The following is a 193,441-nucleotide window of genomic DNA, read 5'->3' as shown; positions in this document are numbered from 1 at the left end:
TTAAAGAAAGCGTAACAGCTCACTGGTCTAAATAAGGGTCTTTGCGCCGAAAATGTAACGGGGCTGAAGCCATGCACCGAAGCTGAGGATGTGCCGCAAGGCACGTGGTAGCGGAGCGTTCCGTAAGCCTGTGAAGGGATACCCGTGAGGGGTCCTGGAGGTATCGGAAGTGCGAATGTTGACATGAGTAACGATAAAGAGGGTGAGAGACCCTCTCGCCGAAAGACCAAGGGTTCCTGCTTAAAGTTAATCTGAGCAGGGTTAGCCGGCCCCTAAGACGAGGCGGACACGCGTAGTCGATGGGAACCACGTTAATATTCGTGGGCCTGGTGGTAGTGACGGATCGCTTAACTTGTCTGGACTTATTGGATTGTCCAGGCTTGGACGCGGTCCCGGGAAATAGCTCCACCGTATAGACCGTACCCGAAACCGACACAGGTGGTCAGGTAGAGTATACCAAGGCGCTTGAGAGAACTGCGTTGAAGGAACTCGGCAAATTGCACGCGTAACTTCGGAAGAAGCGTGACCCCATTATGGGCAACCATGATGGGGTGGCACAGACCAGGGGGTAGCGACTGTTTATCAAAAACACAGGGCTCTGCGAAGTCGCAAGACGACGTATAGGGTCTGACGCCTGCCCGGTGCTGGAAGGTTAAGAGGAGGGGTGCAAGCTCTGAATCGAAGCCCCAGTAAACGGCGGCCGTAACTATAACGGTCCTAAGGTAGCGAAATTCCTTGTCGGGTAAGTTCCGACCTGCACGAATGGCGTAACGACTTCCCCGCTGTCTCCAACGCAGACTCAGTGAAATTGAATTCCCCGTGAAGATGCGGGGTTCCTGCGGTCAGACGGAAAGACCCCGTGCACCTTTACTATAGCTTTACACTGGCATTCGTGTCGGCATGTGTAGGATAGGTGGTAGGCTTTGAAGCAGGGACGCCAGTTCCTGTGGAGCCATCCTTGAAATACCACCCTTATCGTCATGGATGTCTAACCGCGGTCCGTCATCCGGATCCGGGACAGTGTATGGTGGGTAGTTTGACTGGGGCGGTCGCCTCCGAAAGAGTAACGGAGGCGCGCGATGGTGGGCTCAGAGCGGTCGGAAATCGCTCGTCGAGTGCAATGGCATAAGCCCGCCTGACTGCGAGACTGACAAGTCGAGCAGAGACGAAAGTCGGTCATAGTGATCCGGTGGTCCCGCGTGGAAGGGCCATCGCTCAACGGATAAAAGGTACGCCGGGGATAACAGGCTGATGACCCCCAAGAGTCCATATCGACGGGGTTGTTTGGCACCTCGATGTCGGCTCATCGCATCCTGGGGCTGGAGCAGGTCCCAAGGGTTTGGCTGTTCGCCAATTAAAGCGGTACGTGAGCTGGGTTCAGAACGTCGTGAGACAGTTCGGTCCCTATCTGCCGTGGGTGTAGGAATATTGACAGGATCTGTCCCTAGTACGAGAGGACCGGGATGGACATATCTCTGGTGGACCTGTTGTCCTGCCAAGGGCATAGCAGGGTAGCTATATATGGAAGGGATAACCGCTGAAGGCATCTAAGCGGGAAACCCACCTGAAAACGAGTATTCCCTCGAGAACCGTGGAAGACGACCACGTTGATAGGCCGGGTGTGGAAGTGCGGCAACGCATGAAGCTTACCGGTACTAATCGTTCGATCGGCTTGATCGTTCTTGTTGCCTATGCTCATCAAACGAAGTTTGATGATGCTATCTTCTGTCCTCACGCTGTCGCGATCGGAAGATCGCTTCGCTGCGGACGGCGCGCGCCACAAGGCGCGACGCGCTCTGCGCTTGCGGCATTCGGCCGGGGCGGCAGACAAAAGACGTGTTCAAAAAAAGAGGCGAAAGCCTCACCAGCTTCTCACAATTGCTCCCTCCGGGAGCAAAACTTGCGCTTTGCCGACCTGGTGGTTCTGGCGGGGTGGCTGCACCCGTTCCCATTCCGAACACGGCCGTGAAACGCCCCAGCGCCGATGGTACTTCGTCTTAAGACGCGGGAGAGTAGGTCGCTGCCAGGTCTGCAAAGCGCAAGTCAAAAACATCTTCTCGCACACACCCGGCCCCTCCCAAGACCGGGCCAACACAACTCGGAATTCGACGACTTGACGCGGGGTGGAGCAGCCCGGTAGCTCGTCAGGCTCATAACCTGAAGGCCGCAGGTTCAAATCCTGCCCCCGCAACCAAACAGTCCTCAAAACGGCCCGCCAAGCGCGGGCCTTTTTGCGTTCGCCTCCCCGCGCAACCCCCGCTGAAGGAGGAATTTTGTTTTGTCGGCCAGCGACTTGAACGCGCCCGCTGAACGCATGCGGACGTACTCCGCCGATTGCTGATCCCGCAATTCCCGTGAAACTTCACGCCAGGCTTCCTGCGCGGCCAGGATGGCTGCGAGGCGGCCATGGATGGTCAGCTCCGCCGATTTGCCGTCGGCGGATGGTGCGATGACCACTTTCTGAACCAGCTGGCGGGCGATCGATATCCAGCTCTCGTCGAATGCATCCTCTCGCGTCGACAGCATGGTTCTGACCGCCGGGATCGCGCTTCTGAGCAGGCCGCCATTGAGCGGCGGCGTCGCGACAGGCCCTGAAGTCGCCGGAAGGATATCCAATTGCCTGGCCAGCGTCAGGCCCTGCTGTTCCAGTTCATCGAGCATGTGGTCCAGGGCCGGGATGGCAGCCTGCCCGGTCATCAGACGTTCGGCGATCTTCTCGCCGATTGCTTTCTGCTTCGTCTCAATCGTGCTGATCTCGGTTCGCAGCCGTTCTGATTCCGCCGTCGCTCGTTGCTGACCGCGTGCAACCGCGGCCTTGTGTCGCGGTTGATCCGGTCGAGATTGTCAGCTCCGAGGAGATTGTCGGGCACGGCCGACACGACCCGTTCCTCGAGTTCGAAGCGGCTGATGGTCTTGCTATTCGTACAGACATTCCCGCCGAGGTGGTCGATCGGCAGCTTCTTCTGTCGATTGGTACAACCATATCGGTCCCTGGCCAGCTCAGCAGGTATTGCGGCCAGGGGCACGCTAAATCGGGCAGGTTATTAAGGCAAGTACGCTGGGGACCAGATCGCCCTGGCCCATCGCTATTGCTTTGTGTCCATGCTGACGAAGTCAATCCGGTTCATGCCCCTAAGGCGCGGGCCATGCTCCCACGCAGGCCGCTGTCGCCGCACTGCGCGTGCCGGCAGGCCCGCCCGTTTCGCTATCAAGGACCGACCAGCTACTGTTTTCGTTCTATTGGATTGTGCAACGCGGCGTTTCCGATCACTCTAGGCCGTCGCTTTCCGGCCTGCCTTTCGCTCGTCTGCGTTCGTCCAGCAGATTAAGCAAGTCAGTTAGATCGTCCGCATCGAAATAGTCGAGACCGGTCTGCGATATGCCTCGCCATCGAGCAGGCCAGCCGGTGAAGCGATCAATCACGCTCCACAAGCCGTTGCTGTCATCATGCAATTCGTATCGCTGGGTCATGCTGGCATTTTAGCGCGCCCTTAGACGCCGCGCTATCGCGCCACTAGAGTATCTGTGTGGCGGTTCGTTTTGCCGATGTGACAACGCGAGGAATATCGGCTTCGTGGTCTTGCGGGCATGCCTCGGCCCGCTTCGCGGACCGGCTTGATCGCCTGGTGGCACGTGAGCTGTGGTGACAGTTGTTCCGACGTACCCGGCAATGTCACGCCGAGTATGTCGGTGCGGCGCAAAGGCGTGTTGATATTCTTGACCCGCGCGGTGTGCCCTGCGAGGGCAGCCCTGCTGGTGCTGTTCCACAGGTGTATGATCACGGCTAGCTTGGGTTATTGAGAATATGCAGCGCTCTCGCTGCATTTTTCGGGTTAAGCCCTTCCATCTTCCAGGGGCCGATCTCTGCAGTTTCTCCGGTGAAGAGGTGATAGATCGTATAGGTTCCGTCGCCATCGAAACGGCGGCCATACTCATCGCGCTGTCCGGATCGATTCGGCGCGCCCCCTTCGGATTCCCATGCGCGGATGGCAAGCGCGTCCTCTTCGTGTTTGCTTTTCATCTGTAGCCCTCCTTGCGGCGGTCGCCTGCGCCACGACTGGGATGCTCCTCAGTGATCGGACGTCAAGCTCCGTTCAATCGGCTCCAGATTATCTTCGTTGCTTACTCGCTCTTGACCGAGTTCATCATTGCGCATGCGATACTGGGGTGAGTTGTCCCTTAAAGGGAGTTTGGCTGTGATCTGATAGGTTTCTGCCGCACGGGGTGAAATATATGCGCGATCTTTAAGACGCACTGACAGACCGATCGGGAATCGATGAAGGCGCATTGAATGTTGCCTTTACGGTTACGGTGACGGGGAGATTGCGTCTTCGTGGCGATCGACTGCAATGAGGCGTTCAAGTTCCTCAGGATCGATCGCTACAAGACGCATTCGGTATTTGTTCTCGGCCGTGGCTGGTAGCTTGATAAAGGTCGCCACACGGCGATAGGCGAGCCAGGAGATGCCTTCGATCAATTCCTCGTCCTCATCGACCTCGTAGTCGCCAGCCGGGACCATTTCACCGAGGTCTGGCATCCAGAACGGTTGGTCAAAATGGACCGTTCGATGTGTCGTCCGGGCAAACATGTTGCCCTCCTTTTCTATGGCGTACTTTTCTGTGGCATACGTGGGCGCGAGTTCAGCCAGGATGAGGCGGTTCGGCGCCAATTGCGGCGCGGACCATCTCCTGTCGCTACAGCCCCATTGGACCAAGCCGCACAGCGGGCTCGCACTTGGATAAGCGGAATCGAGATCGGTGCGTTTGGTCCACGGCCTCTGATGAAGGAAAAAGCCAAGTGGGCTTCAAAAACCATTCATAATTTTCGTAGGCCTTGAATGTGGCTTTACCATGTTTTTTTAAGTAAAAGAGTGTCTCTGCAAAAAACACTGTTCGGGATTCTTTAAATATAGGAGCGCCGGTGTTTTCATCGCCAACCCGAGATATTCTGCGATCGTTAGTTGAAACGTATTCTCGGGTGAACAAGTGAATTAGTGTTTACTTTAGCTCTTTTCGGGCGCACTGTAAGAAATCCGGATTGCCATCGGCTCCTGGTCCGAGCGCGGGCCTGCAACGATCCCGATAATCAACCTGATTAAAGGGAATGAAATCATGACACTCGATCAAATTCTTGAACGGACAAAACCCTACGTGATTGGTTTAATCGTTGGGCTTATCGCCGCGCCGATCATCGGTTTCAATGCGGGATGGATTACCACCACCACCGCCAGCACTCTGGCGGCAGAGACGGCCAGAGTGGATGCGCTTGCGGGCATCTGTTCGAGTGCGGCAGGGCGAATGGCAACTGCCAGCAGCACTGACCTCGCAACACTGAAGGGCTACGACAATCGTGCGAAGCGCGACGAACTCGTAGCAACCATTATGGCCGATATCCAAGTTCCCGCGGACATCCTCGGCAGGGTCAGCACGAGTTGCAGTCGCACTTTATCTTGAAGCGCAGCGGACGCGGCGCTTTGGGTATTCCGACAAACGAAACTTAGGAAATGGCAATGAAAAATCTCATTCCCGCCCGCTTCTATACCTACGATTTCACGCGCCTGTTCGTATCGCTTGCCTTTACGCTGGCGATTGCCGTGATTGTCTATTCCGTCCTGTTCGGAGGCATCCTGTAGTCTTCTGATCATGCGCGCATCCGCACTACGAAGCTCCAAAAGTCTGGACGGACTTTGGGAGTGCCGCGCTGTCGAATGAACCTGGTAAGTTACCCCGACATTAGCTCCTTCAGGCGAGTAAAATGGACCTGACATTGGGAAGAGTTGGTCGGGATGTTATCCATGACACAGGCTCAGGGTTTCGCCTTCGCCATTCTGATCGGCCTAATGGTCGCTTTCATATGGGGACGGCTCCGTTACGACCTCATTGCGGTTCTCGCGTTGCTTGCCGCAGTTTTCACCGGCATCGTGCCGCATAAGGCAGCGTTCTCCGGCTTCGGGGATGACATTGTCATCATTGTAGCCAGCGCGCTCGTCGTCAGTGCCGCCATCGAGCGCAGTGGTGTCATAGAGGCGTTTCTCCATCGGGTGGCCCCGAGCGTCACCTCTGTACAGGGCCAGGTTGTTATTCTCGTGACGACCGTCTCGGTTCTGTCCGTCTTCATCAAGAACATCGGCGCGCTGGCGATGATGATCCCAGTCGCGTTCCAGATGGCGCGCCGGTCGAAAGCTTCCCCTTCGTCTTTTCTCATGCCGATGGCGTTCGGTTCCCTGCTTGGCGGGCTCACGACCCTCGTTGGGACATCACCGAATGTCGTCGTGTCCCGAATGCGCGAGGAGCTGACGGGCCGCCCCTTCAACATGTTCGATTTCACCCCTGTCGGCATAGGTCTCGCCGCGGCCGGAGTAGTCTTTCTGGCGTTTGGCTATCGGCTGCTCCCCGGGGAGCGTGAGGCGGTCCCGTCAATGGAGAAGGCGCTGAACATCAAGGACTACATGACCGAGGCTCGCATCACTGCCTCTTCCTCCGTCGTCGGCAAGTCGATCAGTCACCTGTCAGCCTTGTTGGACGACGAGGTCCTGGTCACAGGCCTTATTCGCAATCAGGTCGAACGTATGATTCCACTGCCGGATATTGTCCTTCGTCAGGACGATATCGTTCTGTTGGAAGGAGACCCTCAGGCGCTGGAGCGAGCCATCAGGCGCACGCGTCTGGAACTGGAGGGGCACGACCGTCCGACGGAAGCGAAGGGAGTAGATGAGGAGATTGCGGGAATTGAGGTGGTGATCGGCCCGAAGTCGGCCTTGATCGGGCAAACCGCCAAGCGCTTGGCGCTGCATGATCGCTTCAACATCAATCTGCTCGCAGTGAGCCGAAGCAGCCAGCGCTTCACCGAGCGATTGCGCGACATCGCATTAAGACCAGGCGACGTTCTCGTTTTGAAGGGCGATCTCGTACTTCTCCCCACAAAACTGGTGGAACTCGGTCTTCTTCCCTTGGCCGAGCGTGAAATTCGCTTGGGAAATCCGCGAAAGGGCCTGGTTCCGGTGCTGGTGCTGGCTGGTGCCATGGTGCTAACCGCTCTGGGTCTGTTGCCTGTCGCAACGGCTTTCTTTACGGCTGCGGTCCTGACGGTACTTCTCGGGTCACTTTCGCTCCGGGAAGCTTACGAAGCCATCGACTGGCCGATCCTGATCATGCTCGGCGCTCTCATTCCGGTCAGCGAGTCAATCCGGACGACCGGTGGTGCCGACCTAATCGCCGGCGGCCTCGCTCAACTTGCTAGCACTTTGTCCCTCTACGGCGCGCTTGCAATGATCATGGTGGTCGCAATGGCCGCAACGCCGTTTTTGAACAATGCAGCCACCGTTCTCGTCGTTGCCCCGATTGCTGTTACCCTTGCTCAGCGCCTTGGCTACAATCCGGATGCCTTTCTGATGGCAGTCGCGGTGGGTGCGGCCTGCGATTTTCTCACGCCTGTCGGACACCAGTGCAACACCTTGGTGCTGGGTCCGGGCGGTTATCGCTTCGGCGACTATTGGAGGTTGGGGCTGCCGCTGTCGTTCATTGTGCTCTTGCTCGGCGTGCCTCTGATCCTGTGGTTTTGGCCGCCAGTTTAGCGCGTAAGCGTCGTTTCAATTCCGATTTCAGGTTCACCGTGGCGTCAGCCTAAAGCCTGCCCGTAAGGACCAGAATGAGCAGAACGATCGCCACGACGCCGAGGACGCCAATGCCGCCGTGCCCGTAACCGTAGCCATAGCCTCCAAATCGACCACTAAACCCGCCTAATAGAAATATTATAAGAATAATTAGAAGTATCATTCCTAAGGACATGTCTTTTCTCCATTCCAAATCGGGTTCTATTTCGTCGCGATCGAAAAATGCACTTCCTCACCAAAATTGAACTCGGTCGCCGTCTTATCCGTCGCTCTTGAAAAGATTGACAAGGAAGACCGCTCTAGTAATATACAATATATTATGAATGATTTTAATTTATATAATGCGTAGCAACTAGATGTATATCGGTTGAAAACGAGCAGGCTAACAGTTGCCTTCGCTTCGAAGCAGTCGTCTGCTGTGCGATTGCGACGAAATCTGCCCCACTTGATGTCCGTGCATGACTATGAGCGAGGTAGTTGCGATTTTCGACGAGTGTCCTGCTTGTCGATGGAGTAGAATCGCAAGGAACCGGAGGAGTGGTCATGATTCCTCGAAGCAGACTGATCGAGCAGCTTCTGGGCATCGGCGCGCTTGTGCTGCTGGCGATTGGTTGCGCTCTCGTCCTTTGGCCCTTCCTGTCGGCAATAATGTGGGCCGCGGTGATTTGTTTCTCGACATGGCCTATCTACCGCCGATGTGAACGTGCTGTCGGAGGCAACCGGGCGGCTGCCGCAGCAGCTATGACGATGCTGGTGGTCTTTGTTGTGGCCGCGCCGCTTGCTTTCCTCGTTACGGCGCTCGCCGACGATATAAAGATTCTGGCCGAGGGAATAACTCGCGTCCTAGAGCAGGGTCCTTCAGCGCCACCAAACTGGGTGAAAGGCCTGCCGATTGTCGGCGAGAGTGTGGCCGCTTACTGGGAAAACTTTACTCATGACGCTCCCGCCTTTATCGTCGAGCTCAAAAAGTTAACGGGGCCTGTCACCGACATTGCTCTCGCTGGCGGGGCAGCTTTCGGCACCGGCGTACTCGAACTCGGGCTAAGTATACTCATCACCTTTTTCCTGTTCCTGCACGGCCGACGCATGATCAGTTTCATGCGTCAAATCGGTGAGCGGATTGCCGGCACTCGCGCCAGAAGGTTGATCACGGTCATCGGCATGACCGTGAAAGGTGTCGTTTACGGAATGATCGGAACGGCACTCGCGCAAGGGCTGTTGGCCGGCATCGGCTTCTGGATCGCCGGCGTGCCCCAATCGTTAGTGCTGGGCTGCCTGACGTTCTTGCTCTCGTTTGTGCCTGCGGGACCGCCGTTCGTGTGGGGGCCGGTTGCGCTCTGGCTTCTCATGCAGGGTTCAGTTTGGTGGGGCATCTTCATCGCGATATGGGGCCTGCTTCTCGTCAGCAGCATTGACAACTTCCTTCGACCGTATCTGCTCGGCCAGAACAGCAACTTGCCGGTGCTGTTGGGCCTATTTGGGCTCATTGGCGGCGTCCTGGCCTTCGGCCTGATCGGGCTTTTTCTTGGACCCACCCTGCTGGCGGTGGCCTACAACCTCTTTCTCGAGTGGGTCGCAACGGAACTCGAAGAGCGAACGCTATCGGCGTCGCCTTCTGTTGCGGCTGACCACTTGGAAGCCGATCCAAGGGATTGAGTTGACGGATTTTCGCTTCAGAAAAGGGTCGGGCTCGGCTGATCCTCGCAAGCGGTTTCGGCGCCACGCTCCACGCCGGTTCCTCCCGGCGCCGCTTTACAACGGGTTGGCTGCCGACGGCTTGATACAGTCTCTGCTTTTCTCCAGCCAGATTTGGCTCCCAACTTAATCAATTGATCAAATTGCGAGCCGGTCGGTGTCTAAACGCCATGCTGCCGCCTTCGTTCTCCCAGCGCCTCTCATCCTCTTTTTGAAGCGGGTCGGCGATCGAAATAGGCGAAGAAGTCGTGGAAAACACCTTGATCTGGCGCATGAGCGAGGCTGAAAGCGCCGCTTCCGAATGAACGCCATCCTGAAAAGCTGTGATGAGATATCTCGCCGCATCCTGCCTTTTTTCTCGATGCCAAGCGCTATCGACGTCAAACAGTCCTGTTGTGTCAAGTACACGCTTCAACATCTTGAGGTTGAGCGAGGTAAGATATTGCTGGGTCAAGGTGGAAGACATGCTGTCCTCCTTCAATTGGGGCATCTCGGCGGAACTCCGCGGGACCGTGAGGCGTGCGCTAAAAATTTTGGCCTTGATCACAGCATGGACCCTTCCGAGAGAATTACAATCAATTATCACCTCGAAGGAAATCGGCCCACACACGCGAATCCGACGTTTTATGGCACCCGCCCATACCGTCCCGGTTTCGTGCTATGATGAAGGGCAGATCGCGGTCATCCGCAAGCTTCGAGGACGTCGACTGAACCGAGAGATCTGGACGGAGCAACGCCAGTGAGATTGCGCGAGATGCTACCAGTGAATGCAGCATACTAATCTCCGAGCAGCGCGTGGCCCGGCTTGGATGTTGCCGTGATAATCAACCTTATATTGTGCCGATATATTATATCCGAGCAGAGGGCCAAATTTTCAGCTTTTCGATGCCGGGAAGGAAGATTGAATTCATGCGGAGCAATCCGCTTGTATGCGTCGAGATCGAGCATTCCACTGATCAGCACTGGTGGAAATGCGTAGTCATTGAGGGCAGGTACCGCGAATTCCACGAAGAGGCGGAGAAGAAACACGCGTGGGGCATACTGAACGTTGACAATGATTGGTGGGAACCAGGTGCCCTTAACTGGGGCGCGGATGAGAAGCCACCGGGATACCTTCCCATTTTTTTCGCCATCAGCATGGACAAAGTGACGGCCGTGAAGCGATTGTGAGTTAGTTCGTTGCCAGGCCGCTAGTCAGCGAATGCCTTACTATCGTCTGCCAGGAGACGTCAGCCAGGTCAACGCCAGAAGACCGAGGGTTGCCGAGATGACGGAAGCGCCGAGAACACCAAGTTTGACGGAGTTCAGAAGCTGGGGCTCGAAAGCAAGTTCGGCAATGAACAGAGCCATGGTGAAGCCGATCCCGGTCAGCAGGCTACCGGCTGCCAATAGGCTCCAGGGTAGCTCGTCTGGACGAGTCGCGAGGCGCAGTTTCACGGCGAGGAAACTCAAGAGCACAATGCCAGCGGGCTTGCCGACCACGAAGGCGGCGAAAATTGCGATCGTGAGGGGAATGTCGAAGTTTGCGTCTCCTATCGGAACGCCCGCGTTAGAGAGGGCAAAAAACGGCATGATCACGAAGGCGACCCAGGGATGGAGAGTGATCTCGAGACGCTCGATCGGCGACAGTGCTTCGCGCGTCGCGACGCCTGCCCGATGAAGGTCGCTGCGTGCCGCCGTGTCGCGGCTCGAATGATCGCCGGGCGGATGGGCGCTCACCCGGTCGAGTATCGCATGGAGGCGGGCGTCGCTCACCCAACTCCGCGCCGGCGTCATCAATCCAAGAACAACTCCGGTGAGCGTCGCGTGAACGCCCGATGCGTCGAATGCCAGCCAGATGCCACCACCTATTGCGAAATAGACCGGAATGCTGCGGATGCCCAGACGCGCGATAGCTGCGACGACGGCAAGTCCGAGGCCGGCGGTACCAAGTGCGGCCCAATTCAAGGCGTCGCCATAGCCGATCGCCACGACCAGGATGGCGCCGACATCGTCGAAGATCGCGAGAGAGAGCAGGAAGAGCCGCAAGCTCCCTGGTATGCGCGAACCGAGCACGGCAAGGCACCCGATGACGAAGGCCGTATCGGTGGACATCACGGTGGTCCAGCCGCTCGCACCCGGCCCGCCGCCGACAAGCAGCGAGAACAGACCGGCCGGCACCGCCATCCCGCCGAAAGCAGCGGCGACTGGGAGAGCGGCCATACGCGGGTTGCGTAACTCCCCCAGCACCAGCTCGCGCTTTAGCTCAAGGGCGATGACGAAGAAAAAGAGCGTCATCAGACCGTCGTTGATCCAGTGCTTCAGCGAACGGGAGATCTGAATGTCGCCAACTCTGATGCCCGCAGGCATCTCCCACAAGGCGAGAAATGACGTCGACCACGCGGTGTTCGCAAGGCTGAGCGCCAAGAGCGTGCTGAGCAAGAGGACAATGCCCGCCGTAGCCTCGATGCGGAGGAATTGCATGAACGGCTTGGTAAGCCGATCTGCCGGTTCCTGGGGAAGCCGTGAGAGGCTGTCGTTCATGCCGGGAATGGCTCCTGCGTTTCGATCGTGGCTGGCCCATGTTCCATGCCGCTATTGCAAGGCCGACACCTCATAAGTCCACACCCGGAACGACTTCAAGACGTGCGGCCCGAACGAGTTGATGAGGGGGACATCGGCCGCGTCACGGCCGCGCGCAACCACGATCCTGCCGACACGCGGCGTATTGTTGCGCGGATCAAACGTGTGCCATCCATCGTCCAGGAAGACCTCGATCCAGGCACTGAAATCCATCGGGTCGACGACCTGGACGCCGATATCGCCGAGATGACCGTTGATATAGCGTGCGGGAATGTTGAGGCAGCGGCAAAGTGTGACCGCAAGATGTGCGAAGTCGCGGCAGACACCAACGCGCTCATGAAAGACTTCGAAGGCCGTCCGCGTCGACCGGGCCTGCATGTAGTCGAAGCGAATATGGTCATGCACGAAATCGCAGATAGCTTGCACACGCCCCCAACCGGGCGCGACCGCGCCGAACCTGTCCCAAGCGCTCTGGCTGAGACGGTCGGTCTCGCAATAGCGGCTGCCCATGAGATAGGCGAGGCAATCGTCCGGCAACTCCGGCACCGGGAGTTCCTGGGCGGCTGGCAGCACTTTGTCCGGTTTGCCGTCGTCCGAAATCGTGGCATCGCCCCATATCGTCAGGTCACCCGCCGGTGCGACAAGCCGCCGGCAGCGGTTGCCGAAGAGATCGCGATAGGTCGACGTCGGCACATCGGGAGCAGTGAATGTTGTCTCAGGAACCCGAATATCGGCCGCGCGATCCTCGTGGACCGACAGCAGGCATACCAACGCGGTCGGTTGCTGGAAGTTCAACGTGATCTCATAACCATAGCGGATCAGCATCTCGATCCATCCTAGCGGAAATCGGCGGCGGTCCGCGTGTAGGAAACAGGGCGGCCACTGAAATAGGCCGTGCGTGCGACATCGTAGATGGACAGCCGCAACGCATCAAAAGCAGAAAGGAGCTTCGATTCCGAGATTTCCGACCTGCCCAATTCAGCATCCGATATCACGAGCGCATCGGCCTCGACGAAAAACCGCACCTCGAACATACCGTCATGGCCGATGAATCGAACGGCGTTTCGCTTTTCATCGAGGCTGCGACTCGGATTCGGAAACAGAAGCGTCATCCTCAGCGTGCCTCTGTTCCACGCAAAGCTGCCGCGCGGGGGCGCGATAGGCTGAGCCGCTTTATCCGGCGCTCTATATTGCGAAGGTTGCCGTTGACAGGCGCCGGTGCGCCTGCGGACACGTGATAGATCGCCAAGGGGCGATGGGCTTCGATGCGGCGGCCGTATTGGTCATCCATTAGCTCGGGTGCTGAAGTCCCACCTTCATTTTCCCAGATGCTGATCGCAAGTGCATGCCCGGTTTCAATTTCAGTGCGGTGGGCGTTCATGGTGTTGGCCTTTCATCAAGACTTTCGATCGTGTCGAGCCTGCTTGAATGGATCGTGCTCCCATCACCGTCGGTGATGGTCATGGCGTCCGGACGCTGCGGCATGTCGAGCGTCCTCAAAAGCTCCAGCGCAATCTCTATCGCCTCGTCGAGATCGGCAGCTTCCGCGGTTTCGCGGCCGACGATCGCATGCGCGTCGTCCACGTCCCGGATACGGTAGAACGCAATCACGATATTCATCGCCATCCTCTTGGTTCTACAGAAGCGTCATAACGGTCATTTTTCGATGAGAGTAGGGCCTTCGTCGGCAGACGATATGCGCACCGGCTCGAGTCTGTCCTGCGTCGTCACCCGTTCATGATGTTCGTCGTCATTTCGAATGCGATATTGCGGCGACCGCCGCTCGGCGGGAGCGTACCGGTGATGTGATAGACCGGCACAGCCGATCTCCGATACCCGCCCTTCACCCGAACGGCTTGACCGACATTCAAAGGATGTGTTGCTGCGTCGCGGAGGATCGGACGGCCTGCGTTGCAGAATGTTTGTAGCGGTCATGATTGTTTGTAGTCCTTTTGGAGTGCGGCTTCGAGATCAGCCGGATGATCTACATCATGTATGCAATGCGGGCACGCCCCGCAGGCATATGCATGAATGCGCATAGACGTTGCCAGACACCGGGGAGGCGTCTGCTTGGTGCGGCTGGTCCTGGCGGCGCTCTGCGGGAACAGAGGCGGTCCCGAAGCCGACACGACCGTGGTCGGTGCTCGAATGTCCGGTGCCAGAGTCGAACGAAGCGACACTACGGGTCCGGTCGGCGTAGGCGTTCGTATTAAGTTTCGTGGTGAATGGCGGGGCCTTTGACGCCGCGCCGTTTTGGCTAGTCCAGCCAAATTAACGACTTTCTTATATGTGGGCCTCAAATCGGATTTAAACAAGGTGCTCGGCTTCGTTGTTTTCGGCTGATATAAGGGGAGGTCTCAATTATAAATCGCCCTCAATTCGCGGTTTTGACTGCGAGAAGGCCTCCCGTTCGCCGCCCAACTGATCCAACCTATGTCTGAAGGTCGGCAAGATCACAGATCGCGGCCAGTTCGCGAGCAACCAGGAACATCGAGACGCAGGCAGCGTTTAGATTGAGAGCCTTGATGGACTGGGAGGTGATGATGAGAAAGCACTCCCGCGAGATATCGCCTGAGGTGCGCGCGGCCATAAGCGCGTTTCTGAGCGTGTGTCAGAAGGAAGCCCGGCCGCTTGCGACTTCTGAGGCCCTCGGCGCACTGCGGCGTATTTTTCCTGATCTGGATATTTCAGATCCAGACCTGATGGATGCCATAATCAGCGAAGCATTCGTTGCGGGTTTCGACGTAGACAGCCCGGATCCTGCTTCCGTGGCGCGAATGAGGGATTCGCTGGAAGAATGGGATAATGAAGGCGGCGCAGTCGGCAAACCGGCGCGCAGCGAAACTCGCGGCGGGAGTGGCAATGACTCGGGGGGCACAAGGCGGCGGGCAAAAAGCGACCAAGGACCGGAATGAGTTGCTCTAACACGCCCGGGAGCGGCTCAGCAGGCTAACAATCGGCCCTTCCCCGAATTTTATTCAGGTGTTTTACGCAAGTGGATGCTGTGCTGTTGCCGCTGCCTATACGGATCCAAACGTTCCCTTCCGATTTCAAGTGCCGGCCGGACTGCGGCCCAGAGGAGGAGGAGCAGCCCAGAGCATTTCAGAATACCTCCAGATAGCTGAGCAACGAAACTACGCCGACGACTACAACGACGACCTGAGCCATCTGCTTCATTGTTGAGTCAATCGGAAGTTTTTGCACGAGGTACAGCACCAGGAAGGCAAGGCCTGTGATCAGGATGCTTATGATGATGCTGCTTATTATGGTCATACCCAGGCCCTTTGAGCGGAGTGCCTTTCGGCAGTGACGGGTAAATGCGTCTGAGTTCTACAACGGGAGGCATGTCACGCCGAAATGCATCCTACCGCTCGGCGATTGAGCTCGCGGCCATTGGCCCACTTCCATCGGGCGAACGGGCGTATTTAAGCTTGACGAACTGTTTGCGGTCCCCGGCAATCAGCATGTAGAGCCTCGAAGTCCAGGTTCCTTCCGGTTCTTCGGATAGTTTCTCCGCATTGGTACTGTCTGAAAATTCGTTGAGAAATGGCTCAATAGGCACCTTCATGAAGGCGACGGTGCAGGTCTCGACGGGCCTTCCGTCCCGTCGAGCCTTGGTGACGCCGATTACAACCGGTTCCGGAAGGGCCCGATCAGTGGCTATCCATCCACTTGAGGAATCAAGGTGCTCGAGAGGCGCGAGACGCTCGAAGTCGCCTTCTGGCAAAGGTTTCCATCCCTCTGCCGCGGCGGCGGATGCGATCGCGTCGAAGCTTGAACTTTGTGCAAGGCACGTCCGCTGGAATACTTCGACTGCCTCTGAAACGTCACCGGCAGGGAGCGCGATCGAACTCGGAGAAACAGCGGCCAGAAACGCTATGAGGTACCGCCAGCGCATCATAAGCTCCATCGAACTGCTGAGCTAAGAGGTTTGTTCCATTGGATGCCGTAGGCTGACCTGAAGAATAGATGAATCCGCTCCCCCGACAATCACGAGAAGCGTTCGCCGAGCTTCAGGGCACATAAATTGGTCGCCAGTAGGCAACAGAATACGAGGCCATGAAACCTCCCGCGGTTTTCAGGCAATTCTACTATCGCTCTCGCCGACCGTGAAGCGAAGAATCTTGTAAGCGAACTCGGAGCCTGTCTAATCAGCGGACGCATTTTATTTTTTGATCTTCAGGAACATAACGCCTCAGGGCCGGTTACGCGATTGGGAACCAGGAAAGGCCTTACCGCGTGCCAAGCGATCAAATCTCCGTCCTGGTTGTCGATGACGAGTTTCTCCTCCGATACGATCTTGCGATGTTTCTGCGTGAGCAAGACTTTGAAGTTTATGAGGCTTCAACCGCGGATGAAGCCATCGACTTGCTCACCGGGCACCCAGGCCTCCGTGCGGTGTTGACCGATGTTTGTATGCCTGGATCGATGGACGGACAGGAACTGGCGGCGCGTGTTCATGACCGCTGGCCACCGATCAAGATTTTCGTCGTCTCGGGTCGCCGTAAGGTGACGCCGGAGGAACTGCCCGAAGGAAGTCGGTTCATCATGAAACCTCTCCTCCTTGCCCGCGTTGCGGCCCAGATCCGGACAGCCGTTCAGCCGAGGTGAAGGACTCCATCACACAACAAAAAAGCCGGGCTCACCCGATCTTGCTGCAGCCATTGCCAGCCTTCCCTAACGTCCAGCCGAGCACCAGCAGATGGCCATCGGTCGCCTGTCGGGAAACTTTCACGAGCAGCGCTGTCCACTTCGGGGCCAACACCGGTAATTCCAAGGGCCGTGAATGAATGACCTCAAAGGGTCTATCTGTCCTGTTCAGATTACGTCGCCTTGGGGACAGCCGAAGCTCGGCTGCCCCGGCCCCGCTTGCGATCATTCTCTTTTCTGCCTAAGCAGCTTGCCTGGACCGCCATTGCAGCTCCATGGGACATTCGAGCTGAATTGTCTCAGCCGCCCGGCGGTCGAATGAGCGGCTTTATATGGTCCTATTGTTCTCGATATCTAATATTCGCGTCGATATGTTTTCGGCGATGTCGCGGTCGTGGGTGACCAAAAGGACAGCGAGGCCGGTTTCCCTGACGATGTCCTGCAGGCACGTGATCACCTCTTTCTGGCTGACGGGATCGAGCCGTGACGTCGCCTCGTCCGCGAACAGAAATGCCGGGTCCAGCAGCAGGGCGCGCAGCAACGCAAAGCGCTGTAGCTCCCCGCCCGAGACCTCTTTGGGCAGACGATCGAGCAAATTCTTAGGCAGGCGCACGCGGTCCAGCAACCCCTCGACGGCTGTCCATTCCTTGGCATGGAGGCGCGCCAGATCGGTGAGCCCCTTGCGAATCGTCTGATGGGGCGCGAACGCGGCCGGTGGATCCTGATAGAGCTTCTGAAAGCGGAGCCGCGACACCCCCGACTTGCGCTCGACCACTCCGGCCTCAGGCCGGATTAGGCCAAGAAGGATATTGCCGACTGTCGTTTTGCCGCAGCCGCTCGGCCCGAAGATCGAGACGACCTCGCCGGCGGCGACCGTAATGCCCAGATCGGAAAACAGGGTCCTGCTGCCATAACGCTTTGCCAGTCCGCGTCCGGCAAGGACGACCTCACCGGAAGCCGTTGACGCCTTCCGTTCCCACCCTGCCGGCTCGGCGGCGAGAAGCGCTCTCGTATAGGCGTGCTCGGGCGCTTGGAGCAGCTTTTCCGTGGGATCGTATTCGACCAGCCGGCCATCGAGCATGACTCCGATCATGCCGCCGATTGCCCTCGCGACGGCGACGTCATGGGTGATGGTCAGCAGCAAGCGTCCCGCTTCGACCTCTCGTTTCAGGCGTGCCGTCACCGAGTCCCGCAGCGCCGTGTCGAGGCCCTTCGTCGGCTCGTCCGCGATCAGAAGCTCGCTGTCGGCGGCGTGCGCCATCGCGATCGCTGCCCGCTGTCCCATGCCGCCCGACATCTGGAAGGGGTAAAGCGCTTCCGCATTGGCGAGGGAAACCCCGGCGAGGTTCTCCCTTGCAAGCGCATCGCTTTGGGTGGCATCCTTATCTTTGACGAAGCGGTGTATTTCTGCCACCTGCGGCAGGACGCGCATGGTCGGATCCAGCGCCAGCCACGGCTCCTGCGGCAGCAGGCAAATGTTCCGGCCCCAGCGGCGGCGTCGTTGGGCGGGCGTCTCCGCAAGAAGGTCCGTCCCGTTGAAGACCGCGCGCCCCGTCGCACGCAGCCCTGGCGGCAAGTTGCCCATGATCGCCTGCGCCACGAGCGACTTGCCCGATCCGCTCTCGCCAAGGAGCGTTAGCGCTCGCCCCCGTCCGAGCGCAAGGGAGACATCGGATACGATCCGGCCAGCCGGGGAATCGATCGACAGGGCGGCGATCGAAAGAACCGGGGTTGCTTGAATGTTCATCGATGATCTCCCTGCGCGAGAGATTGAAGGCCAAGCACCAGCAGGAAGATCAGCGCTGCCGGCAGCAGCACATGCACCGGCGCCTCGGCGTAATACGGCAAGAGCTCCACGATCATGCTGCCGAGTTCAGGCGTGGGAGGCTGCAGGCCAACGCTGATGGCGCTCAATGTCGACACCGCGATGATGGCCGTCGCCATGGCAAAGGCCGAAAGCGTACCGATCATCGGTGCGATCACCGGCAGAACGAGATTGATGAGGATGTAGCGCGAGCCGAAGCCGAGCATGCGCGCCGCCTCAATATGCGGCTGCGCGAGGACGGTCTTCGTCGTCGCCTTTGTCACACGGTAGAACTCGACCCAAAGGGTGAGCGACATGCCCAGGAACAGCGGACCATAATTGCCGGGCGCGAAGGCTAGCAGCAGCAGCACCAGCATCAGACCGGGTAGTGCCAGCACAATTGTGGCCGTCAGTTCCAGAAACCGCTCCGTCCAGCCGCCTTTCCACGCGGCGGCAAGACCGAACAGAACGCCAGGGACCGCGGCCGCGAGCATGGTCAGGAAAGCGAGGCCGAAGGAAAGACGGGCGCCGTGGGCGAGGCGCGCGAGGAGGCTGCGGCCGTAATGATCGGCTCCAAGCAAGAAGTCGCCGCCGATCGGGGCGAGGCTGGCGCTAAAATCCTGCGCTGCAGGATCGGCAGGAATGAGGGCCGGTCCGATGATCGCAAAGCCACCGACCAAGCTTAGAATGCCGGCGCCGAACATGCGCCCCGTGGTCAGTCGCCCTTTCGGCCGAGCAAAGGACAGATCGCCGATCGTACTCATGCCGTTCTCCTCACGCGCGGATCGAGCCAATGCGTCAGAAGGTCGACAATGGCGGCGATGACGACGAACATCAGTCCCATCACCAGCGCCGTCCCCTGGACCATGGGAATGTCCCGTTCGACGACCGCGTGGACCAAGGCGTGGCCGATGCCCGGATAGGCAAAGAGCGATTCCACGACGACAACCCCTTCGACCAGGTAGACGGCCTGCAGTCCGATATAGGAGACGATGGGGATCGCGGCGTTCCGAAGTCCATGCCGGCGGACGACAACCGATTCCTGCAGTCCCTTGTATCGGGCGAAGGCGAAGTATGGTGCTTTTACGACCGCAGCGACCGAATTGCGCGTGATCCGGCTCGACATGGCGGCGAGCCCAAGAGCGAGCGTCAGTGCCGGCAGCAGGATCTCACGTGGCGAGCCAAAACCGGCTGGCGGCAACCAGCCGAGCTGCTTCGAAAAGATCAGCATCAGAACGAGGCCGAGCACAAACGGCGGAATGGCGCGGAAGATCACCGCACCTGCGAGGCCCAGACGGTCAATGGCGCTCCCCGGCTTCAACCCCGCGAAAACCCCGACGACGGGTCCGATGAGAACCGACAGCGCCAGCGCCGATGCGGCAAGCCACACGGAAGCGCCGAGCTGCACCTGCAGCTCATGGACGACCGGCGAACCCGTAACGAGCGAATGTCCGAGGTCAAGGCGCAGAAGGTCGCCTAACCACTCGAGGAACTGGGCCGCCATCGGGCGGTCGAGGCCCAGCTCCAGCCTGACTTTTTCTGCCGCTTCGGCAATCCGCGCATCCGGCCCGTAGCGGCCGGCAGCAATGCGCATGGCGGCATCGCCCGGCAGCACCCGCATGAGGACGAAGCACAGAGCCCCAACCACGACGGCCACCAGCACCGCCTGGACGAGGCGCGGAAGAAGGAAGTTTCGCATCGCGCTCTCCCCGTTACTCCGCCCAACGGATGGCGGACAGGCCATAGTTCACTTCAAGCGGATCAACCGTGACGCCGGTGATCCTCTTGTTCGAGACAATGGCGAGCTCCGACCAGGTGATGGGGATGCTTGGCAGCTCTTGCTGCAGAATCTCCAGGGCCCGGCTCTGAAGCGGAGCGCGGGCCGCCGCATCGCTCGTCGCCGCTAGTTGTTCGACGACGCTCTGGATTTCCTTGTTGTCCCATCCCATCGAACCCCAGTCGCTGCCACCGGCACCATAATCCTGGAGCAGTGTGCCAATGGGGTCCGGCACGATGGAGTAGAGCCGGGAGATCAGTCCCATCTCCAATGTTCCATCCTGATGGCGCGCGGGAATTTCCGAGCTGTTACCCACGGATACCTTCACCTCTATTCCTACTTGTCGAAGCTGGGCCTGGAGTGCCGTGGCGATGGGCGGCAGTTCGGGCCAACTGGAATAGGTCAGCAGCGTCACGCTGAACCGCTTGCCATCCTTTTGCAGAACACCGTCGCTTCCGGCTTTCCAGCCCGCCGCGGCCAAGAGTTCCTTCGCCCGGTCGACGTCCCGCACGAGCGGCGGGATGTCGCGGGAATTCCAGCCCTTCATCGCAGGCGGGAAAAGCTGGGTTGCAGCAAGGTCGGCGTTGCGTAGGATCACCTTGGTGATTCCAACGCGGTCGATCGCTGCGCTGATCGCCTGCCGCTCCTCGACCTGGTCGAAGAAAGGCGATGCCGCGTTGACCTTGAGAACGCGCGTGCGGGGAATGGTGGCAATCTGCACATCGAGTTTCAGATTGGCTTTCAATCGATTCACCGAAACCGGCAGCATGGAAAACACCAGATCGGCTTCACCGCTTTCCGCCATCAGCGCTCGGGTCTCGCCTTGCCCCACTGCGAGATAGCTGACTTCCTCGATCGCGGGCTTGCCGCCCCACCACCCGCCGGAGGCCTGCAATTCCAGGCGTGCCGGAGCGGTAAGGCTCTTCACCTTGTAGGGTCCGGACCCGACGATCTGCGTGACTTTGCCGGCCGCATCGTATGAAGAGGGTGCCAGCACGATGGTGCTGAAATGCACGAGATAGGCGGGCAGGGCAGAGAATGGTTTCGTCAGCCGGATCACCACGTCACGCCCCTCACTGGTGATCTCGGCGAGCGGCGCTTGTGAGAGCACGCCGACACCCGCAAGAGCTCGCGTCAGGCTGGCGGCGGCCGTTTCCGCCGTCACGGGCGTGCCGTCATGAAAACGCGCGTTCTCGCGGAGCGTAAAGCGCCATGTCAGACCGTCGCCGCTGACGCTCCACCGATCCGCAAGCGCGGGCACGATCTTGCCATTGTGGTTGGCGGTCACAAGAGTTTCGGCGACTTGCAATCGGCTGAAGACATAGCCGGTCTGGGCCGGATCAATGCCGGTAATCTCCCATGGGCCGGCAACCTTGAGCACCTCGGCATGGGCCGGGTTGAGCGTCGCGGCGACGCCGAGTGCAACCGTAGTGAGCAGCACGAACAGTGTGCGCATTCAGACCTCCAAACATTTTTTCCGTGACGAAGATGGATGCAGAGTGCATGTGTCTCGCCCTCGATAGGTTACGTTATTACATTCGTCAAATGGAAAGTTACGTTATAACATTATAGATGCGTCACGAACGCGACACGCATAAGCCGGGAGGCAGCGGTGACTTCTCGCCGCGCTCCACGGCTCGGCAAAGAAGTCTGCGTGCCAGTACAGGACATTCCATGTGTGATCGGCGGGCGACCGCTCTGGGTGTGCGCCGTGCCAAGGCGGCGCTTTCCAGTGGGTGCAAGTGCACCCGGCAACCGCTCCAGCCGGGAATCAATCGGAGCAGGCATGGAGGAGACGACATGTCTGAAGCCTTCGATTAGCGGGTCACGAAATTGGTGACCGCGCGAGTGTGCAGGCCGCAACGCGAGTGAACGCCGAGCAACCCTCGAAAAGGTCGATGTGCAGGCCGACCCGTCAACCCTTGCGGGGAAGGCTGATATGGATGGGTGAGTTTGAGCGACGTTTGAGCCCATCTGCTGCACCGGGGTAGTTGCGGCAGCATGTACACAAGGAAAGCGCACGCAACACGGGAAGCCCCAGGACGTGGTCAGGGATGACCAACCGGACGCCCGCGAGGGACAGGCCGGGCGGCCTGGGGTGGCGGAGAGGCTCGTAGTACCGGAGAAGCCGGGTAATGCCGGTGGAGGGAAGGGGCCTCAGTTCAAGACGAGCGCAACAAGTGGAGAGGGACCGGAGATTGGGAAACCTATCAACTCCGACAAGTGTTCAGAAACTGCAGACGGCGTTACACGCGAAAGCGAAGGCAGAAGCCGGCTACCGCTTCTACGCCCTGTACGACAAGATCAGCCGCGAGGATGTTCTGGCCCATGCCTATGCTCAGTGCCGCTCGAACGGCGCACCGGGGGTAGACGGTCGCGACTTTGCGGACCTCGAAGCGTAAGGGCTAGAGCGGTGGCTTGGTGAACTGGCGCTTGCGCTCAGAAAGGAGACCTACCGACCGGAACCAATCAGACGCGTGTTCATACCGAAGGCCAACGGCAAACTCAGGCCGCTGGGCATCTCGACCGTGCGAGATCGGGTCTGCATGACGGCAGCGATGCTGGTGCTGGAACCGATCTTTGAGGCCGACCTTCCACCGGAACTCTATGCCTACCGTGTCGGGCGCAACGCCCAGCAGGCGGTGACCAAGGTGGAGGAGACGCTGTTCCGTGGTCATCCTGAAGTCGTCGACGCCGACCTCGCGGACTACTTCGGGAGCGTTCCGCATTCAGAACTGATGAAGTCGCTGGCGCGCCGGATCGTTGATCGGCGGGTGCTGCACTTGATCAAGATGTGTCTGGAATGTCCCGTCGAAGAAACCGATGATCGAGGCCGGAAGACGCGAACGACGGAGGCGCGGGATAAGCGGCGCGGCATTCCGCAGGCTCACCCGTCTCACCCTTGCTGGCGAACCTCTAAATGCGCCGGTTCGTGCTGGGATGGAAGAAGCTCGGGCTTGAGCAAAGCTTAGGCACGCGGCTCGTCACCTACCCGACGACCTCGTGATCCTGTGCAGGAGGGGCAATGCGGAAGCGGCGCTCCAGTGCCTGCGCATGACCATGGACAAGCTGAAGCTGACGGTGAACGAGGACAAGACACGCATCTGCAAGGTGCCGGAGGGCGACTTCGACTTTCTGGGCTACACGTTCGGACGGATGTACTCTCCGATAACCGGCCACGCCCGCCTGGGCTACCGGCCATCGAAGAAAAGCATCAGGCGCGCGGTCGAGACTGTCCACGCGCTGACCGACCGAAAGGGTACATGGCAAGAGACCACACTGCTGATAGCAAAGTTGAACCGCACGCTGCGCGGCTGGCGAACTACTTCTCGGTAGGGACCACCAGCAAGGCGTATCGGCTGCTCGACAGCTATACCGCAGTGCGGTTGCTCCGGTGGCTGCGCTCCAAGCATAAGACCAGACGGAAGAGAGGTGGGTCCTATCCAGACTCGCACCTTTACCAGCACTATGGGCTGGTACGTCTGACCCGACTTGGACGGGGCGTGCCGTGGGTGAAGGCGTGAGATCTTGTCCGAGAGCCGGATGCGGGAGACCTGCATGTCCGGTTCGATGAGCGGGGTGTGGAAACGGCAGTCACGGTCGAGCCACCAAGGCACCGCCAGACGAAAGGGGCGGAAACAGATAGGCTCGACCTACAGCCACCCGCGCCACACCTCGACTCTACCGATCTTTTGCCTTCAACAGGGCTCACGGGTTGGCACTTCGACGAGAAATGCCGCCCTTGAGTACTAGAGTTCCACTTGCTCAGAAATTGCTAAGGCGTCGTCCACCTCTATTCCGAGGTATTGCACGGTGCTCTCCAGCTTCTTATGGCCGAGCAAGAGCTGGACGGCGCGCAAGTTGCCTGTCTTCTTGTAAATGTGCGCCGCCTTCGTCCGTCTTATTGAATGCGTGCCGTAACGTTCGGGATCAAGCCCGGTGCTCGACACCCAGCGCTCGACGATCCTGCCATATTGCCGCGTCGACAGGTGCGGCTTTGCGTGCACGCGGCTGGAAACAGATAATCCCGTTCACCGAGCCTGCGACTTCCAATCCATGCAGCGATAGCCTCCCGCGTTTGATCGGTCAGTTCGAACTGCACTGGTCGGCCTGTTTTCCGTTGGATGATGATCGCGCGGTCGCGAACCCTTCCGGAAATCGCAACATCGGCAACTGAAATTGCGACGAGATCACAAGCTCGCAATTTGCTGTCGATCGCGAGATTGAACAGCGCAGGTCGCGTACCGCACCGGACATTTGGAGGCGGGTTCGGATGGCCCAGACCTCCTTCGGCTTCAACGGAGGCTTCTGACCAATAATGCGGCCCGAGTTCCAGCTAGACATAGCTTTTCTCCCCTCCACTGCCGCAGCGCTTACCCGTCAAGCCGCCCAATGATAATCCTCGTGGAAGTGACCTTTCGGGTGATGGGGTGGACGCCCCCGACGGCATCGCTGTGCCAGAATGGCGGTGTTGCAACCATTGGAGGGAGGCGTCCGTGCCTGAGGTTACCACGATCGGTCTGGATATCGCGAAGTATGTTTTCCATGCACACGGTGCCGACGAGCGCGGCCACGCGCTTTTCAGCAAGAAGCTGAGCAGGGGGAAGGTGTTGGACTTTTTCGCCGCCCAGCCTGCCTGCACCGTCGCTCTGGAAGCTTGCGGCGGTGCCCATCACTGGGGTCGCGAGCTGATGGACATGGGCCATACAGTCCGGCTGATCCCGCCGGCCTACGTCAAGCCCTTCGTTAAGCGGAACAAGAACGATGCCGTCGATGCTGAGGCGATCTGCGAGGCGGCGCAACGCCCGAACATGCGGTTTGTCGCCGTGAAGAGCGAGGAGCAGCAAGCAGCGGCGCTCGTGTTCCGGACCCGCGATCTCTTGGTTCGCCAGCGGACCCAACTGATCAACGCGATCCGCGGTCACCTGACGGAATATGGCTGGGTCGCGCCGAAGGGACCGTCCTATGTGGCGATGCTGGCCGACCTGCTCGAGGAAGAGGAGATGGCCTCCTCGTTGCCGCCAGCCGCCCTAGCGATGATCAGGCTGATGCTGGACCTTCTGCCCGAACTGGACGGGAGGATCGCCGAACTCGACCGGGAAATCGCGCGGCGCGCCCGCGAGGACGCGGTATCGCGGCGGTTGATGACGATTCCGGGCGTCGGCCCGATCACCGCGACCGCAATCGCCGCGCTCGCACCGCCGGCCGAGACCTTCGCGAAGGGGCGCGACTTCGCCGCTTGGCTCGGGCTTGCCCCGCTGCAGAAGTCGACGGGCGGCAAGCAGAAGCTCGGCGCCATCTCAAAAATGGGCGAGCGCACGCTCAGGCGTCTGCTCATCATCGGCAGCATGGCGGTCATAAAACAGGCAGCAAGGCGCGGCGCACCGAAGGGCTCTTGGCTGGAACAGATGCTGGCGCGCAAACCGCGCATGCTGGTGGCGGTCGCGCTCGCCAACAAGATGGCACGGATCGTTTGGGCGCTGCTCATGAAGCAGGAGAGTTACAAGGCTCCGGCCGCGGTCACGGCGTAAGCCGGACGGGCCTGAGGTCGTCGGAGACGTGGTCGGTCGAAGGAGGGTATGGCACAGCAGTCGGCGAGACGGGGCCGGAAGAACCAGGGCTCACCACCGTGTCAGCGAGCACGCTTAGGGTGATATGGTTCCGGTCCGCGCACTCCCATACGGGCCCGCAGCCTTTGCGCTGCATCAAGAGGCCGGACAGATGGCAGCATCCGACAACGTGCCAACCGCCGAAAACCGCTTGCGTCTTACGGGGCGTCCACAGATGGTGAGCGGAAGTTCACTCGGGGGCGATGAACGTCTGCAGTCGCCCCAGAAGCGACCGCCAACGCATCGTGAACTTCATGCTTTTGCAGAGATGGCACTCAACTCTTCCAGGTCGAGATCCCGTTCAAGTTCCTGAAGCGTTTCATCGTCTATCTCGCCAGCGCGATGAAGGCGAATCAGTTCCCTCCGGCCGGTCGCAACAGCTTCCAGTACGACGTCGAAGTGGGCATGCAAGGCGGGTCGGTAATGCTCAGTCCGCACGGCGTAGTCGACGATCGTCGTCGCGCGACGCTGGTATCGTTCCAGCAGTTGAGGGTGGATGAGGTTTCCTTCGGCGTCGTATGCCAAGCTCTGGATGGTGGCAAGCTGGACTTGGGCCATCGCTGCTTCTGCCTGGCTCATTGTCAGAGGCGCCTTTTCGGAGTCCGGCTCAGCGAGTTGCGCCCAGGCGATCACGCGTCCGAGCGTCGTGCCCTGCACGAGCACCGTTCCAAATATCACGGCGAATGCCGTCACAAGGATGAAGTCGCGGCCGGGAAAATCTTCCGGCAAGCTGAGCGCGAGAGCGAGCGTGACCACGCCCCGTACGCCCGCCCAGCTCAGCACGGTTGCGCCGCCGGAGCCGAGAGGTTGCGTTCGAGCGAGACTAAGGACATTGAGCAGCTTTATCACAAGCTCGGATCCGAAAACCCACGCGAAGCGCGCGATGACAAGCGTGGTGAGCACAGCGATGACCGGCAGTCCCATCGTCGCGACCACCGTGCCGAATCCACCGCTTCGCTCGACGACGTCCCGCAGCGATAGACCGATCAAAACGAAGACCGCAGCTTCCATCAGGAATACGAAGACAGTCCAGAACGACGTCCCCCGCATGCGCGTAGCGGCCGACAGAACCGTGTGCTGATGCCAAGTCGCGATCAGACCCGTGGTGACGGTGGCGATGACGCCGGAGACATGCAGCATCTCTCCCAGGAGGTAGGAGATCCAGGCGAGCAATGTCGTTGCGGCGATGATAAGGTATTCGTCGCCCAGTCGCCTGACGAGCTTCACCCATGCCGTTCCGACGACGGCGCCCACCGTGGCGCCGCCGACCGCCAGAAGAAGGAAGTTGCCCAACGCCGCTGGGGGGCTGAAGATCCCCGTTGCGGCGGCGGCGACGGCAAAACGGAAGAGCACGAGGCCGCTCGCGTCGTTCAGGAGACTCTCTCCTTCGAGCAGGATCTGGAGCCGCCGGGGCAGCTTCACACCCTCCAGGACGGCTCGTGCGGAAACTGCGTCGGGGGGTGACACGATCGCGCCGAGCGCCGCGCAGGCGGCCCAAGGAAGCGAGGGGAAGAGTAGATGAGTGACCACGGCCACAACGGCGCATGTGAAGAAGACGGCGCCGACGGCAAGCGATGCGATACCCATCATATGGTGTCGGATGCGGCCAACCGCGATTGACCAGGCGCCGTCGAGGAGGAGCGGCGGCAGGAAGATGACGAGCACGAGTTCAGGATCGATGGTGATCGCCGGCAGGCCCGGCAGGAACGCCAGGATCGCCCCACCCGCGAGCAATGCGACCGACGGTGGAAGGCCAAGCCTGTGGGCCGCATAATTGAGCGCTATGATCGCGAGGAACATCGCGATCCCGAGTTCGAAGAGGTGTGTTCCGTCCATGCGTCTCCCCGACATGGCGTAAGTTGTGAAGCGCATCAAAGGACGGGTTCCGCCGAAACGCAACTATCGAAGCTCAAGGCGAGGATCGAAAAATTTCGATCTGGACCTTCGCGTTCTGGAGGTCGCGGGTCTGAAAGCCTTCAGAAAAATGCCGGAGAGTCGCCTCCAAGTTCTCAAGCGCATCGGCAACGACGATCGAGGGCATTGAGACAGGGGATCAATTGGCGGTGGTGAATGCCGAAGGATTTCATGAGGGGGCAGGGATACATCTTCTCACGGCCGCTACCTGCGTCGGAAGGCTCCAAATTGATTGACGGACCGCTCGAAAGGGGCGGCGCACCACGCGTTTACGAACGTTTTGTGAACAGCCCGGAGAAATAGCAGCAGCATTTAGCCCTACACGTCTCAAGGCGTGTGTGGCACAATTTTGGTACTACCGCGCATTGATTGGCAATGGCGGGAACGCGTTCGCTGAGACGATCGTTAGTTGCAGGCCTAGGAGCGGGCCGAACTGAAGACCCGCAAGCATCAGACAACCGGCGAGGGAAGCGTAATGAATACCTCACGCGTCGCACTTATAGCCGATGACGATGAATTCTTCCGCATCGCGTTGGCGTTCATCTTGAAGAGCAAATTGCATTTCACGGGAATCATCGAAACCGGGTCGCTTGATGAAGCGATTGAAAGGCTCGCCGAGCACGAAGACATATCGCTCGCCTTGTTCGACTTGGCGATGCCGGGCATGCAAAGTGCGGCGAGCCTTGCGGCCGTCCGTGACATCCATCCCGATCTGAAGGTCGCCGTCGTATCGGCGTCGTCGCGACGGTCGGACATCCTGTCTGCCCTGACTGCCGGCATAAACGGCTATGTGCCAAAGGGCCTCGGGGCGAGCGAACTGGCCGAAGCAATCGGCTCGATCCTCAACGGCGCTGTTTACGTCCCGCCCTCCATAGCGGGCCGTCCCGCCCCTCCCGAGGAAATAGAGTTGCCTCAGGTCACCCGCGGAAACCAGGACGAACGAAGTCATCGTACAATCGAGTTCCTGACGCCGAGGCAGCGCGAGGTCCTCCTGCTTCTCGTCGAGGGATTTTCGAACAAGGAGATCGCTCGCAAGCTGAAACTCGGCGAGGGTACGGTGAAGATCCACATGGCGGCACTCTTCCGCAGTTTGCGGGTGAGGAACCGTCAGGAGGCCGCTGCCGCAGGGGCGCGCCTCTTACCCATGACCGGGAGCCCGCATTAGGACGGCCGGATAGGCCGCCTTCTAGGCCATCCGGCCGAATAGCCCAAAAGCACGCGAGGACGTAATGACGACGGCAGAGCCACGAAGCTAGGGACGAAAATGCGCCAGCCGGTTTCCACAGCCAGCTCATCAAATAGCCCTCTTTGCGCCGCCGCGATTGAGGCAGGAGGCGTTCGGTGACCCGACACGCGCTTCCGGCCAATCTCGCCGGGGAGGTCGCCTGCAGGGTCGGCCTCAGCGTTCCCGCATCGCGGCAAGGCACCGTAGCCTCGGCGATCGCCCGGATCATGGCGCGGCGCGGCATCGACGACAGCAGCCTGCTTCTTCGCCGGCTTGGGCTGGATCAGGACTTGACTGACGACGTCATCGCAGCGGTCACCGTCGGTGAAACGCACTTCTTTCGCGGCCCCGAGCAGTTTCAGCTGATACGGCAGGAAATTCTTCCGGAACTAACGCGGCGGCCCGACGGCGCGCCTGCCCGGATCTGGAGTGTCGGCTGTGCAACGGGGGAGGAGCCTTACTCCCTTGCCATTCTCTGCGACGAGGAAGGTCTCTTGGAAGAAGTTCGCATATGTGCAGTCGACATTTCGCGACGGGCGCTCGGAACGGCCAGGGCCGCCGAGTATGGCGAATGGTCGTTGAGGAACACGGATCGCAGGCTGAAGGAGCGATACTTCACCGCATGTGACGATCGCTTTCGACTGAGCGAACGACTGCGCCCGCAGGTCGATTTCGCTGTCCTCAATCTTGGCGAAGCCGATCTTCCGGCGCCGGAAAGGGGATTGGCGGACTTTCGCTTGATCCTTTGCCGCAACGTTCTCGTCTACCTCGACGCGAGTAAAGTGCCTCGGATTGCACGGCAGCTATTCGCCTGCCTTGCGGATCGAGGCTGGCTGTTGACCGCCCCGACCGATCCGCCCTTGTGGAAGTACGCCCCGTTCGAGACGTGCATCACGCCGGCAGGCGTTGTTTACCGGCGCATGATGGCTCGTGGGGACGCTCGCAAGAGCCCGATCTCAGGCGTCGTTTCCGCTCGAGGCAAGCCCAAGAATCCCGTCACCCGCATGGCGGCGGCTCAAGCATGCGACACGGCTGCGCCAAAAGCACCTGGCGACAAGCTCTCCAGGGCCATCGCCCAAATCCGAGCGCGTTACGACGTGGGTGAAACCCGCGAAGCCGCGTGCCTCGCTGCGCAGGCGGTTGAAAGTCATCCGTTGTCACCGGAACTGCATTTCCTGCAGGGGCTCTCGCAGATGGCCGACGGTGAGATCGATGCGGCTGCGGCAGCCCTGCGACGAGTCGTCTACCTGGACAGCACTCTGGCCGCCGCGCAGTTCTTCCTCGGGGTCTGTCTCCGGCAGAGCGACCCTGAAGCGTCGTTGCGTGCCCTCGAAAACGTGCTGCAGTTTTGCCTCTCCCGTCCGCCACAGGAGCGCATCTCTCTGATGGCAGACGCGACGGCTGGAGATCTGGTGGAGCGTGCAAGGCGGGAGATGGGCAAGATCCGCCAAGCGCGGGGGAGCGAAAGCCGATGACAATGCTTTCCCGGCCCGCCGCTCGTCCGGTCGACTGGATCGCCGTCAGAAGACGGATCGAGGCAGCGATAGAACAGACCGAAGCGCTTTTGGAATCGGCACAGAAAGCGGCTCAATACGAGGAATCACGACAAGCGGCCGGCGATGCATTCGCGGGCAGCAGAGATGAGCAGACGGTCGGACTTGTGACCTTCATGCTATCGAATCGGCGGTTTGCCTTGGAGATCCGCTATGTTTGCGAGATCGTTTCGAAGGCACGCGTCAGTCCGCTTCCCGGGATGCCCTCGCACGCCTGTGGCGTCTATGATTTGCGCGGCGAACTGCTGCCCGTCTTCGACCTTAGCAGATTGTTCGATCTCCCGCGATCGGCCGGCAGCGCCGGCGAATGGGCAATTGTATGCGGGCGAACGCATTCCGAATTCCTGATCCTGTCCGATTCTGTTCCGGAGATAGTGGCGCTCCCACCGGAGGAATTCGCTGCGGCGAAGCCCGGTAAAAGCGGCGGATCCTTCGATTGCGCAAGAACGGAAGGCGTCATTGTCTTTCTGGACGGCCACCTTCTGTTGAACGATCGCCGTCTCTTTCTCGAGGACGAGCAGATCATCGCCACCGATGAGACGGAAAGGACCGAATTCCATGAGCCTGCGATTGACGAATAGTCTCTATGGCACCTTGGGCTTGGCCATGCTGCTGTTCGTGGCCGCTTCGGCGCTGCTCGTCGGGTCGAGCTCAGTTGCCCTGCAACAGGTGCGAGCCGATCTTGCCGCGACATCATCGCTGGGCAAGCAGCGCCTTGCCTATCAGTTGATGTACGCAACCACGCGCCTGGAAAGAGCGGAAGGCGCCGTGCGGATCGCCGCTGCCGATGAGCTGCGCGGCCTGATGGATCGCAATGAGCGACTGCTTGCCAGTCTGGCCGATGGCGACGAAAGACTCGGGCTTGAAGCAACGACGGATCCTGCCGCTCTCGCGCAGCTCGAGCAAGCCCGCCAACAATGGCGGGAGCAGGTGAGGCCCGCGCTCGAAAGCGCGATGGTCAACGCGCCGCTCGGTCCCGCTGCGCTGGATGAACTTGATCCAGGGATTAGAGACTTCGCTGCTCGCATGGACGAATTGATCAATCGGATCGAGCAGGCAGGAGTGGTCCGGCTCCAGCGCTCTCAATTGCTGCAACTGGGCTTTGCGGTCCTCGCCGTTCTTATGCTTCTCCACGTGCTGCGGGTCGCGCGTCGCCTCGTCCGCCGCACGCGCGCGCTCGTAGGCCAGGCGGAAAGGGTCAGCGCCGGTGACCTGACGCAGAAGGCGGCCGTAGAAGGCAGCGACGAACTCGCGGCCCTCGGCTTCTCCTTCAATGCAATGACCGCGAGGCTTGCCGGGATGATTGACAGTGAACGGAGCAGCAGGGAGCGGCTCGAAGAGCTGCTCGCCACGATCTCGGACACGGCGCAACATCTTTCGTCGTCTGCCGCCGAAATCCTTGCCGGGACTACGCAACAGGTCGAAGGCATGCGTGAACAATCATCGGCGGTAGCTCAGACGGTGACGAGCGTCGACGAGGTGCTGCAGACGTCGGAACAGGCGGCGCAGCGCGCTCAGCAGGTTGCCGGCTCCTATGACCAGGCCGTCAAGATCAGCAATGACGGCCGCAGGGCGCTCGATGATACCGTGCATGTGATGAACGCAGTGAGTGCCCGCACCGAAGCGATTGCCGGGGACATTCTATCGCTGGCGGAAAATAGCCTGGAAATTGGTGAGATCGTCACGGTTGTCGCCGAGATCGCCGACCAGACGAACCTGTTGGCGCTGAACGCGGCGATCGAGGCATCGCGTGCCGGGGAGCACGGCAGGGGCTTCAGTGTCGTTGCCAGTGAGATCAGGACACTTGCTGACCAGTCGAAGTCAGCGACCACCCGTGTGCGGCGGATTCTGATGGAGATCCAGAAAGCGACGAACGCGGCGGTCATTGGCGCTGAAGATGGCACAAAGAGTGTCAGCCGCGCCCTAGAGACGGTGAACGAAGCGGGCGAGACGATCCGGCAGCTTGAGGCGATCGTTGCCGATTCGGCGCGATCGGTCGCCCAGATCGCGGCTTCGGCGGGCCAGCAAAAAGCAGGCATGAAGCAGATTCACGACGCGATGCATTACATCGAGCAAGCGAGCAGCCAAAATTTCTCGGCGATCCGGCAAGCGGAAGAGGCCGCGAAAGATCTGAACGAGCTTGGCTCCAGGCTGAAGGAAATGCTTGCTGACCATGGCAACTGACATGACAAAACGCGACCAATTCGATCGAGAATTGCTGCAGATGTTCACCCAGGAAGTGCGCGAGCGTGCATCCGACATGGAGCAGACATTGCTCGCCATCGAGGACCCCGGCGGGGCCGACGAGAAACTCCGCCTGCAGGAGCAGCTACTAAGGACCGTGCATAGCCTCAAGGGCGCCGCCGGTTTGCTTCAAGTGCGAGGTGTGGAAGCGATTTGTCACTGGATGGAAGAGATAATCTCTATCACGGTAAATGAGCAGCTCGTGCTCGAGAAATCCAGGCTGGAACTGCTTCTGTCTGCCGCAGACGCAATCCAGGACGCGGCCCACCTCTTGGAAAGCGGGGAGACGCCTTCGCCCGCGCATGGGGAGAGCGTGGTCGATGCCCTGAAGTCTGCCGTGGCGACAGGGGAGGATGACCCCAGCGGCAAATCGAATCCACGGCCTCCGCAGATGGGGCAGGTGGCCGTTCGCAACAGCGATACCGACGGCTCCATGCGCGTCTCCGCCGATCGACTGGATGCTCTTCTATACAGGAGTGGCGAACTGCTCAGCTTTGGCGCGGTCATTCGGCGCCACGCCGAGGAGGCATCCCTGCTGCGGGAGCAGGCAATGAAACTGAGGGGCACGGTCCCCGAGTCTGCCGCGCTGGCGGCAGGTATCGAAAACGGGTTGCGTCAGCTTGCGACATCGCTGCGCCGGGAAATGAGACTGATGCACACTGTCGCGACAGCACTCGAAAACGAGGTACGGCACGCACGCACGCAACCGTTCGCGGAAGCCTGCAAGGGGCTCGATCGGGTCGTACGTGACATGGCGGCCGCGTCGGGGAAATTGGCGGAACTGAAAATCGGGGGTGGAGAGATCGAGATCGACCGTTCCATTCTTTCCGGTCTGCAGGACTCGCTTCGCCATCTCGTGCGCAATGCAGTCGCACATGGCATCGAGTCGCCCGAGGAACGCCGAAAGGCGGGAAAGCCGGAAAGGGGAAGAGTCGTCATTGCCGCCGCGATATCAGGAGATCGGATGCAGGTGCGCGTGGAGGATGACGGCCGTGGTGTGGATGTAGCCCGGCTCAGCAAGGCAGCCGGCGAACATCTGGAGGAGGTGAAAGACGAAGCGGAGCTCCTGAGGCGTGTCTTCGAGCCGGGCCTCTCGACATCCGCGACGGTTACCAGCCTGTCGGGGCGCGGCATAGGACTCGACATCGTCAAACGCAATGTCGAAACGCTGCGAGGTACAGCGGAGGTCTCGCAAGTGCCGACAGGAGGTGCGGCCTTTACCCTCACGCTCCCTCTGACTCTTGCGATGGTGCGTGTAGTGATGGTCATGGCAGGGGAGCATATGTTCACGATCGACACGGCATCGGTCCAGCGGGTGATGCGCGTTCATGCGCAAGACTTTGCAACGTCTGAGGGGACGGACATCCTCAGCACCCCGACCGGTCCGATGCCTTTCGTGGATCTCGCCGATTGGGTCGGGATGCGGTCGGCTAGCTCCGATACCCGGCATGCCGTGCCGGCGGTCGTGCTCGACGCTCCGGGCGGGCCGGTGGCGGTGCTTGTCGATTCTATTGCCGGGGAGCAGGACCTTCTCGCACGCCCGCTCGGCCCACGGCTTACGAAGGTTCGTCGCTATAGTGCTGGCATGGTCCTACCCGACGGGCGCATCGCCCTCCTCCTCAACGTTGCAGCACTCGCCGAGGCCGCCGCCCGGACACGGTCGACGGACGGCGCACGCATGCCCCGGCCACTTCAGGCCGCGCGGCGCAAGGTGCTCGTCGTCGATGATTCAAAATACGTCCGAACGCTGGTCAAGCTCATCCTCGAAGGCGCCGGGTACGATGTGAATATGGCAAGCAATGGCCGGGAGGCTTGGCAGCAGCTTCTTGACGACGGCGCCGATATGGTCGTCGCGGACGTCGACATGCCGTCGATGAACGGCTTCGAACTCACCGAGGCTATTCGTCGATCGGAGCGTTTCACCAACACTCCCGTCGTCCTCGTCACCGGTCGGGAGGCGCTTGAAGACAAGGTGCGGGGGCTGCGTGCCGGCGCAAATGCCTATCTGAGGAAGGACCAGTTCGATGCGCAGCACTTCCTGGAGACGATGCGTCGGGTCGTGTGAGGACGAGGATGACACGTATTCTTCTGGCGACATCGACGCCCGATCTCGAGAATCTCATCAAAAGGACGACTCTGGGCGACGCCTCCGTCGAGCTCATAGGCGTCGCAAAAAACGGCAAGGACGCGGTCAAGATGACCGGTAAGCTTTTGCCAGATATTGTTGCAGTGGAGCTGCGGGACGACGGCACCGCCGAAACCGTCAAGGAGATCATGATCACCGCACCGACGCCAGTCGTCATGGTAGCCTATCGAGACGGTTCGCACCTAGGGGCCATGGCCTCGCGTGCGCTCGATTCGGGCGCGCTCGCGGTCATCCCGGCGCCGACTGCATCCGGCACGTCGCTCGAGAAAGCAGCCATGGATAGGTTCCTATCGACGATCAAGGCCATGGCGCAGGTGAAAGTCGTTCGTCAATGGCGCAAGAAAGGGCGCGGCGATCACCAGCGCAAGGAGACGCCCCAGCCTGCGGCCAACACCCAGCTCGCGATAGTGGGCATCGCTGCTTCCACGGGAGGACCGGCCGCGATCCGTTCGATATTGAAGGACCTGTCCGCCGATTTCCCCGCACCCATCCTCATCGTGCAGCATATATCGAACGGCTTCATCGAAGGCGTTGCTGCATCCCTCGACGCCACGATTGCGCTCAGGGTAAAAGTTGGCGCGAATGGCGAACGCCTGCGGCCCGGCACTGTTTACCTCGCCCCTGACGGCCACCAGCTCGGCGTCTCCGGCAGATCACGCCTTCGCGTCGTGGACGAGGATCCCATCCAGGGCTTCAAGCCGTCCGGATCCTATCTATTCGGTTCAATCGCTCGCGCTTTCGGGGACGAGTCGCTTGCCGTCATCCTGACGGGGATGGGCGAAGACGGCACCGAGGGCCTTCGGGCACTGCATGTTGCGGGCGGGAAGGTGATTGCGCAGGATGAAGAAAGCTCCGTCGTCTTCGGAATGCCGAAATCGGCGATCTCGGCCGGTCTCGTCGATTTCGTGCTGCCCCTCGACGATATAGCTGGGAAGATCACCGCTCTTACGAGCGGAACACGAGAACGTTGAAAGAGAGTTGCGGCGCTAGGCGGCGATCTCGACACACAGCGCCGCGCTCGCCCACCCCAACTCAACTGCATGTGTCCTTAAATCGACTTACACACTCATGATCTGAATGGCCGCTGGTGTGACGATCACCGCGAACAGAACAGGCAGGAAGAACAGGATCATCGGCACGGTCAGCTTCGGGGGAAGTGCGGCGGCTCTCTTCTCCGCGTCGCTCATGCGCATGTCGCGGTTCTCCTGCGCCATCACCCGCAGCGCCTGACCCAGCGGCGTTCCATATTTCTCCGCCTGGATCAGGCTGGTCACCACGGCGCGCACCCCGTCGACGCCCGTCCGTTGCCCCAGGTTCTCGAAGGCCTGCCGCCGGTCCTGGAGATAGGAAAGTTCCGCCGTAGTGAGCAGGATCTCCTCCGCGACTTCGGGCGATTGCGCGCCAATCTCGTCGCCCACCTTGCGAAGGGCGCTTTCGATGCCCATGCCGGATTCGACGGTGATCAACAGCAGGTCAAGCGCCTCTGGCCACGAGCGGCGGATCGCTTGCTGGCGCTTGGTGATCCTGTTCCGGATGAAAATCGCCGGAGCGAAATAGCCGAGCGAACCCATCGCGCCGGCCACCGCGATGACGACAAGCAACGGCGCCTCGGGCCGAAGCGCGAGCAAGATATAGATGAGGCAAGCGGCGAAGAGCACGAATGGCGCTATCAGCCTGAAGGCAAGGAAGGTCGTCACCGGCGCGTAGCCGCGGTAGCCTGCCATGCTCAGCAGGCGAAGGATATTGCCATCCTCCGCCTGCTTGGCAAGGTTGAAGCGATCGACGATCGCCTGAAAGAAGCGCCTGGGCTCTGCGCGAAGGGAAACTTTGCTCTTCTCGGCATTCAGCCGAGTGCGCTCGCGCTGCCTGATGCGCTCGCGCTCGCCCTCCACCTTGCGCATCCGCTCTGCGAGCGTATCGCGGAAAATATAGGGCCAGGAAACCGCCACGACGGCGGAAAAGGCAGCAAGGCCAGCCAACATCGCGGACAGCTGGTCGGAATCGGGAATGTGGGCGCCAAGGTTCATGTCTTTTCTCAGAAATCGAAGTTGATCATCTTGCGCATGATGAACGTGCCTATGCTCATCCACAGGGCTGAGCCGACAAGCACCATCTTTCCGGCGAAAGTGGTGAACAAGAGCGACATGTAGTCGGGGCTTGTCAGGTACACGGCGCCAGCCACGAAGAACGGCAAGGCGCCGATGATGCCGGCCGAGGATTTCGCCTCCGCGCTCATGGCCTTGATCTTCGCCTTCATCTTCTTGCGCTCGCGCAGCACCTTGGAAAGGTTGCCAAGTGCCTCCGAGAGGCTGCCACCCGTGCGGCTCTGAATTGCTATGACGATCGCGAAGAACCTGGCCTCGGGCAGGGGTATGCGATCGCACAGGCGCTCGACGGCTTCGTCGACCGGCAGCCCGAGCGTCTGGTCCTGCGCGATGGTGAGGAATTCGCCCTTGACCGGCTCCTGCGCTTCGGCCGCAATCACTCTCAGGCAATCGGTCATCGGCAGACCTGCCTTCAGCCCGCGGACGATCACGTCGACAGCATTCGGAAACTCGGCAGCGAAACGCTTCAGCCGCATATTGCGCTTCATGTTCACATAGAGGTGCGGCAGGAAAAGGCCGCCAGCTATGGCGAAGCCCAGTGCCGTGAAGGCGCCGAGGCCCTGCAGCGTCACCAGAAAATAGGTGACAAGGCCCGACCCGGCGCAAGCGGACCAATAGGTGCGAATCGACCAGCCGAGACCGGCCTGGCGAAGCCTGACGTCGAGCTTCGGCTTGCCGCCCTTGCGTGCATGCGCCTTCTGCTGCTCGTCTATCTCCCGCAGCGTCTTTTCCACGGAGCGGCGACGGTCGCGGCGCTCCTCGTCGGCCGTCTCCGCTCGCTTGATCTCCGTGTGACCGGCGACGCGCCCGAACCTTTGCCGGTAGACGCTGGCTTTCGCGGCCCGCGGATAAAGCGCAGCAAGCATCAGGCCGCCGACGGAGGTCGACGCCAGGAAGAAGATGAGCACGGGAAACAGCGAAGCACTCAGCATGTCCGTATTAGCCTTTGTCAGATGCTCGGGGAATTCGACGAAGCGACCGTCAGGCGGCCGCCTTGATCTCGGCCGCGTCAAGGGCGGCGGCCAGGCGCGCTTCTTCGCCATAATAGCGGGCGCGATCCCAGAAGGCAGGGCGGCCGATGCCGGTGGAGCGGTGCCGTCCGATGATGTTGCCCTTCGCATCCTCTCCGAGGATGTCGTAGACGAAGAGATCCTGCGTCGTCACGACGTCGCCCTCCATACCGAGGACTTCGGTGATGTGTGTGATGCGGCGGGAGCCGTCGCGCAGCCGCGCCGCCTGGACGATCACGTCCACCGATGAAACCAGCATTTCCCGGATCGCCTTGCCCGGCAGCGAATGGCCACCCATGGTGATCATCGCCTCGACGCGCGAGATCGCTTCGCGGGGAGAGTTGGCGTGGAGCGTCCCCATCGAACCGTCGTGGCCGGTGTTCATCGCCTGCAGCAGGTCGAAGGCTTCGGGTCCGCGCACTTCGCCGACGATGATCCGCTCCGGCCGCATGCGCAGGCAATTCTTGACGAGGCTGCGCATGGTGATCTCACCCAGGCCTTCGATGTTCGGCGGGCGGGTCTCGAGCCGCACCACATGGGGCTGCTGCAGTTGCAGCTCGGCCGCATCCTCGCAGGTGATGATGCGTTCGCCATCGTCGATATAACCGGTAAGGCAATTCAGGAGCGTCGTCTTGCCGGAGCCCGTGCCACCGGAAATTAGCACATTGCAGCGGACGCGGCCGATGATCTTCAGGATCTCGGCGCCCTCGGGCGAGATCGAGCCGAACCGGACCAACTGGTCAAGGTTCAGCTTCTCCTTCTTGAACTTGCGGATCGTCAGGCTCGGCCCGTCGATCGCGAGCGGCGGCGCGATGACGTTGACGCGCGAGCCGTCGGCCAGACGCGCGTCGCAGATCGGGCTTGCTTCGTCGACGCGACGGCCGACCTGGCTGACGATGCGTTGGCAGATGTTGAGGAGCTGTTCGTTGTCGCGGAAACGGATGCCCGTCTGCTGCACCCGACCACCGACCTCGATGAAGACCTGGTCGGCGCCATTCACCATGATGTCGGCGATATCGTCGCGTGCGAGCAGCGGTTCGAGAGGGCCGTAGCCCAGAATGTCGTTGCAGATGTCGCGGAGCAGCTCGTTCTGCTCGGCCATGGATATTCCAGCCTTCTTGGCCGCGACGATGTCGTTGACGATCGCGCCGATTTCCTCGCGCGCCTGTTCGCTGTCCATGCTCGACAGCGCCGCCACGTCGATGGTGGCGATCAGCGCGCTGAAGATTTCTTTTTTAAGGCTGTAGTATTGGTCGGCCTTTTCCGCCTTGGCGGCGGCCGGGACTTCGGCAAGCCGCGGCATTTCTCGCGGCGCGGCGGAATGCGCCTCGCGCGCCGCCTCATGCGCTTCCGTTTCGGTAATCTTTTGATCCGGAGTGGATTTTCTGCCGAACATCGTTGTCGCTTCACTCGTCGTTGAGATGTCTGTGCTCGTCAGATGCGACAGCGGAAGGCGATTGTGCCTTCCGCTTCGCTTGGCGACCGACGCAGTGACTCGGGTCGCCTTAGAGGGCCGTTGCGATCGCGGTGAACTTGGCGCCGATGTCGGTGCCGACGGTCTGCACGGCAGTGATGATGACGACGGCGATGAGGCCTGCGATCAGGCCGTATTCAATGGCCGTGGCGCCGGATTCGTTGCGGACGAAGCGGACGAGAAGATTTTTCATGAGACGATCCTTCGACTGGGTTGGGGTTGCGCCGACGCCAAGTTCGGCATCACAGGCCGGGGCGGCTTCTGCTCGTTTCCCGCTTGCTGTGTGGCCTTGATATAGACTTTATTAACCCTTTTGATCCATTCAGCCTGATGGCCGATACCACTTCCGCGGTAAGGTCGGCCTGTTGGCCTAGTCCAATCGTCCGGCCGCACTATCCTCTTGCTTTGCCAGCCTATTCGAACGGATGGTGTGTCCGTTCACAGAGATCGGGAGCGAACAATGCGAGTGGTTCCAAGGCATGACGGGGCCGGGTGGGTTGTTCTCGCCCTGATGACCTGTACCATCCTTGGCGCGGCGCAGGCGGCGGAAGAGAGCCCCCCGTCCACGGCCCTGGAGCCTAGCCGCCAGACCGAGGGCGTCGTCAGGGTCATTGTCGATTTTGCGAGGCCACTGATCCTCGCCCGACCGGCGAGCACGCTCATCATCGGCAATCCCGCCATCGCCCACGCGACGCTCAGCGACGACAAGACGGTCATCCTGACCGGCAAGACGCCCGGCTCGACGAACCTCATCGTCATGGACGCTGAAGGCGGCGAGGTTGCCAACATCGTTCTCGATGTAGTCGCAGCGGGCGGCCGTCTGGTCACCGTGCACGGCGGCGGCGGGCGATCGACCTATAGCTGCACGGAACATTGCGACCCGGTTCAGCCCAGCGAGGAAACGACGGCGCCTCCTCCGCCGAGCACCCAGCCGCTCGACGAAGGGGGCGAACCATGACCGGACTCGACCGATCGCTCAGCTGATCGGAATTCTTCGCGAAAGGGCGAGGCTGAACGGGGTCTCGGCCAGCCCGGGGACGAAGAACCGGAACGGATAGCGGATCGACAGGACGCGAAAATCGATGCCATCGACCGTTTGCTTGCTGACGGCAATTTGCAGCAGATCGGGATCGCCGCTGTCGAACTTGTCGCGGACGGCGTTCGCCAGTTTCGATTGCGCTTCGCTGTCCGGCGCATCGCGCGCGATCTGACCTATGAGCACCTGCCGGGCGGCGAAGTCGGCGGCATAGGACAGGTCGTTGCGCACGTAAAAGGCGCGGCCGAACTCGACGACGCCAAGGATCAGCAGAAGCAGGGGAAAACAGACAAGTGCGAACTCGACCGCCGTCGCGCCCGACTGGCTGCGCCAGGCGCGACGAAGGGTATGGAACGATCGGGTCATCGGACCTGCACCTGCATCGAGGAGTTGAGCTGGAAGGGCGGGAGCGCCTCCGGCAGGGACATGGGCTGGTAATTCTTCGCCGCTTGGAGACGATAGAAGACCAGCTGCTGTGCCGAATTTGCGCAGGATGTCGTCCCGCATTGCGGCGCGGCCTCCGGCTGGACGTCGGCGTTTTCCGGGCAGGCGCAGTAACGCTGTACCGGCGCCACGGCGACATTGGCTGGCGTCGCGCTTTGCGCCAGCGTCGACTGCAGCACCTTGTCGACCTGCGTCGCCCCCGGATCGGCCATGGCGGCTTGCGCTCCGGCCCGAAGCACATGGTCGATCGTCATCCGCTCGTGGAGCGCCAGTGCCACATCGGCCATAGCGACGAGGCCGAGTGCCAGCACCGGTGCAAACAGCGCAAATTCCACAGCCGAAGCGCCGGCCTCCGACTTCTTCAGCTCCTGGGCGTTCTTACGAAGCCCCGCCGCTGCCTTCTGCTTTCGCCGTTGGGTGAACCTCTGCACCAGCCCTGCGATACCCTTCTTCCGCACCCGTCTCTCCCTGGTGCCGCCGACCCGCCAGGCAAGCGATACTATGGCCTGCCCCGCCTTCGACTCGGGCGCCGATTCGATGACCAATTGGCCGTTATTGGCCGCCTTGCCGAACAGTTGGGGATCGAAGGGAACGGATACGCTTTCCTCAAGACCGACAGCGGCGGCGAAGTCCTTCGGCTTGATCTCGGCGAGCTTCGGCGTGTCCGTCCTGTTCAGCACGAGTCTCGGCGGCGGATCGTTGGGGCGCGCCTTCTTCAGGAGGTCGACCAGGTTCTTCACGTTGCGCATCGACGCCAGGTCGGGCGTTGCGGTGATCACGATCTCGTCCGCCTCAAGCAGGATCTTTCGAGTCCACTGCATCCAAATGTGCGGCAGATCGACGACGATTTGCCAGGCGCTGGACCGGGCGACATCGAGCAGGTGATCGACATGCTCCTCCTTGAGATAGAAGAACCTGTTGAGATCGGTCGTCGTCGGAAGCAGGTGCAGATGCTCCGTATAGGGAACCGCCAGGCGCCGCAGGAGGACGTCGTCCAGTCGCTCGGGGCTGCTGAGGACGTCGGTCATGCCCTGGACCGCTTCCACATCGAAATCCAGCCCGAGCGTGCCGAACTGGAGGTCGAGGTCGGCCAGCAGCACATCGGCATCGACGCGCTTCGACATCGCATAGGCGACGTTATGGGCGAGTGTCGACGATCCGGTTCCGCCCTTGGCGCCGATAAAGGCGACGATACGCCCGAGCTTCTCTTCGACAGAGTCGCGAAAGCAGCGATGCACCGCCGCCACGAAGTCGATCGGGTCGAACGGCATGACCAGATAGTCGCTGACGCCCGCATCCACGAGTCTCTTGTAAAGTCCAACGTCGTTGGACGAGCCGACGACGATGACCTTGGTTCCGGTGACGCACTCAACCGCCAGGGCTTCGAGTGCACTCATGAGGCGGGCCTCGTCGTCGGTGTTCTCCACGACGACGAGGTTTGGCGAAGTGACACTCGCGTAATGCGCCGTCGCTTCCTTTAGGCCGCCTTCCTTGATCGTCACGGTGGCGCGAGCCATCCGGCGGTCCATGGCGGCCATGCCGATCGTCTCCTTCAACGCCGCCGAACGGCAGAACACGGCGATGTCCACCTTCGGAATCGACAGGAGCGGTGCGACCGGTTCCCGTGGGGTGTCCTGGACTTTTGCGTCGAGCTGTTTCATCTGTCCGAAATTCCGTGAAAATCGGTCAACTGCCACCGGAGCGGGACGGAACCTCGACCATCGACAGCCGCCCACCACTAACAATGCGCACGACCCCTGGTCGGTTTCCTTCCGTCTCGACAACCGGTGCTTCCAGGTTGTCGGCGACCGCCCGCAGCGCCAGCGACACGGTGCCGGAGGCTTCTGCCGCGGCGATGACGGCGATCTGCTCGGGGTCTGCCTCGAGTGTCGCGGTCTTACCGACCACCGACGTACCGTCGGCACCTTGGGAAACGGTCTGGTCGACCGCGAGCACCCGTATATTGGAAAGGATCGCACGGCTGGCCACCTTGCCGTCCTTTCCAGATGAATCCGGACGAGCGACGGTGTGGATGACGTCGACGTGGTCGTTCGGCAGGATGAAGCCGCCGGCCGTGCTCTCCGCCGTGACGCGGACGGCTATCGCCCGTTTTCCCGAAGGCAGCATGCTGGAGAGGAAACCGCTGCCGCGCTGGGCAAGCTTATCCTCGCGGATCGGCTCTCCGGCGACGAAACCGCTCTGGGCGAGCAGCCCCTTGAGCGTCGCCATCGCGTCCGGTCGTGCGCTGCGGCTGATGAACACCGGCGGGATCTCTCCCTCCCACGCCTGCCAGCGCAGGTGCGACTCCTCGAGCGTCGTGCCGCGGGCCAGCTCTTGCGCGGCGACGAGCACCTCCTGCGAGGGAGACTGTTGAACTTCGGCTGCCTCGACTGTCGGCTGATCGGTGAAGCCGAGCGCCAACCAGGATGCGGCACCGCCGGAGGCGAGTGCGAAAAGGAGAATGACCAAGCGGATCATGGTAGGACCTGTGCGTTACGGACTAAGGGAGTCCTCAGAGAAGGGCGGAGAACCAGTGGCTTTCCGGGAGCAGGAGAAGTGCCGCAGGCGCCATCGCCGCACCGTACGGAATGCCCGATTGCGGCTGGTGCAACCGGCTCGACCAGGTGTGCTTCTTCAAGACGACCGGCAGCGGCACCCTGCGGAACTGCAGCAGGGTCAGCGTGAGAACCGCGCCGAGCACCGAGGCGTAGACGACGAAATCGAGGGCAAGCCCCGGGCCGAGCCAGAGTACCGCGACGGGCAGCAGTTTTGCGTCGCCGCCGCCGATCCAGCCGAGGGCAAAGAAGGCGAAGGTGCAGGCGAGCACCGCCGAGGCGACCAGGATGCTCGACCAGATCGTGGAAAGATCGAGGCCGGCGAGCGGCGCAAGCACCGCGAAGGCGACCAGCAGAAAACCGACGAGACGGTTCGAAATCGTCATCGTCGCCACGTCCTTTACGCCGGCATAAGTCATCGTTCCGGCAAAGACTAAGAATGCGAGCCAAGCGGCGGTGGTGGAGATCATCACAAGGGCGCCTTTCACGAGGGCCGGGAAGGCCGTTTCAGGTGCTGCGGAATATGCCGTCTCCATCCCGCGGTCGCCATTCGGCCTGATGGTCTAAGCGCAGGCGGCAAGGCGAATGGAGAGGACTAGTCCAACCGGCCGAATCGCAACCGCTTCAGGTGAGGGATATATCCTCGGCCGGATCAACAGCACTCCAGGACATTCGGATGCGCAAAGGAAACAACGTTAGCGAACCCAGGAAAACGTCGCCGCGCCCGCGGCGCCTTTCGTGCGCACTCCTGGAGGACGAGGTCGGCGCCGTCGCCGTCATCGCGGCGATCGTGTTTCCGGTGCTGGTTGGCGCCATGGGGCTGGGGGCGGAAAGCGGCTACTGGTATATGGAGAGCCGCAAACTGCAGCATGCGGCGGACGTCTCGGCTCATGCCGCAGCCATCCGCCATCGAGCGGGCGACCAGCAATCGGGCCTCGAGAGCACGGCGCTGAGGATCGCACGCGCCTCCGGCTACTCGCCCGGTACCCTGACCGTCGGCACGAAGCCGGGGCTGAGCGCCGGATCCAGCAAGATCACGGTCGAGCTGACGGAGACGCATGCGCGCCTGTTCTCGTCCGTCTTCATCGGCGCGCCCGTGACGATCTCGGCCCGTGCCGTCGCCGAGGTCAAGGGCGGCTCGAACGCGTGCGTGCTTGCGCTGTCGAATTCGGCGTCCGGCGCGGTAACCGTTACCGGCTCGACCCAGGTGCAATTGTCGGGCTGCAGCGTGGTCTCCAATTCGAGCGCCGCCGATGCCTTTCTGATGAAGAACGGCAGCGCGGTGATGTCGACGGATTGTGTCTACACTGTTGGCGAAGCGGTAACGACGACGGGCCTGACGATGACCGGTTGCAGCGCGCCCGTCGAACGCGTCCCGCCGACGGCGGATCCTTTTGCCTCCGTCGCCGAACCCGACAAGCTGCATGTCGAGCAGCTTCCCTGTCGAACGCTCGCTTATACCTCGGATTCCGCCTACGCGTTCGACAAGTTTGCGAACGGGACACAGGCAATCCGGTTCTGCGGCGGACTGGAGATCAAGGGCACCATTACGCTGAAGCCTGGCCTCTATATCATAGACGGCGGCGACTTTACGGTTACTGCGGGGGCAAAGCTTTCCGGCGACGGTGTCACCCTGTACTTCACCAACGGAGCCGCCGCGAAACTGCTCGGTAACGGCGATATCGATCTCTCCGCTCCGACCACCGGGCCATTCGCCGGGCTGCTCTTCTTCGGCAGCCGGCGCGACACTGGTGTGGCCCATCAGGTGACGGGCAATTCCGAATCGAGCCTGGAAGGAAACCTCTACATTCCTACCGGCAGTATCGATTTCACCGGCAATTCAACCGTGTCCGGGGGATGCACACAGATCGTCGCGGACCAGATCACGTTCACGGGGAATTCGACGATGGAGACCTGCGCCTCGCCAACCGACGAGATCGTCGTGGGCCGAACGGTGTCGCTCGTTGAGTAGTTGGGGAACTGCCAAGGGACGGACGGCAAGCCGCTGCCGTTCTCGTCCTCCGTCTCGCCGGTTTCTTCCCGGATGCTGACTTGGTAGACACCGTCAACGCGGGTTGGGTCTATATCCTGGTCCGCTTAGGCAGGCTTCAGTACTGGCGATGAATGATCCAGTGACCAAGATGCGAGATAACCGGAGACCTTCCAGAACAGGAGAGCTAGGGCGACACCGACAATGCCGTCACATGCATAATGCCATCCGAGTTGGACTGACCCAATCCCTATTATGACCGCAAAACCGGTTCCGGCCCAGCGTCGAAGACGTCCCATGCCCCATGTTACGCAGGCGATTGTCACGGCAAAGACGACGTGCAGGCTCGGCATGGCAGAGATTCCGGAAATCGCCCCGATTTCACTCGTATAGGCGACCCAGAGGCCTTTCTGAGCAGTCAGCGCCCAGACCATTTGAGTCTCCAAATTCACGTGCTCAAGCAGCTGCATCAGCGGGGCATAAGTGTTATCGCCTGTTAACGGCTCTACGAAGCACGGCCCGACCGATGAAAAGGTGATCGCAAGAATATTGCCTGCAACAAGCCATCCTAGCAGGGCCGAGTACATGAAGCGCAAGCGCAAGAAATGATTGGAGGTCCACGCGGCCCACACCAGGGCGCACGCAACGAGAATGAGCCACAGGTTATAGAAGAAGTTTATGACGATAATCGCATAGGCGTTGCCGAAGAGCGCACTTGTGAGGATATATGGATCGACTCCGCCAAAAATTGCACGGTCGATTTCGATGAAGACAGGATCCCAGGAGAATGGATTGATGGCAGGTATCGTTGACTTGATCGTCGCAAAGACCGTGATCATCCCAATGAATATTGCCATCGAGTGAAGCGCATGGGCATAGCGGTCGTCCCGGACCAGAACATCACGCATGTGCTTGATCAATGCCGCGGTCGGCTGCTCTCTCCGCTCGATCAAAAACCGAACGACAGTCCACAGCATATAACACATCACGTAAACCAGCATCGCCATGAACGACAGCTGAAGGTAGAACTTGCCGGTCCGGTAGTATGGCTCAACTCCCAAATACCAGACCAGCCCACACATGGAAGAAATGTGCAATAGCAGTATCAAATGGGCAAGGCGGTAATCGGCCTTTGTTCGCCCCATAGCAGAAAGGAACGCTCTCATCGTTGTAAAACCAATAGATTATTTCCCCAATCGGCAGTTGATCTGAATTCTTTTAAGCGGTCAACTCGCCCGTATTTATTAGTCACTGCTCCGTTAATGTTGCTATTTTGCGATTCTTGCTTTTCGTCTGAATGGTTTTAGGAGTTAGGCAAGACCCGGCCGCAGGGCCATCATGGTGAGCGCGGCTGCGGCCATGATGACGCCGTAGGGAATCTTTCGCGTCGTACGAATCTCTTCCACGCGCATCACCACGGACAAGTGGGCCAATTGCAGCGGCATCGGCAACTTGAGGATGAGGAGCGTCACCACGCCCCCGATCAGCAGGAAGACCGCAAAGGGCAGCATGCCATGCCAGCCTATGAAGAGGCCGATCGGCAGAAACAGCTTGGCGTCACCCGCGCCGAAGAGCTTGAACGACCATAGGCCAAATCCAATGGCGAAGAGCAGCAGCCCGGCTCCGACATCGCCGGCAATGCCCGACGAGGAGAAGAGGGCCGCGCCGACATCTTCAGCCGTCAGCAACTGCAGGGCAGTATAAAACCCATAAACGGCGACAAGAGCCAGCACGATTAGGTTCGGTATTTTCCAGAGCCGGAAATCGCTCCAGGCGGCATAAAATAAAAGTAATACTTTTGTCACAATTAAGATGTTGATTGCGGAAATCATCTTTATCGTACTCCATACGCAGTCAAACTGATTATTTTTAAGAAATTACCGAAGGGATCTAATCCGTATGGGCTATTTAAAACCGACTATATAATTCAGGGGACGCCAATTTCTATACCGCTTTTCACGCCGCAAAGCCAGAGATATTCGTTTATTATCTTAACCATAAGCAACCTCCTCCGAAAATTGCTAAATATAATGATTGACGATCCAGAAATTAACAGTTTATTAATCAAGGCAGTCGGAGAGATGGTCTCAACGGCGGCGCGGCCCGGGGAATTTTGCGGCACGCGAAGTATATTTGAAAGGAATTTCTCGATGAAAGCTTTTGTAGCTAAGGTATCCGCTTTCGCGCGGGAAGAAGACGGTGTTGCACTGACTGAATATCTTATTCTCTTGGCCTTGCTCGTCGGTGGTGTGATCGGGACCGTCACGGCCGCAGGCGGGAACCTGAGCGATGCTTGGGGCTCATGGGGATCGTGGTGGATGAACTCAGTATCGACCGATGCTATCGTTACTCAGTGAAGTTTGGTAGAATCTAAGGAGGGGTTTGTTAATCCCTCCTTAGCAATTTGATTATTGAAGAAAATGTATTTTAGCATGTATGGAGTTGTCGGCGATGCGTACTTCGACGGTCACCAGTCTTGCTGTCGCCATTTTACTTGCTTCTGCGGCGGTCTTCGGGACACGCACTTATCTCGCGGAACAACAGGCTCGACTTGCAGCAGCTAATTCCGTAAAGGCTCCGGAAAAGACCCTCGTGGTTGCCGCCAAGCCCATGCGCTTCGGCGATCGGGTTTATCCGGAGAGCCTGAAAACCATCCCTTGGCCGACCGGCGAACAGCCGGAAGGTTCGTTTCAGACAATCGAGTCGGTGATCGGTGACAAGGACGAGCCTCGCTACGCCATGGAGGCGATCGATCCCGGCGAGCCGGTGCTTTCTTCCAAGATTACCGGGACCGGCGAGCGCGCCACTCTGTCGGCGGCGCTCGACCAGGGCATGAAGGCCGTTTCCATTCGCGTCAACGACGTTCTGGGCGTCGCTGGTTTCGTGAGGCCGGCGGATCGTGTCGATGTTCTGCTGACCCGGGTCGTCCGGCGACAGAACAACAGTGAACAGACTTATGTCGACGTGCTGCTCCAGGGCGTTAAGGTCCTGGCGGTCGACCAGACCGCCGATGAGCGCAAGGACGAGCCTTCTGTCGTAAAGACCGTCACCTTCGAGGTCACGACCGACGAGGCGCAGCGGTTGACGCTGGGAGCGAGCATCGGCACGCTTTCTTTGGCTTTGCGCAATATCGCCTCATCCAATGTCGAGCAGACGCGGCCGATCACGGTTGCGGATCTCGGCGGCGGACTGATCTCCGCCGACCTCAGCGCGGATCTCGCGAAAAATGAAGACGGGCGATTCGAGACCATCGAAAATCTGGTGCGCAAGGTCGGCGACGAGCTTGGAAGCCGGATCGATTCCGTCGAAGACAAAATGAAACAACCTGTTAAAGAAAAACAGGTACAGATTGCAGAGCGAAAAGCAGAACCACTCTTGCCCGTAGAGCCAAAATGGGCCACGGTCGGCGTCTGGAACTCGACGAAGCGCGAAGAGCACCGAGTCGGCATGGTCCAGTGAAGCGAGGGGAGCGGCTTTTTTGCCCGCAGGCGCTGTGGCTGAACGAGGAGCGGAGGCTGAAGCGGGAATGTCCAGGGGACTCATGAAGGGGGCGGCAAGAGCCGGAACCCTCGCGGCGGTAGCCGCGGCAATAATTGCCTATAGTGGAGGACCCGGTGTTGTGGGTCCCGCCAAGGCCCAAGAAAAATTCGTAAGCCTCACCGGCTCGGTCCAGCAGGTGACGCTGGCGCCAAACGACACGATTACAGTCAGGACCGGCAAGCCCTTCGGCGATCTGGTCATTGGCAGCGCCGAGATGATCGACGTGGTGCCCCTTTCCGACCAGTCGCTGTTCATTCGCGGCAAGCAGACGGGTGCTACTAATATCTCCGTCTATGACGACAATAAGGCGCTTGTCGGTGTTATCGACGTGCGGGTCGCCGCCGACTTCACTGAAGTTGCATCGGCGATCCGCTCCACCGCCCCCTCGGCGCAAGTGCGGGTGTTCAACTCCAATGATCGCATTCGCCTGACGGGGACGGTTCGCGATGCGGTCGAACTGCAGCGGGTGGTTGAAATTGCTCAATCCTATTCGGCGGAACCGGTCCTGAACCAGCTGCGTGTTGCCGAATCGCAGCAGGTGATGCTGGAAGTTCGCGTCATCGAAGCTTCGCGCCAGACCGGCCGCGATCTCGGCATCGGTTGGTCCGGTCAGGGCAGGAACGGCATCGGCAAGGCGACGACCAGTCAAGGTATTACCGTCGATGATGATGGTAATCTTGCTCGAACGCTCGGGGACGCCGCGGGTGCGGCGACCGGCATGCAGCCCTTCGGCCAGCTGATTGCCAAGGTGTTGGAAATTTCCGGCGGCCAGATCGACATTGTCATCAACGCGCTAGAGCAGAAGGGCCTGGTGCGCCGGCTGGCGCAGCCGAACCTGATCGCCATGAGCGGTGAAACCGCAAGCTTCCATGCCGGCGGCGAAGTCCCGATCCAGTCGACTGTCGCGAACGGTGCGACGCTTGCGACCGAGACCGACTACCGGCCTTTCGGCGTACGGCTCACTTTTTCGCCGGTGGTGCTCGATGGCGGGTTGATCAGTCTCAAGATCGAACCCGAAGTTTCCGAAATCGACCCTTCCATCAGCGTCAACGGCAATCCCGGCTTCATCTCGCGCGCAGCAAGCACGACTGTCGCGCTGCGCGACGGCCAGAGCTTTGCGATGGCCGGCCTGCTGCAATCGGTCAATGCCAAGGACGTTCAGCAATTGCCGTGGCTCGGGCAGGTTCCGGTGATCGGCGCACTGTTCCGCTCGACGAGCTTCCTGAAAAGGGAGTCGGACCTGGTCATCGTCGTCACTCCGCATATCGTGCGGCCGTCGAAGCCCGGCGAAGACCTCTATAGCCCGCTCGAACAGACGCGTTCGTCCAACGACGTCGAGCTGTTTGCCCTCGGCATTCTCGAGGTGGACAAGGACATGCTGCGTCGCTTCCGCAATGGCGAAGGCGTCAAGGGGCCCTATGGCCACCGTCTCGATCTCGACGTGGGAGGCGCAGTTGTTCTTTCCAAGAAGTAAGCGCGCATTCCTCGCTATCGCCGCCGTCGGCCTTCTCTCCGGCTGCGCCGACTATTTGAACCACCGCGATTCGATCACCTTCGGGCTCGGCAATGCGGTGGAGGCCAACAAGGGCATCCACACACAGGATCCGTTCCCGCGGGCGGCGTACAACACGCAGATCAACAGCGACGGCAAGGTGATTTACCGCGCGATCGGCGGCTATCAGGGCGGCAGACAGTCGAGCGCGCCGCCGCCATCAGCGGTGATCCTGCCGGTGGCCACGCCGCCGAACGGAACAGCCAGGTAGACTGCGTAGTATTGAAGGAACGGCACTGAGCCGGATGGGAATAAGAAATAGAAATACCAAATTGAACGTAATACTGGGTCTAGCCCAGGTCCCAAGATCATAAAGACGACACGGAATTTAACGGATTTTATTAGCTGAGACACGGGATGCGAGCGAATTGCCGCTCATGATTTTCAAAGTCCCGTTCTCGTTTTTTAAGCATGTCGTTGCCCCGAAAACTTTGATGCCTCGGCAACGAATCAGAATCTCGGCGGAAACCGCCGTGATCCGAGGAGCATGCCAATGTTGTTGCGTAAGGCTATTAAACGCTTCCTGGATGACAATCGTGGCTACGTCATCGCCTTGACGCTGATTTCCATGCCACTCCTGCTCGGTTTTTCGCTGCTCGTCATCGATGTCGGCCGCACCGGCAATCTTCACACCGACCTGCAGAATGCGGTGGATGCCATGGCCCTTGCCGGCGCCCGCGAGCTCGACGGACGCGACGATGCGATTACCCGCGCCGATGCGGCAATCGAGGCGCTCGCCAACAGTGCCGCGTTCGGCGGCGGCGGCACCGGCATGCAACTCGGCTCGCACATCACCGTCACCTATGATGCAGGCAATGATGCCGGAAGCACTGTAACGGTCATCTACCTCAAGGAGATCCCGGCCGACGACGACAATCCGATCGAGGCCTCGATGATGGCGGCGGATGCGAACGAAGCGTCTTATGCTTGGGTTATTGCGAAACCGCAGGCGATGACGACGATCTTCCCGGTCCCAGTCGGGCTCAACCGCGATACCATCAATGTCTCCGCCGATGCCGTTGCTGTCTATCGCTCCAGCGCCTGCGATGTCACGCCGATCTACATCTGCAATCCGTTTGAGCCGGCCGGCAACACAAGCGCGACCGCCAACGAGGCGGCGGCCGAGGCGCTGCATACCAACTTTGCCGCCGGTAATCTGTATGGCCGCCAGATTGAGCTTCACAGCACCTCCTCGTCGGCGCCGGGCCCGGGCAACTTCGGCTTCCTGGCGACCTATGGCAACGGTGCAAACGTGCTCGCCGAGGCGCTCGCCACCGGTTCGCCGGGTGTGTGCTACAAGCAGGACGCGTTAGAGACGAAGACCGGCGCGATGGCGGGACCGGTTGAGGCGGGACTGAATACGCGCTTTGGCTTGTATTCCGGCTCATTCGGCAATGCACGCAGCGACGGACGTTACCGACCCGCTCGCAACGTGCGCTCTGCCCAGAACCAGACGGGCGGCGCCAACAAGATCTGCGGCGAATACAACCCGCTCATGAGCGGCGCCACCGTCGGCAACGTAACCAAGGCCGTGCCGCTCGGCTACGGCGCGTCGATGACCTCGCTGGCCGGCGGAAAGATCAGCGGCGGCAATGACTGGCAGTACAACAGCTACTGGAACGTTGCCCAAGGGAGCGGCGCTCCTTCCGTCAGCACGATCCTCAGCAATCATTCAAGCTATCCGTCGCCGACCGGCTCTCCGTCGCAGCCCTCCGCCTATGATGTCTACCGCTACGAGCTCAATAATTCCGCGATGATCAACCATGCCTCGGCCAGCGGCGAGACGGGCGCACCTCTAACCGGCGGTCAGTGCTACACCGGCCCCGATCTTTCAAACTATACGAGCGGCGACTATGGCGACCGGCGCGAGATCTTCGCCGCCATCGTGAACTGCGGCTACGAAAATGCCGTCGGCCATCTGAACGGCCACAAGGAGACGGAGGCCGTCGCCTTCGCCCGCCTGTTCCTGACCAAGCCGGCGATCAAGGCCGGCAGTGAGCGCTACCTTTCGCTCGAAATGATCGACATTACCGGCAAGGGCGGCCGCGGCACGCTCGACGAGTTCCTCCGCGAAGAAGCGGAGTTGGTCCGATGAACGCATTTAGAAAAATCTTTCGCCGTCGGTTGCAGTTCTATTTCTGGTTGAACGAAGATGCGGCTGTTCTTACTGAGACGATCATCGTGGTGCCATTCGTCACCGTGTTTGCAGCGGGCATCCTGGAGTTCGGCAACCTCTTCTGGGAGCGGATGCAGATCGATGCCGGATTGCGCGACGCCGGACGCTATCTGGCCCGGTGCCGCCCGACGTCGCCGACCTACACATCGACCTGCTCGCAGGCGACGGCGAAACTGATCGCCTTCTATGGAACGCAGAGCCCGGCAGACAGCGCTGTCCTGCGCGTTCCCGGCTGGGGGCCCACCCTTGCCGACATCACGGTCAACGCAGTTGGTGCCGACGGAACGTTCACGATCGAAACCGCGCACCTCTACGAGGCCTCGCCACTGTTTGGTTGGCTCGGCATTGACGAAATCACCATCAGCGCCTCGCATGAAGAGAGGTATATGGGATGGTAATCTCTCGATTCCTCAAGCCTTTTCGGCAGGACGAAAGCGGTGTTGCCCTTACCGAAGCGCTGATCACGTTCCCGATCGTGATGCTGATGTTCGCAACCTTCATCGAATTCGGCTACGCGATGTCGCAATGGAACCAGACCGTCAAGGCACTGCAAATGGGGGCGCGGCTCGCGGCGGTCTCCGATCCGCTCACCAGTGACTTTGACGACGTGTTCCCGACAGAGGCCGACGATCCGCTCGACAACGGCGATGCAACGCCGAACGACGCGACGATTTTTTCGACCTGCGGTCCGGACCTTGCCAATTGCAGCGATGAGCTGAGCCGGATCGTGCTCGGCAGCGACGGCGTCTGCGGGACGGCGGGCGATCCGCGCCCCGGAATCTGCGACGTCAACTGGCGCATCAAACCGGAAAACCTGGTGGTGACTTATCAGCGCTCCGGGCTGGGCTACTGGGGCCGGCCCGAAGGCCCGGTGCTGACCATGCGCCTCGAAGTCCGTGATGTAACCCTCGAAATGCTCTTTCTCGGGCCCTTGCTCGGACTCGACGAAATCGCGGTTCCGGCCCATCCGGTGACGATCACGACCGAAGACCTGCAAACATGCTCGACGTGCTAAAACCTTGATACAGCGTGGGGATGCGAAATGACAGCGCATATGAACTTCGTAGCGACCACAAAGATCCTTGTCCTTTCAGACGACGCGGCGGCGGCAAGTTTCATGCTCGACACCTTCGGCTCGCTTTCGCGCTACGACGTACGGCACATGGCGTTGAAGGCGCTCGGCGAAAAGGGCCGGGTCGACACGACGCAGTTCGACATGATCGTTCTCGACATCGACAACGGCGAGGTCCTGCAACGGCCGGAGCTTATCGCGTTCCGAAGCAACAACCGCAACATCCCGCTCGTGGTCGTCTCCGAAGAGCTGCGGGACGACAGGCTGCGGCTTCTCTTCCGCCTGAACGGCAACGACTGGCTGAAAAAGCCCTTGGAACGCCGTGCACTGATCGACATGATCTCCCTGCATGCGCCGACAGCCGGCGCGAGCGACAGCCGCGTCCATGCCGTCGTCTCAGCGGTCGGCGGGGCAGGGGCCAGCGTGATCGCTTCGTCGATCGCCCATATTCTGGCGCAGCCGACGAAGAATTCCGCACCGCGGGTCAATCTGTTCGACCTCGACTTTTCGTCCGGGTCGCTCGGACAGTATCTCAATCTCGTCAATGACTACGATCTGGTGCCGGTCATTGCCAATCCATCGCGGGTCGACGTCGAATTCGTCGATCTGGTGCGCAAGCGCCATTCGGGCGGCTTTTCGCTGCTGTCCTTCAAGCAGCCGTCCGTTCTCCTCTCGCCCAAGGGGGCGGAACTCGTGCTGCGCATGCTCGATGTCGTCGCCTTCGAGAGCGACCAGACCGTCCTGGACGTGCCCTACTACCAGACGCCATGGAAGGATGACGTGCTCGCATCGGTTAACAGCGTGACGATCGTTACGGAAATGACGATTCCGGCGCTTCACCAGGCAAAGGATCTGTTCCTCAATCTCACGCGGCTGCGTGGCAGTTCCGATTCCATTTTCGTCGTCATCAACAAGCACCGCAGCAGCCTGTTCAGCCTGGGGCTCCGCCGGCAACAGGTCGATAAGGTGTTCACGGACACCCCGGCACATCTCATCGACTATGACTGGGAAACGCTGAGCGAGGCACTCAACCGCGGCGTGCTGCCCTTCGAGGTTAATGCCCGTTCTCACTTCTGCCGCGGTGTCGGCAAACTCGGAGCACTCGTACGATGAGGGCGCGCTTGATGGAGAACAGGATGCCAGGGCGGCGGGCGAGATTGCGGAACTGGATGATGTGCGCAGCGCTGGTCCTTGGCTTGGTTGACCTCGCCGACGAAGCGGGGGCCAACCAGCAGGTGCCGCGAAGCCTCGGGCCGAGCACGGCAACCATTGTGACCGCAGAGCAGAGCCATCCGCCGGGCACCATTGTCGTTCTCAGCGACAAGCGGACGCTCGATCTCGTTCTCTCCCGCGATCGTGCTCTCCGCTACCGGATCGGAGTCGGCCGCGACGGCTTCCGTTGGAGCGGCGTGGTGAAAGTCGGAAGAAAGACCGAATGGCCCGACTGGCGACCGCCCGCCGAGATGAAGGCGCGGGTGCCGGGACTTCCGGAACTCGTTCCCGCAGGGCCGTTCAATCCTATGGGCGCGCGCGGGATCTATCTCTACCGAGGCAACGCGGACACGCTTTACCGCATCCACGGCACGAACGAGCAGTCGACGGTCGGTGAATTTGCCTCCTCCGGCTGTTTCCGCATGAGCAACGCCGACGTCATCGATCTCTACAAGCGCGTGAAGGTCGGGGCCACGGTGGTCGTCAAGTAGTTGTAAGGAGTAAGGCTGATGGCGAACGGGTTTATAGGACGCTTTTACAAGCAGCCGCCGCAGGAGAGTGCGGAGCTCAGGCAGATTGCCGAGATTGCCGCCAATGGTGCAGCCGCGGTCGCTGCCGTGCCGAAGGAAGCGGTTACCGAAGCGACCGCGGAAGAGCAGGGGCCGCTCGGCCTTGATATGGTATCGGAGAGGGTCAACCTGCACCGCCACCTCTTGGACCAGATCAATCTAGGCATCCTTGACACACTCGACGAGGAAGAGATTGCCGCCGAGATCCGGCCGCTGGTCAAGGAATACATCCGCCGCAACAACTCACCGTTGAATGCCAAGGAAATCAACGACCTCGTCCGCGACATCACTGACGAAATGCTCGGGCTTGGGCCGATCGAACCGCTGCTGGCCGATGAAACCGTCGCCGATATCCTGATCAACGGCCACAAAAGCGTCTATGTGGAGCGCCGCGGTCAACTCGAGAGCACCGCGGTCCGCTTCAAGGACGAGGATCACCTTCTTCGGGTGATCAACAAGATCGTCTCTGCCGTCGGGCGACGGGTCGATGAATCGACACCGATGGTCGACGCCCGCCTCAAGGACGGCTCGCGCGTCAACGTCGCGATCCGGCCAATCTCCGTCGACGGGCCGCTCGTTTCCATCCGCAAATTCACCCGCAAGCCGCTGACGCTCGAGCGCCTCGTCGAATATGGCGCCATGGCGGATCAAATGCGCATTCTGCTCAGCGCAGCGGTCAAGGGCAGGGTGTCGATGATCATCTCGGGCGGTACCGGCTCGGGCAAGACCACTCTGCTCAATGCACTTTCCTCGCAGATTTCGGAGAAGGAGCGGCTGATCACCATCGAGGATGCCGCGGAACTGCAACTCCAGCAACCGCATGTCGGCCGCATGGAAACCAGGCCGCCGACGCTCGACGGCCGCAACGAGATCCGCCAGCGCGAACTCCTGAAGAACGCGCTGCGCATGCGGCCGGACCGCATCATCGTCGGCGAAGTGCGTGGCGAGGAGGCGTTCGACATGCTGCAGGCGATGAATACCGGCCACGAAGGATCGATGACCACCATTCACGCCAATACGCCGCGCGATGCGGTGAGCCGCCTCGAGCAGATGGTCGGCATGGCCGGTATGCCGATGTCGCAGCTGAGCGTCCGCTCGCAGATCGCTTCGGCGATCACGATTATCGTCCAGGTGCAGCGACTGAGCGACGGCAGCCGCAAGGTCGTTTCGGTCTCCGAGATCACCGGCATGGAAGGCGAGGTCGTGCAGATGCAGGAGATCATGCGCTTCAAGAAGACCGGCACCGACGAACATGGCCGCATTCGGGGTGAGTTCCGCGCCACCGGCCTACGACCGCGTTTCATCGAGGAATTCGCCGAAGTGGGAGTCATCATTCCCCCGGCGATCTTCGAACCCGGCAAACCACTTCACACGGGACCCGGCAAGCCATGACCCTCATCCTCCTCTATGCCGCCGTATTCGTCGCCGCGCTGGTCGCTGCAGAAGCGCTGCTGCGCAGCTATTTCCGAAGCTCGGAGCGCCACAAGGCGGTGAACCATCGCCTGAGCCTCATCGAGGGGAGCGAGGACCATCGCGAGACCTACCACGAGATGCTGAAGGCACGCGGCGTGGACGGGGACTCTCGGTGGCAGCCCCTGACGCAGCGGCTACGGCGGTACTATGTGCAATCCGGCATCAAGTTCAATGCCAAGCGATTTGCCCTCTACGGCGCCGCCGCCGCCATGGGCATCTGGCTGGCACTTCAGTTTCTCCTGCCAAGCAACCTCGTCCGGATCCCGCTCTTCCTTGCTATCTGCCTGCTAGTGCCCGCGGTTGTCGTCTGGCGGGTGCGCGCCAGGCGCATGCACAAATTCGCAGAAAAGCTGCCGGAGGCGCTCGACGTCGCCAACCGGAGTCTGGCGGCGGGACACCCGCTTCCAGCGGCGATCGCGCTCGTGGCACGTGAAATGCCGGACCCGGTCGGCACCGAATTCGGCCTTCTGTCGGACGAACTAACCTATGGTGTCACGCTCGACGACGCGCTCATGAACCTCAACGACCGCGTCGGCGTCGAAGACCTCAACCTCCTGGCCATATCGCTCAGCGTCCAGGCTGGGACCGGCGGCAACCTCGTCGAGATCCTGCAAAATCTCTCGAAAACGCTCCGCGATAGGTTCATGCTGAAGGCGAAGGTCAAGGCGATCTCCGCGGAGGGGCGCATCACCGCGATCTTCATGTCGATCTATCCGTTCCTGCTCTACGGCATGATCAAGGCGCTGTCGCCGACCTATTTCGATCCACTCTGGAACAGCGGCTACGGCACCACGATCGTTTCGGGGCTGCTCGTCGTAATGGCGATCGGCAACGTCATTCTCTATAAAATGGTCCACTTCGAGTATTGAGGCGCCGCCATGTGGAACGAGTACGGTATATACCTCATCGTCTTCTTCTCGGTCATGATCTTTTCCGCCGCCGCCTCGGAAGTCGTTTTCCGGCGGCGCGAGGTGGGTGTCCGGCTTTCGGAGGCCAAATCGCGGGTGACGGGCAATGATATCGTGGATGGCGCGATGGCGGATCTCGGCGAGGCCGAGAACCGCCTGATCCGCCGCTATTTCGAGATCACCCGACACGACACCAACGTGAATTCCACGCAGAACCGGCTCATTCGCGCCGGTTATTTCAGCGCCAATTCAGTCACCACCTTCCAGGCGATCCGCGCGATCGTCTGCATCGGTATGATGGTCATGACGGTCTGGGCGTTCAACCGCTTCTTCCCCGAGACGACGCGGATGATGACCTTGCTTGTCGGCATGTTCGCCGCCGGCACGACCTTTATTCTGGTGAATATCTACATCGATCGGCGCGGTGACGCGAAGGAGCGCGAGTATCGCCGTCTCTTCCCGGATTTCATGGACATGCTGATCGTCTGCCTGGATGCGGGCATGAGCCTTGAAGCCGCGGCAAACCGCGTCGCGCGGGAATTCGTAAGCAAGAGGAAGGACTTCGGTCTGCATCTTTCGATCATGATGCTCGAAGTGCGTGGCGGCCGCAGGCTGCGCGAAGCGCTTGCCAATCTCGCGGCGCGGCTCAGAATCGACGAGGCGCGGGCACTTGCGGTGCTTTTCCGCCAGTCGGAAGAACTCGGAACCAGCGTCACGCAGACGCTCAGGGTTTATAGCAAGGAAATGCGCGACATGCGCGTCGTCCGGGCGGAGGAAAAGGCCAATGCATTGCCGATCAAGATGCTGCTGCCGCTCGGCGCCTTCCTGTTTCCGGTAAGTCTTGTCATCGTTTTGGTGCCGGTCGTCATTCGCGTCATCAGTCTCATCGTCGGCCTGACGCCCGGCGGTTAGGGAAAAGCGGGGTTCCCATGCATTCGCTCAATCAGGTTCATGAAGATAGCGCTCCGGAACTTGACGCCCGTATGCCGCTGGCGCCGATGAGCGTGGAAGAAACGGGGCTCGAGTTCTCCTTTCTGCTGCGGCTCGCCGCAAAGTGCGCGACCGAGCAGGACACGGTGACGCCATCGCATCTGGCGGAACGGATGAAACTGCCCAAGGCGGTGATCAATCTTCTGGTCAAGGAACTGGTGAAGCTCGCCTATATGGAGGCAAGGGGTCTGGCCGGGGAGGACGTGAGGTCCGACATCCGATACGCGCTTTCGACCAAGGGCATGGAATATGCCCATGCAGCCATTCGCCAGTCCTCCTATGTGGGGCCGGCGCCGGTCTCGCTCGACGCCTTTTGCCGCCAGCTCGGCCTGCAGTCCATTCACCATGAGCGCGTGACCCAGGAAGGACTGCTCGCCAGCCTCGAGGGGCTGGTGCTGTCACCGTCGCTGGTCGAGAAGCTGGGTCCCGCTATGAATTCGGGGCAATCCATCCTGCTTTACGGCCCGCCCGGTAACGGCAAGACCAGCATCGCCGAGCGCACCTCGCGCCTGTTCCGACAGACGATCTGGGTGCCCTATGCCATCGAGGTCGGCGGTTACGTCATCAGCTTCTACGACGAAGCGGTTCACCAGCCGGTGAACGGGATGCCCTATCCGAAGGCCGATCAGCGTTGGGTCGAATGCCGGCGTCCGGTGATCAAGACCGGCGGCGAACTGACGCTCGACCTGCTCGACCTCGCCTACAGCGAAGGCTCGACGGTGTATGAGGCGCCGCTGCATCTCAAGGCCTCCGGCGGTGTCTTCATCATCGACGACTTCGGCCGCCAGCAGGTGATGCCGCAGGCGCTCATCAACCGCTGGATCGTGCCACTCGAGCGCGGCTACGACTTCCTGACCCTGCATACGGGCAAGAAATTCAAGGTTCCTTTCGATGAGCTCGTTGTCTTCTCGACCAACATTGCCCCGAAGGAACTTTCCGACGAGGCTGGGCTGCGGCGGCTGAAATACAAGATATTCGTCAACAATCCTTCTCGAGAAGAATATATCCAAATATTCGAGGCCTATGCGCGAGGCGTGGCAGTAGAGATGTCTGTGTCGGACTTGGAGCTGTTCTACGATCGGAAATACGGTGGCGAATCACTGGGCTCCTGCTACCATCCGAAGTATCTTCTCGACTTTATCGGGTCCTATTGCGCGTTCAACGGATTGCGAAAGGTCGCATCGCTGGAGATGCTGGAACGGGCGTGGGAAGGGGTCTTCACGGCGGACTAGCCGTCGGGCGGCGGAAAGATTCATGGGTATCGAGGCGGAGCACTTGCCTCGGCAACATCTGCCCCGACGTCCCGGGGATTTGGTAGTTCGGGGGCCACGGCCCGGTTTGGGGCGGAGTAAGGTGATGGTTGGCATGGCGAATATCGAGATCGAACCCGACGCGCGACGCGAAAAAGCGGATGAGCCTGTACGAAAACGGGCTGCGCCATTCATTGCTCTGGCACTGGTGTTTCTGCCGCTGAACGCCGGTATACTGCTCTACACGGCCAAGAACGCAGCAGACGTCCGAGAAAGCCGCGAAACACTCGCAGGCGTGAAGCGCTCCATTGACGGACTGAAGCTTCAACTCGAAAAACAGAGCCGCAACATCGCCAGGGTCGCAGGAGCCGATGAACTGGCGATCGTTCGCCAGCGGGTTGAGAACCTGCAGAAGGCGGTCTCGGAGCTGGACGACGGAATGCGCTCGGGCCTTCCGAGTTCCGGCGGCTCGGTTATCCTGAGCGCCCCGGGCAAGGGGGCGACGCAGCGCCTCGAGCCCTCGCTGACTACGGCTGCCACGGAGTTGCAGCCCCAGGACGGCAGCCTGCCCGCTATCGGGAGCGAGGGCGCCCCATCCAACTTGCCGCGTTACGAAAGATCGATTTCGCCGGAAGGCAAGTTGATCCTGCGGAAGGTGCGATAGCCGAAGCTATGTGGCAATCAAAGCGGCGAGAACGCGCAGGCTACAGCGGCGGCGTGTGACCGGAAAACATGCGATAGAACTGAAGCAGTTCTTAACTTGTAGCCGGTCCAAGAATTGATCGACAGACATGCGGCAATTAAAAAAACTACAGCGCCGCGCGTCTGATAAGACGCGCGGCGCTGTAGGGTTTTTACGAAACATGCGGTCGGCAGTCCGCCGGCTATTACCGCTGCGCGTATTTGACGCTGTTCTTCATCAGCTCGAGATTGCGCGCCGTCGTCTCATTCGCAGGGTCGAGCTCATACGCCTTGAGAAAGTATTGGCGTGCGCGCGGCAAGTCGCCGCGCAGAAGATGGGAATAGCCGACATTGTTGTAATAAACCGGACTCTTGCCGATCATCTTGGAGAGTTGCTGATAGGCCCGATCCGATGTGTCGAACCGTCCGATCATGTCAGCAGAGGCAGCGAAGCCGAGCCAAGCAGCGGGGTCCTGCGGAAAAACGGCAACCGCACGTTTATAGATGGCGTAGGATTTGCCGTAGTTCTTTTCCTTGAACTGCAACTTGCCGGTCGGGATCAGTTCGTCGTTCTTGTAGAAGGCGACGGCCGAGTCGTCCTCAAGGGTTTTGGCACTATCGCCAAATGCCGCAACGTCGTCGAAAGCAGCCGATTGGCATCCGCAAACGAAGAGCGCGACCAACAGCAATGGCGAAAGACGACCAAGTCGTGACTGAGTTTGATAGGTCAATATTCATCCCCTAAACACTGGGCCAACCTAGACTCACGCTCGCTCGCGCTCACGTAAAATCTTATGCGATAGAAGCTAACAAATAAAGAATTCGCGCCATGAGTCGCCATAAAGAGACACATGCCTCCGGCCGCGATGGCGCTGCCTGAGGGAAGCTTGCGTCCAGCCAGTTGCTTGCCGCCGGCCAAGCCGAGCGGGAACCCCGGAGAGGGAGCGAGTTGAAGATGCCGGTCGTGCTTTGCTCTCGCTCGTCTGCTTGCGACGTTGGTGGTGCGAGCAATCGTAAGCGCGCGAGCTCCGCATTCCCGGCATGAAGGAAGCTTCACAACCGCATTCCGCCTACAGCAACAACTGTAGCCGCAAAGTTTGAATACCCTCATCCTGCGCGGCAATCCCGGCAGGATCGAAGGGTATTTTGGGGCGCGACGTCTCTCCTTGTGAAAAAACTGCTTTGCTCCGGGCGCGTCACAACAGGCGGCAAAAGGCAATCGTTCCGCAGCCCGGGAATTCCCGCGCATCCGGCCACTCTTCTCGGGTGCGACGGCAGACGCGGCGCGCGGCTGCCCGATTGAACCTTCGGGGATTTCTGAACCGCAATTACCGTGAGGCGAGCGTTGACGCAGCATTCTGACCGAATGAGCGCGCTCATTAGGCGCCATACTCTGGTTGACGGCGATCTGAGCTAGTCCATCGTGAGTAGAAATGAACGGTGCGATAACTATCGGAACTTAGCGATAATGACAATGGCGCTCGTTAATAGTATCGATAAAACACAATTAGACCAAGTATTGATTGTTCAAGAGCGTGCCAGTTCAATAATTAAATTTCTTTTTCATGAGGTCGAATAGTATCAACACGTAATCAGCAAGATCTGAGAGTGCTAAGGAGGGCAAAATGGAACGCAAGAGCTCGACCCTGAGCAATACTGAAGAGCGCAATAAGGCGTTGCCGAAGAAAAACAAGGTCGTCATTCTCGCCAAGGCCGATCTGTTGTCCGAGTGTCTGACGCAGGCGATCAGCATGCGTTTTCAAGGTCAAGACGTCGTAAGCCTTCCCGATACCGAGGGTCTTTTGACCAGCAATCTTATCGGCGTAAGCCTGATCATGCTCTATCGTCTGCCGGCGGCAGTATTTCCATCAATCATGAGGACGATTCACGAGCTCCATCCAAATGCTGCGATCGGCCTGATGGTGCAGAATGCGGACGAACTCGACTCGTCAATTGCGGAACTTGTCGACGAAGGGTTGCTTCAAGGCGTCCTGCCCCTGAATCTCAATCTCGACGTATGCCTCAGCGCCATCGATCTCTTGATGAAGGGCGGCGAGCATTTTCCCGCTGCATTGCTTCGGTGTCTGGTGCCGAGAGCGCTCGCAGGGGGCGGCGTTGTCGCGCAAAAACAGGCGATTTCGGAAGATATCAATATGGAACGCGAGGCCGACATTGCCCCAAGCCTCCTGAGCGCGCGAGAGATCCAGGTTCTCGATCTCGTATGCAAGGGCACACGGAACAAGATCATCGCAGATCGTCTCGGGCTTGCCGAAAACACCGTCAAGGTGCATGTCCGCAACATCTACCAGAAGATGAAAGTGCGCAATCGGACGGAGGCGGCGTCGCGCTACTTGGAAGCGACGCTGGTTTCGCCTCGCTCCGCACCAGTCGCGCGGAACGCCCTGACCCAAGTGTCGGCTTGAATGTCGTGGCTCCGCGACTACAGCGCTGCGCGTCTTACCAGTCGATCGTGAACAACAGGCGGACTTAAAAGCGGCGAATTCCCTCGGCCCTGCAGCAGCACAGGAAGTGCCTGAGCGCGAACCAGTTGATGGGGCGAGAAAGTTTTAGCCGGCGACAGCCTGCCGGTTCCAATGAAGCCGCCCCAAACGCCATCTCAAACTTGGTCTATTGCCTCAGAATGTTGAGTATGTCCGCCTCCTCTTTGCCTGAAGTTCAGCAGTGCCATCTCGCAAACGAGGTTCGATCCTATTCATGCGTCTTCCCCCCATTACTCCGCGTTAACGCCGTTTGCAGAGGAATCGAATAACCGGCTAAGCGATCGCCTTCGTGGAGGTCGTCTGAAATCGGTTGCAGCCGCTATAGGTCACGGGGATGCGCTTGCGCTGGATTGCGGCTTTTCTCGTTGAATAGGTCCGCGGCACCGTTTGACGTGCGGTGATCCTCACGAACCGGCGCTAGGTAGGTGGGGAACCGTGGTCGCATGTCTCGTCGAGTGTGCGGCCTTGGGCGTCGCAAGCTCGTAGGCATTGGCCTGCTGCCGGTTCTACGGCCGACTTGAAGGCGCAAGACAGTCACGCAGGTTACCTGCGGCGAAGGTCGGCTCGGACGCCAATCCGGTCCTTCCAGGTGTCGCCGTCAGCGGCACAGGTGGGTCGAGTGGAGCCGCTCTTCACGAGCCCGGTGCACGGGTTGTTCGCGTTCTGGGCCAAGAAGATCGCATAATGTGTCGTCCGGAACGCCCCCAGTCGGGGGGGCCGCATGCACGCCCTACGCATTGTTGGTTGTGATTTGGCAGCGGCTGGTTGCGCTGCACCCTTTTGCTGTTCTTTTTCGCGCCTGCGAACAGATCGCTTCTGCAACCCGCCGGACGAGAGACATTCCTCCCAGTTCTACGTTCGGCCAGAAAGAGGATCCGAACATGGGTGATCTCCTGAAAGGTATCTCCAGTTTTCGCGGCGCGGTGTTTCCCAACCAATCGGCGCTTTACCCCAAGCTGGCGAGGGAAGGCCAGCAACCCCAGGCTTTGATGATATCCTGCGCCGATAGCCGGGTGATGCCCGAGACGATCACGCAAGCCGGGCCCGGAGATCTCTTCGTCTGCCGCAATGCCCGCAACATCGTTCCGCCGTTCTCGACCCTCAACGGTGGGGTCTCCTCGGCAATCGAATATGCCATTCTGACAGAGAGCCAGTGACAGCGGCTGACGCAGGGTAGCAACGCCAGCTAAAGGCCGCTTCGGGGCCGACAGGGGACGTTCTCTCGGACTGTCGCCGGCGACGGCTTCGGGTCGATCTGTCCGGTTCAGTTTCGTCGCAGTAGGTTGAGAACGGATTATATGTCGGCATTTGCGCCGGAAGCGGAAAGTCGCCGCGATTTATATGTTCTTGCTTCGAAAATCGTAAAATGTATCAACCGAAACTCTGAAAGCGGCCGTCCGCTCCCTCAGATATGGTACTAGAGCTCGTTGAAGCCCTCCAAGAACCGGATAATGTCGTCGACCATCGGGGCGTCCCAGAGGTCATTATGGCCGGAGCCGTCGTAGATCAGCATTTGCTTGGGCTTGGGTGCGATTTCATATAGCGCCTCGCCCGAAGAGAGGGGAATGACAGCGTCACGCCGACCGTGGATGAACAGCTTCGGCTGCCTGACCTCTGCTATTCTCAGGTCGGAGCGGAACGGATCCTTGATAAGGAGTGCAACCGGGAAGTAGGGGTAAATCGTCTGAGCGAGCGATAGCACCGACAGGTAGCCAGAAACGAGAATGACGGCGATAGCCGGTCTGCGCCGCGCAGTATCGACGGCGACGCCGCTTCCCAGAGACTGGCCGAGCACAATGATCGGGCCTTCAGATCCTGCAGCAAGCCAGTCGAATGCGGCAACTCCGTCGGTGAGTAGGCCTACCTCGCTCGGTGTCCCGGTCGACCCGGGATAGCCGCGATAGGAAATTGCCAGCAGGCCGATGCCTCGTGAGGCCAGCGCTTGGGCGAGAAAGCTATAGTTGTCGATCCGGTCAGCGTTGCCAAGAAAGAATAGCACGGCCGGCTTGCGGGGTTCGCCCCGGCTGTAGAGTCCGAAAAGCCTCTCTCTCCATCGGGCGTCCTAATATAGACAGTCTCGCCCCAGCTTGCGTGCCCAGGCGCCTGTTGCGCACCGGGATAGAGGAGGGCTCTCTGGGAGATGTACGTCACGCCGAGGAGGGACACATAGCCGATAGTCGTCACAGCCAACAACATCAGCAGAAGTTTTGCGATCATCCATCGACGCCTAAGGGCCTCAGCGCCAGACTGATCGGCATGCAGGGCCCCTCAACACCGCTTCGCTGCGGCGGCTAAACCCGTGGTGTCGCGAATCCCGGACTGATAGGCTTCGATCAGCTTCGCGGCAAGGACGTGAGCTTCTTCCGACTTCAGCGGCAGAGCCCGTACTTGCAGTTCCTTTCGGAAAATTTTCTCGATCATCTTGAGCTCGTCAGGCCCGATTGGGTCGCAGCTCCAAACTCGCTCGGATTTCATCAGCTTTTCCTCTGTGCCGGGCAACGCCGGTCGGTGTCGGCGCAAAGTCTACGCCCCTTCACCAATATGGCGAGTCATTAGAGCGCCTGGCGGATCAAGGGTCCGGAACCGTACGAACGAGGAGACGAGTCTGATGGGCGACGGTGCCTCTGTAGATTGGCGACGGGCAGCCTCCATGCTAATGTGCGGTCCGTTTCGGTCGGAGCTGAGCGGGGCGGCGAGGCGCCGCGGTGCCTGGCTCCGCAGCCTAGGGGAACGGCTATGGCAGTTCCTTCCCAAGCCTCAATCAACAATCAGTTGTTAACCCTGCTCCCCGAGCCCGACTATCGCCAGATCGCGCCCGATCTCGACCCCGTCAATGTGGCGAGAGGGTCGTTGCTGGCAACGGCCGGCGATCCCATCGAGCATGTCTACTATCTCACATCCGGCATCGGTTCGCTGGTCGCCTCCACGCCGGAAGGCAACAGAGCAGAGGCGGGCATCTTCGGGCGTGAAGGTTACATTCCAACCTCTGCGGCGATGGGTGTTGAGCTAAGCGTCCACGACGTCATCATGCAGATCGAAGGAGATGCTTACCGGATGGAGTTCACCGCATTCCGGAAGTGGATGGATCGTAACCGAAACTTCGCAAAGGTCATGATCCGGTGCATCGAGGCCTTCTCGATTCAGCTGACCTACACTGCCATTTCGAACGCCGTGCACGGGGTGGACGAGAGATTGGCGAGGTGGCTGCTGATGTGTCATGACCGTGTCTCAGGCGACGAAATTCCTCTGACACACGAGTTCATCTCGCTGATGCTCGCCGTTCGTCGTCCAAGCGTCACCACCGCGCTGCATATTTTGGAAGGAAACGGCTTCATTCGCTCGGTCAGGGGGAACATCATCATCCGGAACAGACAGGCCCTCGAGGAGTTCGCCCGGGACGCCTATGGTAAGCCGGAAGCGGAATATCAGCGGCTTATGACAGGGCTTTTCTGAGTCCGGAACGAAGTTCCAAGTCGCGCCAATAGATGTTTCAGCGCTCATCTTCGGAGCTAAAAAAGCCCCTCGGAGCATTTGCCGAGGGGCAGGTCATCAATGCGCAAGCCATTAGTGTGCGGTATGTAAAGTAGGGCACGAATCGAGATTGCTCCATCCTCGCTCGTCCAGCGTACGGAATCGGACTAACGGCTCGCGCGGTGGAACGACACGTGCGCCTCCTGGTTGGATAGCAGGTTCATAGATGGGAGATCTCAATGAAGGAGATCCCCTGGCGAATAGCCCTTTCGGTAAGACTGCAAAACGGCATAGAGCGACGGTTCTGTGGCCCGTATGACGCCCTCGACTTCCTCGAGAACGAGTGGCCAAACCATGGAAGACGTTACTACCAAGCAGTCAGGGATTGCCGTGCGGCGTTGTCGAGGCTTCAGACAGCCGAGGTGGCAAGGCTATCATTTATCGATGCCTGTATAGAGGCATCGATGCCATTTGCGGAGACCCGTGGCAGTCACACTCCGGCTCTGCTCAGGAGCACCTCTGCGCGGCGACGGTACTGAAACTAGCGTAAATTCCTGACCTCATCCGCATCCAAAGACGGTCCTGACGACCTCACTTCAACGACTCTCGTTCGCGGCGGTGGCTTTTGGGGAAGGGCGGCATCTGACCTAGACGGACAAGCTCACCTAGGGACCGAGATGATAGAGCCGGCGATTCCATCGCTTGCGCCTCGATCGATGACGCCTGTCATGTCACCGGCCGTCGGTGAATTATAATTCATGTAGTGAATTATATTGACAGGCAAAGCGCTTTGCGTTTAGCTGTCCATACCGGACTTCGAGGAGGAAATCCGGTCTTCACTGAGATCGGCGTCGGGTTGGCGCCCTCGGGATTTTTGGGAGGGGCTTCGGCCTCGAGGAGGACACTTGCGCACTTTTTTCAGCACGACCGCAATGGCGGTCCTTGCGGCAACGCTTTTTGCCGATTCCGCGGCCGCCGAGACAGAGAACCCGTTCCGCTGCAAGCCCGGCGAAAAATACGTCATGAACGTCATGGTCTCTGGCGTCGAATACTGGTTCCCGGTCTATGAAATGTTCAAGCAGGCGGGCCAGCAGTTCGGCTGCGAGACGGAATATACGGGCACGCCGGAATATGACGTCAACAAACAGATCGCCACATTCGATCAGGCACTGGCACAGAACCCGGCCGGCATTCTCGTCCATCCAATGAACTCCGACCCATTCATCGAGCCGATCAACCGGGCGATCGGCCAGGGCACGGCAGTCGTAACCTTCGCGGCCGACTCGCCGCTTTCCAAGCGCGTGTCGTTCATCACTTCGGACAACACCCGCGAAGGCATCTATGCCGCCGACGCGATCGCCGAGAAGATGAGCGGCAAGGGTGAATATGCGGTTCTCGAGAACCCGGGCCAGGACAATCACGACAAGCGCATCGCGGCCTTCATCGGCCGCATGGAGGAAAAGTGGCCGGACATGAAGCTGGTCGGCCGCGCTGCCTCCAACCAGGATCCGACCAAGGCCTATCAGGGCCTCAATAGTATTATCCAGGCCAATCCGAACCTCGGCGCCGTCTTCATGCCGGAAGCGAATTCGGCGATCGGCGCCGCGCAGGCCAACAAGGAAGGCGGTGGAAAGGTCCTCGTCATGTGCGCGGACGTCAACGCAAATATCCTCGACATGATCAAGGCCGGCGAGGTCTTCGGTTCGATCAACCCGAACCAGGGCATGCAGGGCTATATGGGCTTCATGTTGCTTTGGCTTGCCAAGCATCCGGAACTGATCGATCCGATGAACGACGCGAAGCGCTCCGGCTTCAACCCGATGAGCATCCCCGTCGTCGACAACGGCCTCTCCATCGTGACGGCCGAAAATGCCGACGACTTCTATTGGGACAAGTACCTGAAGCGTCGCGGTACGAAGGGCATCGAGGAGTAACCCCGGATTCAAGCCATCCGCGCCACATAGCGCGGATGGTTCGGGGGAGGGGAGGAACACGATGGCGGAGCCTGTGCTGACCATTCATCATGTCACCAAGCACTTCGGTGCGGTGAAGGCGCTGACGGACGTCGACTTCATGCTCGAACGCGGTGAGATCCATGCGCTGTGCGGCGAGAACGGCGCCGGCAAGTCGACGCTGATGAACATCATCGCCGGCGTACTGCAGCCAACCGAGGGTGAGATCCGCATGGACGGGAAGATCGTGCGGATCTCCTCGCCAGCCGTCGCCCAATCACTCGGCATTGGGCTCGTGCATCAGGAAATCGCGCTCTGCCCGGATGTGACAGTCGCGGAGAACATGTTCATGGCGGCGACCAACCGCCGCCGTGCCCCCTTCATGAACTACCGCGCGCTCGAACGCGCGGCGCAGACGGTAATGAACCGGCTGGCTGCAATCGACGTCGGCCGCAAGGTCGCCGATCTGCCGATTTCCAGTCAGCAGCTCGTCGAGATCGCGAAGGCTCTGACGCTCGACTGCCGGGTCCTGATCCTGGACGAGCCGACCGCGGCGCTGACCGAAAGCGAGGCACAGCAGCTCTTTTCGACTATCCGCGACCTCAAGGCGAACGGCATATCGATCATCTATATCAGTCATCGCATGGCCGAGATATTCAGCCTCTGCGACCGCGTCACCGTGTTCCGCGACGGTCGTTACGTCTGCACCGACCGCATTGCCGACATCACGCCGGATGACGTGGTACGCCATATGGTGGGTCGCGAGATCACGCAGCTTTATCCGGAGAAGCTTAGGCCCGGTGAGGCGTCCGGCGAGCCGATCTTCGAGGTGGACACCATCAGTGACGGCGAGCGTCTTCATGGCGTCAGCTTCGCGCTGCGCAAGGGCGAGATTCTTGGCATCGGCGGCCTGATCGGATCCGGCCGCACGGAAATCGCCGAGGCGATCTGCGGGCTTCGAGCGCGCACGGCGGGCACAGTATGCCTGCGCGGCAAGACGCAGAAGTTCAATTCCTATTCCGATGCCGTGAAGGCCGGGATCGTCTATCTGTCGGAGGACCGCAAGGGCTCCGGCGTGTTTCTGGAGATGTCGATCGCGAAGAACATGTCGGTGCTGGACCTGAAGTCGATGACGAATTCAGTCGGTCTCATGAACGCACGTGCGGAGGCTGCGCTTGCCGAGGGTCTCGCCCGGCGGCTTGCGGTCCGGATGGGCGGAATCGAGGCACCCGCAAAATCGCTCTCCGGCGGCAACCAGCAGAAAGTTGCGATCGCCAAGCAACTCGCGGTGAAGCCGAAGGTCATTCTGATGGACGAGCCGACACGCGGCATCGATGTGGGCGCAAAGGCCGAGATCCACCGGCTGTTGCGCGAGCTTGCCCGCTCGGGCATCGGCATCATCCTCATCTCATCGGAAATGCCGGAGCTGCTCGGCCTCTCAGACCGCGTGCTCGTCGTCCGGGAGGGCCGCATCGCTGGTGAACTCGGCGCCGACGAGATGACGGAAGAGGCCGTGATCCGCCTTGCCTCAGGGGTGGGGACGGCAAAGGCGGCAAACCATGCCGGGTGACGAGAACGTGGGAGGGACGGGAATGGCAATCGACACGATGGTGGCAGGCGCGACGAAGACATCCTCCTGGAAACGCATCGGCAGGATGCGCGAGGCGGGGCTGATCGCGATCATCCTCACGCTCTGCGTGGTCATGAGCTTCGCCTCGCCGCACTTCCTGACACTCGGCAACTTCCGCGCCATGCTGATGAGTTTTTCGGTTGAAGGCATCGTCGTCGTGGGCATGACGATCTTGCTCATCGTCGGTGGCATCGACCTCGCGGTCGGCTCCGTCGTCTGCTTTGCAATGGTGCTCTCGGGCACGCTCTTCCTCGCCGGTCTCGACCCTTGGATGGCCTCGCTCGTCGGCATCGTTGTGAGTAGCGCTATCGGCGGTATCATGGGCTTCTTCGTGACGGTCGTGGGCCTCAACCACTTTATCACGTCGCTCGCCGCCATGGTGATCGTGCGCGGCCTTTGCCTCATCGTCACAAAGGGCACGCCGCTTTCGCTGTTCACGCTGCCGGCGGGCTTCAAGGCGATGGGGCAGGGCACGTTTTATGGCGTCCCCTATGTCATCCTGATCTTCGTTGCCGTCGTCATCCTGTTCGATTTCTTGCTGCGCCGGGCGACCGCGTTCCGAAAGGTCTTCTACACCGGCAGCAACGAGAAGGCGGCGCTCTATTCCGGCATCAAGACCAATCAGGTGAAATTCTGGGTGACGGTGCTCTGCTCCACGCTCGCCGGTGTTGCAGGCGTCATCTACATGTCCCGCTTCGGCGCCGCGACCCCCACCTTCGGCGTCGGCATGGAACTCAACATCATCGCGGCGGCGGTAATCGGCGGCGCCTCGCTCAATGGCGGCTCCGGCACGATCCTCGGCGCCATCCTCGGCATAGCGCTTCTCTCTGTCGTCACCAGCTCGCTGATCCTGCTCGACGTTTCGGTCTATTGGCAGGACATGATCAAGGGGTGCATTCTGCTCGCTGCCGTTTCCATCGACCATTTCCTGCACAAGCGGAAGGCCGCCTGACATGCCAATCACCAAGCTGAAACCCCGGACGACAGCCGCGCGCGAGGAGATCGTCATCGCCCGCCAGATGCACCAGGCGCTCGTCCTGCACTATATGGAGGGCCTGACGCAGGCACAGATCGCCGACCAGCTCGGCATTTCGCAAGCCACCGTTAACCGCCTCATCAAACGGGGCCGCCAGCTCGGTCTGGTCGAGATCAAGATCAAGTCCCCGGTCGAGCCGCTGGTCGACCTCGAGGAACGGCTTCTGGCGCTCGGAGGAATCGGCCGTGCGGTCGTTGTGCCGACCATCTCCGACAATCCGCAGACCGCGCTTCAGGCTGTCGGAGAGGCGGCGGCCCGCCTGCTGCTGGATGAGATCGGCGACGGCGACACCATCTGCATCACTGGCGGCAAAGGAGTGAGCGCCGTCGTCGCCGGTTTGCAGCCGCCGCATCGTTTCGATGTCGAGGTCATTCCGGCGACGGGCTGCGTGCAGGGCAAGCACTATACCGATGTCAATCATGTTTCGACCCTGATGGCCGACCGGCTCGGAGGGCGCTCCTACCAGATCCACGCACCCCTCTTTGCCGACGATGCCGAGCAGCGGGCGATGCTGATCAACATGCGTTCCGTCGCCGACGTCTTCAAACGGGCGCGCGAGGCGAAGGTGGCGGTGGTCGGCATAGGCTCAATCCTGACGGACGACTCGAGCTACTACGATCTGCACCCGTCCTCCAGCACCGACCGGGCGGCGATCGAACGCTCCGGCGCGACCTGCGAACTGCTCGCCCACCTGCTCGACGAACGAGGCCGAGTTTGCGACTACAGCCTCAACCGTTCGCTGGTGTCGCTGACGCTTGAGGAGTTTGCCTCGATTCCGACCAAGATCGGCGTCGCGAGCGGACCCAACAAGGCGGGCCCAATTCTCAGCGTCATGCGGGGCAACCATCTCAATACGCTCGTAACCGACGAGGCGACCGGAGCGCGTATTCTTCAAATTGCCTCCGAGCAAGGATTTTCTGCATGAGTGGTGAGCAGTTAACCCGCGAAATCGGACGCTCCGGCGTCATGGCATCGGCCGTCGGCCTTGGCACTTGGGCGATCGGCGGCTGGATGTGGGGCGGAACGGATGAGGCGGAATCGATTGCCGCCATTCACGCTTCGCTCGAGGCCGGCGTCACTCTCATCGACACGGCGCCGGCCTATGGCCTAGGTAGGTCGGAAGAGATCGTCGGCAAGGCGATCGCCAGCCGCCGCGATAAGGCGGTGATAGCCACCAAATGCGGCCTCGTGTGGCATACGCAGAAAGGCAACCACTTCTTCGACCAGGACAGCAAGCCAGTCCATCGTTACCTAGGTCGGAACTCGATCATCCATGAGGTTGAGCAAAGCCTGCGCCGGCTCGGCACAGATCATATCGACCTCTATATCACCCACTGGCAGGACGCGACGACGCCCATCGAGGAGACGGTAGCGGCGCTGGAAGAGTTGAAGCGAGCCGGAAAGATCCGCGCGGTCGGCGCCAGCAACGTCAGCCCCTCGGAGCTGGAGCAATACATCAGCACCGGATCGCTCGACGCGATCCAGGAACGGTTCAGCATGATCGATCGCCAGATCGAGGCGGACCTGCTGCCGCTCACCATTGTCAATCGCGTGTCCACGCTCAGCTATTCTTCGCTGGCGCTCGGCCTGCTCTCCGGCACGATCGGACCGGACCGCGTCTTTTCCGGCGACGATCAGCGCAAGGACAATCCGAGGTTCTCCGTCCCCAACCGGAAGAAGGCGAAGGACTTCGCCGAGGCGATCCGGCCCGTCGCAGAGCGTCATGACGCCAGCATCGCTCAGACGGTAATCGCCTGGACGCTGAGGCAGGCGGGGGTGACCTTTGCCCTATGCGGCGCGCGAAATCCAGCGCAGGCGCTCGACAATGCGCGGGCCGGCACGCTGCGGCTTTCCGATGAAGACCTGGCAGCCATCGAAGCGGCCGTTTCGGCGAAGCTGGCCAACATGGACGGATAGCGGACTGTCATATGAACCGAAAAGAGACTTTGGACGGGCTTCGCCAAAGCCCGAAGGTGGACGTGTGCGTCCTTGGCGGCGGTATCAACGGGATCAGCGTTTTCCGCGAGCTGGCGCTGCAGGGCGCGAGCGTGCTGCTGGTCGAGAAGGGGGACTATTGCTCCGGAGCAAGCGCTGCGCTGTCGCGCATGGTCCACGGCGGTCTGCGCTATCTAGAGAATGGTGAGTTCAGCCTGGTGCGGGAGTCGCTCGTTGAGCGCGACCGGCTGCTGCGTAACGCCCCCCACTATGTCGCTCCGCTGCCGACTACGGTGCCGATCTTCGATGTCTTCTCCGGTCTTGCCAACGGCATCGTGCGCTTTCTCGGTCTCACCCGCCGCCCCAGCCGTCGAGGTACCGTCGCCGTTAAGGCCGGTCTCGGCATATACGATTTCTTGACGCGCAAGCGTGCGCTGATGCCGCGCCACCAGTTCCGCGGCCGCAAGGCGACGCTGGAAAAATGGCCGGCGCTCAATTCGGCAGTTCTAAGCTCCGCGACCTATTACGATGCCTGGGTCAGTCATCCCGAGCGACTCGGCGTCGAGCTGTTGCGCGACGCTCTGTCCGCCGGGGCGAATGCTTGTGCCCTGAACTACGCGACGATGGAGCAGGCCGATGCCGGGGAATTCCTGCTGCATGACAGCCTTTCCGGCGAAAGACTCGCGATACAGCCGCGGCTGGTCATCAACGCCACCGGCGGCTGGATCGACATGGCAAACGCTACACTGTTTCCTGCAGGCGACCGACCCGCGCCGCTTATAGGTGGCACGAAAGGCTCGCATCTGATCATCGACAATCCTGCGCTCCACGACATGCTCGACGGGCACATGATCTACTACGAGAACGAGGACGGACGCATTTGCATTCTGTTTCCCTATCTCGGGAAGGTGCTGGTCGGCTCGACGGATATCCGCGTCGACGATCCCGATGCTGCGCGGTGCGAAGCCGATGAGCGGGACTATATCCTGCAATCGCTTGCCTTCGTGCTGCCGGGCGTGCGCATCCGACCGGAAGAAATTGTCTTTCAGTTTGCCGGCGTACGCCCGCTGCCGGCGAGCAACGACAGCTTCACCGGCCGCATTCCACGCGACCATTTCTGCACCCTGCTCGAAGCGCGCGAAGGCGGGCCGCCGGTGCTCTGCATGATAGGCGGCAAGTGGACGACTTTCCGATCCTTCGGCGAACTGGCCGCCGACATGGCGCTGGAACGGCTCGGCCATAGCCGCTGCGTCGACACGGCAGATCGCACTTTCGGCGGCGGACGCGCATTCCCAGAAAACCGTAACGGCTGGATCTGTGACCTGTCGGACTCGACAGGCCTTTCCCCCGATCGCGCCGCAACGCTTTTCGAGCGCTACGGCACAGACGCGGAAGACGTCGCCCGCTTCGCCGCGGCGGGGCCGGACCACCGCTTGCCCCATGCCGGCTACAGCGCCCGGGAGCTCCTGCATCTCATCCGCACGGAGGCGGTCGAGCATCTGGACGATCTGCTCCTCCGACGCACGACACTCGCCATCACCGGTGAGCTTTCCCTCGACATGGCCGAGGCCGCGCTCGACCTGCTTGCAGCCGAAAAAGGCTGGCCGGCGCCGCGCAAGGCCGAGGAGCACAGCCGTTTTCTCACCCTCATGCGCGAGCGCCACGGCGTCGCGGAGGCAACCCTTTCCGCAAGGAACGAACAAAGGAGTGAATTATGCGACACAACCGCAAGGTCCGGGTGAACCGACTGTTCGGCGACGGCCGTTGCCTGGACGTGGCGATCGATCACGGCGTGTGCAACGAGCCGTCCTTTCTCGATGGCCTGGAGAATATGCCAGCCGTCGTAAAGGCGCTGGTCGATGCCAGACCTGACGCGATCCAGATGAACCACGGCCAGGCCGACCTGTTGCAGGACCTTCCCGGCAAGGACAAGCCGGCTCTCGTCATGCGCATCGACATGGGCAATCCCTATAACCGCATCCGCCATCGCGACATGTGGGCGGTGTTGCAGAACGAGGCCGAACCGCTGATCGGCGCATTGCAGATGGATGCCGCCTGCGTGGTGGTCAATCTCTTCATGCTGCCGGATGAGCCCGATCTGTTCCGCCAATGCGTCCAGAACATTTCGCGCGTGCGGGCACACTGCGAAGAGTACGGCATGCCGCTGATGATTGAACCACTCGTCATGCAGCCGGTAACCGAACGCGGCGGCTACATGGTCGACGGCGACGCCGACAAGATCGTCACGCTGACGCGGCTTGCCCGCGAGATGGGCGCGGACATCATCAAGGCTGACCCGACGACGAATCCGGAGGATTTCCATCGTGTAGTCGAAGCGGCGCGCTGCCCGGTGCTCGTGCGCGGCGGCGGCAAGGAAGACCTTCGCGCCGTCTTCGACAAGTCTGCCGCCTTGATGCGGCAGGGTGCTATGGGCATGGTCTATGGGCGCAACATCTACCAGCACGCCAAACCGAGCGCCGTGGTGCGCGGGCTGATGGCAATCGTTCATGAGGACGCGAGCGGTGAGGAGGCCTTCGCACTCTATCAGCAAGGGTGAGGCGCGGCACAGACCTTGGGAGGGGCTCAGAATGCAAAACTATCTGTTAGGGCTCGACGCTGGCAACACCGTCATCAAAGCGGTGATCTTCGATCGGACGGGCCGGGAGCTGGCGCAGGCCGGGGAGGAGGGGCATAGCCGCATGCCGTGCCCCGGGCATGTCGAACGCGATCTCAGCGAGCTCTGGGCCAATGCCAAGCGCGTCATTCGCGCCTGCCTCGACAACGCGGGGATTGCGGCGAGCGACATCGCCGCGATCGGCTGCGCCGGTCACGGCAATGGGCTTTACGCGCTGGACAAGTACGGCGAGCCGCTGCTCGGCATCCAGTCACTGGATACGAGGGCGACCGACCTCGTCGAGGAATGGGCCGCCGAAGGGGTCGGCGAGCAGACCTATCCGATCGCGCGTCAGCGTCCCTGGTCCTCGCAGACGCCGACCCTCCTCGCCTGGCTGAAGCGCCACAGGCCGGAGGTCTTCAGGCGCATCGGCACGGTGTTCTTCTCCAAGGATTTCGTCGTCAACCGCCTGACCGGCAGCCGCGTCAGCGAAGTCTCGGACATGTCGGGCGCCGGCCTGCTCGATCTCGCAGCGCGCCGCTATGACAGAACGCTGATGGAGGCCTATGGCCTGGCCGATTGCATGGACCTCCTGCCGCCACTTATCGAGAGCACCGACATCGCCGGCATGGTGACGGAGGCGGTGGCGAGAGAGACCGGTCTTGCCGCGGGCACGCCGGTGATCGGCGGGCTGTTCGACGTCGTCGCCTCGGCGCTTGGCTCGGGCGTATCGCGCACCGGCAGTGCCTCGATCATCGCCGGCACCTGGAGCATCAACCAGGTCATCATCGACGGTCCCGACCTCGATGGCCCCGTCTTCATGTCCTCGACCTTCGATCGCACCCGCTACATGGCGATGGAAAACAGCGCTACCTCGGCAGCCAATCTCGAATGGCTTGTGCGCGAGTTCTTCGAGGGGCAGCATGCGGAGAGCCTCTCGCCCTTCGACGCCTGCTGCGCGCTGGCGGCTGCCGTCGAGCCTGCGGCGGATGATCCGCTCTACCACCCCTATCTCTACGGCGCCCAGCGGGACGGCCACGCGCGGGCGGGCTTCTACGGAATTGCCGGCTGGCACACCAAGGGACATCTAATCCGTGCCCTGCTCGAAGGCGTTGCCTTCGGTCATCGCCAGCATATAGAGACGATCCGCAAGGCAGGCGCGTCCTTCGACGAGGCAGTGCTCTCTGGCGGCGGATCGCGCAGCCGCCTCTGGCCGCAGATCTTTGCCGATTTGCTCGGCGTTCCCGTCTCCGTCTCGGTCTCGCGGGAAACGGGCGCGCTGGGTGCGGCGATCGCGGCGGGGGCGGGCGTCGGCCTCTTCGCCGATTTCACAGAGGGCGCGGCTGCCATGGTACGTGTCGACCGGCACTACAGACCGAATAGCGTGCTCGCCGCGCACTATCATCGCCGCTATGCGCTCTACAGGGACATAGCGGAGGCGATGACCCCGCTTTGGCGGCGGCTTTCGGCAACCACAGGCCGGGAGACGGGAGTTGCAGCATGACCGTGCATGACACTGAAATGCCGGCCGACGAAGGCATATATGACTTCATTATCGTCGGTGCCGGTTCGGCTGGCTGCGTTCTCGCAAACCGGCTCTCGGCCGATCCCAAGAATCGAGTGTTGCTGCTCGAAGCGGGCGGCAGCGACCGCTACCATTGGGTCCATGTGCCGATCGGCTATCTCTACTGCATGGGCAATCCGCGCACCGACTGGATGATGAAGACGGCGGCGGAAGCCGGCCTCAACGGCCGCGCGCTGAACTATCCGCGCGGCAAGGTGCTCGGCGGCTGCTCGTCGATCAACGGCATGATCTACATGCGCGGGCAGGCTGCCGACTATGACGGCTGGCGGCAGGCGGGCAATGTGGGCTGGGGCTGGGACGACGTGCTGCCCTATTTCCTGAAGTCGGAGGACAGTTACCGCGGCAAGTCCGCCATGCACGGGACGGGCGGCGAGTGGCGCGTCGAGCGCCAGCGCCTCTCTTGGCCGATCCTCGATGCCTTCCGCGATGCGGCGGAAGAGCTCGGCATCCCGAAGACAGATGATTTCAACGGCGGCGACAACGAGGGTTCCGGCTATTTCGAAGTCAACCAGCGCGGCGGCGTGCGCTGGAACACAACGAAAGCCTTCCTGCGGCCGGCAATGAAACGAAAGAATTTGCGCGTCCTGACCGGGGCCGAGACCGAACGGCTGGAGTTTGACGGCAAGATGGTCACCGGCGTGCGTTTCCGCCTTGGCAGCCGCCTCTGGATCGCTCATGCATCACGCGAAGTGGTGTTGTCGGCTGGCGCCATCAACTCGCCGAAAATCCTGGAGCTGTCGGGCGTCGGTCGGCCGGACCTGCTGTCCACCCTTGGCATTCCCGTCCACCACGAACTTCAGGGCGTCGGCGAGAACCTTCAGGATCACCTGCAGATACGCACAGTCTTCAGGATTGAAGGCGCGCGTACGCTAAATCAGCTCTATCACAACGTCTTCAGCCGGGTCGGCATGGGTCTGCAATATGCCATCAGCCGATCCGGCCCGCTCTCCATGGCGCCGAGCCAACTCGGGATCTTCGCCAAGAGCGATCCGGCCGTCGCGACGGCCGATCTCGAGTATCACGTTCAGCCGCTTAGTACGGACCGGCTCGGTGAGCCGTTGCACCGCTATCCCGCCGTTACGGTGTCCGTCTGCAATCTCCGGCCGGAGAGCCGCGGCACAGCGCATGTCACCGCGCGTGATGCGGCACCGCCACCGGAGATCCGCCCAAATTATCTCTCCACCGCCGGCGATCGACTGCTTGCGGCGAAGTCCATCCGGCACGCCCGCAGCCTCATGGAAACGAAGGCGCTCGCGCGATTCCGACCCCAGGAAATGCTTCCCGGCCGCAAGCACGACAGCGACGAGGATTTGATCCGCCGCGCCGGCGACATTGCGACGACCATCTTCCACCCCGTCGGTACCTGCAAGATGGGAAGTGACCCTATGGCAGTGGTGGACGCGAAGCTACGCGTGCACGGCATCGGCCGATTGCGTGTCATCGACGCCTCCATCATGCCGACGATTGTCTCCGGCAATACGAACTCGCCGGTGATCATGATCGCGGAGAAGGCATCAGAAGCCATTCTGAAGCGGTTATGAGGATTACTCGAGGCGCCTTGGAGCACAGCCACGGGGCTGGAGCCCGCACCTCCGAGGATCGACGCCTTGACGATCTCCTAGGTGACCTTCTTGGCGTCGCGAAGAGCATCATCGTGCCGTCCTTGTAGAACAGCGTGTTGTCGATGCCGGCATAGCCGGAGCCGAGCGAGCGCTTGACGAAGAGTTTGCGGCAGGTGCTGAAAAGCGGGTTGTTGTTGTCCCTTGGAGGCTCCGCCCTCGGCGCCTCGGCGGCAGGGATCACCGTCCCCGCGCAATCGAAAGAGCCAACCTGACATTTGGTCCAGAATTTTCTGCTGACGAGCCGGGGAATCCGGACGGTACAGCGGCTGAGGCGGACTTATGATTGTTCATACGGAAACAGATCCCCGCCAAAAAAGGACGAAGCGCATGACCACTTTCCGCCCAAAATACATCACCTTCGACTGCCACGGCACGCTGATCAACTTTCAGATGGCGGAGGCGGCACGCGATCTTTACGGCGACCGCATGAGCGAGCAGAAGATGCTGCAATTCATCGCGGACTTCTCGGCGTACCGACTCGATGAAGTCATGGCCGACTGGAAGCCCTATGCGGAGGTGGTCCATAACGCACTGGCGAGGACCTGCAAACGCAACGGCGTCGACTTCAAGGACGAAGACGCCCAGATGGTATACGAACGCGTTCCCACCTGGGGGCCGCATCCGGACGTTCCGGCTGGGCTTGCCAAGGTGGCCAAGGAGATTCCGCTGGTCATCCTGTCAAATGCAATGAACTCGCAGATCATGTCCAACGTCGAGAAGCTCGGCGCGCCTTTCCACGCCGTTTACACCGCCGAAGAGGCTCAGGCCTACAAGCCGCACTTCCGGGCCTTCGAATATATGCTCGATATGCTTGGCTGCGGTCCGGAGGACATACTGCATTGCTCCTCCTCGTTCCGCTACGATCTGATGTCCGCTCATGACCTCGGGATCAAGAACAAGGTTTGGGTCAATCGCGGTCACGAGCCGGCCAATCCCTATTACGGTTATGTCGAGATCGCCGGCATCTCGGAATTGCCGGGCGTTGTCGGGCTCTGAGGAAGCCTGAATTACATCTGAAAACCTCTCTTCCAGCGGCCCGATAACGAACCTCGGTTTGCCGGAGTGTCGAGGGGTCGAGAAGGACCATTACGGTGCCGCCATGTTCGGCGGTGGCATCACGGGCCCAGCGCGAGCGAGGTAATTCCCAGAGCTGGGACCGAGACAATCGTGCTGGAGGCGGGACGGTGGTCCGCCCGCCTTCAGCAGAAATCGCCCGACCTTATCAGGGCTGGGTGCCGCGGAATGGATGCCATCTCGACGGTCGCTTCTCGGATGCCGCAGAGCATGCCGCTCCAAACAGTGCGAGGTCTCAATCTTGGATGCTTGTAACGATGCGCTTCCGGACGACGGCGAGGGTCATCTCGACGGCACCCAGTCGGTCGGCATGCCTTTCACCGAAGTGTATTTTCGGGCCGCCGCCGCTATTCTGACGACAAAGCCAAGCGCGGCGGAAGCGCGCGTGTCGGGTGAGCTGCTACTACGCCACTACGGTCTGACGGGAACGACCATGGTCCTGTCCTCGGAAGTCGAGTGTACCGCGGACGTCACCCTGTCCAACAGCGATCGGTTGATCCTCAAAACGTCAGCGCGGCCGGAAGGAAGAGACAGTTTCCGCTTCCAGGTTGCGGCCCTCGCAGGGCTGGAAGGCGCCTCCGGTTTTGCAGCACCTCACATTGTGCGTACCAGCGGCGGTACGCTCATGTTCGAAGAGGAGGAGATTTGCGGCTACCTGCAGACCCGACTTCCGGGGGTGCCGCTGCACCAGGCGAACGCAACTCCGGACGTCCTTTACCGGGTCGGCACGGCGCTCGGCAGGCTCAGTTTGGCTCTCGAGCCTCTGAAGTTGCCCGCCATGCACCGCCCGGTCCTTTGGCATGTCGGATGTTGGCCGAGGCTGATGCAACTGGAGGAGCATCTGCCTTCAGGACCCGTTGCAGATTCCGTGCGTCTTGCCATGCGCAATTATGTCGAGCTTATCGAGCCGCAGCTGCGCGAGGTAGCATGGCAGGTCACGCACAATGACCCCAGCCCGTTCAACGCGCTCCTGACCGATAATGGAGTCGCGTTCATCGATTTCGGCGACGGTTGCTGGGGCCCACGGATCCAGGATCTCGCGATTGCGGCAAGCCACGTCGTGACGGACCCGTCTTTGGCTCTGGGGGGCGCAGAAAATCTCATCGCTGGTTATGCTTCGGTGCGCCCGCTTTCCGCACTTGAGGCAAAACTGCTCGTCGGGCTGATACAGGCGCGGCAAAGCGCCCTCATCCTGATCAACTACTGGCGAGCCGGGCTGTTTCCGGCCGAGGCAGCATATATCAAGAAGAACGTGGCCCGGGCCGAGCGCGGGCTCGCTATCCTATCGGCGTTAGGCGTCGGGGAGGCGGAGATGGCTGTGCATCGCGCGGTGCCTTAGTTCGGCGTTGCCGAAGGCACTCCGAGTGTTTCGTCACTCGCCTTGGAATGAGTACGGTAACTCGCGACCTTCTCGCGGTGGAAACTTAAGCAGGATCAAAGCTATGTCCACAGATCTCATGCCCAACCGCTTTACCCCCGGGGAAGCCACAATTCCCCCCCGCGAATCTGAGCTGATCGCCCGGCGCGACAGCGTACTCGGAGCCTCCTACAGGCTCCAATACCGCCGACCGGTACATTTCGTTCGCGGCGAGGGCATATGGCTCTACGACCCCGACGGACGTCGCTATCTGGATTTCTATAACAATGTGCCCTCTCTTGGGCATTGCAATCCAGAGATCAACGCTGCCATGGCGGAACAAGCCAGCCGAATTAGCGCAAATACCCGCTATCTCGAGCCGAGGCTTGTCGATTACGCCGAACGGCTCGTGGCCACCTTTCCCGAGGAGCTGAACCGCGTTGTCTTCACCTGCACGGGTAGCGAGTCGAACGATCTGGCGCTCCGGATCGCCCGGCTGACCAGCGGCAGCGAGGGCGTGATTGTCTCTTCCCATGCCTATCACGGCACCAGCGCGGCCACGGCGATGGCGTCGCCCAATCTGGGCGACGCCATCAAGCTCAGTCCTGCCGTCCGTATGGTGTCGCTGCACGGTCCCGCGGGCGTGCCGGACCGGCAAGCTGCGGAATTTTTTGAAGAACAGGTTCGCTCCGCTATCGCCGATTTGAATCGGCGTGGCATTGGCGTCGCGGCCCTCCTCATCGACAGCATTTTCTCCAGCGACGGCGTCTGGGTGGACCCGCCTGGTTTCATCGCCGGCGGAGTCAAGGCGGTGCAGGAGGCGGGTGGCCTCGTGATTGCCGATGAAGTTCAGCCGGGATTCGGGCGGACGGGCACACATATGTGGGGTTTTGAGCGACACGAAGTTGTTCCGGACCTCGTTACCCTCGGCAAGCCCATGGGCAATGGATTTCCAATCGGCGCGGTTGTTGGCCGCAAGGCACCGATGGATCGCTTTGGCGCTACTGCCCGGTATTCAAACACCTTCGGTGGCAATACTGTCGGGATCGCGGCAGCCGACGCCGTCCTGACTATTTTGCATCGGGATCGGATCCCCGAGCATGCGCTTGCCATGAGCGAGCGCCTGCGGGTGGGGTTGGAGCATCTTGCCAAGCTGCACCCCGGTATTCGCGGCGTCCGAAACGCCGGGCTGTTCTTCGGCGTCGACATCGGGTTGGATGGAGCGGGAGAGGCCAGCCGGCGAGCCATGGCTTTGGATATCGTAAACCTGATGCGTGACGATGGCGTTCTCATCAGCACTACGGGCGCCAACGAGGATACGCTGAAGGTGCGTCCCCCACTGATCTGCCAGGCGGAGCATGTGGATCGGTTCCTCGAAGCCATGGAAAGCGCGCTCAAGAAGGCCGTTGCGCAGGTGTAACGTCGGCTGCCTCGGCAGCCGAATACGCTCGCTATTCTCATCAGCGAAAGCTAGGTCCATGAAACTAGATCGGATCGACATCAAGATCCTGCACGTGCTGCAGCAGCATGGCCGAATGACAAATGTGGAGCTTTCGGAGGTGGTGAATCTATCGCCGAGCCCCTGCCTCATGCGCGTGAAGAAGCTGCAGTCGGAGGGCTATATCGAGGGCTATTCGGCGCAGATCAATGTCGGCAAGTTGGGACAGACGTTAACGGTGTTCACCGAGGTGACGCTGAAGAACCACCGGCAGATCGACTTTACACGCTTCCTCGCCGCCGTCGAGAAGATCGATCAACTAATCGAATGCCATGTGGTCTCGGGCGGCTACGACTACCTCCTGAAATTCGTGACCGCCGGGATCGGCGAATATCAAGAGATCATGGAGCGGCTGGTCGAGTTGGAGGTCGGCATAGACAAGTATTTCAGCTTCGTCGTGCTGAAATCGCCGGTCGTGAAGGGGCACCTGCCGCTGACGAACCTGTTTCGGCCATAGAATCTCATCAACACTTCGCCTGCTACGACCGGGCTGAGGGCAGCGAGCAAGCGCACCGCCATGAAATTCCTGTCCTACTGGCACGACACCGCCCCGGCCTTCGCACCCGTCTATGGCTATTACGACGTCGCGGTGATCGGCGGTGGCTTCACCGGCCTCGGCGCCGCCCGGCAGCTCGCTAGGGCACGCGCCAAGGTCGCCGTGCTGGAGGCGAAAAAGGTCGGCTGGGGCGCCTCCGGCCGCAATGGCGGGCATTTGAAAAACGGGCTCGCGCACAGCTATCTTAGGTTCGGGTAGGTACTTCTGCCCCTGTTCGTGAAAACCATCGATGGCGAGGTGGCTCGAACCGTCGACGTGAGGCGAGACGGGGATCCTACTTGCATGCTCAGAGCGCCTGCCACGTGCATTCTCCATTATTGCGCGGCTAACGCTTTCGCCTGGTTCTTTATGGAGTTGATCGCCAGTAGCTGATGAGTCAAGCCTGGAATGACCGCAGGGAAGCGGCCTTCGAGAGCGGCGGTGCCGACCGTAAAGCCGGCGGCCCGGCCGCTGACGACGGCGTGGATGCGCTCGGCGCGGTCGATCGAACCTGCGACGATGACGGGCTTCGCGACGGCGTCGCAGACGGCGCGGATGAGGTCAGCGACATCGACATCGGCGCGATAGGCGAGGAGATCGAGGCCGTGCACGCCCTCGCGGGCGGCAAGCTCTTTTGCGCTTGCAACGATCTCCGCTTGGGAACCCTCCAGAACGCTGGGATGGCCCGCGATGCGGCCGGGGAAGGGGTAGTAGCGGATACCACTTCCCTTGAGGAGGGGAAGGACGTCGTCGACATGGGTGCCGCCAAGCAGATAGTCAACGCCGAGCGTGAGGCCGGCGAGCACCGACTCGATTTCGCTGGCGCGGTCGAGTGAGACCACTTCGAGATAACTCTTCGCGCCTGCGGCCCGGATTTCCCGGTTAAGCTCGGAAAGCACCTCAAAGGGCAGGCCGATATCCTTGAAGCCGATATGACGGACACCCGCAGAAAGCACCAGGGGAAGCTGCGCCAGCGCATCCGGGATCGTCCGGTCATTGCGGGTCAGCATGAAGATGAAATCGATGGGGGTCATGTCAATCCTCCTGGTCGCACGGTGCCTGCGCCAGTCGGCGGGCGTAGTCGATCGCTGTTTCGAGACTTCTCGGATCGGCGATGCCACAGCCGGCGATATCAAAGGCCGTGCCGTGGTCGGGGCTTGTGCGCACAAAGGGCAGGCCTAGCGTGATGTTCACGCCCTTTTCCAGTCCGAGATATTTGACGGGGATCAGCCCCTGGTCGTGATACTGCGCGACGACCACGTCGAAGCGGCCGTTTCGCGCCTGCATGAAAACCGTATCGCCGGGCCAGGGGCCGCTGGCGTCTATGCCATCCGCGCGCGCTGCCGCGATGGCGGGCGCGATGATGCGGATTTCCTCGTCTCCGAAGAGACCGCCCTCGCCGGCATGCGGATTGAGCCCGGCAACGGCGATGCGGGGGCGGGCGATTCCCAACGCACGACCTCCCTGGTGGGCGAGGCGTATCGCGGACATCTGTGCCGGAAAATCCGCTTGGCGGATCGCCTGTGCCAGCGAACAATGGATCGTTACAAGAACGGTGCGGATATCGTCATTGGCGAGCATCATCGCCACGCGCCCGGCGCCGCCTTTTTCTGCGAGGATTTCCGTGTGGCCGGGGTATGGAAGCCCCGCAGCGGCGAGCGCCTCCTTGTGGATCGGCGCCGTCACGATGCCGGCGACTTTGCCCGTGCTGGCGAGTTCGATCGCGGCAACGATGGCATCATAGGCCATACGGCCGCTGGTGGCGCTCACCCTGCCGAGTGCGGGTGGGGTTTCGATGCGGGAGGCGGCGAGGATATTCAGGGCGCCATCCGGCTTCGCGTCGGCGATGTCATGGATCTCGTTCAATTGCAGACCGCCGCCGAGGCTGGCGATGGCCTTCGTCATCACGGCCGGATCGCCAATGACGACACTGCGACGGAGGTCGGTGCGGGCAAGCATCGTCTTTGCCACGATCTCCGGCCCGATGCCGGATGGATCGCCCATGGTGACGGCGAGCGGCAGGGAGGTGTTCATGCGGGCTCCTTTCCAATTCGGCGAATGGCCTCGGCGGCATTGTGCAGCGTCATGGCGGAACCGAATCCGCCTGCTTTCATGGCGAGCAGCATCATTCGTCCATCGGCAAGAGGAGCGCAGCCGAGGGGAAAGCCGGGCTCGAGTTCGCGGATCAAATCGAAAGCGTGAATGGAGAGCCGTTCCAAAAGGGCGTGCATCGTTTCTCCGCCCGTTGCGACGATGGCGTCGTATCGATGCCGGGATAAAGCGATCTCTGCCTCGTCCACCAGTATGGCGAGAGGCTTCGCCGGGTCGCTGGTTCGGATCTGTGGTGTACGGATGCAGACGACAGAAGCTGCCTCGTCGATATCCGTCGCACGCATTGCGACTGAAGCACCTGTCGCGGCCAATGCGTCGCACTGGGAATGGCTGACAGGATTTGCGCTGCCGACAAGCACGAGAACACGGCGCGGCGTGGCTTCGGGCGTGAAGGTGTGCCGGCCTGTGCACCGCTCGACTACCGTCGCCAGCGCTTCCGCCATGCCCGGCGAGCCGACCCACAGCACCGGGCCGTGTTTCGCGATCTCCGCAACCCGACGATTCAGCATCACCTGGTCGCATGCATCCACGATGACCACTGGAGCGCTGCCAATGGCCTTCCCGATCTCGCCGTCCTCGGTGTGCTCCGAAATTTTAGCGATGGGGCCGAGGCTGGGCTCGATCAAGTCTTCGATGCGAGACGTGTGGGCGGGATGGACAGGGTCGCGGCTGTACGCCGTTTGGGCAACCGGCTCGCCGTGCAGCAACTGAATCCCGTCGATCGTCGTTCGCCCGGCAGCGGGAAAAGCAGGCGCGACGACCAACCGTGCTCGGCCGCTGGCCACAAATGCGGCGGCAATTTCCACGCGGATATGGCCCCGCAGAGTGGAGTCAATCGTCTTATACAGGAACGGCCTGTCTGCGAGCCTGGTTACCGCTTGGCGCGTCACATGCGCGGCATCGGTTTCACCGAGCGTGCGACTGCCGGTGTCGATGGAGACGAGACTGACATGGGTGTTCTCCGATCCCATTCTGCATATACGAGGGATATAGCCGCGTTCCAGGAAAGCGATTGCCCCATCCGCCGCGCTTGTTAGGTCGTCTGCGACGACGCCAACGTGTTTGATCTGGTCAATGGTTTCTGCCATGACCACAAGGCTACTCACCAAGTTATAAGAGAAAAATCGATATGATCTAACGTGTATTGGTGATAGGTTGTCACCAATGAAGCGTTCGGACCTTCCTTCCCTCGATGATCTGCGGGCCTTTGAGGTCGTTGCCCGCCTGGGTTCCGTGCGTGCGGCCGCGTCTGAGTTAAACCTGACGCATGGTGCCGTCAGCCGGCGCGTATCCAAACTTTCCGAACACCTCCAAACGAGTTTGCTGGAACCCGATGGGCGCGGCCTGAGGCTTACGGGAGAGGGTACGCGCCTCGCGCAGGCGACGACGAACGCTCTGGCGCTCGTTGCGTCGGCGTTGGAGGATATTCGCAAAGTCGACGCGTCACCACCGATCGTCGTTTCCTGCGAACGGTCTATCGCCATGCGCTGGCTGATCCCGCGTCTCTCGGAGTTCCAGGATCGCCATCCCGAGATCGACCTTCACCTCTCCGTCGGTGGTGGGGGCTTCGATTTTGCGCGCGACCGTATCACACTCGCGATCCGCAGGCTGGATTTCGCCATCGATGCGAACTGGCAGGTCGAACGGCTGATCGAAGAGCAAGTCGGTCCTGTCATGCATCCCGCCATGACGGATCGGTTTGCGGCCGGTGATTATGTCGCGCTTGCCGCAAACACCCGGCCGGATGCTTGGCGGAAGTGGACCGTCGCCAATCCCGACGCGCCGAAGCCGCGCTCGACGCGCTTTCTCGACCATCATTTCCTGATGGTGGAGGCGGCAGCCGGCGGTCTGGGTGTGGCCATGTGCCCCGAGATCATTGCCCTTGACGATATCCGCAAAGGCCGCCTCGCCGCGCCACTCGGCTTTCAGCCAGATGGCTCACATTACGGCATCATCCGGTCAGCGCTGGCAAAGAAGTCGGCTGGGGTCGACCCATTTGTATCTTGGCTTCTCGCCGCCATTCAACAGGATTTCCATGCTGCGTCTTGAGCGGCCTTGCGGCGCGTGGATCGCATTGGAACCCCATCCTCACAACGTGAAGACGCCGCAACACGCTTCAATCAGGATCGCTGTCTGGTGCTCAGGTATTTGGGCCAAGTATATTCGCTCTCGCTTCGACGATGTGGTCGTACATGTTTCGCTCGGCCTCTCTGCTGTCGCGATCTTTGATGGCGTCAAGAGTGGCCTGATGCTTGGCGATATAGGCCTTCATGCGCTCAGGGGTTAGTGACTGCTCCTTCATTTTCCCCCAGAGGTTTCCCGCTCGTACTGTGTGAATGCCCTCATAGAGCGAGGCGAGAAGACCGTTGCGCGCGGCTCCGACGATGATGCGGTGAAAGACGGCGTCCCATTTCTCGAATTCGACCAGGGTTTCCGCCGCGCTGCCCCGATCGATCGACTTCTGCATTTCGTCGATTTCCTGGCTGGTTGCCCGTAACGCCGCCAAGGCGGCGATCTTGGGCTCCATGATCAGCCGAGCCTCGAAGACTTCGGCCGGATACGTGCGCAACGTGTCTCCCGTACTGCCTGGCGGGCGACGCAGGGCCGTCGAGGTAACCCCGCTGCCAGCGATAAAGGTCCCCCTTCCCACGTGCCTGATGAGGCGGCCCTCCTTCTCAAGAGAAGCAAGCATCCGTCGAAGTGCAGTGCGGGGCAGCCCGAGTTTAACCGCCAGATCGCGCTCAGGCGGTAACCGATCCCCGGGCTCCAGACCTTCCGCCTCGATGAAGTCCTTCAAGACCACGCTCATGAGTCCTCGCTAATTATTTTGCCCCAACCAAATTGATCTATATTGACACCAATTGCAATACCAATCTTATATTGATTGCGCGACAAACCAAAATTGGTAGCGAGGGCGCTGAAGTACAGGGAGTGCATGCTGCGCCTGTTTCAGATCGATTGGCGCATAAGCGCGCATAACCGCGAGTAAAATTGCAAGGTAACGGCTCCGTTGAAAAGGGAGGAATCTCGATGGCTGCTGGAACAGAGGCTGTTTCTGGAGAGGACACAGCGCTTTCGGTGCGTGGCCTGACGGTCGACCTGCCGAAAGGCATGGAACGGACCCATGCCGTCGAGAACATCTCGTTTGATCTCAAGCGGGGCCAGATTCTGTGCATTATCGGCGAGTCAGGCTCAGGCAAGTCGGTGACGGCGAACACAATCATGGGGCTTTTGCCGAAGCTGATCCCGGTCTCGTCCGGCGCTATTCATCTCGACGGCACAGCCATTATCGGCGCACCGGCGAAGAAGCTGCGAGGACTGCGCGGTCGCGTCGTATCGATGATTTTCCAGGATCCGCTTTCGGCGCTCAACCCGCTGATGACGGTTGGCGAGCAGATTACCGAAGTTCTGACGGCTCATGGCGTGGGCACCAAGGCGTCGCGGCGCAATCGCGCCATCGAGCTGCTGACGGAAGTCGGGTTGCCCGATCCGGAACTCATGTACTACCAGTATCCGTTCCGGCTGTCGGGCGGGCAACGTCAGCGCGTCATGATCGCCATGGCGCTCGCTCTCGAACCCACCGTTCTGATCGCGGACGAGCCGACCACGGCCCTCGATGTCACCACACAGGCGCAGATCCTGAAGCTGATCCGTGACATTCAGCGCCGCAAGGGCATGAGCGTGATGTTCATCACCCATGACTTCGGTGTCGTGGCTGAGATCGCCGACAGTGTCGTGGTGATGGAAAAGGGCCGCGTTGTCGAGCAAGGTACCGCCGAACAGGTTCTCAAATCCCCGACCCACCCCTATACACAGCGCCTGATCGCCGCCGTCCCGCACCTGACGGGCAAGGATCGAGCAGTTCAGGAGAAGGCGAGCAACGAGACGATCCTGAAGGTCGAAGGGCTGTCCAAGACCTATCGCAGCGGCAGTGCCCTGTTCGGCAGCCAGCGCATTGTGCCTGCGGTGAAGGACGTTTCATTCGATCTGACTGCCGGACGCACGCTCGGCGTCGTCGGCGAGAGCGGTTCCGGCAAATCATCGCTGGGAAGGCTTTTGATCAAACTGCAAGACAGCGATGGCGGGCAAATTCTGTTCGAGGGCCGCGACATCGCCAAGCTTTCGGAAACCGAATTTCGACCGCTGCGGCCGCGGATCCAGATGATCTTCCAGGATCCCTTCGCATCGTTGAATCCGCGTTCGACCATTGGACAAATCCTGACCGTCGGTCCCGTCGCCCACGGCATGCCTTATGCTCAGGCGCGTGAGGAGGCGCGAGCGTTGCTGGCCCATGTCGGTCTCGATGCCGGTGCCTTCGGCCGCTATCCGCACGAGTTTTCCGGCGGGCAACGCCAGCGCATCGGCATCGCCCGGGCCTTGATGTTCAAGCCCAAGCTGCTGATTGCCGACGAGGCAGTCTCTGCGCTCGACGTCTCTATCCAGGCCCAAATCCTCAAGCTGCTAGACCAGATCCAGCGGGAAACTGGCGTTTCGATGATCTTCATCACCCATGATCTGCGCGTCGCCAGCCAGATCTGCGACGAAATCGCAGTGATGCAGAAAGGGGAGATCGTCGAGCGCGGCCCGCCATCTCAAATCTTTCTGGACCCGCAATCGGCCTACACGCGCGAGTTGGTGGCGGCGATTCCCGGGGAGCGACCGAGGCACACTCGACCGATTGCCGTTAACTTTTGAGAGCTACGGCCGAAATACAACTAGGGAGGAAATATCATGACGAAAGATTCTACAACGAAATCGGGCTATTCTCGACGCGACGCGCTACGCCTCATGGCAGCGGGCGGCATTGCGTGCTTTGCCGCTCCCAACCTGCTCGGCAAGCCTGCCTTTGCCGATACTGCTAGCCCAACCGGTCGCGTCGTCGTCGGGCTTTCGCAGGAACCCACCGTCTTCCATCCGCTGATGGCCCATATCGAGGTAGACGATGCGGTCCATTTTTCCCTATTCGACGCCCTCTTCCGCATGGATCCGAAGGGTGTTCTTCAGCCCAATCTTGCCGCCGAAGTGCCAACACAGCAGAACGGCGGCATTTCGGAGGACGGTCTGAAGTGGCGCGTCCGCCTGCGTGATGACGTTCGCTGGCACGATGGCGAGCCCTTCACCGCCGAGGATGTGAAGTTCACTCTCGAGCTCATAACCAACCCGAACTTCCGCGCCTGGCGCACGGGCGGGCATTCACTGGTACGAGATATCACGGTGGTTTCGCCGACTGAGCTTACCTGGCGGATGGAGGAGGCTTTCGCCCCTTATCTGTCGTTCCTCACCGAAACCTTTATGGTGCCCAAGCACATTCTTGAGAAAGAGGCCGATCCCAACGCTGCCGCCTTCAATCAGGCACCTGTCGGCACCGGTGCATTCAAATGGGCGCAGCGCGTCGCGGGCGATCATCTCGAGCTGGTCGCGAACCCTCAATATTTTGGGGATGGCCCCTATGTCGAGCGGCTCGTCTTCAAGTACATCCCTGACATGACCGTGCTCTATACCCAATTCAAGAGCGGCGACATCGACCTTACAGACCAGGCATACATCACCGCCGACCACTACGATGAAGCTAAGACATTGCCGGGCCGTGTGGTGACGCTGGTATCTGGGGCATCAGTCGAGTCGATCTATCTCAATCTCGAGAAGCCGCAATTCAAGGACCCGGCTGTCCGCAAGGCGCTCTATGCCGCGATGGACAGAAAAGCAATTATCGACGCGATCTATTACGGCGTCGGCACGCTCACCGAGACGTTCATGCCACGGACGTCCTACTATTACAATCCGAACCTGCCGGCGCAGGAGTTCAACCTTGACCGGGCGCGACAGATCCTCGACGAGGCGGGCTGGGTTCCGGGGCCGGATGGAATACGTGCCAAGGACGGGGTGCGGCTGTCGTTCGCCAATTCGACGACGTCGGGCAACAATCTGCGCGAACAAGTGCAGCAGTTCCTGCAGCAGACATTCGCGGAGATTGGCGTCGAGATGACGATATCCAATCTGCCGGCGGCCGTGATGTTTGGTGAGTTCTGGCTCAAGTCGCAATTCGACTCGGCGATCGCGGGTGTTACCCATCTCATTGCGGCGGATCCGGACGCCACTAACCGCCTCGCTACAAGCGCAATTGCTGCCAAGGGCGGAAAAGGCTCGAATGTCGGCCAGTATTCCAATCCAGAAGTTGACGCGCTGCTCAAGAAAGGTGCCCAAACCTTCGATCCTGAGGCGCGTCGCGAGATCTACTCCCGTATTCAGGAAATCGTTCGTGAGGACCTGCCGTTCCTGCCGTTGTTTGCCGCTACCTATGTAGTCGGTCGCAAGGAAGGTCTCGAGGGGTGGGAGCCCAATTCCAACACCCGCACGGCCTCCTGGCATGCCGCCGGATGGCGTTGGCAAAGCTGACATACGCTGCCGCCGTCGCGAGTTGCGGCGGCGGCCTATCCATTGATGCTGTCATGAAGGAGGAGAGCCAATGCGCGGCTTCCTGCTCAATCGCCTTTCACAAAGCCTCGTCCTGCTCCTGATCGTTTCGGTCATCGGGTTCGTCGTCCTGAATCTCATTCCGGGCGGCCCGTTGGCGCAATTCGGGCTTGATCCCAGCATGACCCAGGATGATCTCAATCGTCTGAAGGAGCAGCTGGGGCTCAACCGCCCGCTGTGGATGCAGTATCTCGACTGGGCCTGGCGCCTCGTACAGGGCGACTGGGGTCACTCCTTCCGCGACGGCGCGCCGGTCTTGGATGTGATTGGCCGCCACCTTGTTGCAACGCTGTTGTTGATGGGTTCATCTACCGTCATCGCGATCGCCATCGGCACGTGGATCGGCATCCGCGGCGCCACGCACCGCTATTCTGTTTTCGACTATCTGGCGACGGTCGGGGCGATGGTGGCGCTGTCGATCCCGACTTTCTGGTTCGGCCTTGTCGGCATCTATGTCTTTTCGCTACGACTCGGCTGGTTGCCGGCCGGCAACATGTACACGATCGGCGACGGTTCGGTTCTGAACCATATCCATCACCTGATCATGCCGAGCATCGTGCTGGCGCTGGTCCATGTCGCCATCTGGAGCCGTTACATGCGAACGGCGACGCTTGATGTTATCAGCCAGGAATTCGTCAAGACCGCCCGTGCCAAGGGATTGAGCGAGCGCCGAATCTTGATGAAGCATGTCGTCGGCAATGCGCTGCTGCCAATGATCACACTGGCAGGGATGCAGCTTCCCAGTGTGCTAACGGGTGCTCTGGTCACTGAGACGGTGTTTACCTGGCCGGGGATGGGCCGGCTGTTCCTCGACAGCCTCGGCTACAGCGACTACCCGGTGGTGATGGGACTGCTCATGTTCTCGGCGATCCTCGTCGTGCTTTGCAACCTGATCGCCGACATCGTCGTCGCCATCATCGATCCCCGTATTCGTCTGAGCTAAGCGCCTCATGGACGCTCAACAGGAGGCCACCATTATGACCGCCATTGTCGCAAATTCACGCCAGGAGCGTTGGTGGAACAGCCGAACGGCACACCGCTTCATGAACCACCATCTGGCCCTCCTCGGGATGGTGATGATCGCCGTCCTGACGCTGGCGTGCGTCCTGGGCCCGTACCTGCTGCCCTATGATTCACTCTACATCGATCTGCGCGCCCGCTTTGCTCCGCCCTTCACCGGCCACCACTATATGGGCACCGATCCGCTGGGACGGGACTTGGCGGCGCGGCTGTTCATGGCGGGGCGGGTTTCCCTGCTGGTCGGTTTCTCCGCGATGCTGTTGTCGACGCTGATCGGAACCCTTGTCGGCGTGCTCGCGGGATACCGGGGCGGCTGGCTCGGCACGACGCTGATGCGCACGGTGGATGGGTTCCTGTCGTTCCCGTCGATTTTCCTGGTGCTGGCGCTTGCCGCAGCGCTGAAGCCCAGCCCGATGATGATCACCGTCGTCATCGCAGCCACCAGCTGGATGGAAGTGGCCAGGATCGTCGAGGCCGAGGTCCGCTCCCTTCGCGAGCGCGAATTCGTCCAGGCCGGTCGCATGCTGGGGTTGAGCGGAACGCATATCATGTTCCGCGAGATCCTTCCCAATGCGATGGGCCCGATCATCGTCGCGGCCACCCTGACCGTCGCCCGCGCCATCCTCATGGAGGCCTATATCAGCTTTCTCGGCTATGGAATTCAGCCGCCGCTGCCCAGCTGGGGCAACATGCTGAACGGCGCGCAGCAATATCTGGGGAGCGCACCGTGGCTGGCGATCATTCCCGGTGCAGCCATTACCATCGCCGTAACCAGCTTCAACTTCATCGGCGACGGGCTGCGCGATGCGCTCGATGTTCGCGGTGATCACACCTGAGGGGAATGCGAGTCCGGGGCCGTGGTCACAACATCAGGGGGAAGACCGTACCCGCTCGTCGATCGTTTTCGAAGGGCGATGTGCGAACCGTAGTTGCCGGCGGTCGTACCCCGTCTCTCATTTTGTCAGTAATCGCAGAAGGCCTTGGCCAAGCGCAACGAGAAGTCGGTCCCATGGAAGACTCTAGAATCGCAGACAAGAACACGCCCTATTGGTGGGAAGAGGCACCGGTCAGACCGCTGCCGCGGCAGCCGCTGGCCAAAAAGCTCGACGTGGCGATCATTGGCGCCGGATACACCGGGTTATCGGCGGGTCTCGTTCTGGCGCGCGAGGGCCGTTCGGTTGCGGCCTTCGATGCAATGAACCCGGGCGAAGGGGCCTCGACGCGCAACGGCGGAATCACCAGCGGAAGTATTCGGCCGGATTACGCCACGATTACCCGGCGCTTCGGCGAAGAAAGGGCCATCGCAATCGAGGCCGAGGGCAAGATCGCCCGCGAATTTCTTTACGACTTCATCAGGACCGAAGGGCTCGATTGCGACTTTCAGCTGGTTGGCCAGTTCAAGGGCGTAATCGGCTATGACGATTACGAGAAGACCGCGCGGAGCGCCGAAGTGCTGGCGAAGCGACTGGGGATCGATGCCTATGCTGTGCCGTACGCCGAACAGCGCAATTACATCGGCACGGACTTCTATCGCGGCGGCATGGCGCGGATGGATATCGGTGGGTTGCACCCGGCCAAGTTCCACTCTGAACTCCTGCGGGTGGCGTTGGCTTCGGGACTGACCGTCCACGCAGGTACGCGCGTGACTTCGGTAGCGAGGGATGGGGCCGAGTTCCGTGTGGTGACGGAGGCGGGCACCGTGCAGGTCCGCCAGGTGCTGGTCTGCACTGACGGCTATACCGACGGCGCGGTTCCCTTCCTGCGCCGGCGGCTGGTCCCGGTTCGCAGCCGGATCATCGTCACCGAGGAGCTCGCGCCAGAAGTGATGGCCCGGCTGATGCCGAAGCGGATGATGATGATCGAGGGCCGGGAACTTGGGTTCTACTACCGCCCGACACCCGACGGAAAGCGCATTCTGTTGGGGGGCCGCGACAGCTCTCGCGTCGGCGATCCAACCGCGCCGAAGCTGTTTCTGCGTCGGGGCCTAGTGAACCTTTTCCCAGAACTGGAGAACGTTCGCCTGTCGCACACCTGGTTTGGCAATGTGGCGATGCACCGGGACATGCTGCCCCGCATCTTCGAGAAGGATGGCTTGGTCTATGCCACCGGTTTCTGCGGTTCGGGCGTCGTCTGGGCGCCATGGATCGGAACGCGCGCGGCTCACAAGCTGCTCGGACATGCCGCGCAAGCGCGCACGGCGTTCGACTTCCGGCCGCCTGCGTCCATCCCCCTTTACCGGGGCAATCCCTGGTTCATGCCGGCCATCATCCAGGGCTTTCGAATGCAGGACCGCATCGCCCTGTACCGCGCGCGTCGATAGAGCTTAACCATTTGAGGATTCCAGCGCTCCTGCGGGGGCGCTGTTCGAGAATCTCATGCACTATTGCAGAGGAATACAGATTATGCCGGTCGACGTTCAGAAAGTCCGTGACAGTGCCTCTTTTCCAACCCAGGTGGATGTCGTCGTCATAGGGGCAGGGATCGTCGGTACATGCACGGCCTATGAACTCTCCCGACAAGGGGTCTCCGTTGCTCTGCTCGAAAAGGGCATCGTTGGCGGCGAACAGTCAAGCCGCAACTGGGGGTGGGTGCGTCAGCAGAACCGCGATCTCCATGAGCTTGCCCTTGCCATGTACAGTCTGCGGCGCTGGGAGGAATTGGGCACCGAGATCGGCCGCGATCTCGGGTTTCGTCGAACCGGGATACTCTACTGCACCAAGAACGAGGCGGATGTCGCCCGCTGGCAAAAGTGGGGCCAGGCCGCACGCGTCCAGGGATTTCACAGCGAGATACTCACGGCTTCCGAGGCGAACGAGCGGGCCTCGGGCGGCACATCCTCCTGGGTCGGCGGCGTCTGGTCTCCGACCGACGGGAGAGCGGAACCGAGCCTTGCCGTGCCTGCCGTCGCCGAGGCCGCCAAGGAAAGGGGCGTGTCGCTCCATCAGAACTGCGCCGTTCGCGGCCTCGACATTACCAATGGCCGGGTAACAGGGGTATGGACGGAGCGGGGAATTGTGAAAGCGAGCACCGTTGTTTGCGCCGGCGGGGCATGGGCTTCCCGCTTTTCTCATCGCTACGGCATCGAACTTCCAGTCGCCAACATCGCCGGGACGGCGATCAAGACAACCCCGGCGCCCGAAATCGTTCAGGCAGGATGTCTATCGGCTTCGAACTTCGTGTTGCGGCGTCGGACCGACGGCTCCTACACCATTGCCGTACCCGGGCGCGGTACGCTCGACATCACGCCGCGAGGAATGCGATACGCTTTCAAGTTCTACGAGATGTATCGCAGCAAGATCGGCAAGAAACTCAAATACCGCCTCAACAGCAGCTTCTGGAATGGTCCCGATGCCTTCGGCAGCTGGGAGAACGACGAGATCTCGCCGTTTGAAAAGAGCCGCATTCTGGACCCGGCGCCCGACGCGGAACTCGTCAAGCTCGCAGTGAAGAACCTCGAAAGCGAGTACCCGGCGCTGAAGGGGATCGGGGTCGAACGCGCGTGGGGCGGGCTCATCGATACCTCCCCAGACCTCGTGCCTGTTATCTCGAGAGTGGAGGAACTCCCCGGCTATGTGATCGCCGCGGGCTTCAGCGGACACGGCTTCGCGATCGGACCCGGGGCCGGCCGTCTGGTGAGCGAGATCGTCATGAATAAAGAGCCACTGACCGACATTTCGCCTTACAGGCTGAGCCGGTTCAGCGATGGCTCGGCGATCCGACGGCCGGAAATGATGTAGCCGTCAGATCGGCTGCCGTTTGGAACCCGAGGGATTATTGCCACCGAGCCTCGTCCGCTGACGAAACTCCAATCGCTCATGCAAAGGTCGTGGCAACAACCGGGTGGGCGCACATGAAACTGGACAGAATTGACATCAAGATCCTCTCCGAGCTTCAGAAGAACGGACGGATGACGTATGTCGAGCTCGCCGAGCTCGTGAACCTGTCCGCAACACCTTGTCTCGTGCGGGTGAAGAGGCTGCAGGCAGAAGGCTATATCGGCGGCTATTCCGCGATGATCAACATGGGAAAGCTTGGGCAGGTTCTCACTGTCTTCACAGAGATTACCCTGAGGAACCATCGCCAGGCCGACATCGCCCGCTTCATGTCGGCCATCCAGAATATTGAGCAAGTAATCGAATGCCACGTCGTCTCAGGTGACTACGACTATCTCGTCAAGTTCGTGGCGAGCAGCATAGGAGAATACCAGTCACTCATGGAGCGGCTGATAGAAATGGACATCGGAATCGAGAAATACTTCAGCTTCGTTGTACTCAAATCTCCGATCACCAAGTACCACGTGCCGCTGACTGACCTGTTTGACATTTAGTGTAGCCGTGGACGGACAGCATACAAACTCGCCCGCAAGGCGAAGCCAACCGCCGTACCAGACAGCAGACCTGCTTGCGCTGACCGAAACAGAGCTCAGAAGGCAGCAAGGTCGATTGGCAGCGCAAAGCCGACCTTCACTCTGTCCATTATCACCATTGTCTTGAATCCCTTGATATCCGGATTCTCATAGAAGAACTTTCGCGTGAATATCTCGTAGTCCTCCATGCTTCGTGCTGTCACGATCAAGACAAAGTCCGACTCGCCGGTAATATAATAACCGTTCATCACCTCCGGTGTTTGGCGGATGGATTGCTTGAAGCGGTCCACTATGTCGGCGCGTTCCCGCTCTAAGAGGCTGCCTCAAAAAGAAGTGGGTGATTTCAATGGGTTGTGATTCCTTCGGATTTGCAAAGATTCGATGGAGCTCACGATGTCCTGGACCGAAATCACCCGTCGGCAATATGCCCGGCGCACGCCTCGTTATGCAAGTGATATGACGGATCGAGAATGGGGGCTGGTCCAGCCTTTTCTGCCAGCGCCCCGGCGGCTGGGTCGTCCTCGGACCACAGATTGCCGAGAGGTATTGAACGCTCTGCTTTACATCGCCTCGACGGGTTGCCAGTGGCGGATGCTGCCGAAGGATTTCCCACCCTGTTCAACCGTTCAGCGTTATTTTTACGAATGGAGGGCGATAGGGTTGTGGACGCGGATCAATCATCATCTCGTGATGGAAGCGCGCCAACTGGAGGGTAAGGAGGCCAGCCCAACGGCAGGCGTCGTTGACAGTCAGAGCGTGAAAACCACCGAAAGCGGCGGTATCCGGGGTTATGATGCCGGCAAGAAGATCAAGGGGCGCAAGCGCCACATCATTGTCGACACGCTGGGGCTGATGGTCGGTCTCATGGTCCACTGCGCCGACATTCAAGACCGGGACGGTGCTCCAGACCTCTTGAAATCCATCCGCCATAGATGGCCGTGGTTGCTGCATGTTTTTGCCGATGGCGGTTATGCTGGCGACAAACTGAAGAGGCGGCTGAAGAAAATCGGGCGCTGGACTCTGGAGATCATCAAGCGCACCGACAAGGCAAAGGGCTTTGAGGTTCTGCCGCGCCGATGGGTCGTGGAACGCACTTTCGCGTGGCTTGGCAGATGCCGTAGACTGGCGAAGGACTTTGAGAAATCAGTCGCTTCAGCCGAGGCGTGGATCATGATCGCCCACATTCGCCTCGTCACCCGACGCCTTGCAAGGTATTGCTACCATTGAGTTCTTTTCGAGTCCGACTCTAAGGACACGAGCACCAGCATGGCGATCGGCCGGCCGATCATCTTCGGCTTCACGATCGAGACATCCGCCTCGATGACCCCCTTCTCCCTCAGGCGTCTTACACGCCTCTGCACGGCCGTTGGCGACAGCCCCACCAGTTCTCCTAGCACCTCATAGTTGTGCCGGTTGTTTGTCTGCAAAACGCTCAGGAGGCGAGCGTCTAGCCTGTCGAGTTCCACCAAACCCTCCCTACGCAGTTTATCTTCGCTTGAGCCCGAGAAAAGCAGGATTCCTGCGAGCGGGCACCTTAGTCCGTTAAAATCGATCGCTCGGATGCACATAAGCTCTCGCTCATTGGACACGCCAATCCGAGAGAAAAAATGCTGAATAACGGGCTGTCGGCGCGGGACGCGCTGAAAATAAGGAGCAATCCGACGCTTTTCTGCACCCGGGCTTTTGTCGCGGGAAGATGGCATGGGTCGGGTGCCGCCGCGGTCGTCGATCCTGCTGGCGAACGGCAATCACCGATGTCGACGGCTGAGACCTTCGCCTCTTCAGCGAGCGATCGAGCGCGGCCCGCACACGCGGTGCCTCTCTGCAGCAGCACTGAACGGGCGATGGGCCTGTCTTCGGCGAGGTCAGAGTCAACGCGGCGATGCGCGCACCGACCCCTTCAGCTTTTTGAAGCAATCGGGTCCCGGCAGGCATTCATCAAACCTGAATATGTGTGTTTCGGCGGGCGCGCCGCCTGAGGAAGCCGCAATGAAAACTGTTGTCGAAATAAGCGAAATGGATCGGCGATCTGTTCTACATCCATTCACATATCTGAAGGACTACGCCGAAGGTCAGACCGCGCCGACCATTGTGGAAACCGGCAAGGGCGTTCGCATCAAGGATGCGAGTGGGCGCGAATATATCGACGGTTTTGCCGGTCTTTACTGCGTAAACGTCGGCTATGGCCGAACCGAGGTCGCCGAAGCCATTGCTCGTCAGGCGTACAAGCTGGCCTATTATCACTCCTACGCCGCCCATACCACGGAAGAACTCGCCAAGCTTTCCGATCGGCTTGTGAAAATGTCACCCGGGCGCATGTCCAAGGTCTTCTTTGGCCTTTCCGGATCGGACGCCAATGAGACGCAAGCTAAGATCGTTTGGTATTACAACAATCTTCGCGGCAAGCCCGCGAAGAAGAAGATCATTGCGCGCGAACGCGGCTATCACGGATGCTCCGTCGTGTCGGGCTCGATGACCGGGCTCAGCTTCTACCACGACCACATGGACCTGCCGGTCGCCGGCATACTGCGCACCGGCCTGCCCCATCATTATCGCGGCGCATTACCGGGCGAGACGGAAGAAGCGTTTTCTGAACGTCGCGCGCATGAGCTTGAAGCACTTATTCTGGCCGAAGGCCCGCAAACGGTGGCCGCACTCATCGCTGAACCGGTGCTCGGCACCGGCGGCATTATCCCGCCGCCGTCAGGCTACTGGCCAAAAATCCAGGCGGTGCTGAAGAAGTACGACGTCCTGTTGATTGCGGACGAGGTGATCTGCGGTTTTGGCCGCACGGGAGCAATGTTCGGCTCCGATTTGTACGGCATGGTCCCGGACCTCGTCACGGTCGCGAAGGGGCTGACATCGGCATACGTGCCGCTTTCGGCCGCGATCGTATCCGAACAGGTTTACGACGTCATGCAGGAGGCTACGCCTCAAGTGGGCGCCTTCTCGCACGGCTACACCTATTCCGGCCACCCGATCGGCGCAGCGGCCGCAAACGCGGTTCTTGACATCGTAGAGCGCGACGACCTCCCCGGGCAGGCGGCGAAGAGGGGAGCCTATCTCCTGGGCCGGCTCAAAGCCGAATTTGAACAGAACCCAATCGTCGGCGAAGTGCGCGGCGTCGGCATGATGGCGGCGATCGAATTTGTCCCGGACCGCGGCGCGAAGATGCCATTCAGTCCCGCGTTGAAGGTCGGCGGGCGAATTTCTCAGGCCGCGCGCAACCGAAACCTTATCGCTCGCGCCATGCCCCATGGCGATATCCTGGGCTTCGCACCACCGCTCACGATGAGCGAAGCGGAGATCGATGAGATGGTCTTCATCGCAAAGGCTGCGGTGGATGAAGTTCTACGCGAACTTTTCGCGCAGGGTGCGGTGAAAGGCTGAGGACACGGCATTGGTTATGACAGGAAATGTCCTGAAGGTCCGTGAACTCTGCAAGACTTTTGGGTCGACCAAGGTTTTGAACGGCGTCAGCTTTCGAATGACCGAGGGCGAGGTCATTTCGCTGGTTGGGTCGTCCGGTTCAGGCAAGAGCACGGCGCTACGCTGCGCGAATTTGCTTGAGACGCCGACCTCCGGTGAAATCGAGGTTATGGGTCACACCGTTTCGGCGGTCGTGAACGATCATGGCAAGACCGAGATCCACAGTGCTCACCACATAAAGAACTTCCGTCGCCGCATCGGCATGGTGTTCCAGAATTTCAATCTGTGGCCGCACCAGACTGTCCTCGGCAACGTGACCCTGGCGCTGCTCTACGCCCTGGGAAAGAACAAGCGCGACGCGAAGGAGATCGCGCTCTCGGCACTTTCGAAGGTCGGCATGGCCGATTTTCGCGACCGATATCCCCATCAACTCTCCGGCGGCCAGCAACAGCGTGTTGCGATCGCCCGCGTGCTCGCGATGAGCCCGAAGATCATGCTTTTCGACGAACCCACCTCCGCACTTGATCCGGAGTTGGTGGGGGAGGTTCTGAGGGTCATCAGAGGGCTAGCAGATGAGGGAGCCACCATCCTTCTCGTCACCCACGAGATGCGGTTCGCGAGAGACGTCTCGAACCGAATGATCTTCCTGCACAAAGGTGAAATTGAGCAGGACGGTACGCCGGAAGAATTGCTTCGCAATCCAGCGTCGGACGCTGTGGCGCGATTCCTTTCCCGCGTGATGCTACTGGCCGCCTGACGGCCGTTATCAAACGAAAAAGAGGGGTAACTCCAATGTCGACAATCACGAAACTTCGCTCAATTCTCGCATCCGGCCTCTTCCTGTTCTCAGCCGCGGCATCGCAAGCCGAAGAAGGGGTCCTGCGCATCGGCACTGAAGGAGACGCGCCGCTGTTCAGCATGGCTGACGCTAACGGCAACGTAACCGGTTTCGATGCCGATATAGCCAACAGCATTTGCGCTGAACTCAAGTTGAAGTGCAAGTTCGTCGTCCAATCCTTCAGCACGCTCGTGCCTTCGATGGACAGCGACCGGTTCGACGTCATCATCTCCGGTTTGGGCATCACGGCGGAACGCCAAAAGAAAATCGACTACTCCATTCCGTATGCCACCACGCCCCTCTATTTCGTGGTGGCGAAGGATTCGCCTCTTGCCGGTCTCAAGAGCCTGGACGAGATCGTAAAAGCGCTCGACGGCAAAAGCCTGGGCGTGGTCACCGGAACCACATATGCCAAGTTCATCCAAAAACACGTCCCCAGCGCAGATCTGAAAACGTACGACGCAACGACGCAGCAGACGGCTGACCTCGCTGCAGGCCGCCTTGATGCCGCCTTCGGCGACTCCCCGACCTGGGCGGATTTCCTCGCCACTCCGGACGGAGCAGGGTTCACCCGAGTGAACGTCAAGATCATGGCGACGGACGATCCAGCATCGCTCGGTCACGGCATGGGCGTCGGTATGCGCAAGGGCAATGCCGAACTCAAGGCAAAACTGGATGCGGCGCTCTGCAAGATGATCACAGAAGGCAAGGTGAAGAATGCCAGCCTCAATTGGTTCAAGGACGATTACACCATTCCCTGCACGAAGTGAGGCTGAGATCGACACGTCGTCGCGGCCGGAATCGCGACGACGTCACGGGAGATATGTCCGATGTCTTTTGACCTATGGGTTCTTCTGGTTGAGCGGGGGTGGGGATTTGCCCTTCTCCGCGGCGCTATGGTGACACTGGCGGTCGGCCTGCTCGGGATGCTCGCCGGGGTTATCGCGGCGGTGCCCCTGGCGCTGTTGCGGTGCCGGCGCCTTCCCGTACTCTCGCAGGCGGTGGATGGCTACAGCATTCTAGTGCGCGGCGTTCCCGGGCTGCTCGTCATCTACCTCCTGTTCTTCGGCTCGATCGAGTGGGTTCAAAGGCTGGCAACCGCTTTCGGCTATCAAGATAGCGCCGACAGCGCTTATCCCTTCGTCATCGGCGTTGTTGCGATCGCGGCAATATCATGTGCCTATTCGATCGAAGTGTTCCGCGGCGCGCTTGACGCCGTGCCGGTGGGCTTGCTGGAAGCGGCAAAATCCCTTGCCCTGCCGACCCACGTCACTTTTCTGCGCGTCACTCTGCCTATCGCTCTGCGACTAGCACTCGGCGGCCTCAACAATGTTTGGCAGATGACCATCAAGGACACCTCGCTGGTGTCGGTCGTGGGCATGCAGGAATTGATGCGCTCCGCGGCAATCGCCGCCGGCATTACTCGTTCTCCGCTCTTGTTCTACTGCGCTGCTGCCGGGATGTTTTTTGCGTTGACGGCAATCAGTCAGACGCTCTTCAGTCATACGGAGCGGTTCTTCAACCGTGGCTTCAGTCGGGGATAAGATGGAACTAGACCTTGTCACATATGCGGTTCCGTTCCTTCTGGTAGGTGCCAAAACGACCTTGCTGATCAGCGTCTTCGGCGTTGCTCTGGGATTGCCGTTCGGCATTGCATTAGCTGTCATCCGCACATCCAGGAACCGGATAGTGAGCAGGAGCGCGGATATCTACTGCGCGATCTTCCGCGGCACGCCCATGCTGGTGCAGATCTTCGTGATCTACTACGGACTAGGCCAGCTCAGTGCCATTCGCACTAATCCCGTGATCTGGTGGATCGTCGGCGACAGCCTGCATGCGGCGATCCTGGCCGTCGTACTCAACACCGGTGCCTATACAGCGGAAATCTTCCGGACCGCACTCCTTTCCCTTCCGCGGGGTCTGATCGAGGCGTCGCAAGCCTGTGGCCTGTCGGTGTGGGCCACTTTTCGCCACGTCAAGTTTCCGCTGGCGGTCAGGCAAGCCTTGCCTGCCTATAGCAGTGAAGTTGCCATCATCGTCAAGGAATCAAGCCTCGCATCGACGATCACGGTCCTCGAGATCACCGGCTATGCCAAACGGTTGATGAGCGAAACCTTCGCCATCATGGACATCTTCATTGTCACATCGGCGTTTTACCTGATGATGAACGTAATTAGCTTAGTTTCTCTAAAGTTGATCGAAAGAAAACTGTCTTTCGGAAAATAATCGTCACAGTAGAAAGGTGATCTATGCCAAAACTAAGTAAGCGCTGTTCTGACCCCACCTTTTGGATCAGCGTCTGATCGTCGATTCTCGGGCCCAAAGAGGGCTCCGACATATGACGATCACAGGGTTTACGCATAGCACCAAGACAGATGAGGCGGTGCAACGGTTCGAGATATTCACCGGCTCGGGCCGGCGTCGCGATTGGAGCGACGAGGAGAAGGAGCGGATCGTCGCCGAGAGCTATGGCGGCGAGATGTCGGTCTGCGCGGTTGCCCGCCGGCATGGTCTGTCACCTGGCCAGTTGTTCACCTGGCGGCGTCTGGCCCGAAGCCGGCAGGAGGAGGGTCCGCCGCCGATGTTTGTGCCGGCGGTGATGGCGGCGGCGGAGGAACCGCCGGCGCGTCGCCGGAAGATAGCACCCAAAACCGCGGCCCCGAGAGCGGCGATCGAACTGGAGATCGGCGAAGCAACGATCAGAATCGCGGCTGGCACCGATGCAGCGACGATCGCCGCGGTCATCCAGGCGCTGAGAGTCCAAGCGTGATCGGGCCGTCCGGTACCCTCCGGGTGATGATTGCCACTGGGCCGGTCGACTTCCGCAAGGGGGCGGAAGGACTGGCTGCGCTGGTGAAGGCGGAGATGGGAGGCGATCCATTCTCCGGTACGGTTTACGTTTTCCGGGCGAAACGAACCGACCGGATCAAGCTGATCTTCTGGTATGGCACCGGCATGTGTCTCGTCGCCAAGCGGCTCGAGGACGGCGAGTTCCGCTGGCCGAAGATGCAGGACGGCGTCATGCATCTGACCGCGGCGCAATTCTCGGCACTGTTCGAGGGGCTGGATTGGAAACGCGTCCACGCCAGGGAGCCGGCGCGTGTTCCCGTAACACCCGGCTAGAGCCGCGACCAATTGAATCAGGGGCGTTCGGGCTCTGCCCCCAGGCCCACGAATATGCTCTGTTGCACTCATGACGATGACGGCCAACGAGCTTCCCAATGACCTGGAGACGCTGAAGGCGATGGTGCTTTCGCGCGAGGCGGAGAATGCGCGACTTCGGCAGATCATCAAGGCGTTGCAGCGCCATCGCTTCGGCCGCCGAGCCGAGAGCTTGCCCGAGGACCAACTCCTGCTTAGCCTCGAAGAAGCCGAACAGATCGAAGCGGCCACAGACGAGGAAAAGGCGCAGGCCTCCATTGCGGAGCGTCAGGCGCGGGCGGCAAGGCGGCGGACGAACCGAGGCGCGCTTCCCACCCATCTGCCGCGCATCGAAACGGTCGTCGACATTGATGACTATGCCTGTCCCTGCTGTCAGAATCCGCTTCACCGAATCGGCGAGGATGTCAGCGAGAGGCTCGACATCGTTCCCGCCCAGTTCCGCGTGCTGGTCATGCGCCGGCCGAAGTATGCCTGTCGTGCCTGCGAGGACGTCGTCGTTCAGGCTCCGGCCCCCGCGCGACTGATCGAAGGTGGCATTCCGACGGACGCGACCGTCGCGCAGGTGCTGGTCTCCAAATACGCCGATCACTTGCCGCTCTATCGTCAGGCGCAAATCTACAAACGCCAAGGGATCAATCTCGATCGCTCTACGCTTGCCGACTGGGTCGGCCGTGCCGCCTGGCACCTCCGTCCGGTCCACCAGCGGCTCCTTGAGCACCTGAAGGCTTCGCAGAAGCTGTTTGGCGACGAAACCACCGCGCCGGTTCTTGATCCGGGGCGTGGCAAGACCAAGACGGGCCAGTTATGGGCTTATGCCCGCGACGATCGACCATGGCAGGGTGACGATCCGCCCGGCGTGGTCTACGTCTATGCGCCGGACCGCAAGGCCGAGCGGCCGATGACGCATCTCGATGGCTTTACCGGCATCCTCCAGGTCGATGGCTACAGCGGCTACCGGCCGCTCGCCGAGAAGAACGCGGTATCCTTGGCCTTCTGCTGGAGCCATGTCCGTCGGCGCTTTTACGAGCTGGCGGCTTCCGGTCCCGCTCCGATCGCCAGCGAGGCGCTCAAACGCATCGCCGAGCTTTATCGCATCGAGGACGAGATACGCGGACGGCCGCCGGATGAGCGTTGTGCCGTGCGCCGGCAGAAGAGCCGTCCCGTGACCGAGAGCCTTGCGCCTTGGCTGCGCGCACAACTCGCTCTGATCAGTCAGAAGACGAAGCTCGCCGAGGCAATCCGCTATGCGCTCTCACGCTGGGACGGTCTCAACCGCTTCATCGACGACGGTCGCATCGAGATCGATTCCAATACCGTCGAACGCTCAATCCGACCGATTGCGCTCAACAGGAAAAACGCCCTCTTCGCCGGCTCAGACGCCGGAGCCGTGCAATGGGCGATCATCGCTTCGCTGATCGAAACCGCCAAGCTCAATGATGTTGAGCCGCTGAGCTACCTTACCGGTGCGCTTACTAAGATTGTGAATGGCCATCCGAACAGCCAGCTTGATGACCTACTGCCATGGGCCTACGCCGCAAGCACAGAGCCCGCAGCCGTGCGGCGTCCCGTCTTGACGGCTGATGCCAAATGATTTTCTGACCGGCTAGTCCAGCCGATCATCGCAAAACGCCCATCAGCGTTTTATGCGGCGGCCCGCCTTCTGCATCATGGATTACGAGGGAAACCGTCTCGAAGAGAACTTCGATCATGACGTCATTGAAGGATATCAGCCAAAGTCGTGGATTTAGGACCTTCCACTCGGTAGTTTCCTCCCCGCCTATAACTTCATTGAACACCCATGGATGGACCGGATACCTGCACCCTTTCAGCCCTTCAACGTTCATCGGCGTTATTCGAAAATCGATAACCTCCCGAAATTTGAGCACCACGTTTCCACTTCCCGACTGGGGAGAGGCTTCATAGCAAACGAAGGCGTCCTTCCCGTCATAGAGCACTGAGGGGTTTGCGACTGTTCCTAATTCCGGAAATGCCTCTCGGGGCCTTACGACTTGCATGATTGATCGCTGCCTGCTCCGGTTGATGGTCAAGGCACGGTTCCGATCATTTAGCCACTTTGTCAACACAGCTAGTCATGAACCTGATCACCAGGGGCCGTGGTCCAAGAACGACGCTTACCAAACTAACCTTCATCGACCAGAAAAATCTCCCAATGCCGCGGAAGGGCGCGCCGCCTCCCGAGCGGCTGGTCGATGGACTGCCGCAATTTCTTACATGGGACATCGCCGCTACCGCAGACGGAAAGATGCGGACGGGCGTATGGGAGGCAACTCCGGGCGCCTACCGTTCGATCAAGGGTGAGACCTTTGAATTCTGCGTCATTCTCTCCGGAGTGTCCGAACTCACTGAGGACGGAGGCGAGCCCCGCAGGATCAGCGCTGGTGACGCTTTTGTGATGCACCCCGGCTTCGTCGGCACATGGCGGGTTATCGAGACCACACGCAAGCTTTGGGTCGCGCGCGACTGATCGCGCCGACATCCGCGCAATTCGGTGAAGTGCGCGCGACCGCCAGCTTTGTGAAATGGCGGCGCGCGCAATAACCTGACCTGTTTCTGCAGCAGGCTCCTGATTGTGATTCACATAGCATCTGGCTGTTCGACGGTGCCACCAACTCGGTGGCGTACGATGAACTGGGCGGTCGCGCCGAGTTGCTGCGTCATCACCTCCGATGAGGAGCCGGGACCACTCCGCCGATCATGACCGGTTTAAGCAGGTGAAATATAACGCAATGATTAGCCATGACCTGATCAAGCAGGCACGTGAGCGCATCGCCAGTCACGTCCTCCGTACTCCTCTGACGATATCGACATCGCTTTCCGAACGCACCGGAGCGCAGGTCAGCTTGAAGCTCGAGCATCGCCAATCGACCGGTAGCTTTAAGCTCCGGGGTGCAACAAATGCAGTTCTTCAACTCAGCCAGTTGGAGCGCGACCGCGGCGTCATCGCAGCCTCAACCGGCAATCACGGAAGGGCACTTTCCCTTGCTGCCCGGGCAGTCGGTTCCGGCGCGACCATTTGCATGTCGCGTCTGGTACCCGAAAACAAGGTCTCGGAAATCCGACGGCTGGGCGCAACAGTACGGATAGTGGGTTCTTCGCAGGACGACGCACAAGCGGAAGTCGAGCGGCTGGTTGCAGAGGAAGGGCTCAGCATGATCCCGCCTTTTGATCATCCTCACGTCATCACCGGCCAGGGAACGGTCGGGCTTGAAATCGTCGAGGAGATGCCCGAGGTCGCGACCGTTCTTGTTCCTCTTTCTGGAGGTGGGTTGGCCGCAGGCGTCGCGGCAGCCGTAAAGGCCATGCGACCCCAGGCCAAGGTAATCGGCGTCACTATGGACCGGGGGGCAGCCATGAAGGCTAGCATCGACGCCGGCCACCCGGTGCAGGTGAAGGAGTATCGCAGTCTGGCCGACTCGCTCGGCGGTGGAATCGGCTTGGGTAACGCCTGGACTTTCCCGATGTGCAAAACCCTTCTCAACGACATCGTCCTCATCAATGAACGCGAGATAGCTGCCGGTGTGCGGCACGCGTACGAGCAAGAGCGTGAGATTGTCGAAGGCGCTGGCGCAGTTGGTATCGCGGCGCTGCTTTCCGGCAAGCTGGCTCATCTCAAAGGTCCGGCAGCAGTCATATTGTCGGGTCAGAATATCGACATGACGTTGCATCGAAAAATCATCAACGGACGCATATAGCAACTGAGGTGGGCTGATGCCTATTATTAGAATACTTACCGAGCCTGAGCTCAGACAGATCATTCCGCTCGACGTCGATGCGGTTAAGTGCACGGAAGGCGCGTTTCGCGCGCTGGCGGTCGACAATGCGGTGGAGATGCCGCCCATTCTGCGTCTGGATGTGCCTGAGAGCAGAGGCGAAGTCGATGTGAAAACCGCATATATTCCAGGCTTGAGCGGCTTCGCGATCAAAATCAGCCCTGGTTTCTTTGACAATCCGAAGCTCGGCCTTGCGAGTACAAACGGGATGATGGTTTTGCTCTCAAGTAAAACCGGGCTGATTCAGGCACTGCTTCTCGACAATGGTTACCTGACCGACGTCAGGACAGCAGCCGCTGGTGCGGTTGCGGCAAAACTCTGTCGCGAGGCGATGCTTCGATCGCAACCATCTTCGGCGCCGGAGTACAGGCAAGGCTGCAACTCCAAGCGCTCACGCTGGTGAGACCAATCCAGGAAGTCCGTATATGGGCGCGTGATTACTCCAAGGCGGAGGCGCTCGTCGAACAATTGAAACTCGAGCATAGCATGCCGGTTACAGCGTTCGCCGACCCAAAGGAAGCAGTATCGGGTTCCCACATCATTGTGACAACAACACCTGCAGACCGGCCGATCCTGGATGCCGCCTGGCTTGAACCAGGGCAGCACGTGACAGCCATGGGCTCCGACGCCGAACATAAGAACGAGATCGATCCGATCGCGATTGCGCGCGCAGACATCTACGTGGCGGACAGCCTGAAACAGACACGCAGGCTGGGGGAGCTTCATCATGCCATAGAGGCTGGGCTGGTTGCGAGCGACGCTGATTTTCCGGAACTCGGCCAAATCATTGCGGGCGAGAAGGTCGGACGTACTCGCGATGCAGACATCACAATAGCCGATCTTACCGGTACAGGTGTTCAGGACACCGCAATTGCCACGCTAGCCTTTCAGCGTGCCGAGGAACTCAAGACCGGCAGGATGTTCGAGTGCTGAGGCGGTCGTGTCTTTGTGCAACGTCCATGTTCGCACACCGAGCGCATGCCGCCTCAAAGGCTCAGAATTCGCGGCCACGTTCATGGGCTTCGCAATTTATTGCCGCAACCAATTTGATCTATGTTGACACCAATCTCAAAACCAATCTTATATTGATCGCGTGTCAAACCTGATTGGTAGCGAAGGTGCTGAACGTGAAACCAACTCCCGCGCAAAAAACGACTCCCCTTGTCTCTCCCGCCTCGGCTGCCGTAGTTCGCGATGCTCCTACGCAACTGTTCATCGGCGGCGAATGGGTTTCGGCAAAAGAAAACCGCACATTTGAAGTGGTCGACCCCTCGAGTGGAGATATAGTCGCCAGCGTTTCCGATGGCGATGTTGCCGATGGTATATCCGCGGTCGATGCAGCGGAAAAGGCCTCTGCGGCTTGGAAGGCAACTTCGCCGCGGCATCGCTCGGACGTTTTGATGAAGTGTTTTCATCTTGTGCTCGAAAAGGCGGAATGGCTGGCGCAACTCATCACCGTGGAGAACGGCAAGGCACTTGCGGACGCCAGGTCGGAGGTCGCCTACGCGGCCGAGTTTTTCCGCTGGTACGCCGAGGAAGCTGTACGGACGCCGGGCGAATTCGGACCTGCGCCCTCTGGCGCCAACCATATCATCGTCAACCATGAGCCGATTGGTATCGCCGTATTGGTGACGCCCTGGAACTTCCCCGCGGCAATGGCGACCCGGAAGATCGCGCCCGCACTGGCCGCGGGCTGCACATGCATCCTGAAGCCCGCAGCTGAGACCCCACTGACGGCGCTCGCGGTCGGCGAGATCATGCGGCAGGCCGGCGTTCCGGCCGGGGTGGTCAACATCGTGACAACGAAGAAGGCCGGACCCGTGGTCAGCGCCATGCTGCATGACAAGCGGGTACGGAAGCTGTCGTTTACCGGCTCGACAGGCGTCGGTCGGACGTTGCTGCGCGAGGCTGCGGACCAGGTCGTCAATTGTTCCATGGAACTCGGCGGCAATGCGCCCTTCGTTGTTTTCGACGATGCCGACCTGGAGACGGCGGTCGCCGGAGCAATGGTTGCCAAGATGCGCAACGGCGGCGAGGCATGCACTGCCGCGAATCGCTTCTATGTGCAGAAGGGGATTCTGGCGGAGTTCACGCGGCGGTTCGCGGAAGAGATGGCCGCACTGAAGGTCGGACCAGGACTGGCTCCGGAGACGCAGCTCGGGCCACTGATCACCGAGGCCGCGGTCGCCAAGGTGGAACGCCTGGTGGACGACGCCATTGCCAAGGGGGCCCGCCTGGTTACCGGCGGCAGCCGCTTGGACCGCGACGGCTTTTACTACCCCCCTACCGTACTGGCTGACGTTTCTCCTGATGCCGAGATCCTTCGCGAAGAAATCTTCGGACCGGTTGCGCCAGTCATTGCATTTGAAACCGAGGACGAGGTCGTCCAGATGGCCAACGACACCGAATACGGCCTGGTTTCCTATGTGTTCAGCAGCGACCTCAAACGCGCGCTTTCGGTCGCCGGACGGCTGGAAAGCGGCATGGTCGGAATCAACCGAGGCGTCGTCTCCGACGCTGCGGCACCGTTTGGCGGCATGAAGCAGAGCGGCCTCGGCCGAGAAGGAAGCCACCACGGCATGCTTGAATATCTCGAAACAAAATACATCGCCGCAAGCTGGTAGGTACCCGGCGCTTCCGACCGCTTCCTTCTACCGTAATGACAATCTCGTAACGAGGTCGGAGCCGACATCACATCCATCTTGTCTAACTACGACGCGAATTTTCTTTCACTCTGATAAATTGGAGAACTGGATGTCACTACTCAAATCGATCGACCCAAATCCTTCGTTCGAACCGAAGCACGCGACCCCCGCGCCGGATCGCCTTATCGCCGGTGCGCCCGCGTTCAAGACCTGGGCGCAGGACAGCGACAAAGAGGGCAAGGTGAATACCGGCGTCTGGGAGGCCACTCCCGGCGAGACGCACTCCATCAAGGGCGAAACCTTTGAGTTCTGCCACATCCTGCAGGGAGTGGTCGAGCTGACAGAGAAGGGCAAGGAACCGGTCATTTATCGCGCGGGCGACAGCTTCGTGATGAAACCCGGCTACGTCGGGGTCTGGAAAACAATCGAGACGGTACGGAAAATCTACGTCACCATCACTTAATTGTTGCACCGAAAAGACCGTTCCGACGCACATTACTCAATTTCCATGCGGGTTGGAGCGCCTTGGCAGGGGAGGTCTGCCGGTCCGCAACGCCCGAAAATGGGCTGGGCGATTATTCGCCCAGCCCAACTCGTGCTTCCAGCAGTATGCCCTTTAACAAAGAGCTTGCGCTTCATTGTTGTCGCAGTACAGCCTGAGATCTCATCGCTCACCCGAGGCGGTAAAACCCTGCCGTTGTTTCCAAGGTGAGCGTGGATATCAATGAAACGGATCAACCCATGCAAACCGAAACGTTCGCTCTCGCGCCTTTCGAGGCTCACCATTTGGATGGTGCTTTGGCTCTGTCACGTGCAGCGGGCTGGGCACACAGGAGAGAAGATTGGGAGATGATATGGTCGCTGAGCGAGGGGCGGGTTGCCCTTGTGGGTGATCGTGTCGTAGGCACAGCTCTCATGACTCCCTTCGGCGACACCTGCTCAGCCATCAACATGATTATAGTCGATGAAAGCCAGCGGGGCCGGGGACTCGGAAGACAATTGACCAGCGCCGTGATGGAACTCGCCGGTGATCGGGAATGCCGTTTGACCGCAACAAGTGACGGCTTACCTCTTTACGAAAAGCTGGGGTTCGTTACGACGCATCAAATCGTCCGCCACCAGGGCGTTATTGGCCGCGTCGATACACCTGAAAATGTCGCGTGGATCGGGCCCGACGCCCTGCCGGCAATCAAAGCGCTCGATCGTGCGGCTTTCGGCGCCGACCGCGATGCGCTCCACGATGCGCTGGTGAAGGAGGGTCCCTTCGCCGTTATCCGGAACGATGGCGATATCGTCGCCTTCGCGGCCACGCGTTTTTTCGGGATGGGTGAAGTCATCGGCCCGGTCGTGGCAGAAAACGCGGCACAGGCGAGGGATTTGATTGCCTTCATCCTCTCCGGCAAGGAAGGTCGTTTCGTGCGCATCGACATCCCTGAACAAAGCGGCCTTTCCTCATTGCTCGAAGGCTGCGGGCTGCCTCACGAGGGCGGAGTCATTGCGATGGTTCGGGGTGCAAAAGGCCGGTCTCAGATATCGGCGGTTCGAACTTTCTGCTTGGCGAGCCAGGCTATTGGCTGACTGCACATTTGAGGAGGCCGTTGTCACTGAAACGGATATTGCGGATTCTGTGGCGGAACAGGGGGCTGGAGGGGAAATCGACGAAATTCATCGATCGGGGGGAGCGCAGCGGAAACGCAGACTGAACTCTACCCGCTACCCCGTCGTCTTTGGAGCGCTGGTAGCGACCCGCTCGTCTGCCTCCATTCGGGAGTTCATGCTGGCGTGCAGTCACCAACCAGCTCAAGGCTTCCGGAGGAGGCGGACGTAGGATTGCTTAGGTATGACCGACGAGCGCCGCTTCCGACTCTCATAGGATCCCAAGAAGGCAAGAATCTGAAATCCATGCTGCTAAACAGGAGGTTGGCAATGGGTTCAGCGGTTTTGTTGCTTTCGACGGTGCAGCTCTTCGGCAACTTGCACGGCAGGCGAAGGATGCCAATCAGTCCTGGCGGTTGCTGGCTCTTGCAACAATTTATGACGGCGGCTCGGGTACTGCGCGGATCGGCAGCGTGGCTCTGCAGATCGTGCGGGATTGGGTCCTGCGCTTCAACACGCGCGGCCCGACGGACTTGCGAATCGCAAGGCCCCGCGGTCGGGCGAAGTTGAACCACGCGCAGCGCCAGGCGCTGGCGAAGATCGTCGAGAGCGGGCGGATCCGTCGATCCACGGTGTCGTCCGCTGGCGGCGCAAGGATCTGGTGCAGTGGATCTTTCAGGAATTCCGCATCTCGATCGGTGAGACGACGGTCGGGCGTGAGTTGAAGGCGTTCGGCTTCGCCAAGCTGTCGGCCCGCCCAGGCCACAACGCGCAGAACGACATCGAGGCGGCCGCTTCTAAAAAAGACTTCCCCGCCCCTCTGGCAGAAATCAGAGCCAAGCTCCCGCAGGGCACGGACATCGACTGTGGTGGGCCGACGAAGCGCGGATAGGCCGAAGAACTGGTTTACGCGGCGTTGGGCGCGTCGCGGAACCCGGCCATCCGCGTCCGCGGACCAGCGAACCATGTGGGCCTACATCTTCGGCGCCATCTGTCCGGGAAGGGCAAGGGCGTCGGCCTCGTGCTACCTTGGCGCGACACCGAAGCCATGCAGGGGCACCTCGCCGAAATCAGCCGGGCCGTAATCTGGCCGGATGGCACGTCACGCCGAAGCTCAAGGTACCCGACAACATTACCATGATGTTCCTGCCGCCGCGCTCGCCGGAACTGAACCCCGTAGAGAACGTCTGGCAGTTCATGCGCGACAACTGGCTCTCGAACCGCATCTTCAAGGACTACAACGATATCGTCGCCCATTGCTGCGCTGCATGGAACAAGCTCGTCGATCAGCCGTGGCGCATCATGTCCATCGGACTGAGCCAGCGGGCCCATGGTGCTGCTCAATGCGCCTTGGTATCAGTTCTCGGTCACAATAAACCGTCGCGCCAGTCATCAATCGAGGAAATACTGATCGCCTTATTGGTGATCCTGCATCACCAAAAGCCGTCAGCAAAATTCGATAGCCGGGCCCAGTCGTTTGGCTGTATCACCAAGACAGCCGCACCCAGGGATCTGGACTATGCAAACACCTGTCATCCGCCTTGATTTCCGTTCCGATACGGTCACCCGTCCAACCCTTGGCATGCGTGCGGCGATGGCTGCCGCCGAGGTGGGCGACGATGTCCTTGGCGACGATCCCACGATCAAGGCGCTCGAGGCCCGACTTGCCGCACTGTTCGGCAAGGAAGCGGGACTGTTCATGCCAACCGGCACCATGTCCAATCTCGCTGCGATCATGAGCCATTGCCAGCGCGGCGAGGAATTTCTCTGCGCAACCGGAGCTCATACCTATCTGTGGGAAGCCGGGGGCGCTGCGGTGCTGGGCTCGGTCCAGCCGCAACCCTTGCCGGTGCGCGCCGACGGGACAATCCCCATCGAGGACCTTCACGCCGCGGTGAAGGACGACGATCCGCATTTTGCGATCACGCGACTGGTCACCATCGAGAACACGTTCGCCGGGCGGGTCCTGCCGCGCGATCATCTGGCCGAGGTCCTCGAATTTGCGCGGGAGCGGAAGCTCGCCACCCATCTCGATGGTGCGCGGCTGTTCAATGCGGCTGCGGCGCTCGGCGTTGATGTCGGGTACCTGGCAGAGGGCTTCGATAGCGTGTCGCTGTGCCTTTCAAAGGGGCTGGGGGCGCCGCTCGGATCAGTGCTGGTCGGCGATGCCCCATTGATCGCCCGTGCGCGCCGGTGGCGGAAGATGCTTGGCGGCGGAATGCGGCAGGCAGGGATAATTGCGGCGGCTGGGCTGTACGCGCTCGACCACCACGTCGACCGGCTGGCCGAGGACCACGCCAATGCTCGGGTGCTCGCGCAAGCATTTGCGGGAATTGAGGGGCTGAAGGTGACCCCGCCGCAATCAAACGTGGTCTTTGTCGAGCTCGCGCCCTATCTGGCGACCCGGCTGTCCGAGGCGCTACGTGAACTCGGCATCGGGGCGAGTTTCTGGCCCGGTGGGCGCATGCGCTGGGTCACCCATCTCGATGTCAACCGTGCCGCTGTCGACGAGGCCATCGCGGCAGTGCGCGAGATCACTGAGGGCCGGACATGAGAGGCGTCATCGATCCACAATTGATCGTCAGAATAACAAGCGCCACTGTCGCACCAAACAGCCCCTGCGCCGCCATAGCCCCATGACTGCGCCGGCCCGAAGGGGTTTTGGAGAGCGTGCAGACCGGAATGGGCGGTCGGGACTGGCGGAAAGAGTGCCGCGGCAGGGGCGCTTCCCATATTTACCTGAAGAAGCGCCGATATTGTGGGTGGGGTCTGGTGCGCCGCCAAGGCGTTCCGCCTGGCGGGTCCGAACCTGAGAAGCTGATGCAATACTCAGGCAAAGTAGACGTGGAGATGCCGTAGGTGGCAGAGACCTTCACCACGTTATTGGACTGATAAACGACGCTGGTTACGCGTCGAAGAAACATGGAAGCAAGGCATGCATCTGTTCGCACGCAAGGACCTCGAGGAAGCCGCCGCACTCGTTTACCGGCATATGTCACCTACACCGCAATACGTGTGGCCGCAGATCTCGGAAATGGCAGGGGCCGTGGTCTGGATCAAGCACGAGAACCATACGCCGGCCGGCGCTTTCAAGGTCCGCGGCGGAATCACCTTTATGGATTGGCTCCGCCGCAGCGGGCGTTCGACCAGGGGAATCGTCACGGCAACGCGCGGGAATCATGGCCAGAGCCAGGCCCGTGCTGCGCGGGCAGCCGGTCTTGCCGCCAAAATCGTTGTCCCGCACGGCAATTCGGTCGAGAAGAACGCAGCCATGCGGGCCTTTGGCGGCGAGGTCATCGAGTACGGCCGCGACTTCGACGAGGCCCGTACCGAAGCCCGGCGCCTTGCCGCCGAAACCGGCCTATTCCTGGTACCGCCCTTTCACGAGGAGATCGTCCGGGGTGTCTCAAGCTATGGGTTGGAACTCTTCACCGCGGTGCCCGATCTCGATGCCGTCTATGTGCCCATCGGCTGCGGCTCGGGGATTTGCGGCGTCATCACCGCGCGCGAGGCCCTGGGCCTGAAGACGGAAGTGATCGGCGTAGTTTCGACGCACGCGCCGGCCGCGAAGCTCTCCTTCGAGGCCGGACGGCTGATCGAAACCGAAACGGCGCTGACGTTCGCCGACGGCATGGCCGTGCGCATTCCCGTCGAAGAAGCTTTCGCAATGTACTCGAAGGGCGCCTCACGGATCGTCGCCGTCAGCGACGAGGAGGTCGCCGAAGCGATGCGCCTCATCTACCGCGCGACCCACAATGTCGCCGAGGGTGCCGGCGCCGCGTCACTTGCGGCGCTGCTTAAGGAAGCCTCTGTCATGCGCGGCAGAAAAGTCGGCCTTATCTTGAGCGGCGCAAATGTGGACGCCGAGGTCTTCCAGAAAGTACTGGGCGGGGAGACACCACCGGTGGCGACGTAAGGAAGTGACAGTCGGCGGCACGAGAGCTTAAGGCAGAGTTTTCACTATGGCTATCTCGTCGAAGCCGGCCGATGGTGTGAAGGGCCTTTACCTGGCCGCGGGCGGCTCCGGCCACGGCTTCGGGCTCGGGCCGGTATCGGCCGCTTGGCTGCCGACCTGGTTGCCAATGATACCCCGTGTGTCGACCCCAGCTCCTTCCGCCTGTCGCGTGTCGTTGATGGTTCAAAAGTCAAAGTCGGCGCAATCTGATCGGGGGGCCAGATCCAGAGGAAGCCGTTGGGGAGACGCGCAGAGGGAAGCTAGCGGAATGGATGACGATGCATCCTTTTTCTAGCGACGACGCGGATATCACTTTCACTCAGGTAAATAATGGAGAACTAGATGTCCTACTGAAAACCGTCGACCGAATCCATCATTTGAACCGAAGCGTAGAACTGCCGACCCGGATCGCCTCACCGCGGGCAGCCCCGCTTTCAAGACCTGGTTGCAGGACACCGCCAAGGAGAGCAGAGTCAACACCGGCGTCTTCGAGGCGACGCCCGGCGAAACGCACTCCATCAAGGGCGAAACGTTTGAATTTTGCCATCTCGTCCATGGCGTGATCGAATTGACCGAAACGGGTAAGGAGCCGGTTATTTATCGCGCGGGCGACAGCTTCGTCATGAAGCCCGGCGATGTCGGAGTTTGGAAGACAATCGAGACGGTGCGGAAAATCTCGTCACAGTCACCTGATCATTCGAGGGAGCGATGCCGTTTCGAGATGCATTGTCTCCTCGTTTCGCGGGAATGGAGCGAGCCGGCAGGCAAGCCCTTCCGATCGGCTCCATCCCCGAATTGAATTGGCGGTTTTATTCGCCCGTGGCGACGCGCAGGGCGAAGCTGGCGGACTGGACTACGAGGAAATCGCCATCGGCGGCGAGCTCGCAGGCATGTCCATTAGCTTGGCGCCCTTCGAAGGGCCAAAGCGTTGCAGCCGCCGACGAGGCCGATCCGGGCTACACGGCGAGCGCCCGGTCGAATTTCGGTCTCCTATGGAGCTAGAGCAATTGCTGCCGCCAACACCGCCACTAGAGCTTATCCAAGGTGCGTTGATCCCGACCCATTGTCGATACCGTTTGCTGACGAGGAGGAGTGGCGAAGGCGATGTGGTGCATCGTCGGGCGGCTCCGACGAAGGCCAGCGGGCGGAACCGACTCACGCCGTTTCATATCCGAGTTGGCGCCCGCGTCGCTGGCGAACAGGTGACGCTTCGGGCTCCTCGCCTAGGCGATCAAGTCGAAATCTGTTGCGCCGCCCTCACGCGCGTCATCTTATCGGACATCATCAAATCCCGCCCACCTTGATTCTGGAGCCATCAAAGAAGCGCGACAGCCGGAAGGGCGTGGGGTCAACGCAAGGCTTATCGTTAGCAACCAAGTCAGCTGCCAGGCGGCCGATACCCGGTCCGAGTCCGAAGCCGTGGCCGGAGCCACCCGCGGCCAGGTATAGGCCCTTCACACCATCGGCCGGCGAGATGACCGGCACCGCGTCCGGCGTGCAATCCACATAGGCTCCCCAACTGTCGGCGACTTCGATGCCCGCCAGCGCAGGGAACTGCTCCGTGACACCTTTCAGAATAGCCGCGATCGTACGGCGGCTCGGCGTTGGGTCGAGAACGCGCATTCGCTCGAAGGGCGATTGCGTATCCTTGTTCCAACTCGCGAGCGCTTCCGGTCCACGGAACATGGATTTGCCGACACCGATCTGGATCGCTTTCAGACGCGCCAGGAACATCGGCATGAACCAGCGGGCGTAGCGAATGCCTTGCGGGGTGATGTCGAGCATCGCCCTGCCGCTGATCGCAAGCGTGTAGCTGCCATCCAACCGACGGGTCAACGCACACTGCGGCGTATAGATCGCCTCACCCAGATCCCTTGTGGGTCGCGTACGAAGCGCCGTCTGACGCACGCTCGCCTGCGGAAACAGAACTCCGTACTGGCGACAAAACATCGACGTCCAGGCGCCGCCGGCGCAGAGAACGGCTTGTGTCCGGATGGTTCCTTTTTCGGTGATCACCCCGGCCACCGCGCCATTGACCAGATCGAGCCCTCGGGCGGCGCACTCCTGGTGGATGGTCGCCCCGAATTTGCGAGCGCCATCCGCGATCGTCGGCGCGGCGATGGCGGGTTCGGCCTTGCCGTCATCGATCGAATGCACTCCGCCGAGCCATCGGCGGCCGTTCGCCGGAATCGCGGCAGCCGCTTCCTTGGCGCTCAGCATCCTGGTATTGACGTTGAACGGGCGAGCCATGTCACGCCATGCTTCCCATTCCGCCAGCTGCCGCGGATCATCGGTAGCGTAGAGCAGGCCGCATCGGCGGAAGCCGACGTCCTCTCCGATCTTCGCCGCAAACTCATCCCAAACTTGCAAAGCGACGCCCGAGAGCGGCAGCTCGCGCTCGTCCCGGTTCTGCCGCCGGCACCAGCCCCAGTTGCGGCTCGACTGCTCGCCTCCGACATGGCCCTTTTCGACCAGGGCGACGGACAGTCCCCGCTCCGCGAGAAGGAAAGCTGCCGTTGCGCCGACGATGCCGCCGCCGATGACCACGGCATCCGCCTTGGCGGGAAGCTCTTGATCGTTCTGTATGCGTTTGACAATTGGAGACATGGGGCTGACCTGAACTTTGGCGGCCGATTTATACGGCCCTGTTTCCTGCCCCTCCGGCAGGAGCATCTGAGGCAATGACGGCTATCGCATCGACTTCGACGAGATAGCCATAGTGAAGTTCCGGCACCGGAACGACGGTACGAGCCGGACGGGAATCCCCTAGTCGCGCCGCATAAACGTGGTTGAAGCGAGGCCAATTGGCCACGCCGACGATGTAGGCGGTCACCCTAACGAGATCGGCCGCGGTTCCGCCTGCGGCTTCCAGAATCGCCAGCAAGTTGTCGAGGGCCTGCGCCGCCTGGGTCTCGAAGCTGTTATCCGCCAGGGCCTCTCCACCCGTGCGGATCGGTAGCTGACCCGAAATGTAGAGATGCTGACCGACGAGCTTCGCTTGTGAGTAGTGGCCCGCCGGGCTTGGTGCTCGATCGGTATTCACAGTCATGGACTTGGGCATCACCAGCCTCCGAAGCGGGTCCAGCGGGTCTCGACAGCGTGCGAGCGGCCGCGGACCACGTGATAGGTTTCGTGCTGCGCAGCGGTCGCACAGGCGTGGTTTGGCAGGATCCGCACCCGGTCTCCGACCGCCAAATCCGGCAGACGTGCGTTCGATCCGGGACGCACGGCGACGATTCCGTGTTCCTGGTTCGCGTCGGCAACGATGACGTCTTGATAGGGCGTGCCATCCACGTCACAGACCAGACCATAGCCCTGGTCGACGGCCTGCTTACCAGTGCCACGGTCCCGCGACAGCGACATCCATCCGCCATCAGTTATGATCCACCCTTTGTCGCGCTGGTGTCCGATGACGGTCGCAAGCACGCTGAGCGCGATGTCGTCGATTTGGCAGACACCGAGCCCAGCCATCACCAGGTCGAAGAAGACGAAGACGCCCGCGCGGACTTCCGTCACTCCAACGAGTTCCGTCGCGTGATGGGCCGTCGGTGTCGAGCCGACGCTGACGACCGGGCAGGGCAGCCCCGCGGTCCGCAGAATGCGCGCCGCCTCCACGACGGCCAATCGTTCCGTCCCCGCGGAGAGCCGCAGCGCCTCGACACCTCCGCCCTTATAGCTGTCGCCGGCGTGGGTGAGGACTCCACGCAGCTCAGCACCTGCCGTCAGCGCCTGCCCGATTTCCACCAGCTGCGCCTGGTTAGTGGGTCGCACACCGGAGCGGTGGCCGTCGCAATCGATCTCGATCATGGCCGGGATGCGCGTCCCGGACCGCCGAGACGCCTCGGCCACCGCTCGCGCCTGCTGAACAGTATCCAGAGTGACCACGAGATCGACGCCGCTTGCCCGCAGCTCCGCGACACGCGCGAGCTTCGCTGGAGCGATGCCGACTGCATAGATCATGTCCCGGACGCCTGCCGCCGCGAACTGTTCAGCCTCCTTTAGGGTAGAGACGGTTGCCGGTCCCGCCGGCGAGCTCATCACCCGCCGTGCCACTTCGATCGACTTGGCGGTCTTCAAATGCGGCCGGAGTGCCACTCCCATGGCGTCAAGTCGGCTTCTGAGCCGCTGAACATTCCTGTCCATTCGGCCAGCGTCCAGGACCAAGCAGGGTGTTTCCAGGTCCTCAAGGCTGGTCGAGGCGGCCAGCCGGGGTGTGGGCTCGATCGTCGCTTGGACCATGATCTGATCTCCAATTCGGGATTTAACCTTGCAGTCAAACCATAAAGATGACAATTAATGACAAGTGAATGTTTGCTTCAGGTGTTCATTAATGTTGACGTCCGATGACCTTGCCTTCTTTTCGGTGCTGACAGGCTCGAAATCTCTCGCGGAAAGCGCGAGAAAGCTGAACGTCACGCCTCCGGCAGTGACACAGCGCCTGCGAGCGCTGGAAGAGAAGGTCGGGGTGCGGCTGATCGATCGGTCCGGACGGCGGCTGCGCCTCACGGAAGAGGGCTCGTTGGTTGCTTCTCACAGCGTTATCGTCAGCGAGACCATCGATTCGCTTGCCGAAGCCCTAGCTGATCGCAGAGGCGCGGTTCGCGGGCACCTCAGGGTCGCCGCACCACACGGCTTTGGACGGCTCTATGTGGCCCCGGTCGTGGAAGCGTTCGCACGAGAGCACGGCGGCGCGACCGCTACGCTGCAGTTGTCCGATCATCCGGCGGCTCTGCTCGTCGAAAGCTATGATGTCGTTGTTCACATTGGGGCGCCGGGGCATCTGGACCAGGTCGTCACGACACTGGCGCCGAACCCTCGAATACTCTGCGCAAGTCCGAGGTACCTCGACTCGGCACCGCCCATTTCAGCGCCCGCCGATCTTGCTCAACATCGCTGTCTTGCCGTTCGGGAAAACGACGAGGACGTGACGCTGTGGCGCTTCAAGGGGCCGCGACAGGAGATGGCGACGGTGCGCGTCAATCCGGTCATGTCGAGCAACGATGGTGCCGTCATCCGCGAGTGGGCGCTTGCCGGTCAGGGCATCATGATCCGTTCCGAGTGGAACGTGGCAGAAGATCTCGCTGACGGACGGCTGCAGCAGGTGCTGCCCAACTGGAAGCTCCCACCGGCCGACATCGTCGCGATGCTCGGCTCGCGTCACGGGCGAAGCGCCCGGACTACTGCCTTCCTGACGATGCTTCGACAAGCGCTGAAGCCGCCGCCCTGGCAAGCGGCTTGTTCGGAACCGGGTGGTCAATAGCCCAGGATGGACTTCGTCTCGAGATACTCCTCAAGCCCATGCACGCCATATTCGCGCCCATTGCCCGAGTGCTTGTAGCCACCGAACGCGGCCGTCCCGTCCCACGCCGGATAGTTGATGTGAACCTGCCCGGCGCGGATCCGCGCGGCGACTCGTCGAGACCGCTCCGGATCCGGGGACTGGACATGGGCTCCCAGTCCATAGACCGTGCCGTTGGCGATCGTGATTGCCTCTTCTTCGTCCCGGTAGGGCATGATCGCAAGGACCGGCCCAAAGATCTCCTCGCGAGCGACGCGCATCTCTGGCCGAACCTCGGAAAAAATCGTCGGCTGCGTGAAGAAGCCTCGATCGAGACCTGCCGGGCGTCCCAGTCCGCCGCACAGGAGCTTCGCGCCTTCGTCGATTCCCGCCCGGATCATGGTCTGCACCCGCTCATACTGGGCGCGATTGGCGATGGGCCCCATGGTGGTCGCCGGATCCCTCGGATCGCCGACGCGGATGGCATGTGCGGTTTTGCTGGCCAGATCCTCGACCTCGGCGAGCCGATGGGCGGGCACGAGCATGCGTGTCGGGGCGCTGCACGACTGGCCGACATTGCGCATTCCGGCAAGGACGCCTTTCGGTACCGCCTGGGCGAAATCAGCATCATCGAGCAGGATGTTGGGTGATTTGCCGCCAAGTTCCTGGACCACCCGCTTGACCGTCGGGGCCGCCGCCTGCGCGACGAGTACCCCCGCACGCGTCGAGCCGGTGATTGAGATCATGTCGACCTCTGGGTGGCTGGAGAGAGCTGCGCCGACACTCTCTCCAGTGCCATTGACCAGGTTGAACACGCCTGGCGGAGTGCCGGCATCATGCATCAGTTGGGCGAAGAGCAAGGCGCTGTAGGGGGACAGCTCGCTGGGTTTGAGGACGACGGTGCAGCCCGCCGCGATGGCCGGGGCGGCCTTGGCGGTGATCTGGTAGAGTGGCCAGTTCCACGGGGTGATCAGGGCGCAAACGCCGATCGGCTCCTTGGCCGTTGCGGTGCGCCCATCGACCGTCACGAACCGGTAGTTCTCGAGCACCTCCATCTGGACACGAATGTGTTCCGCGGCAAAAGGAACCTGTGAGGCCCGCGCAAAGCTGATCGCCGCCCCCATCTCCATCACGAGCGCTTCGGCGAACAGCTCCGCTCTCTCCTTCAGGAGCGAATGCACCCTGCCGAGGAGCTCAAGCCTCTCGGGCACAGATGATTGAGAGAAGGCCGGGAAGGCCTTGCGCGCTGCCGCAACCGCGAGATCGACGTGGTTTGCCTCTCCGGCGGCGATATGTCCGACAACCCGTTCCGAGGCGGGATCAACGACGGGCAGACTTGTTGCGTCCGCGTGTTCTTGCCACTCCCCGCCAATATAGAACTGGGTTCCTCGTTCGGTTATCGTCATTTGAACCTCTTGGTAGTGCCATGCGGCCGGGGCGGGCCTGCGTCAGAAGCATGCCTCATTTCACCTGAAGGCGACAATTTATCTCGCCTGAATGTCGGCTTAAGAAGGGCGTTAACAAACCCATCCACGCGCTCGATGTCGAGGCACAGCTGATCCTTTCGGGCGACGTCAAAACAAGATGTGCCTTTGTTTTGCGGCGCTCTATTTTCGGATTACCGAGGAGAGAGCAAAGGCAGTCAGTGTATCGCGCACCCCGGGCATCTCAGCTATCAGCTGCCAAATCTGCCGGATGCGATCAGCCTCGGGAGACTCGACCCTGACGAGGAGATCGAAGTCGCCGGTCATAACGTCGCAAGCGACGACTTCCGGGATTTTCCGCAGCGCCTGGATGACGTCGCCGCCCCTCATGCGATCGTGCCGGTAAACGAAGATCAGTGCGGTCGTAACGTGTTGGCTACTCCCATCGCCGGTCACGATCGTATATCCTTTGATGAAGCCTTGTCGCTCCAGTCGCTCGATCCGCACTCGCACGGCGTTGCGCGAAAGATTCACCTTCGCCGACAACTCCGCGTGCGAGATCCGGGCGTTGGCTTTCAATTCGACGAGTATCTGTTCGTCAGTTCGATCGAGAAGATATTTCATGGGGTTGAAGCCGGTCGATCAGCCTAGAATGTCGGGCGTTACTGACCGATAAGCTACCATGGCGATTTCCGGTAGGAAGGTTTTTTCCTTTTGGCTTGCCAAACGCTTCGATGTTGAAGCCATTATGAAACCCGGCAATGCCTCTTTTTCCACGCCGGTCAGTCTTCGGACCTCTTCATAACCCTGCAGTAGCGCGCGCGCCCGCTCTTTGTTCAGTTCTCCGTTGGATTCCCCCGCCCAACCGACAATCACATCCGCAACCTCCGACAACAGCGTATCATCGTGCCGCAGTCTGAAGTTAATGACCCCGCTTACTTCATCTCCAAGGAAAAAGATATTCTCGTGGACCAACGCGCCGTGAACAGCCCCAGATGGTAGATCTGTTGATGTGCACTTCGCCTTTCGTTCCAAAACAATATGGACTTGAGCCATCACACGACCCAGGCTTCGGCATTTTGCCGCGCCTGCAGTGGTGGACGAGGAGCCCGGTACGAAGCTGACGACCGCAACCAGTCGACCTGCGGCCCGGCACGTGGCCTTGCCGTCGTGGGTGCGCAGCGGCTTGGGGCAGGGGACGCCCTTTCGATAGAGCGCCTCCATCGTTTCGAAAGCTCTTTCCAGATCTAAAGGCTGGGCTCCGTTCTCGAAAAGCGTAACGATGAATTCGCCTTCCTTGGCGCGAAACAGGTAGGTCGTCTCGCTGTCGCCGTCAGCGATCCCAATCACTGACAAAAGCGACCTAAACCCATAGGCTGCAGTGATCGACTGGCGATCTTCATCAGAAAGCTCGGTAAAAACAGCCATTTTCCTACCCTATCAGGCCGACGAACTCAGGGACGTTTTGCGAACGCTGCCTTCAAAGAGCTCGTCAATTTGGCCAGGCGCCAAAATTTCTTCCTCTTCCACGACCTGCCGCAATTCCCGCTTTTCAGTCAGCGCCTTTTTGGAAAGATACGCTGCCTTGCTATACCCGATAAGCATTGCCAACGGCGTCGCGAGCACGAGAGACTGGTCTAGGAGGGCCTTGCAGCGGTCGACGTCGACTTCAATACCCTCGATGCATCGCTGCTTAAAAATATCCATCCCCCGCGTCAGCATCCGCATGGACTGAAGGATGTTGAGAACCATCACTGGCTCCATTGCATTCAGTTGCAACTGCCCCGCGCTGGCCGCGAGCGTTACCGTGAGATCATTTCCGATAACCTGGAATCCGATCTGGTTCATCATTTCCGGAATGACGGGATTGACTTTGCCGGGCATGATTGAGGATCCCGCTTGCACAGGCGGCAGTCGGATTTCACCCAGGCCCCCGCGAGGCCCACTGCTCAAGAGACGCAAATCATTGCAGATCTTGGTCAGCTTCACTGCAATTCGTTTCAGAACACCGGAGAACGAAACGAACCCGCCCGCATCAGATGTGGCCTCAATCAGGTTTCGGGCTGGAATGACGTGGATCCCCGAAATCTGCGCCAGGTGCACGCAAGCTGCGGCGGAAAAACCGGGAGGCACGTTGATTGAGGTGCCGATCGCAGATCCACCGAGATTGACTTCTTTCAACAGCTTGGAAGCCGACTGCAGTTGGATGATATCTTCGTCGATGAGCTCCGCGAATGCTTCAAATTCCTGCCCAACTGTCATCGGAACAGCATCCTGCAACTGAGTGCGGCCGACCTTCAGCGCAGTCGCATATTCACTCGCCCTTGCACGGAATGCGTCGCGCAAGCCGACCTGGGACGCTATCAGTCCGTCACAAGCGCGAAGAATAGTCAGACGGAGCGCGGTGGGATAGACATCGTTGGTCGACTGGGAGAGGTTCACATCATCATTGGGATGCAACTTTGCGTAGTCGCCCACATTGGCCCCGAGCTTCAAGAGCGCGAGGTTAGTTACAACCTCATTAACATTCATATTCGTGGACGTGCCAGCGCCGCCCTGCATCATATCGATCGGGAAGTTCTCATCGACACCCTTCAGCTCGATGAGATCATCGCAGGCCTCGGAGATCGCCGATGCTTTTTCCACCGGGAGAAGACCAAGCTCAGCGTTCGCGAGCGCTGCCGCCTTCTTGACCATAGCCATAGATTGGATAAGTTCGGGAAAGTCTTTCAGCCGAAGGCCCGAAACGTCAAAGTTGAGCTCGGCTCGACGAGTGTGGACGCCGTACAGAACATTGCGAGGGATAGGAAGGGACCCGATCAAGTCGGCCTCTATGCGTTCAGTTCCCATTCTCTACTCCCCCCGGTCCAGAATTCCGGCGTCGTGCACTGCATCAGTGATTGCCTTTTGCGCAGGCGGGCCTAGACGCATCAATGAGCTGAACTGACCGCTTCAGCCGATTGATGCAAACGACCTTCGGCTGGGTCATGTCTTCATAGGCAAACCGAACGCCTTCACGTCCCATGCTGCCATATTTAAAGCCGCCAAAAGGCATCGCGTCGAACCGGTAGTCGGACGAGTCATTGATCATTACACCTCCGGCATCGATTTGGTTGGCGGCATGAAGAGCCTCCTCCAGATCGTTAGTGAAGATACCAGCGTGGAGGCTGTATTCTGGACTGTTTGCCAGCTGGATTGCGTCCTCCAGTTCATCGAACGGCTGCAGGATAACAATCGGTGCAAAGACCTCCTCAATCCACAGGTCGCACGTTGCTGGCGCGTTCTCCAGTACTGTTGGCGGGTAGAGAGTGCCGGAGGGGTTGTGCCCGCAAAGGAGCGTTGCGCCAGCGGCGATTGCGCGCTCGACCATTGCAGCGGCTCGGGCGACCGCCTTTTCGGAAATCATCGGCCCGACGTCGGTATCTGCGTCCATCGGATTGCCGGTCTTGAGCTCGGCAGTCCGAGCGACGAAGTCTGCCTTGAACCGCTCATAGATGGGGCGCTGGACCAGAATTCGCTGCGTGCCGATGCAGTTCTGGCCGGCCGCCCAGTAGGCACCCGACACGCATGCTTCAACCGCCTCGTCAAAGTCGCTGTTTCCCATAACGATAACCGGCGCATTTCCGCCGAGATCCATCGCGAGCTTCTTGATGCCGGCACTCTTCGCGATGGCCTCGCCGGTCTTAAAACCACCCGTGAAGGAGATCATCCGAACGTCCCTGGCCGAAACGAGCGATTTGCCCAGGTCTGCCCCGCCGACAGCTACCGTGATGACTGCCTCCGGCAACCCGCTTTCGAGTAGCACTTCCACCAGCTTGATGGCCGACAAAGGCGTAAGCTCCGAGGGCTTCAGGAGTACCGCATTGCCGCCGGCGATCGCGGGCCCGAGCTTGTGGGCCACGAGATTGAGCGGGTCGTTGTAAGGCGTGATCGCAGTGATGATGCCGAGCGGCTCCCGTGTGTACCAGCCCTGACGGGATTCCGACCCGGCATAGGAATCAAAGGGGATCACCTCGCCAGCATTTCGCTTCGCTTCATCCGCCGAAAGCTTCAACGTATTGACGCACCGCGTAGCCTCCTTGCGGGCCTGGGTAATTGTCTTCCCGGCTTCCCGCACGATTAGGAGTGCAAATTCCTCCTTTCGGGCTTCAACAGCTGCTGCCGCCTTTTCGAGAATTGCGGAGCGCTCATGGCGGGGCAGGGATCGTGCGATCTGCGCACCCCGATTGGCGCGCTCAAGCAGCAGGTTCACGCTGTCCGTGCTGGTCTCAGAAACCGTTCCGACAAAGCTGCCGTCGAACGGATTGCTGATAATGATCTCGTCTACGGAGGTCTTCTTGCTGAGAGCGAGGCTCTGCATCATGCGGCCTCCTTCGTAGCGGTGCCTGCCTGGGCTTTGTGAATGGCGACGATATCGGACAGCAGCGCATAAGCGGTCTCAACCCGGCCGGCCCCAGGGCCGGTGATGGTGACGCGACCGAGTAGTTCGGTGTCAAGCGATACCGCATTGGACGCGCCGTTTACACCGGCGAGTGGATGCTCGAAGGGAAGCTGCTTCGGAGAAACGCTGCCAGTTACCGTCCCGTCTTCATTCCGAACCGCCGATCCGATTAACTTCCAACGGCTATTTGCTGCGGCTGCGACTTCGATATCGGAAGGACAAAGCCTGGAGATGCCCGTGCACGTGACTTCTTCGGGCTTGAGGCTTGCCCCCAGCAACTCGTTTGCCAGGATCACCACCTTGAGGCGAACGTCAAAGCCTTCCACATCGGCGGTTGGATCGGCTTCCGCATAGCCGAGTATCTGGGCTTCCCTGAACGCAGTGGCGAAGTCAAGGCCGCATTCCATGCGGCCGAGGACGAAGTTCGAAGTACCGTTCAAGATCCCCTCGAAACCCTTCACCTCTGCGCCGACGAGCGTCTTTTCCGCCATGCGGATGACAGGGGTTCCACTCATGACGGAGCCTTCATATTCGAAATGAACGCCGTTCGCCTTTGCAAGGGCCTTCAGTTCCTGGGCAGCGATCGCGACCGGCCCTTTGTTCGTGGTGACGACATGCTTGCCGGACTGCAGGGCCCAGCGGCAGTGCGAAACAGCTGGCTCGCCGTCCTTCGGGTTTGTAAATGTCGCTTCCACGATGATGTCGGCAGGCGCCGTCGCGATGATGGTCTCGTTGTCGGCTTCCGCGGTGCCGCCAGAAAGCTGCCCGAACCCGCCTTTTGCGAAGTTCGCTTCAACCAGGGTCTTGGCATCGAGGCCGTTCGGCGAAATAACGGACCCGAGATAGAGGTCGCTGACAGCTACGATGTTCAGGCGGAAGCCGAGGTCTCGTTCCCAGAGAGGGTTCTTCGTCGCAATGAGTTCGGTGAGAGCGCGATTGACGCCACCAAATCCGATAAGAGCAATGTTGTAGATTGTCATTTGGATTCTCCGGTGAAGCATTGTGTTCCGCAATGATGAGATGCAGACCGCTTCGTCGGAACGGCACAAACAGACCAATCTGCTGTGCGCTTTGCTCATTCCACCGCCGTCTTGCATGATGGCCTGGGGTTGATGATTGAGACACTCAACCCTCAGCCAGGACGGCAAAACCCGCAAACGGGCTCAGATCATCGCTGCACCCTCACCACGGGCGACAGTGCCGCGCGAGCGGCATCATCCTCGTACCAAAAGCGGATACACAAGGTTCAGCAACAGTATTTCCTGGGCCAGATCATCATCGAGCTTGACGCGTGGAAAAAACTGCCATGCGCTACCCTCCGCGGAGCAAGGCGCCAGTTGGGGTGCTTGTATTTCAGCTCAACGCATGGCCGGCCAAGCCATAGACCCACGGCTCGTTGTCTTTTCGGTTCAGGAACCGGCGGCCCTTGGACATGGTCGTATCCGTCTCGGAAACCGCGAGTCGGCACTGCTGCAGAAATTCGGCAAAGGCCGCCTTGTCACGCGTGTCGATGCGAGCGAACTGTCCTGCAAGCCGCTTCAAATGCACGGCTGTGAGATGGATTGCGTCATGATCATTGCTTGCCACTATTGGGCCGACGACATGGCCGCGCCCGAACTCGTGACGCATGGAATAGCCGACAATTTCGCCACCTCGTCGCAATATAGAAGTTGAAGCATTTTCCGAAAGCAGTGCGAGCAGCTTGCCGCGATCTACGCCGAAGGCCCGCGCATCGAGAGCGGTGATCTCATCGAGCTCGTCGCTTGATGGTTCGCTCAATTCACCGTTCAGGGGCGGCAGAGTCGGAAGCGTCGGTGCGACGTCCCCCTGGTACTGGTATACGATTGCTACCTTCTTGAAGCCGAGCGACAGGTACAGCTTATAGGCCGCATCGGTCGAGTTTAGGCTTAAGTTGCGGCCGGCGCAGCGTTCAAACACCTGCTCCATGAGCCATCGGGCGTTTCCCTGCGCTTGCGTGCGGGGCGATGTGATCACCAGGCCGACGGTGGCGAAGTCGTCCCCGTGCGGAAACCACATCGCGCTTCCGAACACACGTCCGATACCATCCACGGCGACGATGCCGTGGCCGGCGCGGCGCAGGAAATCCCAATCCTTTGGCCGGTGTGGCCAACCAACCCCGATCGACAGCGCGTGAAGCAAGCTCACGTCGACATCGTTGATATCCCGCGCTGTCAATTCAAAGGATTTCAGGCGCACTGATCTTTGCATTTCAGTTCAATCCGCTCCGTTCATCGGAGGCCAACTCTCGAGCAAACAGCGTCTTTGATTCCACCGCCGATTGCAACATAGGTACACTATTGCACGCAGTGGCCTGCAGGTTTCACTTGTTCGCGGCAACTATTCGAAATCTTCAGCCGAACCGAAGCTATGTTCGGCAGAGAAAACTCCTGCCTCGGCTTAACCTGACTGTCACGGGTCAACTCTGAAGGCAAGGTCCCCATGAACGTCGAAGAGATCCTCGCAAGGTTGATCGCATTTCCCTCTGTCGTGGGCACTCCAAACAGCGCGATTGTCGATTGGATTTGTTCGTACTGTCTGGCAGCGGGGGCTGAAGTGACGGTCCACCCCGGCCCCGAAGGTGGCCGGTCTAATCTGTTTGCCACCATCGGGCCGCGCGAGGGCAGGGGTTATATTCTGTCTGGCCACATGGATGTCGTGCCGGCCGGCGAACGGGAATGGAGTTCGGATCCTTTCGTCCTGCGCAGAGGGATAAGCTTTACGGCCGCGGCACGTCCGACATGAAAGGTTTTCTCACCTGTGCTTTGGCCGCATTGCCGAAGCTTGCAGGCATGAACCTACAGCGGCCGGTCGATCTTGCCTTTTCCTATGACGAAGAGGCGGGCGCCCGCGGTGTGCCACAGTTGACGGGGCACGAGCCGCTTGCGGCAGTGAGCTATGGCACCGAGGCGGGGCTTTATCAGGAGGCCGGCATCGACGCGATCATTTGCGGCCCGGGGAATATCGACCGCGCCCATCGTCCCAATGAATACATTGAGACCGGCGAACTCGCGGGGTGCCAGAAGATGGTCGAGGATCTCGGCAAGCACCTTGCCGCATGATGAAAGAGGGTGAATTACATGGCATTTCTCTTCAATTCCGATGCCGCACGCGGGGCAGTTTTTCGTGAGCTCTTTGCGCGCGAGCTCCCGGATGTGGAATTTTTTCATCACAGCGAAACCGTAGACCCGGACAAGGTGCGTTATCTCCTGACTTGGACTGTTCCCGCTGACATCTCGCGCTATCGCAATCTGGAAGTACTGTTTTCCATCGGCGCAGGCGTCGACCAGTTCAACCAGGACGGCGTCCCTGACCATGTAAAAATCGTTCGCATGGTCGAGGATGGCATCATTCGAATGATGCAGGAATATGTTGCCCTCGGCGTTCTGACCCTGCACCGGGAGTTGCCTGCCTATCGGGAGCTGCAGAAACGCCATATGTGGCAGGCTCTTGCCGCTCCGCAGGCGACCGAACGACGAGTGGGCTTCCTGGGTCTCGGTATGTTGGCCCAGGCGGCAATCGAACGCTTGAAGCCGTTTCAGTTTCCGCTATCCGGATGGAGCCGCGGCAGAAAGAAGCTGGACGGCGTCACCTGCTTCCATGGAGCAGATGAGCTTGCCCGCTTTCTGATGCAGACGGATATTCTCGTCTGTCTGCTGCCGCTGACCGACGAGACTCGCGGCATTCTCAATGCCGAGCTCTTCTCGCTGCTGCCGGTGGGCGCACGGCTGCTGCATGTTGGCCGAGGCCCGCAGCTTGACCAGACCGCCCTTATCGAGGCGCTCGACAACGATCATCTGGCCGCAGCAATGCTCGACGTGACGGATCCCGAGCCGCTACCCGAAAACCATCCACTCTGGTCCCATCCGAAGGTGGTGTTAACGCCGCATATCGCCTCCGTGACGCAACCGCATACGGCAGCACAAGCGGTCATAGAAAACATCCGACGACACCGCGCCGGAGAAAATCTGGTCGGCCTCGTCGATCGGACACGCGGCTACTGAACTGCACGCGGCGGAGTTTACCCGCAAACAGAAGATCCTGTGGTTTGCGCCACTAAACGCAGGTAGTTGTTGCGAAACAAGAACGTTTGTGCCGCTGCTCATCCGCAGAAGCGGGCGTACACTCTAGCTATCCGAACCGGGCTTAGATTAGCATGAAGGGTGTGCAGCGATGAAATTCGCCTCCTACTGGCATGAAACCTCCGTTCCATTCGCCGGGGGCGTGGTCGGGCCTGTCTCAGGTGACTTCGAGGTCGCGGTGATCGGTGCCGGCTTCACCGGCCTCAGTGCCGCGCGCAAGCTCGCGAAGTCAGGGGTAAAAGTCGCTTTGCTCGAAGCCGAGCATGTCGGCTATGGCGCGTCTGGCCGTAATGGCGGGCACCTCAACAGCGGGCATTTCGCGAGCTTCAGTGCCGCCAAGCGCCATTTCGGGGAAATCCAGGCGCGCCGATTGTGGCGTGCCTACGATGACTCGATCGACATGATCGAAGCGCTCATTGAGGAGGAAAAGATCGACTGCAACTTCCGCAGAGGCGGAAAACTCAAGCTCGCATCCAAGCCTTCTCACGTCGGAAAGCTGCAGGCGATCTTTGAAGAGATCCGCCGCGAGGTCGATCCGTCGGCTGAATGGCTCACTCGTGAGGATCTTCGCAACGAGGTCCGTTCGGGTGCGTTCCACGGAGCGATCCTGTCTCCGAAATCCGCCATGATGCACATGGGCCGCTACGCCAATGGTGTCGCCAATGCCGCCCATCGCTATGGCGCGGCAATCTGGGAGCAGAACCCTGTCATTGGCCGCGAGCGCGCAGCAAATGGTTGGAGGCTCATAACGCCGACCGGTTCGCTTACCGCTCGCCAGGTTATTCTGGCGACTGACGCCTATACATCTGGCGCGTTCGGCTATTTCTCCCGAAGGATGATGCCGATCGCTTCCTTCATCATCGCCACGCGCCCTCTCACCGAACAGGAGATTGCCGCGACTGTTCCGGGAAACCGCAACTTTACAAACTCGCTGAACATCGCGAACTATTTTCGCCTGACGCCGGATAACCGTATGCTGTTCGGCGGCCGGGCGAGATTTTCGGCCGAGTCGAACCAGAAGACCGACGTCAGCTCCGGTCAGCTCTTGCGCAAGCAAATGGTCGGCATATTTCCGCAGCTTGAGAGCGTCGAGATTGACTATTGCTGGGGCGGCCTCGTTGGATGCACCCAAGATCGTTATCCCCGGGCTGGCAGCGCCGACGGTGTGATTTACAGCATGGGCTATTCGGGACACGGAGCTCAGCTGTCGACTTTCATGGGTAACGCCCTGGCCGATATGGCGATGGGGCGAAAGGATGCCAATCCGCTTGAGGGAATGGCTTGGCGCGCCGTGCCGATGCACACCGGCAAGCCTTGGTTCCTGCCAATTGTGGGTGCCTATTACCGGATGAAGGACATGCTTCCCTGAACCATGTTCGCGCCGCGTCAGAGGGCTCGTGGAGCTGGGTTCCGAGAAGATTTTGGCGCGTTCCCCATTTGGAAAGACAAGGGTCTCGAAAACGAGGTTGTCGTCAAAGCTTTGGGCAGATCTGGAATTCGTCGCACAGTTCATCAAAGGCGATCTCGTTGACGCTGTGGCCAAGGCGAGCAGGCAGTGGCTATGCGCAGCGCTAGGCGCTGGCGAAGATCGTCGAGAGCGGGCTGATGCCCGCGATCCATGCTGTCGTCCGCTGGCGGCGCTTGGATCTGGTGCAGTGGATCTTTCAGGAATTCCGCATCTCGATAGATGAGACGACGGTCAGGCGGGAGTTGCCGCCAAAGGTTTGCGTTCGACGCGGTCTGGAGTCTCAGAAAAAATGTGGCTACCGTCGGGGCCAGTTCGACGGCAGCCAGTTTACCCCTGGGAGGAGGGAGAGGGGGCATGCGCGTGGATGGCTTTGATACATTTGGCCTCGGGTCTCCATCCAACGAGTGATATCTTACACAGCTGCATGAGCGGTGGGCTGCGGCCTTTCGGGGGGGTCGCCAGCATGTTGTTCGGTTTGTTGGCCGCTCTGAAGCTAATTTAGCTGAGGCTTGCATTGTCCGGCTGGCAGCGCGTAGGGGTTCGATCTCCCCCCACGTTGGAGCGGCCGCAAAATATGCCCGTCAAGGAAGTTCAAAGGCCTGAGCGGCCGCTAGCTAGGCTAGCTAGCAGGGAACTGCGCCAGAAACGGATTGGCGCACGTAACCGCTTTCCACAACGCGTTGCAGCCTTTCCGGATCACGTGCAGGATTGGCCGCTTAGGGCGGTCGTTGCCCAGCTGATCGCCGAATGGCGTGCTTCGAGCTCGCATTCCGGACGGGCAGGTTCTTGCTTGGTGATAGGCAGCGCGGACGTTCAACTGCGTACGGGGCGCTGAACTGACCGAAGCTGTAACTGATTACCCCGCTGCCGCGTATATTGCGGCAAGATCGCCTAGGTCCCAGTTCCCGCCAGACAATACCGCACAGACTTTTTCGTCGGGCTTGACGTCTATGCTGCCCGCCAACAGTGCTCCGACACCAATCGAGGCGGCTGGTTCAGCGATCAATTTCGCATCCTTGGCGAGCGCACGCATCCCGGCGATGATGTGCTCGTCGTCAACAAGAACAATCTCGTCCACATACTTTTCGATAATCGGATACGGGTTTTGCCCCGGTACGCTTATCCTCAACCCATCCGCAATAGTGTTCTTCAAGGGAAGCGATGTGCGCTCCTTGTTTATCCGGCTGTGAAAATACTTCGGTGTCAAGGCAGGCTCTGCCCCAATAACGCGCACCGACGGCTTCGTTTCCTTTATGGCGGTAGCGATTCCCGAAATCAGGCCTCCGCCGCCTACGGGGACGATGACCGTGTCCACATCCTCCAGGTCTTCGAGTATCTCGCACCCGATCGTTCCCTGGCCTGCCATTACAACGGGGTCCTCGAAGCCGTGAATAACCGCATACTTGTTTCCTTCAGCGATTTCGTAGACCTTTTTCCATCTAGCAGCATTATCACCATCAAAAAGAATGACTTCCGCCCCAAGGGCTTTGGTGTTTTCGATCTTGATTTTGGGCGTGGTCACCGGAAGGACCAATATCACTTTTACGCCGAGCATCTTGGCCGCGTAAGCAAGCGCCTGGGCATGATTGCCCGACGACGTCGCGATAATGCCGTTTTCGATCTCTTCTCTCGAGAGCGAGAGAGCCTTGTTGAGGGCGCCGCGGATTTTGAAGGCGCCCGTAATCTGCAGGGTCTCCGGTTTGAGATAGAGCTGACAACCAGCGGCTTTCTCGATTTTCTCCGCACGCAACAGCGGCGTGTGCCTGACGTGCGGCTTCAGCCGTTCCCGAGCTTCACGGATGTCCTGAATGGTGGGGTAATTGCGCATGGTCATCACTCAAAAAACTGAAAGAATGTGCCGACGTTATTGGCTATGGCGTTCTGATAGATTTTGCTGGCTGTCGTATTGTCTTGTACGGCCATCCCCGTGGAATCGAAAATCGTGATTTCGTCATCACTTTCTCGTCCAGGCTTCTGTCCCAACAATACCTCGCCGATTTCGCCGTGGATGTCGTTTCTGGTGATGATGTTTCTATCCAATGGGTGCCAGGTCTCGCCCTTTTCTGTGCATTGCGAAATCGAGTCGACGACGAGCTTTGCGTTCCTGAATATCTCCGGATCCAGTTCTTGTTTGCCGCGTTGATCCGTGCCGATGGCAACGATGTGCGTGCCGGGCTTCACCCAATCTGCTTCCACAAGCGACCCTTTCCCGCGGGTCGTCGTGATCAGGATGTCGGCCTGCTCAACGGCTTCTTTCTTGGAGTTGGCCATGATTACAGGAATGCCAAATTCGCTCTCAATATCGGTCTTGTATCTTGAAAGCGTATCCGGGTGATTGTCCCATGCATGGATCTCTTCGATCTTCATGATCTCATTGATCGCCCGGATTTGCATTCTTGCCTGGTTTCCTGTCCCGATCGATGTAATTTTCCTGGCTTCTTTCCTCGCCAGTGCCCTTACGGAAACGGCTCCGGACGCACCGGTTCTGAGACCAAGGATCAAGCTTCCATCCATGACGCAAATCAACGCACCGCTTCTCGCATCAAACAGGAAAATGGTCGCCATGCCATTCGGCACCCCGTGTGCTGTCGGGTTGTCGACGAACCCTCCGGAAGAGGCTTTCATGGAGATCACTTCATTGGCTTTGTAGTACCCAAGCTTGAAGTCGATTTCCCCGCGAGGCGACGGGAGATCTATTCCGATGTAGTCGGGTTGTTCGACCTGATCGCTGTTAAAGCCCTTGTATGCCTCTTCCACCGCGCCGATGACTTCCGTCATGCCGATTAGCCGTCTTACTTCATCCTTCTTAAGCAGCAGCGTTTTCATGCATGACCTTTCTATTTTCTGCCATCCGCACAGCACGCCCAGCACCGCAATCACGATAGTCGGAGAGCGGGGAGATTAGTGGCCGGATTCGCCTCGACGGGAAGCAGATTGTTCTGCGTCGCATAGAAGCTTTGGCAGAGAGTTGCAGCCGGCGCCTTTCCAAGTGCAGGCATCGGCGTATAGATTCCGTCATGGTCGGCACAAGATGCGGCACAGGCGGTAAAGCTTAGCGCGGACGCGTGGCGCATGTCCGTACGTCGGGAGGAACTGCTGTCTTATGCGGGTTACCTTGAACCTTGAAGACACAGGCCGGAACCGCATCATGATCAACCAAGCGATCATTCTCGAGAAGATGACACCAAAGCATCTGGACAGGGCATTGGAATTGTCCCGCCAGGTGCAATGGCCGCATCGGCGCGAGGATTGGGAACTGGTCCAGTCAATCAGCCAGGGAATCGTCGCACTCGAAGAGGATCGCCTCGTCGCGACCATCATGATGACGCCCTATGGCGACGACGCCGCCACCATCAACATGGTCATCGTCGATGCCGCGATGCGCGGCCGCGGCCTCGGCCGGAAGATGTTGGAAGAGGCGCTTGCCAAAGCGGGTGAGCGCACCTGCTATCTGGTGGCGACGCAGGAAGGTCTTCCACTCTACGAGAAAGTGGGTTTTGCTGTCACCGGAGAGACCGTGCAGCACCAGGGCGAGCCGTTGCGGGTTGAGGCACCGGCCCATGTAGCATGGAGCGAGAGCGGCGATCATGCCAGCCTGGTGGCGCTGGATCGCGCGGCAAGCGGTCATGACCGTTCGGCATTGATGGCGATTCTGCGCGAGCGGGCGAAGTTCGCTGTCATTCGCGATGCCGGCGAGATCCAGGCCTTCGCGGCGATCCGGCCTTTCGGCCGTGGGCTGGTCATCGGACCGGTGGTAGCGAGAAACGCTTCCGAAGCCAGGGCCCTGATCGATTTCCTGCTCGCCCATCACCAGGGCGAGTTCGTCCGTATCGACACGGATGTCTCCACGGATCTTGCAGGATGGCTCACCGCGCGCGGGCTCAACCACGCCGGCTGTGGGATCAAGATGCGACGTCGCGGGGCCGCGTGGGGGCAAAGCAAGCCCACCCATCACCGCAGCTACGCGCTGGTCAGTCAGGCACTCGGTTGATCTTGGCGGAAAAAAGGACTCGCTTGTCGAGTTCGACGGTGCCACCGCTCCATCCGTTCGCCAGCCATTGAAAGCCGTAATGAGACCGGGCTGTCGCAACCGATATAAGGCCGCCGGAACGGTTCCGCGGTCTGTGGTGTGTCAATGTCGGATATGGGCAGGACGGCATCTCACCCCAACGTCGGGAGCCGCCACTAGAGCGCTTGATACATAACGAAGGCGTCAACATAGCCATGTGTCGGGTGCCTGAACGCGCCGGGCAACGTGCCCACGACTTCAAAACCCATTTTCTGCCATAGCGAAGTGGCGCGCTGGTTGGTGCTCACCACGAAGTTGAACTGCATTGCCCGATACCCTCGGGCGCGGGCGGTTACCAATGAGTGTTCGCACATGGCGCGTGCGACGCCCCTACCGGTCGCATCAGGCGCCGTGACGTATCCGCAGTTGCAAACATGCCGACCACCGCCAGCCTGATTGGGACGTACGTAGTAGGTACCGAGGATGGCGCCCGCTTGCTCGGCAACGAAGACTTCCTTGTCTGCGCCCAACCAGTAGGCGAGAGCCTCAGCGCGGCTCAGATTGCGATCGAGCGCATATGTTTCTCCCGCTCGGATCACGCGCTTGATGACTGACCAGACTGCGGGCGCGTCAGCGGATGAGGCGGGGCGAATATGCATAGCGGCATGATTACCTTTTGCGGCAGGTGCTGAGAAGCGGGTCATGTTGTTTTTGTCCTTATGGCGGCTCCGCCCTCAGGCCTCGACGGTTGCCTCCGCGCGAAATCGAAAGAGCCAACCTGGCCTTTGGTCGAGAAGTTTCTGCTGACGAGTCGAAGAATCCGGCCGGTTCAGCGGCCGAGGCGCGGCCTACGATTGCTCACAACGGAAACGGATCCCTGTCAAAAAAAGGCGAAGCGCATGGCCACTATCCGCCCGAAATTGATGACCTTGGCCTCGGCACGCTGATCAACTTTCAGATGGTGGAGGCGGCACGCGATCTTTACGGCAAGCGAACGAGGGAGCAGAAGATGCTGCAATTCCCCGCTTAGGGCGCTTTGAAATGGAGGTGCATCCATTCTATAGCCCGCCGGTTCTTCGGTTGTCGTCTCTCATCAATCTACCAGCACGAGATGCCGCCTGCTCATCAACGCGCGGCCGCCACACTGCCCGCATCAAGGTCTGCTACGAGGCTTGGAAAAGGCTTTCCAGCGGCAAATGCGCTTTGACCAGGGGCGATTTCAGGACGACGAAGCTGAAGTACCTGTCAATGCCGATTTCCCAATCGAGGAGCCGCTCCATCAGCGTCTGATACTCTTCGATTCCGGCGGTGACGAATTTTACGAGATAATCGTATCCTCCGGAAACCAGATGGCACTCGATGACCTGATCGACCTTCTCGATCGCCGTAAGAAATCTCGCGAAGTCCAGTTGACGGTGGTTCTTCAGCGTGATCTCGGTGAACACCGTCAACGTCTGGCCCAGTTTTCCGATATTGATATGGGCAGAATAACCCTCGATATAGCCCTCCGCCTGTAGCTTTTTCACGCGCAACAAACAGGGACTCGGCGAGAGATTGACAATTTCCGAAAGCTCGACATTCGTCATTCGGCCATTCTTCTGCAATGCGTTAAGTATCTTGACGTCGATGCGATCAAGTTTCATTGGCTAGCTCCCGCTGATGAGGATGGCTGACGCCGCGACTCCGCCGAGAAGCAGTCTCTGGCGGAGCCGGAGAGGAGCTTCCAAGTGGTGCTTGCTCCGCGTCGAACCGGCGGCACCGGCATCGTCAGCGCCGCCTGGCAGGTTATGCTCCCGAGCTGTCAGATTCCGGGGAGCGCTGGTCAACGTTGATCGAGCAACTTGATCTGGAGATCTTCCCAGTGCTCCTGGAACGCCTCCCGCGCCGTATCGTAGTGGCGGCCTCTCAAGCTGTTGATGAGCCGCTCGTGTTCCTCCGCCATTTCTTCGGCAGTGGCGTAGAAATCCTGCCGCTGTGCGAGGAGAAGCTCGATCTCGCCCTCGAGGTCTGAATAGGTTCGCTTCAGTCGAGCGCTGCCGCTAGCCGCGATGATCGCGCGGTGGAAGTCACGGTCCGCGGCAACCAGCAGGGATCTGTCGGAGGAGAGAGTCGACGCGTGCATAACCTCAACCGCCTCCAGCGCCTGAGATGGGATGACGCCGGTCAGCACGATCAGACGAATGGCCTCGCCCTCGATGGCGCCGCGCACGCGTGTGATATCGACAATATCGTCGGGTCCGAATTCGGGCACCACAAAGCCTCGGTTCGGTATCTGACGCAGCAGGCCCTGGGTGACGAGCACCTGGGCTGCTGTACGGAATGTGTGCCGCGAGGTCGAATGCTCCTCGCACATCTTCACGTCGCGAAGGAACTCGCCCGGTCGGAAATCTCCCGACAAGATGCGCCGCCGCAAGGCGTGGGTCAGGATTTCCACAGCGCTAGCGGGCAAGGGCTCGACATTCATCTCAAGATCTTCGGCTTGAGTCTTGGCGTGCAGCGGCGGCATGGCTTTGGCTTTGCTCGTTGTTTTGTTTGCATACCTACGCCACATGCGGCGGCGTAGGGCAAGGGAGACGATATTGCGCCTCCCGGCTGCATGGTGGGTCCTAGATCTGCACGGACCGAAGCGCCTCGTCGACGCCCTCGAGCAGACGCGCCGCATTGGCCGATGTGAAGATGAGCGGGGGCCTGATCTTCAGGATATGCGCGTCCGCTCCGGTCGCGGAAATGAGGATGCGCCGGTCGCGCAAGGCATTAACGGCTGCAAGTGCGCGGTCCATGTCCGGCGTTTTCCGGTCTCTATCCTTGACGAGTTCGACGGCGAAATAGAGGCCGGCCCCGCGAACATCGCCGACGAATTCATATTTCTTCTGTAGGTCCCGGAGGCCGTCGAGGATTTCGCCGCCGACCTTGGCGGCGTTGTCCATCAGGCCCTCTTCGAGGATCGTGTCGAGCACGGCCCTTGCAGCGGCGATAGCGACGGAGTTGCCGCCAAAGGTGTTGAAGTAGCGCATGCTGGATCCGAATTCGGCAACGAGTTCGGGCCGCAGGACTACGCCGGCAACGGGATAGCCGTTGCCCATGGGCTTGCCCATGGTGACGATGTCCGGATCGACCTTGTGGCGGGAGTGACCCCAAAGATGGGTGCCGGTCCGCCCGAATCCGGACTGCACCTCGTCGGCGATGAACAGCCCGCCCGCCTTGCGCACCACTTCCGCCACCGGCGCCAATACGTCCGTCGGATCGACGTAGAGACCATCGGAGGAGAAGACGGAGTCGGCGATGAAGGCCGCTAGGCCGCCGCCATGCCGTTCCATGTCGGCGATCTGCCGCGCGACATCCTCTGCCATCCGCCGGCCGATTTCCTCGACGAGCAGGCGATAGGAATCCGGCGCGGCGATCGTGCGAAGATACGGGTCCAGGGCCGACTTCTTGCCGAGTGACGGCGATATTGCCGCCACCGCGCCGCTGTTGCCGTGATAGGCTTCGGCCGTAACAATGACGCCGGTCTTGCGTGTGTGGTAGCGCGCGATACGCAAGGCGAGATCGTTGGCTTCCGAGCCGGTGCACGTGAACATCGCGCATCCGGTCCGGCCGAGTTCGCCACCGAACGTATCGATCAGGGCTTCAGCATAGTCCAGCAGGGGCTCCTGCATGTAACGCGTGTGGGTACAGAGTACCTCGAGCTGCTTCTGGATCGCCTCGACGACACGCGGATGAGAGTGCCCCAGGGATACCACGTTGTTGTAAGCGTCGAGATATTCGTTGCCGTGCTTGTCATAGAGGAAGACGCCCTTGGCACGGGAGATCTCAACCGGCGACTTGTAGAAGAGCCGATAAGCGGGCCCGAGCAGCCTTTGCCGCCTGGCGATATGCGCCAGATCATCACTTGTGAGATGAGACGTGTCCTGAGGATTGAAGCCATTTGGCATGTCGCCACGGAAGCCCTTGGGCAGGGTAGTCGCTTGCTTGGACATTACGGTTCCTATCGTGTCAGAAGATCGGAAATCTGTGCGGTCGAAATCGAGTGGAACCACTCGAGGTGGGCCCAGCCGGCTTCGGTATTGCGCAGGATATAGCGGCTATTCTCGGGGAAGATTTCGGCGCGCCAACACGTCAGCAGCGCACGGACCGCAAGACGGCCCATCGACAGGAAGGGGATGAGCCGGAGTTCCTCGTCCGTCAGTTCGGCGTGGCGGAGATAGCCGCGCAGAACGTCGCGGGGTTCGTCGAACAGGTCACGCCGGTTCCCATGGTCGAAGGTTTTTGGCATTTGATTCATCAACGCCGTGGAGACATCGACGGCGACAGCGGTACGGACCGCATCGCCGAAGTCGATGACGCCGGTCAGGAACTGCGGGCTGGCATGATCGACGACTAGGTTCGATGTATTGAAGTCGTTGTGGAGCACTTGCCGCCGGCACAGGTCGAGGCTCGGCTTGACTTCGGCAAACCGCTCAAGCGCGCGGACGGTCCAGGCACGCTTGCCGCCCCCGGGGATGAAGCTCAACAGATCGGTGAGATCGAGCAGATGGGTGACGTCCCATGCCAGCGCCCGGCGGTCTGCGGGATGCGAGAAATCGGCCATGGCATGACGCAGCTTTGCCAGGATTTCGCCGATCCGTTCGCGCTGTGGGGCTGTGGCAGATGTCCGGTCGAGCGGAGTACCTTGGAGGAAGGTGATGAGCCGCACCACGCGCCGCTCGCCGGCACTGGTCGTGATGATGGGCAAATCCCCGCCGTCGACGTCGCGAAGTGCACGGGGGACGGGTAGATCTGGCGCCCGCTGCTCGAGATGACGCATCAGCGCGACCTGGAAATCGAGCTCCTCCATCCGCTCGGAAGGATGAGCGATCTTCAGCACAAACTTCCCGCGGGCCGCACAGTTGAGGAGGAACGTGTCGTCTTTCTCAGTTTCAAAGCGCGTGGCCGAGCCACGCGCGCCATATAGTCGTTCGGCGATTTCTTCGGCTTCCGCTGCGCCCACGGGATGGCACGCCTCGGAAAGCTCAGGGACGCGGGCTGGCCCGCACTGATGCTTGTGACCCATCTTCAACTCATTCAGTTTCTGCCTCGAGAATGGGCAGCTCGATGGCCTCAGTATCTCACGATCTAATTTTTGTACAACAATTTTTTCGATTGGGATCTTTTGCGGTTGGAGGCATCAGTCTTTTTGCTGCCGGATGAACGATTGACGACCGGGCAGAATGCTCCGATGAGCTCTTGTAATCGCTGGAAAAAAGGGAAAACGGGAGGCTTCAGCCGAGAAATTTGTGCTGATGAATAGCGACGTACTCCAGCTGTGGGAAAGTAGCGGGACGTCGACCATTCAAAAAATTGTTGGACAATTGCTTGCCATCGCCGCAAAGTTATGCCAGGGTGCTCCCACTGGCCGGAATGCAGTAGTCAAGGTGGAGTGCTCCGCCTGGGTGGATTGGCCTGATATAAAAAGGCACAGGAAACGAAACTGATCAGATGCGGACATCTCAAAGATGTCTGCTTCGCTGCCGCATTGCGGTCTATCCGCACCGCGATCTCATGCCCACTACGATGATCTTGTATCGGCACACTGTGCCGTGGAAACTTGGAAGGAATACACGCCATGACCCAATTTCGACCGAAGTACGTCACCTTCGACTGCTACGGCACGCTCACAAATTTCGATATGGCCGGGGCTGCGCGGCGCGTCTACGGCGAGCGTCTCTCCCCAGAAGCGATGGCCGGCTTTGTCGAGGCTTTTAGAGGCTATCGCCTTGACGAGGTGCTAGGGCCATGGAAACCTTTCCTCGAAGTGGTGCACAATTCCGTCGAGCGCAGCTGCAAACGCATCGGTATCCCGTTCAGACCCGAAGACGCGCAACGCATCTATGACGAAGTGCCAACCTGGGGTCCGCACCCGGACGTCCCGGCTGGCCTGTCCAGGGTGGCCGAGGAAATTCCGCTAGTCATCCTGTCGAACTCCATGAACAGCCTGATCATGTCGAACGTGGAAAAGCTGGGCGCGCCCATCCATATGGTCATCACGGCAGAAGAAGTCGGGGCATACAAACCTCTGATGAAGGGCTTCGAATACATGCTCGACAAGCTCGGCTGCGGGCCCGAAGACATTACTCATGTGTCCTCATCCTTCCGCTACGACCTGATGACCGCCTATGACCTGGGCATCAAGAGCAAGGTCTGGGTCAACCGCGGCCATGAGCCGGCCAATCCCTATTACGAATACACCGAGATCAAGGATATCGGCGGGTTAGCCGCCGCTGTTGGCCTGGAGCCAGCCCTCAAGCGCGCCTGAAAAACTAGCGCTCAGGCGCTGTTGCTACGATGAGACCGGGGCGGTTCATTCGCCCCTTCTCCTATAAGGTGAGCAAGCAGGGCCTTTCGGGGAGCACGAGTGACCTGCTCGCGTTAGAGGACGATGTGTTCGAACGTGACGCAACGACACGTTGAACCGCGCTGGCACACCGGCGCCCTCTCTGGTCCTTCGACGCCTAAAGCGGACTCATGGGGCCGACCGCCTTATTTTAAATGTCTACCGTGGGCATGGAGTCCATAACCCCAGCATATAGTCCAACTCGCGCAGCCATACCCACAGCGCCGATGACACACCACGTGGACAGCGACGTGCGGCGCCGAGCAGCATCGCCGTATGGCCGTCATGGCCGTAGGCATGCATGAAGCCGGGATGGCGCGACGCATGGGGCAGGTTCGACTGTTCGGAGATGCGCAGGGCGTCCATGTCGGCCCTGAGCGCAATCGACCGGTTGCCATTGCCCCGCTTCAGTGTCGCGACGACGCCCGTGCCGCCGACTCCTTCGGCGACATCGTCGAGCCCGAACTCCCGAAGCTTTGCGGCGACGAAAGCCGAGGTCTGCCTTTCCTCGAAGCCGAATTCCGGATGGGCGTGAAGGTGGCGGCGCCACTCCCGCATCTCAGAGACCAGTCGCCCGAGATCCATCGCCTATTCCTCCTCCGTCATTTTGCGAACGACATCGAGCAGGATGTTGGCGCCGGCAATCAGGTCATCAGCCGCGGTGAATTCCTTCGGATTATGGCCGATGCCGCCCTTGCTCGGCACGAAGATCATCGCCGTGGGCGCAATCCGCGCGATCATATGCGCGTCATGGCCGGCGCCCGACGTCATCCGGCGGCAGGGAAGGGCGCGTGCCTCGGCGGCAGCCTCGATGGTCGCGACGATCCTCTCGTCGAACTTCACCGGCTCGAAGCGCGCCAGGTGTTCCACCGATATCGTGACATCCTCTTCGGCTGAAAGCGTTTCGAGGAAGCGGGCAAGGGCTGCTTCTTCCTGCTTCAGCCGCTCCTCGTCCGGGTCGCGCAGGTCGACCGTGAATGTCGCGCACGAGGGGATGACGTTGATGGCGTTGGGCTCGAATTCCATGCAGCCGACGGTCGCCACCGTCGGCGTGTTCGACGCGTTCACACGCTCCCGCAGGAAGGTGACGACGCGGGCGGCCGCGTGGCCGGCGTCGCGCCGCATGGAGATCGGCGTCGTCCCGGCATGATTGGCATCACCCTCGATCGTCACCTTCTGCCAGGAAATGCCCTGCAGGTTTTCGACCGCGCCGAGCGGGATGCCCTCGCGCTCCAGGACCGGGCCCGGCTCGATATGCAGTTCGATATAGGCGTGCGGCTTCAAAAAGCCTGGTCCCTTATCACCCGCATAGCCCGTCCGCCGGAGCTCGTCGCCGAGCTTCGATCCGTCGGTTCCGACCGTGGCAAGTGCCGCATCGGCATCGAGTCCGCCGGCATAGACGAGCGACCCCATCATGTCGGGCGCATAGCGCACGCCTTCCTCATTGGTGAAGGTGGCAACGACGATGGGGCGTGACGGCATGAAGCCCGCTTCCTTGAGCGTCTCGATCACCTCGAGGCCCGAAAGCACGCCGTAGCATCCGTCATAGATACCGGCATTGATGACCGTGTCGATGTGCGAACCGAGCATCACCGGCGCGGCATCAGCCATGCCGTCCGCAGCCCAGATGCCGAAGATATTGCCGATCCGGTCGACGGCGACGTCAAGGCCGGCCGCCTCAATCCATGAGACGAGCCGGTCGCGGCCCTCCCTGTCCGCATTGGATGCGGCAAGACGCGTCAGCTGGCCACCTTCGTCGCGGCCGATCGCACCGAGTTCGGAAAGCCGGCCGAGCAGCCGGGCGGAATCGATGGAATGTTTGCTCATGCTGCACCTCGCGACACGACATCCTCAGGCGAGAGCCCGAGGATCTCTTGGTATTTGCCCGGATCGGTCGCACCCTCCGTATTGACCAGGAAGATGCGCGATTCCGGGCCCATGGAAAGCGCCGCCTTCACTTCGCGATCGGCGACCGCCTTTAGAAAACCGGCGAGGCCGACACCGCCGCTCTCGCCGGCTACGACGGCCGGATCGGTCCCGATCGGATTGGCAAGGCGCCGCATCACCGCAACGGCGTCCTCCTCGTCGACGGTCATGAAGGCATCGGCGACGCGCGACAGGATGCGCCAGGCGACGAGCGACGGCTCGTGGCATTCGAGCATTGCCATGACGGTCGGTTCGCCATGCGGCACCGTCACGGGATGGCCGGCCCGTGCCGTTTCGAACAGGCAGGCGACGCGGGCGGGATCGACGACCGTAAAGACCGGCCGCCGCTCACCGAGCACGATCGCCAGATGGCCGGCGACCGCAGCGGCGATGCCGCCGACGCCGGACTGGATGAAGACATGGGTCGGCGGCGCCGGCATCTGCCTGAGCGCCTCGCGCACAAGCGCGGTATAGCCTTGCATCACCAGTCCTGGAATGCGCTCGTAACCCGGCCAGGAGGTGTCGGAGACGATGGTCCAGTTGCGTTCATTGGCAACACGCGCGGCCCCCTTGACGGAATCGTCGTAGCTTCCCGCGACACGGATCATCTCGGCCCCGAAGCGCGCGATCGCCGCCACGCGCTCGTCGCTGACGCCGGCATGGACAAAGATCGCCGCCCGCGCGCCGACGAGCTCGGCGCCATGGGCGACCGACCGGCCATGATTGCCGTCGGTGGCAGGCAAAGGTCATGCTACCGGCGATCTTGCGGATCTCAGGGGAATAGAGCTCGGCCATATCGACTGGCCTTCCCAACTTTGCTTCGGCTTCTTCGAGGACGAGACGGATGACGGCATAGGCGCCACCGAGCGCCTTGAAGCTGCCGAGCCCCAGCCGCTGTCCTTCGTCCTTCAGATGAATCGCGGCAACGCCGGTTTCGGCCGCGAGAGCCGGCAGGGAGACGAGCGGCGTCTCGGCATGTTGGTCGCGATAGCCGAGGTGGCGTTCCACGCCCGCCGCCGCGTCCGAGCCGAGGATCGTGGCATGCGCCGTTTCGAGCGGCAGCCGATAATCCGCGTTGCTGTTGGGGATGAACATGAAGACCTCGCTTGTTGTTTGCCGGAAACATATTGCGAAGCGCATGTACAAGGCGCTGAAATTCGCGCCTCCTTTTGCAAGTTTGTTTCGGGAGTTACCATGCCACCCCCTAACGCGCCGCAGCTCGATGCCTTCGACCGCCAAATCCTCGAGATCCTGCAGCGCGACAACACGACGCCGCAGCGCACGATCGGCGAGGCCGTCAATCTCTCCGCACCCGCCGTACAGCGGCGCATCAAGCGGATGACGGAACAGGGCGTCATACGCGCCAATATCGCCGTCATCGACCCCGCCGCCGTCGGCCAGGCGATCACCATCTTCGTCGAGGTGGAGCTCATCAGCGAGACGGCGGAACAGATTGAGCAGGCTAAGCGCGAATTCGCCGCCGCCCCTGAGATCCAGCAATGCTATTACGTGACCGGCGAGGCCGACTTCGTCCTCGTCATCGTCGTGCCCTCGATGGCCGACTATGAAGCACTCACCCGCCGCCTGTTCTTCGGCAACAACAACGTCAAACGCTTCCGCACCTTCGTCGCCATGGACAGGATCAAGGTGGGGCTGAGCGTTCCGACGTAAAGGTCGCTTTGCACCTCACAAAGTGGGCAAAGCGGCCTCGGTGGCAAGCGTGGCGGCCTGCAGGTCTTCCATTGCCCGTCGAGTCAGCTTCGGCGTTCAATGCGGTGCTTGTCAGCCGGCCGTGCTGGGGGGGTGTCAGAGCCGCCGCTGGCCTGTTTTTGGCACTGAGGGGAGGCGGAAAGTCTGCGCGGGCGCCGGACGGCCGACATGGAATCCCTGGACCTGGTCGATACGGAATTGTCGCATCAATGCCAGTTGTTCCTCGGTCTCCACGCCTTCCACGAGGATCTTATGGCCGCGATTTCGCACGAGTCCGATAATGTCCTCAAGCATCGCCTTGCCCCGCGGGGTGTCGCAGTCGTGCAGGAAGGAGCGGTCGATCTTCACCGTGTCGAAATCGATCAGCCGCAGCCAGGACAGGCCGGCGAAGCCCGTTCCGAAGTCGTCGAGCCATATCCTGACGCCGAGCGTCTTGAGGTCGCTGATGCAGCGCAGGATATCGGAATGCATCTCCATCTCCAGGCCCTCGGTGATTTCGAGAGCCAGTCGGCCGCCGGCAACGCCGGTTTCGCCGAGAATCGCCGCTACGGAGGCCGCGAAGCCCGGTGATTTCAGCTGGATCGGGGAGACGTTCACACTGACGACGGGCACGTGCTCGGCGGCCAGAAGTTCGCGGCACACCCTCTTGATCGCCCAACGCCCGAGATCCAGGATGGCGCCGGTGCGCTCCGCGACCGGAATGAAGAGGCTGGGGGGCACCGCGGTGCCATCCAGCATTTTCAGCCGCATGAGCGCCTCGACCGCATCGACGCGTCCCGATGCGACGTTTCGAATAGGCTGATAGACGAGCGAGACGAGGTCCTGATCGATGGCAATTTTCAGCAGGGCGGCGATGTTCTCGCTCTCGTCGCTGCTGAGCGGATCATTCGGATCGAAGAGCCGGGCGCAGTTGCGGCCGCTCGCCTTTGCGCCATAAAGCGCCCGATCGGCCTCGTGGATCAGCCTCTCGAGCTTTGAGCCCGTCTGATTTCGGCTGAACGCCGCACCGACGCTGACGGTGACGACCGACATTCCGTCGCGCCGCTGCCCGTGCTCCAGAGCCAGTTTTTCCACGCTGCAACGGATCGCTTCGGCAAGCGCGGCCGCCTCGTCGCTGGTCTCCAGACGGGCGAGCACAATGAACTCTTCGCCGCCGTAGCGGCCGATCGAACCGTTGACCGGCTCGATCGAGTCCTTGAGAGCGCTGGCGACGAGAACGAGACAGCGGTCGCCCTCCTGGTGCCCATAGAAGTCGTTGTATTTCTTGAAGAAGTCCACGTCGATGAGGAACGCGGCGAAACTCGTTCCCTTCTTCTGCCAGTCACTCCAATAGTCGCGGAGCTTCTGGTCGACGGCGCGGCGGTTGTCGAGGCCGGTCAGCGAATCTGTATTCGACAGCCGCAGCAGGGCCCTGCCGCGTTCGGAGGCCTCCTTCTGCTGAATGCGCGCTTCGAAGGCGTTGAGAAAGACCTTGTAGCGCTCCCTGTTGAGCTTCCAGTTCACATAGGAGGTGAAGACGAAGCAGGAGATGTTGAAGGTGCCGAAGGCGAGCCGGTAGGAGACCTCCGCCGGAGAGAAGGACAGCACCGCCGCAAAGAAAATCATCAGGATGGTGACGGATGCGAACAGCGAAACGCGGAACTGGAAGCTGAAGAACAGATTGACGCTCATCATGAAGATCGCGCCGAAGACCATGTAATAGGAGATGCTTTCGGTGTCTGCGGTCATCATCGCCGGATAGAGCCATCCGGCATAGGCGACGACGAGCGCTGCGGCAGCCGTGACGTCGATCGCGTTCGCGCTGGCGTTCAGCCGGATCTGCGCCTCGATCAGCATCAGCGCGACGATCGCAATCGTGAATCGCGCCGCAATCGTATAATGCGCCACATCCGGAACCAGCAGGATGTCGGTAATCGAAAACAACAGATAGACCGCGACAGCGGTCCAGAACCCGTGCCGCGTCGCCTGCTTGCGAGCGCCTTCACCCTCGTTTTCATAGAGCGCGCGCAGCTCGGTCGAGGCCGGTCGCGGCGGCTCTCTGTGAAGGTCGATCTCAACTACGTCGGCCAGCCTGTGCTTCATGCACCGATCCATTGCGTTTGCGTCTTCTTGTAAGCCCGAAGTCTCTCTTCGACGAGTGGCACGGGGGCGTCCTGCACTTGCCGCTTGCTTGGGGAGATACTGAGGGCGCGCAGCATTGTTCGGCACATTAGTTCAGGTCCATTAAGTTTTGCTGAATTGGAAATGGGGCAAAGGTGCACGTAATAGTGTAGCAAAACAGGTCAGTCGGGGCGGTCGTTAACCATAATATTCGAAAGGTTGAAATTGGATTTGGCGCACTCGCGGTTCTTGCGCATAATGTTAACGATCTATTAACGGATGAGTCTCGCGTGACCCAAATTCAGATTGCCTTCGACGGCGAAAGCCTCATTACCCCCACCGCCATCACAACCGAACTCTCGACAGCCAAGACGGATCGCCATGACGAGCAGCTCAGAACCGGCGAAGCCGAGGTCGCTCTGGCGCTGATGATTGCCCAGCAGCAGATCGAGCAGCGCCGCGAGCCGCCGTCGATCATTCACCAGCTGATCGGCGCGCTTCACGAGATACGCCGCAAGTCCGATCCGAGCGTCTGGCAGGAGCTGATCCCGATCGTCCAGAACCATCCGGCGGCGAATTACTTCCATGAGGATCCGTTCACGCGCTGGTCCTTCCGCAAACCGCGCGGCTATTCCGGCGACGCGCAGCTGATCGACTTCATCTACGGCCATCCGAGCGTGTCCGAGGAGATCGCCAAGGCCTCTCCGCTTGGGCGCACGCTTTACGAATACACGAAGAATGCGCCGTCCTCGGTAGCCGTCAGGGAACGCCGCGACCTCTTGACCCGGCATGTCGACGCGATCGCCGCCGAAAAGGGGCCCGAGACGGAAATCCTGACGATCGCGGCCGGTCATCTGCGCGAGGCCGATCGCTCGGTGGCGTTGCAGGAGCGGCGGATCAAGCGCTGGATCGCTCTCGATCAGGACCCATCGAGCGTCGGGTCGATGGTTCGCGACTTCAGGGGAACTTGCGTCGAGGCGATCGACGGTTCCGTTCGCGGCCTTCTGACCAGGTCCCAGGAACTGGGCCAGTTCGACTTCATCTACGCCGCCGGCCTCTATGATTACTTGGCGGACAAGGTGGCGGTGAAGCTCACGCAGCGATGCCTCGAAATGCTGAAGCCGGGAGGGATCTTCCTCTTCGCCAATTTCGCGCAGGACATCAGCGACGACGGTTATATGGAGACGTTGATGAACTGGGCGCTGTTGCTGCGCTCGGAAGCGGCCATGTGGAGCATCATCAATGCGAGCGTCGACCGCAACGCGATCGACGCTCGGCTGGAATTCGGCGCCAACCGCAACATCGTCTACGGTATCCTGCAGAAGCGTTCCTAATTACAGCGCCGCGCGTCCTATCAGACGCGCAAAGGTCGCTGTAACACCTTGAAAGGCTGCACGGCTTTGTCCTTAAATCGAGATCGATTCAAGGAGACATGAAGTAGGCGACGCCGAGGGCGTTCGCGGGCTTCAGCCCCGTCGCGACCGGCTTTCGTTTCCGCATCCGGCAGGACGCGCAACAGCACGGAAGCCGCCGTCCCGCTCTGTCGAGCGGGACGGCGAAGCTGATTCCGGGTCCGGCCCGTCAGTGTCTCCGTTTCGAGCCGTGGGGGTCGATCCGGATCGGTCTCGCATGCAGATGGGCGGAGACGCCGGCGGGCACGGAAGGCTTGAGGAGTGCGGCCGGAGGCAGGAGCCGAACGGCTATTGCGGGAGCCGCCGGGGTCTCGCGGGAGCGACGGCCCGCCTGCGCTAGTGGCTTCTGCGGCGTCCGCTTGGTTGCCCTCTGCTCTTCCATCGCCGATCGCAACCGCAGGCGCGACACCGCCTCCCGCGATCTGAGCTTGCATCGGAGATGCTCCGGATCGTCGGAAGCGATGCCTTCGAAACTCAGGAAGGTGGCGATGGCAGCGTCTCTCTGGCCTGCGGCCAGCAGACAGACGGCCAGTTTGAACCGGACGAGGCCGAGATGCGCGCTTCGGGCAAGCAGATCCTCGAAGGTTTCGCTCGCCTCATGGTAGCGGGCTTGCGCCATCAGGGCGTCGCCCAGCCGGTGCTGGATCTTGTCCGCCTCCGGCATAGCCGAGAGGAGGCCGCGATAAAGATGTTCCGCTTCGGCGTGGTCTCCCCTTTCGGTGCAGAGCTGTGCCAAGCCGTAGCGGGCATAGACATGCTTGGGGGCTGCATGGATCACCTGCCGATACCCGGTCTCCGCTGCGTCCAGCTTGCCTCGGCTGTGCAGCTCCATGGCGCGCTCGAAGACGAAGTCGATGCTGCGCTGATTGAGACAGTCGCGCAGATTGCGGCCGGTGCGCGTCTTGACGAGGAGGCAGCGGACCGGCTGTTCGCAGACATCGGACCCGTCCTCGCCGCCGCCGCCATCCTCGCGGATAAACTGTTCGTCGGCAAAGGCGTCGAGCAAGCGCTCAGTCCGGTCGGAGGCAAGATCGAGATAGTCGAACCGCAGGCTTGCCCAGTTCTCGCGACGAATGATGCTGGCGGATGCATCCGCCGCCTCATTCTCGAGGCCCGGCATGCAAAGCAGGCCGGCGCGGCCGGAGCCGTGATTGCCGATCATCAGAATCTCGTCGCAGAACAGGCCGCTCGTCTTGTCGCGGTAGGTTGCCACGCGAAGCGGCAGAAAGGCGCAGTAATCCGCATCGTCGGGTCGCCTTAGCGCCAGGATAAACCACCGCTCCTGCCGGGGCAGGTACTGGCGCAGCCAATCCCAGGAAAGGCAAGGGTGGGAGTCGGGATCGTTGCGATAAAGCTCGTCCCAGGTTTTGCGGATATTCTCAAAATCCTCAATACGCTCAATAATTTCTGTAAACATAGCTCCTCGCAATGAAATAAGTAATGAAAATAAAATGCGACTATAGGACTTAAATTATCGAAACGTGAGCTAGCAATAAGTGAGAATAGTAGCAATTTGCGAGTTATTTTGCAATGGCTAGGCACGTCAAGAGTGTGGACGACTAAGCAAGAATCCGGCCTCCCCGTCCTATCCGTCGGCCGGCAGGCAAGCCGTCCCTTGACTGCCCACAAATGCGGCCGACCCCGGCCAACGCTCGGTGCGTCAGGGGGTCGGCTTCGTGAGGCTTCGCCGGCGTCGACGGTGACTGGCTTAAGGCGGCCGGTTCTAGCGCTCCATGAAGGCGCGCGCCATGCTGTCGCGGATCGGCTTCGTCAGGTAGTCGAAGAAGGTCCGCTCGGCCGTCTGGATGAGAATCTCGGCTGGCATGCCGGGCGTCGGGACGAAGCCGGAGACGCGCGAGACTTCGCTCATCGGCAGGCTCACTCTGGCGAGATAGACTTCCTGCATGCCGTTGGTCGCCGGATCGGGCATGGAGTCGGCGGAGACATAGTAGACCTCGCCGTTCAGCACCGGCGTCGTCCGCTGGTTGAGGGCGGTGAGCCTCACGGTCGCCTTCTGGCCGATCTTGACGCTGTCGATCTGGGTGCGCAGCACCTGCGCTTCGATGATAAGCGGCACGTCCGAAGGAAGGATTTCCATGATCGGCTTGCCGGTTTCGACAACGCCGCCGGGCGTGTGATAGTAGAGCCGCACGACCGTGCCGCTAACTGGGGCGTTTATCGTGGCGCGGCGCAACACGCTGGCGGCTCCCGTCAGCTGCTCGCGAACGGAGTCCAGTTCTGCTTCCACCTTCTGGAGCTCTTCCAGGGCCGCTTCACGATAGCTTTCCTCCGTCTGGCGGATCTGCTGCTCCTGCTTTAGGATTTGCGAGCCGGTTTCGGAGATCTCGGAGCGCAGCCTGCCGACCTGCCCCTCGGCGTCGGCAATCGCCCGCTGAATGCTCTTGATCTCCGTCTTTCGGATCAGGTTCTTGTCGAGCAGCGACTTCTTGCCGGCATATTCTTCCTGGAGGAGCGTATGTTGCTGGCGAACCGCCTCGAGTTGCTGCTGGTAACCTTCGGCACGGAACTGAAAACCCTCGATATTCTGTTTGTACAGGCCGATTTCGCTGTCCAGCTTGCTTTTCCAGGCCCGGAAATTGAGCTCCTGGCTTCGAACCATCGGTTCGACTTCGGGATCCTGCAGATGCGGGGCGAGGATTTCCGGCATTTCAATAGTGTCGGCACCCTCCACCTGAGCCATCAGCCTGGCGACGATCGCCTCGAGCCTGGCGCGGCGCAGAAAGAGCTGGCGTTGATTGGCGAGCGCTGCCGTCTCGTCCAGCCGCATCAGCGGCTGATCGGCGACGACATGATCCCCCTCGCTGACCAGGATGTCCTCGATGATCCCGCCTTCCAGATGCTGGATGATCTTGTTCTGACCGGTGGCGACGAAACTGCCCTGGGCGATGACGGCGGCGGCGAGCGGCGCGGTGAAGGACCAGAGGCCGAAGCCGCCGAATGTGACCGCCATTAGCGCCAGTCCGGCGATTGTCTGTTTCCAGATCGACCGCGGAACCTCTGCATACCATTCGAGATCGTAAACTTTGACTAGGTCCGTCATGGTTTGCCTACGTGAGCTGGTTGTGGTCGAGCGGGTTGCCTTCGAGGTTCATGCCGCGCGAGGCGAGAGCCTTGAGGACGTCCTGACGCATGCCGAAAAGGGCGACGGTGCCGTTCACCAGGAGCAGGACCTTGTCGACGCTGTTGAGCAGCGCGGGCCGCTGGGTGATGGTGATGACGGTGATTTTCTGCTGCTTGGCATGGGCGAGCGCCCGCGTCAGGGCTGCCTCGCCGGCGCTGTCGAGATTGGAATTCGGCTCGTCCAGCACCACCATGCGCGGGTTGCCGAAGAAAGCCCGGGCCAGCGCAACGCGCTGCTTCTGACCACCGGAGAGCGGTGATCCGTCGGCGGCCACGAAGGTCTCGTAGCCATGCGGCAGCAGGGCGATCATGTCGTGCACGTCGGCGAGCTTGGCGGCCGCATAGATGTCGGCGTCGGTGGCGTCTTCCTGCATGCGGGCGATGTTGGCCTTGATCGTTCCCGGAAACAGCTGAACGTCCTGCGGCAGATAGCCGATGCTTTCGCCGAACTGGCGCTGATCCCAGTTCCGCAAATCCATGAGGTCGAGCCGTACGTTGCCGGATGTCGGCAGGATGGAGCCGACGAGCATCTTGCCGAGCGTCGTCTTGCCGGCTCCGGAACTGCCGATCACGGCAAGCGAGTCGCCCGGATTGAGCGCGAAGGTCACGCCGTTCAGGACCACACGCTTGGTGCCGTTGGGCACGAAGAGCAGCCGTTCGACGTCGAGCCGCCCCTCCGGGCGCGGCAGTTTCAGCCGCTCGAAATTCAGCGGCGAGTTCTGGAGCAGCGAAGAGATACGCCCATAGGCGGCGCGCGACTGGACGACCTGGTTCCAGCCTTCGATCGCTCCTTCAATCGGGCCGAGCGCGCGGCCGGCGACAATCGATGCCGCGATGACCATGCCGCCGGTGAGCGCGCCGTCAAGGGCGAGATGGGCGCCCCAGCCGAGCATCATCACCTGGGTGAGCAGCCGAACGGCCTTGGAAAGCGAGGCAAGGGCGATGTTGCGGTCCTGCGCCAGCACTTGAGCTCGGAGCGACCCTGCCATGTCCTTGCCCCAGATGCGGACCGCCTCCGGGATCATTGCGAGCGCGTTGATGATCTGCGAATTGCGCGACATCGAATCCAGATGGAGGTTGGCTTTGCTCTGGAAGCTGTTGGCTTCGCCGAAGGGAGCGGCCGTCGCCTTCTGATTCAAAATGGTGACGACGAGCAGAAGCAGGGCCGAGGCGATGACGATCGAGCCGAGATGCGGGTGGATCAGGAAGACCGCCAGCACGAAGAACGGCGCGATCGGCGCGTCGAGGAAGGAAAGCAGGGTGCTCGACACGAGGAAGGAGCGAAGCTGCTGCAGGTCGCCCAGTGTCTGATACTCGCGCCCGTTGCTGTGGAGCGAGGCTCGGGCGGCCGCACTGAGGATCGGCGCGCCGAGTTGGGCGGCAACCTCCACCGCCGTCCGCATCAGGATCATGCGGCGAATTCCGTCGAAAACGGCCTGCAGGATGACCGCACCGACGATCAGCGCGGTCAGCATGACCAGCGTGTCGACCGAGCGGCTGGTCAGCACCCGGTCCGAGATCTGAAACAGATAGACGGGAATAGCGAGCACCAGCACGTTGGTGGCGAGGGTGAAAACCATCACGACCATCAGGTTCTGCTTGATCGCCCTTAGACCGGCCTTGAGGCTGGCCGAAAAATCGACCGGCCCGAGACGTTTATGAAAAACGCCGCCGCCTCCGCCACCATTGCCGCCACCGCCCCCTCCGCCGGAGGAGCCTCCCTTGTCGGGGGACTTGGGCTCGGCCTTGATTGGGCCGCGGTCGCCGTCGATCACCACCATACCCGGGATCGAGGTCTTGTCCTTCATTTCGGCCTTGACCTCGACGGTCGGCTTCTCGAAGCGCGGCTCGGGCTTGCGCGCTTCCTGGACGGGCGGACGCTGGCCGGCGACGCCGCCCTGCGGGCCAGGCACGATTTGCGCGACGTTCGCGTTGTCGGCCGTCAACGGGGGCGTCCGTGTCTGTGGCACGACCTCCGGCGCCGCACGCCGTTCGGATACGGGCGGTGCGGCCTTGTTGACATGATTGGTTTCCTGGCTGGTTCTTGCGGCCGCCGCGCCGCGAAGCTGGTCAATCACCTGGTCGAACTCCTTAACAGTGCGATCCAAAATATCTTCCCTGCGGTCTATCCTGCGGAGCAATTGGTGCCCTGCAGCCTCCGCCTTCGGCGTCTGCGGCGAGCTTTGCGCCTCCTCCGCAGCCTCGTTGCCGTTTGTCGTGAAGTGTTTAAAGGACGGATCGCGGTTGTCGGTCATCGTCGCCCCCACGCTCCGCTCAGGCCAGCATGCTGTGCATGGGATCGGCATTCGTCGTATCGAGCGGAGGCGGCGCGTGATCCGCCGGCTGCGGGCCGGGATCGGGCGCCATCATGTCGGCGCCGAGGAACGCAACCGCTTCGCTTACGAGCGCGTCGGGATCCTGGCCGCCAAGGTAAGGTTCGGTCTTGATCAGCTCGGCCTGGACGAGGATTTCGTCCGAATAGGCGGTGCCCCCCGTATAAATGGTCTGGCCGGCGTCGACGTCGATGATCCCGGCGTAGTTGACCAAGGCGTTCGAACCCGTCGAAATCGTCCAGTCCGCATCCGAATTGGCGACAAGCTTGCTCATGGCGAGCGCAATCTGGTCGCTGTCGCCCAGAATGTTGGTTTGCTTGATGTAGTTGAGGTTGACGAGGTCGCCCGAAATATAAAGCACTCGCAGGCCATCCATGCCGGCGAAAGCGCCATCCTTGAGCACGCCGTCCGGCAGCGATTTTTTCCCGCTTGCAAGATCGCCGAGGGCGTCGAGATAGGAATTCGGCATCGGTTTGACGCTGGACGCGCCACCCGCTTCGACGATCCCCGCTTCGTTCCAGAGCAGGTTGCCGTCGGTGGAGACGGAGCCCTTGCCGCTTGTTCCGAAACCCTCGACTGCTCCGACCAGGTCGTTGTCGAGCAGGATGTTCATCTGCTGGATGATGTTGGCGTCGTAGACACTGCCGCCGATGAAGATGAGATCGTAGTAATGTCCGAGCTCCGCGAGCGAGACGTTGTTGACCGCCGTATTGTCGCCGGTGATGATCGAAGCCATCGAGCCAGCGGACGCCAAAATGGCCGTGTCTTCATCGGTCATCACGGTGAACTGCTCGAACCAGTTCATGATCAAGAGATCGCCCTTGATCTCGGTGATCGCCCAAGCTGTCGGAAAGCCTCCGGCTCCGGCCTGCTCTTCATTGCTCGGCTCCGGATCGAGATGCTTGAACATCGCGATGTTGAAGGCCTCGGTCGGCTTGCCCGGGTCAAGGTTCCAGCCGTTCAGGCTGGGGCTCAGGAGATCGCTGTCAGACACGACGTTGATCTGAACGACTGCATTGAGTTCGACATGGTCACCGGCAACCGCGAGCACATGCGACTGAAGCCAGTTGTTCGTCAGCTCGACGGAATTGACCAGCGTGTTGCCGCCCGCTTCCAGTTCGACCGATGCCTCGATCGTGACCTTGCCTTGGCCTGCCGCGAACTTGCCGCTGGCTTCGGTGGAGGTGGCTGGTTTCTCTTCCGTCGGTTCTTCCGGTGGAGGCAGGTAGTCATCGAGACTCGGCGCTTCCTCGACGAGTTCTCCGTTGACGAAGGTGCCTTCGACGGTTTCGCTTTTCGCGACGACATTGCCTTCCTGCCCGTCCGGTCCCGAGGCGGCGGCATCAAGCTGCTCGGCGGTCGTGCTGATGAAGGTGGCGATTTCCTCCGACGAACCGGGAATCTCCGCATCGCCGAGCGGCGACAACTGCCGCGCCGCCTCGATGAGATCGTTCATCAGGGCGCTGTTGTCCACCTGCAGGGAAAACTTCAGTCCGTGATCGCCAAGGCTGACGAAGTCGTTGTCCGAAAGCCGGATCTGCTGCGATGCGTAGACCGCCACGGAACCGGGCGGATCGATCTGAAATTCGGGTGCGCTCGCGGATGACGCGCTCGAGCTGCCACGGGTGAATAGGTGGGGGTTGTCGATTTCGGCGGCCGGTTGCGCGATCGGTATCTCCGGGGGACGAAGCCCGGGATAGAAGCTCGGGGTCGGCCCGGTCTCCTCCGGCTCGCCCGAACGGTAGGAAATACCCGGGTCGAAATCCTTGAGCTCGTAGGGTGCCTTCACCGCGACCGGCACGGAAGGGAGCTGCGGCGGTTCCTCCTGCGCTTTCTGATGAGCCTTGAATTCTTCATAGGCGTCGCGCAGGCGAATTTCTTCAAGAGCAATGGCGAACAGGCCGACGAAATGGGCGATCGCCTCGGTCGTCTTGTCGAAATACAGGGTCATTGTCAGCCCCCAATTTTTTTATTTCGGTGCTGTTGGACTGCGCGGGGCGTACCCGCGCAGTCCAGTTCAATGCCCGATTGCGAAGTTGCGAACCGGTAGTGTCGCCTCACTGTTATGCGGCGTCTTCGTCTTCGCCGATGGCCGTCGAGCTGTAATTGCCGCCGACGACCGTCATGTCGATGGTGTTGCCCTGCAGGTTGGCACCAAGCACGATCTGCTGGTTGAAGGCGTTGGTGTCGATCACCGCATCGGCCGATGCCGAGGAGATTCCTTCGAGGAAACTATCATCCCCATTGTGGGAACCCCACGTTCCGCCTGAGCCTGCACCGCCGTCGCCGGTCGTAGCGATGCCACCTGCAGCGCCTGCGCCGCCTGCACCGCCTGTGGCTGCACCACCTGCACCGCCGCCAGCAAAGGCATCGCCAGCCCATGCACCCGCGAGAGCAAGGCCGCCATCACCGGCGCCGCCGGTTGCCGCTCCGCCGGTCCCGGCCCCGCCGCCGGCAGCGCCGGTGGATCCGCCGTTTGCAGTGGCACCGCCGCCGCCGCCGCCGCCGCCGCCGTTACCGGCGCCGACACCGGAACCCGTGCCAATGCCGAGGCCTGCACCGAGTGCACCGCCGCCGTCACCGGCATCGTCCGCGCTGCCGCCGTTGGCGTTGCCGGTCTCGCCGACGGCGACGCTGTTGCCGCCGTCGTTGTCGCCGCCGTCGCCGCCGAAGTTCAGGACAGGGATCGCGAAAGCGTCATCGACATCCGAGCCGTCGCCGCCGTCGCCCGCGTCCTCGGCTTCCGCTTCGTCGCTTTCGACGTCACCGGTTTCGCCGCCGTCGCCGGCTTCGTTATCGCCACCTTCACCGCCTTCTGCCGCGCCGACTCCGACGCCGAGACCGAGCCCAAGGCCGAGACCGACGCCTGCACCGCCCGCGCCGCCGGCGCCGCCCGTTGCGATTCCGCCATTAGCGTCGCCGCTGGTGCCACCTGTGCCGACGCCGACGCTTGCAGCGATACCGCCTTCGCCGTCTCCGCCGTCCGCGTCGCCGTCGTTGTCAGCGTCGCCGCCGTCAGCGTCGCCGCCCCCGGCGAAGCCGCCGATCGCGAAGCCACCGTCGCCACCGTCGCCGCCGTCGGCATCGGCATCGTCGCCGCCTTCGCCACCGTCACCGCTGGCGGAAATGCCGTCGTCCGACTTGGCGTAACCGCCATCAGCATCGCCGTTCTGGTAAAGGGTGCCGTCGTTGGAGACGTGGGACAGCTCGTCGTCATCCGACATGATGGCGTTCTGGCTGAAGACGTTACCTACGTCATTGCCGGCGCCGTTGAGCGACTCGTCCAGGATGTCCTTGAAGCTGACGGTCGCCATGCCCTGGATTTCGGAATTGTCGATGTCGACGAAATCGTCATCCGAGGGCTTGTAGCCGTCAAGATCGACGTCCACATCGACTTCGACTTCTGTCTTGCTGTCCACGTCGACGTCAACCTCGGTCTCGTTTTTGTTGACGTTGGCGTTGAGGTTGGCGTTGCCGTTCAGGTTGCCGTTACCGTTCAGGTTGGCATTTCCGTTTCCGTTCAGGTTGCCGTTGCCATTGGCATTGCCGTTCAGGTTGCCGTTGCCATTGCCGTTCAGGTTGCCATTACCGTTCAGGTTGCCGTTATAGGATTCGCTGGACTGCTCCTGCTCCTGCTCCTGTTCGGACTCCTGCTCCTGCTCCTGTTCCTGCTCCTGTTCCTGCTCGGACTCCTGCTCCTGATCCTGATCCTGGTATTGATCCTGATCCTGCGATTGGTCTTCCCACGGCCACAAGAAATTCTTGTCCTTACCCATAATGGTCTTCCTCAGTTTGAGGCCGCGACAGCCAAGCCGCCTTTTTCTCTCACGCAGCTAGCGGGTGTGCGGTCCAGGGTTGAAATGAACAAAGCTACTTCAATGAAGAAAATTCGATCTCCGGACGGCCAAGAGCGACCGGGGATCAGGCGTTACAAATATAGTGGTGGATGCCCTCCTCCATGCTGGAGCAACTACTCGGGCCTATCGAAGGGCACCTGCGCATCTGGCGCACTATCGGTCCCAAGGCTCGAGCCTCCCTGCTCGTCGATGCCCGGGCAGTCTGTTGCCAAGTTGAACGAAATGTAAGCTGTCAGTTCGAGCTAGCCCCGTGGGGTAGCTTAGGGCGGCGACGCTCAGTCGAAGGTAGATGGTGCGAAGAAAGAAATTTCGCCGACGGGCCGACGGTAAGAATAGATTTGCAGCTCTACTCCCTTAGGGCTACTTGCAGCGGGCAGGTTTCGGCTCCAAACCTATTCAAAGGGAAACGATGGATTGGAAGCGAGTATGAGCGATGCGGATGGAGGCATTCGGCAACGGCAGGCAGGGCCAATGAAGAGATTTCACGAAATCCTTCTTCTGATCGGGCAACTGAACTACACGTGGACGAACACGGAAAGCCTGCTCATCTATCTAATCGCCGGTCTTGCGAACGTGGACAAGGAAACGGCGGTCATTGTTTTCCTGACGCTGAACACGACGCGCGCCCGCATCGAGCTCGTCGAGCGGCTCGCCAAGATGGCCAAGACGCCGGCCGATCGCCGGCAAGAGATATTGGCCGTGACACAGCAGCTCGGGAAACAGGCGAAACTCAGGAACAAGTACAGCCACTGCATCTATTCGTTCGACGAGACCGGGGACCAGGCAAGCACCCAGCTGATGGCCATCTTCGACAGCAAGGAAACCATCAAATACGGCAAGATCGAGCAGATCGACGACGCGGAATTGGCGAGGATCAGCGAGGCCATCGACCATATAATGAAGATCAACAAGGGGATCTGGGATATCGTCGAGCGACATGGCTTTCCGCGATAGCGCGAGGAAGCCATCGGCGTCACGCCCGAGGTCGCGCGCCGTCCGAATGCCGATAACTCCGGCCCACTGCACGCGTCTCCTTAAATCGACTTCGGTTTAAGGACAAAGACATACAGCAATTTTAAGTGCTACAGCGGCCTTTGCGCGTCTGATAAGGCGCGCTGCCCTGCAGTACAGCCGAGCGCGAAAGTCGCGAGGCAATTGTACTTGGTACTGGGTGGAAACCGGAAGGATATGTGAGGAGAGGGAGCCAGCACCGAAACCCTTTCATCTCTTTTAGGATTTTTATGGCGCTGGCTCTTCTTCAATCAGATGAAGGTGATGCCATTCATCTGCGGGGTTTCGATGTGTTCTATTTCTTTTTTCAGTATAAATGCGGACAGGGCTTGGGCTCTGTCGTAAATTTCTACGTCAGAATATAAACTGTCATACGCCTTGTCATGCAAACGCAATATAAATACTTCCGAACATACGCAAGACACCATCCGGAACGCATAAAACGCTATGCGATGATTGCAGTGTGATCCGGAATGTGAGGAAGCGATAGATACCAATTATGGTTAGTCTCAGCAGTCGCTCGACGGAGCTGACGCTGTTCGATCCGGCATTGCAGCCGTGGCGGCGAGACCCTCCGGTGGTGGATCAGCTACGGCGGAGAGGGGGCACCGGACCGCCATCTCCGCAATCCCAGGCAGTACTTTCTCCCGTGCGCGTTAAGACAATGTTAATATTGTGAATCCGATACGGCCGCTGCGGCCGGCACGTGGCCGCGCCACGCGCGCCCGCCGGTGCCGATCTTCAGCGTGTGCTTGAGTCTCGGCGGTTGCCCGAGAGGTGCGGGAACCGGCGCAAGGGCCCGCGGATCGCCTGCGTCCCAAGGCTCCGATAACCCTTTCTTGGTATCGCCGTCCATCTGGAACGGGCTAGAACCCGCGGGGCCGCGATCTACATCCTAGGCTTGAATGCCCTCACGGCCCCGCCGGTTGCGCCCCCAGCCCCCTGGGTCCGCCGAACCCCTGAAAAGTAAAGGGTGGGCGAAGCCGGCGGAAAATGCACCGCCGCTTCCCCACTTGTCCCAGGTTTTTGCGTGGATATACCCAAAATTGGTTCGATTTCGGACGGTCTAGACCGTCTCGCCCCACCAATCTAACCCATTTGGGCTGTTTCCCATCGCCCTTATTTACGATACATTAGTCATTACGAATTCTACCGCTGTGGGAATTCGCTTTTTAATCGAATAAATTTTTTAATCACAGGCGTTCTTCAAGAGGGGCTTCACACCCATTAGAATTCAGGGAACGCCCAAGGAGGGATAAATGTATCGTGAGAGTTCTACCCTGAGTAATTTTGAAGACAGCAACAAGGTTTTAGCAAAGAAGAACAAGATTGTAATGCTCGCCAAGGCGGATTTGCTCGCCGAATGCCTGACGCAAGCTATTAGCGGCCGCTTTCAAGGCCATGATGTAGTAAGCCTGTCGGAAGCCGACAGTCTGCTCGATGGTAATCTCGTCGATGTTGCCCTGGTTATGCTTTACCGCATGCCGGCAAGTACTTTCCCATCGATCATCAGAATGATCCATGAATTCCACCCCAAGGCTTCGATCGGAGTGGTGGTGGAGAATGCCGACGAGCTCGACACGTCGATCGCCGGTTTTGTCGACGAGGGCCTCATCCATGGCGTGCTGCCCTTGAACCTGCATCTCGATGTCTGCCTGACTGCCATCGATCTGCTCATGAAGGGTGGCGAGCATTTTCCCGCGGCGCTGCTCCGGCGCCTGGCGCCTCGGAGTTTCGCGGCGGGCGGCTCGCCTGTCCAAAGGCAATCCGTCGTCGAAGAGGCCGACCCGGAGCGGCGGGGTGAGAACGGCAGGGGCGTGCTGACGACCCGGGAGATCCAGATTCTCGATCTGATCTGCATGGGAACGCAGAACAAGATCATTGCCGACCGGCTCGGGCTCTCGGAAAACACCGTCAAGGTGCACGTGCGCAATATCTACAAGAAGATGAACGTGCGCAACCGCACCGAAGCGGCGTCACGCTATTTCCGGCACGAGGGCGATCTGGGCGCGCCGCGGCGCCGCTGGTCCAACTGAGGGAGCGAACTACAGAGCCGTGCGTCTTATCAGACGCACAAATGACACGGTGGCACTTAGAATTGCCTGCATGTTTTTGTCCTCAAATCGACTGCGAGCGAGGACAAACGCAGTAGAGTTCGCGCTGCGCGCCCGACGGGTGCGCGCAGCGCTTCTTTGCGCGTTGATAGACGCGGCGCCTCAGAACGGCTCCGCCTCTATTCGGCCGCGGCCGGCGGCGTATTCAGCGCACCCCGGCGGATCTGGTCGGCTTCGATCGACTCGAACAGCGCCCGGAAATTGCCCTCGCCGAAGCCTTCGTCTCCCTTGCGCTGGATGAACTCGAAGAAGATCGGCCCGATGACCGTTTTCGAGAAGATCTGCAGGAGGATCTTCGTCATGCCGCCATCCACGACGCCTTCGCCGTCGATCAGTATGCCGTGCTTCTTCATGCGCTCGATCGGCTCGTCATGGCCGTGGACGCGCTCGTGCGACATCTCGTAATAGGTGTCCGGCGGCCCGGGCATGAATTTGAGACCGTTCTCGGCCAGCCTGTCGGTCGCGTCATAGATCGCTTCGGTGCCGACGGCGATGTGCTGGATGCCTTCGCCCTTGTACTTCTTCAGATATTCTTCGATCTGGCTGGTGTCGTCCTTCGATTCGTTCAGGGGAATGCGGATCTTGCCGCAAGGCGAGGTGATCGCCCGGCTCAACAGTCCGGTGATGCGGCCGTCGATGTCGAAGAAATGAATCTGCTTGAAGTTGAACAGCTCGCGATAAAAGGCCCACCACTTGTCCATGTTACCGCGGTAGACATTGTGGGTCAGGTGATCGAGATAGTAGAAGCCGACGCCGGCCGGCTTCGGATTGCGCTCGCCGAGCCACTCGAACTCGGCATCGTAGGCGGAACCCCTGTCCCCATAGGTCTCGACGAAATAGAGAAGCGAGCCGCCGATGCCGACGATCGCCGGCACGTCGAGGCTCTCGTCGTCGCCGGCATAGGGTTCGGCGCCCTTGTCAACGGCGTGCTCGAAGGCATGTTTCGCATCGACGACGCGCCAGGCCATCGATGGGGCGCATGGCCCGTGCTTGTCGACGAAGCGCATCGCATGCGAGCCCGGTTCGGCATTCAGGATGTAATTGATGTCGCCCTGCCGCCAGACAGTGATGTTCTTCTTCCTATGCTTGGCAACCGGCGTATAGCCCATGCGACGGAAGAGCTCCTCCAGCTTCCTCGGTTCGGGATGGGCGAATTCGACGAACTCGAAGCCATCGGTTCCGGCAGGGTTGTCGGCCGATATGGTTGCAGGCGGTGCATCATGTGGAAACGGGCCCATCGAAACTCTCCTCTCACGCCTCAAAACTTTGTTGGAGTATGGCGCAGATCCGATGCATGATGCTTGTATTCTTGCGCAATTTCGCCAAGATCATGCATGACTTGTGCGGTGAATGGCGTAGGTGTGCATGAATGGAGCAGCTTGATGGATTCGATCTCAAGATCCTCGGCGAATTGCAGCGCGACGGGCATCTGACGAACAATGAACTCTCCGAACGCATAGCGCTCTCGCCGTCGCAATGCTCGCGGCGGCGCTCGCGGCTCGAGGCGGAAGGCTTCATCACCGGCTACCAAGCGCAGATCGACAGGCAGAAGCTCGGGCTCGACTTGATGGTGGTGATCTCGGTCACGCTCGCCACCCATAACCGCGACAATGCCAAGCGCTTCGCCAAGCTCGTCTCCGGCCTGCCCGAGGTGCTGGAGGCCTATGCGCTCACCGGCGAGATGGACTACCACCTGCGCGTCGTGACACCCGACCTTGCCGGCCTTTCGCGCTTCGTCAACGACGTGCTGCTGCCGCATGACAGCGTCCAACATGTGAAGACCTCGATCGTCTTGGAGACGCTGAAGAGTTTCGAGGGCCTCCCGATCCCCGAACGCATGAAGACTTAGCCGAGGCGACCGCTGTTCTTCATCGCCCGCTCCACCGCCCGCAAGCCCGCTGAAAGCGCCTCCATATTTTCCGCCCCGAGAATCGACAGCAATTCGGACTGATAGGCGCTCGCGAGCGCCGTCAGTTCCCGATAGGCCTGCTCGCCCGCGGGCGTCAGCGCCAGGTGCTCGAACCGCCGGTCGCGGCCGTCCTCCTCGCGCTTGAGCCAGCGGCGCTGCTCGAGGCCGAAGACGGCGCGGCTGACCTTGGTCTTGTGCATCGCCGAGTGGGCGCCGATCTCGGTCGCGGTCATCGGGCGTTCCGAGCTGCCGAGGGCGGCCAGCGCTCGCCATTCGGGACGGGTCAACTGGTAGCGCGCCTTGTACTGGGCGGCAAAGCGCAGCGCCACGAATTCTGCCGCCCGGTTCAGCCGGTAGGGGAGGAAGGTCTCCAGTTCGAACCCCTTCGTCTCCATCGCCTTCCCTCCTTGATAGTTACAAAATCAATAGTTACGCTTGTAACTAATAAGCCGATCAAAAGAGGAGATGCAAGCCATGTTGGGCAAGGCGGAGGAGCGGCGCGGAGCCGCCGTGGGCGAGGAACAGTCGCTTACTTACATGCCCGGTTTCGGCAACGACTTCGAAACCGAAAGCCTGCCCGGCGCCCTGCCGCAGGGGCAGAACAGCCCGCAGAGATGCAACTACGGCCTCTATGCCGAACAGCTCTCCGGCTCGCCCTTCACGGCGCCGCGCGGCACCAACGAGCGCTCCTGGCTCTACCGGATCCGCCCGAGCGTCCGCCACACCGGCCGCTTCGCGAGGCTCGACTATCCGCACTGGAAAACGGCACCGCATCTCGGCGAACAGTCGCTGGCGCTCGGGCAATTGCGCTGGGACCCTTTGCCCACCCCGTCCGGTGACGTGAACTTCCTTCAGGGTATCCGCACCATGACGACGGCGGGCGACGTACTCACTCAGGTCGGCATGGCGGCGCATGCCTATGTCTTCAATGCCGACATGGTCGATGACTATTTCTTCAACGCCGACGGCGAGCTGCTGATCGTCCCGGAAACGGGTGCGATCCAGGTCTTTACCGAGCTTGGGAAGATGGATGTGGCGCCGTCGGAAATCTGCCTGGTCCCGCGCGGCATGATGTTCAAGGTCACTCGTCTTGGGGACGAAGAGGTCTGGCGCGGCTATATCTGCGAGAATTACGGCGCCAAGTTCACGCTGCCGGACCGCGGACCGATCGGCGCCAACTGCCTTGCCAATCCGCGCGATTTCAAGACGCCGGTCGCGGCCTATGAGGACAGGGAGGCGCCTTGCCGGGTGCAGGTGAAGTGGTGCGGCTCCTTCCACGTGGTCGAGATCGGCCATTCTCCCCTCGACGTCGTCGCCTGGCACGGCAACTATGCACCCTACAAATACGACCTCAAGACTTTCTCGCCGGTCGGAGCGATCCTGTTCGATCATCCTGATCCGTCGATCTTCACGGTGCTGACGGCGCCGTCCGGCGAGGAGGGGACTGCCAATGTCGACTTCGTCCTCTTCCCGCCGCGCTGGCTGGTCGCCGAGCACACCTTCCGGCCGCCCTGGTACCACCGCAACATCATGAGCGAGTTCATGGGGCTGATCTACGGGCGCTACGATGCCAAGGAGGAGGGCTTCGTGCCCGGCGGCATGAGTTTGCACAACATGATGCTGGCGCACGGGCCGGACGCATCCGGCTTCGAAAAGGCGACGAACAGCGAGTTGAAACCGGTGAAGCTCGACAATACCATGGCCTTCATGTTCGAGACCCGTTTCCCGCAGCAACTGACCCGCTTCGCCGCGGAACTGGAAACGCTGCAGGAGAATTACATCGACTGCTGGGCCGACCTCAAAAAGCGCTTCAACGGGACGCCGGAGGGCGATTGGTCTTGAGTGCACGCCTTGTCTTGCTCGGCAGTAAGGGCGGCCCGGCGATCCGGCCTGGCGGCCCCTGGCCGACATCGTCGCTGCTCGAGATCGCAGGCCGCACGATCGTGGTCGACTGCGGGCTCGGCGTCACCCGTGGGCTGACCGATGCCGGCGTGCCGCTCAAGGCGCTGGACCTGATCATCGTCACCCACCTGCATTCGGACCACGTCCTGGAACTGGGGCCGCTGATCCACACCGCCTGGACTGCGGGGCTCGCGCATCCCGTGTGCGTCTTCGGACCGGCCGGCACACGCGCCTACTGGCAGGGCTCCTTCAGTCGATGGCCTTCGACGTCGACATCCGCATCGTCGACGAGGGCAGGCCGGATCTCAGGTCGCTTGTTGAGGTCACCGAATTCTTCGAAGGTGAAGTCTTCTCGGAGAATGGTCTCACCGTGTCGGCGCTGCGCGTCGACCACCCGCCGGTCACCGACTGTTTCGCTCTGCGCTTCGATCATCCGGAGGGCACGGTGGTGTTCTCCTCCGACACGGCCTACTTCCCGCCGCTTGCGGATTTTGCAAGCGGCGCCGACATTCTCGTCCACGAAGCGATGCTCGCTGCAGGGGTCGATCGTCTGGTGGCGCGCACCGGAAATGGCGCGCGGTTGAAGGAGCATCTGCTGGCGAGCCACACATTCGCCGAGCAGGCGGGCGCGATCGCAGAGACCGCCGGCGTCGGCCGGCTCGTGCTTCATCACCTAATTCCGGCCGATGATCCGGAGATCTCGCAGGCCGACTGGATCGCGGCGGTGCGCAAAAGCTGGCCGGGCGCCTTGACGATCGCGTCCGACGGCCTTGTTGTGGAGATTGCGGACGATTCGTCCGGGTAGAGGGAGGACTGCATGAAACTGGCGACGCTGAAAGACTCCACACGTGACGGCAAGCTTGTGGTCGTTTCCCGCGATCTCACGCGCTGCTCGGAAGTCGGGCACATCGCCCGCACGCTGCAGGCGGCGCTGGATGATTGGGCGCATGCGGGGCCGCGGCTGGCGCGCGTCGCCCAGGGGATCGAGACCGGCTCGCAGCCGACAATGCGTTTCCATGAGCACGATGCCGCTTCGCCCTTGCCGCGGGCCTTCCACTGGGCCGACGGCTCGGCCTATGTCAATCACGTCGAGCTCGTCAGAAAGGCGCGCGATGCCGAGATGCCGGCGAGCTTCTGGAACGATCCGCTGATCTACCAGGGCGGCTCCGACAGCTTCCTCGGGCCCCGCGACCCGATCCTGATGGCCGACGAGGCCTGGGGCATCGACATGGAGGGCGAGGTGGCGGTGATCGTCGATGACGTGCCGATGGGCGCGACGCTCGAGGAGGCGCGCGCGGCGATCCGCCTCGTCATGCTCGTCAACGACGTGTCGCTGCGCGGGCTAATCCCCGCGGAACTCGCCAAGGGTTTCGGCTTCTACCAGTCGAAACCGTCTTCCGCCTTCTCGCCGGTCGCCGTGACGCCCGATGAATTGGGCGATGCCTGGGACGGCGGCAAGCTGCACCTGCCGCTTCGCATCGACTTGAACGGCAAGCCCTTCGGCCGCGCCAATGCGGGCATCGACATGACTTTCGATTTTCCGCAACTGATTGTGCATGCGGCCCGCACACGGCCGCTCTCTGCTGGCACCATCATCGGCTCGGGGACGGTTTCGAACAAGCTCGACGACGGACCGGGCAAGCCGGTTTCGGAGGGCGGCGTCGGCTATTCCTGCATCGCGGAGCTGCGCATGATCGAAACGATCGAGAGCGGCGCGCCGAAAACGTCCTTCCTGAAATTCGGCGATATCGTCCGGATCGAAATGAAGGATGGCGCCGGCCATTCGATCTTCGGTGCCATCGAGCAGAAGGTGGCAAGTTACGAGCGCGGATGATGGAGAGCGTGACGAACGAAACTGTTCTCTACGACTATTGGCGCTCGTCGGCGAGCTACCGGGTGCGAATCGCCCTCAATCTCATCGGTGAAGATTACCGCTCCGTCCCTGTCGATCTTCTCGCCCGGGCGCATCGAGCACCCGAGCATCTTGCCCGCAACCCCCAGGGGCTGGTGCCGGTCCTCGACATCGACGGCGAGCGCCTCACCCAGTCGCTCGCCATTGTCGAATATCTCGCCGAAACGAGGGCGGCCGGCCTTCTTCTTCCTGCCGATGCAAAGGGGCGCCAGCGGGTCCGGGCGCTCTCCTACGCCATCGCGATGGATATTCACCCTGTCTGCAATCTCGGAGTCGTTGCGCATGTGATGGCGGGTGCGGCGGATGGCGAGGCGGTACGCCTCGCCTGGATGCAGAAGTTCATCGGCGAGGGCATTGCCGCTTTCGAGCGGCTGCTCGATCATCCGTCGACCGGCAGCTTCTGCCACGGCGAAAGTCCGAGCCTGGCGGATATCTGCCTCGTGCCGCAGCTCTATAACGCGCGCCGCTGGCAGGTCGACCTTTCCCGCTGCCCCCGGATCGCGGCCATCGATGCGCGCTGCGCCGAGATCGACGCCTTCGCCAGAGCGCATCCGGACCGGGCGAAGCCGTAGGCCCTCAAATCACCACTTCCGGCTGGCTCCACCGTGGCCCGTTCGGTCCATCCGATGTCGCGAATGGATCGGCAGGTCTCACGTCGCCACGGTAGGTTTCCCGTGACTGCCCGTGTAAGGGGCGCGGAAACCTCAAGAACGAGAGACCCATCGATGAAAAGCTATGTGCTGACCGTCACTTGCAAATCCACCCGCGGCATCGTTGCTGCCGTCACCGGCTATCTCGCGGAGAAAGGCTGCTACATCAGCGACAGCTCGCAATTCGACGATCTCGAGACGGGTCTGTTCTTCATGCGCCTCACCTTCATCAGTCAGGAGGGCGCCAAGCTCGAGGAACTGCGCGAAGGCTTCGCTCCCGTCATCAAGCAGTTCGGCATGGCGATGGAGATCCGCGATTCCGAAGAGCGGATGAAGGTGCTGCTGATGGTGTCGCGTTTCGGCCATTGCCTGAACGACCTGCTCTACCGCTGGAAGATCGGCGCGCTGCCGATCGACATCGTCGGCGTCGTCTCCAACCACTTCGATTACCAGAAGGTGGTCGTCAACCACGACATTCCCTTCCACTGCATCAAAGTGACGAAGGAGAACAAGCCAAAGGCCGAAGCCCAGCTTCTGGAGATCGTCGAGCAGACCGGCGCCGAGCTGATCGTTTTGGCCCGCTACATGCAGGTTCTGTCCGACGCGCTCTGCAAGAAGATGTCGGGGAAGATCATCAACATCCACCACTCCTTCCTGCCGTCCTTCAAGGGCGCCAATCCCTACAAGCAGGCCTATGAGCGCGGCGTCAAGCTGATCGGCGCGACGGCGCACTACGTCACCGCCGATCTCGACGAGGGCCCGATCATCGAGCAGGACATCGCCCGCATCACCCATGCGCAGTCGGCCGAGGACTATGTGTCGATCGGCCGTGACGTCGAGAGCCAGGTGCTGGCGCGCGCCGTGCACGCCCATATCCATCACCGCACCTTCATCAACGGCAACCGCGTCGTGGTGTTTCCGCCGAGCCCTGGGAGCTATGCGTCCGAGCGAATGGGCTGACACTTAGGCTTCTCGGTATTGCTTCGCGGTGTTCGGCGGCTATAGTCGCTCTGGAATTGTGACAACGCGCGTGGGGTGGGGTATTTGCCCCTCACCCTAACCCTCTCCGCGTAGGGACGGGGAGAGGGGACGAGTGTGACGCACTTTCGTCCCCTGGGCCTCCCGCCTGCGAGTTCAAGCGAGGCGGTGCGGCATCTCCCTTCTCCCCGCGAGCGGGGAGAAGGTCGCGGCAGCGGGACGAGGGGCCACCGTTCGCCGATTGGGAGGACCAAGATGAGCAATCGCGATCCGGTGGTTATCGTTTCGGCGGCGCGCACACCGATGGGCGCCTTTCAGGGCGGCCTCAGGGATTTGACGGCGCCGGAACTCGGCGCCGTCGCGTTGAAGGCGGCGCTCGATCGTGCGGGTATTGATGCGGTGGATGAAGTGCTGATGGGCAATGTCCTTCCCGCCGGCCTTGGGCAGAATCCGGCCCGGCAGGCGGCGCTTGGCGCCGGCCTTGGACAGGAGACGCCGTCGACGACGGTCTCTAAAGTCTGCGGATCGGGCATGAAGGCGCTGATGCTCGGCCATGATGCGCTTCTCTCCGGCAGCGCGTCGCTCGTTGCCGTCGGCGGCATGGAGTCGATGACCAACGCGCCCTACCTCCTGCCGAAAGCGCGCGGCGGCTTCCGGCTCGGCCATGGCGAGGTCAAGGACCATATGTTCCTCGACGGGCTGGAGGATGCCTATTCCGGGCGGCTGATGGGCACCTATGCCGAGGATACGGCCCAGCATTATCAGTTTTCCCGCTCCGACCAGGACGCTTTTGCCCTGCGCTCGCTCGAGCGGGCACTGAAGGCGACGGAGGACAAGTCCTTCGCCGAGGAGATCGTGGCGGTGACCGATGGCGGCAAGCGCGGGAACGCCAATCTCGACCGAGACGAGCAGCCGACGAAGGCCGATCCGACGAAAATCCCGAAGCTGAAGCCGGCCTTCCGCGACGGCGGCAGCGTCACGGCCGCCAACTCGTCGTCCATCTCCGACGGTGCCGCGGCGCTCATCCTGATGCGCGCAAGCGAGGCGGAGAAGCGCGGGTTGACACCGCTCGCCGTCGTCGCCGGCCATGCCGGCCACGCTCAGGAGCCCGCCTGGTTCACGACCGCACCGATCGGCGCCATCGACAAGCTCACCGAAAAACTCGGTTGGGAGAAGGGGAGCGTCGGTCTCTACGAGGTCAACGAGGCCTTCGCCGTCGTCGCCATGGCGGCGATCCGCGACCTTGGCCTTTCCGACGAGATCGTCAACATCCACGGCGGCGCCTGCGCCCTCGGCCACCCGATCGGCGCCTCTGGCGCCCGCATCGTCGTCACGCTTCTCCATGCGATGCGCGCCAATAGCGTCAAGCGCGGCATCGCCTCGCTCTGCATCGGCGGCGGCGAGGCGACGGCAGTTGGGTTGGAGCTGTTGCAGTAGGGCAGAAAAACACCCCTCCCCACAGGCGGGGCTAGCCGGCCGCACCGTCCTGCGCATCTCAGCGTCTCCACAAAGTAGCGACGGTGCAAGTCATGCGCCAAGCGAGCCGCGCAGGAAGCCCCTCCCACCTGTGGGGAGGGGTTCAGGAGGGGTCTTTCCGAGCGGCCAATCGCCTCAAATATGAAGCGCGTGCCCTAACCCCTTCAACGCCGCTTCCTGAAAGGCCTCCGACTGCGTCGGGTGCGCATGGATCGTTCCGGCGATGTCCTCCAGACGGGCGCCCATTTCTATCGCGAGCGCGAAAGCGGAGGAAAGCTCGGAGACGGCATGCCCGACAGCGTGGATGCCGAGGACGAGGTGGTTGTCGGCGCGGGCGACGACGCGGACGAAGCCGTCCTCGGCAAGCGTCGTCATGGCGCGGCCGTTCGCCTGGAAGGGGAACTGGCCGATCTTGATTTCGATGCCGGCCGCGCGTGCTTCCTCCGGCGAGAGACCGGCGCTGACGATTTCCGGGTCGGTGAAGCAGACGGCCGGAATGCAGCGCTTGTCCCAGCTTCGCTTCTGGCCCGCGACGATTTCCGCGACCATTTCGCCCTGCGCCATGGCGCGGTGTGCCAGCATCGGCTCGCCGGTGACGTCGCCGATCGCGTAGATGCCGCGCATCGATGTACGGCACTGGTCGTCGATGCGGATGAACTTGCCCGAGCGGTCGAGATCGATTTCCTCCAGTCCCCAGCCGTCCACCACGGGCCGGCGCCCAACGGTGACCAAAACCTTTTCGGCCGGGACCTCGAAGGCGCGGCCGTTTTCCTCGGCAAGCAAGCCGCGCCGGTCGGCCGACAGGCGCTTGGCGGCGGTGCGGGTGAAGACCTCGATCCCGAGTTCGCCGAGCCGCTTCGCCACCGGCTTCGACAGATCGGCGTCATATTGCGGCAGGATGCGGTCCATGGCTTCGAGCACGGTCACCTTCGAACCGAGCTTGGCGAAGGCGGTGCCAAGTTCGAGGCCTATATAGCCGCCGCCGATGACGGCGAGCGTCTCCGGTACCTCTTGCAAGGCCAGCGCCTCGGTCGAGGAGATGATGTTGTCGCCGAACGGCAGGTCGGGAAGTTCGACGGGGGCCGAGCCGGTGGCGATGACGATCGCTTCGGCGCGGATGCGCTGAACGCCGGTTTCCGTATCCACGTCGACCGTCTTGCCGTCGATGAAGCGCGCCTCGCCGAGGACAGCCTTGACGCCGGCCTTCTTCAGAAGCCCCGTCACGCCGCTGTTCAGGCGGCCGACGATCCCGTCCTTCCAGGCGACCGTCCGCTTGAGGTCGATCGCGGGTGCGTCGAGCGAAAGGCCGAGGGGGCTCTTGCCGGAGGCGGCAGCGCTGAGCTTGTGGAATTCCTCGGCGGTGTGGATCAGTGCCTTCGAGGGGATGCAGCCGACATTGAGGCAGGTGCCGCCGGCCTTCGCCTTCTCGACGATGACGGTGTTGACGCCGAGCTGGCCGGCCCGAATGGCGCAGACATAGCCGCCGGGGCCGGCGCCGAGCACCAGGAGCTTGCAGGAGATTTCCTTCATCGTCGCCTCACCCCTCAACGAAAATCAGTGCCGGCGTTTCGAGCAGCGTCTTCAGGCGCTGCACGAAGGTGGCGGCGTCCCAGCCGTCGATGACGCGGTGGTCGAAGCTCGACGACAGATTCATGATCTTGCGCGGCACGAATTGCGTCCCGTCCCAGACCGGCCGGACGGCGATCTTGTTGACGCCGACGATCGCCACCTCCGGGTGATTGATGACCGGGGTCGATGCGATGCCGCCAAGCGCACCGAGCGAGGAGATGGTGATCGTCGAGCCGATCAGCTCGTCGCGGGTTGCGGTGCCGGTGCGGGCCGCTTCGGCCAGCCGGTTCAATTCGGCAGCGCAGTCCCAGATACCGCGCGCCTCGGCATGGCGTACGACCGGCACGGTCAGGCCGGCCGGCGTCTGCGTGGCGATGCCGATATGGACGGCCGCGTGACGATGGACGATGCCAGCATGATCATCGAAGATGGCATTGACGCCCGGCTGGTCGGCGACGGTCCGGACCAGCGCCCGCATCAGGAAAGGCAGGATCGTCAGCTTCGGCTGATCCGGCTTGCGGTCGCGGTTCATCGTCGCCCGCAGATCCTCGAGCGCCGTCATGTCCACTTCCTCCACATAGGTGATATGGGGGATGCGCGACGTGGAGAGCGACATTTTCTCGGCGATCCGGCGCCTCAGGCCGGCTATCTTGACCTCCTCGACCGCCGTCTTGCGGGCGAGGCCGACCTGGGCCGGCAGCGGTTCGGCCCCGCGGCTGATGAAGAGGTCGAGATCCTCATGGGTGATGCGCCCGGCCGGTCCGGTCCCGATCACCTGCCGAAGATCGACGCCGCTCTCCCGGGCGCGCAGCCGGACTGCCGGCGAAGCCAGCGGCTTCTTCGCGATGTCTGCCGCCTCACGTAGGGCCGGCGCCGGTCGGGACTCGACCTTCTCAAGCTTTGGCGGCGTCTTGGGGGCTTGTGGTGCGGAGACTGCGACAGGCTCTTCCAGCACGGCTTCGGCGAGCGCCTCCGGAACGCTGTCCGGCGGGGGTTCGCCAGCCTCGCCGGCAGTCTCGATCCGTACAAGCGGCGCCTTCACGGCAACCGTGTCGCCGATCTCTGCGCCGAGCCAGAGGACCTTGCCGGAAACAGGCGAGGGGATCTCGACCGTCGCCTTGTCGGTCATCACGGCGGCGAGCACCATGTCCTCGCGGACCGGATCGCCGGGCTTGACGTGCCATTCGACGAGTTCGGCCTCGGCAACGCCTTCGCCGACATCCGGCATCTTGATGATGAATTCGCCCACGGTCAGCCCTCCATAGCTTCGGTGAGCGCGCGACCGACGCGCGCCGGACCGGGGAAATAGTCCCATTCCTGGGCATGCGGGTAGGGCGTATCCCAGCCGGTCACCCGGACGACCGGAGCCTCGAGGTGATAGAAGCAGTGCTCCTGAACGAGGGCGACGAGCTCGCCCCCGAAGCCGGATGTCAGCGTCGCCTCGTGCACGATGACGCAGCGTCCGGTCTTGGTGACGGACCGCACGATCGTTTCGAGATCGAGCGGCAGCAGGCTCCGCAGATCGATGACTTCCGCATCGATGCCGGTCTCCTCCACGGCGGCGAGTGCCACATGCACCATGGTTCCATAGGCGATCACGGTGACTGCCGAACCCTTGCGGCGGATCTCCGCCTTGCCGATCGGGATCGAGTAATGCCCCTCCGGCACGTCGCCGAGCTCATGCTTCGACCACGGGGTCACCGGGCGCTCGTGATGGCCGTCGAAGGGGCCGTTATAGAGCCGCTTCGGCTCCAGGAACATCACCGGGTCCGGATCCTCGATCGCCGAGATCAGCAGGCCCTTGGCATCATAGGGGTTCGACGGCACGATGACTTTCAGGCCGCAGACATGGGTGAAGAGCGCTTCCGGGCTCTGGCTGTGGGTCTGGCCGCCGAAGATGCCGCCGCCGGTCGGCATGCGCACGACGATCGGACAGGTGAAGTCGCCGTTCGAGCGGTAGCGGATGCGCGCCGCCTCCTGGGTGAGCTGGTCATAGGCCGGATACATGTAGTCGGCGAACTGGATCTCGACGCAGGGTTTCAACCCATAGGCCGCCATGCCGATGGCGGTGCCGACGATGCCGGATTCGCTGATCGGCGCATCGAAGCAGCGGGTCTTGCCGTACTTCGCCTGCAGCCCCTGGGTGCAGCGGAAGACGCCGCCGAAATAGCCGACGTCCTCGCCGAAGACGACGACATCCTCGTCACGCCCCATCGAGACGTCCATGGCGCTGCGCACCGCTTCGATCATCGTCATTCTGGCCATGTCAGTACCCTGCCTTCTGCCGCTGACGGCGGATATGCGGCGGCATCTCGGCATAGACGCCCTCGAAAATGTCACGCACGGAGGGTCTGCCGCCGGCATGCAGCGTGCCGTGGCTCTCGGCTTCCTTCTGGGCCTGGATCACCTGATCCATGATCTCCGCCTCCGCCTGGGCATGCCGCTCATCCGACCAGGCGCCGCGCAGGATCAGGTGCTTCTTCAGCCGCAGCACCGGGTCGCCGAGCGGCCAGGCTTCCGATTCCGTCTTCGGCCGGTAGGCGCTCGGATCGTCCGATGTCGAATGGGCGCCGACCCGGTAGGTCACGTATTCGATCAGCGTCGGACCGAGATTGCGCCGCGCCCGCTCGGCCGCCCAGCGGGCGACTGCATAGACGGCGAGGTAGTCGTTGCCGTCGACGCGCAGCGCCGGAATGCCGAAGCCCAGGCCGCGCGCGGCAAAAGTGCCGGAGCCGCCGCGGGCGATGCCCTGGAAAGTGGAAATCGCCCATTGGTTGTTGACGATATTGAGGATGACCGGCGCCTTGTAGGTGGAGGCGAAGACCAGCGCGGAATGGAAATCCGACTCGGCCGTCGAGCCGTCGCCGATCCAGCCGGCGGCAATCCGGGTATCGTTCTTGATGGCCGAGGCCATCGCCCAGCCGACCGCCTGGACATATTGGGTGGCAAGGTTGCCGGAGATCGTGAAGAAGCCGTGCTCCTTCGACGTGTACATGACCGGCAATTGCCGGCCGTGGCAGGGATCCAGCTCGTTCGAGAAGATCTGGTTCATCATCTCGACCATCGGATAGTCGTCGGCGATCAGCAGCCCCGCCTGGCGATAGGTCGGAAAGTTCATGTCGCCCTTGCGGAGCGCTCTTCTGAAGGCGCAGCTCACCGCCTCCTCGCCGAGATGCTGCATGTAGAAGGAGGTCTTGCCCTGCCGCTGGGCCATCAGCATGCGGGCGTCGAAGGCCCTGAGCAGCATCATGTGGCGAAGTCCAGTCAAAAGCTCGTCGTCCGAGAGGAGGCCGGCCCAGGGGCCGACTGCCTCGCCCTCGCGGTTCAGCACCCGAATGATCGAGTAGGCGAGATCGCGGATCGCTTCCGGCTCCACGTCGACCTCGGGCCGCGGCACGGAACCGGCTTTCGGGATCTTGACGTTGGAGAAATCGGGCTGATCGCCGGGCCGGACGGCCGGTTCGGGGACATGCAGGCTCAGTCGGCTGAATTCATCCATGCGGGTTCCGGCCTCCCTTCCGGATTGCGCATCGCACGTGGGTCAACCGCTGAGCGAACGGTCTCGCGGTCGTGCGACGCCGATGACCATCGGCAATTGCCCGGGGCGCTCCTACGCCTCGGGCCGTGCAGGTCATAGACAACCCTCATTCTCCCAAAGGGTTACAGCCACAGACTGCCACGAGTTCGGGGTTTGATGAAGGGATTTCGGCAGCAGGCCGGACGTCCGGATGAAGAAAGACAGATTCGTGCCGGCGCCCGCGCCGGGCCGATTGCGGAGCCGCGACGGGCCCCCGGCGGCGCGTAATTTTCTTTCGTGATCGGCTCGTGGCAACGGACCAGAATCGCCGTCAGACGGGCGGTGCGAGCTCGATCGGCGTCCCGTCGGAGAATCGCGACAGTCGAAATTCGGTGGGATCGACGATCGGTCGGTCGCCGGTGACGAGGTCGGCCACCAGGTGTCCGGCACCGGGTCCGATACCGAAACCGTGGCCGGAAAAGCCGGTGGCGATGAGGAGGCCGGGCACAGCTTCTGCGTGCGAAATGACCGGCACCACATCGGGTGTGACGTCGATCAGCCCGGCCCAGATCTGCACTGGCTCGACCTGCCGTAGGACCGGCAGTGCGAGTCTCGCCGCTTCGAGGGCGGGTAGGACCGAGCGTGCATCCGGTCGCGGATCGAGGATGCGGTGCCGCTCGAAGGCGCCCGGGCGGTCGAGCGGAACGGGCGTGATCTCGAACTGTTCGCGCCAGCTCTGGGCGCTGAAGCCCACCTGGACCGAGTCCGGGTCGGCCCTCCGCACCGGCCGGAAGTCACGGAAGAAAGCCAGGCTGTCCGGGACGAGCGGATGCAGGTTCACACCGGCAGTGGCGATCGTATAGCCACCGTCGAGGCGCTTGCGATAGGCATAGCTTCCCGTTGCGCCGGCGCCGTCCGGCCCGCCTTCGACCGGGGCGGTCCTGAGCACCGTGTTGCGCACCTTCAACTGCGGCAGGCGGATGCCGACCCCCTTGCAGAAGAGCCGCGACCAGGCGCCGCCGGCAAGCACCACCGTCGCCGTTTCGATGCGGCCCTTCTCGGTGACGACCGCGCTGACTCGTCCGCCGCTCCGCTCGATGCCGCGCACGGCGCAACCGGTGACGATGGTCGCGCCGGCGCGGCGGGCTCCGGCCGCGATCGCCGGCACCGCCTTCTGCGGCTCGGCCCTGCCGTCGCTCGGCGTGTAAAGTGCGCCCTTGTAGCGGATAGCCGCGCCGCCCATGACCGCCTGGGTCTCGTCCGGGCCGATCTGCCGGCTGTCGACGCCATGCGGTTTGGCAAGCGCCAGCCAGGCATCGCGATTGGCGAGGTCCTGCTCCGTTTCCGATATGTAGAGGATGCCGCTGCGGCGAAAGCCGGTCTCGCCGCCGATGCGCGCATCGAGCGTGTCCCAGATCTTCAGCGAGGCCATCGCCATCGGGATCTCGCGCCGATCACGGCCCATAACCCGCACCCAGCCCCAGTTGCGGCTCGATTGCTCGCCGGCAAGCACGCCTTTTTCGCAGAGCACGACCTTGACGCCGCGTTCGGCCAGAAAAAGCGCCGTGCTGACCCCGATAATTCCACCGCCGATGATGACGACATCCGCTTTGCGCGGCAGCGACGGGTCGGTGACGACGGGATCAAGGGTGGGGCCGGGCATCGCATTTCTCGCAGAAGGGCAAGGGGCGGTTTTCTATCGCTGCAATTTTCGGCCGCCGAGATCAAGCCAGCAAGAGATCTCGCCAGCCTGTCATGCACAGCTCTATCATCGCCGGTGTTCTGTCTTTTTCCGATAAAAATACGCATTGTCCGGTTGACAGGCCGTCAGGCTTCGATGTCTGTTGAGAAGCGAGATGCGGGGCGGCAGAGCAGGCGCCCGCTGACAAATCATACCGGATCGATGAGGCGGACAATGAGCGGACTTCTTGCGGGCAAGCGTGCTGTGATCACGGCTGCGGCACAAGGTATCGGCCGCGCGGCGGCCGAGGCGTTCAGCCGGGAAGGGGCGTTGGTGATCGCAACCGACATCAACGAGGACAAGCTCGCCGAGCTCGCAGCCACCGGGATTGAATTGGCGAAGCTCGACGTGCTGAGCGAAGCGGCGATCGCCGATTTTGCGGCGCGCACCGGTCCTGTCGACGTCCTCTTCAACTGCGCCGGCTTCGTCCATGCCGGCACGATCCTGGAAGCGAGCGACAAGGATTACGACTTCGCCTTCGATCTCAACGTCAAATCGATGTTCCGGATGATCCGCGCCTTCCTGCCGGGCATGGTCGAAAAGGGCGGCGGCTCGATCATCAACATGTCGTCGGTCGCCGGCGTGCCGATGGGCGTGCCGAACCGCTTCGTCTATTCCGCCAGCAAGGCGGCGGTCATCGGCCTCACCAAGTCGGTGGCGATCGACTTCATCGGCAAGGGCATTCGCTGCAACGCCATTGCGCCCGGCACGGTGCAATCGCCGTCGCTCGAGGAGCGGATGCGGGCGCAGGGCAACTACGAGGAGGCGCGCGCCGCTTTCATCGCCCGCCAGCCGATGGGCCGGCTCGGCACGCCGGAGGAAATCGCCGCGCTCGCCGTCTATCTCGCCAGCGACGCTTCGGCCTATACGACCGGCCATGTGCATGTAGTCGACGGCGGCATGAGCCTCTGAGCGCAGGCCTTTTCGCCGCCTACCGCAATGTCTATGCTGCGGCGCATGCCCAAAGCCGACAAAGAGCTTCGCCTCGTCCTGCGCATCGATTTCCCGCCCGAGGGTCGCCTCGGGCGCGGCAAGATCATGCTTCTCGAACTGATCCGCGAGACCGGGTCGATCTCCGCCGCCGGCCGCGCCATGGACATGTCCTATCGGCGTGCCTGGCTGCTGGTCGATGCGCTCAACCGGATGTTCGAGGAGCCCGCAGTCGAGTCGCAGCGGGGCGGCAAGCAGGGCGGGGGTGCGGCGCTTACCGTCTTCGGCGAGACGCTGATCGAGCGCTTTCGGGGGATGGAAGCCAAGGCGAGGAGCGCGATCGCAGAAGACCTCGACTGGCTGGAGGCGGCGCGATCGGGCGAAGCATCGCGCCGGACGGAAAGCTCATCCGCGAAACGACCTGCGCAACCGTCCTAATAGTCCAACGCGACCGTCTTGATGATCGCGTGGACGGGCTTGGCCGGCTCGAGCCCGAGCGTCTCGCGGGAGAGGGCGGTGATGCGGGAGACGATGACATTGCCGCCGCAGTCGACGCGGACGTCGACGCTGCCCTCCTGCGCCGGTGAAAGATCGATGATCGTTCCCTTCAGGACGTTGAGGGCGCTGATCCCTTCCGGTTTCGTGGTGGCGAGCATCACGTCGCGCCCGGCGATGTAAAGGCGGAGGCGATTGCCGGGTGTGGAGACGAGATGCGGTATGCGGATCAGGCATTCGCCGGCCAGCACCACCGTCAGTCGATGCTGGGAATCGTGGCTTACGACCACGCCTTCAACCAAGGCGCCTGTCTCCCGCCGCACGATCGCGGCCGCCGGCTGGTTGAGAATCGCGGACGCCGTGCCGGATGCCTTGACCCGGCCCTCCTCGATCACCACGATGCGCTCGGCCAGCCGCCCCACCTCCGCGACGGAATGGCTGACATAGACGATCGGTATCTTGGTCTCATCGCGCAGCCGCTCGAGATAGGGCAGGATCTCCGCCTTTCTGGCCTCGTCGAGGGCGGCGAGCGGCTCGTCCATCAGCAGCAGCCGGGGTGCTGCAAGCAGCGCCCGCCCAACGGCGACGCGCTGGCGTTCGCCGCCAGAGAGAGTCGAAGGACGGCGCTCGAGCAGATCTCCGATGCCGAGCATTTCGACGACCTTGTGGAACTCGGAGGCGGATTTGCCGGCGCCGGCGAACCAGCGCCCATAGGCGAGGTTGTGGCGGACGCTCAGATGCGGAAAGAGCCGGGCCTCCTGGAAGACATAGCCGAAGTGCCGGCGGTGAACGGGGGTGAAGAGCCGCTCCTCGCTGTCGGCGATCACATCGCCGTCGAGAACGATGCGGCCCCGATCGGGTCGCAGCAGCCCGGCGACGATGTTGATCAGCGAAGTCTTGCCGGAGCCGGAACGGCCGAAAAGCGCCGTCACGCCGCCCTCCGAGCGGAAGGCGGCGTCGATGGCGAATGAGCCAATCCGGTGGCGCGCTTCGACCTCGAGGCTCATGCGGCGACCGTCCGTCGCGCCGCCGCGACGGCGAGGAATTCCGACAGCATCAGCGCCGTCATCGAAAGAATGATGGAGATGATGGCGAGCCGCATGGCGCCGGCGTCGCCGCCCGGCACCTGGGTGAAGCTGTAGATCGCCGCGGAAAGCGTCTGGGTCTCGCCGGGGATGTTCGAGACGAAGGTGATCGTCGCGCCGAATTCGCCCATCGCCTTGGCGAAGGAAAGGATCATGCCGGCGACGATACCGGGCAGAATCAGCGGCAAGGTCACGGTCAGGAACACCCAGATCGGATTGGCGCCGAGCGTTGAGGCGGCGTCCTCCAGCTTCCGGTCGACCGCTTCGATCGACAGCCGGATGCTGCGCACCATCAGCGGAAAGCCCATGACGGCGCAGGCGAGTGCTGCACCCGTCCAGCGGAAGGAAAAGACAAGGCCGAAATTGTCGGCGAGGAAGGCGCCGATCGGTCCGCGCCGGCCGAACAGCAGGAGCAGCACGAAGCCGGTGACGACCGGCGGCAGGATCAGCGGCATGTGCACGAGGCCGTTCAGGATCGACCTGCCCCAGAAGCGACCGCGTGCCAATGCCATGGCGACGAGAAGCGCGACCGGCAGGCTCGAAAGCATTGCGACCGTTGCCACCCGCAGGCTCAAGCGGACGGCCGTCCATTCCGCGTCGCTCAAGACCATCCAGTCCAATTTTATGCTCCCGTCATAGAGGTGCCGCGCCGTGCACCGATTGCATGCACGACGCGAACACGTTCTGCCCGGTCGAAGGCCGGTGGCGCAAGACCCTATTCAAGCACGATGAACCCCTGGGCTTGGAAAAACGCCGCGGCCTTGGGCGACTTGACGAATTCGAGATAGGCAGCCGCGTCCGGGTTCTTGCTCTCTGCGGTGATCGCTATCGGGTAGATGATCGGCGAGTGGCTGTATTCCGGAAAGGTGCCGACAACCTTCACGCCCGGATCGGCGGCCGCGTCCGTCTGATAGACGATGCCATAGGGGGCCTCGCCGCGCGAAACGAGAAGCAGGGCGGCGCGCACGCTTTCGGCTCCCGCGACTTTTGCTTCGACCGTCGGCCAGATGCCGAGCTTTTCGAGTGCGGCCTTGCCGTATTTGCCGGCGGGAACCGAATCGACGGCGCCCATTGCCAGGCGTCCTTCGCCGAGAAGAGCGGCGAGGTCTAGGCCCGGCTTGATCTCGACAGGCGCGGCGTCGGTGTTGCCGGAAACGAGGACGAGACGGTTGCCAAGCAGGTTGGAGCGGATGTCGTCCTTGATCAGCTTCTTCTCGGCAAGGTAATCCATCCAGGCGAGATCGGCCGAGATAAAGATATCGGCAGGCGCGCCCTGTTCGATCTGCTTGGCGAGCGCCGAGCTTGCCGCATAGGAGGCGGTCGTCTCCTTGCCCGTCTCGTCTTTCCATTTGGCGTTGACCGCGTCGAGGGCATTCTTCAGGCTTGCCGCGGCAAATACCGTAACTTTTTCTTCCGCCTGGGCAGGAGCCAATGCTGCGCCAGCCAAAATCAGGCCGAGCGCCAGCATCAAACCCTTAAGCCAATGTCTCCCTCCCCTCATCGCATTTGCCTCCATCTCTCTCGTGATATTTTGCAGGATATAACGGTCTCTCCGTTCTCGTTAGCGCTATATCGGACGAAATACAATGCTCTGCCAGAAGGCTAATCGAAGCAGTGAACGGAACGGGCTAAATCCGGCGCGCATGCTTGCAGTGGGCAATAGCGGGGCTAAATTCCGGAGCGACGAAGAACGAGGCGAATCCATGGATGCGACGATCAGGCTAGAAGAGAGCTGGAAGACGGCGTTGGCGCACGAATTCCTCCACGGCTATATGACCGATCTCAAGCGCTTCCTGTTGGACGAGAAGCAGCAGGGCCGACAGATCTTTCCGAGAGGCAGCGAATATTTCCGGGCGCTTGACCTGACCCCGCTCGACAAGGTTCGGGTCGTGATACTCGGCCAGGACCCCTATCACGGCGACGGTCAGGCGCATGGACTCTGCTTCAGCGTCCGGCCGGGCGTGCGTACCCCGCCGTCGCTGGTCAACATCTACAAGGAGCTTCGCGACGATCTCGGCATTCCGCCGGCCCGCCATGGCTTCCTTGAAAGCTGGGCGCGCCAGGGCGTGTTGCTCCTGAACAGCGTGCTGACGGTCGAGCGGGGCCGGGCGGCGTCGCATCAGGGCAAGGGCTGGGAACGCTTTACCGATGCCGTCATCCGCGCCGTCAACGAACAGGCCCAGCCGGTCGTCTTCATGCTCTGGGGCTCCTATGCGCAGAAGAAAGCGGCCTTCGTCGACCGCTCCCGCCACCTGGTGTTGACCGCGCCGCATCCGTCGCCCCTGTCGGCACATTCCGGCTTCCTCGGCTGCAGGCATTTCTCCAAAGCCAATGCCTTTCTCACGTCGAAGGGGCTCGATCCGATCGATTGGCGGCTGCCGGACGATCCTCCTCTCGCCGTCGATCGGCAGGCTGCGGCACCCTGCTGACGCCGTGGTGGCCTCTCCTGTCGTGCCTGGACCTTGCGCGGCCGGTCGCGATCCGCCAAAGACTGGCGTCTAAAGCGGGCGCGCTCAAACATGCGACGCGCTTTAGGGATTTGTTTTGTGCATGTCGGTGCCCCAAAACCGCTGCACACTTTTGGGCGACATGCACTGCGCGTAGCGGGAGAAACGGCATGCGGCATATCCTGATCATCGGGATCGGGGCGGGCAACCCCGAACACATCACGGTCCAGGCGGTCAATGCACTGAACCGCGCCGACGTGCTCTTCATCCCGACCAAGGGTGCGAAGAAGACGGAGCTTGCCGAGGTGCGCCGCGACATCTGCGCCCGCTACGTGACGCGCAGCGACAGCCGGACCGTTGAATTCACCGTGCCGGTCCGTCGGACCGAGGGACGCAGCTACGTCCAAGGCGTCGATGATTGGCATGCGAGCATCGCCGCCACTTATGAGGCGCTGCTCGAGAGCGAACTCGCGGACGGGCAGACCGGCGCCTTTCTCGTCTGGGGCGATCCGATGCTCTATGACAGCACGATCCGCATTGTCGAAAGGGTTCGTGCGCGGGGCAGCGTGGCCTTCGACTTCGAGGTAGTTCCCGGTATCACCAGCCTTCAGGCGCTTTGCGCCAGCCATCGCATTCCGCTCAACCTCGTCGGCAAGCCCGTGGAGATCACCACCGGTCGCCGGCTTGCCGAGAGCTTTCCGCACAAAAGCGAGACGGCCGTCGCCATGCTCGATGGCGAACAGGCGTTTCAGAAGATCGACGATCCGGATGCGGAGATTTACTGGGGCGCCTATCTCGGTACGCCGGACGAGATCGTCATTTCCGGGCGTCTCGCCGACGTAAAGGAAGAAATCCTGAAGGCAAGGGCCGACGCGCGCGAGCGCATGGGCTGGATCATGGATATCTATCTGCTGCGCAAGGGTGCGGACTTCGACGAGTAGACGCCGCTTGCCTGGGCTTTGATCTCTCTCAAGGAAGGCGGCTGTGATATAGGCTTTATCACAGACGCGGAGTGTGTGCCCGCAATGCGCCCCGAGGATATTGGAACAGGATGACGAGCTGCGCTGCGCCCAGGTCACAAACTGAACCCGGCACATCGATGCGCCGCGGCGCCTGTCCGTCGCTCGCAGCGCCGATGCAGACCGGAGATGGTCTGCTCGTGCGGCTGCGTCCGGCGACCGGTGGGTTGACGCCCGCCGAGCTAAGGGCACTGGCTGAAGCGGCCGCAGACTGCGGCAGCGGCATTATCGAAGTAACCGCTCGGGGCAACCTGCAGGTCCGCGGGCTGATCGCCTCAAGCGTTCCGGCACTTGCCGCCGCGATCGGGGAGGCGGGAATCGCCGTTACAGACGGCGTCGCGATCGAGACGCCGCCGCTTGCCGGGTTCGATCCGCGCGAAATCGCCGACCCCCGGCCATTGGCCGCGGCCCTGCGCGACGCGATTGCCGAACGTCGTCCGGCGCTTGCGCTCGCACCGAAATTGTCCATCGTCATCGATGGGAATGGCCGCTTCCACCTGCGGGATGTCGCGGCCGATCTCCGCCTTGAGGCGCGGAACAGCGAGGATGGCCTTCGCTGGCTGCTGTCCTTCGGCGGCGCGGGACGCCCGGAGCGGCCGGTTGCGCTGCTGGAGGCGGAGCGGGTCGTCCCTGCGCTGATGGAAATTCTGGCGGAGCTCGATCATTTCGGCCCAGCCGCACGCGGTCGCGATCTTGATGCGGACGCCATCCGGCAGCGTTTATCCGCCGGCCTCGACCCCTTGCCGGCGGCCGGCGGCACCTCGCCATTCTTGCCGGCGGGCATTCACGACTTCGGCGACGGTCGCACCGTGCTCGGTGTCGCTCTTGCTTTTGCGCAAACCGATAGCGCCAGCCTCATCGCCTTCCTGCAAAGCGCCGGGGAATTGGGCGCAACGGAAATACGCCTCGCGCCGCGCCATGGTCTCCTCGTCCTCGGCCTGTCGCGGGAAGCTGCCGCCCTCGCGCAACAACTGGCGCTTTCCCATGGTTTCCTGGTTTCCGCCGATGATCCGCGAAATAACGTCGCCACCTGCGCCGGGCTTGCCTGCGCCTCGGCGCTGATGGACACCAAGGTGATGGCCGGGCTATTGCTCGAGGTCGGTGCCGACCTTCTCGACGGCTCGCTCGCAATCCATCTCTCGGGCTGTCCCAAGGGATGCGCCAGACCGGTAGCTTCTCCCCTGACGCTTGTCGGTGCGCCATCAGGATACGCGCTTGTCGTAAATGGGGCTGCTTCCGTCGCGCCGAGCGCCTACACCGATGAGGGCGGGATAAAAGCCGCGCTGGCCGCGCTCAATGCGCTGGTCAGGGAAAACAAAGACGCTGGCGAATCGGCGCGCTCCTGTCTTACACGGCTCGGGACGGCGCACATCGTCGACGCGTTTGAACAGGGATAGAAATGCCTGACTACGATTATATCCGCGATGGCAATGCCATCTACGAGCGTTCTTTCGCGATCATCCGGGCGGAAGCCGATCTTTCCGGCTTCTCGGAGGAGGAGGCCGATCTGGCGGTGCGCATGGTGCATGCCTGCGGTTCGGTGGAAGCGGCGCGTCAGTTCGTCTTCTCTCCCGACTTCGTCTCTGCCGCACGCGCGGCACTCAAGAACGGTGCTCCAATCTTCTGCGATGCGGAAATGGTCGTCCATGGCGTCACCCGGGCGCGGCTGCCGGCCGGTAACGAGGTGATCTGCTCGCTTCGCGATCCGCGCACGGCGGAGATCGCCGCCGAAATCGGCAATACGCGCTCGGCGGCGGCGCTCGAGCTCTGGGGCGAGCGGATGGCGGGCTCGGTCGTTGCCATCGGCAATGCGCCGACGGCGCTCTTCTATCTCCTGGAAATGCTACGCGACGGCGCGCCGAAGCCGGCGGCGATCCTCGGCATGCCGGTCGGCTTCGTCGGCGCGGCGGAATCGAAGGACGCGCTTGCCGAGAATTCCTATGGCGTTCCCTTCGCGATCGTTCGCGGCCGCCTCGGCGGCAGTGCAATGACGGCGGCGGCGCTGAATTCGCTGGCGAGGCCGGGGCTGTGAGCGCGGCGGGCCGACTGATCGGCGTCGGGACCGGTCCCGGCGATCCGGAGCTTCTGACCGTCAAGGCGGTGCGGGCGCTCGGCGAGGCGGATGTCGTCGCCTATTTCGCCAAGGCGGGGCGCAATGGCAACGGCCGCGCCGTCGTCGAGGGACTTTTGAAGCCCGACCTGGTGGAACTGCCGCTCTACTATCCGGTGACGACCGAGATCGACAAGGGCGACGAGGCCTACAAGCGGCAGATCACCGACTTTTACGATGCCTCCGCGGAAGCGGTAGCCGTGCATCTCAAGGCCGGTCGGACCGTCGCCGTTTTGAGCGAGGGCGACCCGCTGTTCTACGGTTCCTACATGCACCTGCACGTGCGGCTCGCAGGCCGGTATCCGGTCGAGGTCATTCCCGGGATCACGGCGATGTCCGGCTGCTGGTCGGTTGCCGGCCTGCCGCTGGTGCAGGGGGATGACGTTCTCTCGGTTCTTCCCGGCACGATGGGCGAGAAGGAGCTTCAGCGCCGCCTCGCCGACACTGAAGCCGCTGTGATCATGAAGGTCGGGCGCAACCTGCCGAAGATCCGCCGCGCCCTTGCGGCGGCAGGCAAGCTCGAAGCTGCCGTCTATGTCGAGCGCGGCACGATGACGAACGCGGCGATGATTCCGCTCGGCGACAAGCCGGACGACGAGGCGCCATATTTTTCGCTGGTCCTGGTTCCCGGTTGGAAGGATCGGCCCGGCTGGAAGGATAGGCCCGGTGCGGAGGGCAGGTCATGACCGGCAAGCTCTTCATCGTGGGCACCGGCCCTGGCAATCCGGCGCAGATGACGCCGGAGGCGCAGGATGCGATTGCCGTTGCGAGCGAATTCTTCGGCTATGGCCCCTATCTCGACCGGCTGCATCTGAGAGCCGACCAGCGCCGGATCGCCTCCGACAATCGCGAAGAGCTGGACCGGGCGAGAGCCGCGCTGACGCGCGCCAGCGCCGGCGTCGATGTCTGCGTCGTCTCCGGCGGCGATCCGGGCATCTTCGCGATGGCCGCCGCCGTCTGCGAGGCGATCGACACGGGGCCGGAGGCGTGGCGGCAGGTCGATCTCACGATCACCCCTGGCGTCACCGCCATGCTCGCGGTGGCGGCGCGGATCGGTGCGCCCCTCGGCCACGATTTCTGCGTCATGTCGCTGTCGGACAATCTGAAGCCCTGGGAGGTCATCACCAGGCGGCTGCGGCTCGCGGCGGAAGCGGGACTGGTCATCGCCCTCTACAACCCGATCAGCAAGGCGCGTCCCTGGCAACTCGGCAAGGCCTTCGATGTCCTTCGCGAGGCCCTGCCGCCCCGCGTGCCGGTGATCTTCGGCCGGGCGGCCGGGCGGCCGGACGAGCACATCGCGGTGATGCCGCTCGGCGAAGCCGATGCCGACCGCGCCGACATGGCAACCTGCGTGATCATCGGCTCGCCGGAGACGCGGATCGTTGCCCGTAGCGGCAAACAGGATCTCGTCTACACGCCGCGGTCCTTCACCGGGGATAGGAATTGATGAATGCGTTCGAGCGCCTCATCGCAGGTGGAGACCGTCGGCACATCGGCGGGCTTGTGGCGCTCGACCATCACCACCTCGAGCCCGAGCTTCCGGGCGGCGGCGATTTTGCCGTAGGTGGCGGTGCCGCCGCTGTTCTTGGCGACGATGACATCGATCGCATGCTCTCGGAGCAGCTTGAGCTCGTCCGTCTCGGCGAAGGGGCCGTGCGCGAGGATCGCGGTAGCATCGGGAAGGCTCAGCGGCGGCGTCACCGGATCGACGCTGCGGACGAGATAGCTGTGCTGCGGCGCCTTTTCGAAAAGGAAGGCCTCTTGGCGGCCGATCGCCAGAAAGACGCGGCGCGGCAAGGCGCCAAGGGCCGACACCGCCTCGGCGACGCTTGCGACACGCGCCCAGCGATCGCCCGGTTGTGCCTCCCAGGCGGGCCGGCGCAGCGCGAAGAGCGGCGTTCCGGTCGCCGCCGCGGCGGTCGCTGCATTGTGGGAGATCCGCGCCGCAAAGGGATGGGTCGCATCTACCAGCAGGGAAACGTTTTCGAGCTCCAGGAAGACGGCCAGCCCTTCGGCGCCGCCGAAGCCGCCGACGCGCGTTGGCAATGGCTGCGGCCGCGGATCGGCGGTTCGGCCGGCGAGCGAGATCACCGCGTCGTAGCGCGGATCGGCCGCAAGGCGCTCGCCAAGGTGCCGCGCCTCGGTCGTGCCGCCGAGGATCAGGATGCGAGGTCTGCCCGTGGCTGACATGTCGAATAGCGGCTCGGCCATTGTCGCTCCCTGGTTGACCGTCATCGGGATCGGGGAAGATGGTGTAGCCGGTCTCGGCGACGAGGCCAAGCGGCTGATTGCGGCAGCCCCCGTCGTCTTCGGCGGCGTCCGTCATATAGAACTCGCCGCGTCCTTGATCCAGGGCGAGAGCGAAGCTTGGCAAAGCCCCTTTGAGAAATCGGTCGAGGCGATCGCTTCGAGGCGCGGCAGTCCCGTCGTGGTGCTCGCCTCCGGCGATCCCTTCCTCTACGGCGTTGGCGCCACGCTGGCGCGCCGCATCGACGCGAGCGAAATCCGGACGATCCCTGCGCCCTCGGCCTTCAGCCTTGCAGCCTCGCGGCTCGGATGGCCGCTGCAGGACGTGGCAACCGTCTCGCTGCATGGCCGCCCGCTCGACCTCATCCGGCCGCAGCTGCAGCCGGGCGCCCGCGTGCTGGCGCTGACCTCGGACGGGAACGGCCCGGCGGCGCTCGCCGGACTGCTCTGCGAAAGCGGTTTCGGTCGGTCGCCGCTTACCGTGCTCGAAGCGCTTGGCGGGGAACGGGAGCGCATCTCTCGGCACCTTGCCGCGAGCTTCGCGCTGGAAAACATCGCTGCTCTGAACGTCTGCGCGGTCGAGGTCGTCGCCGATGGAAGTGCACGCGTCCTGCCGCTTGCCGGCGGGCTCGACGATGCGCTGTTCGAGCATGACGGCCAGATCACCAAGCGCGAGGTCAGGGCGCTGACGCTCTCGGCGCTGGCACCGCGCAGGGGCGAGCTTCTCTGGGACATCGGCGCTGGCTCCGGCTCGATCGCCATCGAATGGATGCTGGCGAACCCGGCGATGCAGGCGATCGCCATCGAAGCTTCGCCCGAGCGGGCTGCGCGGATCGGCCGCAACGCCGCTCGCTTCGGCGTGCCCGGCCTGACGGTGATCGAGGGGCAGGCGCCGGAAGCGCTTCGCGGGCTCACCCGTCCGGATGTGATCTTCATCGGCGGCGGCGGCAGTGATGCCGGCGTCATGGAGGCGGCGATCGCCGCGCTTCCCTCCGGCGGCCGACTGGTCGCCAACGCCGTGACGACGGAAATGGAAGCGGTGCTGCTTGCCCATCACGCCCGGCTCGGCGGCTCTTTGATCCGGATCGACATCGCCCGCGCGTCGCCGGTCGGCACGATGACGGGCTGGCGCCCGGCCATGCCGGTGACGCAATGGTCCTGGGTCAAGGACTGAGCCGGGAATACTCAAGAGGATAGACAATGACCGTTCACTTCATCGGCGCGGGACCGGGCGCAGCAGACCTCATCACGGTCAGGGGGAGGGACCTGATCGGCCGCTGCCCCATTTGCCTCTATGCCGGCTCGATCGTCTCGCCGGAGCTCCTGCAATTTTGCCCGCCCGGCGCCCGCGTCATCGACACGGCGCCGATGTCGCTCGACGAGATCGAGGCGGAATATGTGCGCGCGGCCGAAGCCGGCGAGGATGTCGCGCGGCTGCATTCCGGCGACCTCTCAGTCTGGAGTGCGGTGGCCGAGCAGATACGGCGGCTAGAGAAACACGATATCGCCTATACGATGACGCCGGGCGTGCCTGCCTTCGCCGCCGCCGCGGCGACACTCGGCCGCGAATTGACCATTCCGGCGGTGTCGCAAAGCCTGGTGCTGACGCGCGTTTCCGGCCGTGCATCACCGATGCCGAACAGCGAGACGCTCGCCGCCTTCGGCGCCACCGGCTCGACGCTGGCGATCCACCTCGCCATCCATGCGCTCGACCGCGTCGTCGAGGAACTGACGCCGCTCTACGGCGCCGATTGCCCGGTGGCGATCGTCGTCAAGGCGTCCTGGCCGGATGAGCGCGTGCTGCGCGGCACGCTCGGCGACATTGCCGACCGGGTCGCCGCCGATCCGATCGAGCGCACTGCGCTGATCCTTGTCGGACCGGGGCTGGAAGCATCGGACTTCCGGGAGAGCTCGCTCTACGATCCTGTCTATCAGCGCCGCTTCCGCGGCCGCGAATAGAGCGGCATCATTCGGAGTCCAGTTCCGCGGCGGGCTTCGGCTTGCGCGGCACGTCCTGGCGGTTCTCGACGCGGTCGCGGTAAAGAGCCGCCTGGCCGAGCAGCATCAGCGTCACCGGCGTCGTCACCGTGACGAAGAAGATGATCAGCAGTTCGTGGAAGATCCAGCGGCTCTGCAGCACCGCGAAGCAGAGCATCGAGGCGAGGCAGATAAGAATCGTGCCGCCGCTGGTCGCGATTGTCGGGGCGTGCAGACGGTCGTAGAAGCTCGGCAGGCGCAACAGGCCGAGCGAGCCGATGAGCGTCATCGCGGCTCCGAGAAGCAGCAAGCCGCAGACGGCGATCGCCGCCCAGGCGGGCAGGTCGGCCAGATGGTTCATTCGATCACCTCGCCGCGCATGAGAAATTTCGCGAATGCGATGGAGGAGACGAAACCGATCAGAGCGATGATCAGCGCGGTCTCGAAATAGATCGAGTTGGCGGTGCGGATGCCGAAGGCAAGCAGCATCAGCATCGCGTTGATATAGAGCGTGTCGAGCCCGAGGATGCGGTCCTGGGCGCGGGGTCCCTTGATCATCCGGTAGAGCGCGAAGGCCATCGCCAAAGTGAGCATGACCTGGGCGAGCAGGATCGACCAGACGATTGCAAGCGCGATCATTGAAGTATCTCCTTCAGTCCTGCTGCGTAGCGCTTGACCGTTCGCCGCCACAGATCCTCGTTGTCGATATCGAGCACATGTATGAGCAGGCTCTTGCGGCGCCGGTCGTATTCGAGCCAGGCGGTGCCAGGCGTCGCCGTCAAGATGCAGGCGAGCAGCGCCAGCGCGTTCTCGTTTTCCAGATCGACGTCGACGCTCATGAAACCGGTGTTCGCCGGCCTGCCCCGGGCCCGCAGGATGATCCCCGCAACGGCGATGTTCGAACGAACAACGTCGGCGACGACCGCGAGCGCAAGGCCTCCCATGAGGCTTAGACGGTGCAGCCGCGATCGGGTCGGCTGCAGCTTCACCATGACCCAGCCGAGCAACGCGCTCAGGAAGCCGCCGACGATGATCGAGCCCGGCGCAACCGATTGGTTGAGCAACAACCACATGAAGAAGAGGGCAAGCGAAAACAGCGGGTAGGGAAGCCAGGCACGCATCGCTACTCTCCTCCCGCCGGGGGCGCGGAAAGGACTCGCTCGCTATGAACGAGGGGAGCAAGCAGATCGTCGGCGGTCGCCTGCATGTATCGCATCGCGGGGCCGGCCTGAAAGCTCAGGAAGACGCAGGCGGCGAGCAGGATGGCAACTGGCGTGATCTCGATGACGACGACGCGCGGTATGGTTCCCTCGATCGACGCCCAGAAGGTGCGGATGCCGACACGGTTCAGGGCGATCATGGCGGCGAGGCCCGAAAGGATGAGAAGTGCCACATAGATCCAGTCGGCGGCGGAAATCGCGATCGCCTGGTTCGCCTCGGGCACGTTGAAGAGCCCGCGCAGCAGTGCGAATTTGGCGATGAAACCCGAAAGCGGCGGCAGGCCTGACAGGAGAATGGCGCAGAGGCAGAAGCAGAGGCCGAGAATGGCCATCGTGCCCGGAATGGCGACGCCCACTTCCTCCTCTTCCTCATTCTCGTCGAAGTCGCCATAGGCTTCCATCGTCACCGCCAGAACGTCGGCGCCGGCATCGCGGCCGCGTTCGACGAGTTCGATGAGCAGAAAGAAGGCGGCGATCGTCAGCGTCGAGCTGACCAGATAGAGAAGCGCGCCGGCGAGCATTTCCGGTCGTCCGAGG

At 61.2% G+C, this 193,441-nt stretch carries 172 protein-coding genes, 1 tRNA gene, 2 rRNA genes and 17 pseudogenes (2 of these 192 running past the window's edge); 110 read left to right on the top strand and 82 right to left on the bottom strand.

Going from position 1 to position 193,441, the window contains the following annotated elements; genetic code table 11:
- The 3 genes from SS05631_RS14005 to SS05631_RS13995 form a co-directional block, all read left to right on the top strand.
- Positions 1–1,680: ribosomal RNA gene (locus SS05631_RS14005) — 23S ribosomal RNA — on the top strand (it extends 1,118 nt beyond the left edge of the window).
- A 234-nt stretch (positions 1,681–1,914) separates the two neighbouring features.
- A 5S ribosomal RNA gene (gene rrf / locus SS05631_RS14000) occupies positions 1,915–2,029 on the top strand.
- Positions 2,030–2,117: 88 nt separating this feature from the next.
- Positions 2,118–2,194 (top strand) — tRNA-Met (locus SS05631_RS13995).
- A gap of 8 nt (positions 2,195–2,202) precedes the next feature.
- Here SS05631_RS13995 and SS05631_RS13990 read toward each other — a convergent pair.
- The 5 genes from SS05631_RS13990 to SS05631_RS13970 all read right to left on the bottom strand — a co-directional run bounded on the left by SS05631_RS13990 (position 2,203) and on the right by SS05631_RS13970 (position 4,588).
- The gene (locus SS05631_RS13990; protein WP_095677999.1) at positions 2,203–2,697 is read right to left on the bottom strand and encodes a hypothetical protein; all 495 of its coding nucleotides are present in this window, start codon (positions 2,695–2,697) and stop codon (positions 2,203–2,205) included.
- Between the two features lie 570 nt (positions 2,698–3,267).
- Entirely contained in the window at positions 3,268–3,471 is a 204-nt protein-coding gene (locus SS05631_RS13985) for a hypothetical protein (protein WP_083854341.1), read from the bottom strand.
- Positions 3,472–3,784: 313 nt separating this feature from the next.
- Complete coding sequence (locus SS05631_RS13980; protein WP_037426986.1) at positions 3,785–4,021, bottom strand: hypothetical protein; 237 nt, start codon at positions 4,019–4,021, stop codon at positions 3,785–3,787.
- A gap of 48 nt (positions 4,022–4,069) precedes the next feature.
- Positions 4,070–4,288: a hypothetical protein gene (locus SS05631_RS31890; protein ID WP_083854340.1), complete on the bottom strand. Its 219-nt coding sequence runs from the start codon at positions 4,286–4,288 to the stop codon at positions 4,070–4,072.
- Positions 4,289–4,306: 18 nt separating this feature from the next.
- Positions 4,307–4,588 (bottom strand): hypothetical protein, encoded by a 282-nt coding sequence (locus SS05631_RS13970; RefSeq protein WP_037426999.1) that lies wholly within the window; start codon positions 4,586–4,588, stop codon positions 4,307–4,309.
- A 523-nt stretch (positions 4,589–5,111) separates the two neighbouring features.
- Here SS05631_RS13970 and SS05631_RS13965 point away from each other — a divergent pair.
- The 3 genes from SS05631_RS13965 (at position 5,112) to SS05631_RS13955 (ending at position 7,573) form a co-directional block, all read left to right on the top strand.
- Complete coding sequence (locus tag SS05631_RS13965) at positions 5,112–5,453, top strand: hypothetical protein (RefSeq protein ID WP_037426984.1); 342 nt, start codon at positions 5,112–5,114, stop codon at positions 5,451–5,453.
- Positions 5,454–5,509: 56 nt separating this feature from the next.
- Positions 5,510–5,632: a hypothetical protein gene (locus SS05631_RS32515; RefSeq protein WP_014761927.1), complete on the top strand. Its 123-nt coding sequence runs from the start codon at positions 5,510–5,512 to the stop codon at positions 5,630–5,632.
- A gap of 162 nt (positions 5,633–5,794) precedes the next feature.
- Positions 5,795–7,573 (top strand): SLC13 family permease, encoded by a 1,779-nt coding sequence (locus SS05631_RS13955; RefSeq protein ID WP_037426996.1) that lies wholly within the window; start codon positions 5,795–5,797, stop codon positions 7,571–7,573.
- A gap of 49 nt (positions 7,574–7,622) precedes the next feature.
- On the opposite strand, the gene SS05631_RS13950 is transcribed toward SS05631_RS13955, so the two are convergent.
- The gene (locus tag SS05631_RS13950; protein ID WP_065998867.1) at positions 7,623–7,787 is read right to left on the bottom strand and encodes a DUF3309 family protein; all 165 of its coding nucleotides are present in this window, start codon (positions 7,785–7,787) and stop codon (positions 7,623–7,625) included.
- Positions 7,788–8,155: 368 nt separating this feature from the next.
- Between SS05631_RS13950 and SS05631_RS13945 the strand changes: the two genes are divergently transcribed.
- A complete protein-coding gene (locus tag SS05631_RS13945; protein ID WP_037426980.1) occupies positions 8,156–9,268 on the top strand; it encodes an AI-2E family transporter in 1,113 nt (370 codons plus the stop codon).
- A 169-nt stretch (positions 9,269–9,437) separates the two neighbouring features.
- Here the strand turns inward: SS05631_RS13945 and SS05631_RS13940 are convergent, their stop codons facing one another.
- A complete protein-coding gene (locus tag SS05631_RS13940; RefSeq protein WP_157213224.1) occupies positions 9,438–9,773 on the bottom strand; it encodes a hypothetical protein in 336 nt (111 codons plus the stop codon).
- A 329-nt stretch (positions 9,774–10,102) separates the two neighbouring features.
- Between SS05631_RS13940 and SS05631_RS13935 the strand changes: the two genes are divergently transcribed.
- On the top strand, positions 10,103–10,477 hold the full coding sequence (locus SS05631_RS13935; protein WP_157213223.1) for a pyridoxamine 5'-phosphate oxidase family protein: 375 nt from the start codon (positions 10,103–10,105) through the stop codon (positions 10,475–10,477).
- A gap of 39 nt (positions 10,478–10,516) precedes the next feature.
- Here the strand turns inward: SS05631_RS13935 and nhaA are convergent, their stop codons facing one another.
- From nhaA to SS05631_RS13915, 5 genes are read right to left on the bottom strand one after another with little or no spacing between them, the layout of a single operon-like run.
- Entirely contained in the window at positions 10,517–11,830 is a 1,314-nt protein-coding gene (gene nhaA, locus SS05631_RS13930) for a Na+/H+ antiporter NhaA (RefSeq protein ID WP_037426973.1), read from the bottom strand.
- 51 nt (positions 11,831–11,881) lie between these two features.
- Positions 11,882–12,694 carry a transglutaminase family protein gene (locus SS05631_RS13925; protein ID WP_037426970.1) on the bottom strand — a complete coding sequence of 271 codons (813 nt, stop codon included), beginning with the start codon at positions 12,692–12,694 and terminating at the stop codon, positions 11,882–11,884.
- Between the two features lie 11 nt (positions 12,695–12,705).
- Positions 12,706–12,981, bottom strand: a complete 276-nt coding sequence (locus tag SS05631_RS13920) for a DUF1488 domain-containing protein (protein WP_037426967.1) — start codon at positions 12,979–12,981, stop codon at positions 12,706–12,708.
- Positions 12,982–12,983: 2 nt separating this feature from the next.
- Positions 12,984–13,250: a hypothetical protein gene (locus SS05631_RS31035; protein WP_083854339.1), complete on the bottom strand. Its 267-nt coding sequence runs from the start codon at positions 13,248–13,250 to the stop codon at positions 12,984–12,986.
- Complete coding sequence (locus tag SS05631_RS13915; RefSeq protein ID WP_037426993.1) at positions 13,247–13,489, bottom strand: hypothetical protein; 243 nt, start codon at positions 13,487–13,489, stop codon at positions 13,247–13,249. The genes SS05631_RS31035 and SS05631_RS13915 overlap by 4 nt, the downstream gene beginning before the upstream one ends.
- A gap of 905 nt (positions 13,490–14,394) precedes the next feature.
- Here SS05631_RS13915 and SS05631_RS13905 point away from each other — a divergent pair.
- A pseudogene (locus tag SS05631_RS13905) lies at positions 14,395–14,794 on the top strand (hypothetical protein).
- A gap of 177 nt (positions 14,795–14,971) precedes the next feature.
- Here the strand turns inward: SS05631_RS13905 and SS05631_RS32655 are convergent.
- The gene (locus SS05631_RS32655) at positions 14,972–15,142 is read right to left on the bottom strand and encodes a Thivi_2564 family membrane protein (RefSeq protein WP_086022817.1); all 171 of its coding nucleotides are present in this window, start codon (positions 15,140–15,142) and stop codon (positions 14,972–14,974) included.
- 91 nt (positions 15,143–15,233) lie between these two features.
- Entirely contained in the window at positions 15,234–15,767 is a 534-nt protein-coding gene (locus tag SS05631_RS13895; protein WP_141471815.1) for a hypothetical protein, read from the bottom strand.
- Between the two features lie 341 nt (positions 15,768–16,108).
- On the opposite strand from SS05631_RS13895, the gene SS05631_RS13890 reads away from it, so the two are divergent.
- Positions 16,109–16,480: a response regulator gene (locus SS05631_RS13890; protein WP_037426962.1), complete on the top strand. Its 372-nt coding sequence runs from the start codon at positions 16,109–16,111 to the stop codon at positions 16,478–16,480.
- A gap of 367 nt (positions 16,481–16,847) precedes the next feature.
- Here the strand turns inward: SS05631_RS13890 and SS05631_RS13885 are convergent, their stop codons facing one another.
- The 4 genes from SS05631_RS13885 to SS05631_RS13870 are packed head-to-tail and all read right to left on the bottom strand — an operon-like array spanning position 16,848 to position 21,481.
- A complete protein-coding gene (locus tag SS05631_RS13885; RefSeq protein WP_037426960.1) occupies positions 16,848–18,266 on the bottom strand; it encodes an ATP-binding cassette domain-containing protein in 1,419 nt (472 codons plus the stop codon).
- Positions 18,263–19,087, bottom strand: coding sequence for an ABC transporter permease (locus SS05631_RS13880; RefSeq protein ID WP_037426957.1), 825 nt, complete (start codon positions 19,085–19,087; stop codon positions 18,263–18,265). Before SS05631_RS13880 ends, SS05631_RS13885 begins: the two co-directional genes overlap by 4 nt.
- Positions 19,084–20,022 (bottom strand): ABC transporter permease, encoded by a 939-nt coding sequence (locus tag SS05631_RS13875; RefSeq protein ID WP_037426954.1) that lies wholly within the window; start codon positions 20,020–20,022, stop codon positions 19,084–19,086. Before SS05631_RS13875 ends, SS05631_RS13880 begins: the two co-directional genes overlap by 4 nt.
- 13 nt (positions 20,023–20,035) lie before the next feature.
- A complete protein-coding gene (locus tag SS05631_RS13870) occupies positions 20,036–21,481 on the bottom strand; it encodes an ABC transporter substrate-binding protein (RefSeq protein ID WP_244412419.1) in 1,446 nt (481 codons plus the stop codon).
- A gap of 817 nt (positions 21,482–22,298) precedes the next feature.
- On the opposite strand from SS05631_RS13870, the gene SS05631_RS31655 reads away from it, so the two are divergent.
- The 3 genes from SS05631_RS31655 (at position 22,299) to SS05631_RS31645 (ending at position 23,436) form a co-directional block, all read left to right on the top strand.
- Complete coding sequence (locus SS05631_RS31655) at positions 22,299–22,502, top strand: hypothetical protein (protein ID WP_202947953.1); 204 nt, start codon at positions 22,299–22,301, stop codon at positions 22,500–22,502.
- Between the two features lie 75 nt (positions 22,503–22,577).
- Positions 22,578–23,072 (top strand): reverse transcriptase domain-containing protein, encoded by a 495-nt coding sequence (locus tag SS05631_RS31650; protein WP_202947952.1) that lies wholly within the window; start codon positions 22,578–22,580, stop codon positions 23,070–23,072.
- 82 nt (positions 23,073–23,154) lie between these two features.
- Complete coding sequence (locus tag SS05631_RS31645) at positions 23,155–23,436, top strand: hypothetical protein (RefSeq protein WP_202947954.1); 282 nt, start codon at positions 23,155–23,157, stop codon at positions 23,434–23,436.
- A 413-nt stretch (positions 23,437–23,849) separates the two neighbouring features.
- Here the strand turns inward: SS05631_RS31645 and SS05631_RS31415 are convergent.
- Positions 23,850–24,444: pseudogene (locus SS05631_RS31415) on the bottom strand (tyrosine-type recombinase/integrase).
- Positions 24,445–24,596: 152 nt separating this feature from the next.
- On the opposite strand from SS05631_RS31415, the gene SS05631_RS13850 reads away from it, so the two are divergent.
- The gene (locus SS05631_RS13850; RefSeq protein ID WP_037393045.1) at positions 24,597–25,631 is read left to right on the top strand and encodes an IS110 family transposase; all 1,035 of its coding nucleotides are present in this window, start codon (positions 24,597–24,599) and stop codon (positions 25,629–25,631) included.
- A gap of 330 nt (positions 25,632–25,961) precedes the next feature.
- Here the strand turns inward: SS05631_RS13850 and SS05631_RS13845 are convergent, their stop codons facing one another.
- The gene (locus SS05631_RS13845; protein ID WP_037426270.1) at positions 25,962–27,545 is read right to left on the bottom strand and encodes a Na+/H+ antiporter; all 1,584 of its coding nucleotides are present in this window, start codon (positions 27,543–27,545) and stop codon (positions 25,962–25,964) included.
- A gap of 553 nt (positions 27,546–28,098) precedes the next feature.
- On the opposite strand from SS05631_RS13845, the gene SS05631_RS13835 reads away from it, so the two are divergent.
- The 6 genes from SS05631_RS13835 (at position 28,099) to SS05631_RS13810 (ending at position 35,762) form a co-directional block, all read left to right on the top strand.
- Entirely contained in the window at positions 28,099–28,788 is a 690-nt protein-coding gene (locus SS05631_RS13835) for a response regulator transcription factor (RefSeq protein WP_037426269.1), read from the top strand.
- A gap of 176 nt (positions 28,789–28,964) precedes the next feature.
- A complete protein-coding gene (locus SS05631_RS13830; protein ID WP_037426266.1) occupies positions 28,965–30,323 on the top strand; it encodes a protein-glutamate O-methyltransferase CheR in 1,359 nt (452 codons plus the stop codon).
- On the top strand, positions 30,320–30,982 hold the full coding sequence (locus tag SS05631_RS13825) for a chemotaxis protein CheW (RefSeq protein ID WP_037426262.1): 663 nt from the start codon (positions 30,320–30,322) through the stop codon (positions 30,980–30,982). Before SS05631_RS13830 ends, SS05631_RS13825 begins: the two co-directional genes overlap by 4 nt.
- Complete coding sequence (locus SS05631_RS13820; protein ID WP_037426259.1) at positions 30,960–32,585, top strand: methyl-accepting chemotaxis protein; 1,626 nt, start codon at positions 30,960–30,962, stop codon at positions 32,583–32,585. The genes SS05631_RS13825 and SS05631_RS13820 overlap by 23 nt, the downstream gene beginning before the upstream one ends.
- Before the next feature lies 1 nt (position 32,586).
- Positions 32,587–34,710, top strand: coding sequence for a response regulator (locus SS05631_RS13815; RefSeq protein WP_037426289.1), 2,124 nt, complete (start codon positions 32,587–32,589; stop codon positions 34,708–34,710).
- Positions 34,711–34,718: 8 nt separating this feature from the next.
- Positions 34,719–35,762 carry a chemotaxis protein CheB gene (locus SS05631_RS13810; RefSeq protein ID WP_037426257.1) on the top strand — a complete coding sequence of 348 codons (1,044 nt, stop codon included), beginning with the start codon at positions 34,719–34,721 and terminating at the stop codon, positions 35,760–35,762.
- A gap of 87 nt (positions 35,763–35,849) precedes the next feature.
- On the opposite strand, the gene SS05631_RS13805 is transcribed toward SS05631_RS13810, so the two are convergent.
- The 4 genes from SS05631_RS13805 to SS05631_RS13790 all read right to left on the bottom strand — a co-directional run bounded on the left by SS05631_RS13805 (position 35,850) and on the right by SS05631_RS13790 (position 39,573).
- Complete coding sequence (locus SS05631_RS13805) at positions 35,850–36,818, bottom strand: type II secretion system F family protein (RefSeq protein ID WP_037426255.1); 969 nt, start codon at positions 36,816–36,818, stop codon at positions 35,850–35,852.
- A gap of 8 nt (positions 36,819–36,826) precedes the next feature.
- Positions 36,827–37,828 (bottom strand): type II secretion system F family protein, encoded by a 1,002-nt coding sequence (locus SS05631_RS13800; protein WP_037426251.1) that lies wholly within the window; start codon positions 37,826–37,828, stop codon positions 36,827–36,829.
- A gap of 49 nt (positions 37,829–37,877) precedes the next feature.
- A complete protein-coding gene (locus SS05631_RS13795) occupies positions 37,878–39,302 on the bottom strand; it encodes a CpaF family protein (RefSeq protein WP_095677998.1) in 1,425 nt (474 codons plus the stop codon).
- A 109-nt stretch (positions 39,303–39,411) separates the two neighbouring features.
- A complete protein-coding gene (locus tag SS05631_RS13790) occupies positions 39,412–39,573 on the bottom strand; it encodes a Flp family type IVb pilin (protein ID WP_018235797.1) in 162 nt (53 codons plus the stop codon).
- A 267-nt stretch (positions 39,574–39,840) separates the two neighbouring features.
- On the opposite strand from SS05631_RS13790, the gene SS05631_RS13785 reads away from it, so the two are divergent.
- Positions 39,841–40,338: a pilus assembly protein N-terminal domain-containing protein gene (locus SS05631_RS13785; RefSeq protein WP_037426244.1), complete on the top strand. Its 498-nt coding sequence runs from the start codon at positions 39,841–39,843 to the stop codon at positions 40,336–40,338.
- A gap of 18 nt (positions 40,339–40,356) precedes the next feature.
- On the opposite strand, the gene SS05631_RS13780 is transcribed toward SS05631_RS13785, so the two are convergent.
- The 4 genes from SS05631_RS13780 to SS05631_RS13765 are packed head-to-tail and all read right to left on the bottom strand — an operon-like array spanning position 40,357 to position 43,885.
- Complete coding sequence (locus SS05631_RS13780; RefSeq protein ID WP_037426241.1) at positions 40,357–40,782, bottom strand: TadE/TadG family type IV pilus assembly protein; 426 nt, start codon at positions 40,780–40,782, stop codon at positions 40,357–40,359.
- A complete protein-coding gene (locus SS05631_RS13775; protein ID WP_037426238.1) occupies positions 40,779–42,521 on the bottom strand; it encodes an AAA family ATPase in 1,743 nt (580 codons plus the stop codon). Before SS05631_RS13775 ends, SS05631_RS13780 begins: the two co-directional genes overlap by 4 nt.
- Before the next feature lie 25 nt (positions 42,522–42,546).
- Positions 42,547–43,338 carry a Flp pilus assembly protein CpaB gene (gene cpaB, locus SS05631_RS13770; protein WP_037426235.1) on the bottom strand — a complete coding sequence of 264 codons (792 nt, stop codon included), beginning with the start codon at positions 43,336–43,338 and terminating at the stop codon, positions 42,547–42,549.
- A 34-nt stretch (positions 43,339–43,372) separates the two neighbouring features.
- Positions 43,373–43,885 carry a prepilin peptidase gene (locus SS05631_RS13765; protein ID WP_037426286.1) on the bottom strand — a complete coding sequence of 171 codons (513 nt, stop codon included), beginning with the start codon at positions 43,883–43,885 and terminating at the stop codon, positions 43,373–43,375.
- A gap of 206 nt (positions 43,886–44,091) precedes the next feature.
- On the opposite strand from SS05631_RS13765, the gene SS05631_RS13760 reads away from it, so the two are divergent.
- On the top strand, positions 44,092–45,387 hold the full coding sequence (locus SS05631_RS13760; protein WP_037426232.1) for a pilus assembly protein TadG-related protein: 1,296 nt from the start codon (positions 44,092–44,094) through the stop codon (positions 45,385–45,387).
- A 125-nt stretch (positions 45,388–45,512) separates the two neighbouring features.
- Here the strand turns inward: SS05631_RS13760 and SS05631_RS13755 are convergent, their stop codons facing one another.
- Both SS05631_RS13755 and SS05631_RS13750 read right to left on the bottom strand, forming a co-directional pair.
- Entirely contained in the window at positions 45,513–46,571 is a 1,059-nt protein-coding gene (locus SS05631_RS13755) for a phosphatase PAP2 family protein (protein WP_037426229.1), read from the bottom strand.
- A gap of 144 nt (positions 46,572–46,715) precedes the next feature.
- Entirely contained in the window at positions 46,716–47,237 is a 522-nt protein-coding gene (locus tag SS05631_RS13750; RefSeq protein ID WP_037426226.1) for a prepilin peptidase, read from the bottom strand.
- Between the two features lie 318 nt (positions 47,238–47,555).
- On the opposite strand from SS05631_RS13750, the gene SS05631_RS13745 reads away from it, so the two are divergent.
- The 14 genes from SS05631_RS13745 to SS05631_RS13680 all read left to right on the top strand — a co-directional run bounded on the left by SS05631_RS13745 (position 47,556) and on the right by SS05631_RS13680 (position 60,811).
- Positions 47,556–47,762, top strand: coding sequence for a hypothetical protein (locus SS05631_RS13745; RefSeq protein WP_037426283.1), 207 nt, complete (start codon positions 47,556–47,558; stop codon positions 47,760–47,762).
- A 94-nt stretch (positions 47,763–47,856) separates the two neighbouring features.
- Positions 47,857–48,864: a Flp pilus assembly protein CpaB gene (gene cpaB / locus SS05631_RS13740; RefSeq protein ID WP_037426280.1), complete on the top strand. Its 1,008-nt coding sequence runs from the start codon at positions 47,857–47,859 to the stop codon at positions 48,862–48,864.
- A gap of 67 nt (positions 48,865–48,931) precedes the next feature.
- Positions 48,932–50,419 (top strand): type II and III secretion system protein family protein, encoded by a 1,488-nt coding sequence (locus SS05631_RS13735; RefSeq protein WP_037426223.1) that lies wholly within the window; start codon positions 48,932–48,934, stop codon positions 50,417–50,419.
- Positions 50,364–50,708: a pilus assembly protein gene (locus SS05631_RS13730; protein ID WP_234828054.1), complete on the top strand. Its 345-nt coding sequence runs from the start codon at positions 50,364–50,366 to the stop codon at positions 50,706–50,708. Before SS05631_RS13735 ends, SS05631_RS13730 begins: the two co-directional genes overlap by 56 nt.
- 282 nt (positions 50,709–50,990) lie before the next feature.
- Positions 50,991–52,592: a pilus assembly protein TadG-related protein gene (locus tag SS05631_RS13725; RefSeq protein WP_083854312.1), complete on the top strand. Its 1,602-nt coding sequence runs from the start codon at positions 50,991–50,993 to the stop codon at positions 52,590–52,592.
- Positions 52,589–53,071, top strand: coding sequence for a TadE/TadG family type IV pilus assembly protein (locus SS05631_RS13720; protein ID WP_037426217.1), 483 nt, complete (start codon positions 52,589–52,591; stop codon positions 53,069–53,071). The genes SS05631_RS13725 and SS05631_RS13720 overlap by 4 nt, the downstream gene beginning before the upstream one ends.
- Positions 53,065–53,688, top strand: coding sequence for a TadE/TadG family type IV pilus assembly protein (locus SS05631_RS13715; RefSeq protein ID WP_037426214.1), 624 nt, complete (start codon positions 53,065–53,067; stop codon positions 53,686–53,688). Before SS05631_RS13720 ends, SS05631_RS13715 begins: the two co-directional genes overlap by 7 nt.
- Before the next feature lie 27 nt (positions 53,689–53,715).
- Positions 53,716–54,858 (top strand): MinD/ParA family protein, encoded by a 1,143-nt coding sequence (locus SS05631_RS13710; RefSeq protein WP_037426211.1) that lies wholly within the window; start codon positions 53,716–53,718, stop codon positions 54,856–54,858.
- Between the two features lie 59 nt (positions 54,859–54,917).
- Positions 54,918–55,448, top strand: coding sequence for a L,D-transpeptidase (locus SS05631_RS13705; protein ID WP_083854311.1), 531 nt, complete (start codon positions 54,918–54,920; stop codon positions 55,446–55,448).
- 18 nt (positions 55,449–55,466) lie between these two features.
- Positions 55,467–56,918: a CpaF family protein gene (locus SS05631_RS13700; RefSeq protein WP_037426205.1), complete on the top strand. Its 1,452-nt coding sequence runs from the start codon at positions 55,467–55,469 to the stop codon at positions 56,916–56,918.
- Complete coding sequence (locus SS05631_RS13695) at positions 56,915–57,868, top strand: type II secretion system F family protein (RefSeq protein ID WP_095677997.1); 954 nt, start codon at positions 56,915–56,917, stop codon at positions 57,866–57,868. Before SS05631_RS13700 ends, SS05631_RS13695 begins: the two co-directional genes overlap by 4 nt.
- Before the next feature lie 9 nt (positions 57,869–57,877).
- Positions 57,878–58,819: a type II secretion system F family protein gene (locus tag SS05631_RS13690; RefSeq protein WP_037426202.1), complete on the top strand. Its 942-nt coding sequence runs from the start codon at positions 57,878–57,880 to the stop codon at positions 58,817–58,819.
- 17 nt (positions 58,820–58,836) lie between these two features.
- Complete coding sequence (locus tag SS05631_RS13685; protein ID WP_037426199.1) at positions 58,837–60,129, top strand: ATPase AAA; 1,293 nt, start codon at positions 58,837–58,839, stop codon at positions 60,127–60,129.
- Positions 60,130–60,151: 22 nt separating this feature from the next.
- Positions 60,152–60,811: a hypothetical protein gene (locus SS05631_RS13680; RefSeq protein ID WP_234820050.1), complete on the top strand. Its 660-nt coding sequence runs from the start codon at positions 60,152–60,154 to the stop codon at positions 60,809–60,811.
- A gap of 223 nt (positions 60,812–61,034) precedes the next feature.
- On the opposite strand, the gene SS05631_RS13675 is transcribed toward SS05631_RS13680, so the two are convergent.
- A complete protein-coding gene (locus tag SS05631_RS13675) occupies positions 61,035–61,517 on the bottom strand; it encodes a tetratricopeptide repeat protein (protein WP_234819551.1) in 483 nt (160 codons plus the stop codon).
- 936 nt (positions 61,518–62,453) lie between these two features.
- Here SS05631_RS13675 and SS05631_RS13670 point away from each other — a divergent pair.
- Both SS05631_RS13670 and SS05631_RS13665 read left to right on the top strand, forming a co-directional pair.
- The gene (locus tag SS05631_RS13670) at positions 62,454–63,251 is read left to right on the top strand and encodes a response regulator transcription factor (RefSeq protein WP_037426191.1); all 798 of its coding nucleotides are present in this window, start codon (positions 62,454–62,456) and stop codon (positions 63,249–63,251) included.
- 959 nt (positions 63,252–64,210) lie between these two features.
- A pseudogene (locus SS05631_RS13665) lies at positions 64,211–64,471 on the top strand (carbonic anhydrase); the annotation flags it as partial.
- Between the two features lie 275 nt (positions 64,472–64,746).
- On the opposite strand, the pseudogene SS05631_RS13660 reads toward SS05631_RS13665, so the two are convergent.
- Positions 64,747–65,546: pseudogene (locus SS05631_RS13660) on the bottom strand (alpha/beta hydrolase).
- Positions 65,547–65,597: 51 nt separating this feature from the next.
- A complete protein-coding gene (locus SS05631_RS13655) occupies positions 65,598–65,804 on the bottom strand; it encodes a hypothetical protein (protein WP_037426620.1) in 207 nt (68 codons plus the stop codon).
- Positions 65,805–66,065: 261 nt separating this feature from the next.
- On the opposite strand from SS05631_RS13655, the gene SS05631_RS13650 reads away from it, so the two are divergent.
- The 11 genes from SS05631_RS13650 to SS05631_RS13600 all read left to right on the top strand — a co-directional run bounded on the left by SS05631_RS13650 (position 66,066) and on the right by SS05631_RS13600 (position 79,093).
- Positions 66,066–66,782 (top strand): Crp/Fnr family transcriptional regulator, encoded by a 717-nt coding sequence (locus SS05631_RS13650; RefSeq protein WP_037426622.1) that lies wholly within the window; start codon positions 66,066–66,068, stop codon positions 66,780–66,782.
- Positions 66,783–67,039: 257 nt separating this feature from the next.
- Complete coding sequence (locus tag SS05631_RS13645; protein WP_083854326.1) at positions 67,040–67,339, top strand: DUF982 domain-containing protein; 300 nt, start codon at positions 67,040–67,042, stop codon at positions 67,337–67,339.
- 366 nt (positions 67,340–67,705) lie between these two features.
- Positions 67,706–68,734 (top strand): substrate-binding domain-containing protein, encoded by a 1,029-nt coding sequence (locus SS05631_RS13640; RefSeq protein ID WP_037426624.1) that lies wholly within the window; start codon positions 67,706–67,708, stop codon positions 68,732–68,734.
- A 61-nt stretch (positions 68,735–68,795) separates the two neighbouring features.
- The gene (locus SS05631_RS13635) at positions 68,796–70,322 is read left to right on the top strand and encodes a sugar ABC transporter ATP-binding protein (protein WP_037426628.1); all 1,527 of its coding nucleotides are present in this window, start codon (positions 68,796–68,798) and stop codon (positions 70,320–70,322) included.
- A 22-nt stretch (positions 70,323–70,344) separates the two neighbouring features.
- The gene (locus tag SS05631_RS13630) at positions 70,345–71,334 is read left to right on the top strand and encodes an ABC transporter permease (RefSeq protein ID WP_037426630.1); all 990 of its coding nucleotides are present in this window, start codon (positions 70,345–70,347) and stop codon (positions 71,332–71,334) included.
- A 1-nt stretch (position 71,335) separates the two neighbouring features.
- Positions 71,336–72,343, top strand: a complete 1,008-nt coding sequence (locus tag SS05631_RS13625; RefSeq protein ID WP_037426634.1) for a sugar-binding transcriptional regulator — start codon at positions 71,336–71,338, stop codon at positions 72,341–72,343.
- On the top strand, positions 72,340–73,335 hold the full coding sequence (locus SS05631_RS13620; protein ID WP_037426638.1) for an aldo/keto reductase: 996 nt from the start codon (positions 72,340–72,342) through the stop codon (positions 73,333–73,335). Before SS05631_RS13625 ends, SS05631_RS13620 begins: the two co-directional genes overlap by 4 nt.
- An 11-nt stretch (positions 73,336–73,346) precedes the next feature.
- Positions 73,347–75,095 carry a glycerol-3-phosphate dehydrogenase/oxidase gene (locus tag SS05631_RS13615; protein ID WP_037426640.1) on the top strand — a complete coding sequence of 583 codons (1,749 nt, stop codon included), beginning with the start codon at positions 73,347–73,349 and terminating at the stop codon, positions 75,093–75,095.
- On the top strand, positions 75,068–75,910 hold the full coding sequence (locus SS05631_RS13610; protein ID WP_037426643.1) for a class I fructose-bisphosphate aldolase: 843 nt from the start codon (positions 75,068–75,070) through the stop codon (positions 75,908–75,910). Before SS05631_RS13615 ends, SS05631_RS13610 begins: the two co-directional genes overlap by 28 nt.
- Positions 75,911–75,941: 31 nt before the next feature.
- Positions 75,942–77,471, top strand: coding sequence for an FGGY-family carbohydrate kinase (locus SS05631_RS13605; protein WP_095677996.1), 1,530 nt, complete (start codon positions 75,942–75,944; stop codon positions 77,469–77,471).
- A complete protein-coding gene (locus SS05631_RS13600) occupies positions 77,468–79,093 on the top strand; it encodes a GMC family oxidoreductase (RefSeq protein ID WP_037426660.1) in 1,626 nt (541 codons plus the stop codon). The genes SS05631_RS13605 and SS05631_RS13600 overlap by 4 nt, the downstream gene beginning before the upstream one ends.
- A 77-nt stretch (positions 79,094–79,170) precedes the next feature.
- On the opposite strand, the pseudogene SS05631_RS31030 reads toward SS05631_RS13600, so the two are convergent.
- Positions 79,171–79,289, bottom strand: a pseudogene (locus SS05631_RS31030) (NAD(P)(+) transhydrogenase (Re/Si-specific) subunit beta); the annotation flags it as partial.
- Between the two features lie 212 nt (positions 79,290–79,501).
- Between SS05631_RS31030 and SS05631_RS13595 the strand changes: the two are divergent.
- The 5 genes and pseudogenes from SS05631_RS13595 to SS05631_RS13575 all read left to right on the top strand — a co-directional run.
- Positions 79,502–80,170, top strand: a complete 669-nt coding sequence (locus SS05631_RS13595; RefSeq protein ID WP_037426663.1) for a haloacid dehalogenase type II — start codon at positions 79,502–79,504, stop codon at positions 80,168–80,170.
- Positions 80,171–80,558: 388 nt separating this feature from the next.
- Entirely contained in the window at positions 80,559–81,587 is a 1,029-nt protein-coding gene (locus SS05631_RS13590) for a phosphotransferase (RefSeq protein ID WP_244412413.1), read from the top strand.
- 103 nt (positions 81,588–81,690) lie between these two features.
- Positions 81,691–83,025 (top strand): aspartate aminotransferase family protein, encoded by a 1,335-nt coding sequence (locus SS05631_RS13585; RefSeq protein WP_037426666.1) that lies wholly within the window; start codon positions 81,691–81,693, stop codon positions 83,023–83,025.
- 58 nt (positions 83,026–83,083) lie between these two features.
- Positions 83,084–83,560, top strand: a complete 477-nt coding sequence (locus SS05631_RS13580) for an Lrp/AsnC family transcriptional regulator (protein ID WP_037426669.1) — start codon at positions 83,084–83,086, stop codon at positions 83,558–83,560.
- Between the two features lie 60 nt (positions 83,561–83,620).
- Positions 83,621–83,845 (top strand): annotated as a pseudogene (locus tag SS05631_RS13575) (FAD-dependent oxidoreductase); the annotation flags it as partial.
- A gap of 128 nt (positions 83,846–83,973) precedes the next feature.
- Here SS05631_RS13575 and SS05631_RS13570 read toward each other — a convergent pair.
- Genes SS05631_RS13570 through SS05631_RS13560 form a run of 3 tightly spaced genes read right to left on the bottom strand, consistent with a single transcriptional unit; the run spans position 83,974 to position 86,838 of the window.
- Positions 83,974–84,672: a 4-hydroxythreonine-4-phosphate dehydrogenase gene (locus SS05631_RS13570; protein WP_037426673.1), complete on the bottom strand. Its 699-nt coding sequence runs from the start codon at positions 84,670–84,672 to the stop codon at positions 83,974–83,976.
- Between the two features lies 1 nt (position 84,673).
- Positions 84,674–85,672: a 4-hydroxythreonine-4-phosphate dehydrogenase PdxA gene (gene pdxA, locus SS05631_RS13565; protein WP_037426675.1), complete on the bottom strand. Its 999-nt coding sequence runs from the start codon at positions 85,670–85,672 to the stop codon at positions 84,674–84,676.
- A complete protein-coding gene (locus SS05631_RS13560) occupies positions 85,669–86,838 on the bottom strand; it encodes a four-carbon acid sugar kinase family protein (protein WP_037426677.1) in 1,170 nt (389 codons plus the stop codon). Before SS05631_RS13560 ends, pdxA begins: the two co-directional genes overlap by 4 nt.
- A gap of 76 nt (positions 86,839–86,914) precedes the next feature.
- On the opposite strand from SS05631_RS13560, the gene SS05631_RS13555 reads away from it, so the two are divergent.
- Positions 86,915–87,799 (top strand): LysR substrate-binding domain-containing protein, encoded by an 885-nt coding sequence (locus SS05631_RS13555; RefSeq protein ID WP_037426679.1) that lies wholly within the window; start codon positions 86,915–86,917, stop codon positions 87,797–87,799.
- A gap of 91 nt (positions 87,800–87,890) precedes the next feature.
- On the opposite strand, the gene SS05631_RS13550 is transcribed toward SS05631_RS13555, so the two are convergent.
- Entirely contained in the window at positions 87,891–88,559 is a 669-nt protein-coding gene (locus tag SS05631_RS13550; RefSeq protein WP_037426681.1) for an FCD domain-containing protein, read from the bottom strand.
- A gap of 221 nt (positions 88,560–88,780) precedes the next feature.
- Here SS05631_RS13550 and SS05631_RS13545 point away from each other — a divergent pair, with 221 nt between their 5' ends.
- The 7 genes from SS05631_RS13545 to SS05631_RS13515 all read left to right on the top strand — a co-directional run bounded on the left by SS05631_RS13545 (position 88,781) and on the right by SS05631_RS13515 (position 97,571).
- The gene (locus SS05631_RS13545) at positions 88,781–90,445 is read left to right on the top strand and encodes an ABC transporter ATP-binding protein (protein ID WP_037426683.1); all 1,665 of its coding nucleotides are present in this window, start codon (positions 88,781–88,783) and stop codon (positions 90,443–90,445) included.
- Positions 90,446–90,481: 36 nt separating this feature from the next.
- Positions 90,482–92,146, top strand: a complete 1,665-nt coding sequence (locus SS05631_RS13540) for a peptide ABC transporter substrate-binding protein (RefSeq protein WP_037426687.1) — start codon at positions 90,482–90,484, stop codon at positions 92,144–92,146.
- Between the two features lie 70 nt (positions 92,147–92,216).
- Positions 92,217–93,167, top strand: a complete 951-nt coding sequence (locus tag SS05631_RS13535; RefSeq protein WP_037426694.1) for an ABC transporter permease — start codon at positions 92,217–92,219, stop codon at positions 93,165–93,167.
- Positions 93,168–93,201: 34 nt separating this feature from the next.
- The gene (locus SS05631_RS13530; RefSeq protein ID WP_037426696.1) at positions 93,202–94,080 is read left to right on the top strand and encodes an ABC transporter permease; all 879 of its coding nucleotides are present in this window, start codon (positions 93,202–93,204) and stop codon (positions 94,078–94,080) included.
- 173 nt (positions 94,081–94,253) lie between these two features.
- Entirely contained in the window at positions 94,254–95,564 is a 1,311-nt protein-coding gene (locus SS05631_RS13525; protein ID WP_037426699.1) for an FAD-binding oxidoreductase, read from the top strand.
- Positions 95,565–95,646: 82 nt separating this feature from the next.
- Entirely contained in the window at positions 95,647–96,981 is a 1,335-nt protein-coding gene (locus tag SS05631_RS13520; protein WP_037426707.1) for an FAD-binding oxidoreductase, read from the top strand.
- A 113-nt stretch (positions 96,982–97,094) separates the two neighbouring features.
- Positions 97,095–97,571 (top strand): Lrp/AsnC family transcriptional regulator, encoded by a 477-nt coding sequence (locus SS05631_RS13515; RefSeq protein ID WP_037377440.1) that lies wholly within the window; start codon positions 97,095–97,097, stop codon positions 97,569–97,571.
- 95 nt (positions 97,572–97,666) lie between these two features.
- On the opposite strand, the pseudogene SS05631_RS13510 reads toward SS05631_RS13515, so the two are convergent.
- A pseudogene (locus SS05631_RS13510) lies at positions 97,667–97,924 on the bottom strand (Lrp/AsnC ligand binding domain-containing protein); the annotation flags it as partial.
- Positions 97,925–98,003: 79 nt separating this feature from the next.
- Here SS05631_RS13510 and SS05631_RS13505 point away from each other — a divergent pair.
- A complete protein-coding gene (locus SS05631_RS13505) occupies positions 98,004–98,837 on the top strand; it encodes an IS5 family transposase (protein ID WP_095678047.1) in 834 nt (277 codons plus the stop codon).
- A gap of 17 nt (positions 98,838–98,854) precedes the next feature.
- On the opposite strand, the pseudogene SS05631_RS13500 reads toward SS05631_RS13505, so the two are convergent.
- Positions 98,855–99,076, bottom strand: a pseudogene (locus SS05631_RS13500) (AsnC family transcriptional regulator); the annotation flags it as partial.
- A 523-nt stretch (positions 99,077–99,599) separates the two neighbouring features.
- Here SS05631_RS13500 and SS05631_RS13495 point away from each other — a divergent pair.
- The 8 genes from SS05631_RS13495 to SS05631_RS13460 all read left to right on the top strand — a co-directional run bounded on the left by SS05631_RS13495 (position 99,600) and on the right by SS05631_RS13460 (position 106,630).
- Positions 99,600–101,000: an aspartate aminotransferase family protein gene (locus SS05631_RS13495; protein WP_037425868.1), complete on the top strand. Its 1,401-nt coding sequence runs from the start codon at positions 99,600–99,602 to the stop codon at positions 100,998–101,000.
- 16 nt (positions 101,001–101,016) lie between these two features.
- A complete protein-coding gene (locus SS05631_RS13490; RefSeq protein ID WP_037425865.1) occupies positions 101,017–101,796 on the top strand; it encodes an amino acid ABC transporter ATP-binding protein in 780 nt (259 codons plus the stop codon).
- A 35-nt stretch (positions 101,797–101,831) separates the two neighbouring features.
- Complete coding sequence (locus SS05631_RS13485; RefSeq protein ID WP_037425863.1) at positions 101,832–102,647, top strand: transporter substrate-binding domain-containing protein; 816 nt, start codon at positions 101,832–101,834, stop codon at positions 102,645–102,647.
- 60 nt (positions 102,648–102,707) lie between these two features.
- A complete protein-coding gene (locus SS05631_RS13480; RefSeq protein WP_037425860.1) occupies positions 102,708–103,421 on the top strand; it encodes an ABC transporter permease subunit in 714 nt (237 codons plus the stop codon).
- Position 103,422: 1 nt separating this feature from the next.
- Positions 103,423–104,103 carry an ABC transporter permease subunit gene (locus SS05631_RS13475; RefSeq protein ID WP_037425857.1) on the top strand — a complete coding sequence of 227 codons (681 nt, stop codon included), beginning with the start codon at positions 103,423–103,425 and terminating at the stop codon, positions 104,101–104,103.
- A gap of 112 nt (positions 104,104–104,215) precedes the next feature.
- Positions 104,216–104,647: a transposase gene (locus SS05631_RS13470; RefSeq protein WP_037425854.1), complete on the top strand. Its 432-nt coding sequence runs from the start codon at positions 104,216–104,218 to the stop codon at positions 104,645–104,647.
- Complete coding sequence (tnpB, locus tag SS05631_RS13465; RefSeq protein ID WP_050988377.1) at positions 104,644–105,000, top strand: IS66 family insertion sequence element accessory protein TnpB; 357 nt, start codon at positions 104,644–104,646, stop codon at positions 104,998–105,000. The genes SS05631_RS13470 and tnpB overlap by 4 nt, the downstream gene beginning before the upstream one ends.
- A 70-nt stretch (positions 105,001–105,070) precedes the next feature.
- Positions 105,071–106,630, top strand: coding sequence for an IS66 family transposase (locus SS05631_RS13460; RefSeq protein ID WP_037425852.1), 1,560 nt, complete (start codon positions 105,071–105,073; stop codon positions 106,628–106,630).
- A 25-nt stretch (positions 106,631–106,655) separates the two neighbouring features.
- On the opposite strand, the gene SS05631_RS13455 is transcribed toward SS05631_RS13460, so the two are convergent.
- Positions 106,656–107,087 (bottom strand): hypothetical protein, encoded by a 432-nt coding sequence (locus SS05631_RS13455; protein WP_244412374.1) that lies wholly within the window; start codon positions 107,085–107,087, stop codon positions 106,656–106,658.
- A 122-nt stretch (positions 107,088–107,209) separates the two neighbouring features.
- On the opposite strand from SS05631_RS13455, the gene SS05631_RS13450 reads away from it, so the two are divergent.
- The 11 genes and pseudogenes from SS05631_RS13450 to SS05631_RS32650 all read left to right on the top strand — a co-directional run.
- Positions 107,210–107,524, top strand: a complete 315-nt coding sequence (locus tag SS05631_RS13450) for a cupin domain-containing protein (RefSeq protein ID WP_172900187.1) — start codon at positions 107,210–107,212, stop codon at positions 107,522–107,524.
- 262 nt (positions 107,525–107,786) lie between these two features.
- Positions 107,787–108,752: a hydroxyectoine utilization dehydratase EutB gene (eutB, locus tag SS05631_RS13445; protein WP_037425850.1), complete on the top strand. Its 966-nt coding sequence runs from the start codon at positions 107,787–107,789 to the stop codon at positions 108,750–108,752.
- Positions 108,753–108,768: 16 nt separating this feature from the next.
- Positions 108,769–109,763: pseudogene (gene eutC / locus SS05631_RS13440) on the top strand (ectoine utilization protein EutC).
- 194 nt (positions 109,764–109,957) lie between these two features.
- Positions 109,958–111,454: an NAD-dependent succinate-semialdehyde dehydrogenase gene (locus tag SS05631_RS13435; protein WP_095678046.1), complete on the top strand. Its 1,497-nt coding sequence runs from the start codon at positions 109,958–109,960 to the stop codon at positions 111,452–111,454.
- A 130-nt stretch (positions 111,455–111,584) separates the two neighbouring features.
- Positions 111,585–111,938: a cupin domain-containing protein gene (locus tag SS05631_RS13430; protein WP_037425827.1), complete on the top strand. Its 354-nt coding sequence runs from the start codon at positions 111,585–111,587 to the stop codon at positions 111,936–111,938.
- A gap of 278 nt (positions 111,939–112,216) precedes the next feature.
- Entirely contained in the window at positions 112,217–113,053 is an 837-nt protein-coding gene (locus SS05631_RS13425) for a GNAT family N-acetyltransferase (protein ID WP_037425825.1), read from the top strand.
- A 320-nt stretch (positions 113,054–113,373) separates the two neighbouring features.
- Positions 113,374–114,406 (top strand): annotated as a pseudogene (locus tag SS05631_RS13420) (IS630 family transposase); the annotation flags it as partial.
- Between the two features lie 259 nt (positions 114,407–114,665).
- Positions 114,666–115,625 carry a low-specificity L-threonine aldolase gene (gene ltaE / locus SS05631_RS13415; RefSeq protein WP_244412370.1) on the top strand — a complete coding sequence of 320 codons (960 nt, stop codon included), beginning with the start codon at positions 114,666–114,668 and terminating at the stop codon, positions 115,623–115,625.
- 381 nt (positions 115,626–116,006) lie between these two features.
- Entirely contained in the window at positions 116,007–116,987 is a 981-nt protein-coding gene (locus SS05631_RS13410) for a threonine dehydratase (RefSeq protein WP_037425819.1), read from the top strand.
- Positions 116,988–117,051: 64 nt separating this feature from the next.
- Positions 117,052–117,236 (top strand): annotated as a pseudogene (locus tag SS05631_RS31885) (D-amino-acid oxidase); the annotation flags it as partial.
- Between the two features lie 154 nt (positions 117,237–117,390).
- Positions 117,391–117,702 (top strand): annotated as a pseudogene (locus tag SS05631_RS32650) (cupin domain-containing protein); the annotation flags it as partial.
- Positions 117,703–118,310: 608 nt separating this feature from the next.
- Here the strand turns inward: SS05631_RS32650 and SS05631_RS13400 are convergent.
- From SS05631_RS13400 to SS05631_RS13390, 3 genes are read right to left on the bottom strand one after another with little or no spacing between them, the layout of a single operon-like run.
- Entirely contained in the window at positions 118,311–119,633 is a 1,323-nt protein-coding gene (locus SS05631_RS13400) for an FAD-binding oxidoreductase (protein WP_037425815.1), read from the bottom strand.
- A gap of 28 nt (positions 119,634–119,661) precedes the next feature.
- Complete coding sequence (locus tag SS05631_RS13395) at positions 119,662–120,087, bottom strand: RidA family protein (protein WP_037425812.1); 426 nt, start codon at positions 120,085–120,087, stop codon at positions 119,662–119,664.
- Complete coding sequence (locus SS05631_RS13390) at positions 120,087–121,265, bottom strand: DSD1 family PLP-dependent enzyme (protein WP_037425809.1); 1,179 nt, start codon at positions 121,263–121,265, stop codon at positions 120,087–120,089. The genes SS05631_RS13395 and SS05631_RS13390 overlap by 1 nt, the downstream gene beginning before the upstream one ends.
- A 91-nt stretch (positions 121,266–121,356) precedes the next feature.
- On the opposite strand from SS05631_RS13390, the gene SS05631_RS13385 reads away from it, so the two are divergent.
- Complete coding sequence (locus SS05631_RS13385; RefSeq protein WP_037425807.1) at positions 121,357–122,286, top strand: LysR family transcriptional regulator; 930 nt, start codon at positions 121,357–121,359, stop codon at positions 122,284–122,286.
- Here the strand turns inward: SS05631_RS13385 and SS05631_RS13380 are convergent.
- The 7 genes from SS05631_RS13380 to SS05631_RS13350 form a co-directional block, all read right to left on the bottom strand.
- The gene (locus SS05631_RS13380) at positions 122,280–123,710 is read right to left on the bottom strand and encodes an aldehyde dehydrogenase family protein (protein WP_037425806.1); all 1,431 of its coding nucleotides are present in this window, start codon (positions 123,708–123,710) and stop codon (positions 122,280–122,282) included. The two genes, SS05631_RS13385 and SS05631_RS13380, sit on opposite strands and share 7 nt — an antisense overlap.
- A gap of 201 nt (positions 123,711–123,911) precedes the next feature.
- Positions 123,912–124,352, bottom strand: a complete 441-nt coding sequence (locus tag SS05631_RS13375) for an Lrp/AsnC family transcriptional regulator (protein WP_037425803.1) — start codon at positions 124,350–124,352, stop codon at positions 123,912–123,914.
- Between the two features lie 18 nt (positions 124,353–124,370).
- Positions 124,371–125,156, bottom strand: coding sequence for a homoserine kinase (locus tag SS05631_RS13370; protein ID WP_037425801.1), 786 nt, complete (start codon positions 125,154–125,156; stop codon positions 124,371–124,373).
- Positions 125,157–125,168: 12 nt separating this feature from the next.
- Positions 125,169–126,578 carry an aspartate ammonia-lyase gene (locus tag SS05631_RS13365; RefSeq protein WP_037425799.1) on the bottom strand — a complete coding sequence of 470 codons (1,410 nt, stop codon included), beginning with the start codon at positions 126,576–126,578 and terminating at the stop codon, positions 125,169–125,171.
- A 43-nt stretch (positions 126,579–126,621) separates the two neighbouring features.
- Positions 126,622–128,091, bottom strand: a complete 1,470-nt coding sequence (locus SS05631_RS13360) for an aldehyde dehydrogenase family protein (protein WP_050988374.1) — start codon at positions 128,089–128,091, stop codon at positions 126,622–126,624.
- Entirely contained in the window at positions 128,088–129,149 is a 1,062-nt protein-coding gene (locus SS05631_RS13355; protein ID WP_037425796.1) for a homoserine dehydrogenase, read from the bottom strand. Before SS05631_RS13355 ends, SS05631_RS13360 begins: the two co-directional genes overlap by 4 nt.
- A gap of 373 nt (positions 129,150–129,522) precedes the next feature.
- A complete protein-coding gene (locus SS05631_RS13350) occupies positions 129,523–130,398 on the bottom strand; it encodes a GNAT family N-acetyltransferase (protein ID WP_037425793.1) in 876 nt (291 codons plus the stop codon).
- A 231-nt stretch (positions 130,399–130,629) separates the two neighbouring features.
- Here SS05631_RS13350 and SS05631_RS13345 point away from each other — a divergent pair.
- From SS05631_RS13345 to SS05631_RS13335, 3 genes and pseudogenes are all read left to right on the top strand, one after another.
- Positions 130,630–131,249, top strand: a pseudogene (locus SS05631_RS13345) (M20/M25/M40 family metallo-hydrolase).
- Positions 131,250–131,267: 18 nt separating this feature from the next.
- Positions 131,268–132,191, top strand: a complete 924-nt coding sequence (locus SS05631_RS13340; RefSeq protein WP_037425790.1) for a glyoxylate/hydroxypyruvate reductase A — start codon at positions 131,268–131,270, stop codon at positions 132,189–132,191.
- A gap of 169 nt (positions 132,192–132,360) precedes the next feature.
- Entirely contained in the window at positions 132,361–133,638 is a 1,278-nt protein-coding gene (locus tag SS05631_RS13335) for an FAD-binding oxidoreductase (protein WP_037425787.1), read from the top strand.
- A gap of 955 nt (positions 133,639–134,593) precedes the next feature.
- Here SS05631_RS13335 and SS05631_RS13325 read toward each other — a convergent pair.
- Together SS05631_RS13325 and SS05631_RS13320 are read right to left on the bottom strand one after the other, a co-directional pair.
- Entirely contained in the window at positions 134,594–135,571 is a 978-nt protein-coding gene (locus tag SS05631_RS13325; protein ID WP_172900179.1) for a threonine/serine dehydratase, read from the bottom strand.
- Positions 135,571–136,563 carry an ornithine cyclodeaminase family protein gene (locus SS05631_RS13320; protein ID WP_037425781.1) on the bottom strand — a complete coding sequence of 331 codons (993 nt, stop codon included), beginning with the start codon at positions 136,561–136,563 and terminating at the stop codon, positions 135,571–135,573. The genes SS05631_RS13325 and SS05631_RS13320 overlap by 1 nt, the downstream gene beginning before the upstream one ends.
- Positions 136,564–136,885: 322 nt before the next feature.
- Here SS05631_RS13320 and SS05631_RS13310 point away from each other — a divergent pair, with 322 nt between their 5' ends.
- Positions 136,886–137,728, top strand: a complete 843-nt coding sequence (locus SS05631_RS13310) for a GNAT family N-acetyltransferase (RefSeq protein WP_037425830.1) — start codon at positions 136,886–136,888, stop codon at positions 137,726–137,728.
- 194 nt (positions 137,729–137,922) lie between these two features.
- On the opposite strand, the gene SS05631_RS13305 is transcribed toward SS05631_RS13310, so the two are convergent.
- Positions 137,923–138,405 carry a GNAT family N-acetyltransferase gene (locus SS05631_RS13305; protein ID WP_037425778.1) on the bottom strand — a complete coding sequence of 161 codons (483 nt, stop codon included), beginning with the start codon at positions 138,403–138,405 and terminating at the stop codon, positions 137,923–137,925.
- Between the two features lie 240 nt (positions 138,406–138,645).
- On the opposite strand from SS05631_RS13305, the pseudogene SS05631_RS31015 reads away from it, so the two are divergent.
- A pseudogene (locus SS05631_RS31015) lies at positions 138,646–138,767 on the top strand (haloacid dehalogenase type II); the annotation flags it as partial.
- A gap of 142 nt (positions 138,768–138,909) precedes the next feature.
- Here the strand turns inward: SS05631_RS31015 and SS05631_RS13295 are convergent.
- The 4 genes from SS05631_RS13295 to SS05631_RS13280 form a co-directional block, all read right to left on the bottom strand.
- The gene (locus SS05631_RS13295) at positions 138,910–139,389 is read right to left on the bottom strand and encodes an Lrp/AsnC family transcriptional regulator (protein ID WP_037425773.1); all 480 of its coding nucleotides are present in this window, start codon (positions 139,387–139,389) and stop codon (positions 138,910–138,912) included.
- Between the two features lie 179 nt (positions 139,390–139,568).
- Positions 139,569–140,252, bottom strand: coding sequence for a GntR family transcriptional regulator (locus tag SS05631_RS13290; protein ID WP_037425770.1), 684 nt, complete (start codon positions 140,250–140,252; stop codon positions 139,569–139,571).
- A 100-nt stretch (positions 140,253–140,352) separates the two neighbouring features.
- The gene (locus SS05631_RS13285) at positions 140,353–141,723 is read right to left on the bottom strand and encodes an aspartate aminotransferase family protein (protein WP_037425767.1); all 1,371 of its coding nucleotides are present in this window, start codon (positions 141,721–141,723) and stop codon (positions 140,353–140,355) included.
- Positions 141,724–141,731: 8 nt separating this feature from the next.
- Positions 141,732–142,733 carry a phosphotransferase gene (locus SS05631_RS13280; RefSeq protein ID WP_083854300.1) on the bottom strand — a complete coding sequence of 334 codons (1,002 nt, stop codon included), beginning with the start codon at positions 142,731–142,733 and terminating at the stop codon, positions 141,732–141,734.
- A 615-nt stretch (positions 142,734–143,348) separates the two neighbouring features.
- Between SS05631_RS13280 and SS05631_RS13275 the strand changes: the two genes are divergently transcribed.
- Positions 143,349–144,038, top strand: coding sequence for a haloacid dehalogenase type II (locus tag SS05631_RS13275; RefSeq protein ID WP_037425763.1), 690 nt, complete (start codon positions 143,349–143,351; stop codon positions 144,036–144,038).
- Positions 144,039–144,365: 327 nt separating this feature from the next.
- Here the strand turns inward: SS05631_RS13275 and SS05631_RS13270 are convergent.
- The 3 genes and pseudogenes from SS05631_RS13270 to SS05631_RS13260 all read right to left on the bottom strand — a co-directional run.
- Positions 144,366–144,701 (bottom strand): annotated as a pseudogene (locus SS05631_RS13270) (M20/M25/M40 family metallo-hydrolase); the annotation flags it as partial.
- 3 nt (positions 144,702–144,704) lie between these two features.
- Positions 144,705–145,943, bottom strand: coding sequence for a Zn-dependent hydrolase (locus tag SS05631_RS13265; protein ID WP_037425756.1), 1,239 nt, complete (start codon positions 145,941–145,943; stop codon positions 144,705–144,707).
- Positions 145,940–147,137 (bottom strand): annotated as a pseudogene (locus SS05631_RS13260) (diaminopropionate ammonia-lyase). Before SS05631_RS13260 ends, SS05631_RS13265 begins: the two are co-directional and overlap by 4 nt.
- 99 nt (positions 147,138–147,236) lie before the next feature.
- On the opposite strand from SS05631_RS13260, the gene SS05631_RS13255 reads away from it, so the two are divergent.
- Positions 147,237–147,713, top strand: a complete 477-nt coding sequence (locus SS05631_RS13255; RefSeq protein WP_037425749.1) for an Lrp/AsnC family transcriptional regulator — start codon at positions 147,237–147,239, stop codon at positions 147,711–147,713.
- A 135-nt stretch (positions 147,714–147,848) separates the two neighbouring features.
- Here the strand turns inward: SS05631_RS13255 and SS05631_RS13250 are convergent, their stop codons facing one another.
- Positions 147,849–149,834 carry a GGDEF and EAL domain-containing protein gene (locus SS05631_RS13250; RefSeq protein ID WP_037425751.1) on the bottom strand — a complete coding sequence of 662 codons (1,986 nt, stop codon included), beginning with the start codon at positions 149,832–149,834 and terminating at the stop codon, positions 147,849–147,851.
- Between the two features lie 308 nt (positions 149,835–150,142).
- Here SS05631_RS13250 and SS05631_RS13245 point away from each other — a divergent pair, with 308 nt between their 5' ends.
- Positions 150,143–151,186, top strand: a complete 1,044-nt coding sequence (locus SS05631_RS13245; RefSeq protein ID WP_037425747.1) for a class I SAM-dependent methyltransferase — start codon at positions 150,143–150,145, stop codon at positions 151,184–151,186.
- Between the two features lie 247 nt (positions 151,187–151,433).
- Here SS05631_RS13245 and SS05631_RS13240 read toward each other — a convergent pair whose 3' ends face one another.
- From SS05631_RS13240 to SS05631_RS13220, 5 genes are all read right to left on the bottom strand, one after another.
- A complete protein-coding gene (locus tag SS05631_RS13240) occupies positions 151,434–152,681 on the bottom strand; it encodes a tetratricopeptide repeat protein (RefSeq protein ID WP_037425744.1) in 1,248 nt (415 codons plus the stop codon).
- A gap of 306 nt (positions 152,682–152,987) precedes the next feature.
- Complete coding sequence (locus SS05631_RS13235; protein WP_037425741.1) at positions 152,988–154,325, bottom strand: HlyD family type I secretion periplasmic adaptor subunit; 1,338 nt, start codon at positions 154,323–154,325, stop codon at positions 152,988–152,990.
- Positions 154,326–154,332: 7 nt separating this feature from the next.
- Positions 154,333–156,660 (bottom strand): type I secretion system permease/ATPase, encoded by a 2,328-nt coding sequence (locus SS05631_RS13230; RefSeq protein WP_037425738.1) that lies wholly within the window; start codon positions 156,658–156,660, stop codon positions 154,333–154,335.
- A 19-nt stretch (positions 156,661–156,679) separates the two neighbouring features.
- Entirely contained in the window at positions 156,680–158,689 is a 2,010-nt protein-coding gene (locus tag SS05631_RS13225) for a hypothetical protein (protein WP_037425736.1), read from the bottom strand.
- 112 nt (positions 158,690–158,801) lie between these two features.
- Complete coding sequence (locus SS05631_RS13220; RefSeq protein WP_095677995.1) at positions 158,802–160,514, bottom strand: hypothetical protein; 1,713 nt, start codon at positions 160,512–160,514, stop codon at positions 158,802–158,804.
- Positions 160,515–161,021: 507 nt separating this feature from the next.
- On the opposite strand from SS05631_RS13220, the gene SS05631_RS13215 reads away from it, so the two are divergent.
- Complete coding sequence (locus SS05631_RS13215) at positions 161,022–161,549, top strand: hypothetical protein (RefSeq protein WP_037425727.1); 528 nt, start codon at positions 161,022–161,024, stop codon at positions 161,547–161,549.
- Positions 161,550–162,865: 1,316 nt separating this feature from the next.
- Positions 162,866–163,642, top strand: coding sequence for a response regulator transcription factor (locus SS05631_RS13205; protein WP_037425724.1), 777 nt, complete (start codon positions 162,866–162,868; stop codon positions 163,640–163,642).
- A gap of 197 nt (positions 163,643–163,839) precedes the next feature.
- On the opposite strand, the gene hppD is transcribed toward SS05631_RS13205, so the two are convergent.
- On the bottom strand, positions 163,840–164,958 hold the full coding sequence (hppD, locus tag SS05631_RS13200; protein WP_037425721.1) for a 4-hydroxyphenylpyruvate dioxygenase: 1,119 nt from the start codon (positions 164,956–164,958) through the stop codon (positions 163,840–163,842).
- Between the two features lie 131 nt (positions 164,959–165,089).
- On the opposite strand from hppD, the gene SS05631_RS13195 reads away from it, so the two are divergent.
- Positions 165,090–165,569 carry an Lrp/AsnC family transcriptional regulator gene (locus SS05631_RS13195; RefSeq protein ID WP_037425718.1) on the top strand — a complete coding sequence of 160 codons (480 nt, stop codon included), beginning with the start codon at positions 165,090–165,092 and terminating at the stop codon, positions 165,567–165,569.
- Here SS05631_RS13195 and SS05631_RS13190 read toward each other — a convergent pair.
- Positions 165,566–166,024, bottom strand: a complete 459-nt coding sequence (locus SS05631_RS13190; RefSeq protein WP_037425715.1) for a MarR family winged helix-turn-helix transcriptional regulator — start codon at positions 166,022–166,024, stop codon at positions 165,566–165,568. The two genes, SS05631_RS13195 and SS05631_RS13190, sit on opposite strands and share 4 nt — an antisense overlap.
- Before the next feature lie 79 nt (positions 166,025–166,103).
- Between SS05631_RS13190 and hmgA the strand changes: the two genes are divergently transcribed.
- From hmgA to SS05631_RS13160, 6 genes and pseudogenes are all read left to right on the top strand, one after another.
- Positions 166,104–167,471 carry a homogentisate 1,2-dioxygenase gene (hmgA, locus tag SS05631_RS13185; protein WP_037425712.1) on the top strand — a complete coding sequence of 456 codons (1,368 nt, stop codon included), beginning with the start codon at positions 166,104–166,106 and terminating at the stop codon, positions 167,469–167,471.
- Positions 167,468–168,336, top strand: a pseudogene (locus SS05631_RS13180) (MBL fold metallo-hydrolase). Before hmgA ends, SS05631_RS13180 begins: the two are co-directional and overlap by 4 nt.
- Before the next feature lie 12 nt (positions 168,337–168,348).
- Positions 168,349–169,365: a fumarylacetoacetate hydrolase family protein gene (locus SS05631_RS13175; RefSeq protein WP_037425709.1), complete on the top strand. Its 1,017-nt coding sequence runs from the start codon at positions 168,349–168,351 to the stop codon at positions 169,363–169,365.
- A gap of 8 nt (positions 169,366–169,373) precedes the next feature.
- Positions 169,374–170,015, top strand: coding sequence for a maleylacetoacetate isomerase (gene maiA / locus SS05631_RS13170; protein ID WP_244412368.1), 642 nt, complete (start codon positions 169,374–169,376; stop codon positions 170,013–170,015).
- Between the two features lie 153 nt (positions 170,016–170,168).
- Positions 170,169–171,053, top strand: coding sequence for a formyltetrahydrofolate deformylase (gene purU, locus SS05631_RS13165; RefSeq protein WP_095677994.1), 885 nt, complete (start codon positions 170,169–170,171; stop codon positions 171,051–171,053).
- Positions 171,054–171,326: 273 nt separating this feature from the next.
- Positions 171,327–172,508, top strand: a complete 1,182-nt coding sequence (locus tag SS05631_RS13160; RefSeq protein WP_037414265.1) for an acetyl-CoA C-acyltransferase — start codon at positions 171,327–171,329, stop codon at positions 172,506–172,508.
- Positions 172,509–172,682: 174 nt separating this feature from the next.
- Here SS05631_RS13160 and lpdA read toward each other — a convergent pair whose 3' ends face one another.
- From lpdA to SS05631_RS13135, 5 genes are all read right to left on the bottom strand, one after another.
- Positions 172,683–174,077, bottom strand: a complete 1,395-nt coding sequence (gene lpdA / locus SS05631_RS13155; protein ID WP_037414266.1) for a dihydrolipoyl dehydrogenase — start codon at positions 174,075–174,077, stop codon at positions 172,683–172,685.
- Between the two features lie 7 nt (positions 174,078–174,084).
- Positions 174,085–175,365: a dihydrolipoamide acetyltransferase family protein gene (locus SS05631_RS13150; protein ID WP_037414268.1), complete on the bottom strand. Its 1,281-nt coding sequence runs from the start codon at positions 175,363–175,365 to the stop codon at positions 174,085–174,087.
- Between the two features lie 2 nt (positions 175,366–175,367).
- Complete coding sequence (locus SS05631_RS13145) at positions 175,368–176,381, bottom strand: alpha-ketoacid dehydrogenase subunit beta (RefSeq protein WP_037414270.1); 1,014 nt, start codon at positions 176,379–176,381, stop codon at positions 175,368–175,370.
- Between the two features lies 1 nt (position 176,382).
- A complete protein-coding gene (locus tag SS05631_RS13140) occupies positions 176,383–177,615 on the bottom strand; it encodes a 3-methyl-2-oxobutanoate dehydrogenase (2-methylpropanoyl-transferring) subunit alpha (protein WP_037414272.1) in 1,233 nt (410 codons plus the stop codon).
- Between the two features lie 349 nt (positions 177,616–177,964).
- On the bottom strand, positions 177,965–179,296 hold the full coding sequence (locus tag SS05631_RS13135; RefSeq protein WP_037414274.1) for an FAD-binding oxidoreductase: 1,332 nt from the start codon (positions 179,294–179,296) through the stop codon (positions 177,965–177,967).
- Between the two features lie 252 nt (positions 179,297–179,548).
- Between SS05631_RS13135 and SS05631_RS13130 the strand changes: the two genes are divergently transcribed.
- Both SS05631_RS13130 and SS05631_RS13125 read left to right on the top strand, forming a co-directional pair.
- Positions 179,549–180,286, top strand: coding sequence for an SDR family oxidoreductase (locus tag SS05631_RS13130; RefSeq protein ID WP_037414276.1), 738 nt, complete (start codon positions 179,549–179,551; stop codon positions 180,284–180,286).
- 45 nt (positions 180,287–180,331) lie between these two features.
- Entirely contained in the window at positions 180,332–180,742 is a 411-nt protein-coding gene (locus SS05631_RS13125) for a winged helix-turn-helix domain-containing protein (protein ID WP_050988173.1), read from the top strand.
- On the opposite strand, the gene modC is transcribed toward SS05631_RS13125, so the two are convergent.
- From modC to modA, 3 genes are all read right to left on the bottom strand, one after another.
- On the bottom strand, positions 180,739–181,806 hold the full coding sequence (modC, locus tag SS05631_RS13120; RefSeq protein WP_037414280.1) for a molybdenum ABC transporter ATP-binding protein: 1,068 nt from the start codon (positions 181,804–181,806) through the stop codon (positions 180,739–180,741). The genes SS05631_RS13125 and modC overlap by 4 nt on opposite strands.
- A complete protein-coding gene (gene modB / locus SS05631_RS13115) occupies positions 181,803–182,495 on the bottom strand; it encodes a molybdate ABC transporter permease subunit (RefSeq protein ID WP_162109070.1) in 693 nt (230 codons plus the stop codon). Before modB ends, modC begins: the two co-directional genes overlap by 4 nt.
- Before the next feature lie 104 nt (positions 182,496–182,599).
- Positions 182,600–183,385: a molybdate ABC transporter substrate-binding protein gene (modA, locus tag SS05631_RS13110; protein ID WP_037414396.1), complete on the bottom strand. Its 786-nt coding sequence runs from the start codon at positions 183,383–183,385 to the stop codon at positions 182,600–182,602.
- A gap of 202 nt (positions 183,386–183,587) precedes the next feature.
- On the opposite strand from modA, the gene ung reads away from it, so the two are divergent.
- The 6 genes from ung (at position 183,588) to SS05631_RS13080 (ending at position 188,907) form a co-directional block, all read left to right on the top strand.
- Positions 183,588–184,313: a uracil-DNA glycosylase gene (gene ung / locus SS05631_RS13105; protein ID WP_037414284.1), complete on the top strand. Its 726-nt coding sequence runs from the start codon at positions 183,588–183,590 to the stop codon at positions 184,311–184,313.
- Between the two features lie 188 nt (positions 184,314–184,501).
- Positions 184,502–185,272 carry a precorrin-6A synthase (deacetylating) gene (gene cobF, locus SS05631_RS13100; protein WP_037414285.1) on the top strand — a complete coding sequence of 257 codons (771 nt, stop codon included), beginning with the start codon at positions 184,502–184,504 and terminating at the stop codon, positions 185,270–185,272.
- A gap of 110 nt (positions 185,273–185,382) precedes the next feature.
- Positions 185,383–186,747, top strand: a complete 1,365-nt coding sequence (gene cobG, locus SS05631_RS13095; protein WP_037414287.1) for a precorrin-3B synthase — start codon at positions 185,383–185,385, stop codon at positions 186,745–186,747.
- A 2-nt stretch (positions 186,748–186,749) separates the two neighbouring features.
- Positions 186,750–187,382, top strand: a complete 633-nt coding sequence (locus SS05631_RS13090; protein WP_037414288.1) for a precorrin-8X methylmutase — start codon at positions 186,750–186,752, stop codon at positions 187,380–187,382.
- Complete coding sequence (locus SS05631_RS13085) at positions 187,379–188,146, top strand: precorrin-2 C(20)-methyltransferase (protein WP_037414290.1); 768 nt, start codon at positions 187,379–187,381, stop codon at positions 188,144–188,146. Before SS05631_RS13090 ends, SS05631_RS13085 begins: the two co-directional genes overlap by 4 nt.
- A complete protein-coding gene (locus tag SS05631_RS13080) occupies positions 188,143–188,907 on the top strand; it encodes a precorrin-3B C(17)-methyltransferase (protein WP_037414292.1) in 765 nt (254 codons plus the stop codon). Before SS05631_RS13085 ends, SS05631_RS13080 begins: the two co-directional genes overlap by 4 nt.
- Here the strand turns inward: SS05631_RS13080 and SS05631_RS13075 are convergent.
- Positions 188,871–189,671, bottom strand: a complete 801-nt coding sequence (locus SS05631_RS13075; RefSeq protein ID WP_037414397.1) for a cobalt-precorrin-6A reductase — start codon at positions 189,669–189,671, stop codon at positions 188,871–188,873. The two genes, SS05631_RS13080 and SS05631_RS13075, sit on opposite strands and share 37 nt — an antisense overlap.
- Between SS05631_RS13075 and SS05631_RS13070 the strand changes: the two genes are divergently transcribed.
- Both SS05631_RS13070 and cobM read left to right on the top strand, forming a co-directional pair.
- A complete protein-coding gene (locus SS05631_RS13070) occupies positions 189,649–190,881 on the top strand; it encodes a bifunctional cobalt-precorrin-7 (C(5))-methyltransferase/cobalt-precorrin-6B (C(15))-methyltransferase (protein WP_037414294.1) in 1,233 nt (410 codons plus the stop codon). The two genes, SS05631_RS13075 and SS05631_RS13070, sit on opposite strands and share 23 nt — an antisense overlap.
- 26 nt (positions 190,882–190,907) lie before the next feature.
- A complete protein-coding gene (gene cobM / locus SS05631_RS13065; protein WP_037414296.1) occupies positions 190,908–191,666 on the top strand; it encodes a precorrin-4 C(11)-methyltransferase in 759 nt (252 codons plus the stop codon).
- Between the two features lie 7 nt (positions 191,667–191,673).
- Here cobM and mnhG read toward each other — a convergent pair whose 3' ends face one another.
- The 4 genes in view from mnhG to SS05631_RS13045 are tightly spaced (at most 2 nt apart) and all read right to left on the bottom strand, a layout consistent with a single transcriptional unit that may run on beyond the window.
- Positions 191,674–192,045, bottom strand: coding sequence for a monovalent cation/H(+) antiporter subunit G (gene mnhG / locus SS05631_RS13060; protein ID WP_037414297.1), 372 nt, complete (start codon positions 192,043–192,045; stop codon positions 191,674–191,676).
- Positions 192,042–192,323, bottom strand: coding sequence for a K+/H+ antiporter subunit F (locus tag SS05631_RS13055; RefSeq protein ID WP_037414300.1), 282 nt, complete (start codon positions 192,321–192,323; stop codon positions 192,042–192,044). The genes mnhG and SS05631_RS13055 overlap by 4 nt, the downstream gene beginning before the upstream one ends.
- On the bottom strand, positions 192,320–192,805 hold the full coding sequence (locus SS05631_RS13050) for a Na+/H+ antiporter subunit E (RefSeq protein ID WP_037414302.1): 486 nt from the start codon (positions 192,803–192,805) through the stop codon (positions 192,320–192,322). The genes SS05631_RS13055 and SS05631_RS13050 overlap by 4 nt, the downstream gene beginning before the upstream one ends.
- Positions 192,806–192,807: 2 nt before the next feature.
- Positions 192,808–193,441 carry the 3' end of a monovalent cation/H+ antiporter subunit D gene (locus SS05631_RS13045; RefSeq protein ID WP_037414303.1) on the bottom strand. The gene runs 1,013 nt beyond the window's last position, so only the last 634 of its 1,647 coding nucleotides appear in the window; its start codon lies off the right edge, out of view; its stop codon occupies positions 192,808–192,810.

The sequence above is a fragment of the Sinorhizobium sp. CCBAU 05631 genome, assembly GCF_002288505.1.
GTDB classification, from domain to species: Bacteria; Pseudomonadota; Alphaproteobacteria; order Rhizobiales; family Rhizobiaceae; genus Sinorhizobium; species Sinorhizobium fredii_C.
The sequence above is the reverse complement of the archived record's forward strand: the minus strand, read 5'-3'. Positions and strand labels throughout refer to the sequence as shown.

Excerpts from the sequence above, each read along its gene's own strand:
- SS05631_RS13475 (WP_037425857.1), top strand. The coding sequence starts at position 103,423 with ATGGAACTAGACCTTGTCACATATGCGGTTCCGTTCCTTCTGGTAGGT.
- SS05631_RS13360 (WP_050988374.1), bottom strand. The coding sequence starts at position 128,091 with ATGATGCAGAGCCTCGCTCTCAGCAAGAAGACCTCCGTAGACGAGATC.
- SS05631_RS13340 (WP_037425790.1), top strand. The coding sequence starts at position 131,268 with ATGGCATTTCTCTTCAATTCCGATGCCGCACGCGGGGCAGTTTTTCGT.
- SS05631_RS31035 (WP_083854339.1), bottom strand. The coding sequence starts at position 13,250 with ATGAACGCCCACCGCACTGAAATTGAAACCGGGCATGCACTTGCGATC.
- SS05631_RS13790 (WP_018235797.1), bottom strand. The coding sequence starts at position 39,573 with ATGAAAAATCTTCTCGTCCGCTTCGTCCGCAACGAATCCGGCGCCACG.
- cpaB (WP_037426280.1), top strand. The coding sequence starts at position 47,857 with ATGCGTACTTCGACGGTCACCAGTCTTGCTGTCGCCATTTTACTTGCT.
- SS05631_RS13295 (WP_037425773.1), bottom strand. The coding sequence starts at position 139,389 with ATGAAACTTGATCGCATCGACGTCAAGATACTTAACGCATTGCAGAAG.
- SS05631_RS13355 (WP_037425796.1), bottom strand. The coding sequence starts at position 129,149 with ATGACAATCTACAACATTGCTCTTATCGGATTTGGTGGCGTCAATCGC.
- SS05631_RS13220 (WP_095677995.1), bottom strand. The coding sequence starts at position 160,514 with ATGGGTAAGGACAAGAATTTCTTGTGGCCGTGGGAAGACCAATCGCAG.
- SS05631_RS13605 (WP_095677996.1), top strand. The coding sequence starts at position 75,942 with ATGCAAAACTATCTGTTAGGGCTCGACGCTGGCAACACCGTCATCAAA.
- lpdA (WP_037414266.1), bottom strand. The coding sequence starts at position 174,077 with ATGAAGGAAATCTCCTGCAAGCTCCTGGTGCTCGGCGCCGGCCCCGGC.
- SS05631_RS13755 (WP_037426229.1), bottom strand. The coding sequence starts at position 46,571 with ATGAGAGCGTTCCTTTCTGCTATGGGGCGAACAAAGGCCGATTACCGC.
- SS05631_RS13470 (WP_037425854.1), top strand. The coding sequence starts at position 104,216 with ATGACGATCACAGGGTTTACGCATAGCACCAAGACAGATGAGGCGGTG.
- modB (WP_162109070.1), bottom strand. The coding sequence starts at position 182,495 with ATGGTCTTGAGCGACGCGGAATGGACGGCCGTCCGCTTGAGCCTGCGG.
- SS05631_RS13460 (WP_037425852.1), top strand. The coding sequence starts at position 105,071 with ATGACGATGACGGCCAACGAGCTTCCCAATGACCTGGAGACGCTGAAG.
- SS05631_RS13485 (WP_037425863.1), top strand. The coding sequence starts at position 101,832 with ATGTCGACAATCACGAAACTTCGCTCAATTCTCGCATCCGGCCTCTTC.
- SS05631_RS13875 (WP_037426954.1), bottom strand. The coding sequence starts at position 20,022 with ATGCGAAACTTCCTTCTTCCGCGCCTCGTCCAGGCGGTGCTGGTGGCC.
- SS05631_RS13965 (WP_037426984.1), top strand. The coding sequence starts at position 5,112 with ATGACACTCGATCAAATTCTTGAACGGACAAAACCCTACGTGATTGGT.
- SS05631_RS13390 (WP_037425809.1), bottom strand. The coding sequence starts at position 121,265 with ATGGTCCAAGCGACGATCGAGCCCACACCCCGGCTGGCCGCCTCGACC.
- SS05631_RS13690 (WP_037426202.1), top strand. The coding sequence starts at position 57,878 with ATGTGGAACGAGTACGGTATATACCTCATCGTCTTCTTCTCGGTCATG.
- SS05631_RS13050 (WP_037414302.1), bottom strand. The coding sequence starts at position 192,805 with ATGCGTGCCTGGCTTCCCTACCCGCTGTTTTCGCTTGCCCTCTTCTTC.
- SS05631_RS13190 (WP_037425715.1), bottom strand. The coding sequence starts at position 166,024 with ATGGAGACGAAGGGGTTCGAACTGGAGACCTTCCTCCCCTACCGGCTG.
- SS05631_RS32515 (WP_014761927.1), top strand. The coding sequence starts at position 5,510 with ATGAAAAATCTCATTCCCGCCCGCTTCTATACCTACGATTTCACGCGC.
- SS05631_RS13795 (WP_095677998.1), bottom strand. The coding sequence starts at position 39,302 with ATGTTCGGCAGAAAATCCACTCCGGATCAAAAGATTACCGAAACGGAA.
- SS05631_RS13325 (WP_172900179.1), bottom strand. The coding sequence starts at position 135,571 with ATGACCATGCGCAATTACCCCACCATTCAGGACATCCGTGAAGCTCGG.
- SS05631_RS13985 (WP_083854341.1), bottom strand. The coding sequence starts at position 3,471 with ATGACCCAGCGATACGAATTGCATGATGACAGCAACGGCTTGTGGAGC.
- modC (WP_037414280.1), bottom strand. The coding sequence starts at position 181,806 with ATGAGCCTCGAGGTCGAAGCGCGCCACCGGATTGGCTCATTCGCCATC.
- SS05631_RS13335 (WP_037425787.1), top strand. The coding sequence starts at position 132,361 with ATGAAATTCGCCTCCTACTGGCATGAAACCTCCGTTCCATTCGCCGGG.
- SS05631_RS31645 (WP_202947954.1), top strand. The coding sequence starts at position 23,155 with ATGACCATGGACAAGCTGAAGCTGACGGTGAACGAGGACAAGACACGC.
- SS05631_RS13895 (WP_141471815.1), bottom strand. The coding sequence starts at position 15,767 with ATGCGCTGGCGGTACCTCATAGCGTTTCTGGCCGCTGTTTCTCCGAGT.
- SS05631_RS13505 (WP_095678047.1), top strand. The coding sequence starts at position 98,004 with ATGTCCTGGACCGAAATCACCCGTCGGCAATATGCCCGGCGCACGCCT.
- SS05631_RS13570 (WP_037426673.1), bottom strand. The coding sequence starts at position 84,672 with ATGACCCCCATCGATTTCATCTTCATGCTGACCCGCAATGACCGGACG.
- SS05631_RS13825 (WP_037426262.1), top strand. The coding sequence starts at position 30,320 with ATGACAATGCTTTCCCGGCCCGCCGCTCGTCCGGTCGACTGGATCGCC.
- SS05631_RS13685 (WP_037426199.1), top strand. The coding sequence starts at position 58,837 with ATGCATTCGCTCAATCAGGTTCATGAAGATAGCGCTCCGGAACTTGAC.
- SS05631_RS13925 (WP_037426970.1), bottom strand. The coding sequence starts at position 12,694 with ATGCTGATCCGCTATGGTTATGAGATCACGTTGAACTTCCAGCAACCG.
- SS05631_RS13380 (WP_037425806.1), bottom strand. The coding sequence starts at position 123,710 with ATGACGATAACCGAACGAGGAACCCAGTTCTATATTGGCGGGGAGTGG.
- SS05631_RS13880 (WP_037426957.1), bottom strand. The coding sequence starts at position 19,087 with ATGAGTACGATCGGCGATCTGTCCTTTGCTCGGCCGAAAGGGCGACTG.
- SS05631_RS13290 (WP_037425770.1), bottom strand. The coding sequence starts at position 140,252 with ATGCCGCCGCTGCACGCCAAGACTCAAGCCGAAGATCTTGAGATGAAT.
- SS05631_RS13735 (WP_037426223.1), top strand. The coding sequence starts at position 48,932 with ATGTCCAGGGGACTCATGAAGGGGGCGGCAAGAGCCGGAACCCTCGCG.
- SS05631_RS13160 (WP_037414265.1), top strand. The coding sequence starts at position 171,327 with ATGAGCAATCGCGATCCGGTGGTTATCGTTTCGGCGGCGCGCACACCG.
- nhaA (WP_037426973.1), bottom strand. The coding sequence starts at position 11,830 with ATGAACGACAGCCTCTCACGGCTTCCCCAGGAACCGGCAGATCGGCTT.
- SS05631_RS13550 (WP_037426681.1), bottom strand. The coding sequence starts at position 88,559 with ATGAGCGTGGTCTTGAAGGACTTCATCGAGGCGGAAGGTCTGGAGCCC.
- SS05631_RS13320 (WP_037425781.1), bottom strand. The coding sequence starts at position 136,563 with ATGAAAACGCTGCTGCTTAAGAAGGATGAAGTAAGACGGCTAATCGGC.
- SS05631_RS13990 (WP_095677999.1), bottom strand. The coding sequence starts at position 2,697 with ATGACCGGGCAGGCTGCCATCCCGGCCCTGGACCACATGCTCGATGAA.
- SS05631_RS13600 (WP_037426660.1), top strand. The coding sequence starts at position 77,468 with ATGACCGTGCATGACACTGAAATGCCGGCCGACGAAGGCATATATGAC.
- SS05631_RS13635 (WP_037426628.1), top strand. The coding sequence starts at position 68,796 with ATGGCGGAGCCTGTGCTGACCATTCATCATGTCACCAAGCACTTCGGT.
- purU (WP_095677994.1), top strand. The coding sequence starts at position 170,169 with ATGAAAAGCTATGTGCTGACCGTCACTTGCAAATCCACCCGCGGCATC.
- SS05631_RS13590 (WP_244412413.1), top strand. The coding sequence starts at position 80,559 with ATGCCTTTCACCGAAGTGTATTTTCGGGCCGCCGCCGCTATTCTGACG.
- SS05631_RS13225 (WP_037425736.1), bottom strand. The coding sequence starts at position 158,689 with ATGACCCTGTATTTCGACAAGACGACCGAGGCGATCGCCCATTTCGTC.
- SS05631_RS13230 (WP_037425738.1), bottom strand. The coding sequence starts at position 156,660 with ATGACCGACAACCGCGATCCGTCCTTTAAACACTTCACGACAAACGGC.
- SS05631_RS13135 (WP_037414274.1), bottom strand. The coding sequence starts at position 179,296 with ATGCCCGGCCCCACCCTTGATCCCGTCGTCACCGACCCGTCGCTGCCG.
- SS05631_RS13710 (WP_037426211.1), top strand. The coding sequence starts at position 53,716 with ATGACAGCGCATATGAACTTCGTAGCGACCACAAAGATCCTTGTCCTT.
- SS05631_RS13265 (WP_037425756.1), bottom strand. The coding sequence starts at position 145,943 with ATGAGCAAACATTCCATCGATTCCGCCCGGCTGCTCGGCCGGCTTTCC.
- SS05631_RS13750 (WP_037426226.1), bottom strand. The coding sequence starts at position 47,237 with ATGATTTCCGCAATCAACATCTTAATTGTGACAAAAGTATTACTTTTA.
- SS05631_RS13980 (WP_037426986.1), bottom strand. The coding sequence starts at position 4,021 with ATGAAAAGCAAACACGAAGAGGACGCGCTTGCCATCCGCGCATGGGAA.
- SS05631_RS13540 (WP_037426687.1), top strand. The coding sequence starts at position 90,482 with ATGACGAAAGATTCTACAACGAAATCGGGCTATTCTCGACGCGACGCG.
- SS05631_RS13385 (WP_037425807.1), top strand. The coding sequence starts at position 121,357 with ATGTTGACGTCCGATGACCTTGCCTTCTTTTCGGTGCTGACAGGCTCG.
- SS05631_RS13820 (WP_037426259.1), top strand. The coding sequence starts at position 30,960 with ATGAGCCTGCGATTGACGAATAGTCTCTATGGCACCTTGGGCTTGGCC.
- SS05631_RS13535 (WP_037426694.1), top strand. The coding sequence starts at position 92,217 with ATGCGCGGCTTCCTGCTCAATCGCCTTTCACAAAGCCTCGTCCTGCTC.
- SS05631_RS31890 (WP_083854340.1), bottom strand. The coding sequence starts at position 4,288 with ATGCGCCTTCATCGATTCCCGATCGGTCTGTCAGTGCGTCTTAAAGAT.
- SS05631_RS13920 (WP_037426967.1), bottom strand. The coding sequence starts at position 12,981 with ATGACGCTTCTGTTTCCGAATCCGAGTCGCAGCCTCGATGAAAAGCGA.
- SS05631_RS13645 (WP_083854326.1), top strand. The coding sequence starts at position 67,040 with ATGAAGGAGATCCCCTGGCGAATAGCCCTTTCGGTAAGACTGCAAAAC.
- SS05631_RS13955 (WP_037426996.1), top strand. The coding sequence starts at position 5,795 with ATGACACAGGCTCAGGGTTTCGCCTTCGCCATTCTGATCGGCCTAATG.
- SS05631_RS13305 (WP_037425778.1), bottom strand. The coding sequence starts at position 138,405 with ATGCATATTCGCCCCGCCTCATCCGCTGACGCGCCCGCAGTCTGGTCA.
- SS05631_RS13720 (WP_037426217.1), top strand. The coding sequence starts at position 52,589 with ATGAACGCATTTAGAAAAATCTTTCGCCGTCGGTTGCAGTTCTATTTC.
- SS05631_RS13145 (WP_037414270.1), bottom strand. The coding sequence starts at position 176,381 with ATGGCCAGAATGACGATGATCGAAGCGGTGCGCAGCGCCATGGACGTC.
- SS05631_RS13760 (WP_037426232.1), top strand. The coding sequence starts at position 44,092 with ATGCGCAAAGGAAACAACGTTAGCGAACCCAGGAAAACGTCGCCGCGC.
- SS05631_RS13080 (WP_037414292.1), top strand. The coding sequence starts at position 188,143 with ATGACCGGCAAGCTCTTCATCGTGGGCACCGGCCCTGGCAATCCGGCG.
- SS05631_RS13480 (WP_037425860.1), top strand. The coding sequence starts at position 102,708 with ATGTCTTTTGACCTATGGGTTCTTCTGGTTGAGCGGGGGTGGGGATTT.
- SS05631_RS13625 (WP_037426634.1), top strand. The coding sequence starts at position 71,336 with ATGCCAATCACCAAGCTGAAACCCCGGACGACAGCCGCGCGCGAGGAG.
- SS05631_RS13800 (WP_037426251.1), bottom strand. The coding sequence starts at position 37,828 with ATGCTGAGTGCTTCGCTGTTTCCCGTGCTCATCTTCTTCCTGGCGTCG.
- SS05631_RS13655 (WP_037426620.1), bottom strand. The coding sequence starts at position 65,804 with ATGAAATCCGAGCGAGTTTGGAGCTGCGACCCAATCGGGCCTGACGAG.
- SS05631_RS13070 (WP_037414294.1), top strand. The coding sequence starts at position 189,649 with ATGTCGAATAGCGGCTCGGCCATTGTCGCTCCCTGGTTGACCGTCATC.
- SS05631_RS13670 (WP_037426191.1), top strand. The coding sequence starts at position 62,454 with ATGGAACGCAAGAGCTCGACCCTGAGCAATACTGAAGAGCGCAATAAG.
- SS05631_RS13495 (WP_037425868.1), top strand. The coding sequence starts at position 99,600 with ATGAAAACTGTTGTCGAAATAAGCGAAATGGATCGGCGATCTGTTCTA.
- SS05631_RS13370 (WP_037425801.1), bottom strand. The coding sequence starts at position 125,156 with ATGGCTGTTTTTACCGAGCTTTCTGATGAAGATCGCCAGTCGATCACT.
- SS05631_RS13585 (WP_037426666.1), top strand. The coding sequence starts at position 81,691 with ATGTCCACAGATCTCATGCCCAACCGCTTTACCCCCGGGGAAGCCACA.
- SS05631_RS13915 (WP_037426993.1), bottom strand. The coding sequence starts at position 13,489 with ATGAATATCGTGATTGCGTTCTACCGTATCCGGGACGTGGACGACGCG.
- SS05631_RS13835 (WP_037426269.1), top strand. The coding sequence starts at position 28,099 with ATGAATACCTCACGCGTCGCACTTATAGCCGATGACGATGAATTCTTC.
- ltaE (WP_244412370.1), top strand. The coding sequence starts at position 114,666 with ATGGCTGCCGCCGAGGTGGGCGACGATGTCCTTGGCGACGATCCCACG.
- SS05631_RS13430 (WP_037425827.1), top strand. The coding sequence starts at position 111,585 with ATGTCACTACTCAAATCGATCGACCCAAATCCTTCGTTCGAACCGAAG.
- cobF (WP_037414285.1), top strand. The coding sequence starts at position 184,502 with ATGCGGCATATCCTGATCATCGGGATCGGGGCGGGCAACCCCGAACAC.
- SS05631_RS13595 (WP_037426663.1), top strand. The coding sequence starts at position 79,502 with ATGACCACTTTCCGCCCAAAATACATCACCTTCGACTGCCACGGCACG.
- SS05631_RS13350 (WP_037425793.1), bottom strand. The coding sequence starts at position 130,398 with ATGCAAAGATCAGTGCGCCTGAAATCCTTTGAATTGACAGCGCGGGAT.
- SS05631_RS32655 (WP_086022817.1), bottom strand. The coding sequence starts at position 15,142 with ATGACCATAATAAGCAGCATCATCATAAGCATCCTGATCACAGGCCTT.
- eutB (WP_037425850.1), top strand. The coding sequence starts at position 107,787 with ATGATTAGCCATGACCTGATCAAGCAGGCACGTGAGCGCATCGCCAGT.
- hppD (WP_037425721.1), bottom strand. The coding sequence starts at position 164,958 with ATGGGCCCGTTTCCACATGATGCACCGCCTGCAACCATATCGGCCGAC.
- SS05631_RS13725 (WP_083854312.1), top strand. The coding sequence starts at position 50,991 with ATGTTGTTGCGTAAGGCTATTAAACGCTTCCTGGATGACAATCGTGGC.
- SS05631_RS13520 (WP_037426707.1), top strand. The coding sequence starts at position 95,647 with ATGCCGGTCGACGTTCAGAAAGTCCGTGACAGTGCCTCTTTTCCAACC.
- SS05631_RS13700 (WP_037426205.1), top strand. The coding sequence starts at position 55,467 with ATGGCGAACGGGTTTATAGGACGCTTTTACAAGCAGCCGCCGCAGGAG.
- SS05631_RS13555 (WP_037426679.1), top strand. The coding sequence starts at position 86,915 with ATGAAGCGTTCGGACCTTCCTTCCCTCGATGATCTGCGGGCCTTTGAG.
- SS05631_RS13650 (WP_037426622.1), top strand. The coding sequence starts at position 66,066 with ATGGCAGTTCCTTCCCAAGCCTCAATCAACAATCAGTTGTTAACCCTG.
- SS05631_RS13785 (WP_037426244.1), top strand. The coding sequence starts at position 39,841 with ATGCGAGTGGTTCCAAGGCATGACGGGGCCGGGTGGGTTGTTCTCGCC.
- SS05631_RS13610 (WP_037426643.1), top strand. The coding sequence starts at position 75,068 with ATGCGACACAACCGCAAGGTCCGGGTGAACCGACTGTTCGGCGACGGC.
- modA (WP_037414396.1), bottom strand. The coding sequence starts at position 183,385 with ATGAGGGGAGGGAGACATTGGCTTAAGGGTTTGATGCTGGCGCTCGGC.
- SS05631_RS13530 (WP_037426696.1), top strand. The coding sequence starts at position 93,202 with ATGACCGCCATTGTCGCAAATTCACGCCAGGAGCGTTGGTGGAACAGC.
- cobM (WP_037414296.1), top strand. The coding sequence starts at position 190,908 with ATGACCGTTCACTTCATCGGCGCGGGACCGGGCGCAGCAGACCTCATC.
- SS05631_RS13580 (WP_037426669.1), top strand. The coding sequence starts at position 83,084 with ATGAAACTAGATCGGATCGACATCAAGATCCTGCACGTGCTGCAGCAG.
- cobG (WP_037414287.1), top strand. The coding sequence starts at position 185,383 with ATGACGAGCTGCGCTGCGCCCAGGTCACAAACTGAACCCGGCACATCG.
- hmgA (WP_037425712.1), top strand. The coding sequence starts at position 166,104 with ATGTTGGGCAAGGCGGAGGAGCGGCGCGGAGCCGCCGTGGGCGAGGAA.
- SS05631_RS13400 (WP_037425815.1), bottom strand. The coding sequence starts at position 119,633 with ATGTCTCCAATTGTCAAACGCATACAGAACGATCAAGAGCTTCCCGCC.
- SS05631_RS13765 (WP_037426286.1), bottom strand. The coding sequence starts at position 43,885 with ATGATCTCCACCACCGCCGCTTGGCTCGCATTCTTAGTCTTTGCCGGA.
- SS05631_RS13780 (WP_037426241.1), bottom strand. The coding sequence starts at position 40,782 with ATGACCCGATCGTTCCATACCCTTCGTCGCGCCTGGCGCAGCCAGTCG.
- SS05631_RS13730 (WP_234828054.1), top strand. The coding sequence starts at position 50,364 with ATGGCCACCGTCTCGATCTCGACGTGGGAGGCGCAGTTGTTCTTTCCA.
- SS05631_RS13240 (WP_037425744.1), bottom strand. The coding sequence starts at position 152,681 with ATGTTTACAGAAATTATTGAGCGTATTGAGGATTTTGAGAATATCCGC.
- SS05631_RS13215 (WP_037425727.1), top strand. The coding sequence starts at position 161,022 with ATGAGCGATGCGGATGGAGGCATTCGGCAACGGCAGGCAGGGCCAATG.
- SS05631_RS13775 (WP_037426238.1), bottom strand. The coding sequence starts at position 42,521 with ATGAAACAGCTCGACGCAAAAGTCCAGGACACCCCACGGGAACCGGTC.
- SS05631_RS13375 (WP_037425803.1), bottom strand. The coding sequence starts at position 124,352 with ATGAAATATCTTCTCGATCGAACTGACGAACAGATACTCGTCGAATTG.
- SS05631_RS13715 (WP_037426214.1), top strand. The coding sequence starts at position 53,065 with ATGGTAATCTCTCGATTCCTCAAGCCTTTTCGGCAGGACGAAAGCGGT.
- SS05631_RS13815 (WP_037426289.1), top strand. The coding sequence starts at position 32,587 with ATGACAAAACGCGACCAATTCGATCGAGAATTGCTGCAGATGTTCACC.
- SS05631_RS13845 (WP_037426270.1), bottom strand. The coding sequence starts at position 27,545 with ATGGACGGAACACACCTCTTCGAACTCGGGATCGCGATGTTCCTCGCG.
- SS05631_RS13695 (WP_095677997.1), top strand. The coding sequence starts at position 56,915 with ATGACCCTCATCCTCCTCTATGCCGCCGTATTCGTCGCCGCGCTGGTC.
- SS05631_RS13945 (WP_037426980.1), top strand. The coding sequence starts at position 8,156 with ATGATTCCTCGAAGCAGACTGATCGAGCAGCTTCTGGGCATCGGCGCG.
- SS05631_RS13620 (WP_037426638.1), top strand. The coding sequence starts at position 72,340 with ATGAGTGGTGAGCAGTTAACCCGCGAAATCGGACGCTCCGGCGTCATG.
- SS05631_RS13255 (WP_037425749.1), top strand. The coding sequence starts at position 147,237 with ATGCCACCCCCTAACGCGCCGCAGCTCGATGCCTTCGACCGCCAAATC.
- SS05631_RS13310 (WP_037425830.1), top strand. The coding sequence starts at position 136,886 with ATGATCAACCAAGCGATCATTCTCGAGAAGATGACACCAAAGCATCTG.
- SS05631_RS13250 (WP_037425751.1), bottom strand. The coding sequence starts at position 149,834 with ATGAAGCACAGGCTGGCCGACGTAGTTGAGATCGACCTTCACAGAGAG.
- ung (WP_037414284.1), top strand. The coding sequence starts at position 183,588 with ATGGATGCGACGATCAGGCTAGAAGAGAGCTGGAAGACGGCGTTGGCG.
- SS05631_RS13125 (WP_050988173.1), top strand. The coding sequence starts at position 180,332 with ATGCCCAAAGCCGACAAAGAGCTTCGCCTCGTCCTGCGCATCGATTTC.
- SS05631_RS13745 (WP_037426283.1), top strand. The coding sequence starts at position 47,556 with ATGAAAGCTTTTGTAGCTAAGGTATCCGCTTTCGCGCGGGAAGAAGAC.
- SS05631_RS13525 (WP_037426699.1), top strand. The coding sequence starts at position 94,254 with ATGGAAGACTCTAGAATCGCAGACAAGAACACGCCCTATTGGTGGGAA.
- SS05631_RS13680 (WP_234820050.1), top strand. The coding sequence starts at position 60,152 with ATGGGTATCGAGGCGGAGCACTTGCCTCGGCAACATCTGCCCCGACGT.
- SS05631_RS13055 (WP_037414300.1), bottom strand. The coding sequence starts at position 192,323 with ATGATCGCGCTTGCAATCGTCTGGTCGATCCTGCTCGCCCAGGTCATG.
- SS05631_RS13560 (WP_037426677.1), bottom strand. The coding sequence starts at position 86,838 with ATGGCAGAAACCATTGACCAGATCAAACACGTTGGCGTCGTCGCAGAC.
- SS05631_RS13410 (WP_037425819.1), top strand. The coding sequence starts at position 116,007 with ATGCATCTGTTCGCACGCAAGGACCTCGAGGAAGCCGCCGCACTCGTT.
- pdxA (WP_037426675.1), bottom strand. The coding sequence starts at position 85,672 with ATGAACACCTCCCTGCCGCTCGCCGTCACCATGGGCGATCCATCCGGC.
- SS05631_RS13885 (WP_037426960.1), bottom strand. The coding sequence starts at position 18,266 with ATGAACATTCAAGCAACCCCGGTTCTTTCGATCGCCGCCCTGTCGATC.
- SS05631_RS13630 (WP_037426630.1), top strand. The coding sequence starts at position 70,345 with ATGGCAATCGACACGATGGTGGCAGGCGCGACGAAGACATCCTCCTGG.
- SS05631_RS13365 (WP_037425799.1), bottom strand. The coding sequence starts at position 126,578 with ATGGGAACTGAACGCATAGAGGCCGACTTGATCGGGTCCCTTCCTATC.
- SS05631_RS13705 (WP_083854311.1), top strand. The coding sequence starts at position 54,918 with ATGTGCGCAGCGCTGGTCCTTGGCTTGGTTGACCTCGCCGACGAAGCG.
- SS05631_RS13450 (WP_172900187.1), top strand. The coding sequence starts at position 107,210 with ATGCCGCGGAAGGGCGCGCCGCCTCCCGAGCGGCTGGTCGATGGACTG.
- SS05631_RS13805 (WP_037426255.1), bottom strand. The coding sequence starts at position 36,818 with ATGAACCTTGGCGCCCACATTCCCGATTCCGACCAGCTGTCCGCGATG.
- SS05631_RS13275 (WP_037425763.1), top strand. The coding sequence starts at position 143,349 with ATGACCCAATTTCGACCGAAGTACGTCACCTTCGACTGCTACGGCACG.
- SS05631_RS13195 (WP_037425718.1), top strand. The coding sequence starts at position 165,090 with ATGGAGCAGCTTGATGGATTCGATCTCAAGATCCTCGGCGAATTGCAG.
- SS05631_RS13090 (WP_037414288.1), top strand. The coding sequence starts at position 186,750 with ATGCCTGACTACGATTATATCCGCGATGGCAATGCCATCTACGAGCGT.
- SS05631_RS13490 (WP_037425865.1), top strand. The coding sequence starts at position 101,017 with ATGACAGGAAATGTCCTGAAGGTCCGTGAACTCTGCAAGACTTTTGGG.
- SS05631_RS13810 (WP_037426257.1), top strand. The coding sequence starts at position 34,719 with ATGACACGTATTCTTCTGGCGACATCGACGCCCGATCTCGAGAATCTC.
- SS05631_RS13425 (WP_037425825.1), top strand. The coding sequence starts at position 112,217 with ATGCAAACCGAAACGTTCGCTCTCGCGCCTTTCGAGGCTCACCATTTG.
- SS05631_RS13175 (WP_037425709.1), top strand. The coding sequence starts at position 168,349 with ATGAAACTGGCGACGCTGAAAGACTCCACACGTGACGGCAAGCTTGTG.
- SS05631_RS13395 (WP_037425812.1), bottom strand. The coding sequence starts at position 120,087 with ATGCCCAAGTCCATGACTGTGAATACCGATCGAGCACCAAGCCCGGCG.
- SS05631_RS13140 (WP_037414272.1), bottom strand. The coding sequence starts at position 177,615 with ATGGATGAATTCAGCCGACTGAGCCTGCATGTCCCCGAACCGGCCGTC.
- SS05631_RS13545 (WP_037426683.1), top strand. The coding sequence starts at position 88,781 with ATGGCTGCTGGAACAGAGGCTGTTTCTGGAGAGGACACAGCGCTTTCG.
- SS05631_RS13235 (WP_037425741.1), bottom strand. The coding sequence starts at position 154,325 with ATGACGGACCTAGTCAAAGTTTACGATCTCGAATGGTATGCAGAGGTT.
- cpaB (WP_037426235.1), bottom strand. The coding sequence starts at position 43,338 with ATGATCCGCTTGGTCATTCTCCTTTTCGCACTCGCCTCCGGCGGTGCC.
- mnhG (WP_037414297.1), bottom strand. The coding sequence starts at position 192,045 with ATGAACCATCTGGCCGACCTGCCCGCCTGGGCGGCGATCGCCGTCTGC.
- SS05631_RS13615 (WP_037426640.1), top strand. The coding sequence starts at position 73,347 with ATGAACCGAAAAGAGACTTTGGACGGGCTTCGCCAAAGCCCGAAGGTG.
- SS05631_RS13205 (WP_037425724.1), top strand. The coding sequence starts at position 162,866 with ATGTATCGTGAGAGTTCTACCCTGAGTAATTTTGAAGACAGCAACAAG.
- SS05631_RS13950 (WP_065998867.1), bottom strand. The coding sequence starts at position 7,787 with ATGTCCTTAGGAATGATACTTCTAATTATTCTTATAATATTTCTATTA.
- SS05631_RS13515 (WP_037377440.1), top strand. The coding sequence starts at position 97,095 with ATGAAACTGGACAGAATTGACATCAAGATCCTCTCCGAGCTTCAGAAG.
- SS05631_RS13940 (WP_157213224.1), bottom strand. The coding sequence starts at position 9,773 with ATGTCTTCCACCTTGACCCAGCAATATCTTACCTCGCTCAACCTCAAG.
- SS05631_RS13970 (WP_037426999.1), bottom strand. The coding sequence starts at position 4,588 with ATGTTTGCCCGGACGACACATCGAACGGTCCATTTTGACCAACCGTTC.
- SS05631_RS13285 (WP_037425767.1), bottom strand. The coding sequence starts at position 141,723 with ATGTCCAAGCAAGCGACTACCCTGCCCAAGGGCTTCCGTGGCGACATG.
- SS05631_RS13075 (WP_037414397.1), bottom strand. The coding sequence starts at position 189,671 with ATGGCCGAGCCGCTATTCGACATGTCAGCCACGGGCAGACCTCGCATC.
- SS05631_RS13130 (WP_037414276.1), top strand. The coding sequence starts at position 179,549 with ATGAGCGGACTTCTTGCGGGCAAGCGTGCTGTGATCACGGCTGCGGCA.